Here is a 230686-nt window from a genome sequence, read left to right as displayed (position 1 = left end):
CCAGCAGTGACCCGCTTCCTTTTTCAGCGTTAGGCGCCAAATAGAAACCCCATTCGGCCCGTCGGGCCGACGGGTCCGCGATGGTCACGTTGACGAAACCACTCGGGACACCACCCCGCTCGAAAACGAGCAAATGCTTATCCGGAGTGGATGCGGCGAGCTCGAACCAGCCCTCGTGTTCGTCGCGCTCAACCGTATGCTGGGTATACATGAATCGACGGACGTCGGGATGGTTGCGCCAAGCCCGGACCATCTCCAGATCATCTGCCGCGAGAGGACGCAACACAGCGCTGGAATTCTCGTGCATTTGGCTTGTCCCCCATCTGTTGGCACAACCTTACCACTCCCTGCCCGTCGGTTACCGCCGCACTTGCCTTGGACATGGCCTCCAGCGCCCTGGGTTCGGAGAATCTGCCCCAATAGTCGGGAAGCTGATCCACATTCATGACGTCACCCAGGTAGACACACGCGCCCACCTTGGCTAACGCTTCGGCGATACTTTTTTGATTCTCGGCCAACACCACCATCACGGCAGGTACTCCCAGACAACAGCGCTCCCAGGACGTGCTGCCCGCCGCGCCAATTGCGAGGTCGGCATCGACCATGCGCATCGCCATGTCCCGAACATCGACTCGCACCGTGGTTTTCCTAGGCATGGTGGCGGCTTGTTCGCGCACCGATTCGAGCCAGGGCGCATTGCTGCCCATCACCACTTCGATTTCGGCATCTCCCGGCAAAGGGCAATTTTGCAGCGCATCGAGCACTTTGCCGGTCGCATTGTCCTTGTCGACACCGCCCATGGTGACGAGCACCCGTTTGAGGCGCGGCGAGTGTCGTCTTCGCAGGCTGTCCTCTCGCAAGCGAGCGAACTCCGGGCGCAACAAGGCATATCGAGGCCCGATCAGCCGCCGGCAGCTTTCCGGCACAAGGCTGAAATAGTCGCTGCTTTCGCGACCCAGGTTCTGGTCGAGCAGGAGATTCACTTCATGAGAACGATCGGCAAGGTCATCGATAACCAGCAGGCGCAGGCCTTGGCTCTTCACGGCAACTTCCCAGCGGGCATCCAGCGCATAGTGATCAACCACCAGCCACGCCGGGTCCAAGTCACGAATAATCGCGCGCGACTGCCGGGCATCGATTTCCCACGACGTCCCAAGCCAGTGGGCATGGCCGGGTTCATCCCCAGCAGCCCCCCCTGCCCCGTCGTCGACGGCGGACAAGGTATGCACGGGAAATCCACGCTGCCCGATGACTTCGATGAGGTTGCCGGGGTGGTCGCGACAGATGAAATGACATGCGTGCCCCCGCTCGCGCAGGGCATCGGCCAACGTGAGACAACGCATGACATGCCCGGTGCCGATCTCCACCGAGGCATCGGCCCGGAAGACGACGGTTTGTGTCATTCCGACGCGCCAGCCTCGGCCTGCATGGCCTTGAACAACCACTCGGCCCGTCGCCAGTCCTCGAGCGTATCGATATCCTGCACGCGCTCGCGCGGCAGCTGAACGGGGACGGCATCGGACGTCATGATTGGCTCGCCAGACAACCATGCTTCGCGACGCCCCCAGTAGAACTGGCCCGCGTCATGCCAGGCCTCCTCAAGATCCTGTGAACGGGTGTTCGCGTATTCGGGATGGAACATCGCCGCACGACCCGCGTCTGTGATCCGCAGCGCGCGCTGGATGGGGAAGGCGTAGCTGGTCACGGAAAAGGCGTAATCCGCATCTGTCGCTTCCAATGCCTCCCGTCCCCGGCGGAGATCCTCGGGCCTTACGAAGGGCGCGGTGGCGTACAGGCAGCAAACGGCTTCGCACCGCTCGCCACTTTCCTGCAACCATTCGATAGCGTGAGCCATGACAGGGACCGTGCCGGTATGGTCATCGGCCAATTCCGCCGGGCGCCGGAAAGGCACTTCGGCGCCATGTTCTTCAGCCACGACGGCAATCTCGCTGTCATCCGTGGAGACAATCACGCGATCAAAACAGCCGCTGGCGCGGGCGGCCTCGATCGACCACGCGATCATCGGCTTGCCGCAAAACGACCGAATGTTCTTGCGGGGAATGCGCTTGCTGCCACCTCGGGCGGGGATGATGGCCACTCTCATCCGACAAGCGCCTCCTCGAGAGCCGAAACGACCGCATCTTGCTGTCCCTCGGTCATCAGGGGGAACAGTGGCAGGCTGATGGCCTCGGCGTAATAACGCTCCGCTTCCGGGAAGTCACCCGACCGAAAGCCCATCTGCCGATACCAGGGCTGAAGATGAACCGGAATGTAGTGCAGATTGACTCCAATGCCCTGCTCACGGAGTGATTGGAATACGGCACGGTGAGATGGGGCAATCGCGTCGACTTGCAACCGGACCACATAGAGATGGCGGCCCGAGTAGTTGTCCGGATGCTGCCACGGCGTGATGACCTGCAGGTCGGCAAGCAGGCGGTCGTAACGCTCGGCCAATTCATTACGCCGCGCGACATAGGCATCCAGCCGCTCGATCTGAGAGACGCCGAGGGCGGCTTGCATCTCGGTCATGCGGTAGTTGAAGCCCAGATCCACCTGCTGGTAGTACCAGGGGCCGTCCGGTTCGTGGGTCATGCACTCCGGGTCTCGCGTTATGCCATGACTGCGCAACAGCGACATGCGCTCGGCAAGCTCATCGTCATTGGTGACGGCCATGCCGCCCTCACCGGTCGTGACGATCTTGACAGGATGGAAGCTGAATACGGTGATGTCACTGTAAGAGCCATTACCGATGGGCTTACCGCGGTACTGGCCGCCAATCGCATGCGAAGCGTCCTCGATTATACGGAAGCCATAGCGCTGGGACAGTTCGTGGATTGCCGCCATCTCGCAGGGCTGGCCGCAGAGGTGAACGGCGACCAGCACCTTTGGCAGACGCCCCTCCTCCTTGGCCTTCTTCAGCTTCACAGCCAATGCCTCGGGGCAGAGGTTGTACGTCTTAGGGTCGATATCGACGAAATCCACCTTCGCGCCGCAGTAAAGACCGCAGTTGGCCGAGGCCACGAAGGTAATGGGTGTGGTCCAAAGCCAATCGCCCTCGCCCAGATCGAGGGCCAAGCACGCGATGTGGAGCGCGGATGTAGCACTATTGACCGCGACCGCGTGCCGGGCACGAACGTGACCCGCCACGGCCTGCTCGAAACGCGGCACCACCGGCCCTTGGGTGAGGAAGTCCGAACGCAGCACCTCGACGACGGCGTCCACGTCCTCCTGACGAATGTCCTGTCGCCCGTAGGGAATCATCAAATGGCCCCGATCTTTTCCCAGTTGGCGTCAATCCATGCGCTGAGTTGGTTTTCGCTCATCCACTCGTTGTTAGTGTCACTGGCATAGACAAAGCCTTCCGGCACGCGCGTCCCATCCTTGATGCGATTGGCGTCCCGGTCCCAGCCGTTTATGGCCGGTAGGATCTTGAAGTGATCGGGATATTCGTAGGTGTAATAGGCGTCGTCGGCGCCGATCATCTCTTCGTGCAGCTTTTCACCCGGTCGGATGCCGACAATCTGCTGCCGCGCGTCCGGCGCGACTACTCGGGCCAGGTCGGTTACTTTCATGGACGGGATTTTCTTGACATACACCTCCCCTCCTTCCATGTCCTCGAAGGCGTGCCAGACCAGTTCCACGCCCTGCTCCAGCGAGATCATGAAACGCGTCATGCGGTCGTCGGTTATCGGGAGTACACCCTGGTCGCGAATGGACATGAAAAATGGGATCACCGAACCGCGGGATCCCATGACGTTGCCGTAGCGCACTACGGCGAAGCGCGTGTCGCGATGCCCCGCGTAGTGGTTGCCGGCAACGAACAGCTTGTCGGAGGTCAGCTTGGTGGCGCCATAGAGATTGACCGGGCTGCTGGCCTTGTCGGTGGACAGCGCCACGACCTTTTTTACGCCCTTGTCGATACAGGCGTCGATGACGTTCATCGCGCCGGTGACGTTCGTCTTCACGCATTCAAAGGGGTTGTACTCGGCGGTAGGGACGATCTTCGAGGCGGCTGCGTGGATCACGAAGTCAACACCGTCCAGCGCGCGGTAGACACGTTCGCGATCGCGCACGTCACCGATGAAGAAGCGCACGCGCGGATCGCCGTCGAACTTCTTGGCCATTTCCCACTGCTTCATCTCGTCGCGCGAGAAGATAATCACTCGCTTGGGGGAATAGCGCGCAAGCAACATGGGAATGAAGGTATGGCCAAACGACCCGGTACCTCCCGTTACGAGAATGGATGCATTTTCAAACACGTATAAATATCTCCGACCTAATTAAACCTGTGACAATTTATTCCATCATATGGGCCGAGAATGAAGCGGGGTGGAATTCTCACCAATCACGGAAACCATAAATACAATCATTCTCAGTGGGCTGCTTGTTGGGTAACGGATGATTCTATACCGCACGAGAAGGCACCCCTGTTTCGTGGCCGGGAGTGGCTGAGTATCGTGTGCGACGGCTCCACGCAGGACGGATAGCATGGCGAGGACGATCCATTCGAACGCGCGCACCACGCCTCAGATCCGGCGAGAGCTGCAGGAGGCGCCGCCGGGCGTGAGCGACCCCGAGCTGGCCCGGCGCTACGGCATTACCCGCATGACCGTGCGCAAGTGGCGCTACCGCCGGGACGTGGAGGATAACTCTCATTGCCCCAAGTGGCTGCACACGACCCTGACCCCGGAGCAGGAGTCGATCATGGTCCAGGTTCGGGAAGTGGCCCTGCTGTCGCTGGATGACCTGCTGATCGTGGCGCGCGAGTTCCTGAACCCGGATCTCAGCCGGGCGGCGCTGGCGCGCTGCCTGCGCCGGCACGGCGTGGGCGACCTGCGGGCCCTGCAGCGGGAACGCGACGGGGAACCCGAGGAACCGGCGCACAAGCCGTTCAAGGACTACGTGCCGGGCTTTGTGCATGTGGACGTGAAGTACCTGCCGCAGATGGCGGATCAGGCCTCGCGGGGCTACCTGTTCGTGGCCATCGACCGGGCCAGCCGTTGGGTCTATCTGGAGGTGCGGCGCACCAAGAGCGCCGAGGCCGCGCGCGGCTTCCTGAAGAAGCTTCTCGAGAAAGCGCCGTTCCATATCACCCACCTCGTCACCGACAACGGCAAGGAGTTCACCGACCGCTTTGCGGCGACCGGGGAGCGGGAGCCGACGGGGCATCACCCCTTCGACCGGCTGTGCGTCGAACACGGGATCGAGCATCGCCTGATCCGGCCCAAGCGGCCCCAGACCAACGGCATGGTCGAACGCTTCAACGGGCGCATCGCCGATCTGCTGCGGACCCGCCACTTCGACTCCGGCCAGCACCTGGACGAGGCGCTGCGGCACTACCAGCGGCTGTACAACCATCACATCGGCCAGAAGGCGCTGGGCCATCGGACCCCGGTGGAAACCCTCAAGGCCTGGCAGCATGAACGCCCCCGATTTGTTTCGAAAACGTGTATATGACCAGCCGAGACCTGACAGCTGCTTCGCAAGCTTCGAAGAAGGCGACTCAAGGCTCCACACCTAGCGACGTTCCCGCACTCCCGCTGTTAAAAAAAGGCGCCCCATCTCTACCAGCTCAAGCCCCCACAGACGAGTTTGGATCACGACAGCCACAAAGCGAAAACGAACGGGATTTCCCGTCGAGGTGGCAAAACGGTAATAAAGGGGAAGCGGAGGCAAGACCGTGCGAATGGCCCAGTACAAGCGGGTCCGTAGTGCTCCACAACCCAATTGCCCCCCCTTGATTCGCCGTGCTTTGGTTGCTAGGTCCTCCCACGAGCGGCGGGCCGGATGATACACCACGGCGTCGGGCGCGTATTGCAGGGCATACCCACGGGCGCGAGCCCGGTTGCACAGGTCTACGTCACCCCCCGAGTATCGCGTGGCATTAAACCCGCCCAGTTCGTTGACCATGGACTTAGGAACCAGAAGATTCGCCGTGGCCGCGTAGCCGCGTCGGACGTAATGCTCTTGCGGAATTCCGCGCACGAGATCGTAGATCTCGTATGCGTTAGGTCGTGCCGAATCTGTGTACATTTCGACGCCACCGGCCAGCAGGCTTCCCTGGGGATCTTGCCGGCTTCGATTCAGCATTGCCGCGAGCCAGTAAGACGAAGGCCGGCAGTCCGCATCGGTGAATACAACCCAGTTGCTTGCCGCCTGTGCAACACCGGCGTTGCGGGCAGCGTACGAGCCCGGCGTTTCGCAATGCAAGATGCGTACGTTGCTCGGCAGCGATTCTGGCGGAGCGTAGTTGGTCGATCCGTTATCCATTAAGATCACTTCAAATTCTTCTTGCGGGAGCGTCTGTCCCTGCAGACATTCGAGTAGCTCCGGCACCAATTCCCAGTGGTTGTAGACGGGTACGATGACCGAGCAGGTAGGCCAGGAGACATCTTCCGCCGAGCCGTTCGAGTGCGGTTTTCTGGTGTGGGTTGAAGGGCTCCCGGTCATTCCCGTGTTCCCTCGGTGGAGGAAGGCTCAGATCGGCGCGGGAGCAACCCGACAAGCCGGGGCACAAGCGCAATGGCGGAGCTGAACCGTTGTTGCTCAATCAGAAGCTCCAGTTCGTGGCTCAACGCGGCGAGCACCGGGGCATCCGCGTGCCCTTCAAGGGTCGGCAATTGTTCAGGCTTGGTCGGCCACCCGGCCCCGGCCGGTTCGATCGCCCAGTTTCCCCAGTGAAGCAGCGTGGGCGCCCCTGCCTCGGTCATTACGATATTGCCGGGCCGAACGTCCCGCGTGGTGATCGCCGGGGGCAATGCGGCCAGTTGCTCGCGCCAGTCCTGCAACTGATCCCTCAGCTGGCCAAGTGCATCAAGGGCATTTGGATCGCTGGCGGCAATCCGGAGGCGTTCCACCATACTGTCGTTCAGGCGCTGCCAGAGCATGGGCCGGGATCGCTGGTAACGGGTCAGAAGGGATTGCGGCAGGGGGACCTGCAGCAGGGTCTGGCGGATCTCTTCGACGCCCTTGGCTTTGTCGCCCTGCCTGGCCGGAAGCTCTTCAGCGGCCTGCAGCACGTGGCAATGGAACCCGCGTACCTGCGTGGCGCCGATCCATTGCGGGCTGGGCAGGCCACTGGGAGGGGCGGCCAGAAGGGTCGCTTCGTGCAGGGCGTATGCGCTGCGTTTCGGTGCAAACAGCTTGACGAAGATGCTCGGCTTTCCCGGCGTGCGGCAATGCAAGACGCCCACGTTAGCAACGTCGGTTTGCCACCACTGGATATCCATATCCCGTGACGCTGGCTCGCCGTACATCTCGGAGATGAGTGTCGGTATCCATTGCTGGCGGGATTCCGGTGCCAGAAGGGTCCAGATGGTTTCTTTCTTTGTGTCTTGGTCGGAAATAAAGGCGGTCGAGTGGAAGAACAGCGCATCCAGCTTGCCCTTGTGGCTGCGCTGTTTCACTACCCCCGAAACCGAACTGTCCAACCGATTGAACCCCTGCCGGGCCAACAGGAGCGCGATGATCGCAGGGATCAGGCCGGGGGGATCGAGGTACAGGAAGTCGATCACCATGTAGGCGAACGCGACCATAAATCCAATGCCCGAAAGGACACCCATCCATCCGGTCAGGTTCTCTTCGAGGCGTGTGCAAAAGCCCGGGCTCACGGCAAGCCCGCTCAGGAGCGCAACGGCGACCAGGAACACGTAGCCCGCGGCGAGGAGCGCGACGCTTTGGTATAGCCAGAACAGAATAGCCAGCACCAGCATCAGGAACACGCCACCGGCGATCACCTCGGCATGGCGCTTGTAGGCGCGGGCGGCCAGTTCGTCCTGGTTCTCGAACAGGACCATCTTGCGGCTGCGTGCGAGCAGGGTTTTCGACCCACGTTCGCCGCCGAACTCCACGATCCGTTCGGCCAGCAGGTACAGGCCGTAGAACGCAACCGTGGCGGCACTCAGCGAAACGATCAGCGCGTCGCGGTCGAACTGCTCGAACGCCGGCGGGAAATACCGCGGGATGCCGTCCGAGCCCAGCAGGATGATGACCTTCAATGGGAGAAAGGAGGCCAGCAGCATCGAGAGCTGCGACACCAGCGTGAAGAACACCACCCCGCTGGTCGCGCCCGGGGCCGCCCAGAAGAACTTGGCGCCCAGGCGGCTGCTCCATTTCAGGCTGTTGAGGATGTCGCGGATCAAGGTGTCAGGCTCTCTCTGGATGCAATCCACGATGGTTGGCCAGTTGGGTCAGGCGGGGTGCTGAAAGTCCCTTTGGCAGGGCTTCGCGGGCGAACCCGCTCTTACAGGGCCCGCCACCCACATTGGAAGACGTGATCAGTCGTTGTTGAAGAGGTCGCGGGTGTAGATCTTGTGGGTCTGGTCACGGATGTCGTCGGTGATGCGGTTCGCGACGATGACGTCCGACACGTGCTTGAACTCGTCCAGGTCGCGGATGACGCGGGAGTGGTAGAACTCCTCGTCGGGGAGTTCTGGCTCGTAGACGACGACCTCAATGCCCTTGGCCTTGATGCGCTTCATCACGCCCTGGATGGCGGAGGCGCGGAAGTTGTCGGAGCCGCTCTTCATCACCAGGCGGTAGATGCCGACGACCTTCGGATTGCGCCGGATCACGGCGTCGGCCACGAAATCTTTGCGCGTGCGGTTGGCGTCGACGATGGCGCCGATGATGTTGTTGGGGATCTCGTCATAGTTGGCCAGCAGCTGCTTGGTGTCCTTCGGGAGACAGTAGCCCCCATAGCCAAACGACGGATTGTTGTAGTGGCTCCCGATGCGCGGATCCAGACAGACGCCATCGATGATCTGGCGCGTGTCCAGGCCGTGGATCTCGGCGTAGCTGTCCAGCTCGTTGAAATAGGCGACGCGCATGGCCAAATAGGTGTTGGCGAACAGCTTGATCGCCTCGGCCTCGGTCGAGTGCGTGAAGACCATGGGGATATCGTCGTCCATAGCGCCTTCCGCCAGCAGCCGGGCGAAGGTCTCGGCCCGCTCGGACTGCTCGCCGACGATGATCCGGGAGGGGTGCAGGTTGTCGTACAGCGCCCGGCCCTCGCGCAGGAACTCCGGCGAGAACAGGATGTTGTCGGTCTCCAGCTGCGCCTTGATCTCACGGGTGTAGCCGACCGGCACGGTGGACTTGATGACCATCACCGCATGCGGATTGATCGCCAGCACGTCGCGGATGACCGACTCCACCGTGGAGGTGTTGAAGTAGTTGGTCTGCGGGTCGTAGTCCGTGGGCGTGGCGATGATCACGAAGTCCGCATCCGCGTAGGCCTCCTGCTTGTCCAGCGTGGCCTTGAGGTTCAGCGCGTGGTTTTCCAGGAAGTCCTGGATCTCGACATCGATGATCGGGGAGTGCTTGCGGTTGATCTGCTCGACCTTCTCCGGCACCACGTCGAGCGCGACGACCTCATGGTGCTGCGCGAGCAAGACGGCGTTGGAGAGCCCGACGTAGCCGGTTCCGGCGACTGCGATTTTCATTCCTGGTTTCCTTCCTGTTGCATCTGATTGTACGTAACGATTCGCCCCCCACTCGGCCATGCCGCAAACCGCGCCTACAGCCTTGTCACCCCGGAAGCTCTATCCCGCTACCTTGTGATCCCGAAAATCGTGTCGTGGTTATCCGAGATCTCCCGCGTCCGGGCAATCCCACCACTGGAGATCCCGGCTCTCCGCTTCGCTGCGGCCTGGATGACGGGGTGGGAGAACGCTGCGGTCGGGATTACGGATCCGGGGTAGCGTACGGCCGGGGTGATGCGTTGGGGTAGCACTGCTGCCGACTGCCGGGCCGGACTAGCGCTCTGGCCCGGTTCCCACGCGGGAGGGCGGCATGGGCTCGTCCGGCTTTGGCTGGGCCTTCGCGCGCAGGCCCACTCCCACAAACGGATCCCGGGTGTCGATTCCCCTCTGCTCGGCATCCCTTCCCTCGTTCTACGGGGTCGGGGGCTCGTTCGAGGGCTCTGTGCCCTGGAGCTCGGCGCGGAGCTGTTCGATTTCGGTCATCAGGGCTTCGTGCTCAGCGCGTTTGCGCTGGAGCAGGCCGTACGCCAGGCGGGCCTTTTCCTGCAGGCCGTTCGGCGTGAGCTGGTACAGGTAGGCCGAGCGGTTGTCCGAGCGGCGGAAGTTCTGCGCCTTGACCCAGCCGCGGTCCAGCACGGCCCGGAGTGCATAGTGTGTCTTGCCCACTGACAGGCCCAGCGCCCGCGCGAGCTGGCGCTGGCTCATGTCCGGCTCGCGCTCCAGCAGGCGGAGCACTTCCAGATGAAGGTCTTCTTCAATCAATGGGTTATCTAGTTGGTTGGCAGCGTCTGGGCACGCTACCGCCAAGACGGTACACCCGGATTTTAGTGGGCCCGCCTCGACTGGAGGATCTATTTTTTCCCGTACGTTCACGGGTTGAACGCGCATTGGACCATTTACCGGAAGCGCGATCAACGATCACCCGCAGGCGAGGGGTCGGCTTTGGCAAGTGTCTCGCGGGCCCACCCGTCCCCCACAGGTTGTTCCCGGCTGTGCTTACCCCCTGCCCCTGCCCCTGCCCCTGCCCCTGCCCCTGCCCCTGACCGCCGCTGCAACCGTGCCCGGCCTCATTACCCGCGCTCCACTGCCCCGTATTCTGTCACCCCGCAAACCGCACTACCCCACCGTCATCCCGGGGCCGTAGAGCCCCCTCTACCGTCATCCCGGCCGTAGCAAAGCGGAGAGCCGGGATCTCCCGCGGTGGGGTCACCCGGACGTCGGGGATCCCGGATAACCGCTTCGCGGTTTCCGGGATGACGGGGAGCGTCACCGGGATGACCGTGTGAGGTACGGTCCCGAGAGGACGGGCAGGGTGAGTGAGCTACAGGCGGGCTGACACCACGGCCAGTGCGACTACGGCCGGAATGCGGTACCGAAGGGCGTCGGCGCAGGTGGCCTTTATCGGGAGGAGCCGAACCCGTTTGGCGATGAGGGCGCTGGACAAGCCCGACCGCCCAGAGGCTGCTCTCCTGCACGAGCACGATGTTCAGTCGTTGTTAAAGAGGTCGCGGGAGTAGATCTTATGGGTCTGGTCACGGATATCGTCGGTGATGCGGTTCGCGACGATGACGTCGGCGACACGCTTGAACTCGTCCAGGTCGCGGATGACGCGGGAGTGGTAGAACTCGTCATCGGGGAGTTCCGGCTCGTAGACGACGACCTCGATGCCCTTGGCCTTGATGCGCTTCATCACGCCCTGGATGGCGGAGGCGCGGAAGTTGTCGGAGCCGCTCTTCATCACCAGGCGGTAGATGCCGACGACCTTCGGCTGACGCTTGATGATCGCGTCGGAAACAAAGTCCTTGCGCGTGCGATTGGCGTCGACAATGGCCTTGATGATGTTGTTCGGGACCTCGTCATAGTTGGCCAGCAGCTGCTTGGTGTCTTTCGGCAGGCAATAGCCGCCAAAGCCGAACGACGGGTTGTTGTAGTGGCTGCCGATGCGCGGATCCAGGCAGACGCCCTCGATGATCTGGCGCGTATCCAGGCCGTTCGCTTCGGCGTAGCTGTCCAGCTCGTTGAAATACGCCACGCGCATGGCCAGGTAGGTATTGGCGAACAGCTTGATCGCCTCGGCCTCGGTCGAGTGCGTGAAGACCATGGGGATATCGTCGTCCATCGCGCCTTCCGCCAGCAGCCGGGCGAAGGTCTCGGCCCGCTCGGACTGCTCGCCGACGATGATCCGGGAGGGGTGCAGGTTGTCGTACAGCGCCCGCCCCTCGCGCAGGAACTCCGGCGAGAACACGATGTTGTCGGTCTCCAGCTGCGCCTTGATCTCGCGCGTGTAGCCGACCGGCACGGTGGACTTGATGACCATCACCGCATGCGGATTGATCGCCAGCACATCGCGGATGACCGACTCCACCGTGGCGGTGTTGAAGTAGTTGGTCTGCGGGTCGTAGTCCGTCGGTGTGGCGATGATCACGAAGTCCGCGTCCGCGTAGGCCTCCTGCTTGTCCAGCGTGGACTTGAGGTTCAGCGCATGGTTTTCCAGGAAGTCCTGGATCTCGACATCGATGATCGGGGAGTGCTTGCGGTTGATCTGCTCGACCTTCTCCGGCACCACGTCGAGCGCTACGACCTCGTGGTTCTGCGCGAGCAGGACGGCGTTGGAGAGCCCGACGTAGCCGGTTCCGGCGACTGCGATTTTCATTCCTGGTTTCCTTCCTGTTGCAATCTGTGTAGCCAAGTTCGTCGGCCGTGCGTCCGAGCCCCGTAGGAGCCGCCTTGACGGCGAAGCCCCTGCCGAAGGCCGGCGCGGGCAGGGGCTTCGCCTGCGAGCAGGCTCCTACAGGGGCGCTGGCACGTTTGCCCAGCGCCCGAGGATACTGGGGCGCCATGAACAATGATGCGATCGGGGGCACGAAAGGTTAACGCCCGCCTTACCCCGCCACGCGTTCCTGCGGTGGGTGATTGGCCGGGGCGTACTCGTGTACTACAGCGCGGATGGTGCGGCAGGCCCGCTCGGTGTCCATGTCGTGGTCGGCCTGGTCCAGCTGGTTGAGGGCTGCGTGCAGGTCCTTCGCCGATACGCAGTCCTCGCGTGCGCGCATGATCCGCGGATGGCCTGTGGCCTGGACGTTGTCGCCGATCAGCAGCTCCTCGTAGAGCTTTTCGCCCGGACGCAGGCCGGTGAATACGATCTCCACACCATCTTCGGGCACGCCGTCTTCCTTCACTTGACGCCCATGCAGGTGGATCATGCGGCGCGCCAGGTCCACGATGCGGACCGGCTCGCCCATGTCGAGCACGTAGACTTCGCCGCCCTCGGCCATGGCACCGGCCTGGATTACCAGTTCGGTCGCCTCGGGGATGGACATGAAGTAGCGCGTGATCTCCGGATGGGTCACCGTCACCGGGCCGCCATCGCGGATTTGCTGGTGGAACAGCGGCACCACGGAGCCGGACGAGCCCAGCACGTTGCCGAAGCGCACCATGCTGAAGATGGTCCCGCGCTGCTCTCGGGCGCGATCCTGCAGGACCATCTCGGCCAGGCGCTTGGTGGCGCCCATGACGTTGGTGGGGCGCACGGCCTTGTCGGTGGAGATCAGGATGAAGCGGTCCACTCCCGCATTGAGCGCTGCCTCCGCGAGCACGGCGGTACCGAATACATTGTTGCGCACGCCCTCGATCAGGTTGGCCTCGACGATCGGCACATGCTTGTAGGCCGCGGCGTGGTACAGCGTTTGTACGCTGTGTTCCGCCAACACGGCAGCCACGCGCCGCGCATTGGTGACGGAGCCCAGCACCGCGTGGACGGCCGGGCACCGGTCCAGTTGCGCCGCGGTTTCCTGCAACTCGCGTTCGATGCTGTACAACGCAAACTCGTTGCGCTCGAACAGGATCAGCGTCGCCGGTTCGAGACGAATGATGCGCCGACACAATTCCGAACCGATGGAGCCGCCCGCCCCGGTCACCATGACGACGCGGTCGCGCACACTGCAGGTGAGTAACTCCGGGTCCGGCGGTACGGCATCACGACCGAGGAGATCGGCGATGTCGACGTCCTCCAGCTGCTCGAGACTCGCATGCCCGGAGACCACTGACTCCATCGACGGGACCGTCTGCACGTACACCGGAAGCGGTTCCAGCTGTTCCAGGATGCGCCGGCGTTCCTGGCGCGTCGCGGACGGGATGGCCAGGAGCATCCGCTTGACCCGAAAACGCGACACAAAGCGCTCCAGACGATCCGGACTATGGACGGGAATCCCGTCGATCGAACTCCCCTGCAGGCTGCGATCCTCGTCTACGAAGGCGACCACTCGAAACCGGCCCCCGGCCTTGAGCCCGGACAGGAGCTGCACGCCGGCCTCGCCCGCCCCGAACACCACCACCGGCTCGGCACCCGAGGCCGCCTCGATGATCGAGCGATACCACGTGCGCACCAGGAACCGGCTGCCGCCGACATAGATGAAGGCCACGATCGCGAAATTGATCGGCGCCGACCGCGGGAAACCTTCGACTTGCGCCAGGGTTGCAGAAGCCCACAGCACCAGTGCCAGGATCACCACCCCGGAACCCACAGCCCAGATGGTGCGCGCCCCCATGAATCGCACAACGGCCCGATAAAGCCCCAGCCTCACGAACAGCGGGATACCAATCAGCACCACCAGCGGGAACAGCCACCAGGTCTCCAGCATGATCGGCGGGAACGGCTCGGCCAGGCGGATCGCAAAGCCAGACCACAACGCCAGCGGCAGCATGACGGTATCCGCCATCACCATGAGCCAGCGCTTCTTCGAGCGCGGCAGCTTGAACAAGCTTTCCAGGCCCTTTCTCAGCATGATCTGCAACACCGTTCCGGCATGTCTCGCCCGACTCTCCCGTCCACAAAAATTGCCTGAATTACACTACAGCAAGTGTACGTGCCGGGCGCTGCCGCTCTCCATCGCGGCGAGCGGAGCATAAGCAAACCGTTATAAAAATGCACTCGTGGCACCACCTCGCGCACCGCACCGCACCGTAGGAGCCTGCTCGCAGGCGAAGCCCCTGCCTGACTCGAGCTTTGGCAGGAGCTTCGCCGCCAAGGCGGCTCCTACGACAACCCCGGTGCATGAGCTCCTACCGGGGATTGCGGAGCTAAAGCCAGATGGCATCCCACAGCGGATAATCACCCAGGTTGTGAACCAGCCCCGCCCTTAGCGGGTTGGCGACCACATAGCGGGCGACTGCCGGGAGATCCTCTTCCCGGCGTAATGCGCGGTCGTGGAAGCCCTTCTGCCAGATGTGGCATCGCGTGCCCTCGAGGCGTCCAATGCGGCGAGTGGTGTTTGCCTTGACCTTTTGTACCGCCACCGGGAGTTCGCCGTGGTCCAGTTGCAACAGCCAGTGCAGGTGGTCCGGCATGACCACGAAACATAAAGTCGTGACGAGATCTTCAACCTCTCGCAACGACTGTACACAGCAACGAGCCCGGGAAAACTCTGCAAACCATGGCCGCCGGCCCGCACACACCGTTGTGACGAGGTAGATGCGCCCCGGCTCGCTGAACCGGCCGCTTCGCAGGCGATGCCCTTCTGCCTTCCGTGGCATGGGACCTCCTTCGCTATTCCGTTTCGTGTTCGAGGATATCAGGCGCGGGTGGCAACGTTGAGGCTGGCAGGGGCTTCGTCGCCAAGGCGGCTCCTACAGGGGCAGCCCCGTGCACGAACACCCCCGGTAGGAGCCTGCTTGCAGGCGAACGCCCCTGCCCGGGGCCGGCTCTGGCGGGGGCTTCGCCGCCGAGGCGGCTCCTACCGGGCCGGGGTTCATCAGGCGAGGAGTTGGGCGAGGTCGTCGGGGCCGAAGATGGGGATGTCGAGGGATTCGGCCTTGGTGACCTTGGAGCCGGGGTCGGCGCCGGCGATGACGGCGGTGGTCTTTTTGGAGACGGAGCCGGTGATCTTGGCGCCGCGGGCCTCGAGGGCGGCCTTGGCCTCGTCGCGGGTCATGGTGTCGAAGCTGCCGGTGAGGACGTAGGTGCAGCCGGCCAGAGGCGCGTCGTCACCGGTCTCCGCGGCCTCGCGCCGGGGCGGGTCGGGCCAGTGCACACCGGCCTCGCGCAGGGCGCGGATCACCTCGAGGTTGTGCGGCTCGGCGAAGAAGTTGGCGATGTGCTCGGCAACGATGGGGCCGACATCCGGGACTTCCTGCAGCGCCTCGGCATCCGCCTGCATCAGCGCGTCGAGGTCGCCGTAGTATTCGGCCAGGTTGCGGGCGGTGACCTCCCCCACCTCGCGGATACCGAGCGCGAAGATGAAGCGCGCCAGCGTGGTCTCGCGCGCCTGTTCCAGCGCGTTGACCAAGTTCGCGGCAAGCTTGGGGCCGACCCGTTCCAGCGCCTCGAGGCGTTCGGCATCCAGGGCGAAGAGATCCGCCGGGCTTTGCACGACGCCGCCGTCGGCCAGCTGCTCGATGATCTTCTCGCCGAAGCCCTCGATATCCATCGCGCGGCGCGAGACGAAGTGCTTGAGGGCCTCGCGCCGCTGCGCCGGGCATACCAGCCCGCCGGTACAGCGGGCGACGACCTCGCCTTCGGTGCGCTCGATGTGCGAGTCGCACTCCGGGCAGGCCGCGGGCATCTCGATGGCGCGGGTGTCCGCGGGGCGCTCACCGCCGGCACGGCCGACCACCTCGGGGATCACGTCGCCGGCGCGGCGCACGATCACGCGGTCGCCGATGCGCACGTCCTTGCGCGCGATCTCGTCCATGTTGTGCAGCGTGGCGTTGCTAACCATCACTCCACCCACCAGCACCGGCTCCAGGCGCGCCACCGGGGTGAGCGCGCCGGTGCGGCCGACACGGAATTCGACATTGTGCAGCGTGGTGGTGCGCTCCTCCGCCGGGAACTTGTGGGCGATGGCCCAGCGCGGCGCGCGCGAGACGAAGCCCAGCTGCTGTTGATCGGCCAGGGCATCCACCTTGTACACGATGCCGTCGATCTCGTAATCCAGCCCCGCGCGGCGGGCGGCGAGGCGCTCGTAGTAGTCGAGACAGGCCTCGACACCCTCCAGCACCTCGCGCTCCGGGCAGGCCGGGAAGCCCAGGCGCTGCAGCCAGTCCAGGGTGCCGGACTGGGTGTCCGGCAGCGTCCCGCCCTCGACGAAGCCCACCGAGTAGGCAAAGAAGCTGAGCGGGCGGCGGGCGGTCACCTTCGAGTCCAGCTGGCGCAAGCTGCCGGCGGCGGCATTGCGCGGGTTCATGAAGCCGCGCAGGCCATCGGCCTCCAGCCCGGCATTCAGGCGCTCGAAGTCGGCCCGGCGCATGAAGACCTCGCCACGCACCTCCAGCACCCGCGGGGCGTCGTTGGTGAAGCGGTCGCCCAAATGCAGCGGGATCGGGCGCACGGTGCGCACGTTCGCGGTTACGTCCTCGCCGGTCTCGCCGTCGCCGCGGGTGGCAGCCTGGACCAGGCGCCCGTCCTCGTAGATCAGGCTGATGGCGAGGCCGTCCAGCTTGGGCTCGGCCATGTAGGTGACGGCGCCCTCGCCGCGCGCAGGGTCGCCAGTCTGTTTCGCCAGACGCTCGCGCACCCGGCGGTCGAAGTCGCGGATCGCGTCCGCCTCGAAGCCGTTGGCGAGCGACAGCATCGGCAGGCGATGCCGGACGGTGGCAAAGCCCTCGGCCGGGGTGGCGCCCACGCGCTGGGTGGGCGAATCGGGGGTGACAAACTCCGGGTGGTCCGCCTCCAGTTGCTCCAGCTCGCGCATCAGGGCGTCGAACTCGGCGTCCGATACCTCGGGGTCGTCGAGCACGTAGTAGCGGTAGTTGTGATGCTCGATCTGGCGACGCAGCGCGTCGATGCGCGTCTTCGGAGAATCCGTCGAGCCAGCCTGCGAGGCAGGCGAACCCGACCGGCTCACCGCGTACTCCGCCGGCGCAGCACATCCGGGCGGTGGCGACGCAGCCAGTCGCTCAGGTCCTCGCGCATGTAGGCCAGCGTCTGGTTGGTCGCGGTGGACTGCTGGGCATCCAGGATGCTGCCACCGAGATCGCGCGCCAGCACGTGGGCATGCTCCAGCAACGCCTCGAAGGCACGCTGCGGCTCGGCGCTGCGATGCACCTGGGTAAACAGCGTGACGCCGGGCGTCATCATGTCCGCCAGGTCTTCCTCGCGCAGGGTGCCGGGCGGGACCATGTTGGCGGCGGAGAACAGCGGCACGCCGGCATCCGTCTCCGGTTCAAAGAAATGGTAGATATCCATCTCGCCGGGGGTCATTCCAGCGCGCTGCATCGCCGCACCCAGGGCGACGCCGGTAAACGGCTTGTTGCGCGGCGCGACCACGTGCAGCAGCAGGATTTTCTCCTCCGACGGGCGGCGTTCGGCCCTCGGATTGCGCCCCACCACGCGCGGCTCGGACACGTATTCGCCCAGCGTCTCCATATCCGGCGCCGGCTGTTCGATCAGGTCCGGGTTCATCTCGTGGTCCGGATCCAGATGCTCGCCCAGGGTGTCATGGGCGCGCGTTGGCTTGAGCTTGCGCGGACGCAGGCGATCCATGCCGGAACGCAGACGTGCACCCAGCCCCCCGAACGCCTCGCGGGCCCGCTCGACCGGGGCGCTGGTCGAACCCTTGCGCCGGGCACGGGCCGGGCGATCCTCGGGCGACGGTTCGAACGCCCCGTGCGGCGGGGGCGGCGTGGGCTCGTCGTCGCTGTCCAGCACGCCGTAGATGTCCTGGGCGCGTTCACCCCGCCGGCCGTAGTCCGGTTCCAGATCCGGCTCGTCGTCGTTGGCGGTCACGCCGAGGTGTGGCTCGTGGCGCTCCTCGCGCGCCGCGCCGGGGATGCGCGGCTCGTCAAACGCGGGTTCGCGCGCGCCGCCGGTGCGAACGCTGCGGCCGGTATCCAGCGGATCGCCCCAGCCGGCCTCCGGTTCAGCGGAGTCCCCGGGCTCGGCCGGCGCGTACCAGCGCTTGTCGCCCGGCTCGTCACTGGCACGGATATGCACGGCCTCGTCGCCCCAGTCCGCGGCATCGTCCTCCATATCGCGCTGCTGCGCCCGCGCGCGCAGACGATGGGCGGCCCAGATCCCCGCGATCAGGACAATCCCCAAAATGACCAGGCTGATACGCATCCAATCCACAAAAAACCTCGTTGATCCCGGTACCGACGGTCAGGCCTCGGCCAGTTCCACAGCCTCGTCGATATCCACGCTAACCAGGCGCGACACGCCCGGCTCGTGCATGGTAACGCCGATCAGCTGTTCCGCCATGGCCATCGTTGCCTTGTTGTGAGTAATGAAGATGAACTGGATCTGCTCCGACATCTCGCGCAGCAGGTCACAGAAGCGGCCGACGTTGGCCTCGTCCAGTGGGGCGTCCACCTCGTCCAGCATGCAGAAGGGCGCCGGATTCAGCTCGAAGATCGCGAACACCAGGGCCGAGGCGGTGAGCGCCTTCTCGCCGCCGGACATCAGGTGGATGGTCGACAGGCGCTTGCCCGGCGGGCGCGCCATGATGGTGACCCCGGTATCCAGCAGGTCGTCACCGGTCATCTCCAGCCGCGCCTCGCCACCGCCGAACAGGCGCTGGAACTTGTGCCCGAGCCCGGCATTCACCTGATCGAAGGTCTGCTTGAACAGCGCCCGGGTCTCGCGGTCGATGCGGTGCATCGCCTGCTCCAGGGTTTCCAGCGCCTCGATCAGGTCGGCGTGCTGCTCCTCCAGGTAACGCGAGCGCTCCTCCAGACTGCGCGCCTCATCGATCGCCGCCAGGTTGATCGGCCCGAGCTTCTCGATCTTGCGATCCAGTTCGCCGATCGCCTGTTCCCAGGCGGGGACGGTCGCGTCCTCCGGTAGTTCGGGCGCGAGGGCCTCGGCGGCAAAGCCGGATTCCTGGAACTGGGTCTTGAGCTGCTCGATCTGCACCGAACGTTCGCGCAGGTCCAGGCGCAGCTCCTCGCAGGTGGAACGCTGCGCCTCGACCCGGTTGCCCAGCTCGGTGCTGGTGCTCGCCAGCTCGCGCAGCCGCGCGTCGCAGGCCTCCAGATCCGCCCGCGCCTGGGTCAGGCGGGCCTCGGCCGCCTGACGCTGTTCCGCCGCGGTCTGCAGGTCTGCGCGCCACTGCTCCAGCGGGCCCTGGCGGTCGCTGAGCCCCTGCGCCAGGCGCTCGCGGCGCTGGGCGTCGTCCTCGCGCTGGCGCTCCAGGCGCCCGCGTTCGTTCTGTTCGCGCTCCAGGCGGTGGCGCGCCTCCTGCTCGGCCATGCGCGCCTGACTGGCCGCGTCGCGCGCCGCGCGCACCGCGTCGCGGGCTCCGGTCTGGGCCGTGCGCGCGGCCTCGACCCGCGCCTCCAGAGCGGTGCGGTCGGCCTCCAGGGTCTCGATGCGGGACAGGGCCCCGTTGCGTTCGGCCTCCGCCGTGGCGAACTGCTCGCGGGCGCGCGCGGCCTCGTCGTCCAGCTCGCCCGCCTCGCGGTCGATGCGTTCCTGCTGCTGCTCGAGCTGGCGCGCCTGGTCGCGCAGGCGTTGCACGCGGCGCTCACGGTCCTCGATCTGCGCGTTTTGTTCGTGGATCTGCCCGTCCAGCGCCTCGCGCCGGGCGCGGGTGGCCGCGATGGTCTCGTTGCGTTCTTCCAGCGCAGCCTGCAGCCGGCTCACCTGCGTGTTCAGGTCTTCCTGGCGTTCCTGCAGCTCGCGCGCCAGGCGGACGCGGGCCACCGCACCGCTGGCCCCACCCTCCAGCGTGCGATGAGCGACCCAGCCCGGGCCCAGCCAGGTGCCGTCCGGCGTAATCACGCTCTCGCCCGGTCCCAGGGTGGCCAGGCGCGTCCGCGCCGCGTCGGCATCCTCCGCGCAATGCACCAAGGCGAGCCAGGCGGTGACGACCGGGGAGCCCTGTACCTGCCCGGCCAGGCTCCCCGCCGGCACCTCCGGCGTGTGCGACAGGCCCGTGCCGACCAGGCGCAGCATCGCCTCGGGGAGATCCGGCGCGGTCTCCGGCTGATCGGTGACGGCGGCCTCCAGCCAGGTGCCCAGCACCATCTCCACCGCGGTATCCCAGCCCTCGGTCACCTCCAGCTGCTGCACCAGCGGGCGCGACAGGTCCAGCCCGTGCTCGCGCGCCCAGGCCTCGCGGCGGGCGCGGGTCTCCTGCGGGTCATCCTCGCCGGCGAAGTGCTCCAGCCCCGCCAGGCGCCCGGCGACCTCGCGCGCCTCGCGTTCGGTGGCGTGCAGGGTGTCCCGCTCCTCGCGCTGGGCCTGTTCGAGATCGGCCAGCGCGGCCTGCTGCTGGTCGCGTTCGCCCTGCAGCCCCTGCAAGCGCTCGCGCAGTCCGGTGAGTTCCGCGTCCAGGCGGTCGGCCTCGGTGCCCGGGTGGGTCTGCGGCAGCGCCGCGCGCTCGGCTTCCACGCGTTCCTGGCGCTGGGCGACGCGCTTGAGCAGCTGCTCGGCGTTGTCCATGCGCGAGCGCGCGAGCTGGGCGTTCTGGCGCGGCTCGGCGAGCGAGCGTTCCCACTCGGTCAGCGCCTCGCGTGCGCTCTGGTATTCGGTTTCGGCGCCTTCGGCGGCGGCCTCCAGGCGTTCGCGCTCGGCCTCGGCGGTCGCGGCGGCCGAGCGGCGTTGTTCGCTCTCCTGCTCGGCCTGGGCGATGCGCGCCTCCACCGCCTGGTGTTCGCTGGCGGCTGCCTCGATGCGGCTTTCGAGCTGGCGCAGTTCGGCCTGTTCGCGTGTCAGTTCGTCCTCCGCATGGCGGATGGACTGCTCCAGGCGCGAGACCTCGGCGGCGCGATCGTAATAGGCGCTTTGTGCCTCGGTGGTGGCCGCCTCCAGCTCGACCCGCTCCTGGCGTGCCTGCTCGGTGGCGGTCTGCGCCTTTTGGGCCTCGGCCTGGCTCGCAGCCAACGCGGTCTCGGCGTCGTTCAGGCGGCCGCGGCTGGCCTCCGTCTCCTGCTCCTGGGCCTGCAGGCGCAGCAGGATGGCCTCGGCGCGCTTGCGCCGGCGCTCGGCGGCCAGCGCCTGGTAGCGCTCGGCAGTCGCGGCCTGGCGGTTGAGGCGCTCGGCCTGCTTGGACACCTCGTCGCGCACGTCGTCGAGGCGTTCCAGGTTCTCGCGGGTATGGCGTACCCGGTTCTCGGTCTCGCGGCGGCGCTCCTTGTACTTGGAGATACCGGCCGCCTCTTCCAAGTAGACGCGCAGCTCTTCGGGGCGCGCCTCGATCAGTCGCGCGATCATGCCCTGCTCGATGATGGCGTAGCTGCGCGGGCCCAGGCCGGTGCCCAGGAACAGGTCGACCACGTCGCGCTTGCGTGCGCGCTGGCCGTTGAGGAAGTACTTGGACTGGCCGTCGCGGGTCAGCGCGCGCTTGACCGCGATCTCGCCGTAGCCGCTGTACTCGCCGCCCAGGCGACCGTCGGAGTTGTCGAACACCAGCTCGATGGAGGCCTGCCCCACCGGCTTGCGGCTGGAGGAGCCGTTGAAGATGACATCCTCGCTGGAGTCCCCGCGCAGGTGCTTGGCCGAGGACTCGCCCATGACCCAGCGCACGGCATCGATGGTATTGGACTTGCCACAGCCGTTCGGCCCGACCACGCCCACCCGGTTGCCGGGGAGGACGAGTGTGGTCGGGTCCACGAACGACTTGAAGCCGGCCAGCTTGATTCGGGCGAGTCGCACGTTCGGCGCTATCCGCGGTCAGGAAAGTCGGGGTTAGAATGGTACACGCTTAGACCTTTACCGTGACCCACTGCCAGTTCGACAAACGAACCGCTTCACGAAACCATACAAAACCCTGCGGCGCGCCTGCACGCCAAGCCTTCCTTGCCTCCCGCTTTGGCGGGGGCTTCGCGGGCAGGCCCGCTCCCACAGGAACGACCGAGGACGCGACAAACCCATGCCCAGCCAGCCGAGCAAGACCCTGGAAACCTTCGACAACCCGGCGCCGGAGAACGATTTCGCGATCTATATCCGCGTCCCGGAGTTCACCTGCCTGTGCCCCGCCACCGGGCAGCCGGACTTCGCCGAGATTCATATCCAGTACGTTGCCGACGGCAAGTGCGTGGAGCTGAAGTCGCTGAAGAACTACATGTGGTCCTACCGCGATGAGGGCGCATTCCACGAGGCGGTCACCAACCGCATCCTGGCGGATCTGGTGGCGGCGACCGACCCGCGCTACATGCGCCTGACCTCGTATTTCAACGTGCGTGGCGGCGTCTATACCACGGTGGTTGCGGAACATCGCAAGCCCGGCTGGACGCCCCCGGAGCCGGTGCACCTGCCGGCGCCGACGCGCAGCCCGCTGGACATGAACGGCTGACCGAGCCTGCCATGCACGCCATCGGCATTGATCTCGGCACCTCCGGGATCCGGCTGGCGCTGCTGGACCCGGAGGGGGCGCGCATCCACGGCGCGCACCGGGCACTGCCGGCGTCGGTCGGGGGCGACGAGCAGCGGGCGGAACAGAACCCGGCCCTGTGGTGGGCCATTGTGCGCGAGCTGCTGCGTGAAGCGGCCGCGCATCTGCACGGCGAGCCCGCCGCCATCGCGGTGGATGGCACCTCCGCCACCCTGCTGCGCCTGGATGCCGACGGACGCCCGACCCATCCGGCCCTGATGTACAACGATGCCCGGGCCACCGACATGCTGTCGGTGCTGGCCGGGGTCGCGCCCGCGGACTCCGCCGTGCACAGCCCCAGCTCGTCGGCAGCCAAGCTGTTGTGGCTGCGTCGCCACGAGGGGCTCTCCGGCGTGCGCCGCGTCCTGCACCAGGCCGACTGGGTTACCGGACGCCTGCGCGGGCGCTTCGACCGCATGGACGAGAACAACGCCCTGAAGCTCGGCTACGACGCGCTGTGGGGCGGCTGGCCGAACTGGCTACAGGAGACCCTGGGCAGTGACGCGTCGCTGCTGCCGGAGGTGGTCCCGGCCGGGACGGTACTGGGCCCGCTGGACCCGGAAATGGCGGAATCGCTGCATCTGAACCCGGCCTGCCGGATGGTCGCCGGCACCACCGACAGCATCGCCGGGTTCCTTGCCTCCGGTGTGGGCGACGACACCACGGGCGTGACCAGCCTGGGCTCCACGCTGGTGATCAAGCAGCTGGCCCCGGAGCCGATCTACGCCCCGGAACTCGGGATCTACAGCCACCGGCTGCTGGGGCGCTGGCTAGTGGGCGGGGCCTCCAACAGCGGCGGCGCGGTGCTGCGCCAGCAGTTCGACGATGCGGCCCTGGAGCGGCTGAGCGCCGCGATCGACCCCGAGACCGACAGCGGGCTCGACTATCTCCCCCTGCCCCGCCGCGGCGAACGCTTCCCGGTCAACGACCCCGAGCTGCAACCCCGCCTCACGCCCCGCCCCGAGGACGACGCGCGTTTCCTGCAGGGGCTGTTCGAGGGGGTTGCCCGGGTGGAGCACGACGGCTATGAGCGCCTGTTCGAGCTGGGCGCCCCGCGCGTGGAGCGTGTCGTGTCCCTGGGTGGCGGCGCCCAGAACCCCGTGTGGACACGCATCCGCAGCCGGATCCTGGGATTGCCGGTGACCACCGCCGAGGACGACGATGCCGCCAGCGGCGCCGCCCGGCTCGCGCGCATCGGCGTGGGGCTGGAGACGGGTTTCACGGGCTGACCGGCCAGGCCGAGAGGCTCGGCAATCGCCCGCTTTGGCCGGGGCTTCGCCTGCAAGCCGACCGCGATGCCGGGTGGGGCCACCAATTCCATGAGGGGGATCTTGTGGGAACGGCCTTGGCCGCGAAGCCCCCGGCAAAACCGGACTCGGACAACAAACGTAGGATGCGATGAGCGCAGCGAATCGCATCATTGCTCAGCCCCCCCGGTGATTGATGCGATTCGCTGCGCTCATCGCATCCTACGGCGCTGTTTGCCAGAACAAGGCACGGGCAGGCCGTTCCCACAAAACCCGTCCCACGATGTGCTCTGCCATGACGCCGAGGGTGCGGATCGGTGCTACATTCGGGGGAGGCACCCAACAACAAGGGGATACGACATGCACTGGACGCGAATTCTCGGCATTGCACTGCTGGTGGGCGGCATCATCCTGCTGGTGATGGGCTACAACGCAACGGAAAGCCTGGGCGAGGAACTGCACCAGGAGTTCATGGGGCGCTATACGGAAGACACGCGCATGTACCTGATCGCTGGCGGGATCATGTCCGTCGTGGGCCTCGTACTCGCGATCTTTGGGGTGCGCCGCTAAGGGCACATCCGTGCCCGCCGGCACCCTCCGCCTGACGCCGCTGGTCGCCTTCCTCGCGCCGTTTCGCGGGCTCGCGCGCGTATTCGACCCGGGCCTGCGCGGTCTGGTGATCGGCCCGTTGATCATCAACATCCTGGTCGTAATCGGGCTCGCGACGGCCGCCGGGGTCGGCTTCGAGGCCCTTCTGGCGGCCTGGCTGCCCGGCGGGTGGGACTGGCTCGCCTGGCTACTGTGGCCCCTGTTCGCACTGGCGCTGCTGGTGGCCTTTGGGGTCTCCGCCGTCGCGCTGGCGGCGATCATCGCCAGCCCGTTCTCCGGACCACTGGCCTACCGCACCGCCCGCGGGCTGGGCCACGAGCCCCGCCAGCCGGCGCGCTCGTTCCTTGGCGAGATGGGCCACGCGACCGTAACCGCGCTGCGCAAGGCCGGCTACTACGGCCTGCTTTTTATCCCCGTGCTGCTGATCACGGTGATCCCCGGACTGAACCTGCTGGCCCCGATCGCCTGGTTCACGTTCGGGAGCTGGGTGCTGGCCGTGGAATTCCTGGAGGCGCCGCTGGCCAACGACGGCCTGGCATTCGCCGAGGTCCGCAAGACCGTGCGCGCCCACCGGCTGGAGACCCTGAGCTTCGGCGCCGGGACCACGCTGCTGGCAATGGTCCCGCTAGTGAATCTGCTGCTGGTACCGGCCGCGGTCATCGGCGCGACCCACCTGCGAGTGCGCCTGCCCCGGGCCTAACGTCGGGACACTCCAGATGGACGCGAACGTCTCCGAACAGGGCTTTTCACAGGGCGCAACGCCCCTACCTCCACCATAGTCCGGGGTACTCAAGCCCGATACCAGCCGCGTCGTCGTTAAAAAGCCCGTACGGCGCTCGGCACCAACGCTCTCACCCCGATTCCCTTGCCGTCTCCGGACCCTCTCGGGTGCCCCACCCTTGATCCCTCTTCGTGCCTTCTTGGTGCCAGAGAGGCCTTTGGCCTTTGGCGCCAAAGGCGCAGGTCAGGCGAGCAGGGCATCCAGCGGGTTGTCGTCGGGGAGCGGGCGCATGCGGCCCTCGCGCAGTTCCTGGGCCACACCCTGCAGGGAGTGGCGCCGGCTGGCGCCCAGATCCAGCGACAGGAACAGATAGCCACGGGTGGCCTCGCCACGCCAGACCAGGCCCATGCGGTGCAACTGCCCGGTTGCCTTGTCGACCACCTCGAACCACTCGCCGGTACGAATGCGGCTGGCATCGAAGACCCAGGGATCGTCAAGATCGGTCAACAAGTCGGGGTCGTCATCCTCGAGGCGCACGGCCCGCCGCGCTTCGATGCGCGCCTGCGGATCGAAGCGCGGCTCGTCGGCGGAGGCCCGGATCCGTTGCAGATGGGCCTGCCCCAGGTGCTGCACGACCGCCTTGACGCGCGCCTCGTCGGCGCCATGCTCACGTGCGGTGGCCACGATGCGCTGCACCAGCGGGTTCGCTTCCTGTGGGGTCGCCTGGTTGCAGATGGCCCGCACGAGCTCCTGCACCTGGCCATCCAGCACCTGCACAGCCGCCTCGTCCACTGCCAGCAGGTCCTCCCAGGCCTCGGCGATCTGCTCGGCGGAACACTCCGGGAGCTCGGCCCCGGTCTCCAGCACGCAGACCGTCAGGGTGCGCCGGGCGCGGGCCGCGCGTTCCCTCTGACACATCGGCCCCGTGAACTCGGCCGCCTGCGCCTGCCAGTGTTCGTGTTCCACGGCCACGGCGGCGGCCCAGTTGTCTGCCAGTGCCTGCGCCGCAGGGCGATCCAGATCTTCGATCGCACGCCCCAGGTGTTCGATACTCCGGCGCATGGCTTCCAGGTAGCGGCGGACCGTCTCCGAGTCCTCCGCGCTGACCTCGGGGCTGATCCGTACGCCCGTATTGATCAGGCTACCGACCCATTCGCGCAAGGGATGCCCGGGGTCGTGGAAAAATTGGAGGTCGTGGCTAACCGCACGCACCAGTAGCGGCTGCAGCTCCAGCATCACTGCGCGAAACGCTGCATGGCAATCGAGGTGACGCGATACCTCGGCGAATACACCGGCCAGGACCCTTTCGATGACGCTCTCGATCCGTGGTTCCGCCGTGGCTTCGCCCGCCACGGCGGCGGTCGCGGTGCCACCGCCGCCTGCCGCAACTCCATGGCCCGATGGTAGCCAGCCAGCCGCCGCGGCCCACTGCAACCAGTCCGCCGCGCCGGCATCCGGGGCCGGCATCACGGCACCAGAGACCGCAAGGCCCCCTGCTCCGCCAACCGCAGGTGCGGCGCTCTCCGTGGCAGCCGATTCCGACGCCGTGGCGGGGCCCGCTTCCCGGGTGGCATGGGCCCAGCTCGCACGCGGCGACGCTCCGGGCAAGTCGCCCTCCGGGACCTCGGACACCGGCTCTCTGACCAGCCCGCAGCCCTCGACTGTCTCGACCACAAAGGCCAGAGTCGGTGCGGCCGTCTGGCCCAGGCAACGCACGTAGGCTCGCATCAGGCCCAGCGTCATATCCGTCCGGCCGAACTGTTCCTCGGCCGACTCGATCAGGCGCTCGTACCAGTTCAGCGGCGACCACGGCGCCCAGCCGGGGTGCTCGAAGCGGTGATCCTCGCGCGCGGCCTGGAGGAATACGAACCAGGAGTAGCGATTCTGCTCGCGGACCAGCCCTTCGAGCTTGTGGCGCAGGGAACGGCGGGTGGACTGGTAATCGTCCAGGATTTGCAGGCCGGAGTTGTCATCGGCGTAGCTGGAACCGGAGAATTCGTACTCGGGTGGGTAGGTTGTGGAGACAAAGTCACGCTCCAGGGCCTCCTCGAACTGACGACGCAGCACATATTGATAGCCTTGGAGCTGGTTCGCCCACTCCGCGCTGTCGGCCTCGTCACCGCCAGCGGACCAATCCTGCGCGACGGATTCCAGACAGCGCTCAAGGTGATCGGTCACCCGCGGGACGATCCCGCGCACCAGTTGCTGGCGCTGGGCATCCGACAAACCGGACAGACCCGACCAGACCGCGGCCGGGTCCGCGGCCCGTGCTTCCCTGTCTGTATGCTCCCTGCCTGCCATCGATGAGGTGTCCTCGTATTGCTGCGTGGTGGCTCGCGTTAGTTCAGCGTGAGCCCGTCCACAGTGTACAGGCGCGATCAAAGCGGGACATCCAGTGCAATTTCGCACCGGACAGGGAGACCCTTGCTGAGACGTTCCCTAAAGGTCCAGCGGCTGCGTTCCCACCTGAACCATTTCGCCCTCGACACGCACGGGGAACCGGGTCAGTGGTTCCTCGGCAGGCGCGGCCATCACCTCGCCGGTTCGCAGGCAGAACTGGGCCTCGTGCATCGGACACGTGATGCAGTCATCGGCGCCGATCTCCCCATCCGCGATGGGCACATCCTCGTGAGTACAGAGGTTCTCCACGGCAAAATATTCACCACCCAGGTTAAAGATCGCCACCTCGGTATCCGCTGTCTCCACCAGGCGATGATCGCCATCCTGGATGGTCCCGACCGGGGCTACGTCAATCCATTCCGTCATCACGACTCCTTTGCTTCTGAAAATCTCCGTATCGCCCCCCCTGCGCTTGCAGCTCAGGGGGACGCCCGCAGGGCCGCGGTCGCGGCCGCATCGATCTCGATCCGCCGGCCCTCTTCCGGGTGGTAGGAGAAGCGCCCCACCACCCGCAAGTTCTCGCCCAGGTGATCACGCACCGCCGACCCGGGCTTGACCGCCACGCGGTTGATGGCGTCGTCTTCCAGCCAGTAGTGCTCCGGATCATCAAAACGATTCACGACACCCTCGGTTTCCACCAGTTCGCCATTGAAGGCCGGCGCGGATGCAGCCAGCTGTTCCAGGGTCACCGGCGATACCCGCTCGCCCCCGCAAGCCACCAGCAGGGCGGTCATGGCCAGCCCCAGCCACACGGCATTGATCCCTTTCAGCACGATCTTCTCTCCCAGTTGCACTCGCGGCGACTGCCGACGCTTATCCGGCTCCAGCCTACCGAAACTGCGCCATGTCACGCCCATTCACCCCTGAATGACGGGCCTAAGAAAACCTGCATCCATTCGCGCGACGTCGGCCACGTCGAACTTCAGGAGCGTTATCGTTCGGAGGTGCACGCTCAAGCTGATGGCATCGCCGCCGTTACCCTGGGCAGGTAAATCGCACACACCCGCGATCAAGGACGGCCCCACCAGTGAACTCTTCACGCCACCATCATCAGGCCCCGCGGACCTGGAACAACGCCCCATCCTCGCCGAAGGAATACCGCCAAGGGACTGTCAGCCCCAGCCGGGACCATTCCATCACCGTTGCGCAGGAATCCCGGAGTACCGCGCAGGATGATGACTGGGTACAGCTCGCCAACGAAACCCTGAAACTGATCCGCCAGCTACGCATCTAGGGAAACCGAGGACGCTATTTCACGTTCTGAGCAAGCCAGCGATCCAGGGCATTGCCGAAGGCCTGGCGGTCGCGCGGACCTAGCGCCGCCGGGCCGCCGGTCTCGACCCCACTGGAGCGCAGCGTGTCCATGAAGTCGCGCATGCTGAGGCGCTCGCGGATGTTGTCGGGAGTATAGAGTTCGCCCCGGGGATTCAACGCCTGCCCGCCGTTCTCGATCACATCCGCGGCGAGCGGGATGTCTGCGGTGATGACCAGGTCCCCGGTGCCAATGCGCCGGACAATCTCGTTGTCGGCCACGTCGAACCCGGCGCCGACCTGGATCGAGTCGATCAGCTTCGACGGCGGCGTGCGCATCGGCTGATTGGCCACCAGCGTGACCGGAACCCCCGTGCGCTTCGCCGCACGAAACAGAATCTCCTTGATGACCGCGGGGCAGGCATCCGCGTCGACCCATATCTTCATGGTTCTCCTTCCCGAAAGCTCGCTGATGATCGGGGCGCAGGGTAGTCGTTTGCGGCGCCCGGCACATTTCCCCACCGTTCGGATTGGCGCCGGGGCGGTACACGTGCTATCTGCTTGGGAGACGTCAACCAACATGCTTGGCCCTTCCGGCCAAGCCTCGCAAGGAGCAATACATGGGCATTGAAGTCACCGGCATTCTGGGCCTGATCTGGCTGCTGATCGTGATCTGGGCAATCGTGCGCACCGCACAAAGCCCCGCGACCCCCATAGTGAAAGTACTGTGGATCCTGATCCTGCTGTTTCTTCCCCTGGTCGGTCTGATCGCCTGGTTGCTGCTCGGGCCCAAGTAGGCCCAACCCAGGCACCGGGCGCTCACATCCGGCGCAGGAACTCCGCAAGGGTCGGCGCGTCATCGCCCCCCTGACGCAGTCGCTCGAGTAGCGCCTCCTGGGGACCAAAACGGGCCGCGTCGTAGGCAGTTGCCGGCACACGAGACGCGGAGCCCGCCCGAGCGGGCCTGGCGGTCGACTCGTCCCGACCCTTCCAGCCGAAATCGGGCGGAGGACGGTCAGCCCCGGGGCGTCGACCCTCCCCGGCTTGCATGGTCGCCGGCGCCGCTACGTCTTGGGGTGCGTCCATCGCGGGCGCAAGCCGCGCACGCAAACGGCCCAGCAACCCGGCATGGGCCTCCGGATCCGCCTGCAGCGCGTCCACCAGTGCCATCAGATCGATCGCAGCGCGGCCTGTTCGCGCCCGGTACTGCTCGTGCATGGCGTCCAATTCCACCGCCAGCGCCTCGGGCTCGGAGACCTCCAGGGCCGCGTCGAACGCCGCGCGCAAGCGCCCGAGCACACCCTCTTCGCTGCCCAAACCGTCCGAGGCTTCCGAGGCTTCCGAGGCTTCCGAGGCTTCCGAGGCTTCCGAGGCTTCCGAGGCATGGTCGACCGAGGGCGGCTCCGCAGCGAGCGCCGGGGCTTGTGGACGGGCGTCCCCCAACGGCGTATGCGCAGCCGGATCATCCTGCTGCAGACGACGCCGCCAGAAAAGGCTGAATGCTGGCGCGTCTTCATGCGGAAGGCTGTCTTCCAGGGCATTCGCCAGACGCTGGAACGGACGCGCCGAGGGGTCATTCTCGGCGAACAGGGCGACCGGGTGCTGCAGTGTGACGGCCGAGCGGAGGCTTTCGTCGCGCTGGACGAAGCCGAGAAATTCGACCCGGGTATGCAGATATTTCTCGACGGCATTGGCAAACCGCTGGAAGACGCTGCGGGCCTCGGCGACATCCGCCACCATGTTCACGATCACGCGGACATCCAGGGCCTGACGCCGCAACGCCAGCTTGAGCAGGGAGAACGCATCGGTCAGCGAGGTCGGTTCCGGCGTCAGCACCAGCAGGACCTGGTGCCCGGCCGCGAGGAAATCGAGCGTGGTATCACCGATGCCCGCGGCGGTATCCAGCAGCAGGTCGTCGAAATCCGCCTCGATGTTCGCCAGTTCCTCCGCCAGCCGCTGCTGATGCGCCCCGGAGAGCTCCGCATATTCGCGAATACCACTGGCGCCGGGGATGATCTTCAGGCCGTGCGGCCCTTCCAGCAGGATATCGCGGATTCCACATTCGCCCGCCAGGACCTCCGCCAGGCCCTGTTGCGGGCGCAACCCCAACAGTATGTTCACGTTGGCGAGGCCGGTATCGCCATCCAGGATGCCGACCCGCCGCCCGCGCCGCGCCAGTGTGATCCCCAGGTTCACCGCAATGCTGGACTTGCCCACCCCGCCCTTGCCGCTGGCCACGACAAGGACCCGCGGGCGCGCGGCGACCCCGGAACGGGTATCCGTCAAGGCGCTGTGACGGGACATCGCGGCTTCCTGCATGGCACTCATCGGCATTGGGAAAGAATGATGGCGAACTCACGGTCGGTCTACCCCATTCGGTGGCGCGGGGCAATACCACTCAGTATAGTCAGGAACCAGTGGTGATCCGACAGACTGCATCAGAGGTTCGGTTCCGGACACGCACACAGGGCAAAAGGCGCGGCAGGCCGACTGCACGCGACCGGGGAGCAGCATGACGAGCGTCAATACGGCAACGGACGGTCTACCGAGCCTGCCCCAGGCGCTCATCCCGGTGCTGGACGCCACCCAGGCCCATGAGGCCGATTTCCAGTCCCTGGCCCGGGCGATCATGCAGGACGCGGGCATGTCCAGCCGCCTGCTGCAGGCCGCCAACTCGCCCTTCTACTATCGCGGCTCCACCTGCCGCACCATCGATCGCGCCCTGTTCAGCCTGGGCCTGGATACCGTGCGCAGCCTGGCCCTGACCGCGTCGATCCAGCAGTTGTTCGGCGAGTTCGGACCGCGCCATCGCGGCTACCTGCGCACCATCTGGCAACGGGCGCTGACCACCGCCAACCTGGCACAGGTCCTCGCAACCCTCACCCGCTATCCGCGGCCCGAGGAGGCCTACCTCGCCGGACTGCTGATCGACATCGGGCGCCTGGTCCGCCTGGTGGGTGACGAGGGGCATTACTGGCCCATCCTCCAGTCCGCCGAAGACGACCCCCACCTGATCGAGACCGAACGCACAACCTACAGTCAACACTACGGGGAACTGGGCGGCGAATGCCTCGAGGCCTGGGGGCTGGGCCCGTTCCTGGCCGATGCCGTGCGCTACCACCTGGAACCGGCCGAGCGCGTGCGCGACGCCCATCACCTGGTCAAACTGGTCAACCTGTCGCATGCAATGGGCTGTCTGCCAGGCGCAGGCACACAGGATTCCGCGGCCGGGTGCAACGAGACCGCCCTGGCCGCGGCGGATACCCTTTTCGGCCTCAACGAGGGATTGACCCGCGAATTGCGCGGGCGCGTGGCCGAGGATGTGCGGCGAATTGCCGGATCACTGGAAATCGATCTGGGCGCGACCCGGACCACGGCGGATCAAAACCCGGAGGAGACCGATCACGCGGCGGAGCGCGCACTGGCCGCCCGGGTCCGTGATCTGACCGAGCTGGAACGCATGAATGGCGAACTGGCCAGGGCGGCCGACCTGCAGGAGCGTTGCGCCGCCGCGCGCCGCACCCTGTACCTGACGCTGGGCATAGACCACAGCCTGCTGTTTCTGATCGACCCGGATCACCAGTCCATCGCCGCCTGGGTGGAGGACGACGAGACCCCCGATTTCACCCTGCCGCTGCTACCCGGGCGCAGCCTGGTGACCGATACGCTGCTGGATCGCGAGATTCAGCTCCACGAGGAAGAGAACGCCGCCGGCTTGCCCGTGATCGACCAGCAACTGTTCCGGCTCTGCGAAGCCGAAATCCTGTGGAGCTTTCCGCTGCTCGCCGACGGCCAGGAACCCGCGGGGGTGCTGATCCTGGGCCTTGCACGCAGTCAGGCGCAGGCCCTGGAGGCCCGCTCGGACTTCATCGACTCACTCGCACGCGAGATCGCCCGGGCGCTGGTCGCCACACCCGAGTCGGCGGATGCCCCGGACGGCGCCACCGAGCAGCGCATCCGCGACACGGTGCACGAGGCCGGAAACCCGCTCAGCATCATCCAGAACTACCTGAGCGTGCTGAATCACAAGCTCGGCGAAGAACACGAAGCGCGCCACGAGCTCGGCCTGATCAAGGAGGAAATCGACCGGGTCGGGCGCATCCTGCTGCGCCTGCGCGATCCGCAGGCTGCCGGGAACGAGGAGACCGGACCGGCCTCGCTGAATGCACTGGTCCGCCAGGTCGCCGATATCGTGGACGGCTCACTCTGTCGCACACGAGGCGTTCGCCTGCACCTGGATCTGACTCCCTCCGATCCTCCGCTGTCGGCCCCCGCGGATCACCTGCGGCAGATCCTCATCAATCTTCTGAAGAACGCGGCCGAGGCCCAGGCATCCGGCGGGGAGATCACCATCGCCACCCGTGCCCCAACCACCGTAAACGGCCGCAGGGTTGTGCCCCTGTCGGTAGAGGACAAGGGGCCCGGGCTCCCTGCCGAGGTCCAGGCCGCGGCATTCGCGCCTGTGACATCGACCAAGGGCACAGGCCATGCCGGGCTCGGACTCAGCATCGTCAAACGCCTGACCGAGGAGATCGGTGCGGGACTCTCATTCACCAGCGGGAGCGCAGGGACGCGCTTCGAAATCGCACTGCCCCACGCATCACGGGGGTTGGCGAGCGCATCAGGGACGACGCGACCATGATTCGCTACTGACCACGAGACCCCGATGCCCGAACGCGACGCGCCGATCGACCCGCAATCCGTCAAAATCCTCATTGCCGATGACGATCCCGGCCTGCTCGAGAGCCTGCGCGGACTCCTGACCATTCAGGGCTACCCCGTGCGGACGGCCGCGGGGGGTGGCGCGGCCATCGAGGCCCTGCGCGAAAAGCACTACGACCTGCTGCTGCTCGACCTGACCATGCCGGAACTCAACGGACTGGACGTGCTGCGCTTCATGCAGGCCGCCGGGCTCGAGACCCTCACCGTGGTCGTCAGTGGCAACAGCACGGTGGAGGATGTCGCCGGGGCGCTGCGCGAGGGCGCCCACGACTATCTGAAAAAGCCCTACGAGCCCGCCGAGTTACTGGCCACCGTCCGCAATGCCCTGCACCACAAGGCGCTGGAGGACGCCAATCGGACCATGCGGGCCCGCCTGGAGAAGTCCGAGCGCCTGCACCGGGTGATCGTCAATAACTCCCCGGATATTGTCTTTGTTCTCGGCGCCGACCATCGCTTCCGTTTCGTCAATTCACGTGTACACGAGCTACTGGGCCATGCCCGCCGCGACTTGATCGACCGCTCGGTGTTCGACCTCGTCGAACCCGAGGATCGCGACAAGGCGGAATACTTCTTCGAACAGGCCGCCAGCCCGCACCCCCACATCCGCTCGGTGGAACTGGCCCTGAAGCCCGGCACGCCTTCGCGCACCCGCCGCTTCTTCGAGGTCGCGGTGTGGCCGTCCAGCAACAGCGACGACGCGGACAACGGCGAAACGCTGATCTACGGCACGGCACGGGATATCACCGACCGCAAGGAATCCGAGGCCTTCATCAACTTCCAGGCCTATCACGACCTCCTGACCCGACTGCCCAACCGTGCCCTGTTCCGCGACCGGGTGGATGTGGCCATCTCGCATGCGCAGCGCTCGGGCACCCAGCTGGCGGTGCTGTTCATCGACCTGAACCGCTTCAAGGTGATCAACGATTCCCTCGGTCACACCATGGGCGACCGCCTGCTGCAGGAGGTCGGCCAGCGGCTGCAAGCCTGCATCCGCAAGGGCGACACGCTGTCACGCTTCGGCGGCGACGAATTCACGCTGCTGATCCCGGGACTGGCCAGCAACGAGGCCGCCATCCAGGTAGCCGACAAGATCCTGGAAAGCCTGCAGGCCCCGTTCAAGATCGGCGACCAGGAGCTGTTCGTCGGGGCCAGCATCGGCATCGCGATCTACCCGGATGCCGGCGACAACCTCGAGGCCCTGATCAAGAATGCGGATATCGCAATGTACCGCGAGAAGAGCAGCGGCAAGACGGGTGTGCGCGTGTACAGCCCGGACATGGGTGGCCATCCGCCGCGACGACTGCAACTGGAACAGGACATGCGCCGCGCACTCGAGCGCGACGAGTTTCACATCCTCTACCAGCCGCAGGTGGATACGGAAACCGGGCATATGGTGGGCGTCGAGGCCCTGATCCGCTGGGATCACCCCACGCTCGGGCTGCTGGGCCCGGCCGAGTTCATCCCGGTCGCCGAGGAGACCCGCCTGATTGTGGATCTCGACCGTCTGACCCTGCGCACCGCCATCCGCGAAATGCAGCGCCACAGCCGCGCCGGTTACCCGGAGCTGCGCCTGGCGGTGAACCTGTCGCCCGTGCTGGTCGAGCGTGACGACTTCGTCGAGGACTTCCTCGGCATCCTGGGCGAGACGGGCTTCCCGCCCGACCTTCTGGAGGTCGAGATCACCGAGAACCTGCTGATGAGCGACACCCCGGACACGGTGCACAAGCTGAACCGTCTAGGGGCCGCCGGCGTGCAGATCGCGGTGGATGACTTCGGCACCGGCTATTCGTCGCTAAGCTACCTGCAGAAGCTGCCGATTCACACGCTCAAGATCGACCGCAGCTTTACCCATACGATCTGCCGCGAGGACGAGGCCTGCATCGTCAACGCGATCATCTCCATGGCCCGCGGGCTGCACATGAACATCGTGGCCGAGGGGGTCGAGACCGAGGCCCACCGCGACTATCTGCGCGACCTGGAGTGCCCGATGATTCAGGGCTTCCTGTTCGGCCAGCCGGCGCCACTGCATACCCTGCTGGAGAACGAGGCCCTCTTCGCCGCACCCACTACCTGCCAGTAGCCTCTCCGGCAACCCGGGAGACGCTGCGACTCCATTGCGTGTCCCTACGAATCGGCCGCGACCACCTCAGGCGCCGCATCGGCCAGGAAGCGGTGTCCCTGGCGCAGGCAGTAGCGCAGCCACTTGTACAGGAACCGGTTATGCCTCCAGCGGCAGACCAGGCCCGGGTGACCGGTCAGCATCTCTGGCGCGCGACCGTCGCCCATCGTGCGGCAGTGCAGTTCCAGCACCTCCGCCTGCCGCGCATCATGGAACATGCGTACGCGCATGTCCGGCTGTTGCCGACGCTCGCCCTGGTGGTCGAACCGGTAGGTCAGGTGCAGCGTGGTCGTGTAGCGGGTGCGCTCCAGCACCTCCAGATACAGATCCAGCGCACCCTCGACCCGCGAGACCGACCGCAACGGCTGCCGCTCGAGCTCCGGGCACAAACGCCGCAGTGCGAGGTAGTTTTCCTCGTACATCTCCATCAGCGCCGCAAAACTCTCGGGCCTGGGCTCCAGATGGGACGGGGTCTTACGCTCCAGCAACATGTCGCGCAGTCTAACAGCACCGTTTCGCGGGACACCGATTGTCCGCATCCAGAGCAGGACACCCCCAGGGCTTTTTGGTAACGTCGACAGGGGAGGTGCCGAGCAATGTTGTACTCGCACGCGTTGGTGTCCATGTTCTCCGAGACCCGGCCCGGCACGCAGTCCGGTGGTGGTGCTACCGGCCCGTTCCTGTCCTCATCAAGGCGCAACACAGGATTCGGGAACACGGGGCACCATCCTCACAAGCCATCGAAAAACGGGACTCGGCCGCCCGTGCTGGATGAAAACGGGCCCGTTGCCCGCAAGGCGACTCCCTTGTGCCGAGCGACTGCACGCCAGTCACCACGCCCTGTCAGGCCACAGAATCGACTCGAGCGCGAGCGTCCGCATTGCTCAGCGTCTCCCTGGACAACAAGGATGAGCGACCCATGGACATAAGTGTCGTCACGACCCAACCCTTTCCCGACCAGAAACCCGGCACCTCCGGTCTGCGCAAGCGCGTCCGGCAATTCCGCCAGCCGCACTATCTGGAGAATTACATCCAGAGCGTCTTCGATGCCTGCCCGGACCTGAAGAACGGCGAACTGCTGGTCGGAGGCGACGGGCGCTTCCACAATCGCGAGGCGATCCAGGTCATCCTGCGCATGGCCGCAGCCAACGGGGTGCAGAAGGTCGCCATCGGGTATGGCGGACTGCTGTCCACGCCGGCCGCCTCGTACCTGATCCGGTCGCGGGGGGCCACGGGCGCCCTGATCCTGTCCGCCTCCCACAACCCGGGCGGGCCGGAGGGGGATTTCGGCATCAAGCTCAACACCGCCAACGGTGGCCCGGCCCCGCACTCGGTGACCGACGCGATCTTCGAACAGAGCACCCGCATCAGCCATTACCGGATCGCCAACGGCGCTGAGCATGTCGACATCGATCATCTACACGCAGTACAGATGGGCGACATGGACATCGAGGTCGTCGACCCCGTGGGCACCTACGCCGACTACATGGCCACGCTGTTCGACTTTGACCGCATCGGCGAACTGCTGCGCTCCGACCATTTCCGCATGCGCTTCGATTCCATGCACGCGGTTACCGGCCCGTACGCCGAGGAGATCCTGATCAACCGCCTCGGCGCCCCGGCCGACACCATCCTGCGCGCGGAACCGCTAGCCGACTTTGGCGGCCGTCACCCGGACCCGAATCTGTCCCATGCGCGCGAGCTGAGCGAGGCCCTGTTCGGCCGGGATGCCCCGGATTTCGGGGCCGCGTCGGACGGCGACGGCGACCGCAACATGATCCTCGGGCGCCGGTTCTTCGTCACGCCGTCGGACAGCCTCGCCATCATGGCCGCCAACGCCCATCACATCCCGGCGTTCGCCGACGGCCTGAAGGGCGTGGCCCGCAGCATGCCCACCAGCCAGGCCGTGGACGTGGTCGCCGAGAAGCTGGCCCTCCCCTGCTTCGAGACCCCCACCGGCTGGAAATTCTTCGGCAACCTGCTGGACGACGGGCGCATCCGCCTGTGCGGTGAAGAGAGCTTCGGCACCAGTTCCGATCACGTACGCGAGAAAGACGGCCTGTGGGCCGTGCTGTTCTGGCTGAACCTGCTGGCCGTACGCCGCCAGTCGGTCGAGGAGATCGTGCGTGATCACTGGCGCCAGTACGGCCGCCACTACTACACGCGCCACGACTACGAAGCAGTGGAGAGCGAACGGGCCGAACAGGTGATGGCGCGCATCCGCGAGCAGCTCTCGGTACTGCCGGGCCAGTCCCTGGCCGGCATGCGCGTCGCCCAGGCGGACGACTTCGCCTATCGCGATCCGGTGGACAACAGCCTGACCGAGCACCAGGGCCTGCGGGTACTGTTCGAGAGCGGTGCCCGCATCGTCTTCCGCCTGTCCGGCACCGGCACCGAGGGCGCCACCCTGCGCCTGTATATCGAGCAGCACGAGACCCATCCCGAACACCTCGATGCCGACCCCCAGGAACTGCTGGGACCGCTTATTGACGCCGCATCGCGCCTGGGCGACATCCCCGGCCTGACCCGCCGCGAGAAGCCCGACGTCATCACCTGACGGATGACGATCACTGCCACTGCGCAGCGCTGGAGCCACGGCTATGCCTTCTTCCTCGCAGCCACGGCCTCGGCGGTGGGGCTGGGTAACGTGTGGAAGTTTCCCTACATCCTCGGCCAGAACGGGGGTGGCGCCTTTCTCGCGGTCTACCTCGGCTGCATCGTCCTGATCGGCATTCCGATCATGATGGCGGAGGTCATGATCGGTCGCCGGGGCCGCCGCTCGCCTGGATACGCAGCCCGCGAAGTGGCTCGCGAGAGCGGCGCCCACGACCTGTGGCAGCTGGTCGGCTGGCTGGGCCTGTTCTCCGCCTTTCTGATCATGAGCTTCTACGTGGTGATCACCGGCTGGGCCTTCTCCTACGTCCACAAGGCCGCCACCGGCGCCTTTGTCGGCGCCGACGGCGACCAGGTGGCGGGAGTGTTCGCCGCCATGACGGCCTCCCCCGCCGAGATGCTCGCCTGGAGCACCCTCGCCGTTACCCTGGCCTTCGGCATTGTCGCCCTGGGCCTGCGCCAGGGGCTGGAACGCTGGCTGCATGTGCTGATGCCGGTGCTGCTGGTCCTGCTACTGACCGCCCTGGCCAGCGCCTGGTGGATTGGGGATGTCCGCCAGGCGCTGGATTTCCTGCTGCGGCCGGACTTCTCCGCGCTGACCTCGCACGGTGTATTGATCGCGGTGGGCCATGCGTTCTTCACCATGACGCTGGCCTCCGGGGTGCTGATGATGTTCGGCGCCTACCTGCCACAGCACACGTCCATCGGCCGCACTGCCATTGGCGTGGCACTGGCGGATACTGCGGTCGCCCTGATCGCGGGGCTGGCGATCTTCCCCATCGTGTTCGGTTTCGGGCTCGACCCGGCCGAAGGCCCCGGGCTGATGTTTCAGACCCTGCCGCTGGCACTGGCGGCCGTGCCCGCCGGCGTCCTGCTGACGACCCTGTTCTTCGCCACCCTGAGCCTGGCCGCATTCAGCACCATGATCACGAATGTTCAGGCCTTCGTGCACCTGTTTCACGAGCGCCTGCATGCGTCCCGCGTGCTCGCCGTCCTGGTGTGTGGCGGCGCGGTCTGGCTGCTGAGCCTGGCCAGTGTGTTCTCGTTCAGCGGAGCGGCCTGGACACGCCTGGACATCACCCTGCTGGGCCGCGAGATCCCGACCGTCTACCACGCCATCGAACACGTGGCCATCAACCTGATGCTCCCGTTGGGGGGCCTGTTGATCGCGGTATTTGCCGGCTGGGTTGTGCATACCCGCGTGGCCCGCGACGAGCTCGCCCTGGCCCCCTTCGCGTTCACCATCTGGCGCCTCGTGCTCCGCTATGTTGCGCCAATCGGACTCGGTGCACTCCTGTTGAATCTGGCCGGTTGGATATAGCCCGACGGAGTGCGGCCAGGGGGATCACAACAAGCCCCGCAGGCGCGCGACGGCCTCGCGCAGGCGGGACTCGGACTGGGTGTAGGCGATGCGCAGGTAGTCTCGGCCCCGGCTGGGGCTGAAATCCGTCCCCGGCGTCAGGGCCACACCGACCGTGTCCAGGATGCGCGCAAAGGACCTCGGAGTCCGGGCCGTGGGCGGTACAGTCGGCATAGATGTAGAACGCGCCCTCCGGCCGCGCCTGGACCTCCAACCCGAGCCCCGGCAGCGCCTCCAGCAGCACGTCCCGACGGCGTTTCAGCTCGCGCACCCGCGATTGCAGCAACGCCTCGGTCTCGGGCGCGAAGGCCGCCAGCGCCGCGGTCTGGGCCATGCTGGCTGGGGCCACACACAGATTCTGTGCCAGGCGCCGCACCGGGTCCACCCAGGTCTCCGGCACCACCATCCAGCCCAGGCGCCCGTGTTCGCCCATGGGCTGAACCCCGCCGCGGGGCCGGGTCTGATATTCGAGGCTCTGCCCCTGGCACTCTCGGCAATCCCGGCGGGTGTGCTGCGCGCGACCGTATTTTTCGTGGTCCTGGGTATCGGGGTATTCAGCACCATGATGGCCAATGTGCAGGTCTTCATGCACCTGCTAAGGGAGCGCTTCGGGATGCATCCGGCCGGGGCTGCGATGATCTCCGGACTCGCAATCTGGGGGCTCAGCCTGATCACCATTGCCTCGTTTACCGATGCCGAATGGGCGCAGATCGAGCTAACCCTGCTGGGGCGAGAATTGCCCACGCTCTACCACCTGATCGAGCATGCCTCAATCGATATCCTGCTACCCATGAACGGATTGCTGATCGCCCTGTTCGCGGGCTGGGTCACCCCCAACCAGATCGCCGCCAGCGAGATGGGACAGTGGCGAATCACCGACTCGTTACGGCGCACGATCCTGCGCTATCTCGCGCCCGCGGCCCTGCTCGGCCTCTTTTGGCAGCTGTCGGACCTGGGCGGCCATCTGCCGTTGTGAACGACGCCCGCTGCACGTTTCGTCCTCAGGCCCCGTTAGAATACGCCCATGAATGATGAATGGATCGTCACGTTCGAGATCGCCGCCACCCTGTTCGCGGGACTCGGGCTGTTCTTCGTCGGCATCCGCCTGATCAGCGAACATCTGCGCCAGTTGGCGGATCGGCGCCTGCGCACCCTGGTCGGACGGGCAACCGCAAGCGATCGTTCGGCTGCCGCGCTGGGACTAGTAGGCGGGGCCATCAGCCAGAGCATCCACGCCGTAATCTTCGTGCTGATCTCGCTAGTGACCGCAGGCGTGCTGGATGCGCGCCGTGCCCAGCCGGTCATCAACTTCGCCAATCTCGGGACCTCGCTGCTGGTGCTGATCGCCGCCCTGGACCTGAGCCTGATGGTGTTCATCCTGGTAGGTGTGACCGGTCTGCTGTTCTATTTCGATCGCGACCAGTCCGCTCGCCTGCGCCATCTGATCCGCGCGCTGCTCGGCATTGGGCTGCTGTTTCTGGGCCTGATCTTCATCAAGGAGGGGGCCAAGCCGCTGGCCGACCTCCCCTGGATGACCGAACTGATGTCCCTCTCGGCGCAATCCCTGCTGATCGCGTTCGTGACGGGGCTGGTATTCGCGGTCATCGCCCACTCCGCCTCCAGCATCACCATCGTCACCATGGCCTTGGCCGCCAGTGGCGTGATTGATCTGGAGTACGGGCTGATGGTGGTCTACGGCGCGGGCTTCGGCACGGGCATCAGCACCCTTGTGCTGGCCGCCTCGCACAAGGGGCTCGGGCGGCAGCTAGCGCTGTACCAGTTTATCCTCAAGGCCATGGGGTTGGCCCTGCTGCTTCCACTGTTCTGGATCGAGTTCTACGGCGGCATCCCGCTGGTCGCGGCCTTGCTGGCCGCACTCCCGGTCGGGATTGGCTTCCAGATCGCGTTCTCCTATGTGCTCTATCAGATTGCCTGCGACATGGTCATGCACCCGTTCCACCACCGCGTCGCCGACTATCTCGAACGCAAGGCCCCACCCACCGCGGAGGAGACCCTGGGAAAGCCGAAGTACCTGTACGCCGGGGCCCAGAACGACGCGGGCAGTGCCCTGATGCTCGCTGAACAGGAGCAGCTGCGCCTGCTGCGGCATCTGCCGGAATATCTCGACGGCGTGCGCGACGAGATTCCACAGCCCCGTCACGACCGCGTTAGCCTGCAGCGCGGCGGAACCCAGGTCGCGGACGCGACGGCACAATTCCTGGACGAGATCCTGTCTGGCGCCCTCAGCGGCGCCACCCTGGACCATGCGATCGTATTGAAGAGCCGGAACGAACTGATCGGGTCGCTGCAGGAGACCCTCAACGACCTGGTCATCGAGGTCGAACGCGCGCGCACTGGCAAGGACTCGGCCGAGGCGCGTGCGCTGACCCATGGCCTGATCGAGACCCTCCACATGATGCTGCTGACGCTGAACGATGCGGCGCGTACCGAGGATGCCGACGACATCGAACTGCTGCAGTCGCTGACCCATGATCGATCGGAACTGATGGACTCGATCCGGCGCCGTCTACTGACCGGCGGCGAACTCGTCGGCAGCACGCGCGACGCAGTGTTCGGTGCCACCAGCCTGTTCGAGCGCGGGGTCTGGCTGCTGCGCCGCTACTCCCTGCTGTTGGCCTCCCCGGAGGGCGCTCGCCACGAGGCCCCCGAAACCGCAGCCACCAGCGCATAGGAGCCGAGTACTTTCGGCGATCGCGGCCTCGCCAGCGCCCCTTCGGCCAGAGGGCTAGCCTCCTACAGTGCGATGGTCCCGGAACCGCGAGAGCCGTGTCACCCGCGGGCGAACACGGTTTGCAGGCGCTCCAGCGCCTCGCGCAGGCGGGACTCGGACTGAGTGTAGGCAATGCGCACATAATCACGACCGCGGGTGGGGCTGAAGTCCGTCCCCGGAGTCAGGGCCACCCCCGTCTCGTCCAGGATTCGGGCACAAAGGGCCTCGGAATCCACTCCATGCGCCCGACAGTCGGTCCAGACATAGAACGCCCCCTCCGGGCGTGCCTGCACTTCCAGGCCGAGCCTGGGCAACGCGTCCAGTAGCACATCCCGGCGCGCCTTTAGTTCCTGGACCTGGGACTGCAGCAGGGCCTCGGTTTCGGGGGCGAAAGCCGCGAGTGCGGCGGCCTGCGCCACAGTGCCCGGGGCCACGAAGAGGTTCTGCGCCAGACGCCGTACCGGGTCCACCCAGGCTTCCGGCACCACCATCCAGCCCAGGCGCCACCCGGTCATGGCGAAGTACTTGGAGAACGAGTTGATCACCACCACATCCGGGAAGCCGGCGGCGGCACTGGGCTCCGGGGTATCGAAGACGATCTGGGCGTAGATCTCGTCCATGATCACCAGGCCTCCCCGCTTGCGCACGGTCTCGACGATCGCAGCCAGCCGATCACGCGACAGGCAGGTCCCGGTCGGGTTCGCCGGCGACCCGAGCAGCACCGCCCGGGTATTGGCGCCCCACGCGGCGGCAATCGACTCGGCGGTCGGCTGGAAGGCATGTTCGGCCTGGACGGACAAGCCCACGGGGGTCGCCCCACGCGCGGCGACGAACTGGCGGTTGCAGGCGTAGCCGGGGTCCGGCAGCAGGACCTCCTCGCCCGGATTCACCCCCGCCGCCAGCGCCAGCAGGATGGCTGCGGAGGCACCCGCGGTGATCACGATGCGTTCCGGATCGACCTCGGCCCCATGGCGTCGCCGGTAGTCGGCGGAGAGCGCCTCGCGCAGGGCCTGGGTCCCGTGCGCGGGGGTGTAGCGGGTATCCCCCTCCGCCAGCGCGGCGCGACCGGCCGCGATTACCGCGGGCGGCGTCGGGAAGTCCGGCTCCCCTACCTCCAGGTGGATGATGTCGCGCCCGGAGCGCTCGGCCGCCTGGGCCCGTGCCAGGATGTCCATCACCCGAAACGGCTCCACTACCTCGGCGAAGCCGGACAGCGCCGGGTCACGCATCGGATTGGCGGGATGCCCCGGGACCACCGGCGCGATCAGCGGCGCACGTGCCGCATCAGGCGCTTGCGCTTGTACTGCTGCCTCGGGGTGAGCTTGTTGCGCCGGCCCGCATAGGGATTGCGCCCGGAGCGGAATTCGAGCCGCAATGGTGTCCCGACCAGCTTGAGCTGCTTGCGGAAGAAGTTTTCCAGGTAACGCTTGTAGCTCCCGGCCAGCGCATCGGTCTGATTGCCGTGGATCACGATCACCGGCGGGTTCTGCCCCCCCTGGTGCGCGTAGCGCAGCTTGATGCGCCGGCCGCTGATCATCGGCGGCGCATGCTCCGCCACCGCGGCCTCCAGCAGGCGCGTGAGCTCCGGCGTGGAGATCTTGCGGAAGGCACTGGCGTGAGCCTCGCACACGTCGTCCAGCAGATGCCCGACATTGGTGCCGTGCAAGGCCGAGATCAGGCGCATGCGGGCAAAATCGACAAACCCCAGGCGCCGGTCCAGCTCGTCGCGGATGCGCTCGCGCGCGTGGTCGTCCAGGCCGTCCCACTTGTTCACGGCCAGCACCAGCGAGCGTCCGGCCTCGATGACCATCCCCAGCAGGTGGGAGTCCTGATCCGACAGCCCGGCATGGGCGTCCACCACCAGGACCACCACGTGGGCGGACTCGATCGCCTGCAGCGTCTTGATGACGCTGAATTTCTCGATCACCTCGTGGACCCGGCCACGGCGGCGTACACCGGCGGTATCGATCAGGGTGTACTCCTGACCGTCGCGCTCGAACGGGACAAAGATGCTGTCGCGGGTCGTACCGGCCACTTCCGTGGCCACAACGCGCTCATCGCCCAGGATACGATTCACCAGAGTCGACTTGCCGACGTTGGGGCGTCCGACGATCGCGACGCGAATGCCCGGCCAGTCATCCAGCGCCGCCTGCTGCGAGGCTTCGTCGAGGCCGTCACTGGCGGCCTCGTCGTCTCCGGCATCTTCACTGGCCGCCCGGCGCGCGGCCGCCACGTCCTTGCGCACCGCCTGCATCAGGCCCTGTACGCCGCGCCCGTGTGCTGCGGCAATGGAGGTCACCTGCCCCAGCCCGAGGGCGTAGAACTCGGCACTGACGGAATCGGCATCCAGGCCATCGGTCTTGTTCACCACGACCCGCGCCTTTACCCCGGCGCCACGCAGCTGATCGGCAATCGCCTGATCCTGCGGCGTCAGGCCGTCACGGGCATCCACCAGGAACAACACATGATCGGCTTCGGCCACCGCGCGCTCGGTCTGCTCGGCCATGGCCCGGTCCATCTGCGCGCCCTCGCCCGAGAGCCCGCCGGTGTCCACGACCAGATAGGGAAAGTCGCCGACCTTGCCAATGCCGTACTGGCGATCACGCGTCAGTCCGGCGACGTCCGCCACCAGGGCATCGCGCGAGCGCGTGAGCTGATTGAACAATGTGGACTTGCCGACATTCGGCCGACCGATCAGGGCGATAACCGGAATCATCTGCGGCTGCGCCCTGCGCGGAGAACCCGGCGCCCTGAAAACCTGTGGCTCACTCGTCACCCCGGATTGAGGGATTCACGGCCGTCAGCTGCCCGTTGTCGGTGACGACATACAGCGTGCCGTTCACCAGGGTGGGACGCGTAACCACGGAACCGGAACTGGCGCGCAGCCGGGCGACAATGCGCCCGTCCTCGACGTCGATCCAGTGCAGGTAGCCCTCGTAGTCGCCGACGATGGCGTGCTGGCCGACCACCACCGGCGCGGTCACACCACGCAGGCGCAGGCCATCCATCTGCCACAGGTCACCACCGCTGCGGGGCTCCAGGCCCCACAGGTGGCTCTCGGCATCGGTCACGACCAGGACATCGGAACGCGTATCCACATCCCCGCCTTGATAGGAAGAAAAATCACGGACCCAGAAGATCTCGCCGGAGTTGAGATCCAGCGCCGCGAGCCTTCCCTGGTAGGTGGCCGCAATGGCAGCGCCGCGATACATCGGGATATGCCCGTCCAGATCCACCATGCGCTCGACCTCCGTGCGCCCGGTGGGAACCCCCAGGGTGGTCTCCCACAGCACGTTGCCGCGGTTGAGCCCCAGCATCAGCAGGCGGCCGTTGTCGAACCCGGCCAGCACACGGCCGGAGGTGATCTGCGGGCGCTGGGCCCCGCGCAGGCTCAGCGAGGGCGTGGTGCGCAGCGCGGTCCACTGGGTGGCGCCCGAGTCGGCGTCCAGGGCATGGATGCGGCCGTCGTTGGTACGCACGATGACCAGCCCGCCAGACACATCCGAGACTGCCAGTACCTCGCTGGAGAGCGCCGCACGCCAGCGTTCGCCATCGCCGTCCAGATCCACGCCGATGGCGTAGCCGTCCAGCGTGCCGACCACGGCGAGGCCGTCACCGACGCCGACCCCCGCGGAGACCCGGGCATCATCCAGGCGCACCTGCCAGCGCTGGCTGCCACCGTCGGGATTCAGACCGGAGACCCGCCCGGTGGCGTCGCTCATCACGACCAGGTCGTCGGTGATTCCGGGATAGACCTGCCACAGGAAGCGCTCGCCACCGCTGCCCACCGAGCGCGACCACAGCCGCTCCGGCTGCGCTTCGGCCTCGAACTCCGGCAGGTCCGCCGGCGGCTCCGTGGTATCGCGCGACCACAGACCGCAGGCGCTCAGGGACAGGATCAGCGCGCTGGCAATCAGCAGGCGCATGACCGGACTCGCAAGGGAAGGCACAGACATCAGGCGACGGGTCCTCTAGACGGAAAGTTCTTCGTATTTCAGACGCAGGTACTCGGGACTGTGCCCCGCGTCCAGTGCAGCCTCGTAATGCTCGCGGGCCCGCTCGCGATCGCCACGGGCGCGGGCCAGATCCCCTTCGAGCTCGCGCTTCAGCCCCGTGAAGGCATCGCTGCGAACGTCCGCCAGGGTCGCCTCGGCGTCATCCAGGCGCTCGGCCAGGATCATCTGGCGCGCAAGACGCAGCGTCAGCACCTCGCGATACCCGCGATCGGGGGCCGCGTCGCGCGCAGCCTGCAGCGCGTCGATCGCGGTATCGGTGTCGTCCTGCGCGATCGCCACATCGGCCCGGTAGACCCAGGCAAGCGCGCGGTAGGGCGTACCCCGTCCCTGTTCGATCACCGCGTCGGCCAGTTCCAGCGCGCGATCGGTCTGACCGGCGACCTGCAGGGCCTGATACATCTCGGAGGCTACCTGGGCGCGCGATTCCTCGCGATCGCTCCACCAGTTCCAACCGAACAGGCCGCCGACCCCCAGAACCAGGCCAGCCACAATCGCCATGCCGTTGTTCGCCCACCACTGCTTGATGCGTTCGGCTTTTTCTTCGTCGGTGAGATAACTCATCGTGTTCTCTATCCTTGCGTTGACTACGAGCGCTCTTGCAGAGCCGTGCGCAGATGGTCGGCGAGAGCGGCACGGTCGACGGCCACCTGCTCGCCGCCCTGCGATCTTAACGGCTTCACCGTGACGGTGCCCGCGGCATGCTCATCACTACCAAGCACCAGGGCATAGTGCGCCCCCAGACGATCGGCACGTTTCATCTGCGACTTGAAGCTGCCGCCACCACAGTGCTGGACCAGTCGCAGCCCCGGCAATTCGCCACGCAGCTGGTCCGCCAGTTGCAGTGCCGGGCCGACCAGTTCGTCGCCGCCGACGATCAGGTAGGCATCCGGACCCGGCGCTGCCGGGGCGTCTTCGCGCGCCTCCAGCAGCGCAACCAGCCGCTCCAGGCCCATTGCCATCCCGATCGCCGGGGTGCCACGGCCACCGAGCTGTTCGACCAGGCCGTCGTAGCGCCCGCCGGCGCAGACCGTACCCTGGGCACCGAGATCCTCGGTGATCCACTCGAATACTGTATGCGTATAGTAATCGAGCCCACGCACCAGGCGCGGGTTGTGCTCGTACGTGATGCCCAGCGCATCCAGATGCGCGCACAAGCCGTCGAAATGGGCGCGCGACTCAGCGTCCAGATCATCCATCAGGCTGGGGGCCTGCGCGACCACCTCGCGGGTATCGGGATGCTTGCTGTCGAGGATGCGCATCGGGTTGTCGTACAGCCGGCGCTGCGCCTCCTCGTCCAGGGCGTCACGATGCTGCTCGAAATAGGCGATCAGGTGGTCGCGATAACGCTGCCGGCTTTCCGGGGTGCCCAGCGTGTTCAGCTCCAGGCGCACGTTCGAGAGCCCGAGCATGCGCCACAGCCGTGCGGTCATCGCCAGCATCTCGGCGTCGACATCCGGCCCCGGCAGGCCGAACACCTCGACCCCAACCTGGTGGAACTGGCGATAGCGCCCCTTCTGCGGGCGCTCATGGCGGAACATCGGCCCCAGGTACCACAGTCGCTGCACCTGGTTGTGCAGCAGCCCGTGCTGGATCCCCGCGCGCACGCAACTCGCGGTGCCTTCCGGGCGCAGGCTCAGGCTGTCGCCATTGCGGTCGTCGAAGGTGTACATCTCCTTCTCGACAATATCCGTGACGTCGCCGATGGAGCGCTTGAACAGCTCGGTCGACTCCACGATCGGCATGCGGACCTCGTGGTAGCCGTAGGCCTCCACAACCTCGCGCAGGGTGGCTTCCAGATGCTGCCAGACATGAATGGACTCGGGCAGGATGTCATGCATCCCGCGGATCGACTTGATCGCTTTCATGGTGTCTTTTTGTTTGTACGTGATGGCCTGCCGGAAAGACCCGGTCTCAGCCTTCCAGATCGAAGCGCGCGGTGCGGTCGCTCCGGATATGCGTCTCGACGTCTACCGGCTCGCCATCCAGCGTCAGCGAGACCCCGGACGCGTTGCCCAGGATCACCCGGCCAGGCAGATCCAGGCGAATCTCCTCGCGGTCACCCGAGCTGAGCACGCCGGTCAAAACCACCTCATCGGCGGCATCGCGGATCTCCACCCAGGAGGTCTCGCCAAATTCCAGCACCAGTTGCGCGCCCTCACCCGCCACCGAACCTTCACCGGAAGTCTCGATCACCGGGGAAGCATCCAGAGGGGCTGCGCTTTCGGCCCGCACGGGGGGCTCTGGCGTGACCGGCTCTTCCGGCACGGCCAGGCGTTCGGTCAGGGCCTCAGCCAGCACGGTGGATTCCGAGGATGCTTCCGGGGCACCGGCCGATCCCTCGGCACCCGCCGGCTCCGGCTGGGTGCCCTCCGGGAGGGCCTCCGGCGCAGGCGTAGCGGGCTCCGGATCGGTGCTCCCGGCAGTCGACGGGCTCCGCCCTTCGGCGTCGTCCGGGGTCTGGAAATCGGCGAGGCTCGGGACGGCATCCCGCGCCTCGCCCAGGTTCAGTGACGGCCACCCGGGCGTGTCCGTGCGCTCGCTCCAGGCATAGACCCCAAGCCCAAGCAGGATCACGGCCAGCAGCAAGGCGAGCCAGTAAATACCGCGGCCGCGCCGACGCTGACGGTCGCGCGCGGAGGGCGTTGCGACGGCCCGGAGTTCGGGGTCGACCATCCCGTGGCTCTCGAAGGACTGAATCCACGGATCCGCGGCCACGCCCAGCTCGCGGGCGCAGGAGCGCAGATAGCCGCGCACGTACGCCGGCGGCATGTGATGAAAGCGATTGGCCTCCAGGTCTTCCAGGGTGCCGCGCCCGAGGTGGATGCGGCTGGCCAGGGTCGCGGTGTCCAGACCGGCCGCCTCACGCGCCCGCCGCAGACTGGCGCCGGGCTCGTCCTCACCGCGGGGCGCCTCCGGTCCGGATGCCTCCGGGTGGTCCCGGGTGGTCAGACCATGCGCGGCAGAGAAGGACGGCTCCGGATCGGGGTCCGAACCCTCGGTGCGCAGGGAGGCGACGTTGTTCGTTGAATCATCGACATCCTCGACTCGCCCGAGGCCCGGTTCCTTGTCGCGTGGATCGCTCACCCTTCACGCTCCAGGCGGCGCAGCTCGGCCATCTCGTCGCTGTCCGGGTGATGGCGGCTCAGACGCTCGGCACACGCGTTGGCCGCGCGGCTGTTGCCCAGCGCGCTTTCGGCCTGATAGCACAGCAGCAGCGTCTCGGCATTCTCGACCCCCTGACTGTCCAATCGCTGCAGGAAGGCCCGCGTCTGCATCGGCCGGTCGTCCTGATAAGTCAGCCGCGCCATTTCCAGAAGCGCGCGGGGATACTGCGGATTGAGTTCCAGCGCCCGGCGCAACTGCCGCTCGGCCTCCTCGGCATCGCCCGCGTCCGCGTGACAGACGCCGGAGTTCATGTGAGCGATGTCGCGACGATCGTAATCCGGATTCTTAATCGCCTTGGCGAACAGCTCCTGAGCCTCGTCAAAGTCCTCGCGAGCGCAAAGCAATGCGCCCAGATTGGTCTGCGCAAAGGGGTTGTCCTCGTCGCGGCGCAGGGCCCGGCGATAGTGTTCCTCGGCACGGTCCAGCTGGTCCTTGCGCTCGTAGATGGCTGCCATCCCGATATTGGCGAGGACATAGCCGGGGTCATAGTCCAGCGCCCGCCGCAGGTTGCGCTCGGCCTGCTCGAACTCGCCCTCGCGCAGATAGCCGATGCCCAGTTCGGCATGCACCTCGGCGGCATCCTCGCGTTCGCCGGAGACCGGTCGGTCGGCCGTGGCGGCACAGCCACCCAGCAGCAGCGCCAGGGTCAGAACCCCGGCGATGCGCAAACCCGCGCGTCCAGTCATGAAGCCCTCCGATCCGTCTGTGGCAACTCGGCATGCAGGCGGAACATGCGCATGCCACGATTGGTTCGATCCTCGACCTGCCCCACCAACTGCCCGCAGGCGGCATCGATGTCGTCGCCCCGGGTGCGCCGGACGGTGGTCACGTAGCCGGCCTTCTGCAGGCGCCGCTCAAAGGCCAGGACGGTGGCCTCCGACGGGCGTTCGAACGGAGCCCCCGGGAACGGGTTGAACGGGATCAGGTTGATCTTGCCGGGAATACCCCGCAACAGCCCGGCGAGCTCGTTGGCGTGCTCGGGCTGGTCGTTGACGCCGGCCAGCAGGACGTATTCGAACGTCACGCCACTGTGGGCGTCGGTTGCCTCCACGTAGCGGCGGCAACTATCCAGTAGCTCGGCGAGCGGGTACTTGCGGTTGATCGGCACCAGACGGTCGCGCAACGCGTCATTGGGCGCATGCAGGCTGACGGCCAAAGCGACATCGGTATGTGCGCTCAGGCGATCGAGGGCTGGAACCAGGCCGGAGGTCGAAAGGGTCACGCGGCGCCGGCTGAGACCGTAGGCATTGTCGTCGGTCATCAACTGACAGGACGGGACCACCGCATCGAAATTGGCCAGCGGCTCGCCCATACCCATCAGGACCACGTTGCTGACTGCCCGCTTGCGGCCATCCGGCGCCGGGAGCCGCTGCATGGCCAGCCATACCTGACCGATGATTTCGGCACTGGTGAGATTGCGGTTGAAGCCCTGCTGGGCCGTGGAGCAGAAGGTGCAGTCGAGCGCACAGCCGACCTGGGAGGAGATGCACAGCGTCCCGCGCCCGCCCTCGGGGATGAAGACGGTCTCGATGGCATTGCCGTCGGGGAGCCGCAGCACCCACTTGACGGTACCGTCGGAGGAGGCCTTTTCCAGACCGATCTCGGGCACGCGGATCTCGGTCTCGCGCTCCAGACGATCGCGCAGCTTGCGCGACACGTCGGTCATCTGTTCGAAGTCGGTGACCCCGCGCTGATGGATCCACTTGATCAGCTGGGTGGCACGAAAACGCGGTTCACCCCACTGCGCCAGCAGCTCGACGAGCTGTTGGTGGCTGTAGCCCAGGAGATTCAGGGGGGTGGAGGATGTGTGTGCCATAACAGGGACCGGTTGGCTCAAGTCCCCTAGTGTACTGTGCCGAAGGGATGCCTGCCTACGGGGCCCGCTGCGCGGTGCAGCCGGGCCCCGCAGTGCCTGCGGAGCTCTTATCGGGTACGCGGGCAGACGCCGTCGTCACCGAAGAAGAACGCGATCTCGCGCTCGGCGGTCTCCGGGGCGTCAGAGCCGTGTACGGCGTTCTCGTCGATGGACACGGCGAAGTCGGCACGGATGGTGCCCGGAGCCGCTTCCTTCGGGTTGGTCGCACCCATGATGTCGCGGTTCTTGGCAATGGCGTCCTCGCCTTCCAGGACCTGCACCAGCGCCGGGCCGGAGATCATGAACTCGACCAGATCGTTGAAGAACGGGCGTTCCTTGTGCACGTCGTAGAAGCCTTCGGCCTGCTCGCGGCTCAGGTGCATCATGCGCGCGCCAACGACCTTCAGGCCGGCCTTTTCGAAACGGCTGATGATGTCGCCGATGGCATTCTTGGCAACGGCGTCAGGCTTGATGATGGAAAGGGTGCGTTCAACGGCCATGGGGCGGCTCTCCTGGTACTTGGATTGAAATTCGGTCGCTGGGCCCGGCTGCAAACGCGAGAACCCGCCGTTCGGCGGGTTCCCAACGCAAAAAAGACGCGGACGCAACGTGCGGCGCGTAGTCTAGCGACCTGACGCCTTCGCGGCAATCCAGCGCCGAAACCCGTGATTGCACCACGACGCCCTCCTGATCCGCAATGACGTTCAGCCAGTTGCCGGATCGTTGGGTGCCGCTGAGCGCAGCGAAACGCACCATTTCCCGCATCGTGCCAGTCCCTTGATGGGATTCGCTGCGCTCATCCCATCCTACGACCCTACGACCCGGCGGCTGGCTGAACGCCATTACGAGTCAGGAAAGCCCTTGACCCAGGCCGTTCGATCAGTCGTCGACGTCGGCCTCGTCCATCCAGGCAAGCTGGATCGCCTCGAGGACGCGCTCGCCCGAGCGTTCCGGGTCGTCATCGAATTCCGGCAGGTTCATCACCCACTGACGCAGATCCACGAAGTTGATGTTGCGCGGGTCCACATCCGGGTGTTCGTCGGCTAACTGGATCGCAATTTCCTGGGTGTCGGTCCACTTCATCGCCTATCCCTCGCTCAGTGGTTCTCGGAGACCTGGTTGATAGTGTACTTCGGCAGTTCCACCACGAGATCGTTGTCGGTCACGATCGCCTGACAGGACAGGCGCGAGTCCGGCTCCAGGCCCCAGGCCTTGTCGAGCATGTCTTCCTCGTCCTCGGTCGGCTCGTCCAGGCTGTCGAATCCCTCGCGCACGTAGACATGGCAGGTCGTGCAGGCGCAGGACTTCTCGCAGGCGTGCTCGATCTCGATGCCGTTTTGCAGTGCAAGATCACAGATGCTGATGCCCGAAGGGGCCTCGAGGGAGGCGCCTTCGGGGCAGATTTCCTCGTGGGGTAGAAAGATTACCTGGGGCATGTTCTCAGTTCCCTGCGTCGTATTCGCTAACGTTGTGACCGGCGAGTGCCCGCCGGATGCTGTCATTCATGCGCCGCGCGACGAAGGCCTCGGAGGCCTGCTCGACGCGCTTGCGCGCGGCCTCGATCGCGTCCGGGTCGTCGCCCTTCTCGCGTTCGGCGCGCAGGGCATCGCGCGCCTGTTCGATGGTCTGGCGCTCCTCCGGCTCCAGGTAGCGATCACCATCGGTCTGCAGCGCGGCGTCGATCGCCTCCAGCACGCGGTCGGCCTCCACCTGTTCTTCGCGCAGGCGGCGGGCCTCCATATCCTCGCGCGCGGACGATGCCGAATCGCGCAGCATCTGCTCGATCTCGGAATCGGTCAGCCCATAGCTCGGCTTGACCTCGATATGCGCCTCCACGCCCTGAGTCTGTTCACGCGCGGTCACGTTCAACAACCCATCGGCATCCACCTGGAAGGTCACCCGGATGCGCGCCGCGCCGGCGACCATCGGCGGGATGCCGGACAGGGTGAACTGGGCCAGCGAGCGGTTGGCGTCCACCACGTCGCGCTCGCCCTGCACCACATGCAGGGACATCGCCGTCTGGCCATCCTTGAAGGTGGTGAACTCCTGGGCCCGCGAGACCGGGATGGTGGTGTTGCGCGGGACAATGAACTCGACCAGCCCACCCATCGTTTCCAGGCCCAGGGACAGCGGGATCACGTCCAGCAGCAGCAGTTCCGTATCCGGCTTGTTGCCGGCCAGGATGTCGGCCTGCTGCGCGGCGCCAATCGCCACGACGCGGTCCGGATCGATCCCGGCATGCGGGACCCGACCGAAAAACCCTTCCACCGCCTCGCGCACCGCAGGCATACGGGTGGAACCACCCACCAGCACGACCTCGTCAATCGCACCCGTCTCCAGGCCCGCATCCGCGAGGACCTGCTGGCAGGCCTTCATGGTGCGATCCAGCAATGGACGAGCCAGCCCCACGAGGGTTTCGCGATCCAACGCGCCGGACCAGGTGGAGCCGTCCGCGCGTACAACCTCGACGGCAGTACTCGCGGCATCAGTCAGGGCCTCCTTCGCCTGGCGCGCGGCCAGCAACACCCGACGCAGACGCTGCGGGTCGTTCTCGCCGCCCATCCCGGCCTGGTTCAATAGCCAGTCGGCGATGGTGCGGTCGATGTCATCGCCGCCCAGGGCCGAGTCGCCACCGGTCGCCAGCACCTCGAACACACCGCGGCGCAGCTGCAGTATGGAGATGTCGAAGGTCCCACCGCCCAGGTCGTAAACCGCGATGGTGCTCTCCTCGCCCTGATCCAGCCCGTAAGCCACCGCAGCGGCAGTCGGTTCACTGATCAGACGAAAAACGTTCAGGCCCGCCAATTGCGCGGCATCGCGCGTGGCCTGGCGCTGGGCATCATCAAAGTACGCGGGCACGGTGATCACCACACCCTCGAGTTCGTCGCCCAGGGTCGCTTCGGCGCGTTGGCGCAGGGTGTGAAGGATATCGGCGGACACCTCGACGGCGGTCTTGTCACCCGCGGCCGTCTCGATCCGCGGCACGCTGGACTCGCCGGTCTTGAGGCGGAACGGCAGCTCACCCGATAGGCGCGCGACATCCGCCGCGCCGCGTCCGATCAGGCGCTTAACCGAGGCGATGGTGTTGTGCGGATCATCCGCCGCGTGCTCCGCGGCCGCATACCCCACGCTCACCCCATCCGCGGCGTAGTGGACCACCGACGGCAGGATATGCCGGCCCTGCTCGTCCGGCAGGGTATCCGCCTCGCCACTACGCACCGTGGCGACCAGCGAATGGGTAGTGCCGAGGTCGATCCCGGCCGCGAGGTGGCGCTGATGCGGCGCGGACTCGGCTCCGGGTTCGGTGATCTGCAATAACGCCATCGGGTGTTCGGCTCCTTCACATGGCCGCGGATCAACCGCGCGCCAGGTTCTGTCGGGTTCGTTTCAATTCGTCCAGCAAGCGGTCGAAAAAGCGCAATTCCAGCACGCGGTCCTTGGCCTCGGGCGCCGGGGCCGCCGGGTCCTTCAGGGCATCCGCGACCTTTGCCCGTGCCTCGGCCCGGGCCTGCTCCAGCTCTTCGCCGGCGGCCTCCAGCGCGGCACCATCCCTGGCCGCCGCGGCCTCTTCCATGCGTTCGCGCCACTCGATCTGCGCCTCGATGAACTCGATGTTCTGGCTGGTATCGCGTTCCGGGTCGAACGCCACACCCGTGCGCTCCAGCAGGTGCAGCGCACGGCGGTAGTCATCCCCGAGGATCGCGTAGGCCTCGTTCACGTCGGCCGCCACCGCCGCCGCCATGCGCCGGGCCTGGTCGCCCTGGCGCACGAAGCGGTCCGGATGCAACTCTGCCTGCAGGCGGCGAAAGCGCTCGTCCAGCTGTTGCCGGTCCACCTCGAAGGCGACCGGCAGATCGAACTGCTCGAATGGGTCGTTCATCAACTCTCGGCCTCAAGAAGCACTGGCGACGCACTGACAAAAGAAAAGGGGTGGGACGACGACCAGCAATCGGCCGCCATGCACCACCCCGGATGCGATCGTCAGTCAGATACTGAAGCTTTCACCACAGCCACATCGGGCCTTCTCGTTCGGATTATTGAACTTGAACCCTTCGTTCAGGCCTTCCTTGCCGAAATCGAGCTCGGTGCCATCGAGGTACACGAGGGACTTCGGATTCACCACCAGCTTCACGCCGCGATCCTCGAACACCGTATCGGTGTCCTCGATATCGTCGGCAAACTCCACCACGTAGGCCATGCCGGAGCAGCCGGTCGTCCTGACAGCCAGCCGCACACCCACGCCCTTGCCTCTCTTGTCGAGGAAGTTGTGGATCCTTTCGGCTGCGGGTTCGGTCACTGTAATCGACATAGCACCCTCAGGCAGACTTCTTCTCGGCTTCCGCGGCCTCGCCGTGGCGCTCCTGGTAGTTGGACACGGCCGCCTTGATTGCGTCCTCGGCCAGCACCGAGCAGTGGATCTTCACCGGCGGCAGCGCCAGTTCCTCGGCGATCTGGGTGTTCTTGATCTGACTGGCTTCTTCCAGGGTCTTGCCACGCACCCATTCGGTGAGCAGCGAGCTGGAAGCGATCGCCGAACCGCAACCGTAGGTCTTGAACTTGGCGTCCTCGATGATGCCGTCGTCGTTGACCTTGATCTGCAGCTTCATCACGTCGCCGCAGGCCGGGGCACCGACCATGCCGGTGCCGACCGTGTCGTCGTTCTTGTCGAAGCTGCCGACGTTGCGCGGATTTTCGTAGTGGTCCAGAACCTTGTCACTGTAAGCCATGACCGTTCTCCTGTTGCGTGTGTACGCGTTGCGTTAGTGGTGTCGAGCGGACCCCTAGTGGGCCGCCCACTCGACGGTGCTCAGATCGACGCCGTCCTGGTACATCTCCCACAGTGGCGAGAGTTCGCGCAGCTTGGCGACCGCGGCGCGCACAATCTTGACCGTGTGGTCGACCTCTTCCACCGTCGTATAGCGACCGATGGAGAAGCGGATGGAGCTGTGGGCCAGCTCGTCGTTGCGGCCCAGGGCACGCAGGACGTAGGACGGTTCCAGACTCGCCGAGGTACAGGCCGAGCCGGAGGACACGGCGATGTCGCGCAGCGCCATGATCAGGCTCTCGCCCTCGACGAAGTTGAAGGACACGTTCAGGTTGTGCGCCACGCGCTGTTCCTGATCGCCGTTCAGATAGACCTCTTCCATGCCGTCGAGACCCGTCCACAGACGGTCGCGCAGCATGCGGATGCGCTCCAGCTCGGGGCCCATCTCGGCACCGGCGAGCGCAAAGGCCTCACCCATACCAACAATCTGATGCGGTGCCAGCGTGCCGGAGCGCATGCCACGCTCGTGGCCGCCGCCGTGCATCTGCGCCTCGATCCGCACGCGCGGCTTGCGGCGCACGAACAGCGCACCGATGCCCTTCGGACCGTAGGTCTTGTGCGCAGAGAAGCTCATCAGATCCACCGGCAGGCTGGACAGGTCGACTGCGACCTTCCCGGTCGACTGGGCCGCGTCCACATGGAACACGATCCCGCGCTCACGGCAAAGGTTGCCGATCGCCTCGATGTCCTGGATGACGCCGATCTCGTTGTTCACGTGCATCACCGAGACCACGATGGTGTCGTCACGCATCGCGTCTTGCAGCTCCTGAAGGTCGATCAGGCCGTTTTCCTTCACACCCAGGTACGTGACCTCGAAGCCCTCGCGCTCCAGCTGACGCGTGGTGTCGAGCACGGCCTTGTGCTCGGTCTTCACGGTGATGATGTGCTTGCCCTTGCGCTGGTAGAAGTGCGCGGCACCCTTGATCGCCAGGTTATCGGCCTCGGTCGCACCGGAGGTCCAGATGATTTCCTTGGGATCGGCGCCCACCAGCTCGGCGACCTGGCCGCGAGCGTTCTCCACCGCCTTCTCCGCGCTCCAGCCAAAGCTGTGGCTGCGCGAGGCGGGATTGCCGAACAGGCCGTCCTTAGTCAGGCAGCCGGCCATCTTTTCGGCCACACGCTCGTCAACCGGCGTGGTCGAGGAATAATCGAGGTAGATCGGCAGTTTCAGGTCACTCATTGCGCGTTAGCTCCTTTCCGCGGCCGCTTTGGCGGTCGCATGGCTTTTTCCGGTCGAGGCTTGCAGAGGGGCGCCGTGCATCACGACCTCCTGCACGCCGTCTTTTTCCATTTGTTCCCGATGGCGCTGCAGTACATCCGCCAGCGAGCGGGTGCTGAGGAAGTCATAGACCTGCTGACTCAGATCGGTCCACAGGTCGTGCGTCAGGCAGCGCGAATCCGAATTGCAGTTGGCCTTGCCGCCGCAGCGGGTGACGTCCACCGGCTCGTCCACCGCCACCACGATATCGGCCACGCTGATCCCCTCCGGTTCACGGCTGAGGGCATAGCCCCCGCCCGGCCCGCGACTGCTGTTCACCAGCCCCTTGCGGCGCAGCCTGGAAAAAAGCTGCTCCAGATAGGACAGCGAAAGCTTCTGCCGCCGCGCCACTTCGGCCAGGGATACCGGCCCGTTGCGGGTGTGCATCGCCACATCGAGCATGGCGGTGACGGCGTACCGGCCTTTGGTCGTCAGTTTCATGGTTGAGTGCACTTGTCAGTCATTTGCCGGCAAGCTTAGCAATACCCGAGCAAAACGATCAAGTATTCCCTTGCTGTTTACGTTCTTGTTGGGGCGCCACGTTCGGCGGAACCTCGCACTCGTCCGGCTCCAGACCTTCCAGATCGCAGGCCTCCAGCGGGCCCGAATCGTCCTCGCCCAGGGCCTCGCCCGGATCGATACCGGCGCGCTTGAGCGCCTGGCAGGCCCGTTCCATGCGCTCGTCCAGGTCGTGTACGCGCTGCACGATGCGGTGGATCGCGTTGGCCACCGGATCCGGCATGTCCCGCGAGAGGCCGTAGGCATCGAAGCCCATGCGGTCCGCCATCTGCTGGAAGCGCGGATCGGGCTCGGGCCGCGGGCCGAGCACCCGGGCGGGGATGCCGACCGCGGTCGCCTCCGCCGGAACATCCTTCAGCACCACTGCGTTGGAGCCGATGCGCGCGTGGTCGCCCACATGGATCGGGCCCAGCAATTTGGCACCCGCACCGATCACCACCTCGTTGCCAAGCGTCGGGTGGCGCTTGCCGCCTTCCCAGGTGGTGCCGCCCAGGGTCACCTGGTGGTAGATCGTGCAGTCGTCGCCGACCTCGGCGGTCTCGCCGATCACCACCCCCATGCCATGGTCGATAAAGAACCGTCGGCCGAGGGTCGCCCCCGGATGGATCTCGATGCCGGTCACCCAGCGGCTGAAGTTCGCGATCACGCGCCCCAGCCAGCGCATCCGGTGGTTCCACAACCAGTGCGCGAGGCGGTGATACCACAGCGCATGCAGGCCGGGGTATGCGGTCAGCACCTCGAAGGCGTTGCGTGCCGCCGGATCACGGTCAAACACGCAGCGAATGTCCTCGCGCATCCTGTCAAACATGGGCCGGCCTCAATTCCCGAGTCATCCGCTAGGTTATCACGCCGGTTTCCGGCGCCCTCAGCGGCCCTTTTCCGTGTGCGTCAATATACCGCGCAGCATGCGCACCTCGCTGCCGGTCAGTCCGGCGCGCATATAGAGGTGCCGCAAGCGCCGCATCAGATTGCGCGGATTGTCCGGGTCGAGCACCTCGATGGTCGTCAGGGCCTGCTCGAAATGACGGAACAGGCCCTCCATCTCGTCTTGGGTCGCGAGCGGGTCGCGTGCCTCCCCTGCCGCACTCGCCTGCCCGGGATCCATTCCGGTCAGGGCCGCCATGCGGAGCGCATAGGTCATTACCTGCACGCTGCCGGCCAGGTTCAGGGAGCTGAAATCCGCCACCGTCGGGATCTGCACAAACGCGTTGCAGTAATCCAGCTCGGTGTTGGTCAGACCACTGTGTTCACGTCCGAAAACCAGGGCCACCGGTCCCAGGGCCGCGTTCTCCAGCGCCTGCCCGGCCGCCACGTCCGGGCCCAGCACCGGTACCGAGTGGGTGCGCAGCCGGGCACTGGTGCCCACCACCCACACGCAGTCGGAGACCGCGGCGGCCACATCATCCACCACGCGCGCCCGCGCCAGCAGGTCATCCGCCCCGGACGCCAGCGCCGTGGCATCGGCATGCGGAAACCGCTCCGGCGCCACCAGCACCAGATCCGTCACTCCCATGGCCTTCATCGCACGTGCGGCGGACCCAATGTTGCCCGGATGCGTCGTACCCACCAGCACGACGCGCACCCGGTTCAGGCGTTCTTCCATTCGTGGAGTCTCCGTTGCCATGCCCGCATCAAAGCTCGCGGATTGTACACAGGGGGGCTCTCGACTTCCCAAAAAAGAGCGGCTTGTGTATTGTTCGCGGCCTTCCCGCGGCGCGTGCGCGCGCCCGCCGGACACCCCGAAGAACACCAGGAGACACCCCATGCACCCCATGCTGAACACGGCGGTATCGGCGGCCCGCGAGGCCGGACGCATCACCACCCGCGCCTGGGGCCGGCCGGATCGCATGAACACCCGCGAAAAGGCCCGTAACGACTGGGTGTCGGATGTCGACCTGTCCGCCGAGCAGGCCATCGTGAGCACCCTGCGCCGCGCCTACCCCGACCACTCGATCATGGCCGAGGAAGGCGGCGAACAAAGCGGCAGCGACGCCGACTTCGTCTGGATCATCGATCCGCTGGATGGCACCACCAACTACCTGCGCGAGATCCCGCAGTACGGCATCTCCATCGCCCTGAAACACAAGGGCCGGCTGGAGCAGGCGGTGGTCTACGACCCGCTGAAGGAAGAGCTGTTTACCGCCACGCGCGGCGCCGGCGCCTTCCTCAACAGTCGCCGTATCCGCGTCTCCGAACGCAAGGACCTGAACGGCGCGTTGCTGGGCACCGGCATCCCGTTCCGCGAGGGCCAGGACCTGGAGCGCTACCTGAGCAGCCTGCGCCACTTGGTCCCGGGCACTGCCGGAATACGCCGCCCCGGCTCGGCCGCACTGGACCTGGCCTGGGTCGCCTGCGGGCGCTTCGACGGCTTCTGGGAGATGGGCCTGCAGCCCTGGGACATGGCCGCGGGCCTGCTCCTCGTGCAGGAAGCCGGCGGCGTGGTCAGCGACTGGCAGGGCAACCCGGACGTGATGCGCCGCGGCGACGTCGTCGCCGGCAACCCGAAGGTCCTCAAGGCCATGCTCCAGCGCCTGCACAAGGCCGAAAAGGAAGCCACCTCCCGCTCCGACTAATGAAGGCCTCGCGCCCACCCCGGGCGCCGGGGGTCAGCCCCCGCCGCGCCTGACCTTGCGCTCGATGCGCGTGCGCATCAACCGCAGGGACAACCACACCCCCGCGACCACGACCGGCACCGCCATCCCGATGGCCATGTTCACCGGTAACTGCAACGCAACCACCTCGTCCAGCCCACGTAACAGGTAGGCCACCAGGCTGGTCAGGTAGTAGCTGATCACCACCACCGAAAGCCCCTCCACTGTCCGCTGCAGGCGCAACTGCAGGTCGGCGCGCCGGTTCATCGAGCTCAGCAGGTCACGGTTCTGCCGTTCCAGCGCCACGTCCACCCGGGTGCGCAACAGCGATCCGGTGCGGTGGATGCGCGTGGACAGAACCTCCAGCCGCTCCGCCTGCGACGCGCAGGTACCCATGGCCGGATCCATGCGCCAGCCCAGGTATTCGCACAGGGTCTGCAGCCCCGGCATGCGCTTGGTTCTCAGTTCCTCAGCGCCCCTGCTCACCAGCGAGGCATAAGCGCGGGATGCGTGGAAACGGCTGCCGGCATAGCTGCTCAGGCGCTCGACGTCGGATGCAAGGTCGGAGAGCACCGCCAGCAACTGCTGCTCGCGGTCCGATGCGGCGAACTGCTCGGTGATCCCCGCCATCTCGTCGTTAATGTCGTTCAGCCGGCCCTCGAGTTCGTCGAGTTCCGGCATCAGCTCGCGGACCAGCGGCAGCGCCAGCAGGGCCAGCAACCGGTAGGTCTCCAGTTCGAACAGGCGCTGGGCGATACGCCCGGCCTCACGCCGGGTGAGATCGACATCGCGGACCAGGAAGCGGGAGAAACCGTCGTCGTGGACCCGAAAATCGGTCCACACCAGGCCATCCCCGCCAGCAACGCCGTTGCCGACGATGGGGTGCGGAGCAAATACGGCTTCCAGCTGCTCGAAGGACCGCTCCGGCATGTCACGCGACTCCAGCGCCAGATGGATCGCGGCGATGGTGCTCCCTGGCAGCTCGCTCAGCCAGTCGGCCGGCACGCGGTTGATCGCCGGGTCGGCGAACGGGTCGCTGAAGGCTTCTCCGGTTACGAAGAATGACCAGGTGGAGAACTCGTTGTGGCGTTCCCAGCGCAAGCGAAACGGCCCCAGATCGCAGGCGAAGAAGTTCTTCTCCGGGGGCGGTTCCTCTCTGCCGAAACTACGGCAGAGCTCGGCGACCAGTTCGCGTTCACGATCGATGGAGTCGCGCGGCGACAAAAGCGCCAGCCACGAGGCCCTGGCAGGTGCGTCCAGCGGCTCGTAGAAGCGCGCGTGGACCTCGTCGTGAATCGCCTCCCGCAAGGGGTGGCTCGGGGGCAGAGACGGGCTCTCGTTCATCGATTTTCCCAGGGCGGAGACCTCGGCGTTCAGGCCGAGGAGGAAGCGCGCCCTTTGTGTTTAAAGTTTACAGATAAATTGATAAAATGTAAGCCATGGTGAAGCGCGCCTACAAGTATCGTTTCTATCCAACGCCGGAGCAGGAAGTGCTTCTGGCGCGGACGTTCGGTTGTGTGCGCCTGGTCTACAACACCGTGCTGCGCTACCGCACGGATGCGTTCTTTGAGCGCCAGAAGAAGATGGGCTACACCGAGGCCAGCGCCTACCTGACCGCGATGAAAAAGGTCGAGGAAACGAACTTCCTTAACGAGGTCAGTTCGGTGCCGCTTCAGCAGTGCCTCCGGCATCAGCAGGCCGCGTTCAAAAACTTCTTCGCGGGCCGTGCCCGGTACCCGAATTTCAAGCGCAAGCGGGGTCGGCAATCGGCCGAATTCACCCGTTCGGCATTTCAGTATCGGGAGGGGCAACTGTTCCTGGCCAAGTGCCGGGAGCCCTTGAACATCCGGTGGAGTCGGGCGCTTCCCTCCGAACCCACCAGCATCAACATCTCCATGGACTCGGCCGGCCGCTACTTCGTGAGCTGCCTGTGCGAGTTCGACCCCGAGAAGCCGCCCGTCACCCCGAAGATGGTGGGCATCGATCTCGGACTGAAGGACCTGTTCGTCACCAGCGACGGGCATCGAACCGGCAATCCCCGCCATACGGCAAAATACGCCGCCCGACTGGCCTTGGCGCAACGACGACTGAGCCGCAAGAAACTCGGCTCCAGCAACCGTGCCAAAGCCCGAAAGAAGGTGGCTCGACTTCACGCCAAAATCTCCGATTGCCGGATGGACCGCTTGCACAAGCAGTCCCGCCAGATCGTCAACGATAACCAAGTAATCTGCGTCGAATCCCTGAAGGTGAAGAACATGCTGCGCAACCCGCACCTGGCGAAGGCCATCAGTGATGCGGGCTGGGGCGAGTTCGTCCGACAACTGGCGTACAAAGCCGAATGGGCCGGGCGGCAACTGGTCGCCATCGACCAGTGGTACCCGTCGAGCAAACGGTGTTCGCACTGCGGCCATGTGGTCGACGCACTACCGCTGTCCGTTCGCACCTGGACCTGCCCCGAATGCCGCACCGAACACGACCGCGACGTGAACGCTGCGGTCAATATCAAAGCCGCCGGGCTGGCGGTGCTCGCCCTTGGAGAGAATGTCAGTCCTGTGTCGTGATTGCGGCATGGGCAGTTCTTGATGAATTGGGAATCTCTCGTCCTTCAGGGCAGAGAGCAGTCAACGCGGATTCAGCCTGTAGACGGTTGCCAACAGCCCGGACAGGCCACGCTCGCGGAAGTGGGCATGCACCCCAAGGGCATCCTGCTGGCCCGGGCGCCGCGCCGACCAGGCCTCACCTTAAGGAGACGCTGATCAATTCGCCGGGCGAGTCGTCCGTAGTGTATCCGCATGCACGGCCAGGATGGCCTTCGGATGCACAGCGTAGTTCGCGCGCACCTGCGGCGGCAACGCGAACAGCACCCGGTTGCAGACGGCACCCGTTAGTCGCGTTCCTGCAGCCAAAGGATCAGGCGGGCATGCTGCTCCGGGTCGGCATCGATCGCGCGGCCCGGGCGCAGGTCGTAGTCCGCGAAGGCGGCATCCACCGTCTCGCTGTCCTCGGCCCATTCCTCGCTGAGACGGAAGATCAGGGTCGTCGGGGACGGCCGGTGCACCGCCGGGTGGAAACGCTGGGAGATCATCCCCGGCAGCGGCGGCTCCGGCTCCGAACGGAAGCCGTCACCATCGCGGAAGCGCTCCCAGGCCGCCTCCAGCAGTGCCAGGGCCGGGCCATGTTCACCCTCGCCGGTTGCCGCTTCCCAGTCGCGCAGGCCGCGCGCGACGTAGGCGTAATCGTTGAGCGTAGCGGTGCCCGCCTGCTCGGCGGGCAGACCCATCAGCGCCGGCAGCTCCGCCGGGTCGGCGGCGACCTCCAGCAACCAGGCCTGAACCGCCGCGCCCGCGTCAAGGAAGCGCGCATCGTGCGCCGACGCCTCCGCCAGGGCGGACAGCAGCAGCCCGTGCGCCCCGGTCAGCACCTTCTCGTCACGCGGCAGGCCGCGCGCCTCGCGCGCCTGGATCAGGGCCTCGCGGCCGGACTCCACCTGCTCGCGAACCTCGTCCCCTGCCAGGTCGAAACGCTCCGCAAGCTGCTCGATCCCCGCGCCACTGCGCGGCAGGTAGCCAAGATCAAAGACCGAGCTGCCCTCCATGCCGAACCAGGCACGCACCAACTCCGGGTACTCGTGGTCCGCGAGTGCGGCTTCCAGATCTTCTTCCGGCCACAGGTAGGCCCCGCCCTCGCGGCCCTGATCGTCCACGGCCGACAGGCTGGAGGCAAACCCGCGGAAACCGCCCTCCGCAGCCTCCGCCTGCTCACCCGTCTCGTCCTCGCGCAGGGCCATGTCCCGCTTGACGAAATCGAGGTTCTCGAGCCCCAGATCAACCCAGTCCTCGCGGCCGAAATATTCACCGGCACGCAGATAAACCAGTGCGAGCTGTGCCTGATCCTCCAGCATTACCTCGAAGTGAGGCTCGTTCCAGTCCGGTGATTCGGAGTAGCGGAAGAAGCCGCCCCCCAGCACGTCACGCAGACCGGAGTGGGCCATCTCGTCCAGGGTGATCTCGAGAAACTCGGCAACCCAGCCTGGGGCCGTGCCGGCCTGCTCGGCCTCCAGCATCGCGTGCAGGTAGGGCGAATGGGGGAACTTGGTGGAACTACCGAAACCACCCTGAAGGTCGTCGGCCTCGCGCTCCAGGCGGCTCCACAGGACCTGCGGCAGTCGGCCCGCGCGGCCCTCGGAAAGCGGTTCCTCTCCCTTGCGCAGTTGCTGGGTGAGCTCCTCGCTCCCACGCCGGGCGAGATCCACCAGTCGGTCGTAATCCGACTCCAGGCGCTGGGTGATGCCATCGAGGAACTCGGCGAACTGGTCACGCGGGGCATACACCACGCCCGTCAGGGCATGACCGTCGGGGGTCACCACCACATTGAGCGGCCAACCTGCACTACCGGCCGTTGCACGCTGGAACTCGAGCAGATAGCTGTCCAGCGCCCCATTGACCTCGCGATCCACCTTCACCGGAATGAAGTTCGTGTTCATCCGTTCGGCAATACCGTCGTCCTTGAAGCTCTCCTCCTGCATCACGTGACAGTAGAAGCAGGAGTAGTAGCCACTGGAGATCAGCAGCGGGCGTTGTTCTTCCCTGGCCTTTTCCAGCAACGCCGGATCCCAGGCGCGCCACTGAACCGGGTCGTCCACATGCAGACGCAGGTACGGTGACACACTGTCGGCCATCTCCGGGTTGGCTTGAGCCGCACCGGGTGCAGCCAGTACCACAAGCAACAACGGGACATACATCCCGATCCAGCGGTTTCCGACGGTTGCATACATGCGGGTCTCCAGCAGCATCTAGAAAAGGTTGCTACCCTTTTGGGACGCGCAGACAGGGAAGGTTCATTCCCTTTCCCGGAATCACGCGGATCGCATCGTGCACTACCCCCTTGTACATGCGATGTACAAATGTCGTACAATTATTTCATGGCGAGCGCGACGCACATCGAACTTCAAGACGAAGAAGGGTTGTACCCGATCCGCCACGTGTGCGCGGAGACGGGGATCAACGACGTCACCCTGAGAGCCTGGGAGCGCCGCTACGGGCTGATCCGGCCGATGCGCACCCCCAAGGGTCACAGGCTCTACAGCCTGAGTGACATCGCCCGCATCAAACGGATCATGGAACTGCTCGAACAGGGCATCCCGGTCTCGCAGGTCCATCGCGTACTAAATGACGAGTCCGCACACGGCACTGCCAGGGCCGAATCACCCGAAGCCGATGACACCCGGCCCCAGGCCGCCAGCGAACGCCGCGCCAGCCCCGGCCCCGGGATCGCCCCCCACACCATGGATCCGATCGCCGAGGCTCTGTATGCCTCGGTGGCCAACCTGGATGCCGACGAGCTGGATCGAATCTACACCCGGCTGGTCATGCGGCACGGTTGGGACGGCGTACATGAAAGCGCCTTTCTCGAGGTTTATCGCCGCCTGCGCGAGGAATCCCGCCACAGTGCCGAAGGCGAGGTTCGCCTGGCCATCTTCGCCGCCTGGGCCACCGCCGCCTTCGCCGATCAGTTGCGCTCGGCCACACGGGCCTGCGACGAGCCGTCCTACCCCTGCCTGGTGCTGGGCGGCGGCCACCAGCAGGTTGGCGGCATGCTGCTGCAGCTCGCCTGCGCACGCCGCGGCATGAAGACCCTGCCCCTGTTCGATGCCACCAGTCCCGAGGGCCTCGATACGCTGATCCGTCGCCTGCGCGCGCCGGCAATGATCATCCATGGCTCCTCGCAGCTGATGCGCAGCCCCGAGCTTCCGCGGGTGGAGGCGATCCTCAAGCAGGCCGGCCCGCCCTGCTATCTCGCCGGCTCGGCCGCCCTCGAGCTGTCGCAGATGGAACACGGTCGCGAGATCGAGGTCCTGCCCGGACCTCCGCTGGAGGCCGCCGCTCGCCTCTCGCGCCACCTGCCCGAATAACCCCGCTCCACCCGCGCCGGCCCCGTGCCCGATTCCGCCTTGCCCGTGGCCGTGCGCACCCTTCTGGTCGTGCTCGGCGACCAGCTGGCCCCGGACCACCCCGGTCTGCAGGGACTGGACCCGACGCAGGATCACCTCTGGATGGCCGAGGTGGCCGAAGAATCCCGACATGCCCTGTCGCATATCGCGCGGACCGCGCTGTTCCTGTCGGCGATGCGCCACTTCGCCAGGGAGCGCCGGGATGATGGTTTTTCCGTCCATTACCGCCACCTCGGCGAACGCCCCGAGCAGACCCTGAACGACGCCCTGCGCGCCGACCTCGAACACCTCCAACCGCAAAACGTGCGCGTATTGCAGCCGGGCGAACACCGCGTGCTGCGCCAGCTGCAGTCCGCCTGTGCCGACCAGGCGATCCCGCTCGAGGTCCTGGATGATCCGCACTTCCTGGTCCCGCTGGACGCTTTTCGCAAATGGGCCAAGGGCCGCAGGCAATTGCGCATGGAGTACTTCTACCGCAAGCAGCGCACAGCCCTGGGCGTGCTGATGAACGGCGACGAGCCCGCCGGTGGACAGTGGAATTTCGACGCCGACAACCGCGGGCATTTCGGGCGTGACGGCCCCGGCCTGCTGCCACCACCCCTGTCCTTTCCGCCGGACGCGCTCACCCGCGAGTGCCTGGACGACATCGCCCGGCATCTCCCGGACCTGCCGGGCCAGGCCGACGGCTTCGACTGGCCCGTCACCGCGCAGCAGGCACAACAGGCGCTGGACGACTTCATCCAGCACCGCCTGCCCGCCTTCGGCACCTATCAGGACGCGATGTGGACTGACCAACCGTGGCTCTACCACGCCCGCCTGTCCACCGCCCTCAACCTGCACCTGATCCATCCACGCACGGTGATCGACGCCGCGGAACAGGCCTGGCGCGATGGCCATGCCCCGCTGGCCGCGGTCGAGGGCTTCATCCGCCAGATTCTCGGCTGGCGCGAATACGTGCGCGGGCTGTACTTCCATTTTGGCGAGGCCTGGCACGAGTGGAACGCGCTGGAGGCCGAGCAGCCGCTCCCCGCCCTCTACTGGGACGCCGACACCTCCATGCAGTGCCTGCACCAGACCGTCGGCCAGACCCTGCAACTGGGCTACGCCCACCACATCCAGCGGCTAATGGTCACCGGTTTGTTCGCCCAGCTGCTTGGCGTGCGGCCTGCCGCGATTCATGCCTGGTACCTGGGCATCTACGTCGATGCCGTGGAATGGGTGGAGCTCCCCAACGTGGTCGGCATGTCGCAATACGCCGACGATGGCCGCATGGCCTCCAAGCCCTACGTGGCCACCGGGCGCTACATCCAGCGCATGAGCAACTACTGCGCGCACTGCCCGTTCGACCCGGCCGAGGCCCTGGGCGACAAGGCCTGTCCGTTCACCACCCTGTACTGGGACTTCCTCGACCGCCACCGCGACCGCTTCGCCCGCCACCCGCGCACCGCGCTGCAGTGGAAACACGTCGAAAAGATGGACCCCGACCGCCTGCAAGCCATCCGCGACCGGGCCGGAGAACTCCGCAAGACTCTCGCCCAGGGAGACCGCATCTGATGCAAAGCCCCGGCCCCACCCTCGTCTGGCTGCGCCGCGACCTGCGCCTGGCCGACCAGCCCGCGCTGCAGGCCGCCTGCGAACGCGGCGGCCCGGTGATCCCGGTGTTCATCCATGCCCCGGAGGAAGAGGCCCCATGGCAGCCAGGTGCCGCATCCAACTGGTGGCTGCACCACAGCATCAACGCGCTGGACCACGACCTGCGTGCGCAGGGCTCGCGCCTGATCCTGCGCGCCGGTGCCAGCCTCGACACCCTGCGGGCCCTGATCCGCGAGACCGGCGCCACCGCCGTCTACTGGAACCGGCTGTACGATCCCGCCATCGTCCTGCGCGATCCGGACATCAAGGCCGGGCTGCGCGCCGACGGCATCGAAGTACACAGCTTCAATGCCCACCTGCTGATCGAGCCCTGGGAGGTCGCGACCGGCCAGGGCCGCCCCTACAAGGTCTTCAGCCCGTTCTGGAAGGCCTGCCTGCAACGCGGCATCGACCGCGACCCGCTGCCCGCACCCTCCGAGCTCCCGCGACCCGAGGCCTGGCCCGACTCGCTCAATCCCGAACAGCTGGGGCTCCTGCCCGCGATCGACTGGGCCGGCGGCCTGCGCGCCACCTGGACCCCGGGCGAGGCCACGGCCCGGGAGCGCCTGGAAGCATTCCTCGACAACGCCGTGCGCGCCTACGCCGAGGGCCGCGACCGCCCGGATCAGGACGGGACCTCGCGCCTGTCGCCGCATCTGCACTTCGGCGAGATCTCGCCGCGCCAGATCCTGCGCGCCCTGCGCCAGGCCGGCCTGCACCCGGACAGCGGCGGCCCCGAGGCCTTCGTGCGCGAACTCGGCTGGCGCGACTTCGCCCATCACGTCCTCTACCACTTCCCGCACACCCCGGAGCAACCGCTCAACCCACGCTTCGAGGCCTTCCCCTGGCGCCAAGCCGATCGCGACCTGCGGGCCTGGCAGCGCGGCGAGACCGGGATTCCGATCATCGACGCCGCGATGCAGCAGTTGTGGGAGACCGGCTGGATGCACAACCGCCTGCGCATGGTGGTCGCATCCTTCCTGACCAAGAACCTGCGCCTGCACTGGCAGCACGGGGCCCACTGGTTCTGGGACGCCCTGGTGGACGCCGATCTCGCCGCCAACACCCTGGGCTGGCAATGGGCCGGCGGCTGCGGTGCCGATGCCGCACCCTACTTCCGCGTCTTCAACCCGCAAACCCAGGGCGAACGCCACGACCCCGACGGCACCTTCGTGCGCCGCTTCGTGCCCGTGCTCAAGGATGTCGAAACGCGGTATATTCACGCGCCAGGCGCCGGCGGTGCGCGCGGCTATCCGGCCCCGATCGTGGACCTGAAAGCCAGCCGCCAGGCCGCACTCGAGGCCTTCGAGGCCGTAAAAAACCACTGACCCAGACAGGCCCAACCATGACCTTTTCCGAACAGAATCTGTACTACCCGAAGAATGTCAGCTACAACTTCAGCCGCTACGACGAGACCAGTCCCGTGCGTGTAACCCACGACGGCAAGCGCTTTGTTGGCCAGTTGCTGAACTGCGTGGCCCCCTTCCGCATCCGTGTCACCGAGGAAATCACGGGCCCGGGCGCCTCGCGCTTTACCCCGGTCCGAGAAATCGAGATCCAGAGCCTCGACGGCGTGGAGTACCTGCACAAGGGCCACCACGGCCACTGAGCAGCATGTAAAGGCCGGACCGCTTTCCCGATCCGGCCTTTCATTACCCACCCTGACGTTCGCACCCGGAACCCTGCATCGCAGAACCGGGGCAAACACCGATGCGTGCCATTCATGCAGTGTTGCTCTGGCCTGCTACCCTTGAGACAGGACATTCGCAAAAGGGACGAACGCCATGCAACGCCTTCTCGCCTCCTTCCTGGTGTGCACCCTGCTGATCCCCGGCCTGGCGCTCGCTGACAAGCCCGGCGACCAGCGCGCCATCGCCGGCATGGACACCGGACGCATCCTCTGGGACATCACCATTGCCGAACCGGAACGCCTGATTGCCCGCCTCAGCGTGATCCGCGAGACCTATGACGACATGCAGCGCCAGGGCCTGGAGCCGGAAATGGTCTTCGCCTTCCGTGGCGGGGCGGCCGGCCTGATCGCCCGCTCCACCGATCACCTGGAGCTCGAGGACGTCTCTGCGGTGCGCCATATCCACGAGCGCCTGGAGGGCCTGCTGGAGCTGGATGGCATCCACATGGAGGCGTGCAACATCGCCACGCGGCGCTTCGAGCTCGAACAAGACGACCTATTACCCGGCATCCACATGGTCGGCAATACGTTCCTGTCGATCATGGGTTACGAGCACCAGGGCTACGCGACCATACGCATCGACTAACCCCAACCGCGGAATGCCGTTACAATCGAGTCGGGCGGACATTCGGTCGGCCCCGGGACCGCGCCGAAGGCACGGTCACCGGGTCATTTGACCGGGTCACAAATGGCAGCGAACGACTGCCGAGCAAGACAAGGGGAGGCCTCTTTGGCGCATATGGAAATCACGACCTTCGGCACCGTTGGTGTACGCGTGGAGGACCGTGACATACCCGCCCTGTCCGGGACGAAGCTCGGGCTGCTCCTCACCTATGTGGCCGCCGAGAGCCCTCGGCGCATCCCGCGCGAGGAACTGGCCCGCATGTTCTGGCCGGATCTGGACGCCGACAGCGCCCGGGTCAACCTGCGTCAGGGGCTGTTTCAGCTACGGCGCCAACTCCCTGCCGGCGACCCACCCCTGCTCGACACTACACCCCGCTACGTGCGTTTCCAGCCCCAACCGGAATCGCGCATCGACTTCCTCACCCTGAATCGCGCGCGCGCCGAGCGACGCACTGCCGAGAGCCGCGAGACGACCGCCGCGTCTGCCGAGCGTGCCCGCGCCGAGCGGCGCACCGCCGAGCGACGCACTGCCGAAAGCCGCGCAGCCACGGCCACCCATCCGAACCTCGCAATCGTCTGCGACTACCGCGGGCACTTCCTCGAGGGACTGCGCGCCCTGCAGGATCTTCCGGAACTGTCCGCCTGGGCCCAGGCCCAGCGTGACCATCACTGGCAAAATCTGCTCGTCTTCATCACCCACAACCTCGTCGCACTGGCCAAACCCAACGAAGGCGAACCCCTGCTCGCCGAGCTCCACCGCCTGCTGGCGATGGAGCCACACGACGAGACCCTGCACCACCTCCTGATGAAGGCCCTCGCAGCCAGCGGCCACCCGAAGCGGGCGCTCGATCACTATGCCCATCTCGAGGCCGAGGCCGGCAAGGCGCCCGGCGAACTGCTGGCACGCACGCGCGAGGAAATCCTTGGCGCCGAGCGGGCCGAGGCCACTAGCCAGCGCGCCAAGACCGAGGAGGCCGAACCGGCCATCCTGCGCCCGGAACGTCGGCGGGTCACCGTCGTGGCCTGCCATGTCCAGCCCGACGCGGAAGCCGACATCGAGATCCAGCAGCAGCAGGTGAACCGCGCCCTGGAGCACGTCGACTTCGTCCTGCTGAGCCATCACGGCCATGTGGTGCCCTCCCCGGGACACGGCCTGCTGGCTTATTTCGGCTACCCGGCCGGTCGCGAAGAGGCCACCGTCGACGCCGTACACGCCGCCTGGCAAGCGCTGGAGACCGCCCCCGCCGACTGCAAGCTGCGTCTGGCCGTGGATAGCGATCTGATCGTCACCGGTGCCGACCCCGACCTGCCCGATCCGACGGGCCAGCTCACCGCCCGTGTCCACGACTGCGCGCAGCAAGCCGATCCCGGGACCCTGCGCGTCAGCGCACCGACCTACGCCCGCGTCTCGGGGTACTTCAGCTTCCGCGCGACCGACGACGGTACCGGTGCCTACCGCGTCACCGGCGACCCCGGCCCGCTGGACCGGGTGGATGCACAGAGCCTGCGCGACCTCACGCCCCTCACCGGGCGCAGCCAGGAACTGCAACAGCTTCGGGGGCACTGGGACCAGGTCCTGGAAACCAGCGAGGTCCGCTTCGTGCTGGTCCAGGGTGAGGCAGGGCTGGGCAAGAGCCGGCTTGCCCGGGGGCTCGACCAGCAAGTCCGCGGGCAGGCTCGCTCACGCTACCTGCTCAAGTGCCGCGAGGATCGCACTCGGCAGCTCCTGGCGCCTGTACGTCAGGCCTTTGCCACCTGGATGGGTCAGGATAGCCTGCGCGAAGCCCGCCAGCGGCGCCTCGAAGGCGCCCTCAAGATCGCGGGCACACCCCCCAAACTCGCACCACGCCTCGCCCATTGGCTAACCCACCCGGAGGCCGACGGCCCCGAGAGCCTGGCTCACGAAGGGCTGGACCGCGACCGCATCATCGACACCCTGGTCGAACTGGTCCACCGACGGTCGGCCCATGGACCGACCCTGCTGATCTGCGACGACCTGCACTGGATGGACTCCGGTACCTCGGAGTTCCTGCGACGCCTGTACCAGCGTCTGCATCACCGACCGATCATGGCCATCCTGACGGCCCGCATGAGCTTTCGCTCCTCCTGGCGCGACCTGTCGCTGGAGCACATCCGCCTCCACGGCCTGGACGATGCCGCCGCACACGGCCTGGTGGACCGTCTGGACCCGAATGGCCGCCTTTCCAGCGGCCTGCGGCACCAACTGGTCGAGCGTGGCGAGGGCGTCCCGCTCTTTCTCGAGGAACTCACGCGCTATGCCCTCGAAGCCGCCCGCACCGGCCAGCTGCCCGAAACCCTGCCGCCAGGACTCTCCAATCTCCTGGTCGCGCGTCTGGAACAGCTCGGCAGTGCCCGCGAACTGGCGCATTCCGCCGCAGTCATCGGGCGCGACTTCGACACCCGAATCCTCAGCCGCCTGCGCGGCCAGCCCGCCGATACCATCCGCCGCCAGCTGACGCGCCTGACCGGGAAGGGCTTCATCGAACCTGCCGGCATGGTGGATGGGGTGCGCTATCGCTTCCGCCACGTCCTGTTCCGCCAGGCGGCCTACGAATCGATGCTGCTGAGCGACCGCACCCGTCTGCACGGCCAGCTGGCCGACTTGATGCAGGAAGACGGCGAGCATGGCATGCAGACCGCCGACTGGGGTCGCATCGCCAACCACCTTTACCACGCCGGTCGCTATCCGGAGGCCGTAAACGCCTGGCTGCAGGCCGGCGAAGCCGCCTTCGCCCGCGGCATCCTGCCCGAGGCCTCGCACTACTTCGAAGACGCGCTGGACTGCCTGGAGCGTCACCCAGAGGCCCACGCGAGCGGCGATCTGGCTACCCACGAACGTGACACCCTGCGCGCCCTGGGTGGCCTGGGGGCCTCCAACCTGGCCCTGCTGGGCTACGGTTCGCGTACGGTCAACGATATCTTCGAACGCGCCATGCGCCTCACCGCCCCGGAACAGGACCCGGTGCAATACTTCCGCGTCCTCTGGGGCCTGTGGCACGGCGCCGGCTCCTGGCATGGATTCCAGGAGGCTCATCGCCTCGCCGCGGAGATGGAGCAACTGGCCGAGCGCTCCAGCGACCGCCTGCTGCGCATCGCGGCCCATTATGTCCAGGGCAACACCCATTTCTGGACCGGCCGCTTCGCCGAGGCGCTGGAACACCAGACGCGGGCGGTCAAGCTCTATCGCGACGCCGACCACGCAACCCTGGTGGCGCGCCATACCGAAAACCCGGCCATCAGCGCCCGGGGCTTCATGGCCTGGACGTTGCTCCATCTGGGAAATCACGCGCGCGCCTGGACCGAAATGGATGCCGCGTGCCAACAGGCAGACCAACTCGGCCATCGGCCTACCGAGGCCTTCGTATATGCCTTCCGCTCGGTACTCGGCTTCTACTCCAGCGACCCGGAATCCGCGCTGCCCGCAGCGCGCCACGCGCTCTCCATCGCCCGCGAGTACGACTACCCACTGTGGCGCGCCGCCGGCATCACCCTCGAGAGTTGGGCCCTGGCCCGGCAGGGCCAAGCCGATGCCTACCAGGCCATCGAACAGCAGGTCGAGGCGATGCGCCACATCATGGATGGCGTCAACACCATCTTCCAGCTCATCCTGCTGGACGCCCTGGAGACCAGTGACATCGCGGCCGAACAGCGTCTGGCAGTAGCCGACGAGGCGCTGACAGGCTGCCGCAAGCGCGGCGATCTCGCCTTCGAACCGGCCATCCGCCGGTTGCGCGCCGTCGCCCTGCTCGCCACCAGCAAAGGGAAAGCCGACGACGGCTGGCAGGACCTGGAAAGCGCGCGCAGCATCGCCCACGAACAGGGCAATCCCAACATCGAACGCCAGGCCCTGCTCGATTACGCCCGATTCGCCAGCGACCCCCAGGTGCAATCCTGGGCCGAACGCGAACTCTTGCGTATCAACCACTGCATCATCCCGCGCCCGCACCCCGACGAACCCCGCCAGCGCGATCCCCGCCTCGCCTGAGATCGGCCGCCGGGACAAGCGCCCGGCGGCCAGGGCGCTACCGGTGTGATCCCAACACCACAAAAGAAAAGGCCCGAACCTTGCGGTTCGGGCCTTTTCGGGATATGGCGTCCCCACGGGGATTCGAACCCCGGTCGCCGCCGTGAAAGGGCGGTGTCCTAGGCCTCTAGACGATGGGGACGTAGAGGCAACGTCTTCTTCTTACTTCCGTCTTACTCGGGTGGGCCCTTGGGCCGGTCTTCCTCGCTACCTGGTGCGCGATGCAGAAGCGTCGTCACCAGACCGTTGAACACCAGCAAAAACCCGACCGGTACCAGCGCGATGAGGGGCTTCGACCAGGTCTGTTCCCCGGTGAGCATCAGCCCGAATCCGCCGATCAATCCGATCACTGCCAGCACCAATCCAACGTAGAGCGATATGACTCCAAAACGATGCATTAATGAACTCGCAGTACCCCTGAGTGGTGGAGCCAGGCGGGATCGAACCGCCGACCTCCTGCATGCCATGCAGGCGCTCTCCCAGCTGAGCTATGGCCCCGTGTCAGGCGAGCGCGTACTGTAGCCAGCACCCCCAAATGTGTCAACCCGCTGCGGCGGAAATTTTCTGCAACGCACGGTCGATACGGGCCAGAACGCGCTCGCGACCAATGAGCACCAACGTGTCATCGATAGGCGGGGACACCGTGCCGCCGGTAAGGGCCACACGCAAGGGCTGCGCCACCTTGCCGAGCTTGAGTTCCAGACGCTCGCCGGTATGCACCACCACCTCGTGCAGCGCCTCCTTCTCCCACGCCCCGAGAGCGCTGAAGCCATCGTGCAGGGTTTGCAGCACGGGCTGCGCCTCGGCGGTCAGCTGCTTGCGCGCCGCCTTCTCGTCGTAGTCCTCGAACTCGTGATAGAAATACACGCTGTTCTCGGCCATCTCGCGCAGGGTGCGCGCCCGTTCGCGCTGCGCGATGACCACATCGCGCAGTTCCGGCCCTTCGGAGGGATCGATCCCCAGCTGCCCCAGGTGCCAGCCCAGTTCCAGCGCGACGTGGTCCGGGTCCAGCGTCTTGATGTAGTGCTGGTTCAGCCACAGGAGCTTGTCCGGGTTGATGGCGGAGGCGGACTGGTTCACGTCCTTGATATCGAACAGCCGAACCAGTTCGTCCAGTCCGAAGATCTCCTGGTCGCCATGCGCCCATCCCAGGCGCACCAGATAGTTGAGCAGGGCCTCCGGCAGGTAGCCCTCGTCGCGGTACTGCATGACCGACACCGCGCCATGGCGCTTGGACAGCTTGGCACCATCCGGGCCCATGATCATCGGCAGGTGGCCATAGCGCGGCGGCTCCACACCCAGCGCCTTGAGGATGTTGATCTGGCGCGGCGTGTTGTTCAGGTGATCGTCGCCGCGCACCACGTGGGTGATGCCCATGTCCATGTCGTCGACCACTACCGTCAGGTTGTAGGTCGGCGAGCCATCCGAGCGGGCGATGATGAGGTCATCCAGCTCGTGATTCTGGAACGCGACCTTGCCGCGCACCATGTCGTCAACGACCGTCACGCCCTCGTCCGGCGTACGAAAGCGAATGACTGGCTCCACGCCCTCGCGCGGCTCGGTACGGGCGCGGCAGCGACCGTCGTAGCGCGGCTTCTCCTTGCGCGCCTTCTGCTCCTCGCGCATCGCGTCCAGCTCTTCCTTCGAACAGTAGCAGCGGTAGGCATGCCCGGCGGCCATCAGCTGATCGATCACCTCCCGGTACCGGTCGAAGCGCTCGGTCTGATAGAACGGACCCTGATCGTAGGTCAGACCCAGCCAGTTCATGCCTTCCAGGATCGCGTTCACCGACTCCGCAGTGCTGCGCTCGAGATCGGTGTCCTCGATGCGGAGCACGAAGTCGCCGCCGTGATGACGGGTGTACAACCAGGAGAACAATGCGGTACGGGCACCACCAATGTGCAGATAACCGGTGGGACTGGGGGCAAAACGGGTACGGAAACTCATGCGCGGGACACTCGATTACGGGTAGTGAGCAAAGGCGCCTAGGGTAGCAGAACGCTACAGGGCGATAACCCGGCAGCCCGGTTTCCGCCGGCTATACTCGAGACAGGCCAACACACGGGCCCCTATCGCCCGAAGGAGTCGTGATGAAATCCGTTTCGCTCACCCGCCTCGCGACCATCGCTCTGGTCACTGGAGGATTCGCCCTGGCCGCTGGCAGCGCGACCAGCATGGAGCGCGTTCCGGCGCCCGAAGGGGCCGAGGTGTACTTCATCAGCCCGCAGGATGGCGACACCGTCGAAAGTCCCGTGCGGATCCAGATGGGCCTGCGCGGCATGGGCGTGGCCCCGGCCGGCGTCGAGGCCGACAACACCGGCCATCATCACCTGCTGGTCAACCAGCCGCTGGACGAGGTCGACCTGGATGCCTCGCTCCCCTTCTCCGACCACAAGCGGCACTTCGGTGGCGGCCAGACCGAAGGCGAGATCGAACTGGAACCGGGCACCCATACCCTGCAATTGCTCTTCATGGACTACCGCCACCTCAGCTTCGACCCGCCAGTGACCTCCGACAAGATCACCATCACCGTCGAATAGGCGGCACAAAAATGCCCCCTCCAAAACCGGAGGGGGCTCGTCCTCGCCAGAGGCGACCGGTCGGTTACGGCAGTGCCGGGATCTCGAACTGCGGCATGTCACCGGTCAGGGCGTGCATGAAGGCCTCCAGATCCGCGACTTCATCGTCGCTGAACTCCATGCCCAGCATCTCCTGCCCCATGATGCGGATCGCCTCGTCCAGCGTCGCGGTCTCGCCGTTGTTCATGTAGGGGTAGGTCAGGGCCACGTTGCGTAGGGTCGGGGTCTTGAAGGCAAAGCGATCACTCTCCTCCCCGGTCACCAGGTAACGGCCCTCGTCTTCCGAGCCCGGCACCTGGATGCGATGGAAGTGGCTGTCGGTCAGTGCCGGGCCACGGTGGCAGGCGACGCAGCCGTTATCCGCGAACAGCTTCATGCCACGCATCTGCTGCTCGCTCATCGCGCCCTCGTCCCCGACCAGCCAGCGATCCAGCGGCGAGTTCGGGGTGTTCAGCGTGCGCTGGAAGGTCGCCAGCGCATGGGCCACGTGATCGGCATTGATCACGTTGTCACCGTCATAGTCCGGATAGGCGGCCTGGAACTTCTCCTGGTACTCGTTGAACTCTTCCAGACGCTCGATTGCGTCCTCCAGCGGCATCGCCATCTCGATCGCATCCTGGATCGGGCCCAGCGCCTGGCCTTCCAGGTCATCCTCGCGGCCATCCCAGAACTGCGCCGTGAAGAAGCCAGAGTTCAGCACGGTCGGGGTGTTGCGCTCGCCGACCTGGCCATCGTGGCCCACCGCGCGCGGGATACGATCCGCCCAGCCCAGTGCCGGGTTGTGGCAAGTAGCGCAGGAGATCACGCCGGAGCTCGAGATGCGCGGTTCGAAGAACAGCATCTTGCCCAGCTCGATCTTCTCTTTCGTCATCGAGTTGTCCGCCGGGATCGGCGGCAGCGCCGGCAGCGGCTCGAATACGTCGCGGTACTGCGAATAGTCCGTATCGGCCAGCGCAGGCGCCGAGGCCCCGAACGCGATCGCCGCACAGGCGGCGATCGCCGTCATGCGGAATCCGGAAAGTGTCTTCATGGCAGGTCTCCTTGAAGGGGAACATCAGGGCGGACCGATATAGACTCGGTCCAGATCCCATGAAACCCACCCTATCGACGCGGAAAACCGGACGCGATCAAAAACGAGCGTTCCGTTGATCCAGATCAAAGGATACCCCCGCCATCCCGCCTCAACGCGCCCTTGACCCTCAAACGGAGGCACCGTAGGGTCCGCCTTGACTTCAGGTGCCCCGGCCTGTTTTGGCCGGGGATAATCGGGAAGCCGGTGCGCGAACTCTCGTTCGCAAGCCCGGCACTGCCCCCGCAACGGTAGGCGGAGTTGGGCGGATCCAATGCCACTGCGGCGCATCCCCAGGATGCCCGCGGGAAGGCGATCCGCATCTGGATGCAGCGCGCATCCACTCTGCGAGTCCGGAGACCGGCCTGGAGGACACCGACGCCGCGGTGGGCGGCCGGGCGGGCCAGGACCGGCGTGCTCATCGATCGGCCCTCCCCTGCTCCCAGCCCATCCTGTGGCGTCGTTTCATCCACGGCGTGCGGGGTCGCGCGCCAGGGAAACACATGACCCATGTGCGCGAACGGGCACATGGGTCATGTGTTTCCTTAGGGGAGCACCACAACAATGAACGATACCCATCTCCGACCGGGGCGACATGCCATCCCGGTCCTGGCCACCCTGTATCTGATGACGGCCGCGAGCATCGCTCCGGCTCAGGCCAACTTCGAGTTCGGCGACGCGGAAGACGGCCTGCAGGTGACACTGGATCCGCTGATCCAGGGCCGCTACAGCTACGCCCGTGCCCCGGACGGTTCCACTAGCGAGTTCGACTTCCGCCGCGCTTGGCTGGACACCCAGGGGACTCTGTTCCACCCGGATCTTCGCTTTCGCCTGCAGCCGGATTTCAGCAGCGGCGAACTCTCGATGCGCGACATCTGGATGCAGTACGCGTTCCGCGACAATCTGGGCCTGCGCCTCGGCCAGTTCACCGTACCCTTCGGAATGCCGCGCGACATCGGCGGACCCAACCGCCTGTTTACCGAACTCAGCGTGCCGGGCAACCAGTTCGAGGTCCCCGCCGGGCGCGATACCGGCGTGACCCTACTGGGCGGTGACGGCGAAGCCTGGGCCTGGGCCGCCGGGGTGTTCGACGGCCGTGGCCGTCTGGACCAGCGTAACGACCGCCCCGCCACCTCCGGCCACCTGTTCAGTGCCCGCGGGGCCTGGGCACCGGTCGGCGAGATCCCGCGCGACAACACTACCCTCGGCCGCGCCGTGGAGCGCACCGTGGCGCTGGGCGCCGGCCTTCAGGCAGCGGACCGCAACCACCTGCGCGACTGGAGCCGCGGACTGGAAGATACGGTGGACCGCCAGCGGGCCGACTGGGTCACCGCCACCGCCGACGCGGTGATCAAGTTCGGCCACACCTCGCTCTCGCTGGCCGCGTTCCGCCGCGACGTCTCCCCGAACCATGCGTCGTCCTATCACGACCTCGGTGCCGAGCTCGAACTCGCGCAGTCGCTGCCGGTGGACGGGTTGGAGGTGGCCGCGCGCCACGCGGTGCTGCGCCACGACGCCGGCGACGACCTGGAAGGCGACGAGCGCTGGCAGCGCGAATGGGGCGCCGGGCTCAACTGGTACCACCGGGGCCAGCGGCAAAAGACCCAGCTCATGTGGCTGGACCGCGACGCCGACCGCTCGGACTGGGAACTGCACCTGCAGCACCAGTTCCGCTTCTGACACGCCACGGCTGACGCGAACAGGGAGAGCCACCATGAATCGAACGAAATCCATCCGGCGGTCGCTGACGACCGGCCTCCCGCTGGCCCTGCTGCTCGCATCGGCGGGGACCACGGGCGCCGAAGAGATCACCGTCCCGATGCCGGGCCCCTGGGGCGAAGGCTACGAAGAAACCCTGGACGACCCGGCCAGCGTGGACGCCACCGAGGCCTTCCAGCGCTTCCGCCAGCAGAGCATGCGGGGCACCTCGGCCACCTACCGCAGCATCGAGCAGATCCTGCGCTATGACGCGCCGTTCGCCGAGCGTCTGCCCGATCTGGCCGACGAGCTGGCACGGCGGGCCGCCGACATCGAAACCTGGTTCGACCGCGAGACACCAGCGCGGGACGGCGACCCAGGAGCCCTGCCCGCGGCCTGGGCGGACCCAGACTTCGCCGAGTACAAGGCGTCCTACCGCCAGGCCGCCGAACGGCTGCAGCGGAAGGTGGAGACGGCCGACGACCTGGCGGACGAGGCCTTCCAACTGCGCGCCACCAAGGCCCTGAACAGCGTGCGCCACCAGTGCCTCGCCTGCCACGACAATTACCGCCGCCGCTGAACCACGCGGAAACGGGGCGTCCCCCGAGCCCCTTTTCCGGGGCAGAGCACGCCCCGTTTCCGGCGGCCCCTTTCCTGATCCTGATTAGCACGAATCCACCGCGCGCTTCATATGCCGAAACGGCCTTGCCCGCGAACACGGCGGCGGGCTTCGGCAAGCGCCGCATTCGCGCACAAGCGCGCTCCTGCAGGGCTGCGGGTTGCGCTGGGGGAAAGGGACCTCTGCAGAGCTTCAGTGCTAATCAGGCCCTTGACTGGGTACCCGACGATCAGTCGTTGTCCATGCCGCGATAACGCCGCACATGCGCCGGGTCGTACAGGGCACTATCGCGGAAATCCCCCGGATCCAGCGCCGGCCCCACCAGGATCAGCGCCGAGCGCCGCGTGGTCAGCTGCGTTGCCCGCTCCACGATATTGCCCAGCGAGCCCCGCACCACCTTCTCGTCCGGCCAGCTGGCACGGAAGACGATCGCCACCGGACAGTCACAGCCATAGTGCGGACGCAGGTCCGCGACCACGGCCTCGATATTGTGCAGGGACAGGTGGATCGCCAGGGTTGCCCCGGTCGCAGCGAAGGCCGCCAGCCGTTCGCGTTCCGGCATCGACGAGGCCCGCCCCGGCGTCCGCGTCAGCACCACCGACTGCGCCACCTCCGGCACGGTCAGCTCGCGCCCCAGGGTCGCGGCCGCAGCGGAGAATGCCGGGACCCCCGGGGTAATCGTGTAATCGATCCCGGCCGCCTCCAGACGGCGGATCTGCTCGCCCAGCGCGCTGTACACCGACAGGTCCCCGGAGTGCAGTCGCGCCACGTCCTGACCCGCCGCGTGGGCGCGCTGAATCTCGTCCATGATCGCGTCCAGCGTCAGCGGCGCGGTATTCACGATGTGCGCGCCTTCCGGAGCATGCTCCAGCACCGCCTCCGGCACCAGCGATCCCGCGTACAGGCATACCGGACAGGCCGCGATACGATCCCGCCCGCGCAGCGTCAGCAGATCCGGCGCGCCCGGGCCCGCCCCGACAAAATGAACCGTCATAATGACTCCTTGAATACGTGATGAGTATCGACCCGGGCCACCGCGCAACTGGCCCGCGCGGACAGACGCCGCGGCAGCAGCAGACGCGCGCCCTCGCCGGCCGCCGCCAGCGCCGCCGCCTCGGCCACCGACCCGACCCCGGCGGTTGTACGCGCCCGCGCCGACTCCGTAAGCACTTCCTCGTCGCAGTCCACCAGCGCAGACGCAGACGGAAATACGAGTTCCAGCTCCAGCTCCCGCGCCACCGTCGCCAGCATGCCGCTGTCCCTCTTGTGCGCCGGCGCCGCCAGCTCCCGGATTTCGATCACCCCGGCACACTCCGCCTCCAGCACGGCGCGGGCCTCGGCCAGCACCGTGCGGATCAGGCCTTCCAGCTCCCGGGCCGTACAGGCGGAGGCGAAGCCAACGCCGGGTACCACCCGCTCGGGCGCCCCGTTCATTGCCTCACTCAACTCCGACGCAGGGACCACAGGGTCACCGGCCGCAGCGGTTTCCAGCCCGACATCGCGCCCAGCGGTTCCGAACGGCTCACGCTGATACGCGTCAGCTCGCCGCCATGGCGCTCGCGCGCCGCCGCCAGCACCGCATCGCCTTCGACGGTCACGCTGTTGGCGACCAGCCGCCCGCCCGGGCGCAGGCTCTCCACGCAGTACTCCACCAGCCCCGGGGTGGTCAGGCCGCCGCCGATGAAGATCGCGTGGGGAGTCGCCAGACCGTCCAGCGCCTCCGGTGCGCGCCCGGGGATGCACTGCAGGGCCGGAACACCCAGGGTGCGTGCATTGCGCCCGATGCGTTCCAGCCGCTCCGCGCGCGACTCGATGGCCAGGGCGCGGTTGGCCGGATCCGCCAGCATCCACTCGATGCCGATGGAACCAGAGCCGGCGCCGATGTCCCACAGGCACTCGCCGCGCCCGGGCGCCAGCAGAGCCAGTGTCACCGCACGGACCTCGCGCTTGGTGATCTGCCCGTCCTGTTCGAACTGCGCCTCCGGTCGGCCGGCGCTGGCCGCGATCACCGGGGCCGTCGGGGCCACCGGGGAGGCGCGACATTCCAGCGCGATCGTGTTCAGCGGATCCACCTCGCGAGCGCCCCAGTCCGCCGCCGTGGTCGCGCCAATGCGCTCCCGGGCCCCGCCCAACTGCTCCAGGACCGTCAAGGCCGAGGCCCCGAAACCCAGTTCATCGAGCCAATGGGCCAGCTCGCCGGGGGTCTCGCCGTCGCGGCTCAGGATCAGCAGCCGCGCGCCGTCGTGCAGCCAAGGGCGCAGCGCTTCCAGCGGGCGCCCGTGGACCGACAGGCAGCGGGTCTCCTGTAGCGGCCAGCCCATCCGCGCGGCGGCCAGGCTGAATGCCGAGGGCGCCGGAAACACCCGGGTGGCCGCCACCGGGAAACGCCGCATCAACGTCGCGCCCACCCCGAACCAGAACGGGTCGCCGCTGGCGAGCACGCACAGCGGCTGCCCCGCCCGCGCCTCGATCCAGTCGAGGGCGGTCTCCAGCGGCGAGGGCCACACCAGACGTTCCTGCCCCGGCTGCTCCGGCAACATCTCCAGATGCCGTGCACCCCCGATCACCGTGGTCGCCTGCGCCACGGCCGCGCGGGCCTCCGGCGCCAGTCCGGACAGACCGTCCGCACCGACCCCGACGATGTTCAACCATGGCGTCCCGCCCGGCTGCGTCGCTACACTTGGCATCTCCATGACCTCCCGTTCACCCCTTTCCAACGACGCCCGGCCACCGCGCCCGCGGCATGTCCTCCTGCTGGGCGGCACCACCGAGGCCGCGGCCCTGGAGCCGCTGCTGGACGGCCACCCGCGGCTGCAGTCCACCGTCTCGCTGGCCGGGCGCACCCGGAAACCGGGCCCGTCGCGGCTGCCACGGCGCACGGGCGGTTTCGGCGGTGCCGAAGGCCTTGCCACCTGGCTGCACGAACACGCGGTCGACGCCTTGGTGGACGCAACCCACCCCTTCGCGCGGCAGATCTCGGCCAACGCCGTCGTGGCCGCGCGCCAGACCGGCATCCCGCTGGCGCGCCTGACCCGACCGTCGTGGGAGGCCGGAGCGGATGACAGATGGATCCGCGTGTCCGATCTCGCGGCCGCCGGCCGCACCCTGCCGGCACTCGGCCGGCGCGTGCTGCTGACCACCGGCCGCCAGCACCTTGAGGCCTTCGAGGCCGCGCCCGAGCTGGACTATGTCATCCGCACCATCGACCCGCCCGAACCGCCGCCGGCGCTGCCACGAGTCACCTGGATCCATGCCCGGGGCCCATTCACGGCCGAGGACGAGGCGCGCCTGCTGCGGGAACACGCGATTGACGTTCTGGTAACCAAGGACAGCGGCGGCGAGGCCACCGCCGCCAAGCTGCAAGCGGCCCGCGAACGGGGCATCCCGGTGGTGATGGTGGAGCGCCCGCCGGACGCCCCCGGAGTGCCACGGTTCCACGCCCCGCAGGCGGTACTCGACTGGCTGGAAGCGCTCCCGGACACCCACGGCTAGAGCGGGTCCCGGCTCATTGCGCCGCCTCGACATAACGCGGGGTGTACACGTGCCGCCGGCCCGAAGGGCGTTCCAACACGCGGGTGGATGTGGCGCCGACGATCACCAGCGTGCTCATATTCGCCGCCGCCGGGTCCACCTCGCCGAGGGTGGAGATCTGCACGTCTTCGCGTTCGCCACGTCCCACCGCAGTGGCCAGCACCACCAGGGTGTCCGGCCCCTGGACCTCGCGCACGATCCCCAGTGCCTCGCCCAGCTGCCAGGGTCGCGAGCGCGAGATCGGGTTGTAGAAGGCCATGGCAAAATCGGCCTCGGCCGCCAGCCGCACCCGGCGCTGGATCAACGACCAGGGCTTGAGATTGTCCGACAGCGAGATCACGCAGAAATCGTTCCCCAGCGGCGCCCCCAGCCGCGCGGCGGCGGCCTGCATCGCCGAAACCCCGGGGGCCACGTCCACCTCGACGTCCTCCCAGCGTCCCGCCGGTGCCCCTTCCAGGGCCTCGAAAATGGCCGCCGCCATCGCGAACACACCAGGATCGCCACCCGAGACCACCGCCACGTCCCGCCCCTCGGCGGCCATGTCCAGGGCGTGCGTCGCGCGCGCCAACTCCTCGCGGTTGTCCGAGGCGTGAACACGGTGATGCGCGCCCGCAATGCGTTCCAGGTACGGCCCGTACCCCACCAGGTCGGTCGCCGCTTCAAGACGGGCAGCAACCTCCGGCGTAAGCCATTCCGGCCCGGCCGGCCCCACCCCGACCACACTCAGCCGCCCGAGCGGCCGACCGTCATCCCCGCTCATCGCCGCACCCCTCGCCCGGGAATCACGATCATCGAGAAATAGGGCACCTGTTCCGGAATCGCGGCCAACGGCAGGACCCGCTCCTCCGGCGTACTCGCGCGTTCCACGTACCAGGCACGCTCGTCCAGCCCCAGTTCCCGCAGGACCCCGACCACCGCATCGCGATGGGTTCCAACCTTCATGATGACCGCGGCATCGGTCCCCTGCAGGGCCTGGCGCAGATCGTCGATCGGCATCGTGCCCGGGATCACCGTCAGCAGGTCATCGCGCATGGTCAACGGCGTGGGCAACTGCGCGGCGGAGGCCATCATGGAGGTCACGCCGGGCACGATGCGGGTGGGGAAACGCTCCTTCAGCCGCAGGTAGACGTGCATGAAGGAGCCGTAGAAGAACGGGTCCCCTTCGTTCAGCACCACCACCGAACGCCCGGCCCCCAATTCGGCGGCCAGCTGCTCGGCGGCGGCGTCGAAAAACTGCTCGATGCGGCTGCGATACTCGTCGGAGCCGTGCGGGATCTCGTTGGTCACCGGATACTCCAGCGGCATCTCGCGCTGCCCGGCACCCAGATGGGCATCCACGATGGCACGCGCCTGGCCGCGGCCGCCCCGGCGACAGAAGTAGGCCACCACCGGGCTCTCGGCAATCAGCCGCGCGGCCTTCAGCGTCAACAGCTCGGGATCACCGGGACCGGTGCCCACGCCGTACAGACAGCCCGCGTCCGAGGAATCCTGCAGGTTGGGGGATGTCGTCATATCCGGTCACTCGCAAAGGCGTTGATGGCCGCCGCGGCCATGGCACTGCCACCCCGGCGTCCGAAAATGGTCAGGTAATCGAGATTCAGCGGGCTGCTGGCCAGTGCCTCCTTGCTCTCCACCGCACCCACAAATCCCACTGGTATACCGAGCACGGCGGCCGGCCGCGGCGCACCCTGGTGCAGCATTTCCAGCAGGTGAAACAGCGCCGTGGGCGCATTGCCAATGGCCACGACCGCGCCGTCCAGATGCGGTCGCCACCATTCCAGCGCCGCGGCCGAACGCGTCGTTCCCAGACGCTCGGCGGCCGCCGCCACCCCGTCCTCCCGCAGGCTGCAGATCACCCGGTTGTCCGCCGGAAGCCGGGCCCGCGTGACCCCGTGCGCCACCATGTTGCTGTCGCACAGGATCGGCGCGCCGGCGGCCAGCGCATCCATGGCCGCCCGGGCCACCCCGGCGGAAAACCCGACGTCCCGCGGCAGATCGGTCATGCCGCAGGCATGGATCATGCGCACCACCGCGGGCACCAGGTCCTCCGGAAAGCGGTCGAGATCCGCCTCGGACCGGATCATCGCAAAGGACTCCCGGTAGATGGCCGCCCCGTCGCGGATATAGTCGGGTACGGCCCCGGCCGTATCGCTCTGCGTCATGCTGAATCTCCGTTGTTCATCTTCGCGTTCATACGCCTGGCCAGTGCCGTGGCCTCCAGCCGTTGCAGGGCCTCGACCCTCGACTCATTCGCGCCACGTTCTTCACGGGCGAGGGTATCGAGGGCCGCGAGGACCGGCTCGACCTGCCCCGGCCCCGGCCCCAGCCCCGTCAGGACGGTCTCCCACTGCGCGGGCGCGCGTTGCAGCGACAGGTCGTAGCGACCTTCCCGCGCCGTGAGCAGGACCTGTGCGTTCGCGGGGCGCCCACAGTGCTTGTCGCAGCCACTGACGTGGACATGCCCGCCATCCACAAGCAGCCCGCGGGCGGATGCCCCGGCCGTCTCGACATCCGCGCGCGTGGGGGTACTGCCCGCGGAGCAACCCGCCTGCCCGATACAGGCACTCACCGCCAGACGGGGATTGCCCGGATCGGTCACGCCGTCCCACTCGGCCAGCCGGTCCGACTCCACAGGTGTTGCCCCGGTCAGAAGCAGGCTGCGCCACGGTGTCAGCCGCAGGCGTCCGTCGTGCGGCCGGATATGTTCGGCCATCCCCTGCAGGGCCTCCGCGCGCAGGGCCCCGAACGGAAACGCGATCCCGAAGGCTCGCCCGTTCAGGCACGTACCCATCCCGGCATCCGCGCATCCGGGCATCCGGGCCGCGACCCAGTCCCCGCCCGGGAGCACACGCTCCAGCCCCGGCGGCGTCAGCACATTCGGGCCGAACCGGGCCACGGCGCCGGCCACACGCCCCGGCGGATCCACCTCGCCTTCGCGCAATTCCACGAAGCGTTCGAGCACCGCCAGGGCGACGTCCACGACCTTCTCCGGCCGCGTCCAGCCAAGCACCGTGGCCGTGCGACTGGACGCGCCTACAGCCACCCGAAACCACACCCCTCCCAACCCCGCACAGGCCTCCAGCCGCAGGTCCGCCGCTACGCCATCCAGCGGCAAATCGCCGCCGGCCTCCACCAGCACCCCGACCTTCGGCGGCAGTGCCCGCAGACGCGGGTTCTGCACAAGCGCCCGCGCGAGGGCCCGCGCGACCGGCTGTACATCCATGGCCGCCTCCGGATCGATGTCCGTCACCGGGGCCACCAGGACATTACGCACTGCCTCCATCGCGGGATCGCGATCGGCCAGACCCGCGTTCTCCAACTCGGCACGTGCCGGCTCCAGATCCGCCGTGTCCAGACCGCGCAACTGCAGATTGCCGCGGCTAGTCAGCTCCAGGGCACCGGAACCAAAGCGACGCGCCACCTCCGCGATGGTCTGCGCCTGCTCCGCATCCAGCCCCCCGATCGGGTGACGTACCCGCATCAGCAAACCGTCCCCGGTGCTCATCGGCGCGGCAACTCCCGGACAGGCCTGGCGCACCCGCGGACGATCGGCAATCACGACTTCACCCTGCCCGCGCTCATGTGCGGATCCGCACGCCGCGCGCCACCAGGGCCCAGGCCAGCCCACCGACGACGAGCGTCGCCCCCACGAGGACCCAGAAGGTCGTGGCCCAGGCGAAGGACCCGGTCCCCAGCAGGCCGTAGCGAAAGCCCTCGATCATGTAATACAGCGGGTTCAGCACCGCCAACGACTGCCAGGGCTCGGGCATCCGTTCCACCGGGTAAAACAGGCCTCCCAGGTAGATCAGCGGGGTCAACACGAACGTGGCCACTACGGAGGTATGGTCAAAGCTGCGTGCATACAGGCCGTTCAAGAGCCCGGCCAGCGCGAACAGCAAGGCACTGATCAGCGCGATCCCCAACGTGGCCGCCAGGTGGTGCAGCTGGAGATGGGTAAACGGGATCGCCACCAGCGCCACCAGCGCCCCGGCCAGCAGCCCGCGGATCACGCCACCGGTGGCGAAGCCCGCCACAATCAGCCAGGCGGGCAGCGGCGCGACCAGCAGCTCCTCGATATGCCGCTGCAGGCGGGCGCCGTAGAACGCCAGCGTCACATTGCTGTAGGCATTGGTGGCAACCGCCAGGATGATCAGGCCGGGCAGGATGAAATCGGCGTAGTCGACCCCCCGCATGGTGCCCAGTTCGCGCCCGATCAGATGACCGAAGATCACCAGGAACAGGACGGTCGTCACCACCGATGGCAGGAGGTTCTGCACCCAGGCCCGCAGGAACCGGCGCACCTGCTTGACCACCATCCCGCGATAGGCGAATGCGTAGGCCGCGAGTCTCATGCCCCGGCCCCTTGCAGTGCGTCCGCGCGTTTCGCAATGCGCTGCAGGAACAGCGACTCGAGCCGGTTGCGCTTGTTGCGCAGTCCCGCGACCCGGACCCCGCTTCCGCCCAGGCGATCGAACAGGTCATTGACCTCCATGCCCTGCGGGAGATCGATCTCCAGGGTCCAGATATCCACCAGACGGGTCGCCAGCCCCTCCAGGACCGGGGCCGCGTCCAGAGGCGCGTTCAATTCCAGCACCAGCGTCTGCACGTTCAGCCCGTGCAGCAGCTCGCCGGTCTCTCCGCGCGCGACGATCTCGCCCTGATCCAGGATCGCCAGCCTGTCGCACAGGCTCTCGGCCTCCTCCAGATAGTGGGTGGTCAGGAGGATGGTCACGCCATCCGCGTTCAAGCCACGCAGCAGCTCCCAGGTTGCATGGCGCCCCTCCAGGTCCACCCCCGCCGTCGGCTCGTCCAGCAACAGCACGCGAGGGCGGTGTACCAGGGCGCGGGCAATCATCAGCCGGCGCTTCATGCCGCCCGACAGGCCCCAGGCCGACTGTTCGCGCCGGTCCAGCAGACCCGCCTGTTGCAGCACCTCGCCGGTTCGCTCGCGCGCACGCCTCGGGGACAGCCCGTAGTAGGCCGCCTGGGCCTCGACGATCTCGCCCACCGGCTCGAAGCTGTTGAAATTCACCTCCTGCGGCACCACGCCCATGCACGCCTTCGCCGCCACCGCCTGCGTGGCCACATCGTGCCCGCAGACCCGGATCGAACCGCGATCCGCCCGCACCAGCGTGGTCAACAGCCCCACCAGGGTGGTCTTGCCCGCCCCGTTCGGACCCAGCAGGCCGAAAAAGCTGCCCGCCGGCACTTCCAGATCCACGTTCGCCAGCCCGACCCGGCCACCGGCGTAGCGCTTGGCTACCGACTGCAGGGCGATCGCCGCGGCCGTCATGGCGCAAGGCCCCTGGCGCCATCGGCAAACCCGACGATGCGTCCCGCCCGATCCACCGCGCAGACCTCCAGCGCTGTGGTCTCCGGCAACATTCCGCGGGCCCGCTGCCAGGCGCGCGCGCTGATCCGGTCGGCCAGCGCCACGCCCTGTTCCAGGCAGTCCGCAAGGGCCTGGGCACTGGTGTTGGCCGCGCGGATGCGCGCCAACAGGTCCGGGCTGGCGCCCAGATCCGCGGCTTCCCCCGCCAGGGCGTCGAGATCGATGCGCGACTTGCGGCTATGGGCATCCAGGTGCCCGGCCGCGAACTTGCTGAGCTTGCCGAAACCCGCGGCCAGCACCACCGCGGGCAGGGGGTGGCGCCGCAGGTACTTCAGCGCCGCCCCGAACAGATCCCCCATCTCGATCAGCGCGATGTCGTCCAGGCCGTAGCGTTCACGCACCGCCGCCTCGCTGGTGCCGCCGGTACAGCAGGCCACGCACGGACAATCGTTGGCGCGGGCCACGTCGATGGCCTGATGGATGGATGCGATATAGGCGGCGCAGGAAAACGGGCGCACGATCCCCGTGGTGCCCAGGATCGAGAGACCGCCGAGGATGCCCAGGCGGGCGTTCATGGTCCGCTCGGCAATCCTTTCGCCCCCATCCACCCCGACCGTGACCCGGAAGCCCCCGCTGTAACCGGTCGCCTCGGCAAGCGCCTCCAGATGCCCCTGCATCATGCGTCGCGGGACCGGGTTGATCGCCGGCTCGCCCGGCGCCAACACCAGGCCCGGACGCGTGACCGTCCCGACCCCGGCACCCGCCATGAACACAACGCCAGGTGCACCACACAGGGTCACCTCGACCCAGACCCGAGCCCCGTGGGTGGCATCCGGGTCATCGCCGGCATCCTTGATGACCCCGGCGACCGCGCCACCCGGGGTGGGCTCCAGATCGTTCAACGCCAGGCGCACGACCTGCCCCCTCGGCAGGGTGACCTCGACCGTCTCGAGCCGCCGCCCCTCCAGCAGCCAGCGTGCGCCGGCCACGGCGGCCACGGTCGCGCAGACGCCGGTGGTCAGGCCGGTGCGCAGGCGCCCGGTTGTCTCGCACGTCTCCGGGCGCATGCCGCCCTCCGCACTGTAGCGATCAGCCGACTTCATGCGTCCCCGGCCCGGGCTCGAAGCCCGGCGTGGCAATCGTCTCGCGCAGGCGCACCACCTCGCCCACGATCAGCAACGCGGGCGACTGGATGGCCAGATCCGCAACCCGCGCGGGAAGGTCCGCCAGCGTGCCCTCGATGACGCGCTGCGTCGGGCGCGTGCCCTGCTCCACCAACGCGGCCGGCATCGCGCCATCCGCGCCCGCCGCCATCATCTCGCCGCAGACCTCGGCCAGGGTGTGCAGCCCCATGTAGACGACCAGGGTCTGCTGCGGATGGACCAGCGAGGCCCAGTCCAGATCGGTCTCGCCGGCGCGGCGATGGGCGGTCACGAACTGGCAGCGATAGGCATGATCGCGATGGGTCAACGGGATCCCGGCATACGCCGCGCAGCCACCCGCCGCGGTGATCCCCGGCACGATGCGGACCGGGATCCCGGCCGCGGCGATCGCCGCCGCCTCCTCGCCGCCGCGACCATAGACGAACGGGTCCCCACCCTTCAGGCGCACCACGTAGTGCCCCTCCCGCGCCAACGCGATCATGCGCTCGTTCAGGTCCCCCTGATCGCAGCTGTGCCGTGAGCGTGCCTTGCCCACGTACAGCCGCTGCGCCTCCGGGTTCGCCAGATCCAGGATCGCATCCGGGATCAGGCGGTCGTGCAGCAGGATGTCGGCGTGCTGCATCGCGGCTACCGCGTCCAGTGTCAGCAGCCCCGGATCGCCCGGACCCGCGCCGACCAGATCCACGCAGCCGGCCCGCCGCTCGCCGCCCAGCCGGATGCTGGCCCCGGCGCGTGCCCCCGGTCCGATCCGCGTCACATTATCCCGCTGCGCATCACTCATGGCCGAAACAGCTGCGCCGTGGCCTCGGGGTTGGACGGGAACCAGGCGTGCAGATAGGTCGCGCTCAGGCGACCATCGCGATAGATCGCCTCCCCCTGCGACCCCGTCCCGCGGGCCCGCCAGCAATGGTCGTAAGGTTCCAGGCCGACCTCGGAGCGGGTGTGGTGGAAGGTGTGTCCACGCAACTCGCCCTCCGGCAGCGGGGCCGCCTGGAGACCCAGGCCCTGCAAGCGGTCCGCCAGCTGGGCCTTGCCCGGCACCAGTCCGGCCATGGCCGCGGTGTGGCCCTCGCGGTCGGCCAGTTCATCCAGCAGATAGAGGAAGCCCCCGCACTCCGCCAGGATCGGGCGACCGGCCGCATGGTGGGCCTCCAGGTCCGACTTCAGAGCGGTATTGGCGGCCAGTTGATCCAGATACAACTCGGGGTAGCCGCCCGGGAGCCAGACGGCATCGGCCTCCGGCAGCCCATCCCCGGCAAGCGGGGAAAAGAACCGCAGTTCGGCGCCCATCTTCTCCAGCAGACGCAGATTGGCCGGATACATGAACGCGAAGGCCGCATCCCGTGCAATCGCGACGCGTACGCCGGACAGGGTCGCCGTGATCGGCGCGATCGCTTCCGGATGAAAGGTCACGGGCTCCGGGAGGCCCGTCACGCCGGCCTCTTCGATCGCGGCCGCGGCGGCCTCCAGCCGCGCATCCAGGTCGGCGATCTCGCCCGCCTGAACCAGGCCCAGGTGACGATCCGGGACACTCAGCGTCTCGTTGCGCTGCACGGCCCCGAAAAACCGGATCGCGTCCGGGGTGCAATCCTCCAGCATCCGCGCGTGCCCCGGACTGCCCACCCGATTGGCGATCACGCCGGCGAATGACAAGCCCGGGCGATAGGTCGACAAGCCGTGCACCAGCGCCCCGAAGGTCTGACCCATACCGCTGGCATCCAGGATCGCCAGGATCGGCAACCCGAAGGCCTGGGCCAGATCCGCGCCGGAGGGATCCCCGTCGAACAGCCCCATCGATCCCTCCACCAGGATCAGGTCGGACGTCTGTGCCGCCTCGTACAACATCGCCCGGCAGGCGGCCTCGCCCACCATCCACAGATGCAGCGCATCCACCGGCTGGCCGGAGGCCTGCTCCAGGATCATCGGGTCGAGGAAGTCGGGGCCGGTCTTGAACACGCGCACGCGCCGGCCCTGGTTGCGGTGGTAGCGGGCGATGGCGGCAGTGATCGTGGTCTTGCCCTGGCCCGAGGCCGGGGCCGCCACGAACGCGGCGGGACAGCTCACGCTCACAGCTCGATCCCCTTTTGCGCCTTGATGCCGGCCTGGAAGGCGTGCTTGACCACACCGATCTCGCTGACGGTATCGGCCGCCTCGATCATCGCCTTGGGCGCGGCGCGGCCGGTGGTGATCACGTGTTGCATCGGCGGGCGGTTGGCCAGTTCTTCGAGGACCTCGGCCACGTCGAGGTACTGGTATTTCAGCGCGATGTGCAGCTCGTCGAGCAGCACCAGATCGACGTTCGGGTCGCGCAGCATGTCGCGGGCATGCGCCCAGGCATCGCGGGCGGCCTCGACATCCTTCTCGCGGTCCTGGGTCTCCCAGGTGTAGCCCTCGCCCATCACGTGGTACTGCACGTTGTCCTGACCGCGGAAGAAGGCCTCCTCGCCGGTGGCGAACTGCCCCTTGATGAACTGGACGATGCCCACCTGCATGCCGTGCCCCAGGGCACGGGCGACCATGCCGAAGCCGGAGGAGCTCTTGCCCTTGCCGTTGCCGGTCAGGATCAGGAAAACCCCCTTCTCCTCCTGGGCCTCGGCGATCTTGCGGTCCACGACCTCCTTCTTGCGTGCCATGCGCTGGGCGTGGCGTTCGGCTCGAGCCGCTTCGGTGTCTTCGCTCATCTTCATTACTCCTTGATTCGTTACGTCATACGGGCGTTCGGATGGCCCCGGGAGTGACTATTCGCCAATCAGGATCATCCGTCCGGTCTCCGGGTCACGGTAGACCTGCCCCATGGATTCGTAGCCCGCGCCGGCCTCGCCGGCCCCTTCGGGTGGGTCCGGGATCTCGCGCCCGGGCTCGATCTCGGCGCCGCCACTGGCCGGCTCCAGCCCGCCGCCCGATGCGGCCATCACCACCATCAGGCCGACGGCAAACACCAGCATGATGTCGGCCAGATTGGCCAGCGGGCCCATCGGCTCCTCGTCGGGCGCGTCGAAGCGCGAAGCGCGGTAGTGCGGGACCCTCATGCCGCCGCCTCCATACGCTCCATCGCCGCGTCATACCAGCGGCGACGCAGGCGCCCGAGCAGGAAGCCGAGAATGCCGACCAGCAGCCCCAGCACCGTGGTATTGAAAGCCACCGTAACGGCCTGGGCGAGGATTTCCAGTTCGCCCCGGCCCATCGCGGCCAGCCCCGGACCCAGCGGGATCAACGTCCCCATCAGCCCGAGCATCGGGCCGATGCGCGCCAGCAGATCGGCGCGGTCGATGCGCCGCCGGGCACGGTAGGCGAGGCGTTCGGCATCGCCGCTCAATTCCAGACGGCGTACCCCACCGGAGCGTTCACCCAGTGCCAGCCCGAGCTCCCAGACGGCGACCGCGACCAGCACCAGCAGGCCGACGATCACCGGCTCCAACAGCCAGCGCACCACGGTGTCCATCAGTTCCATCGTGATCGAGAACGACATTCGCGTTACCTCATTAACCTTTGTTCAGCCATTCGTACGGCCTTCTGTAGGAGGCCAGCCTCTGGCCGATGGGGCGTAACCAACGCCGCAATCGCCGAGAGGGCTCGGCTCCTACACGTACAGGGCCCGGGGATTTCCCGCCCCCAGCCGTTAACGCCGCCGGCCCGTGGCGATGCCGCCGAGCAGCAGCAGGAACAGCGCAGCGGCAACCAGCCAGGGGAGCCAGGGCATGCCCGCCGCCTCGTCGCCGGTCTCCTGGCCGCCGTCGGCCTCGGCCGGCTCGGGGATCTCCTGCGCCTCCTGCGCGGTAGGGTCTTCCAGCGGCTGGATCTCGGTGACGCGACTGGGGTCGGCCTCGGGCTCCGCCCGGTCGATCTGCGCGGCCGCCCGCACCGCCTCGAAGGCCGCGCGCAGCTCGGCGTCGTCCAGGCGCTCGGCCACCTCGTCCAGCATGGGGTGATCCGGGCGCGTGTGACCGCTGCCGGGCAGGCCGTGCTCGGCGACCAGTTCCGCGAAGCGTTCGGACAATGCATCCAGCACCTCGGGATCGGCGTCCCAGAATCCGTGGCTGGCCGCGACCAGGTGAACGGCCTGCAGGTGAGTTTTCACGTGCACGTTGTGGCCGTCGGCCAGGAACTCCTGCATCCCCAACCCGTGGCGGTCCTGGAGGTACACGTCGTGCACCTCGTCCCAGACCCAGGAGCGGATGATCTCCGGGTTGGTCACCTGCCAGCCCCACAGGTTGTCGACGAAGTCCCGGGCCATGGTGCGGGCCCCGGCATAGCCGTGATCCATCAGCGGCTCGATCCACTGCGGGTTCAGGTTCTGCCCCTGCAATTCGCGCATCAGCGCGCGGCCCAGGGTCTCCACCCGCGGGTCGTCCGGATCGGCGTGCTGCAGCACGCGGTTGTCCGGCACCTCGCCGCGGATGCTCTCGACCGCGGTGGACAGACCGCCCTGGAAGTCGAACCCATCGTCGTTGTCCAGCAGGCCGTAGAGATGCGAGGCGCGCCCGAGGTAGGTCCGTCCGACCTGGCCCAGACGGGCCTCGAAGGCCTCGTGCGCAGAGCCACCGGACTCATCCGCCCCGTAGGCATGGCCCATGCGCCGCAGGTAGGCCGCACCCAGTTCGGCGCGGTCCTCCCAGGCGCCGGAGCGATCCGCCAGCCGGTTGACCCCCGCGCCGTAGGCACCGGGCGCGGAGCCAAACACGCGCAGGGCCGCCTGCTGCCCGGCCCCGGCGCCATCGAGCCCGGCCGCACGCAGGGCCTGGGTGTCCTCCACCCACTGCGCGGCCACATCGTTACGCGCCAGCGGCTCGTCGCCCGGATCGCGCAGGTCCTGCCCCAGCGGGGCCAGGGCCGCTTCCAGTGCCGGTTCCAGCTCGGGGTATTCCGCAAGAATGATCTCGGACGAGCCATCCAGCGCGAGGCGAGCGGCACGATCCAGCCACACCAGCTGGTCCTCGTACAGGTCCCGGAACAAACCGGAGGTGGTGAACAGGGCATCGCGACGGCGGTCACGCTCCGCCTCGTCGAGGTCCATGCGCTCCAGTCCCTGGACAATCCCGCGACTGTTCCAGGCCGGGCGAATGCCCAGCATATCCATGCCGAAGGCGATCATCACGCCCTCGTCGCGCACGGTATCCGACGCCCAGAGGATGATCGCCTCGCTGCCGTCGGCCTCGGGATCGCCGTGCTCACGGGCATCCGCGGCCAGTTCCTGGCCAATGCCCCAGGCAATGCGCGTGGGCACCAGATCCGCCGCCAGCGCATGGAAGTTGCGCCCGGTCGGCAACACCTCCGGCGTCCGGATCGGATCGTTGCCCTGCCCCGGCGGCACGAAACGCCCCTCCAGGGCCGCCAGCAGATGCGCACGCTCGCTGGCCGGCGATCCGCGCAGCTTCGCGCCCCAGTCGTCGCCGATCGCGTCGTCACCGGCCATCGACTCAAGCATCGTGTCCACGGCCTCGTCGCTCCAGTCGCGCCCGAACACGTGCAGCCCCAGGGGCATCTGGTCTTCCTGCATGTCGGTCAGGTAGTGGCCGATCTCGTGGACCAGCAACTCCTCGTCCATCTCGGACAGCCGGGTCGTGGCGTGTTCGTCATGCCCCTCATCCGCATGCTCGTTCTCATGATCATGCTCATGGGCGTGCTCGTGCTCTTCATCCCCATGTTCCCGGTGATGGTCCGCGTCACGCTGCTCGTCGCCATGTTCGTCCGCATGACCTTCGCCATGCCCGGTGGTGTCGGGCTCTTCGTCATGACCCACGTGGTGATCGCCGTGGTCGTCATGGTGGTGCCCGTGGTCGTGATGATGCCCCCGGGCCATTTCCCGCTCGATGATCTCGGTCAGGCCGAGATCCTCGATACGTTCGCGCAGGGTCTGTACCGCCCGCGAACGGGTGGCGGCATCCGGCTGAGCCGCGGCCTCGTAGGTCTCCACCAGTTGGCGCAGTTCCAGCAGGCTGTCGTACAGCTCGGTCGCCGCCAGTGGCGGGGTCAGGTGGCTGATCATCACGCCCATGGCCCGGCGCTTGGCCTGGATGCCCTCGCCCACCCCATCGACGATGTAGGGGTAGATGATCGGCAGGGCGCCCCCGAGGATCTCGGGGTAGTCATCTGCCGCCAGACCCGCCCGCCGACGCGGCAGGAATTCGCGGGTCGAGTGCCGGCCGACATAGACCAGCGCATCCGCCTCGAAGTGATCGCGGATCCAGTGGTAGAAACCAACATACTGGTGGGTCGGCGGGAAGGTGGTATTCGCGTGCAGCAGGCGCTCGCTGACCTCCCAGCCGCGCGGCGGCTGCGGGCCGATGAACACGTTGCCGAACTCGATCCCCGGGAACAGCATCTCGCCGTCGCGGGTCATCGCCTCGCCCGGCGGCTCGCCCCAGCCGGTCAGGCCGGGGATGCCCGTGCGCACCAGCGCCTTGCGCAATTGCTCGGTCGTCGCATGCGCGTCCTCACCCGCCAGCGTGGCCTCCCAGGCCGCCTCGAATTGTGCGAGCAGATCCAGCGCCCGATCCTGGGCCGCGTGCGGATAGCTCTCGAGCATGTGGCGCAGATCACCGACACCGCTTTCCAGCGCGGCTTGTGCCAAATCGATCTCGTCGGCGGCTTTGGCCGCCTCCAGCCTCGCCTGCAGGTAGCCGATCGGGCCATCCACCAACTCGGCCCGGATCGACTCCGGCACGGCGTCGAAATAGGCCTGGTACTGCTCGCGATCGAGCGCGGCCACCCGGCCGGCGATCGCGTCCAGCGCATCTGCCTGCTCCGGGAGATTCACCGCCCGGTCCTGGATCATGTCCAGCAGGGCTTCGGCATCCTCCGGCACGTTGTCGCCCAGGTCATAGCCGGCCGCCTCCAGCCGCTGCAACATCTCCAGCAGGGACTCGGGCACATCCAGCTTGTCCGCGCCGATGTTCTGGCGACCCGGCGGATGGTTGTAGTAGACGACCGCGACCCGCTTGTCCGCGTTGTCGAGGGCACGCAGCCGCTGCCAGCTTGCCACCCGGTCGGCCAAAGCCTCCACGCGCTCGCCCACCGGCTCGGTCAGTGTCAGGCGCACACCCGTGCGTTCATCCTGTTCCGGGGCGCCCGCGGCCGCCAGCACCATCGGCTGGCTCATACCCTGCAACTCCGGCATGGCCACGTGGTAGTGCACCTTGTCCCAGGGGATGCCTTCGTGCGACAGCCGCCACTGGGCTGCGCTCACATCCGCCAGGCGGATGCCCTTGATCACCGGGACATCCAGCTCGCCGAAGGCCTCGGCCACCGCCTCGCGGTTGCCGCCCCCGCCGACCACGAAGTCCTGCAGGCTGACGATCCCGGCCAGATCCGCCGGACCGATCGTATCGGCGAGTGTCTCGACCGCCTCGCGGCTCGCCCCGCCCCAGCGCGCGAGCACCACAAAACACTGGATCTCGCGGTTCTCCAGGGCCTCGCAGGCCGCATCCAGCAGGGCGCGGTCGCCCGGCCGGTCGCCGGTATCCAGATCCAGGAGCGCCACGGCCGGACCCTCCTCCAGATCGAGGGCGTCCGAATCGGGGCTGGAGCTGCCATGGCGGTAGTAGCGGATGGTCTCGCGCGGGTCCGGGTCCGGTACGTCGATCGCGTGGCCGCCATGCGCGGCCAGCCAGCGCATCAGGCCCTCCATGTTCTCCGGCGTGCGCCCCTGGTAGAACGCCCGCCCGGTCAACCAGTCCGCCTGTTCGGGGAAGCGCTCCTGCTGTCGGGACAGGTGCGCGCGCGGTTCCTCACCCGGATCCGGGTTGGCCGCCAGTTCGGTACGCATCTCGTCATCGAGCCCCGCGAGTACGGCCTCACCGTCGATCCGCGACAACGCCGTCAGGTGGCGAACGCTGTTGATGGCCAGGATCGGGGCTCCCTCGGGCGGCGGGGCCTCCCGCAACAGGCGATCGAGGCGCGCGGCCTGATCCCCGAAGACGGCCGCGACGAGCACCGCGTCCGCCTCGCGCCACAGCGCCGCGACCGCCTCGTCCGACTTGTCCGTGAGCTGCTCCGGGGTGCGCAGTACGACCTCCGCCTCCGGATGGGCCTCGAGGAAGCGATGCGCCCCGGCGGCGACCTCCGCCGCCGAGCGATCGGAGACCACCCCCACCACGAGCGGCCCGGCCCCGGCCGTTCCGACGCCGAATAGAAAAAACGCAATAGCAATCAGGGTTGTGCGACGAAAACGCATGGAGATTTCCCGAAAAACAGGCGCAAGGGGCCGCGAGGCGTGTACCCGACACGCCCGCGACCGTTGCAATGGGATTGGGGCGCCGCCGCAGCGGCGCCCCTCAGAAGAGCGCTTCAGCCACGGCGGCTGGCCGGCTGCCAGAGGACCTCTTCGCCGTTCTCGTGGCGCGCGAGCACGCGACAGAGCACAAACAGGAGATCCGACAGCCGGTTGATGTAGGCCAGCGAACCCGGGCGCAACGCCTCGTGGTGATTGAGCGCAACGAGACGCCGTTCCGCCCGGCGGCAGACCGTACGGGCGATATGACAATCGGCCGCGGCCGGCCCGCCGCCCGGGAGGATGAACTCCTCCAGGGCCGGCAGATCGTCGTTGAAGGACTCAAGCTCCACGTCCACACGCTCCACCGAGGCATCCGGCAACGCCTGATGGCCCGGCACGGCCAGTTCCGCCCCCAGGTCGAACAGCTCGTGCTGCACCAGCGCCAGCGAGCGCCGGACCTCTTCGGGCAGGTCATGGATCAGCAACCGGCCGATCACGCTGTTCAGCTCATCCACATCACCGAAGGCCTCGACGCGATGCGAGTCCTTGTCCACGCGCGACCCATCACCCAAGCCGGTTCGGCCTTCATCACCCGTGCGGGTCGCAATCTTCGACAGTCGATTACCCATGGATCACCTCTGCTGATAGCGCAGTTTCACGAACGCGGCACGCCCCGGCTGGTTGTAACCGCCCTGGGTCTCGTAATCCCGGTCGAAGACATTGGTTACCGATGCCTGAACCGTCCATTCGGGATCGATGGCGTAGGCTGCCCGCAAGCCCAGCGTTCCATAGCCTGACAACCGGGTGGCGTCGCCGAAAAAGTCATATTCAAAGGTACGACTGCGAGCCAGGACCGTACCACCGAGAGAGAAATCGCCAAATTGTCGGTCGAGATCGATACGAGCAGAAACCGGCGCACGACGCGCCAGTTCATCCCCTGTCCCACGGTCCTCTGCGTCAAGCAAAGTCAGCGACGCCCTGGAATTCCACGGCCCGATATCATGGCCGCCCTCGACCTCCAGCCCGCGAATACGGGCCTCATCAATGTTCTGCGCCGGCCATCCAGCAATCAAATTATCAACGCGCGTCTCGAACACCGCGACATCCACGTAAGCAAGACTCGTCGAGTAGCGGGCGCCCAATTCCGCGGTACGAGATTGTTCAGGCTCGAGGGCGGGATTTCCGTCCCTCGGCCAATAGAGTTGATTGAAGGTCGGCGCATTGAACGCAGTGCCGTAAGAAGCCCGCAGACGCATGGCATCCGTGGCCTGCATGCCCCAGGCGACCTGGCCGGTGGTCTTGTCGCCGAACTGCTCGTTGTCGTCGTAGCGGAGCGAACCTTCCAGGTCGTGATTGCCGAGCTCGGTGCGCAAGACCGAATACACCCCAACGTTGTAACGCGAGTCCTCGTTATAATCGGTGGTGGCATCAACCCGGTCCTCGTAGGCATCCAGTCCGGCCACTAGCTCGCTGCGATCCCCTAGGCGGACATCGTTACGCCAGGTCAGCTGGTCCCGACGCGTATCGAAACGGTCTACGCTTCCACCAAACGCGCCGCCCTCGGTGACGTCGTCACTCTCATCCCGTGACTGGCCAAGCGCCACTTCCGAGTCCCAACGACCGGTCACCGGAATACGAATACCCACACGCAGCGCAGCATGCACGAAGTCCGTGTAGGCCCGATCATACGGAAGCCCGGTAGATAATTCGTCCGCGTCATATTCCGAACGACCTCCCGAATACAATACGTTGCCGAAGATTTCGATCCCATTGTCGAGCCGGTGGGCCACCTTGGCGGCCAGCGAGGTGTTGTCGTAGCCGTCGGGGTCGTCATCGCCGACACCGTCCTGCACGTCGATGCCCTCAGTGTCGAACATGCTGACCGACAGGCTGTAGTCGGTACGCTCGGTACCACCAGCCACGCCGAGTCCGGCCTCCCAAGTGCTGAAGCTGCCGGCCCCCAGGAATGCATTGACTCGAGGCGGACCTTCGCGGCCCGCGCGACTGAATATCTGGGTCACCCCGCCAATAGCATCGGAACCGTAGATGGATGTGCGTGGCCCGCGCACGATCTCCACACGATCGATCTCCTCCGGCGGCAAAAACCGCCAGCTCGCGTCGCCGCTCGTGGCAGAGCCCATGCGGACGCCATCGACCAACAGCAGGTGGTGGCCGGATTCGGTACCCCGCATGCGCACGCTGGACTGCTTCCCGAACGGGCCTGCGCTGGATACGGAGACCCCCGCACGACCCTCCACCAGATCGGTGAACTGACGTGGCTGCAGGCGCTCGATCTCCTCGCGGTCGATGATGGTCACCGAGGCGAGAGTCTGGTCGACCGTCTGTGCGATGCGGGAGGCGGTGACCTGGACGGTCTCCAGCGTCTGCGCTTCGTCGGTATCCGGGGTGTCCGCCAGAACGGGAGAAGTGGCCAGCAGGATGGCCGCGGAGAGTGCTGTGCGTTTCATGTTTTTTGTTGTCTCCCGGCGAGCCGCCCGCACGCCGTTGATTCGTCGGGATCGCACAGACAGGGGGAGACAGACACGAGGGGGATCGGCCACGACCGGCGAACGGCCGGGCCCGATCATCCGCCTCGCATGCCCGCCGCATGCCGCGCGATCATTCCCTGGCCGGTCTCCGGACTGACGAGCGTTCCGGCGCGGCGCCTTCCCGAACCCAGGGTTCAGTGGCACTGGCCGCGACCATCAGAAACCGACGGGCGGTCTCTCGCTCGATCACCGTTGCGGGGGCAGCGTCGGATTCATCCCAGGGCCTTGCGGCCCGTCGGAGACTCACCGATCTTCCCGTTTAACCCGCCAAGCCGTGCTTGGTCGGGCACCGAGGAACGTAGCGAACCCTACACAGTTGGGCGCAAAATTACCAGCCGCGAACCCACCCACCACGCGATCCCGAGTGACGCTAGCAGGCTCGCATATCGATGCCGATCAGCGGCGGCGCCGTTCCTCCGCGTACAGGTAGCGGGTCCCGCGCTTGAGCAGCAGACCCCAAGCCTTGTCCTGTAGCATGGCGTCGAACTCGGGCGAGCGCTCGGCACGCAGCGCCACCGGGTGCGACTCGTCCCCGGTATGGGTCGCCACCATCTCCAGGCGCTCGCGATTGGCCCCATAGTGGCTGACCAGGAAATCGCGCATGGAGTCACTCAGTGGCAGGTTGTAGATGCGCGTGAGGCGCAGCGCCAGCCACTCGGCCATGCGCCCGAGGTCCTGCCGGACCTTGCGCACCATGGCCGAGCCCAGGCCTGCCTTGGCATCCGCGCTCATGCCCACGTAGAGCCCACCCAGATAGGCCGCGGGGTTGGCATAGATCGCGCGCTGGATACTGGGATTCGTAAGATCCACCAGCGGCTCCATGATCAAGGCGAGCTGGATCCCGATCCGCTTGGCGGTCTCCGCATCCAGTGCCGAGCCGCCAAAGTAAAACAGGTCACCCTCGCGCTCGATCTTGAGTTCCTTGAGGAAAGAGCAGAAGTGGCTCGCCAGCTTCAGCTTCTGGTCGTCGGTCAGCTCGATCAGCTCCTCGCTCACCCGGATGCCGCGCACGCTGCGCTTGAACCAGCGCTTCTCGCCGCGCTTCTCGACCTGCGCCCGGCGCAGGGCCTCCCAGCGTTCCACGGCGTTGGTGTAGCGGCTTTGCGCCTGCATCAGCTGATCGCGCGCCTCGCGCAGGTCCTCGACCCGACGCAGGGCGAGCCCCAGCATCTGCCCATCCGGCGAATTCTCCGAAGGTTCGAGATCCTCCAGACGCTGCACCGCCTCCAGCACCTGACGACCCAGGCTGACGACCGGCTCGCGCAGCGCCTGTGGATCCAGGCCCGACGCCTCGTGCTGGGACAGCAGGATGCCGAGCGAGCGCAGGCGGCTGACCACCCCGGCCTGGGCCACACGGAAGCGGTTGCCCTGGGATTCGAGGCGGTCCAGGGCCGCCCCGAGCTGCCAGCCCCCCGACCATTCGAAGCTCAGCCGCTTGATCTGGCGTCCGTTCACCAACTCGAAGGCGAGGACAAAGATCGCTTGTACGTCGTCGAGGGTGCAGCGCGCCAGGTCATCGGCGTCCGCGGCGGAGAACAGTCGATCCAGGAACTGATCCACCCGGCGCACACCGTCCTCCTGGGTTGGCGCCACGCCCCGCAGGCGATCGCGCAGGAGATCCGCAACCTCCGGCGCCTCGTGGTGCAGCTTCTCCAGGGCCGCGAGCCGGGAGTCCTCGGTCGCATCCACCAGATCCGCGACGCGCGAGCGCAGCCCCAGGCGGCGGTAGATCTCCACCTGCTCCGCGGCGGCCGCCAGGCTGGCATCGCCGGTCATCTCGCGCACCGCGACCGCCACGGCCTCGGGGGCGATATCCACTTCGTGCAGCAGGACTTGGGCTGCCTTGCGCCGACGCATGTCCGGGGTCATCTCGCCCATCGCCAGGTCGCGGGTGACGAACAGCAGATCCGGCAGCAAGTCGATGGTGTTGCGCAGCTGATCGCGCGAGCGCTCCTGGCGCTTGCCCCGTGTGGCATCCGCGACGAAGCGCGCGACCAGGCCGATGACCCCGAACAGCAGGGTGTAAACGGCAAAGAAGATGAAGTTCTGTGCCGGGGCAGCGTGCCCGAAACCGAGGAAGTAGCCGCCCTGCATCGCCAGGAACGTGACCGGCCCGGCAGCCCACAGCAACTGGAGAAAGTTCAGCGACCAGGGTACGCGCCGTGCGGTGGCAGCCACCTCGGTAATGCGGCTGCGCCCGGCCGCCTCGATCAGGACGTGCTCCTGTGACGGTCCGCCGGCCTGCGGGCTTTCCTGGCCCTGTGCCTCCCTGCGTTTACGAAAGCGACCGAACACGCGCACCTGCTCCGGAATGGGTGGTTACCGCCGGCATGGCCGCAACGCTCCCCTTAGTGTAGGGAAACCGTGTTCGGTTCGCGCGCGCCGGGCGATACTCGCGCGAGCGGCCCGGCGCGTCCGATGCGCCCTCAGGCGGCGTCGCTGCGCTGTGCCCGGGCCTTCCCGGGCGGTGTGGAGATCACTTCGGGGGCATCGTCCCGATAGAGGTAATCGCGGGTCAGCGGCACCGCATCCTGCTGCTTGGCCATCTGCACGTGGAACACCACCTGATCCCACCAGCGGAAGGTGCCCTCGCAACTCGCCAGGTAGAACTCCCACATGCGGCAGAAACGCTCATCGAAGCGTTCGACGGCCTCGGCCCGCACCTTCTGGAAGCGGCGATACCACTCGGCCAGCGTCTCGGCGTAATGCAGGCGCCAGAACTCGATATCGGTGGTGCACAGCGGCGTGGGCTCCAGCGCGCCCATCACCTCGGACAGGGCCGGCGTATACCCGCCCGGAAAGATGTACTTGCTCAGCCAGGGGTTGGAGGTCCCCGGTGGTTCCTGCCGCCCGATGGTGTGCAGCACCGCGATGCCTTCCGGCTTCAGCAGATCATGCACGCGCCGGAAGAACGTCTCGTAGTTGGGCGTGCCCACATGCTCGAACATGCCGACGCTCACGATGCGGTCGTACTGGTCGTCGTGTTCGCGGTAGTCCTGATAGAGGAACCGCACTCGATCCTCGAGCCCCCGACGCTTGGCCTCGTCACGGGCAACCCGCAGCTGCTCCTTCGACAGCGTCACGCCGTCTACCTGCACGTCGGCATGCTCGGCGAGATGGAAGGCCAGACCGCCCCAGCCGCAACCGATGTCGAGCACGCGCATCCCCGGCTCCAGCATCAGCTTCTTGCGCAGCATTGCGCACTTGGCCTGCTGCGCCTCTTCCAGCGTCATATCCGGGCGCTCGAAATAGGCGCAGCTGTAGAACATGCCCTCGTCCAGGAACTGACGATAAAGCCACTCATCGACGTCGTAGTGATGGGCGATGTTCTGGTAGCAGCGCGCCACCTTGTTGCCCTGCTCGATCAGGGCCCGCAGCATGCGCACTGCAGGGTTGACCCGCTGCTTGAACATCGGCGCGAAGTTGCGCATGGCCACGTCGAGGAACACCTGCAGGCCCTCGGGGCCGGGCGACCACAGGCCGTCCATGTAGGTCTCGCCCAGCTGGAAGCCCGGGTCGCGCCCAATCTTGCGCAACGCCGCCTTGTCATGCACCTGCATGGTGACTTCCGGCGCGCCGTTCCCGAAACGCTGCTCACGGCCATCCGGATGCCGCAGCACGAAGGTCCCGTAGCGTATGTATTGCTCCAGTAACCGCTCGATCATCGCTACCCCTGTCCTTGTTCTGGCAGTCGGGTCTCTCAGCCCCCACGCGTAATGCCGACCCTGACCACGCCGCAGACTTTAGACTCAGTCTAATTACCGATGGCCCGCATTGTCCACGCAGCCGTCGGAGGGAGGGGACCCCGAGTCATCTCGGGGCGCGACCCCCTGACCGACGGCAAAACCTTCTGTAATCGCCTACAACTCTTGGGGACAGTACCGCATTCCCGCCCCCGATGGCATACCCCGAAAATCGCTTTCCCCAACGTCGAAAAAACGGCTACCCTGCACCCATGACGCTACGACCCACTCAAGCCTGCCAGCACTGCACCCTCCGCCAGCTCTGCCTGCCTATGGGCCTGCCCCAGGATGAACTCTGGCAACTCGACCAAATCGTCCAGCAACGCCGGCCGATCGCCAAGGGTGCGCCCCTGTTCACCATGGGGACCAAGTTCGAAGCGCTGTACGCGGTCCGCACCGGGGCACTGAAAACGGTGCTGATCTCCGATGACGGGACCGAACAGATCACCGGCTTCGCGCTGGCCGGCGACCTCCTGGGGCTGGACGCGATCCACTCCGGCAAGCATCCGGTCAGTGCCATTGCGCTGGAGTCCACCAGCGTCTGCGCCGTGCCCTACGGGCATGTCGACGACCTCGCCGGCCGCCTGCCGACCTTCCGCCAGCACATGATGAGCGTGATGAGCCAGGAACTGGCCCAGGACGAAAGCCTGCACGCCCTGCTCGGCCAACGTACCGCGGAGCAGCGTCTGGCGACCTTCCTGATCGCCCTGTCGGAGCGTCATCGCGCCCGCGGCCTGTCCCCCGAACGGTTCTACCTGCCCATGTCCCGGGCAGACATCGCCAACCACCTGGGCCTGACCCAGGAAACCATCAGCCGGCTGTTTACTCAGCTGCGCAACCAGGGCGTAATCAACCTGCACACCCGGGACCTGGAGATCCTCCAGCCCGACGGCCTGCGCAACACGGCCGGGGTCACCTTCACCTCCGCCGCGAGCAGTGCCTGAAGCCGGGGACATCCCGGAGCCGGCCACGGACTTCGACGCCTTCTGGGCATTCGCCGACGCACTGTGGGTCGATCCCACCGCTCGCGAACGTCTGATGCGCTGGCAGGACGAATTTGGCGTGGACGTGATGCTGGCGTTGTTTGCCCTGTGGTACCCGCAGCCCCTCGGACCCTCGCAATGGTGCGTACTGCGGCAAACGGCCCGGCGCTGGCAGTCATCCTCCACCGAACGCCTCCGCGCACTGCGCCGGCGGCTCCACACCCCCGAGCGCAACGCGCTCTACCGCGCGGTGCTGGCACTGGAGCTTCAAAGCGAGCGGCTCGCCGGCCTGCAACTGCTCGCGGAGGCCCGGCGCGTGGCGCCGCAGACCACCCCCGCATTCGCCATCGACCGCCAGCGCCGATTGCACACCCTGTTCCCCGACCTGCCGGACGCCGAGATCCGCGACGGATTGCGCGAGTTCACGGCCGCCTGAACAGCACGTGGTGCACGCAAGGCCGCATTCCGGCTATCCTCCCCGCACATTGACCGAACACGGCAGGATTCATGTCGGATGATCTGCGCAGCCAGCTCCTGAAAACGGGGCTGGTCGACGAAAAACAGGTTCGCCAGGCCAAGTCGCAAAAGCACAAGGCCCAGAAGGGGAACGCGAAGAAAAAGAAGGACCGCAACACGGGTCCAGACCCGGGCGTGGCCGAAGCGCGCAAGGCCGAGCAGGCCGAGCGTTCGCGACACAAGAACCGCGAACAGCAGGAACGTGCCGAACGCCGGGCCCGCCACGCGCAAATCCGCGAACTGGTCAGCACCCACCTGGCGCCGATTCCCACCGGCGATGCCGCGCTGGATTATCACTTCCAGCAGGGCGGGCAGATCCGCCACCTCCCGGTGACCGCCGACCTGCAAAAGCGCCTGGCCGACGGCCGCGCCGCGCTTGCCGGCCTGGATGTGCGCCCGGAAAAGGGGTTCCGGGTCATCCCGCGCGAGACCGCCGACCGCATCCGCGAGCGCGATCCGGAATGGCCACTGGTCATCCCCGCCGAGGACGAAACCGGATCGGAACCTGCCCCGGACGACCCATACAAGGACTACGTCGTACCCGACGACCTCATGTGGTGACCGCAGGGGAATCCCCGCAGGCCAACGATCCAATCAGTCGGTTGCGCGCTTCACGTCCGCGGCGGGCATGCCACTTTGCTGCGGGCGCCGCGCCTCGTCACTGGACATGTCCTGCGGCGTGATGCCGCCCTGCTCCAGGCCCTGGGCGGGGCCGGCCGACTCCTCCGGCTCGCCGCTGCCGCAGCCTAGCGCCAGCAGACCCACGGCCGTCAGACCGATCACCAGGGGGGCGGCTCGCTGAATCTCTCGCATCATCTTCACTCTTGATCCATGTGTACTCGAAGCCTGCAAACTCTGCGGCGGGCGCGCAACATCGAGTGTAACAGGCGGGGGTTCCGGCAAGGGCTTCAGGCGGCGCCCACCGGCAGGATCCGGGTCCCCGCCTGCCCGGCCAGGATAGCCGCGGCGTCCTCCAGCGAACCGATCCCGACCCGAATGCCGCCCTGGGCAGCGCGCCGTGCAGCCTCCATCTTCGGCCCCATGGAACCGCCCGGGTACGCTGCCGGCTCCACGGCCGTAACCAGAAGCGCCTTCAGGCGCCGGGCGTCCGGCGTGCCCCAGTCCATGTAGACGCCGTCGACATCGGTCAACATCAACAGCCAGTCCGCCCCGACATGCGCGGCCAGGCGCGCGGCCGTCAGGTCCTTGTCCACCACGGCCTCGATTCCGTATAGACGCCCGTCGCCATCACGCGCGACCGGTACGCCGCCGCCCCCGGCACAGATCGCCACCGACCCGCCATCCACGAGACTGCGGACGGCCTCCATACCCAGCAGGCGTTGCGGCTCCGGCGACGCCACCACCCGCCGCCAGCCCTCGCCGTCTGGTGCCACGTCCCAGCCGCGCTCGTCGGCCAGCGCGCGGGCGCGGGCCGCGTCCCAGGTCGGGCCAATGAACTTTTCCGGGTGGTCGAAGGCGGGGTCGTTCGGGTCGACCTCGGTCTGGGTGAGCAGACTCGCCACCCGGTCATGGCCCAGCGCGTTATGCAGCTCCCGCGCCAGGATGTAGCCGATCATGCCGTGGCTCTCGGCCCCGACCACATCCAGCGGCCAGGCGATGCGATCGCATTCCGCCTGATTGGCGAGCAACCCCACCTGCGGCCCGTTGCCGTGGGTGACGACCACCTCGTGCTCGCACGCCACGGCCGTGATGGCTGCCGCCGCACGCTGGGCGTTGTGCTGCTGGGCCTCGGCCGAGGGGGTCTCGCCGCGTTGCAGCAGGGCGTTGCCGCCCAGCGCGATCACGATACGCATGGCGGGCCTACTCCGTACTTGAAGGGTTGGGTCAGGTGCGCGGGAGCGTGACGCCGCGCTGGCCCTGGTATTTGCCACCGCGGTCCTTGTAGGAGGTCTCGCAGACCTCGTCGGACTGCAGGAACAGCATCTGCGCCACGCCCTCGTTGGCGTAGATCTTGGCGGGCAGCGGCGTGGTGTTGGAGAACTCCAGCGTCACGTGGCCCTCCCACTCGGGCTCCAGTGGGGTCACGTTCACGATGATGCCGCAGCGCGCGTAGGTCGACTTGCCCAGACAGATGGTCAGCACATCGCGCGGGATGCGGAAGTACTCGACCGTATGCGCCAGGGCAAAGGAGTTCGGCGGGATAATGCAGCAGTCCGACTGCACGTCCACGAAACTGCCCTCGTCGAAGCCCTTGGGGTCGACAATGCTGGAGTTGATGTTGGTGAAGATCTTGAAGTGATCGGAGCAGCGCACGTCATAGCCGTAGCTCGAGGTCCCGTAGGACACAATCCGCTGCTCGTCGCGGTAGCGGATCTGGCCGGGCTCGAAGGGCTCGATCATGCCCTTCGTCTCGGCCATCTCCCGAATCCAGCGGTCCGCCTTGATGCTCATTGGCCCTGTCCCTGGTGGCGCACCGGATCAGTTGTCCTGGATCACGATGTTGGGGAATTTGCTGCTGTAGTCCTTGGACTGCTCGGCCAGCTTGGCACCCGTGCGCCGTGCGATCTCGCGGTAGATCTCCGTGATGCGGCCCTCCGGGTCGGCGACCACGGTGGGTTCGCCACCGTCCGCCTGCTCGCGGATGCGGATGTCCAGCGGCAGGGCACCCAGCAGATCCACGCCGTATTCCTCTGCCATGCCCTCGGCGCCGCCCTGACCGAAGATGTATTCCTCGTGGCCGCACTTCGAGCAGATGTGGATGCTCATGTTCTCGATGATGCCGAGCACCGGCACCTCGACCTTCTCGAACATGCGCAGGCCCTTGCGCGCATCCAGCAACGCGATGTCCTGCGGCGTGGTAACGATCACCGAACCGGAGACCGGGATCTTCTGCGACAGGGTTAGCTGGATGTCACCGGTGCCCGGCGGCAGGTCGATGATCAGGTAGTCCAGCTCCTTCCAGTTGGTCTCGTTCAGGAGCTGCTCCAGCGCCTGGGTAACCATCGGGCCACGCCAGATCATTGGCGTGTCCTCGTCGATCAGGAAACCAATGGACATCGCCTGCACGCCGTGGCGCTCCAGCGGCTCCATGCTCTTGCCGTCCTTGGATTCCGGCTTGTCCTTGATCCCCAGCATGCGCGGCTGGCTGGGGCCATAGATGTCGGCATCCAGGATACCGACCTGCGCGCCCTCGGCGACCAGGGCCAGCGCCAGGTTGACCGCGGTCGTGGACTTGCCCACCCCGCCCTTGCCGGAAGCCACGGCGATGATGTTCTTGATCCCCGCCATTGGCTTCAGGCTCTTCTGCACCGCGTGGGTCGTGACCTTCGTGCTGATGGTGACCTCGGAGGACTCGAGCCCGGCCACACCCGCCAGGGCGCCCTGGATGGCGGCGCGCAGCTCGTCGTGGTACCCAGCAGCGGAATACCCCATCTGGATATCGATCGCGGCACGGGCACCGTCCACGCGAATGTCCCGGACCTCGCCGGCGGCGACCAGGTCCTGCTCGAGGTACTTGTCCTGAACGGTCTTCAGGGCGTTTTCGATCTGCTCTCGCGCGAGTTCGGCCATGGGTACGTGGCATCCGATGTTGGGAGTGATCGCGCGATTCTACTGGCCTCGGTGCACCACGCCAATGGCACCACGAGCCACCCGTCCTTTCCGTAGCCCCCCAGGCGCGAATCAAGGCAGGTGTCAAGGCCCTTGCGACGGTTTTATGCACAAAGGACCTGAAGATAGGGAACATCGGCCAAGATAGGCGAACAAGCATCTAAGTCGCTGCACCATTGTTCTGCAACATACTGTTTTCACCCCATTCTTGTGTGTTGGTCGTTTTTTAACCAATTTGTCATGCGGCCTTGTGTGGCAAGGCCTGGCGACCGATTCCACCGGGTTGCCCACAGAGTTATCCACAACTTCTGTGGACAACATGCCGGAGCCCTTGGCACGCCTCGACAACCCGCGAGCCAAACCCGACAATAGCGCCCCTGCACCCGCGCCCGGTGCCACCCAAACGAGCCAAGCAATGACCGATACCCCGCGCAAGATCCTCGTCACCAGCGCCCTGCCCTACGCCAACGGCCCGATCCACCTGGGCCACCTGGTGGAGTACATCCAGACCGATATCTGGGTGCGCTTCCAGCGTTCGCGCGGCCACGAGGTCATCTATGTCTGCGCGGACGACGCCCACGGCACGCCGATCATGCTCAAGGCGCGCGCCGAGGGCATCGAGCCGGAGGCACTGATCGCCCGCGTGCGCCAGGAGCACGAGGCCGACTTCGCCGACTTCCGCATCGGGTTCGACCACTACCACTCCACCCATTCGGACGAGAACCGCGAGCTGGCCGGGCAGATCTACACCGCGCTGCGCGATGCCGGACACATCGAGACCCGCACCATCGACCAGGCCTATGACCCCGAGGCCGGGATGTTCCTGCCCGATCGCTTCATCAAGGGCACCTGCCCCAAATGCGGCGCCGCGGAACAGTACGGCGATTCCTGCGAGGCCTGCGGCGCGACCTACAGCCCGCTGGACCTGAAGGACCCGGTCTCCGCGATCAGCGGTGCGCGCCCGGAGTCGCGCGCCTCCGAGCACTACTTCTTCAAGCTCGGCGACTTCGAGGCCTTCCTGCGCGAATGGACCCGCTCCGGACGCCTGCAGGACGCGATCCGCAACAAACTGGACGAGTGGTTCGACACCGGTCTCAGTGACTGGGACATCTCCCGCGACAAACCCTACTTCGGCTTCGAGATCCCCGATGCGCCGGGCAAGTACTTCTACGTCTGGCTCGACGCCCCGATCGGCTACATGGCGAGCTTTCGCGCCTACGCCGCGCAACAGGGCCTGGACTTCGACGCCTGGTGGGGGGCGGACTCCGACGCCGAGCTGTATCACTTCATCGGCAAGGACATCGCCTACTTCCACACCCTGTTCTGGCCGGCCATGCTGCACGGTGCGGGCTATCGCACCCCCTCGGCGGTGTTCTGCCACGGCTTCCTGACCGTCAATGGTCAGAAGATGTCCAAGTCGCGCGGGACCTTCATCCGCGCCCGCGATTACCTGGACCACCTGAACCCGGAGTCCCTGCGCTACTACCTGGCCGCCAAGCTAGGCGACAGCGTCGACGACCTGGACCTGAATTTCGAAGACTTCGTACAGCGCGTGAACTCGGACCTGGTCGGCAAGGTGGTCAACATCGCCAGCCGGTGCGCCGGCTTCATCAACAAGCGCTCCAACGGCGAACTGGCCGCGGAACTCCCGCGCCCGGACCTGCACGAGGCCTTCGTTGCCGAGGGCGAGGCGATTGCCGAGGCGTTCGAGAAGCGCGAATTCGCCCAGGCGATGCGCCGCATCATGGCCCTGGCCGACCAGGCCAACCAGTACATCGACGAGGCCCAACCCTGGGTCCTGGCGAAGCAGGAGGGCCGCGAGGCAGAGGTCCAGGCGATCAACACCCAGGGGCTGGACCTGTTCCGGATCCTGATCGTCTATCTCGCCCCGGTGCTGCCGAAACTGGCCGCCGATGCCGCCGAGTTCCTGAATCTGGACGACACCCGCTGGGCCAGCCGCGAGCCGCTGGTCGGACGCAGCATCCAGAAGTTCAAGCCGCTGATGACCCGCATCGAAGCGGAGACCATCGACAAGCTGCTGGAGGCGTCGAAGGCCACCCTGGCCGCGACCGAGGCATCCAGCGCCACCGACAACGCCGCCCCGGAGGCGACCGTGGACCCGATCGCCGCGACCATCGACTTCGACACCTTCGCCCAGGTGGATCTGCGCATCGCGCGCATCGCCAACGCCGAACACGTCGAGGGCGCGGACAAGCTGCTGAAGCTGACCCTGGACATCGGCGACGAGACGCGCCAGGTATTCGCCGGCATCAAGTCCGCCTACGCGCCGGAGGACTTGATCGGTCAGCATACCGTGATGGTCGCCAACCTGGCCCCGCGCAAGATGCGCTTCGGCGTCTCCGAGGGCATGGTGCTGGCCGCCGGCCCGGGCGGCTCGGAGCTGTACATCCTGAATCCGGATGACGGCGCCCGGCCCGGCATGCGCGTCAAGTAGTGCTCGCCCCCGGCGGCGCGATTTACGCAGAACACCCGCGGCCCATGGATTTGCGCCCGTTGCTCGCGTAAGCTGCCGCTCTTTTCTCGGTCCCCGGACGCATGGAACAAAGCCCCGAATTCAAAGCACAGGTCCGCCTGCTGGCCGACGCCGGACGCGAACTCGCGGAACGCGGCTGGCTCCCCGCGCGCACCGGGCACTTCTCCGCGCGCCTGGATGATCAGCACATTGTCATTACCGCTCCCGGGCGCGGCAAGGATCTGCTGGATGCGCACGACTTCATGGTCGTCGATCTGGAAGGCCACCTGATCTCCGGCAGCGGAGACCCCGGGCCCGAGACCTTCCTGCACATCATCATGTACCGCCACGACCCCAAGCTGGGGGCCGTGCTGCACACGCACAGCGTCCACGGCACGGTGCTTTCGCGCCAGGTCGCCGGGACGCTGCTGCTGCGCGACTACGAGGCCCTGCGCGAACTCCCCGGTTGCGAACACCCCTCGCGCGGCCTCCAGATCCCGGTGTTTGCCAATCACCCGGACATGCAGCAGCTGGCCGCCCAGGTCGACGCCGCCATGACGCGCAATCCGGAGCTCGCCGGGTATCTGATCAACGGGCACGGCCTCTACACCTGGGGTCAGACCGTAGAACTGGCGATGCAGCGAACCGAAGCCTTCGAGTTCATGTTCGAATGCGAGACGCTGGCCCGCCAGCTCGTCGTGTAATGGCCACCTCTGCCGCGCATTCGGCGCCTCAGGCCATCATCCTGGCCTTCGAAGGGATCCTTGCCCCATCCGGCGTGCTGCGCGAGACGCTGGAGCCACATGCCCAAGAGGCGCTGCCCGGCTTCCTCGAGCGTCACGCGGAGTCCACCGCGGTACAGCGCACCCTGGCGGATATCCTCGCCTACTCCGGGCGCGAGCTGGACGCGGATGGCCTGCTCGCCCAGATCCGCGCCTGGATTCGCGGCGGCCAGGACATTACCCCGGTGCGCCAACTGCAGGGCATGGTCTGGGCGGACGCGCTGGAGGCCGGCGCGCTGCAGCCGCAACTGGACGCGGCCACAGCCGAAGCCCTGGTGCGCCTGCACGCGGCCGGCGTCGCCCTCTACAGTTTCGGCGCAACCCCGGCCCCGGTGCAGCGCGACTGGCTGCGCCACAGCCCGCACCCGGAAGTGGAAGAGTGCCTGGACGGGCTGTTCGATACCCGGATCGGGGGCCGGCGGGATGCCGGCAGTTACCGCCGTCTGGCGGAAGAGATCGGCCGCACGCCCGAGACGGTGCTGGTCCTGTCCGCGCGTGGCGACGAGCTCGATTGCGCGCACCAGGCCTGGCTAATGACCGCCCGGCCCGAGGCCGACCCGAATGCGCAGGACGCGCATCCGGTACGGTCCTTAACCTCGCTCATGCCCGCGGGCGCGCAGGGCAGCTAGTCTCTTACTCAGGACCGCTGACAAGAAGGCTGTCCGCCGCACACCTGGAAGCCGCCCAAAGACGGGGTCACTCCGCAGAAAGCGGGTACCCACGAAGCCCTCGGGGTTGAGTACGCTGTACCACTCCCGGATACTGTATTGTTGACCTGACGACTCGGATTTAACGTGGAATACGTCCTGATACTCATCAGTACGATCCTCGTGAACAACTTCGTACTGGTGAAGTTTCTGGGCCTGTGCCCGTTCATGGGGGTCTCACGCAAGGTCGAGACGGCCACCGGCATGGGCCTGGCCACGACCTTCGTGCTGACGTTGTCCGCGGTCAGCTCCTACGTGATCAACGAGTACCTGCTGCTCCCGCTCGGGCTGGAGTACCTGCGCACCATCGCCTTCATCCTGGTGATCGCCGCCGTGGTGCAGTTCACCGAGCTGGTGGTGCGCAAGACCTCGCCCCTGCTGTACAACGTGCTGGGCATCTTCCTGCCTCTGATCACCACCAATTGCGCGGTGCTGGGCGTCGCCCTGCTGAACGTCCAGGAAGCGCACAACTTCGTCGAGTCGGCCCTGTACGGCTTCGGCGCCGCGGTCGGTTTCTCGCTGGTCCTGATCCTGTTCTCCGCCATCCGTGAGCGGATCGCGGTGGCCGACGTGCCGGTGATGTTCCGCGGCAGCGCGATCGCCATGATTACCGCCGGGCTGATGTCGCTGGGGTTCATGGGCTTTTCCGGGCTGGTACGGCTGTGAGCGTGCTGTACGCCATCCTCGCGATCGGCGGCCTGGCCGCCGTATTCGGGGTGATTCTGGGCTTCGCCGCGCAGCGCTTTCGCGTGGAGGCGGATCCAGTCGTCGATCAGATCGATGCCCTGCTGCCGCAAACCCAGTGCGGCCAGTGCTCGTATCCCGGCTGCCGCCCGTACGCCGAGGCCATCGCCGCGGGCGAAGCGGACATCAACCGCTGTCCGCCCGGCGGCCAGGCGACCGTGCGTGCCCTCGCGGACCTGCTCGACCGCGAGCCCACACCGCTGGAGGAAGAAGAGCAGGAGAAGGCCGTCGCCATCATCGACGAGAACATCTGCATCGGCTGCACCCTGTGCATCCAGGCCTGCCCGGTGGACGCGATCCTCGGGGCTGCCAAGCAGATGCACACCGTGATCGAGGAAGAATGCACCGGCTGCGAGCTGTGCATCGAGCCCTGCCCGGTGGACTGCATCACCATGGTCCCGGTCGGCACCGACATCACCGAATGGCGCTGGTCGGAGCCGAACCCTTCGCCGATCGAACGGCCCATCCACGTCATCGCGGACGGTTCGCGGCAGTCCGGCTGAGCCGGATGCCCGCGAACCGTTAGAATACGCTTATGCAGCTGCATCGCTTCCATGGGGGCCTGAAACTGGCCGAAGAGACCGACGCCAGCACCCGCGACCCGGTGCTGGTGATGGGCGTGCCGTCCCGGCTGATCGTCCCCCTGGGCCAGCATATCGGCGAGGCGGCGGAGCCCTGCGTAGCGGTCGGGGACCGTGTGACCAAGGGCCAGCGGATTGGCCAGTCCAAGGGCTATATCGCAGCCCACGTGCATGCCCCCACCTCCGGCGAGGTGGTGGAGATCGCCGACCACGCGGTACCCCACCCTTCGGGCCTCAGCGCCCCCTGCATAACCATCCAAAGCGATGGCCGCGACGACTGGGGCGAAACCCGCATGGAGCCCTGGCTGGACTGGGACACCCGCGACCCGCGCAAGCTGCGCCAACGCATTCGCGATGCCGGGATCGTCGGACTGGGCGGGGCCGCCTTTCCTACCGCGGTCAAGCTCAATCCGCGCGCCGGCCAGCGCATCCACACGCTGATCGTGAACGGGGCCGAGTGCGAACCCTACATCAGCGCCGACGACTCGCTGCTGCGCAGCGCCCCCGAGGCGGTATTCGAGGGCATCCGCATCGTCGCCCACCTGCTGGGTGTGGAGCGCGTACTGTTCGCGGTGGAAGACAACATGCCGGAGGCCATGCGGGCACTGACCGAGACCCTCCCCGGCGAACTGCGCGAACGGGTCCAGTTGGTCTCGGTGCCATCCATCTATCCCACCGGCGGCGAGCGCCAGCTGATCAAGGTCCTCACCGGCCAGGAGGTCCCCAGCGGCGGCCTGCCGGCGGATATCGGGATGATCTGCAACAACCCGGGCACCTTCAAGGCGGTCTGCGATGCGGTGATTCAGGGTCGCCCGCTGCTGTCACGCATCGTCACCGTCACCGGGCCGGGCGTGCAGCATCCGCGCAATGTCGAGGCCCTGCTGGGGACCCCGTTCGCCGATGTGATCGCCGCCGCCGGTGGCTATGCCGAGGGCGTGGACCGCCTGGTGATGGGCGGCCCGATGATGGGCTTCGCGGTCCATGACGACGCCATCCCGGTGATCAAGGGGACCAACTGCCTGCTGGCGACCCGCCCGCAGGACACGCCCGCACCCGGCCCGCTGATGCCCTGCATCCGCTGCGGCGAGTGCGCGGCCGTCTGCCCGGCGCAACTGCTGCCGCAGCAGCTGTACTGGCAGGCCAGGGCCAAGGACTTCGACGCGACCCAGGACTACGGCCTGTTCGACTGCATCGAATGTGGCTGCTGCGCGCATGTCTGCCCCAGCAACATCCCGCTGGTGCAGTACTACCGCTATGCCAAGAACGAGATCTGGGCGCGCGAGAAGGAGCGCCAGAAGTCGGATATCGCGCGCGAACGCTACGAGTTTCGCCAGGAACGCATCGAGCGCGAGGAACGCGAAAAGGCCGAACGCATGGCCAAGAAGAAGGCCGCGCTCAAGAAGAAAGACAGCAGCGCCGACGGCGACAGTAACGAAAACAGTGACAAACAGGCCGCCATTCAGGCCGCGCTCGAGCGCGCCCGAGCGCGCAAGGCCGCCAAGGCCGGGGACGCCGTCGAGGGCGCGGCGACCGAGCAAGCGGACAAGGCGGCCGCCACCCCCGAGACGCACACCGAACCCGCCCAATCCGGCGAACGCGATTCCACGGACACGGGCGACCGCTGATGCGCTTTCGCACCGAATCCTCGCCGCACATGATCCCGGCCCACTCGGTGGGCGGGGTCATGCAGCAGGTCCTGATGGCGCTGGTGCCCGGCACCCTCGCCATGGCCTGGTTCTTCGGCTGGGGCGTACTGGTCAATGTGGTCCTGGCGGTGCTGTTCGCGGTGGCCTTCGAGGCCGCGATCGTCGCCGCCCGCAAGCGCCCGGTGATGGCCACGCTGGGCGACAACTCGGCGATCGTCACCGGCTGGCTGTTCGCGCTGGCGGTACCGCCGCTCACACCCGTCTGGGTCACCCTGATCGGCATCGCCTTCGCCATCATCGTCGCCAAGCACCTGTATGGCGGGCTGGGCTACAACCCGTTCAACCCGGCGATGGTCGGCTACGTGGTGGTACTGGTCTCGTTCCCGCGCGAAATGGCCCTCTGGCCGGCCCCGGACACCCTGTCCGAGATGTCGCTGGGCCTCGGGCAGACGCTGCAGACGGTCCTCACCGGCAGCCTCCCGGCCGCCATGGACTGGGATGCCATCACCCGCGCCACACCGCTGGATGCGATGCGCGAGGGCCTGGGCGCCGGGCGCACGGTCAACGAGGTCACCACCAGCCCGCTGTTCGGCACCTTCAGCGAAACCAGCTGGGAGTGGATCGGCAATTTCTTCCTGCTCGGCGGGCTGTACCTGTTGTTCCGGCGGATCATCCACTGGCACATCCCCGCGGCGGTGATCCTGGGCGTGGCGATCCCGGCCGGCTTCTTCTGGATGCTGGACCCGGACTCCTTCGCCTCGCCGGCCTTCCATGTATTCAGCGGCGCGGTGATCATTGGCGCCTTCTTCATTGCCACCGACCCGGTGTCCGCCTCCACCACTCCGCTGGGGCGCATCCTCTACGGGGCCGGCATCGGCGTGCTGATCTTCGTCATCCGCACCTGGGGCGGCTACCCGGATGCGGTCGCCTTCGCCGTACTGTTGATGAACATGGTCGCCCCGACCCTGGACCACCTGACGCGCCCGCGCATCTTCGGGCGCGAGCGCCGCGGACCGCCACCGGGGGACGGCCATGGGTAACCTGAAGCCACGGGACATCCTGCTGGCGACCGCCCTGCTCGCTGGGTTTGCCGCCGCCGGGGCCGGCATCGTCGCCCTGGTACAGGACTCCACCGAGGCGCGCATTGCGGAGAACCGCATGGCGGTCAATCGCAACCGCATCGCGGAGCTGACCGGGGAACTCGACTACCACAACGACCCGGTCCACGACACCATCGATCTGAACCACGATCTGCTGGGTGGAGGTCCCCTGCCGGTTTGGTTCGCCCGCGATGCCGAGGACGAGGTGGTCGGTATCGTCTTCTCCGCGATCGCCCCGGACGGCTACAGTGGCAATATCCACCTGCTGATCGGCGTCGACCGCGACGGCGAACTCCAGGGCGTGCGGGTCTCCGCGCACCGCGAGACTCCGGGCCTGGGCGATGCCATCGAGGCCGAGCGCTCCGACTGGATCCGCGGCTTTGACGGGCGCTCGCTGGGCAACCCACCGGCCGAGGGCTGGCACGTGCGCAAGGACGGCGGGGTCTTCGACCAGTTCACCGGGGCCACCATTACCCCGCGTGCGGTGGTTCGCGCCGTCTATCGCACGCTGGAATACTTCGACCATCACCGTGACGAATTGCTGGCGACCCGGCCCGAGGAAACCGGCTCCGTCACGGAACCGCTCCCGACCAGCGAGACCAACGGGGACGACGAGGCAAGCCGATGAACCCGACCCTGACCGACATCATTCGCGACGGCCTGTGGCACAACAACCCCGGGCTGGTGCAGCTGCTGGGACTGTGTCCGCTGCTGGCGATCTCCGGCACCATGGTCAACGCGATTGGCCTCGGCATCGCGACCACCCTGACCCTGCTGTTGTCGAACGTGCTGGTCTCGCTGATCCGTGACCATGCGCGCCCGGAGATCCGCATCCCGGTGTACGTGCTGATCATTGCCTCCATCGTCACCGCGATCGAACTGGCGATGAACGCCTGGTTTCACGGGCTGTACCTGATCCTCGGCATCTTCATCCCGCTGATCGTGACCAACTGCGCCATCATCGGCCGCGCCGAGGCCTTCGCCTCGCGCAACTCGGTCCCGCGCGCCGCGCTGGACGGGCTGATGATGGGACTGGGCTTCACCGGCGTGCTGATTGCCCTGGGTGCCCTGCGCGAGGTCCTCGGCCAGGGCACGCTAATGGCCAACGCCCACCTGCTGTTCGGCGACTGGGGCCACGGCATGACCCTGCAGCTCTACCCGTCCGAGCACGGCTTCCTGCTGGCCCTGCTGCCCCCCGGCGCCTTCATGGCCATGGGCCTGCTGATCGCCGCCAAGAACTGGATCGACAGCCAGTTTGAAGCGGAACCGAGCCCCACCGGCGACGAGACCGCGACCGCAACCGAGGCGAGCCCCGACAACGCCTGATCGGCTCCGGCCTTGATTCCTGGCTGTCAGCCGGTAAACTTCCGGCGCCACGAATCCGTTCTACCGGGGCCACCGCCCCGGACATTCAAACGTCCCAGGAGATTGGCATGGCTGGACACTTCCCGTTTGCTGGCAAGCGCGGCACGCGCTACGGCCTCGCCCCGCGCGGCACGATCGCCGCCTTTTTCGAGAACCACGGGTTCAACGACGAGCTCCAGGAGAAGTACTACAAGTGGTGGTACGACTTCGCCAAGGACTTTGTCGAGAAGGACAGCGACCTGTCCTACACCATGATCCGCAAGTTCGACAGCTACCCGATGGGCACCCATGCCCACCATGCGTTCCACTTGAACGACAAGTACTGGCCGAGCTGCCTGGACGAGCTGGGTTCGTTCATCCGTGACGTCATCTTCCCGAAGATGGACGAAAAGGCGATGCACGACATCGAAGAGAAGCACGCCAAGCTGATCAAGGACCTGGAGAAGGAAGCCGAGTCCAACCCGCGCGACGCCGCGCCGGATGTCGGCCTCTTCCGCCACGTCTGAGCAACGTCACTACGCGAGTTGCCGGCCCCGCGAAGCGGGGCCGGTTTGTTTGGAGCCCCCCCGCATCCATGAATGCCGCGAAGCGTGAAGCCATCTTCGAGCGCCTGAAGGCGGCGAACCCCGAGCCGACCACCGAGCTCGACTACGCCACCCCGTTTGAACTGCTGATCGCGGTCATCCTGTCGGCCCAGGCCACGGATGTCGGCGTCAACAAGGCCACGCGCCGCCTCTACCCGGTCGCCAACACGCCCGAGGCGATCCTCGAGCTGGGCCTCGACGGCCTCAAGGAACACATCAAGACCATCGGCCTGTACAACGCCAAGGCCGAGAATGTAATGAAGACCTGCCGCATGCTGGTCGAGCGCCACGGCGGCGAGGTCCCCCGTGACCGCGAGTCGCTGGAGGCCCTGCCCGGCGTCGGGCGCAAGACCGCGAACGTCATCCTCAACACGGCCTTCGGCGTCCCCACCATCGCGGTGGACACCCACATCTTCCGGGTCGCCAACCGCATCGGCCTGGCCCCCGGAAAGACCGTGCTGGAGGTGGAGAAGCGCCTGATGCGCCTGACTCCGAAGGCCTACTTGCAGGACGCCCACCACTGGCTGATCCTGCACGGGCGCTACGTCTGCAAGGCGCGCAAGCCGGAGTGCTGGCGCTGCCCGATCGCGGACCTGTGCGAATACAAGGCAAAGACACCGCCCCCGGTCGGCGCCTGAACGAACCTACCCTCTTCAAGGAACCTCCCATGTACGGCAACCGCGACCAGATCCGCACCCAGTTCGTCGACGCCTGGCAGAAGGCCCAGGCCGGCGAGGCCCTGTCCGATCTGGAACAGCAACTGGTGGACGTGATCTCGGACCACCCCGAGTACCACGACTATCTGAAGGACCGCGAGACCGCGCTGACCGGCGAATTCCCGCCGGAGCTCGGCACCTCCAACCCGTTCCTGCACATGGCGATGCACCTGAGCCTGCGCGACCAGGCGCGCACCGACCGCCCAGCCGGGACCCGCCAGTTGCACCAGGGGCTGTGCGCCCGCTTTGGCGTCATGGATGCCGAGCACCGGATGATGGAGTGCCTGGGCCAGGTCCTGTGGGAAGCCCAGCGCAGCAACGCCGCGCCGGACGAGAGTGCCTACCTCGAGTGCGTCAAGCGCCTGGCGAGCCGCTGACCGCGGAACCCGACCCGCCCACCGATACCGGCCGTCGGTCCAGACCCCAGCGGTCCAGCAATACCAGCATGGCGGGCGTAAACAGCAGGGTCAGCGGAGTCGCAAACAACAGCCCTCCGGCGATGGCCGTCGCCAGCTGGACCCAGAACCCGGTGACCGGCGCACCCACGTAGAAGTCCCGGCCGGCAAAGTCCACCGTCCACGCCAGCACCATCGGCAACAGGCCGAGGATGGTCGTGATCGCGGTCAACAGCACCGGCCGCATCCGCTGCGCGGCCGCGCGCAGGGCCGCCTCCATCGCATCCAGCCCAAGCCTGCGCTGCTCGTTGTAGGTATCGATCAGCACGATGTTGTTGTTCACCACGATCCCCGCCAGCGCCAGCACGCCGATCCCGCTCATCACGATACCGAAGGGCTCCCCGCGCAGAAGCAACGCCAGCAGCACCCCGGCGGTGGAAAACACGATCCCCGAGAGCACCAGAAAGGCCTGGGAGAAGCGATTGAACTGGGTCACCATCATCGCGAGCATCAGGAACAGCGACAGCCCGAACGCCCCCAGCAGGAAGTTCGTGGCCTCGGCCTGCTCCTCGGCCTGACCGCGAAAGCGCAGCTGCACCTCGGCGTCCAGCTCCAGGTCGGCCATCCGGCCTTCGAGCGCACGCTGGCGCTCGTCTACCAGATAGCCGGGGCCCGCATCCGCCTCCAGGGTGTACGCACGCTGGCCATCGCGGCGCTTGATCAGGCCGGTCGCCGGCACCGGCACCAGCTCGGCGAAATGGGCCAGCGGCACCAGCCCGGTGGCCCCCGGCAGGTTCAGGCCCGCCAGCTGCTGAAGATGGCGCTGCGCGGCCGGCAAGCGCAAGCGGATATCAACCTCCTCGTCGCTGTAGTCCGGACGGTAGGTTCCCAGCAAGATCCCGCTGGTGACCAATTGCACGCCCTCGCCCAGCAACGGGACATCAACCCCAAAGCGAGCCGCCTGTTCACGGTCAAAGCGCACCTCCAGCTCCACCCCGGGCAGGGGCAGGTCGTCGGTCACGTCCACGAACCCGCCGAGGGCGTCCATTTCGGCGCGCAGCTGCCGGATCACGGGTGCGATCCGCTCGGGGTCGGCGCTGGCGGCTTCGAGCACGATCGGACGACCCTCGCTCGGTCCACGTTCCTGGGCGCGGAACTGCAGGCGAATCCCCGGCAGGTCCGCGGTCCGCCGGCGCAGGTCTTCGATGATTGACTCCGCCGGTGGCCGCTGCCGCCAGCCAATCAGTTCCAGCTGGATCACCCCGATCACGTCCTCGGCATAGTCGCCCTGCAGACGGCCCAGCTGGGTCCCAATGGTGCGCGCGTAGACGTGGCGGATCTCGGGTACGCCGTGCAGAGTGCCCTCCACCTGGCGGACCAGGGCATCCGCCTCCCATACCGAGAGATCGCCGCGTGCCTGCACCTGGACCTGCACGAAGTCAGGCTCGACCTGCGGGAAGAACTCCACACCCCGGCCCTGCGTGGCATACAGCGCGTAGGCCACCACGACCACCGCGACCGTCCCCGCCAGCGTCCAGCCGGGATGCCGCACCAGGGATTGCAGCAGGTGGATATAGGCCCGCGTAATCCCCTGCAGTTCGTCGTAGCGTCCCTCCTCTGCCGCGCGCACGTAGCGCGTCTGCGCGGCGTTGATCGGCCGGCTCTGCCCGATCACCGCACCCAGCGCCGGGATAAAGACCAGTGCCATCGCCAGCGAGGCGATCAGGGTCACGATCACGGTGGCCGGCAGGTAGACGATGAACTCGCCGACCATGCCGGGCCACAGCAGCATGGGCGCGAACACCGCCAGCGTGGTCCCAATGGCCGTTGTGATGGGCCAGGCCATGCGCTGGGCGGCCGCGCGGAATGCATCCGCCCGTGCCATGCCCTCGGCCACATAGCGATCCGCCAGCTCCACGACCACCACGGCACCGTCTACCAGCATACCCACGACCAGGATCAGGCCGAACAGCACCACCACGTTCAGTGTGAAACCCATCAGGTAGATCACCAGGATGCCGCCGAGGAAGGCCCCGGGAATCGCCATGCCCACCAGCAGCGCCGCCCGCGCCCCCATCATCGCCAGGATCACCAGCGCCACGATCAGCATCGCGGTGATCACGCTGTTCTCCAGGTCCCCCAGCAGGTCACCTACATCCCGCGCCATGTCCTGCAGATAGGTCACCTCCACGGCTTCCGGCCAGTCGGCGCGGGCAGCCTCGATGGTCGCGCGGGCGGCCGCGACCACCTCGAGGACATTGGCCTCCGACGCTTTGCGGATTTCCAGGGACACCGAAGGCTGACCATCGATGCGGGTGAAGCCCTCGGGGTCGCGGTAGGTCTGACGTACCTCCGCGACATCGCGCACCCGCACCACCGCATCGCCCTCCACGCGGATCGCGGTGTCCAGCACGTCGTCGACATCATCAATGGTGCCCGGCACGCGCAGCGGAATACGCCCGGCCCCGGTGTCCAGCGCGCCGGCCGCCACCAGCCGGTTGTTGCGCTCGATCGCGCGAGTCAGTTCGCTGAAGGACAGTTCATACGTCTCCAGCACCAGCGGATCGACCAGGACCTCCATCTGCTCCTCGCGATCCCCGCCGACATCCGCCTCCAGCACCCCGGGGATCGCCTCGACCCGGTCGCGCAGCTCGCGCGCCAGGCGCACCAGCGCCCGCTCGTCCAGCGGCCCGGAGAGATTCAGCGTCAGCACCGGAAACAGCGACAGATCGACCTCGGAGACGCTCGGCTCCTCCGCACCCACCGGCAGCTCGGGGCGCACCTGGTCGACCTCCTCGCGCAGGTCCGACAGCGCCTGACGATTGTCCCAGCCCGGCTCGAAGTCCAGACGCACCAGGGCAAAACCCTCGCCCGCCCAGGACTGCATCTCGTCCACCCCGGGCAGTGCCTGCAGCTCGCGCTCCAGCGGCCGCAGCATCAAGCGCTCGGCGTCTTCCGGGCTGACCCCGGGATACGGCACCGAGACAAAGAAGATCGGGACATCGATCTCCGGTGCCGCCTCCTTGGGCACGATGTGGTAGGCGGTCGCCCCCAGCACCAGGATCAACAGAAGAAAAAGCAGTACCGTCCGGGCATGTGCCACCGCCCAGGCGATCAGGGACCTCACGGCGCCGCCCCGTCCACCGATTCCGGCACCGCCGCCCCGGGGTCCACCTGCGCCGCTTGCGGGCGCACCCGCTCGCCATCGGTCACGAAACCGTGGCCGATGGTGATCACCCGTGCCGTTTCGGGCAGGCCGGTCACCCAGACGCCATCGGCCGCGGCCCGGATCACCTCTACGGCGTGGAACACCACCCGATCCGCCGCGTCGACCGTCTTCACGCCCACACGCCCGGCGTCATCCAGCCCCATCCAGGCCGGGGACAGCTTGTGCGCCTGCAGCACAGCGGTCGGGATCTCGACGCCGGCACTGATACCCGACGGCAGGGCCTCGTCCGGGTTCGGCACGGCGATCTCGACGCGAAAGGTCTGCGTGCCCGATTCGGCCACGCGCGAAACGAACCGCACCTCGCCCTCGGCACGCCGTCGATCAAGGAAACGGATCCGCGCCGGCTGGCCCGGCTCGACCCGCCCGATCTGGTGCTGGGGGACATGCACCACCGCCAGGAGCGGGTCGTTGTCGACCACCTCCGCCACCGGGTCGCCGCGACTGACGAAGTCGCCGCGATCCGCCAGGCGCTGATTCACGATCCCCGCGACGGGTGCGACGATCCGCGTGTTGCGGATATCCAGCTCGACTGCCTCGAGCTCGGCCCGTGCGGCCTCGCGCTCTGCCTCGCGGGCCTCCAGCTGGGTACGCGAGACATGCCCCTGGTCGTGCAGGCGCTGGGCCGCCTCGTATTCGCTCTCCGCCCCGCGCAACCGGGCAATCGCCTGGCGCCGCCGCGCCTCGCGATCATCCATGCGCAGGTTCGCGAGTTCATCCCCCACATCCACCCGCGCCCCACGGGCCACAGCCCATTCGGCGACCTGGCCGGCGGTCTCCGCGCGAACCATCACGCGCAGGTCCGGTTCCACCCGCCCCTGCAGCACCAGCAAACGCTCTACCGGCTCCGCCGTGAGCGCCGTTACCGCCACCGCCATGGGCTGGGGATCGCTTGCCCGCGGCGCCTCCTCCGTCTCGCGCCCGAGCATCCCGGAGACGATCCAGACCACCACGAGGATCAGAATGCCCAGGGCGATGAACAACCGGGACTGGGCGCGCAGGCGATGCCAGACAGACCCGCTCACGCTACGCTTCCAGCCGCGCCCGGACGAACCGCACCAGCAACCCGGCCCCCGGTCTCACTGTGCACCACCGAACAGCCGCTGCCACCAGCGCCGGCGACTGCCGGTGGGGGGCACCGCGACCTCGAGATCCACCGGCGGCACCCGCGACACGACCCAGCCCGGCAGGACCCGGAGCCCGGAGGAGCCGCAGCTGGAGCCGAGGTTGTTGGGATCGAAGATCTTCACGAACTCCGGATGCTCGCGGTCGTCGACGTACACGATTCCGCAGTAATCCTCGTCGTGATCACGCCGCAAGAGGGCGTCGATCTCGTCGACGAAACGCCGGAAGGTCTCCTCCGGCACCGGCTGATCCGGGACGTCGTCGCCCACCGCATAGACGTACCATCCGGCGTCCGCGCGCTCGCGCAGACGCTCCCACAGTTGGTCCAGCTGCTCCCAGTAGAGGATGCCGGTGGAACCGGCCTCGAATCGTTGCAGGAAGTCGAGTTCGGGACATTGTTGCGCGGTGGACATCAAGGGCATCCGGGGGTCGCCAGCGTAAGCAAACATCGTAGGCCCCCACCCCGGATGCGACAAGCCTGTGGAAACGGATCCGACCCACGCTTGCGTGGAACCCCGAACCCGCGCCAGGCTCTTAGTCCAAAGAGCCGCCAGCGAAGACGAATCCGCCATGCGAACGATCAGCCACTCAACCTCCCTGCGCGCCGAGCCGGATCGGGTCTTCGAGCTCCTGAGCCACGTCCCCAATTTCGTGGACCTGTGCGACCACGTGGAACATATCGAACGGCTGGGCGATGACTGCTACCGCTGGACCATTCGCGCCGCCGGCATGCGCATGGGCTTCGACGTCGAAGTCTGCAGCGCCATCGCCCCCGAACACTTCGCCTGGCGCTCCATCCGCGGGATTCACAATCGCGGCAGTTACCGGCTGACCCCTGATGGCGAGGGCCATACGCGGGTGGACTTCGAACTGGAGTACAAGCTGAATCCGATCCTGGATGCCGCCGTGCGACGCGTCGCCCAGTCGCTGGTGGAGCGCGTATCGGGGCAGCTGATGGACCGCGCCCAGCAGCGCCTGGACGCCCAGGCGCCACGCGCCTGACGGCCCTGCAGGCCAGCCGTCAGGCGGTTTCCACCGCCCCGGAATCGCCGACAGCCTCGTTCAATAGATCGCGCAGGGTGCGTCCATCCAGACGCTCCCGTCGCGCCACATCGACGTCCTTCAGGGTCCGCTCCACCGCCGCACTGCCACGCAAGCGGCGGATCGCGCGGTCGTCGGTGTCCGCGCGCAGGGCCTCCAGGATCTCGTCCACACGGATGGCGTCGAGATCCCGCGCCGGGACCAGCTGCTGCCCGTCCTCGCCCGCCTTCAGCAACAGCCCGGCCTCCTCCAGCCGGCGCGCGGAGCCTCCCAGGGCATTGCCCGGGACGGCCAGCGCCGCGGCGACCTCGTCCAGCGTCGGCGCCGGATGCCCGTCATGGAAGCGCTGTCCGACCTGCTGCATCAGGTGCAGGCCCATGCGCTCGCGCCCCGCGCCGGACAAGCGCAGGCGGATACCGCGCACGTTCATGTATTCCGGATGCTGCACGAAGAAGGCGACGTTCGCCCCGATCAGCAGGATCAGCCAGGCGAGATAGAGCCAGATCAGCAGCATGATCATGATCGCGAAGCTGGAGTAGATCGCCGCATAGCGGGTCGAACCCGCCACCATGTTGGCGAACACCCAGCCAACGCTCTGCCACAGCAACCCGGCCACCACGGCCCCGAGCAGCGCCGGGATCACCTTCACCCGGGTGTTCGGCACAAACACATAGATAAAGGCAAAGGCGGCGATGATCAGGAGATAGGGCACCAGCCGCGAGATCTCGGTGATCAGCATGCCGACGGGCCCGATCCCGGCGACCGTCTGCATCGCCGCCGACGACATCACGGTGGCGGTTACCCCCAGGGCGGAGACCACCAGTACCGGGCCGATCAGGATCACCGACAGGTAGTTGGAGAAGCGCTGGGCCAGGCTGCGGCTGTTCTCCACCCGCCAGATGGCGTTGAAGGCCAGCTCGATCTTCTGCACCAGCGCGATGACCGTGTAGACCAGGAACAGCAGACCCACGAACCCGAGCACGCCCACGCGCATGTTGTCGACAAACTCGAGCACGTTGTGGGCGATCTCCACCCCCTGCTCGCCCAGCGGCTCGAGCACGCCCAGCAAGAATGGTTCCACCGCGTTGTGGGCACCAAAGGCCTTGAGCACCGAGAATGACAGCGCCAGCAGCGGCACCATCGACAACAGGGTGGTGAACACCAGACTCATCGCGCGCAGCGTCAGCTGCCCCTCGGAGACCTCGCGCACCAGCGCGAAGACACCGCGTACCATCCCGAGCGGAACGGCCTTCCAGCGCGGCAACGCCGAAAGATCCGTGTCATTGACCAGCTCGGTCAACTGGCGGCGCCGGGCATCCAGGCGCTCGGCCCAGGCTATGCCGGCCACGCATCACTCCCGTGGATGGGGGGTTCCCTCACGCGCCGTTACTTCTGCTGCCACTGGCCGTTGCCGTCCTGGTACCAGTAACCCGAGGGGGCCTCTTCCACCCAGACGCGGGCAAAGGTCTCGCGGATCTGGCGTTCCCAGTCCGGACGGTCATTGGCCCGGGCGATCTCGCGGTAGAGCGAATCCCGATCCGAGTTCTCCTCGCTGACCAGTCGCTGCACGGTGCTGCGATCGCGCAGCGGAACCTCGGAGAGATCGCGGATCACCACATCCGCGTTGTTACCGAAACCGATCGCACCGCTGCGGAAATGCGGTGCCAGCTGCGGCCCCCGCTCGCGCAGCGAGGCCCGGATGCGGTTAATGGCCGGGGTCTCGATCTGCAGGTCCGGGCTCTGCGCGGCGGCCGGGCTCACCAGGCGTTCCAGCACCCACACGAGCACCGGCGCGGCGCTCGTCGTGCCCGTGTGGCGCGGCTCCGACGGCGACAGCTGCACACCGGACTCGGACTCCGGTGCCGGCTCGGCCTCGGGCACCTGCAGCGCATCCCGCACGATGGCGCGCGCCGCCTCCTCCGCCGCTGCGGTGGGGAAGTAGATATTGATGGTCACGCAGCCCGCGAGCAGCGCGAACATCAGAGCCAATCCCGGAACACTCCACAAAGCCTTCATGCCTGTCATCCCTTGTTCGGGCGGGTAAACCCCGCATCTGCCCAATCTACACCATCATCCTGAACCGCAACCAAACACCGCGACTGACTCATTGCACGACCGGCCCCTCGCCGCCCTGAATCGTCGCCAGGCGGTCGATCAGTTCCGGCCAGTCCACCCGGCGGTTGTAGCCGATCACCTCGATCTGCGGCAGGCCACCGCCCTGTACCAGCACGAACCCGCCGTCCGGGCGATCTGCCACCCCGGAGGCCGTGCACACGTCCCCGCGCAGTTCGCAGCGAAAGCCCAGGCGGCGATAGCTGAAGTTCTCGAAAACGCGCAGGAAGATCGACGAAGCCGCCGCCTGCAGGCCGCCACCCAGCTCGGTGATGTTCTCCACCGCCCGCTGGCTGATGCGCCGCCGTCCCGGATCGTCCATTGGCGTCATCAACTCCAGGTCCATGTGCACCGGCGACCAGTCCACCATCACCAGGTCGTTCACGTGCCCCGACAGCCGTCCCTGGATCCGGCCGATATCGAAGGCCCGCGTGACCAGTTCCAGGTCCAGGCGCTGGATCTGCGTGGACAGCCCGAGCTCCGGTGCGTACCCGAACAGATCGTGAATATAGACATCGCGCAGCACCACCTCGCCATCGAACACCTGGACCAGCAGCCGCCCATCCACGTTCAGATCACCGTCCTCCAGGCGCACCCGCGGGATCATCCCGGCCACCTGACCGGAGAAGCGAGGCCAGCCTAACACCCCGGTCAGCGACTCCAGACTGATCGCCCGAATCCCCCCCTGGAACTGCACGTCCGGCCCGGTCTCGGTCTGCTGCACGCTGAAGGCCCTGACCCGCAGGCCCCCATCGAGGATCGGGATCTCGGTCGCCTCCAGCAATTCCAGCCCCTGTGGCCGCGCACGCACCCGGGCGGAAAACCCGTCGAACGGCAGGCCGTACAGATGGGCCGCATCAAAGCCGATGCGGCCGGGGCCACCCGGCACGGTGGCGGACCAGTCCAGCTCGCCCTGCGCACCGCTCACACCAAAACGCCCACGCCGGTCCTGAGCCTCGACCCCGGACCATTCGAGCCGGGCGTAGTGCGGCTCGGAGGCTTGCACCTCGACCTCGCCGGTCATACGCCCTGCGGCATCCAGTTCGCCCAGGGCTGTCCCCACCAGCCACGGCGACAGCACGGTCTCGTAGATCACGCCAAGTGCCCCGACCTCACCCCGGAACTGGCCATCCAGACCACGTTCGGGCGCGAAGGCGAGGCCCTGTCCCTGCAGCGAGGCCGCCTCGCCATAATCCAGTGACAGCGACCCCGCTCGCACCGCTCGGCTCTCGCCGTCCACCACCACCCCGCGGGCGTCCAGGGTCAGCGGACCCTCGGCATCCAGATCGACAAACCAGGGATCGACGAACACCACACCCGCTGTCAGTGCCAGATCAACATCCCAGCCGTCGGCATCGCCCGCGAGGCGCAGCCAACCGTCCAGTTCTTCCCCCGCCTGCAGGCCCAGATCGTCGCTGAATGCGAGATCATGCACCGTCAGGGTGACCTCGGAACGCCCGCGTTCACGCCAGTGCAGCGCGAGATCCGCCGTGCCCTGCCCCAGATGCACGGGCAAATCCATTGGCAGGCGCGCCGAACCGGCCAGGGCCGCCAGGTTGATCCCCGCGAAATCGGCCCGCACATCCCAGCCGCGGGCGGGATCCAGCCGCACCTGGAAATCGCCCTGCGCCCCGAACCAGCCGGGCCACGCACCCGCCAGCGCAAGCGCGCCCGTCTCGCGCCCCCAATACAGGCCTACCGGGGCACCCCGCAGGTGCAGATCCCCGGCATCGCCCCAGAGTCGCGCCGTATCGCAGCGGACCTCGGCACGACTTACCTGCAGATCACTGCATTCCACACGCAGGTCTTGCAGGGCCCCGATGGGCTCGGGGAGTTCGACGCGATCCGCGCGGATCGCCAGGGACAGGCCTTCGCGCGTCCATTGCACACGGGTGCGCAGGCCATGCGCGTCAAGATCGTCGCGCAACAGAGATTCGATCCGCAGATCCAGCTGGATGCCGCCATCGAACTCCGCCTCCGCATCCGCGGCCACGGCCACACCCGCCAGCAGAAAGAGCACCAGCCCGGCCGCCGCGCCATACAAGCCCGGTGCACGGCGCAGCGCGAGCATCAGGCCGGGTCGCCCCGCTCCGGCAGACGGTCGCGTAGCGGCCGCGCCAGGCGGGCCAGCCATTCGCGCATCGCGAAGCGCGACGTCTCCAAGGCCTCGAGGGTCGGCAGGAAGTCCTCGACCCGCCGGGGATCGCTCGTGGGGCCGCGAAAGCCAGTCGGTGCCGGGTCGGCCGCCAGCCCGGCACGTTCGAAGCAGGCCAGGGCACGCGGCATGTGCAGGGCCTGGCTCACCACCAGCACCCGTTGCACGTCGCTTTGCTGCAGGCGCTGGCGGGTGTGCGTGGCGTTTTCGCAGGTGTTGCGCGAGGTGCTCTCCAGCCAGCGCACCGGCACCCCCAGATCGGTTTGCAGGGTGGCCGCCATCAACTCGGCCTCGGAGCGCCGCCCGGGCAACGCGCCCGGACGCCCGCCCGAGACCAGCAGCGGCAGCCCGGTATCGCGGTGCAGCCGGGCGGCATGGCGCAGACGCTCGTGGGTCTGGGGATTCAGGGCATCGCGGCCGCCGTCCTCGCCGCGTCCGGGCCAGCGTCCGCCGCCCAGCACCACGATGGCATCGGCCCGCCCCACCGCCACCACGGCATCGCGCAGATCGCGCAGATCGCGCTCGATGGCGTGCGCCAGCGGCTGGGCAACAACATTCAGGCTTGGCAGCACCAGCGCCAGCAGACCGATCGCCAATAACGGCCGCCCCCCGCGCCAGTCGGCGCGCCAGAAGGCGACCCCGACCAGGGTCAGCGCGATCCCCAGCCCCGGGGGCAGCAGCAGGTATTCGATCGCCGTCTGCAGGGACGCGAGCACGACGCTCTCCGCCTGCGCCCCGCTTTACTTCTTGCCCGGGGAGTAGAGGTAGTGCGCGTAGGTGGCCACGTCCTCGGAAACCCGGCGGATCAGGTGATCCAGGCTGATGATGGCGAACTCCAGCAGGTTCACCGCGATGTACGGCTGTTCGACGCGCAGGCGGTCATACATGGAGCGCGACAGGCGCAGCAGGCGGGTATTGTCGCTCAGGGCGCGCATACGCACGCCGCGCGGCACGCGGTCGAAGAACGACATGGACCCGGCCAGCTCGCCGGTCTGCATGCGCCCGACCTCGATCTCCTGGTTGCCGTCGTCGTGGTACAGCGCGGCGGTCCCGCTGACCACGAAGAACAACGACTCCCCGACCTCGCCGATATCGGCGATCACCTGCTTGTGATGGGTTTCCAGCACCTCCAGGTATTCGAGAAGGATCTCGACCTCGGCCGGCGTCAGCGACGCCGAGATCGGGTGTTTGGAGAGGAATTCGGTCAGCAGTTCCTTGGACATGGAGAGGCTTCCTTCTGACGGGTCCGCAGTAGAAGTGGGAGTACATTAGAGTATAACGAACACGACCCCGGGACGGGGTGACGAAGACCAACGGGGAGGTACCGCTTGATCGACATCGATGCCCTGCGCCGCCACCTGCCGCGGCGCCTGCGCGACGGCAGGGCCGTCCTGCTTGTAGCCGACTCGAATAGCCAGGAAAGCCCTCCGGGCGTGGAGCAGGAGAGCGTCGCGGCATTTCTCGAGCACCCGCCCGGGCCGCGCGTGCCGCTGGTCCTGCTGCCGGATACGCTGAGCGCACTGGACGTCACGACGGGCCAGCAACTCCTGGGCGGGCTGCGCGACCGCTGGGCCGACGAGGTGCTGATCCTGCATCGGCGGGACGACGAACGCTGGGGCCTGAACGATTTCCTCGCCCTCGGTTTCCGCCACGACCCGGAGGCCGAGGCGGCCGCGCCGGATCACACGGTCTATCGCACCAGTCTGTACGACTACAAGCTCACCCCCGACTGGCTGAACGCCCGTTTCTGGGCCAACCCGGAGATGTGGGACAAGCGCCGCTGGTAGCGGCGCCCGGCGGACGAGCCGCCATACGCCTAATCGTCGTCGGGGTTCAGGCGCGGATGCGTCTCCTCGCCCCACCACCAGACCACGGCGCCGGAGGCAAACATCGCGATCACCACGAACCAGAAGCCCCAGACCACCGACCCGCCAATATGGGCCACGATGCCCAACCCGAAGGCCCCCACTCCGTAGCCAAGATCCCGCCAGAAGCGGTAGGTCCCGATCGCCGAACCGCGCCAGTTCGGGTGCGCGATATCCGCCACTGCCGCGCTCAGGTTGGGATACAGCAGCGCCATGCCGAGACCGGTCACCGCCGCCGCGAACGACCACCACAGCACGCCCTCGCCCAGCAGCGTCAGGGCCACCCCGCCGCCGCAGATCCACATGCCCCAGATAATCGGCTGCCGGCGGCCAATATGGTCCGACAGGCGGCCGGTGAGGAACTGCGATCCGCCCCAGACAAACCCGTAGATCCCGACCACCCAGCCGATCGCCGCGAGACTGAGCCCCTGCTGATAGAGGAACACCGGATAGAACACCCACACCAGCGCATCCACGAACTTCTCGACCAGCCCCGCCTGACTGAACGCGGCCATGCGCCGGTCGCGCCAGGACATCAGCGTGAACACCTCCCAGGTGCTGGGCGTATCGGAGATATTCTTCGAATACCGCGGGATGGGCCCAGTGGACTGCCCCGCGGCATGCCGCGCACCCTCGGCCTTCGCCCAGTCCAGGGTCTCGCGCACAAACAGCGCCGTCAGCACGATCGCCAGCGCGATGACCACCAGGCCAAAAATCAACAGCCCCATGCGCGGACCGAACGCTGCAGCCATGTAGCCCGTCACGATCCCCGCCACCGCGACCCCGACATAGCCGGAGAACTCGTTCATCCCCATGGTGAAACCGCGTTCATCGGCACGGGTGATGTCCATCTTGGCCGTCTGGGTCATCGACCAGGCCAGGCCCTGGTTCACGCCCAGCAGCACTGTCGCGGCCACGATCCAGCTCCAGGACGGCGCGTAGAGAATCATGAACGGGATCGGGATCGCCGCCACCCAGCCCAGCATCAGGACGGTCTTGCGGCCAAGCCGTTCGGACAGGCGACCGGCAACAAAATTGAGCGCCCCCTTCACCACGCCAAAGGCGACCACGAACGCGGTCAGCAGCATGAACGAGCCCTCGGCCACCCCGAACTCGCTCTCCGCCAGGGCCGGCACGACCGTGCGCATCATCCCGATCGTCAGGCCGACGAAGAAAACCTGGATCAGCTGCTGACCGAACTGCCCGAGGTTCTCCCGGATCCCGTGCGTCAGGTGGGCATAGGCCTCCGCGGCCTTGTGATGGTCCGTCATGTGGCGTTCTCCTTGTCCTCGTTGCTCACAGTTGCCAATGGCAGACCGTGATAGCGCCATTCGGCGACGCCATCCTCGAAGCGGGTCGCCTGGAACCCGTGCGCGGCCAGGATCTCTACAGCCTCGCTGGCCATCAGGCAGTAGGGACCGCGGCAATAAGCCACCACCGGTCGGTCGCTCGGCAGCTCGCCGAGCCGATTGCGCAGCTCGCTGATCGGGATGGATCGGGCATACGGCAGATGGGCGTTCGCGTATTCCATGCCGGGACGCACATCGAGAACGATGAGATCGCCCCGACGCGCCTGTTCCAGCAGTTCGGGGCCCGCCATCGGGGCCAGCTCGCCAGGGCCTTCGGCCATTTCTCGGGTCGCGGCCTGCAATTCGAGCAGGCGCTCCTCCGCCAGGGTGCGCAGCATTACCCAGAAATCGGCGACATGCTGATCCACCAGCCGGTAGAACATATGGCGCCCTTCGCGCCGGGACTCGACCAGCCGCGCCTGGCGCAGCTCCTTCAGGTGGGCACTGGTCAGCTTCACGCTGAGCTCTGCATCCGCAGCCAGCTGGTCGACGCTCTTTTCGCCCTGCACCAGCACCTCGATCAGTTCCAGGCGCTTCGGGCTGGCCGCGGCGCGCGCGATGCGGGCCACCTGTTCGTACAGGAGATCCTTGAGTTCACGTCCGGACACGGCGTTCATTCCAATATTCATTGGAATGAACGATAGATGCTCCGGGGATCGCACGCAAGTCCGGTGATCACCCGCATCTGGCTGCGGAAGAACCCTCCCGCCGCCAGGGGCGCTCTGGATCGGGCCCTCCGGTTTCTGGGTGATTTTGGGGTCTCGCCTATTCCTGAGTAGTTTACTCGGGAACTTCAATTAGAAGTTGCTTACTAACTTAACGAGCAACCCGTGCCTTCGGGCACACTTCCCCTGCAACAGGAGAACGTCATGAGCCAACTGATCAACAACTTCCCGGCCGACGGTGTCGTCACCATCAACCGCGTGATCCTCAAGCCGGAATACACCATCGACGATCTGCAGGAACGTGTCGCCGTCCTGTGCGAGAACGTAAAGACCTATCACTCGGATACCGGCTTCGTCGGCGGCTTTGTCGCGCTGAACTCCGGCTCCGTCTCCAATGAAGGCTCCACCATCGGCCAGGCGGTCGAGAGCCCCATGAAGGACAAGGAAGCCCTCATCATCACCTTCTGGAATAGCTTCGACGAACACGAAGCGTCGCACCAGAGCGAGACCTTCCAGCCTCTGTTCCAGCAGGTACTGGAACTGTGCGAGAACGGAAACGAGGAGATCGCCTACGAGATGCTCTGGTCCGGCGCAGCCTACGATCCGGAACAGGCGAGGGCCGCCCGCGAGGCGAAGGAAACCCACGCGGCCTGAGGGCCGCTATTCAGGCACGATCGTCTCTCCGACGACTGTACCCATGGCCGGGGCCTTGCGCCCCGGCTTTTTCGTGTCTGGCGCGCCGTCATGTCCCCTCCCCGGATGATCGGCCATCCGCGCGCGAGCGCCGGCGGGCTCACGCGCGCGGGACGTCGTCGTCCTGCTTCGCGTCCTGCATCTCCGGGGGCGAGGCCAGGGTGTGATTCTTCTCGTCGTAGCGGCCCTTCAGCTCGTCGGTCTTGCTGTGCTCCCACAGCGGCACCCCGACAAAGTAGCCGGCGCGCCCGATCGCGTGCGCGGCCACCGGTGCGGTGAGCAGCAGGAAGCCAATCACCGCCACCGCTCGGGTGGTGACCCCGCCATCACCAAAATAGACCGCCACGCCGACCATCATCAGACCCGCCCCCAGCACACCGGCCTTGGTGGTGGCATGCAGGCGCATCGGCAGGTCGGGCATGCGCACCAGACCCAGCGCCGCGACCACCATGAACGCGGCCCCGACGACCAGGAACAACCCCGTCAAGAACTCAGTCATCGTCCCGGTGCCCCCCTTTCTCCAGGTAACGGGCAAAGCCCACTGCGGCCAGGAACGCGGTCAGCGCCAGCACCATGGCCACGTCGATGAACGGGGTGCGGCCACTGGAGATCACGTAGACCGCGATGAAACCGATGGTCAGCGACGCAATCAGCTCCAGTGCCACCACACGATCCGGCAGCGTCGGCCCCAGGTACAGCCGCCAGAACCCCAGCACCAGGGCCAGGCTCAGCAATGCGTTGGCAACGATAATGGCGATATCGAACATCGGACCTCCCCGCGCCTAGTGGGCCATGCGGTTAATAAGGTAACGCTCAGCCGTCGCACAAGCGTTGTGGGCAAGGCGCGCAAGCGCAGGACTGGCCTTCGCCCATTCAAGCGAGCGGAACGCGGACCACGGCGCTTGTGCGACGGCCCTTCGGGAGCCACTGTGCTGGCGCGACTCGGTGTTGCGTTTCTTGGCAAGGACGCTGCCATTCCCTGCGAAACCCGCCTTGATTCGCGCCAGCACAGTGGCTCTGAGCGTTACCTTATTAACCGCATGGCCCACTAGCGCAGGATCTCCAGCGCGCGGTGTTCCAGGTACTTGATCGAGCGGATCACCGCATCCCGGTCCTCGAGGTACATCACGTGGATATACAGCACCTTCTTGTCGGTGGAGACGTCCAGGCTCAGCGTCCCCGGCGTCAGCGAGATCAGGTTGGCGACAATCGTGATCTCGCCATCGGTCTTGGCATCCAGCGGAAAGGCAATCACACCCGGCACCATGTGGTGGGTCGGTGTCATCACATCGTAGGCCACCTTCAGGTTCGACATAAACAGCTCCCAAAGGAAGAAGCCGATAAACCCGATGAAGCGCGGCACGCGCCGCGCATAGCTGGCGAACCCCGGCTTGTCACGCAGGGCAAAGGCGAGCAGCACGTAGCCCAGGAAAAATCCGACCAGCAGATTGCCGGTGGTAAACGTCCCGGTCAGAAAGACCCAGATCAGGGCCAGCGCGATGTTCCAGGTCAGCGCGATCATTGGCGGGCCTCCCCGAGTACCGCCTCGATATACTGCGACGGATCCAGCAACTGCTCGGCCGACATCAAAGCCATCTGGTAGATCGGCTCGCCGTACAGGCCGATGGCCACGGTCATCAGCGCCAGCATGATCACCGGGACCCACATCCAGATCATCGGGCCGGACGTGACGTCAAGCGTCTCGCCCTCGACCCCTTCCGGCTGCGCCTTCCAGAACACCTCGGCCCAGATCTTGATCATCGAGTACAGCGTCAGCAGCCCGACCACCAGCGCGACCGCCACCACCCAGTAGGCCTCGGCCTCAATGCCCGCGCGGATGATGATGAACTTGGCAAAGAAACCCGACAGCGGCGGCAGCCCTGCCAGCGACAAGGCCGGAATCAGAAACAGCACCCCCAGCATTGGATGCGTACGGTAGATCCCGCCCATCAGCTTCAGCTCGTGGGTGCCCTTCATCACGAACGTGATCCCGCTGATCAGGAACAGATTCGCCTTCACGATGATGTGATGCATGATGTAGAACACCCCGCCCACCAGGGCCAGCGGCGTGAACAGCGCCAGACCCATGATCATGTAGCCGATCTGGCTGATGATGTGGAACGACAGGATGCGCCGGAATTCGTAGTGCGCGGCCGCCCCGAGCACGCCGGTCAGCATGGTCGCCGCTGCGACCCACAGCAGGATCTCGTGGGTGTAGTCGACTTCCTGATTGAAGATCAGCGTGAACACGCGGTACAGCGCGTAGACCCCGACCTTGGTCAGCAACGCCGCGAACAGCGCCGAGACCGCCACCTTCGGCGTGTGGTAGGACGCCGGCAGCCAGAAGAAGAACGGGAACGCCGCGGCCTTCACCCCGAACGCGACCAGGTACAGCATCGCGATTACGGTCACCAGACCCGTGTCCTCGACGGTGGACAGCTTGTCGGCGATATCCGCCATGTTCAGGGTGCCGGTCAGCCCGTAGGTCAGGCCGATCGCGGTCAGGAAGATCATCGACGACAGCAGGTTCAGGGTGACGTACTTGATCGCCCCCTCCATCTGCGCGCGTTCGCCACCCAGGATCAGCAGCGCGAAGGAGGCGACCAGCATCACCTCGAACCACACGTAGAGGTTGAAGATATCGCCGGTCAGGAAAGCGCCGTTCACGCCGGCCAGAAGCAGGTGCAGCAACGGGTAGTAGCCGAACTTCTCCGACATCTTGCCAATGCCGGAGAGCGAATAGATCGCCGTGGCGAACCCGATGATGCCGGTCAGCACCACCATGATCGCCGCCAGCATGTCGGACACCAGCACGATACCGAATGGTGCGGGCCAGGAGCCCATCTCCATGACCACGTGCCCGTGCTCCCAGGTATCCGCCAGCAGCCACACGCTGACGGCCAGCATCAGCCCGGTACCGAGCACACCGAGGGCCCGCTGCGCGAAGTGCGAACGCCACAACATCACCGACAACGCACCGACCAGCAGCGGCACGATGATCGGGAGGGCCACGGACATCATCATCGATCGGTGTCCTTCATCTGGTCCATGTCATCGGCCTGCACCACTTCGTAGGCGCGGTGGATCAGTACTACGGCGAACGCCAGCACCCCGAAACCGATCACGATCGCCGTCAGCACCACGGCCTGCGCCAGGGGATCGGCCGCGACCCCCTCGGGCACCGTGTCCCCGGGGGAGATCAGTGGCGGCGCGCCCGATGTCATGCCGGCGACGGTAAAGATCAGCAGGTTGGCGGCATTCGACAGCAGCACCAGGCCGATCACCAGCTTCACGATCGAGCGGCGCAGCATCATGTAGATGGCCGCGGCATAGAGACCGCCGACCACGAAGGCCATGACGACTTCCATTAGTCCTCCGCCTCCGCGAGGTTGAGCATGATGGTCAGCACCGAGCCGATGACCACCAGGTACACCCCGATATCGAAGATCAGCACGGTCGAGAGCTTCATCTCGCCGAAGATCGGCGCAGTGAACTCCCACCACTGGGCAGTAAAGAAGGCCTGCCCGCGAAACACGCCGGGAATGGCACTGATCACCGCCAGCACCATGCCGGCACCCAGAAGATCCCGAGGGTCCACCCGCAGCACCTTGCGTGCCGACTCGGTATCCATCGAAAACAGGTACAGCAGGATCGCCGCCGCCGCGACCAGCCCACCAATGAAACCGCCGCCCGGCTCGTCGTGCCCGCGCAACAGCAGGAACACGGAAAACAGCAGCAGCAGCGGCAGCAGGAAATGTCCCGCGGTGCGCAGGATCAGGGAATGCATGTTCATCGGCGGTCCTCCGCGCGGAAACGAAGCATCGCGTACACCCCGATCGCCGCCAGCGCCAGCACGAAGATTTCGCCCAGGGTATCCAGTGCACGGAAGTCGACCAGCACCACGTTAACGATGTTGCGGCCATAACCGGACGGCACCGACTCGTCGATGAAGTACTGCGAGATGGAGTCGAACAGCCGCGCATCCACGGTGCTCAGGATCAGCAGCGTGATCATGCCGCCCATCACCAGTGCGATCCCGGCGTCACGCAGGCGCAGCGCGGTGGACGACAGGTTCAGGAAGCCCGGCAGCCGGAACAGCACCAGCACCAGCAGGATCACGGTCAGGGTCTCGACCAGCACCTGGGTGATGCCGACGTCCGCCGCGCTGTAGAGCACGTAGACCAGCGCCACGGTGAAGCCCAACGAGCCCAGGGCCGCCACTGCGCCCAGTCGCGAGCGGGTCAGCACCGCGAACAGCGTGGAGGCCACCAGGACCGCCAGGATGGCGATCTCGTGGACCTTCAGGCGCTCGAGATTCAGCGACCCGACGCCGACCTCGAACAGCTGGGCGGTGACCCCGACCAGACCCGCGGTCACCACGACGATCACGATCACGTAATAGCGCAGATAGCCGTTCTGCAGCACTCGGGTCTGCCATTCGGACAGCCACACCAGGCCGTCCATCATCTTGAAATAGCCCTTCTCCGGGCCGTATTCGGCGGCGCGATCGACCCAGGCCAGCGCGCGGCGCGCCTGTCCCCAGCGCCAGTAGAGAATCCCACCGGCCAACAGGCTGAAGGCGGAGATCGCCAGCGGCCAGTTCAGGCCGTGCCACAGCGACAGATAGCCGTCGACCGGCGCGCCCTGCACGCTGGCCGCCGCCGCGTTGATCAGGCCCTCGTCGGCCAGCCCCGGCCCCAGGCCGAAGATCAGGCCCAGGCTCGCGAGCACCGCGGGGCCGGCCAGCATGGCCACCGGGGCGTCGTGCTGCGGGGTCTTGGGCGTGTCCGTCTTCGGCCCGAACCACGGCCGGATGCCGACAATCGCGGCGACCGCCACCCCGAGGATCGCGGTCAGCACCGCCAGGAGGGTCAGGATGCCGACCAGCCCCGGGGCCCCAAGCACCGACTCCAGCATCAGCTCCTTGGCGACAAAACCGAACAGCGGGATCACGCCCCCCAGCGACAGTGCCGCGAGGATCGTGAATGCCGCCGTCACCGGCAGCGTGCTGCGCAGTCCGCCGGTCTGCAGGAAGTCCTTGGCCCCGGCCTCGTGATCCAGGATGCCCGCGACCATGAACAGCGCGCCCTTGTACAGGGAATGCGCCAGCAGGAAGGCCATCGCCGCCATCAACGCGGTCTCGGTGCCAATACCGATCAACATGGTCAGGGTGCCCAGCGCCATCACCGTGGAATACGCCAGCACCTTTTTCACGCCCGTGGAGCGGTAGGCCAGGAACACACCGGTGAACATGGTCACCGAGCCGACCAACACCAGCGTGGTGAACCAGACGTCCGTGCCACCCAGCGAGGGATTCAGGCGCGCCAGCAGGTAGATGCCGGCCTTTACCATGGTGGCCGAGTGCAGGTAGGCGGAGACCGGCGTGGGCGCCGCCATCGCGCGGGGCAACCAGAAATGGAACGGGACCTGTGCCGACTTCGTGAAGGCCCCGAGCAGGATCAGGAACAACAGCGGCAGATACAGCGCATGCTCGCGCACCACATCGCCGTTGGAGAGGATCTCGGAGATCTCGTAGGAGCCGCCCGCCATCGCCAGCATGATGACGCCGGCGAGCATTGCCAGACCGCCGCCGACGGTTACGAACAGACCCTGGAGCGCGTACTTGCGGGCGTCCGCGTTCTCGTGGTTGTAGCCGATCAGCAAGTAGGACGTAATACTGGTCAGCTCCCAGAACACGAACATCGCGATCAGGTTATCCGCCAGCACCAGCCCCAGCATGGACCCCATGAAGGCCAGCAGAATCACGTAGAAACGGCCGAGATCGCGATCCTTCTCGAGGTAGCGCCCGGCGTAGGTGACGATGAAGAAACCGATACCCGAGATCAGTAGCGCAAACAGCAGTGACAGGCCGTCCACCAGGAACGAGAGCTGGATATCCAGCCCCGGCAGCCAGGGCCAGGCCAGCACGATGGATTCGCCGCTGGAAACCGCCGGCAGGAAACTCAGGAAATAGACGAACAGCCCGGCCGGCAACAGGCCCAGCACCCAGCCACTGGTGCGGCCGGTCAGGCGGTGGATCGTGGGCGCAAGCGCCGCCACCAGGAACGTTGACAGAATTGCGTACAGCATCCGGTCAGCTCAGTCCTTTCAGTTCCGGGCCAAGGCACGCGGCCGCGACCGCGCATGTGAGGGTCCATCCGATCCTGACGGGGCGAGCCGCTCAAGTCACCCCAGGGTCAAATCGGTCGCGGAAGCCTACCGACTCGACCGAGGCCGCGCAAGAAACGTGACGTTCCTCGCGCAAGCCCCGAAAGACACGCTGACAGCGGCCTTTTCAGACGAGAAGAACCGGTCGCAGGAAAACGCCGATCAAGACCCCGGTATCAGCTCCATTCGCTGCGACGGCGACGGGCGGGAATCCGCGTAAGCACGATCCCGAGAATCACCGAACCAACCGTGACCAATGCCCCGGTCATGAACCACTTGCGCTGACTGTCCGCCTGCATCACCTCGACCTGACGGCGATACTCGTCGGCGGAGTCGCGGGCATCGATCAGGTTCTCTTCCAGGCGGCGATTCTCGCGCTGGATTTCCTGCGGCCGCGAGGCGATATCACGCAACTCTTCCAGCTCGGTTTCCATCTCCGCGAGCTGTGCCTGCAGTTCGTCACGTTCCGCGGTCAACGCATTGCGCCGATCCAGCAGTTCCGCGATCCGGCCCTCCTGGTCATCCGCCCCGGAGCGGATCTCGGCCAGCTCGGCCTCGACTTCGGCCAGGCGCTCGCGCGAATGCGGCTCGTCCTGCAGGTAGCGGGTCAGGATCCAGGCCTCGTTGCCGCTGGGCAGGCGCACCCGGCTCCAGCCGTCACCGGACTGTTCCATCACGGCCACGGGCTGTCCGGCACGTACTGCGCTGACGATCCGGTTTTGGTTCGACGGACCGCCACGCACGCCGACCTCCAGCTCCTCGCTGATATACCGGGTCTGCTGAGCGGCGGCGCCGCTCCAGGCCACCATCAGCAATCCGCCCAGAACCAGCACCATCACCCGCATCGGCCACCCATTCGTCGTCATGTCTTCTGCCATCTCTTGATTCGTCAGGGATCAACGGCGCTGCATTCTACAGCGGTATCCGCGCAGCGCGTGCCAGGCCGCGCCAGGGGTTGATCGAGTTCACATAACGGTTGCCGCGAGCCTTACAAGAACTGCTCGCGCACCACCCGCGACGGAAACGTGAGCAGGTCAAACGCCATCGGCGCCAGCCGGCGCATCTGCGCCGCCGTCACCGCCAGCAGGTACAAGACCCCGGCCAGCACGGCGAGCAGCAAGCTCAGAAGCCCACCCAGCATCACTCGGGTCGCCTGCAGGACGCCCACCAGCCAGATCGGTGCCAGCGCCACGATCAGCGGGATTACCAGCCCCAGGATCGCCCCCACCGACTGTTCGAACAGATCCAGCGTCACCGGGGGTGCCTCGCCCCCTGCCAGCAGGGTATCGACCATTTCCTGGCGATAAGCCACCCACTCCAGGTGGAAACCGCCAAACCCGGAGACCAGCGTCAGTGCGGCCAATGCCACCGCAGCCACCACCACCAGGGCGCGGCGCACGCCCTCGCTGCCGTCCATCAGGGATTGTGGCAAGAGCCGCGAGACACCGCGCGCCTCGGCCAGCAGCCAGCCACAGACCGCGGCCGCCCCCAACAGGATCACGACCACCAGATCCGGAAAGGCCACGCCGCCGGCCTCCATGGACGCCGGAAATTGCGAGCCCAGGGCCGGGTCGAACAGGCGCTGGTACACGATCACTGCCACAGCCGTCAGCGCCAGTCCCGCTGCGCCCAGCAACCACTGGCTACCCGCCTGGGCATACGCCGGCCACTGTCGGTGCGCCGGATGGTCGCGGCTCTCGCAACGAGTCAGACCGTTGTCGAGACGTTCGCCCTGACGCTGCAGGTCCGCCAGTCGCCGGTGAACTTGCTCCAGGCGCCCGGTCAGCTCGTGCAACGGGGCCTCCATGCGGCGGCGCGCCGACAACAGGCCACGGGACATCTGGCGGTGCTCCTCCATACCCAGGCGAGCGATGCGCAGCACCGTCTCCTGCATGTCCTGCGCCAGACGCTGCCCCTGCGGGCTCTCGCCGACGGGCGTGCTCACCAGCGCCTCCAGCCGGCTGACCCAGCCCGGTTCGGCGGACAAGCGCCCCTCGTCGCGGGCGTAGGCATCCTCCAGCTGGCGGAGCGTCTCGTGGACCTGCTGGCGCAGATCGGGGATCTCGGCCAGATCATGGCCCACCAGCCGAGCGTAGCGTCGCTCCAGGGCATGCACCGCGACATGGACGCGCTCCGCCTCCAGCCTCGCCAGATGCGCCTGGTGCCAGCGCTGAGCCGCATCGCGCAGATGCAACACCTGGCGCCGCAGGGCACAGACCAGGCGCGTAATCCCACCCGTCAGGCCCACCAGCAATCGCCGCAGCGGCCGTCGCGCCAGATCGAGCACGATAATCGCGACAACAACCCCCACTACCCACAGCATTACAGTGACCGCCACGACGACCCCTTGCTTATTGTTTTACGGCATGGTCGGTGCCCGCACCCTCCAGCGCAACTCGGACCTCCGCCTTCGCGCTCCGATTATGTCGCAACGCCTCCACGCCTGCCGGCGCACGGAAGGATCCGTACTCAAGTTTGCGGTGCCCGCGCCGATATCCGGTTTAAATCCCCGGAGACATCGCGATGCTCAGCCTCGACCTCCTGCCGGCACCCGCCCCGGCCCGCACCGAGAACCCCGCCTGGCTGGATGCCGGGTTCACCGCCGGCTGGCTCCCGGCCTTCCGCGACCGCCGCACCGGCGCGGTCCATGCCAGCCATCTGGATGACGGGCGCCTGGCCTGCACGCACATCCTGGATACCGTGCCCGCGCCCTGGGTCGCCGAACGCGACAGCAAGGGGCGCCCGACGGCCCTGACCGCCGACATCCAGGCCGGCTACCTGCGCGGCGATCGCTTCTTCACCCTCGCGGACCTGCTACGGTATCCATCCGACGCCTGACGACCGGCCCGTCAGCGCCACCACGCCCGCCGCAATTGCTTTTGCGCGCGGGTTTCGGTCCAATACCGGCCTTTTCCCCGAGCGGCGCTCCCATGCAGAAGAATCAGTACGATCGCGACGAACTCCTGGCCTGCGGCTACGGCGACATGTTCGGCCCCGGCAACGCCCAGTTGCCGGTCCCCAACATGCTGATGATGGACCGCGTCCTGGAGATCAACAGCGACGGCGGCCAGTACGGCAAGGGCGAGATGATCGCCGAACTGGATATCAACCCCGATCTCTGGTTCTTCGCCTGCCACTTCCCCGGTGATCCGGTGATGCCCGGCTGCCTCGGGCTCGACGCGATGTGGCAGCTGGTCGGCTTCTACCTGGCCTGGCTCGGCAACCCGGGACGCGGCCGCGCCCTGGGCGTGGGCGAGGTCAAGTTCACCGGCCAGGTCCTGCCCACCGCGAAGAAGGTCACCTACCACATCGACATGAAACGGGTGATCTCGCGCAAGCTGGTCCTCGGCATCGGCGACGGCATCGTCAAGGTCGACGGCCGCCCGATCTACGAGGCCCACGACCTCCGCGTCGGCCTGTTCACCTCCACCGAAAACTTCTAACCCCACGGTTCCCGCATCGTCGTGGGAGACAGAAAAGGCCGAGTGACTGGCGCACTCCGGCCGTTGCATAGACCACCTTCCACCGACCGACGGCCGCCCCGGATGCAGGTCAGCGCTCCCAAATCCGCAGCTGGAGGCCAGCCGTTGATGCCAGTCCCCGCGGGCGGAGAGAAGACGGCCCCTGACGTTTCCCACTCACCCTCGGCCTGAACGCCGACCGCCCGAGCGTTCCGCGCCACGTCCCAACATCCCTATTTTTCGAACGACATCACAGTTCCAACGGAACAACTAACGCAACCCACTCTGAAGAGCTGGCGTTTTCTCGTGAGATACATTTCAATTTGCTGATCACAATCTGATCAGGTCATGGGCACTCATGGAAGAGGCTCCAGTGGACGATTACGGACCGGAAGTCCTTGCCCTCGTCGCTCGATTTCATGGCGTGTCCGCAGACCCCGGGCAGATTCGTCACCGCAGTGGCCAGGGTAACGAGCCGCTCGAAATCTCCCATATCGTTCGCGCCGCCCGCGACCTTGGCCTCCGAGCACGTGCCATCCAGACATCCATGGATGACTTGGCACGCCTACCCCTCCCCGCCGTCGCACGGCACAAGGACGGGCACTTCGTCGTCCTGGCGAGGGTGGAGGGCGACAAGGCCCTTGTCCATGACGTGCGTCTCGGGCGCCCAGTGCAACTCTCCCTGGACGATCTCGGATCGCAGCTGACCGGCGAGCTGGTTCTGGTCACCCACCGCGGGGCCCTGCTCGATGCCACGCAGCGCTTCGGCCTGCGTTGGTTTATTCCCGTCATCTTGCGCCACAAGCGCCTTCTGGGCGACGTGCTGCTGGCTTCCCTGTTTATCCAGCTCTTCGCACTGATCACCCCCCTGTTCTTCCAGGTCATGATCGACAAGGTCCTGGTCCATGAGGGGCGTTCCACCCTTCACGTCCTCGCTATCGGCCTGCTGGCAGTCTCCCTGTTCGAGGTGCTGCTCAACATGCTGCGCACCTACGTCTTCTCCCATACCACCAGTCGAATTGACGTGGTGCTCGCATCACGCCTTTTCGACCACCTGAGCCGCCTGCCCATCAGCTATTTCAAGGCCCGCTGCGTGGGTGACACCGTCGCACGAGTGCGAGAGCTGGATACCATCCGCGAGTTCATCACGGGCTCCTCGGTAACGCTGGTGATCGACCTGCTGTTCACTGTGGTCTTCTTCGCGGTCCTGTTTCTCTACAACACCACACTCGCCCTGATCGTGCTGGCCTCGATCCCCTGCTACGTCCTGCTTTCCATCGCCATCACCCCCTCCCTGCGGGCTCGCATCGAGGAGAAATTCCGCCGCGGCGCGGAGAACCAGGCCTTCATCGTGGAATCGGTCACGGGCATGGACACGCTCAAGAGCATGGCCGTGGAGCCGCAGATGCAGCGCCGCTGGGAGGACCAGATCGCGGCGTATGTAAGCGCTTCCTTCCGCGCCATGAACCTCGGAAACGTTGCCGGACAAACCGCCTCGTTCATCAACAAGGTGGTCACCGTGCTGATCCTCTGGATCGGCGCGGGCCTCGTCATGAGCGGCGACATGACCATCGGCATGCTCATCGCCTTCAACATGATCGCGGGTCGCATCAGCGGCCCCATCCTCCGGCTCGTCCAGCTCTGGCAGGACTTCCAGCAGGCGGGCATCTCCCTGCAGCGCCTGGGCGACGTGCTCAACGCACCCACCGAGCCGGGGCACGACCCCAACCGGACTTCCCTGCCCGATCTCAAGGGCGAGATCCGGTTCGACCATGTCACCTTCAGCTACCAGCCGGACCGACCGCCGGTTCTGCGGGAGCTGGATCTGACCATCCGCGCTGGCGAGGTCATCGGCATCGTCGGCCGTTCCGGCTCCGGCAAGAGCACCCTCACCCGCCTCGTACAGCGCCTCTATGTGCCCGATGCCGGCCGCGTGCTGGTAGACGGTGTGGACCTCGCCCTGGTGGATCCGGCCTGGCTGCGCCGGCAGGTGGGCGTGGTGCTGCAGGACAGCTTCCTCTTCAATCGCTCCGTGCGCGACAACATCGCACTGGCCGACCCCGGCGCACCCATGGAGCAAGTGATCCACGTGGCGAGACTCGCCGGCGCCCACGACTTCATCCTGGAACTGCCCCAGGGGTACGACACCCTGGTGGGCGAACAGGCAAGCCTCCTCTCGGGCGGCCAGCGCCAGCGCATCGCCATCGCCCGGGCGCTCCTCGCCAACCCGAGGATCCTCATCTTCGACGAAGCCACCAGCGCACTGGATTACGAGTCCGAACACATCCTCCAGCGCAACATGGCCCATATCTGCCGGGATCGTACGGTGCTCATCATTGCCCATCGCCTCTCAACCGTGCGTCACGCCGACCGAATCGTGGTCATGGACGGCGGACGGATCGTAGAAAGCGGCGATCACGAGGCGCTGTTAGCGCACAAGGGGCTCTACGCCCACCTTCATGCGCTCCAAAGCGGGCACCCGGCACCGGTGCCGCCGCCAACCGACGCCACCAGTGCGGGGGCCGGGTTATGAAGCCCCCGGCGGAGCAGGTGCTCCCAATGAAAAAACGCGGTACGGAATCCGTTCGCCGCGAATTCCTTCCCGCCGCCATGGAGCTGGAAGCCACGCCTGCCCACCCTTTGGGGCGGGCAATCATCTGGTTCATCGTCGCTCTTTTCGTTGTCGCGGTCGTGTGGGCTTCCATCGGCAAAGTAGACGTCATCGCCATAGCCGACGGCTCGATCGTCCCCAGCGGCAAGCTCCGTACTGTACAACCTCCAGCGCTCGGCGTAGTGGCCGAAATCCGGGTACAAAGCGGCGACCACGTCGAGGCCGGAGACCCCCTCTTCATACTCAATGCAACCCTGACCACCGCCGACGTCGACCGCCTACGCGAATCCATCCGCAAGCGTCAGCAGCACGCCGAACGCCTGGAGCATTTCACCCGCTCCCTGATGCCCGATGCCGAACTCGCCTCCCTGGCCCACCCCCTGCCCCTACAACACGTGTCCGTAGAGAGCTCCGCGCAAGACCTCTTGCTCACCATGCAACTTGAAGCGTTCCGCACCATGGATCTAGCGCTCGAGCAGCAGATCCGGGCCCGAGAAGGGCAACTGGCCCACGCCAGCGCGCATGTTCAACGCATGGAGCAGATTCTTCCGTTGATGCAAGAACGCACGGATGCCATCGACACCCTCCAACGACAGGGCATGGCGGCCCGGATGCAGTGGCTCGAACTCGAACAAGGCATCGTCGACACCCGCGGCCAAATCAAAGCCGAACGCCACCGCCTCGACCAAATCCGCTCGGAGATCAGCGAACTCATACACCGTCGTGAACAACTGCATGTGGAAACCCGCCGCGATGCCCTTGCCGAGCTCGAGCAGTTACGCAGCGAGTTGGAGGAACTTGGTCAGGACCTCACCAAGGCCCGCGAACTCAATCGACAACAAATCCTCTATGCGCCCGTCAGCGGGGTGGTCCACGAGCAACGAGTCAACACCTTAGGGGCGGTCGTACAGCCAGCAGAACCACTACTGGAGATCGTACCGGATGGCGAAGAGCTCATCGTCGAAGCCTGGATCCTCAACCGCGACATCGGCTTCGTGCGCGAGGGCCAAAAAGCCTCCGTCAAGGTGCACACCTTTCAGTTCACCAAGTACGGAACCGTGCCCGGCGAGGTCATCCGTGTATCACGCGACGCCGTCATCGACGAGATCGCCGGCCCGCGCTATCTGGCCAGGATTCGCATGGAAAGGGACTGGATGGACATTGCCGGCGAGCGCACGAATCTGGCACCGGGGATGGCGGCTTCCGCCGAGGTAGCCATTGGGCAGAGGCGTTTGATCGAGTTCTTCGCGGCGCCGCTACTCAGCGCACTCGATGAAGCGGGTCGAGAGAGGTGACATTAACATGCAACACAACCCGTACGGTCGTGACGTTTCAATTTTCTAGAAACCCAATAGCACAAACAGCTTACTGAATTTTGGTTTTGCCCCCTGAACATCTATAACAAGAAACGGTTGCACCATGCGCATCATGAAACATACTAAATGGATTGTGGCCACACTCGTTGGCATAACGGTCGTCGCCCTCACGGCCTCGTGGGTCAGCCGATCCGCCCACGGTATCAGCATTGAACATTGCGCCGACCTGCACCACGTCGACAATCGTCATATACCCCCCGGCCTGTTTATGAGCGCTGTAAAGTGCGTCCAGCAAGGACGGCTCGAACCGGCCATCGAGATGTTTGCTCTTGCCGGAATTTACGGCAGCTTCGATGCGAAACGAGTACGCGACAAAACCGCGCACTCCGCCATCCCCGCGACCATTATGGGCACTTTTGCCGTGCTCAATCCCGACGAATCGGCGCGTTTCGATCACGCTTTCCAGGAGACGACGAACGACCCACAGCGCATGGCCTCCCTTTGCGCGTCAATTGACCAGATCGGCCCCCCGGCGTACTACCCCCACTACATGACAAGTCACGGGATGTCGGCTTTTACCGGGGGAGACGCCGGCCCGGCCCTCGTCGAGGGATTCGACCCGTCCGACACATGGAACATGCTGCTCGATCGCCATTTGCATTGCCCTAAAGAGGACTGATCGGTGAGAAACAAAACCATGAGAAAAGACCCCGAAACCCTGCCCGACTGCCGCCGATGGTTGCGCGTCTTTGCGCGGCATCGTCCACAACCGACCTGCTACGGCTCTGCGGGCGCCAAAGCCCACCTTACGGGACTCTGTGACGCACCAACCCCATTCCGGAGTGCAAGCACCCAAGTCACCTTTTTAAATACCAACAGCATAGGACAGCGTCAGAGGACCGTGAGGCCCGGTACAGGCCCCGGCTATTTCCTACAGAAAACCGGCTGGATCTTGATGGCCCTTTCGTTGCTGGCCCCGACCGCCTTAGCCAGCGACCAACCGCTTTTCCCAGAAGCGTCGGATCCGGTCCTTGGCCATCGGGCCGCCATCGTTGAATGGGCATGGAGCCCGAAGTACGCGGAACGTTTCGATCTACCGGTCCAGGAGGATGGTCTGCCTAACGGCGATTTGTGGCTTGTGGGCGTCAAGGTGGTGCGCCAGCAGGTCGGGGAGCGCCCGAGGTATAGCTGCCGTATTGTAGGCCTGCTGTCCGATAAAACGCCGATCAACTGGCCTCCCGGAGATCAGCATTTACAACACCCTTCCCACATCTGGATAGCAGGAATACTGCCCGGCCTGGAGCATCCCCGATTTCGTACCGGCCTTGGAATCACGGACTTTACTCCGTACCAAGCAGCTTGGCACCTGAACCCGGCAAATGACAGAGAACGGCAACTCCCGGAATCCAATATCTCGGTATTTTACCGTTACCTGTACAAAAACTACGTGGACGACTTGGCTTACTTCGAGATAGAAGGCGCGTGCTGGTATTTCCGAGACCCAGAAGAGTTCCAAAACAGAGTTCATCTCCCAAGCGCTGCCAGCCAGGGACACGCCTTACGCCCAGGCGCGCTGTCGTTCGACATCCCTAATCGCGTAATGAACCGAATCTACCCCGTCGTGCTTGGCGCAGCCGACCGGTCCAAGTGCCTAATGCGCCGTTCTGGCATAAAGAAATCCAATCTTTTCCCCTGGGAGAGAAAACGCCTCGGCGATGTTTCTTGCGAGCCTGCTCCAACCGAATAACACCATCTTATCTCAACCATTGACTGTACAAGGAGCGTTCAAACATGGCTACCAATGCAGAGCTGGCTAAACTAGCTAATCTTGCTTATAAGGACTCTGGGACCCTGAGCGGATGGGAAAGGGTGATGGATGCTGACCCGAGTCCGACCGGATACAACGGGGCTGCATTTCAAAACCAAGAAACTGGCGAGATAGTCGTTGCGAGCCGGGGAACGGAACCCTTTGCCGGTGATGGCGACGGGACTGCCAATTTCCAGATGGCGGCTCAAAAAGTTCCCGATCAGTATAAGTATGCTCAAGAGTTCCTTGATCGTGTTCTTACGACATACGAAGGTAGTGGGATAACGCTAACCGGGCACTCGCTTGGTGGATCACTCACGCAGTTACTAGCGGGCGATACAGGCCTCACTGCGGTCACCTTTAACGCGTATGGCGCAGAACAGTTGATATCGGACCTCAATTCAAAGTATGGCACGGATCTAGATCCAAATTCCGACTACAACAATATTACCAATCACACAACCATGCTGGACCCTATTTCGAAAATCCCGGGTTCAGCACACCTGGGCTCCGTAGAAAGGCATTTCACCCGATCGGAGCTCATAAAATTGCTGGGCTTCCCGGGCGCAATTGGGACTCCGGTTGCCCTGTATTGGTCACATAGGATCGACCGATTCACGAACGAGGTTTTTCCGCTCGAAGGGGACAGTCAGGTTGTGGAAGTTTCCCTGAACCTGGAAGATTTCCTGGCGACAATGCAGCAGACCCCTGCTGGTTTCATGGCCAGCTATCTTGTCGAGCGCTTGCGCCAGACGTTCCACAATGCCGAAGCCCAGGCCTCGCCCATCATCCTCGACCTCGACGGCACCGGCATCAACACCGTCGGCTTCGACTCCGAGGTCTACTTCGACCACGACGACAACGGCTTCGCCCAGCTCACCGGATGGGTGGGCGCGAATGACGGACTGCTCGTCCTGGACCGCAACCACAACGGCACCATCGATAACGGTAGCGAACTGTTTGGCGACAACACCGTGCTCACCAACGGGCTGACCGCCGTCAACGGCTTTGCAGCACTCGCCGAACATGACACCAACGGCGACGGGGTGATCGACGCAAACGACGCCATCTGGTCGGAATTGCGGGTCTGGCGGGACGTGTCCCAGGACGGCATCACCCGCGAAGGCGAACTGGTCACGCTCGATGAACTCGGCATCACCTCCATCAACCTCGCCTACACCACCTCCGCCTACGTGGACGAGCACGGCAACGCTCACAAGCAGGTGGGCAGCTTTACGTGGGAGAACGGCACCGAGGGCATCGCCACCGATGTGTGGTTCGCCACCGACAATGCATTCACCCAGGCGGTAGACCTGGTCGAGGTACCCGCGGATATTGCCACCCTGCCCGAGCTGCAGGCCTTCGGCAACGTCCACAGCCTACACCAGGCCATGGCGCGGGAAGATGGAGACAACCTGAAGAGGTTGGTGGAGCAATTCATGGTGGCGCCTGATCGCGCGCTCCGCAGCGACTTGATGACCGCCATCATGTTCGAGTGGGTGGGAGTATCCGATCTCGACCCAACCAGCAGAGGCAGCAATATCGATGCACGCCAGCTCGTCGTTCTGGAAACGTTTCTCGGGCAATCCTTTCGTCAGCATGGATCGCCCAATCCCCGCAACCAGGCCGGCAAACTCCTCCAACAGGCGTACGGGGAGCTCGAACGAGCCATGTATGGCGCTTTGATGATGCAAACCCACTTCAAGTCCTACGTGGAGTCCATTGAGATCATCGCTGGCGAGGATGGGATTGAACTGGATTTTGCAGCCCTGGAAACTTCCTTTGCCAATCAGCGGACCGAAAACCGCTTGAACGCGCTCGACACCCTGATCGAATTCAACCAGCTGGCTGGGAAGAACCTGGGGCCACTAGGGTGGTCGGGAACCACTCTCCTGCTGGGCTGGATTCAGGAGGATTATGGTACAGGGGAACTCCCGGAAGGTCTTGAAAGCGAGTTCGTCATTCAAGGTTCCGGGACATTGCGCGGTACCGACGACGACAACATCCTGATCGGAGACGAGTCCAACAATTATCTCTACGGCCAGGGTGGCGACAACCTCCTCATCGCCAATGCTGGCAACAACTACCTCTACGGCGGTTCCGGCGACAACACCTTCGTCATGGGTAGTGGCACCGATCGTCTCTACTCCAACACCACCCCCTCCAACGACACCTATCGCTTCGGGCGCGGCGACGGCAGTAACACCATCTAGGAACGCGGCGGCTCGGACGTGCTCGAACTCGGCGAAGGCATCGCCGAGGAACACGTCGCCCTCCGGCGCAATAGCGGCAACCTCGTCCTCACCCTCGACACCGGCGAGTCGGTCACCGTGAGTGGTATGTTCCACTCCAGCACCGGCGCCCTCAACGAGAGCCGGGCCGTGGAACTGATCCGCTTCGCTGATGGCACCGAGTGGAACATCGACCGCATGCGCACCGAAGCCCTCAAACCCGCCGTCGGCGGCGAGCGCGTCTACGGCTTCGACTCCGATGACACCCTCCAGGGCAGTGAGGGCAACGATCCCCTCTATGGCGGCGGAGGCCACAACACCCTCATCGCCGGATCAGGCAACAACTACCTCTACGGCGGAGCCGGGAACGACACCCTGATCGGGGGCACCGGCAACGACCGGCTCTACGGCCAGGGTGGCGACAACCTCCTCATCGCCAATGCTGGCAACAACTACCTCTACGGCGGTTCCGGCGACAACACCTTCGTCATGGGTAGTGGCACCGATCGTCTCTACTCCAACACCACCACCTCCAACGACACCTATCGCTTCGGGCGCGGCGACGGCAGTAACACCATCTATGAACGCGGCGGCTCGGACGTGCTCGAACTCGGCGAAGGCATCGCCGAGGAACACGTCACCCTCCGGCGCAATAGCGGCAACCTCGTCCTCACCCTCGACACCGGCGAGTCGGTCACCGTGAGTGGCATGTTCCACTCCAGCACCGGCGCCCTCAACGAGAGCCGGGCCGTGGAACTGATCCGCTTCGCTGATGGCACCGAGTGGAACATCGACCGCATGCGCACCGAAGCCCTCAAACCCGCCGTCGGCGGCGAGCGCGTCTACGGCTTCGACTCCGATGACACCCTCCAGGGCAGTGAGGGCAACGATCACCTCTATGGCGGCGGAGGCCACAACACCCTCATCGCCGGATCCGGCAACAACTACCTCTACGGCGGAGCCGGTAACGACACCCTGATCGGGGGCACCGGCAACGACCGGCTCTACGGCCAGGGTGGCGACAACCTCCTCATCGCCAATGCTGGCAACAACTACCTCTACGGCGGTTCCGGCGACAACACCTTCGTCATGGGTAGTGGCACCGATCGTCTCTACTCCAACACCACCACCTCCAACGACACCTATCGCTTCGGGCGCGGCGACGGCAGTAACACCATCTATGAACGCGGCGGCTCGGACGTGCTCGAACTCGGCGAAGGCATCGCCGAGGAACACGTCACCCTCCGGCGCAATAGCGGCAACCTCGTCCTCACCCTCGACACCGGCGAGTCGGTCACCGTGAGTGGCATGTTCCACTCCAGCACCGGCGCCCTCAACGAGAGCCGGGCCGTGGAACTGATCCGCTTCGCTGATGGCACCGAGTGGAACATCGACCGCATGCGCACCGAAGCCCTCAAACCCGCCGTCGGCGGCGAGCGCGTCTACGGCTTCGACTCCGATGACACCCTCCAGGGCAGTGAGGGCAACGACCGCCTCTATGGTGGCGGGGGTAACAACACCCTGATCGCCGGCAGCGGCAATAACTATCTCTACGGGGGCTCCGGTAACGACACCCTGATCGGGGGCGAGGGGGCCAACTATCTCTACGGGGGCGCGGGGAATGACGTGTTAATAGCTGGCGGCGGCGATCGGCTCTACGGTCAGGACGGCGACGACGTGCTAATTGCAGCCCGAAACTCCTACTTGTATGGCGGACGGGGAGCCGACGAGTATCACTTCCGAGGTGATTATCACAGCACTCGTGTCTACTCGGTCAGTGGCGCGCCCAACATCGAGGACACGGCACACTTCAACGAAGCATCCGCCGAGGATCTGTGGTTCCGGCGCTCCGGAAACGACCTCCTCGTGGACGTCATCGGCGCCGAAAACCAGGCCCGTTTCGTGGGCTGGTTCCAGAATACCAACAACCAGGTCGGTGAGGTTCATGCCGGCGGGCTGGTGGCGGAGGCCAATCAGATCGACCAGCTTGTGCTCGCCATGGCGGAGTTTGCGCCGGAGGGCGGTGGCGTCTATACCGAGCTGCCGGAAGATGTGCGAAATGCACTGGCACCGGCACTTTCCGCAAACTGGTCAAGCGCGGCATAGGCTCACCTTCAATGGGCTAGGAATGAAGTCCACCGAGAGGTGGGCTTCATTCGACTTTTCTACTACTTGAGTATTCATTCGATCGAACCCGACTCCCAGGGGTGCGAAAGCGCTCCAGGGTTCATCGATCTCACCTTTGCAGTCAAAGTACGACTCCTTCCCAAATCATTATTTGGACTCGCGGAGGGTGCTTTTGCTTTGCTACGGTCAGGGCATCTTCAAGGTCAACGGCCGCCCCATCTACGAAACTCCGCTCTCTCGCCATCATGCAATCAATCCCCGGCCGATGACGCACCAAAAGCATCGCGGAGCCATGACCGCAGGGCTTCGAAGCCGAAACGGGCATGTTCGCCGGGCGGCTGCATCCCCGGCACAAATCCGCGCGCGCGGAACGGCTCCAGCAACTCCGGATCGCCCGAGATCACATGCACCGGCACCGCCCAACTGGCGTCCGGCCCGGTGATCAGCGCCGCCGGCTGGTGGTCCCCCAGCAGGAAAAACAGCGTGTCCTCGTCCGCATAGCGTGCGGCATAGCCCCCGGTCACCTCCAGCGAATAGCGCACCGACTCCGCGTAGAAATCGCGCACCCGGTCGAAGTCGCGCCAGAGCACCTCCGGCTCCGGCCCCTTCCCCGCCCACTCCTGTAACCGTTCACCGTCCCCGATGCCCTCCCAGTCCTCCAGGACCGGCAGGATGGGGGTCCACGGCGCATGCGAACTGACCAGCGCGAGCATCGCGAACACCGGCGCATCGGAAGGCGACCGAACCTGCTGTTCGAAAAACGACCAGGTGTACTGATCCGGCATGGTCACCCAGAAGAACGGCGGGCCGGCGTAGTCAAAGCCGTGCTTGTCCACGATCCGGTCCCAGCCGAACCAGCGTCCCTCTGGCCAGTCGAGCTGGATGGCCGGGGACAACATCGCCGTGTGATGGCCAGTCGCCACGAAGTCCTGCACCAGGGTGTCCCGCGGCGCGTCCTGCAGCGCCTCGTAATGTCCGGCGTAGCGCACCTGCAGGCCGGAGAGCAGGGAGGCATGGGCCAGCCAGGACTGCCCGCCCGCGATCGGCGCCTCCAGTACGCCGCTCACCACGTGCAGGTCCGCCGCCCCCAGGTCCTCTTCCAGCCGGTCGAGCGCGGGCACGATGACCGGCGCGTAGCGCGCGTCGAACACGGCGGAGACGCCATAGGACTCCACCAGCCCGAGGATCACGTCGACCTCCGCGAGCCCCGGAAGAGCTGCCGCAGCGGCCTCTTCGCGGGTCGCCTCCAGGCGGGCACGAAAGCGCCGGTTCTCGGCAAGGGCCGATCGCCCCGCCGCGACCTGCTGCTGGATCATCGCCGTACCCGGCGCAGCCGTTCCCGGGGGTGCTGCTCCGCGCTCGGCGGCCAACACGCCCCCCAGACCGACGCCAAGCGCACCGATGGCGATGGCCAGCGGAACACGACGAGAGCCCCCCGCAGGCGGCACGAGGGCACCGAGCCCCCGCCCGGCTCCCCAGATGACCGCCACCAGCAGGGTCACCAGGAAGACCCCCAGCAGCCCGGTCGCCAGCGCCCCCAAGTTGCCGGTCACCAGGCGGTAGACGGCGTCCAGCAGCACCCAGTCCTGCACCACGTTCAACGGCCGGGAGAGGCTCGCGCGGGTCAGGGCATCGAACAACGCCAGCACCACCAGCGCCAGCAGGAGCCCGCCCGCCAGCCACGCCAACCCCCGCGCCAGCCGGCCCGCCGGCAGAAGCGCGAACAGGCCCACCAGCAGCACGACCTCCCAGGCGAGCCAGTACGGTGCGAGTCCCGCGTAGCGCGGGATTTCAAGACCCAGCAGCACCACATTCAGCGCAACAAGGGGCAGCAGCAATCGCAGCATCGGCGCCCCGGAATCAGCGCCGAGCCGAACCGAAGGTCATTCGCTGCATCACGCCATCCCGACGCACGCGCCAGTGGAACAGCGCCACCGCAATATGGCCGAGCGCCAGGATCAGGATGGCCATCCCCAGCGCCTGGTGCCAGCCGAACAGGATCTCCGAAAGGGCTTCGTTTTCCGGGAACAAGCCCGGCAGGATCAACGGCCCCAGCTGGACCGGATAGCCCCCGGCCGCGGTCGCCCACCACCCGATCACCGGCATCACGATCAGCAGGACATAGAGCAGCCCGTGCACCACCTCCGAGCCAATCCGCTGCCAACGGGCGAGTGCCACCGCGTAGGGCGGCTTGCCATGACGCAGCCGCAGCCCGATGCGCACCAGCATCAGTGCCAGAATCAGCACCCCGAAGCTCTTGTGCCAGGTGTAAATGGTGTTGGTCGCATCCTCGCCGAAGCGCGCCTGCAACCCCTCGAAACCGAACCAGCCAATCGTCCCGCCCAGGCCCAGCGCGCCCAGCACCAATACCGCCACCAGCCAGTGCACCACCCGCTGGCCTCGACTGTAGCGCGGCCAGACACCGGAATCGTTGGTTGTTTGCATGTCGAAGATCTCCTCGTCGCTTCCTTCCCAGCGTAGCAGTCCACTCCGACGGCCGAACGCCGTGAGTACCCCCAAAGGTGTTATCCGAATGGTCGCGCCGTCGCAGTTCCACGCTACCCTTGTACGGATGAACCACGCACCCCGTCGCGAGCCTGTTCGACCTCGAGCGTTCGAACCCGGCCGTATCCGCTGCCTGACCTTCGACCTCGACGACACGCTGTGGCCGGTGATGCCGGTCATCCACCACGCCGAGGCGCGCTTCTATGCCTGGCTTCGCGAACAGGCGCCCGAGGTGTGCGAACGCTTCGGTCCCGATGCCCTGATCCAGGCGCGAACGGCCTTCATGCGCGCGGCCCCCGACCACGAGCGCCACGACCTGACCCGCCTGCGCAAGCGCTGGCTGCGCGAACTGGCCGAAACCTGTGGCTGCTGCCCGGAGCGTCTGTCGGGTGAAGGCTTCCAGGTGTTCTGGGAGGCGCGCAACGAGGTCACGCCCTATCCCGAGGCCCAGAATGTGCTGGCAACCCTGGCACGCCACTTCCGCCTGGGCGCGATCAGTAACGGTAACGCGGATGTCTTTCGCACGCCCCTCGGGCAGTACTTCGGCTTCGCCGTCGCCGCCGGCGAAGCGGGTGCGGCCAAGCCCGATCCGCATATCTTCGATCAGGCCCGCAAGCATGCGGGGATGGAGCCCGACGCCATCCTGCACGTCGGAGACGACAGCACGGCGGACGTCCTGGGCGCGCTGCAGGCCGGCTTCCGCGCCGCCTGGTTCAACCCGCAATCCCTCCCCTGGGAACACGGTCATCCCCGCCCCTGCCTGACCCTCGGCCGCCTCGGCCAGCTGCCCCGGCAACTCGGCGTCGACACCTGACCCTGCGCGCCACCACACCCGTGGGAGCCTGCTTGCAGGCGAAGCCCCTGCCCGCGTCCGACTCTGGCGGGGCTTCGCCTGCAAGCAGGCTCCCACGCGGGCAGAACCGATGAAGGGGCCATCCCATGCTCCGGGATTGGCTTTGGTCCGCGATTCTTCCAAACTGCGCCCATGATCCCGACCCCCTCCCCGCGTCCATGAAGCTCCTGTGCGTGGGCGACATCCATCTGGGCCGACAGCCGTCGCGCATCCCGCCCGCGGTGGACGAGGCGCTCGGCATCGCAAACCTCGGCCCGGCCGCTGCGTGGCGCCGCAGTGTCGACTACGCCGTGGAACAGGGCATCGACGCGGTGCTGCTAGCCGGCGACGTGGTCGAACAGGAGGACGACTTCTACGAGGCCTACCGCGACCTGAGGGCGGGTGTCGAGCGCCTGACCCAGGCGGGCATCCGGGTACTCGGCGTCACTGGTAACCATGACGTCCAGGTCCTGCCACGGCTGGCCGAATCCCTGCCGGCCTTCGAGCTGCTGGGGGCCGGCGGCCAGTGGGAAACCCGCGAGCTGCGCGGCCATGATGATCAGCGTCTACGGATTGCGGGCTGGTCGTTCCCCGAAGCGCGCGTAACCACCAGTCCGCTGGAAGGCGATTTCCCCGCCCCCACAGACTGCCCCACCCTCGGGCTCCTGCACTGCGATCGTGACCAGTCCCGCAGCCCGCACGCCCCCGTGCGCAGCAGCGACCTGGAGGCCGCCCCGGTCGAGGCCTGGCTACTGGGCCACATCCACCGCCCCGATCCGCTCGCCGCGCCCCGACCGATGGGCTATCTGGGCTCCCTGAGCGGCATGGATCCGGGCGAGCCCGGCCGCCATGGCCCCTGGTGTCTCGAAATCACCCCGGGCGGCGACCTCGCGATCGAACAGATTCCACTGGCACCGCTGTACTGGCATACCCTCGAGATCGCCGTGGATGGCCTGCAGCAAGCGGCCGATATCCACCGCCGGGTGACGGAGGCACTGGGAGCCCTCCATGCCGAGCTGGAGACCTGGAGCCACGGGCCTGCGGCCGTCGGCTGCCGCCTGCGCTTGACCGGACGCAGCGATCAACGCCATGCGCTGGAGCGCAGCCTGTACGCCGACGACCCGCGCGCCACCCCGCAGGACCTCGGTGGCCGTTTGTATTTCGTCCATGACTGGCGCCTGGAGGCCCTGCCCGCCCTGGACCTGGCGGAACTCGCTGCGGGCAGCGATCCCGCCGCATTGCTGGCCCGCAAGCTCCAGTTGCTGCAAGGCCCGGACAACGCGGCCCGCCGCGAACTCCTGGAGAAGGCCCGCGACCCGCTCGCCCAGGTGATTCATGACCCGCGTTATCGCGCCCTCGCCCCCGACGTCCCGGATGACGAGGCGATCGCCCGCCACCTGGAAGCGGCCGCCCTGCATGCCCTTGATCGGCTGCTGCTCCAGCGCGAGAGCGAAGCGTGAGGGCCGCATGAAACTGGAATCACTGGACATCATCCGCCTGCCGGGCATCCATCCGGGGTTCCGCCTGGATGCCCTGGGGCCAGGCGTGAACGTGGCGGTCGGGCCCAATGCTTCGGGAAAATCGAGCCTGGTGCGCGCCTTGCGGGCCGCCCTGTATACCCAGGAGCTGCGCCAGACGGGGGTCCACATCGAGGCGACCTTCGTCGATCCCCAGGGCCCGTTGCAGGCCCATCGGCTGGGGACCGATCTGTCCTGGTCCCGCAATGGCGAACGCGTCGAAGCGCCCCCACTGCCGGATCATCGCTTCATCGACTGCTACACCCTGCGCATCGAGGATCTGCTGAGCGCCGACCACGGCACCGAGCAGGAGATCGGCCTGCGCCTGGCCCGCGAACTGGCCGGTGGCTACGACCTGCCCACCCTGCGCGACGATCCCGCGTTGGCCCTGAAGACGACCCACGCCCGTAGCGAGTCCCAGGCGCTGACGGCTGCGGAACAGGAACTGCGCGAGCGCCGTCAGCAGCAACGCGGCCTGCAACACGACGAACAGCGCCTGACCGACCTGAAGGCGCAACGCCAGCAGACCCAGCGCGCTGCCCACGAGGCCGATCAGTACGAACGCGCCATGGACCTGCTGGGGGCCCGACGCGAACACCGGGATCTAAAGACCCGGGTGGCGGCCTTGCCTCCCGGTCTGGACAGGCTCCGCGGCGACGAACTGCAACGCCTCGCCCCACTCCAGGACGAATTGCGACGCCTGGAACACGAACAACAACAGGCCCGCGAACGCCTGGAGGACGCTTGCCAGCGCCGCGAGGCAGCCGGACTGGCGGATCCCGAGCTGGATGCCGATCGCGTGGACGATAAACGCCCCGTGGTTCGCAGGCTGCTGGAGCTGGAGAGGGGGCTGGAGCAGACAACAAGGGAGCTGCACGCGGCCCAGGCGACACGGCACCAGGCAACCGAAGAACTGGGGGGCACGCCAGAGGCGATTCCGGCCCTGGACCCCGCCACGCTCCACTCGGTGGAACAGTCCCTGGGGACCCTGCGTGGGCTGCAGGCCGGCATCGCGCAACGGGAAGACGAACTCGCCTCCCTGCCTCCGACTGAGGACACCCTGCCCACCCCCGACACACTGCGACGCGGCCGCGACGAGCTGCTGCACTGGCTGGGGTCCCCGCGCCCCACCCCCTGGACCGGCCTGCGCCGGGTCGCCGCCGGGATCGCCCTGCTCGCGGCGGGCGGCGCCATTGGCACCGCGACGTTGCTGGTACACCCCGCCTTCGCCGTACTCGCGCTCCCGGTCGCCTGGGGCGCCTACATCGCCGCTCGCCCGGCGACCGACAACATACCCCGCGAGGCTGCGAAGGCACGCTTCCGCGATACCGGTCTGGCGCTACCCACGGAATGGGAGGCCGACGCGGTCCGCGAGCGCCTGGCCCACCTGGAGCGCGAACTGGAAACTGCGGAGGCCGCAGTGCGAACGGCGGAGCGCCGCGCTCGACTCGAACGGGAACTGCAAGAGCGGCGCGCCGCACGCGAGCAGGAACAGGAACGCATGAAGGACATTGCCGAGCAGGTCGGCTTCGACCCGGGCTGCATGGATGCCTCGCTGCAGCGCTGGATCCACCTGACCGCGAACCATGACCGGGCCCGCCAGGCCGTGAACACGACCCGGGCGGAGCAGGAACGCCTGACAGCCGAGCTGGAGGCGACCCGGGCACCCGTCATGGCCTTTCTCACCCAGTATGCCGTGGCCCCTCCGGACTCCGAGCCTTCGGCGGATACCCTGGCCCAGCACCTGGACCGTCTCGCCGCCCGGCTGCAGACGCGGGACACCGCGCAGCGGGAGGAGAAGGCCGCCCAGCGCGAACTCGATCGCCTGCAAGCCGACGCGAACCGAACGCGGGAGCAGATCGCCGCCCTGTACGCAGCGGCCGGCCTGGAGAATGACGATGAATCGACCCTGCGCGAAAGGCTGCGCCTGTGGCCCGACTGGCAGGAGCTAAGCGAGCAACTCGGTAATGTGCGCGAACGCGAACGCGAACGCCGCCGCCACCTCGAGGACCGCCCGGACCTACTGGAGGCGGTCGAGGCCGATGCCGCGGAACCCCTGGAATCGCAACTTCAGACCCTGCGTGACCAGGCGGGGGAACGCGACCGGCTGAGCGAGGAGATCGCCCGCATCGAAGCGGCCATCGACCGCGCCGGCCATGAACGCCAGCTGGAAACCGCCCGCGCCCGCCGCGAACTCGCCCGCGACGCCCTGACCCAGCGACTCGACCAGGCCCTGTTCGCCACGGCCGGAAACTTCCTGCTGGACCAGGTCGAGATAGAACACGAACAGGCGGTGCAGCCTGCGGCCCTGCGCCAGGCCCGCGAGTGGTTCCGGCGCTTCACACGGCATCACTACGAACTTCAGTTCTCACCGCATGCCTCGGCCCGGTTCAGCGCCCGCGAGACCGCCAGCGGGGCCACCCGCTCGCTCACCGAACTCTCCAGCGGGACGCGGATGCAGCTTCTGCTCGCCGTACGTATCGCCTTTGCGCTGGAGGCCGAACGCGGGCGCAGCGCGCTCCCGCTCATCCTCGACGAGGCGCTGGGCACGGCGGACCCGGACCGCTTCCGGGCGGTGGCCGAAAGCCTGCAGGCACTGGCCCACGAGGCCGGCCGCCAGGTCTTCTATCTGACCGCCCAGCCCGAAGACGCGCGTTACTGGCAGGCACAGGAGTCCAGCGTCGAGGTCATCGACCTGGCCGCACGCCGCTGGGGACAGCAAGCGCTGGGTAGCCACGAGCAGCTGAGCCTTCCGGAAACCAAAGCGGTACCCGCCCCCGGCAGCGACGCGCCCGAGGACTACGCGCAGCGGATTGGGGGCATTCCCCTGATCGACCCCTGGCAGGATCCGGCCGGTATCCATCTGTTTCACCTGCTGCGAGACCGTCTGGACCTGTTGCAGCGCCTGCTGGAGCTGGGGGTGGATCGCTTGGGCGCGCTGGAATCCCTGCTACAAGGCCCCGCCGACTCCCTGCTTGAACCCCCGGAATGCCAGACGCTGCAGGCCCGTAGTGAGGCCGCCCGCGCCTGGACTCGCGCCTGGCGCCAGGGTCGCGGCCGTCCGGTAGACCGCGCGGCCCTGGAGGCCTCCGAGGCGGTCAGTGCGACCTTCATCGACGCCGTCTCCGACCTGGCGAAGCAGCTGAACGGCAACGGCGAACAGCTCCTGCGCGAACTGGAGAACGGTACGGTCAAGCGCTTCCAGAGCAGTGCCCGCGAACGGCTGTCCGAATGGCTCACCGACAACGGCTATATCGACCCGAACACAATCCTGACCGAGACCGAGCTCGAACACCGCGTGATCGCGACCCTCAAACCGCACCATTCCACACCGGAGCGGGCCATCCGCGAAGGCCAGGCCCTGGCCCGCGCCCTGCAAGCCGGCTTGCACCCGCCCGCCTGAACGGCACGGGGACGAAAACGCCAGGCACCTCCTTGCCCTTCTTCGGGCGCTCGCCCCCACGGCGATGTTTCGGTGCTATTGTGGAGAGACAACGCTTCGTGACCCCGCCTCGCTGGCGACACCCCAATGGAGACCCTGCTGCCCTATGGCCAAACCGAACTACCAATACGAAAAGCGCCAGCGCGAGCTGAAAAAAGCCGCCAAGCAGGAAGAAAAACGCCAGCAGAAACAGGCACGCAATCAGCCGGATGATCCGTCCGGCGCCCCAGAGGACCCACCCCATGAAGACCATGGATCGTAAGCGCGACAGCAAGAAGAAGGCCGAAAAGACACTGATGGAGAAACGCACCGCCAAGGCGGAGAAGCGCAAACCCAAGATCTTTCTGCCCTGACCCAACCGTTTTGGAACGCACGACGCCGGCCTCCGGGGTTCCCCCAGGTCGGCGTCTTTCGTTTCGCCAACCCCGTACGCGCTTATGAAAATCCCCAAGATCCTCCAGCCGCTGATCGAAGACGGCGTCATTGATACCGTCCTCGGGCAGCTGCAAAGCGGCAAGGAGGCGAACATCTACCTCGTCCGCAGCGGGGGCGCGACACGCTGTGCCAAGGCGTACAAGGAAGCCAAGCATCGCGGCTTCCACAAACTGGCCGAGTATCAGGAAGGCCGCAAGGTCCGCGGCAGCCGCGATGCGCGGGCCATGGCCCGACGTGGGCGTCACGGCCGCGAGGTCGAGGAGACGCAGTGGAAGAACGCGGAAGTCGAGGCGCTCTACCGCCTTGCCGACGCGGGCGTTCGAGTGCCCGTCCCCTACGGCGTATTCGACCGCGTCCTGTTGATGGAACTGGTGCTGGACGCCGACGGCAACACCGCGCCCCAGCTGCACGAAGTCGAGCTGGACCCCGAGACAGCACGCGAGTGGTTCGCATTCATGATCCGCCAGATCCAGCGCATGCTGTGCGCCGGCCTGATCCATGGCGACCTGTCCGAGTACAACGTGCTGGTGGACGCGCACGGACCCGTCATCATCGACCTCCCCCAGGCCGTCAACGCCGCCGGCAACAACAGCGCATTCCGCATGCTGCAGCGGGACGTGAACAACATGCGCACAACCTTCGGCCGCGCGGACCCCACGCTGCTGGAGACGCAGTACGCCCACGAGATGTGGGACCTGTTCGCCAACGGTGACCTGACGCCGGAAACACCCCTGACCGGGCACTTTGTGCACAGCGAAGAGACCCCCGACGTGGATGGGGTCCTCGACGAGATCGAGGATGCGCGACTGGAGCACGAGGCCTTGCTGGCCGCCCTCGACCCGACCCACCCCGACAACCAGTAGGCGGCTGTCCGCGCGATTCTACCGAGCCTGGTCAGGATCGAAGCTCTTTGGCGGGGGCCCTTCGCCTGCAAGCAGGCTCCTACGAGGGCAAGACCCGGTAGGAGCCTGCTTGCAGGCGAACCAACGGCGGCTCGGAAGCGCTCAGGGGGCCCTCTGGCCCGCGAAGGATGGGGCTAGTCAGAAGTCCGCTTGCGCGTTACACGCGGGCCGTGCCCGAAAAAAAGGCGTCCACGCGGTCCAGGTCCTCGGGGGTATCCACGCCAGGCGGGTGCGCCTCGGCCCGGCGACCGACCTGGATCCAGGCCCCCATGTCCAGCGCGCGTAGCTGTTCCAGCTGCTCCAATTGTTCCAGCGGCGCGGGCGGCTCGGCACTCATGCGCCGCAGGAAGCCGGCGCGGTAGGCATAGAGCCCCAGGTGCCGGATGGCATGGTCGACCGAGGGCGGCTGCCCCGCCCGGCGCGCCTCGCGGTCCCAGGGGATCGGGGCGCGCGAGAAATACAGGGCCCGGCCGTTGCGGTCGGTCACCAGCTTCACCTGGTTGGGGTCGGCCAGATCCTCCGCACAGCGGATCGGCACGCCCAGGGTGGCCATATCCGCTTGCGGGGTCTGTTCGAGCAGGGCCGCCAGGTCATTCAGCAGCGTCCCCGGGGTGAGCGGTTCGTCGCCCTGCAGGTTGACCACGATGGACTCGTCGCCCCAGCCCTCAGCGGCGGCCACAGCCGCGATGCGGTCGGTTCCGGAAGGGAGCGCGGGATCGGTCAGGAAGGCCTCGACGCCGCACTGGCGCGCCACCGCCAGGATGCGTTCGTCATCCGCGGCGACGATCACGCGGGTGGCGGCGCTCTCCTGCGCACGGCTGATCACATGCGCAATCAGTGGGCGCCCGGCCACCGCAGCCAGCGGCTTGTCCGGCAGACGGCTGGAGGCCATGCGTGCCGGTATTACCACAACGAAGCCCGTCATGCGGATGCTCAGGCCTCGCGCCAGCGTTCCTTCTCGTCTTCGGAGAGACTGCGCGCCTCGTCCTCCAGCATCACCGGGATGTCGTCCCGGATCGGATAGGCGAGACCGGCGGAGACGGAGATCAGCTCCTGATTCTCGCGATCGTACTTGAGCGGACCCTTGGTAACCGGGCAGACCAGAATATCGAGCAGACGCTTGTCCATGCATTACCCCAGGTGTTTGAGCCGACTGACCGTCTCCAGACGCGCGAGTAGCGCCGGCTCGAAAGTGGTTGGCAACCGGGCCGCGATCGGCCAGTACCAGTGATTATCCTGCGCAAACGACCGGCATTTTACGGCATCCTTCTCCGTCATCAGAACCGGCAATTCGTCATCGAAGCGGATCTGATGCGGCAGGAAACGATGGTGATCCGGAAACGGATGCCGAATGATACCGATCTTCGCCGCTTCCAGGGTGCGGAAGAAGCGCTCCGGATCCGCGATCCCGGCGATGGCGTGGGCATCGCGCCGCGCAAAGCGGTGGGGCTTGCGCGCCTCCTCCGCCCCGTCCACCCGCTGCAACCGACTGGACGGGACCAGTTCCATCGGGATCTCGCCGGGACCCGGCTCGCCACCGGTCACGATCACGAAATCGGCCCGTTCTCGGGCCCGCTTCGGCTCCCGCAACGGCCCCGCCGGCAGACAAAGCCCATTGCCGAAGCGGCGTCTCCCGTCGACCATCAGGATAGTGATATCGCGCGGCAGGCGGTGGTGCTGCATGCCGTCGTCGGCGATCACCACGTCCACACCCTGATCGGTCAGCGCCCGCGCCCCGCGCACCCGGTCGCGATCCACCTGCACCGGGACGCCCGTGCGCCGGGCGATCAGCAACGGCTCGTCACCCACCACCACCGGATCGGAATCGGCCGTCACCGCGATCCCGGCCACATCCCCACGCCCGCCATAGCCGCGACTGACAATGCCGGGGTGATAGCCAGCGGCGCGCAGGCGCTTGGCCAGCCACACCGTCATCGGTGTCTTCCCGCTGCCACCCAGGGTCAGATTGCCCACCACGATCACCGCGCGCGCCGGGATGGAGATATCGCGCCGCGCCTGCTCCTGCCGCTGACGGTTCCACTCGGCAAGCCCGGCGTAGGCCAACGACAACGGGAACATCGCCGCGGCGAACGGCCCGCGCTGGCTCCACTGATCCCACAACCGGGCGCTCAGCCACGCCTGAAACGACCCCATGACTACCAGTCCCAGACCTGCTGCAGAACAGCATCGAAATTGGCATCCACCTGGCGCCGCTCGTCCCAGAAGCGCCGCCGCGCCGCATCCCCCTGCTGACGCCGCGCGGCCGGATCGGCGCTCAACCGCTGCCAGGCCTCCAGTACCGCGGTGGGTTCGCCCAGCACCGGGCAGGGCAACGCCGCCGCCGGGGCCTCGCCCAGGCTCACCGCCGCCCCGCCGGCCAGGCCCTGCCACAAGGCCTGGCGATCCGAGGCCGCGAGATGCACCGCATGGGCGGCACTGGCCGCAGCGGCAAACCAGCGTCGGTCATCCAGATGCAGGATAGTCCCTGGCGCCAACGTCGAACGATCCCAGGCCGAGACCGCCAGATCCGCGCCGGGCAGCCCGGCCTCGGTCGCATCCCCGCGCAGGCTCGCCAGCAGGATATCGCTCTGCCCCCGGCCAGAGGCCTGCCAGGCCGTGCGCCAGGCGGGCCACTGCTCCGACGTGCCGTGCCACCACCACAGGCGCTCCACGTTACCCCCGACCAATGCGCGCAGGACCACATCGGCCTGGGCCTCGACAAATCGCGCCTGCGGGTCGGCGGGCGCCAGTGCGGCTTCGAACGCGGCCTCCGGCCAAGCCTGCGCCCCGGCCGGATCGACCGGCCAGTGGCGCACGACCGGAGGCACCGCCCGGGTGGGCGGACCCGTATTGACCGCGATCACCGGGACCTCGGCCGCCTGCAGGAGATTCGTCGGGGCCTGGCCGCCGGCCAGCAGGATGCCGTGGGGCTGAAAACGCTCGAGCACCCGGCGCACCACCCGCGGACGGTCACAGGGGCCATAGCCCACGCCCACCTTGCGAAACGGCTGCATGTGTCGTTCAAAGAGCTCCGGGTAATCCTGCTCGAAGGTCAGGACGATGCGTACATCCTGGCGCTTGTCGCGCACCGCGCCGAGCAGTTCGATCCCCAGGCGCACCTCCTCGGGCGTGCCGCCGGCCTTGATCCAGACCAGCCGCCCCCGCTCGTCGGGTGGCGTCAGGAAGCCCCGACGGGCCCGCGCACGGTTCCCCTCACCGCGACGATAATCGCGCCAGGTCGCGCCCCAGACCGCAAACCGCCGAGCGCCGTAACCTCCTGCATCACCCCGCATCCCCCACCTCCTCGCGGAACTGGAGGCGGTGCAGGAGCGTGTAAACCCCGCCGAGGGCAATCAACTCGTCGTGCCGTCCGGTCTCGACCACACGGCCGTTATCCATCACCAGAATCCGGTCGGCGCCCTCGACAGTGGACAGACGGTGGGCAATCACCAGCGTGGTACGGGTGCTCACCAGTGCGTCCAGAGCGGCTTGCACCTGACGTTCGGATTCGTTGTCCAACGCCGAGGTCGCCTCGTCCAGGATCAGTATCGGTGCATCCCGAAGCAGCGCCCGGGCGATGGCCAGACGCTGGCGCTGGCCGCCGGACAGCCGGGTGCCATTCTCGCCGACCAGGGTCTGCATCCCCTCCGGCAGGCGATCGATGAACTCCAGCGCATGCGCCGCCCGGGCAGCCTCGCGGATCTCCGCCTCGCTCGCCTCGGGCCGCCCGTACGCGATATTGGCCGCGACTGTATCCGCAAAGAGGGTCACGTTCTGACCGACATAGGCGATCTGACGGCGCAGGTCGCGCAGACGAATCGTCTCGAGGTCGTGACCATCCAGCACAATGCGGCCCTCGGTCGGGTGATAGAAACGTGGCAGCAGGTTGACCAGGGTGGTCTTGCCACTGCCCGAGCGGCCGACCAGCGCGACGTTCTCGCCCGGCTTCACCTCGAAGGAGACCGCCTTCAACACGTCCGGGCCTTCCGGACCGTAGCGAAAAGCGACGTCGTCGAACACCAGGTGCCCCTCGGCACGATCCAGCGGTACGTGCCCCGTGTCACGTTCCGGCGTCTCGTCCAGCACGGCGAAGATGTTCTGCCCGGCCGCGATCCCGCGCTGCAGGGTCGCATTGATCATCGAAAGCCGGCGAATCGGGCTCAGCAACAACAGCATCGCGGTCAGGAATGACACGAAGGTGCCGGCAGTGACGGTGTCATCGCCGAAATCGGAGGTCGCCACCCAGATCACGAAAGCCAGTACTGCCGCCACCAGGAACTGGATGGTCGGGGTATAAGCGGCCTTGATACCCTCCATACGCATGTGCAGGCGGCGATTGCGCTCATTGATGTCCTCGAAGCGCTCGCGCTCGTAGGTCTCGCCACCGAAGATGCGCACCACCCGGTGGCCCTCGATCACCTCCTGCGTCACGTGCGTCACGTCGCCCATGTTGTACTGCAGGCGATGCGAAATACGCCGGAAGTGCTTGGTCACCACCCGCACCAGAATGGCCATCACCGGCGCAATAACCAGGATCGTGAGGGTCAGGCTCGGGGTCAGCCAAAACATCCATGCCAGCAGCGCGATGATGGTGAGGGTGTCCCGCACCAGCGTACTGAACCCGTCCGTGGCGGCCGTCGCAACCTGCTCCACGTTGTAGGTCACGCGTGAAATCAGCTCGCCGCTGCTCTGCTCCTGAAAGCGCTGCACCGGCATGTGCAACAGACGCTCGAACAGCTCCTCGCGCAGGCGCTTGACGACTTGCCGCCCGACGTAGCGCATCGCGTAGACCGAACCGAACTCGGCCACGCCCCGGATCAGAAACAAGCCGATCAGCACCACCGGAATCCACGGAATCAGCGGGTGTGAATCACCCTCGGCGAACGACTCGTCCATCAGCGGCTTCATCAGCGCGGCAAAGCCCGCTTCGGTTGCCGCCATGCCGAGCATCGCCACCGTCGCAATCGCCAGCAGCGGCCAGTAGACAAAGGCGTAGCCAAGCAGGCGGCGATAAACCGCCCAGCCGGAGTCGAGGTGCTGTGGGTGCGGGTCGTCAGTCGTCATCGGCGGCGTCACCCAGGGTAGCGATGGAGACCGAGGTGATACCCAGGCGACCGACGACATCCAGCGCGCGCACCACTGACTGGTGGGTGGCATTGGCGTCCGCGCGGATCAGCACCGGGTCGTCCTCGCGGCCCTCGCGGGCCTCGGACAACACGCGCTCCAGGGTCTCCGCGCGGCGGTTGATCAGTTCCTGGCCGTTGATGAAGTAGTTGCCGTTCGCGTCCACGATGATGTCGATCCACGCGCGCTCCACGGCCTCGGCCTCGCGGTCGGCCGAGGGCAGGGTCAGCTCGATGTCCGCGTGCTGATCGAACGTGGTGGAGACCATGAAGAAGATCAGTAGCAGGAACACCACATCGATCAACGGCGTCAGATTGACGCCGGGCTCTTCCTGCCGGCTTGGCGTACGGAAGTTCACGCCTTGGCCCCGCCCTCGACCGCACCGGCCTCGCGCTCGCCATGGATCACCTCGACCAGCTTGGTGGCCTCCTGCTCCATCTCCAGCACCAGTTCGTCAATGTGGCCACGGAAGTAGCGATGAAAGGCCAGCGCCGGGATGGCCACGCCGATCCCGGTCGCGGTGGTAATCAGGGCCTGCGAGATGCCACCGGCCAGATCGCGCGGGCTGCCGACGCCGATCTCGGTGATCACGGTGAACACCTCGATCATCCCGACCACGGTGCCCAGCAGGCCCAGCAACGGGGTAATCATCGAGATCGTGCCCAGCGTGTTCATGTAGCGCTCGAGCTCGTGGGCCACGCGACGTCCGGCCTCTTCAATGCTCTCCTGGGTGATCTGGCGGGCGCGGTCATGGGTCGCCAGGCCCGCGGCCAGGATTGTCCCCAGCGGCGAGCCGGCACGCAGGCGCTGGATATCGTCCAGCTTGAGCCCCTGCGTGCGCATCTGTTCCCACACCGAGGTCAGCAGGCGCGGCGGCACGACCCGCGAGCGGCGCAGCGTCCACAGCCGCTCCAGCACGATGGCCACGGCCAGTACGGAACACAGCAGGATCGGCAGCATCAGCCACCCACCCGCTTGTACGATCTCCAGCATGCAATTCCCCTAAAGTATCGAAGCGCGTCAGGCGCGCCGGAACACGGCCATGGATTCCACGTGCGCAGTGTGCGGGAACATGTCCATGATCCCGGCCCGCTCCAGGCGATAGCCATGATGATGCACCAGGCGCTCGGCGTCACGGGCGAGCGTGGCCGGGTTGCAGGACACATAGACCAGGCGTTCGATCCGCTGCGGCGCCAGGGCCTCGATCACCGCGGCCGCGCCGGTACGCGGCGGGTCCAGCAGCACCCGGTCGAAGTCCTCGCGCAACCAGGCGGCGCTCTTCAACGCCTCGACATCGTCCAGGTCTGCGCGCTCGTAGCGGGTATTGGCGATGCCCTGGTCACGGGCATTCGCACGCGCCCGCGCCAGCATCGTGTCGTCCACCTCGACGCCGACCACTTCGCCCTCGGTCACGGTCCGTGCCAGCGGCAGGGTAAAGTTGCCCAGCCCGCAGAACAGATCCAGCACGCGCTGTCCCGGTTGCAGGTCCAGTGCCTCCAGGGCCTGCGGCACCATCTTGCGGTTGATCTGGGCGTGCACCTGAATGAAATCGGTCGGCATGAAGGGCACCGACACGTCGTAGTCCGGATGGCGGTAGATCAGCGGCTCGATCGGCCCGGCCAGCGGCTCCACCGTGTCCGCTCCACCCGGCTGCAGATACACCTGGATGCCCTCGGCCTCGGCCCAGGCGGACAGGCGCGCGGTATCCGCCTGCGACAACGGATCGAGGTTGCGAAAGATCAACGCCACGCGCTCGTCGTCATCCACCGCGACCTCGATCTGCGGCAGGCGGTCGCGCGCCTCCAGCCCGTCCATCAATTCGCGCAGCGCCTGGATACGCCCACCCACTGCCGGATGCAGGACCTCGCAGTGGGTCATCTGGGCGAGATACGGGCTGCCGCGCTCGCGAAAGCCGACCAGCACTCCGCCCTTTTTCGGCACGTGCTTGGCGCCCAACCGCGCGGTGCGGCGATAACCCAGGGTGTCGGCGGTCAGCGGCTCGAAGCGCGCCTCCGGCGTCACATGGCCGATGCGTTCCAGCGCGTCGAACAGGGCCTGCTCCTTGATTTCGCGCTGGGTGTCGACGGAGGCGTGCTGCAGCTTGCAGCCACCGCACAGGCCAAAGAATTCGCAGGGCGGCTCGGCGCGACCCGGGGCCGGCTCCAGCACCTCGACCACCTCGGCGGAGTCGAAACGCCGCTTGCGTCCGGTCTGCACCGCCATCACGCGTTCGCCCTTCAGCGCGCCGTGGATGAAGCAGGCCTTGCCCTCGCGACGGATCACGCCCTGACCGTCCAAGGTGACCTCCTCGATCCGGGCCTCGAACGGGGTCTTGTCGATGCGTGCCATCAGGTGTCGGTCCCGGCAGGCTGCCAGGCGTCGAGGAACTCACGGTGGTGCGCCGCACCACTGCCCTCCAGGTACTCGGCCAGTTGCTGTTGCCGGCTGGCCAGCGCGGCGTCAGTCAGGTTGCCGCGCATGTATTCGAAGCGCAGCCAGACCAGATAGGTGTTCAGCACATCGTGCTCGACATAGTCATGGATCTCGGCCTGGCGCCCGTCGCGCCAGGCTGGCCAGACCTTCGAGCCGTCCATGCCCAGCTTGCCGGGGAAGCCGAGCAGGCTGGCCATCATGTCGAGGCTGGTGACCGCGCGGCCCTGGAAGCCCGCCAGCACGTCCATCAGGTCCACATGGCGCCAGTGGAAGCGCGACAGGTAGTTGTTATAGCGAAACTCGCGGTCGTCGTTGCCCTGCTCCCAGTAGCGCGGGGCCTGCACGCCGTTGACCAGCGCGCGGTAATGCAGCACCGGGAGGTCGAAGCCGCCGCCGTTCCAGCTAACGAGCTGTGGCGTGCGCTTGTCGATCACGTCAAAGAACTGCCGCAGCAGTTCGGCCTCGGAGGGCGTCTGGCCGTCCTCGCCCTCGCGGCCGAAGGCGGAGAGCTTCAGCGCATCGCCGCCCTGATAGAGCACGCCGATCGACACGATGCGATGCAGCGGATGCTTGAGAAACTCGGAGCCGGTCTGGACGCGACGCAGCGCGAACATCGCCTCGGCGACCTCGTGATCGGCGAGCCCCTCGAAGTCGTGCAGGCGGCGGGCGCCCTCGATATCCGGGACGGTCTCGAGATCGAAGATCAGGACCGGGGCACTCATGCGGGGAACACGCCGGTGGAGATGTAACGGTCGCCGCGGTCACAGATGATCGCGACGAAGGTCTTACCGTCGGTCTGCGCCGCCAGCTTCAACGCCGCGGCCACCGAACCACCGGAAGAGACCCCGGCGAAGATGCCTTCTTCACTCGCCAGCCGGTGCATGGTCTCCTCCGCCTCTTCCTGGGTCACGTCCACGGTCTGGTCCACCCGCGAGGCCTCGAAGATCGTTGGCAGATAGGCCTCCGGCCAGCGCCGAATGCCGGGGATGGATGCCCCCTCGGCCGGCTGCACGCCGACGATCTGCACCTCCGGATCGCGCTCCTTGAGATAGCGCGACACGCCCATGATGGTGCCGGTAGTCCCCATCGCGGAGACGAAGTGGGTCACCGTGCCCTCGGTATCGCGCCAGATCTCCGGCCCGGTGCCAATGTAATGCGCATCCGGGTTGTCGGGGTTGCCGAACTGATTCAGCACCCGGCCCTTGCCCTCGGCCTCCATGCGGTCCGCCAGGTCACGCGCGCCCTCCATGCTCTCCTCGCGCGAGACCAGCACCAGCTCGGCGCCGAAGGCCTTCATCGAGGCGCGGCGCTCGGCGGACATGTTGTCCGGCATCACCAGGATCATGCGATAGCCCTTCATCGCCGCGACCATCGCCAGCGCGATGCCGGTGTTGCCGCTGGTCGCCTCGATCAGGGTGTCGCCGGGCTGGATGTCGCCGCGGCGCTCGGCCGCCTGGATCATGTTCAGCGCGGGCCGGTCCTTGACCGAACCGGCGGGGTTGTTGCCCTCGAGCTTCACCAGCACGGTGGACGGCAGGTCTGCCGCCATGCGCTGCAGGCGCACCAGCGGCGTATTGCCGACAAAGTGCTCGAGGGTCGGGAAGGATTCCGGATGCAGGCGTTTCTTCATGCGCGCAGAGTATAACGATCGGACCCGATCCATGCCCATGCACGCTCGCCCCGTCATCGCGAGCCTCCGCAGGGACCAGTGTTTTTCAGTGCACCGTCATCGCGAGGAACGAAGCGACGTGGCGGCCCCCCTCTGAAACCACCGGATTCCGACGGCGTGCGGCATTCCAGAGATTGCCACGGCCCCTCCGGGGCCTCGCAATGACGGGTAGTCGTATGGGTCATTGCGAGGAGCGCAGCGACGCGGCCATCCGTCCGGAAGACCCATGGGACTCGGGGGCTTGGCGAACGATCGCCACGGGCCCTGGCAATGACGGTGTGCGGAACGATCTCGGTGGCACCCCCACGGAGGCCCTCGCAACGACACCCCATTCTGCCTAAGCTAGAGCCATGCTCGTATTGCTCGAATACCTGATCGTCACTTTCCTCGCGGTGTTCGTCATCGTGAATCCACTGACGACCGCGTTCATCTTCACCGCAATGCTGCCGCGCGCCTCCGAGGAGAAGCGCCGCTCCACCGCCCTGCGCTCGGTCAAGGTCGCCACGGCCCTGCTGTTCGCCTTTGCACTGCTGGGCGGGGTGATCTTCCAGCTGTTCGGGATCACGCTGGCGGCGTTCCGCATCGCCGGTGGCATCATCCTGTTCGGCATCGCGATCGGCATGATCCGGCAGAAGGCGGCCAGCGAGCGCGAGACCGCCGAGGAGGTGAAGGCCGACAAGGGGCAGGTGACCGAGGACATCTCGGTCATCCCGCTGGCCATCCCGTTCATGAGCGGGCCCGGGGCGATTGCGACGGTCATGATCCTGACCAGCGAGGCCCCCACCATCTATCACCTGGTCCTCGTGTTCCTGGCGGTGCTGGCCTGCATGGTCGCGTGCTACTACGCGATGGTCCATTCGCGCTATCTGGTGAAATTCCTCGGGGATACCGGCAAGGACATCCTGACCAAGGTGTTCGGTCTGATTCTCGCGGTCCTGGCCGTGCAGTTCGTGATCAACGGGGTCAGCGACGCCGCCGTCGGCTTCCTGCTGGATACCCAGATGCTCGACGGGACCGAGATCGAGGACCCGCGCCTGCCGCCGCGCGAAAACGATTGAGCCGGCGCGCCGGCTATCCCTTTGCCCCGGAGACCCAGGCGCGCAGGGTCGCGATATCCACCACCGAGCCTTCCAGTGCCGGACCGGCCAGGACCGTCGCGGGCTGATCCGCCTCACCGAACCCGTCCAGCACGGCCAAGGCGCCATCGAACACCTGCTCGCGGGTGTAGTCGTTCGTCGTGACCACGACCTCCAGCCCCGCCCCGCGCGCGGAACGCACACCGTTGTCGGAGTCCTCCAGAGCCAGGCAGGCCTCCGCCGGCAGGTTCATCGCCTCCAGTGCATGGGTAAAGATATCCGGAGCCGGCTTCTTGGCCGGCACGATGTCGCCGGCGGAGATCACCTCGAAGCGGTACGGGCCCTCGCTTCCGAGCGTGGCCTCCAGCAGGGCCGTAACGTTCTCGGGGGTGGTGGTGGTGGCGATCGCCAGGCGCAGACCCTCGGCCTCCGCTTCGTCCAGCAACCGGCGCACCCCCGGCCGCAGCGGGATCGCGCCGGTCTCAAGCAGGGCCACGTAGTGCCGCGTCTTGGCCGCATGCAGCTCGCGAATACGCGCATCGATCCCCGGCTCGTTCAGGACCTCGGGATGGTCCTCGGACAGGTACTGGCGGATGCGTTCCTTGCCGCCGGTCACGCGCAGCAACTCGCCGTAGCGCGCGATGCTCCAGTCCCAGTCCAGGCCCGCGTCCGCGAACGCCTTGTTGAAGGCGACGCGATGACCGTCGCGTTCAGTGTCCGCCAATGTGCCGTCGACATCGAAAATCAGCGCCTGCAATTCCGTCATCCCGTTATTTCCGCCTTTTCCCGTATCTCGCTGAAAAACCGGCCGTGAGCCCGCACATTCCCGGCATCCGACCGAGACCAGGCACCAACAGTCATGGCACGGGACTTGCCCGGCCCGCCCGACTCTGGTACTAAGTGCGCCTCATTTTTCCAGCCGGAGAAAGCCCGCATGGCTGCTGACGAAAAGACCGACAAGCCCTCCACCCAGCACATGGTCGCCGGGGGCATTGCGCCCTACGAGCCGAAGCCGGACGAAGATTACATGAATCCGGATCAGCTCGAGCATTTCCGCAGCCTGCTGCGGGCATGGCGCCAGGAGCTGGCCGAGGAAGTCGATCGCACCGTGGGGCACATGCGCCAGGACGCGTCCAACTTTGCCGATCCGGCCGACCGCGCCACCCAGGAAGAGGAGTTCGGCCTGGAACTGCGCTCCCGCGACCGCGAACGCAAGCTGTCGAAGAAGATCAACGAGGCGTTGCGCAAGATCGACACCCACGATTACGGCTACTGCGAGACCTGTGGCGTGGAGATCGGCATTCGCCGCCTGGAGGCCCGCCCGACGGCCACCATGTGCATCGACTGCAAGCAGCTCGACGAGATCAAGGAAAAGCAGCGCGCCTGATCCCGGCCGGGCCGTGACGGTCACGCCCGAACGGATTACCCGGGCCGACCGCTATGTCGGCCGGTTTGCCCCTACCCCTTCCGGCCCGCTGCACGCGGGCTCCCTGCTGGCCGCCGTCATCTCCTGGCTCGATGCCCGGAGTACTGACGGCCGCTGGCATCTGCGAATCGACGATATCGACACCCCCCGGGTTCGCCCGGGGGCGGCCGATGCCATTTTCCATGCCCTCGAGGCCTTCGCCCTGGTCTGGGATGGCCCCGTTACCTGGCAAAGCCAACGCGGTCCCGCCTATCAGCGCGCCCTGGACACCCTGTTGACGTCGAACCTGGCTTTCCCCTGCGGCTGTACCCGCAAGGACCTGGCCGCGCGCGGGCGGCCGGGCTGGGAAGGGCCGATCTATCCAGGGACCTGTCGCCACGGCCTGCCGTCCGAACGCGAGCCACGGGCCGTGCGTGCCCGGGCGACCACCCGCTACTGGACGATCGCGGATCGCTTTCTGGGTACGGTCGCCTTCGATCTGGAGGCACTCGGAAGCGACTTCGTGATCCGCCGGGCGGATGGCATCGTCGCCTACCAGCTCGCCACCGTGGTGGACGACCTGGACCTGGGCGTAACCCGCGTGGTGCGCGGGATCGACCTGCTCGGCTCCACCCCGCGCCAGATGCAGCTCTACGAGGCGCTGGGCGCCACCCCACCGGCCTATGCCCACCACCCGGTCCTTGTCGCGCCCGGCGGCGACAAGCTGGCCAAGGCTACCGGAGCCGAGGGCATCCACGCGGGTACCGCCCGGCGGCAGCTGGCCGACACCCTGACGGTGATCGGCCTGGCCCCGGGCGACGCCCAGGCACCCGACGCACCGGAGGCCCAGCTGGCCGAAGCCCTGGAGCGCCTGCAGGGACACACCCTCGGCGACCACCTGCCATTGCCGGCGGCACTGCCCGGGGCCGCGCGCGCGGTGTAGACTCGCCGCATGCTCTCCACCCGCGCGCCAACCCGGACGGCCCCGCAGGATCGCTCGCCCGCGCACCGCAAGGTGCTTGCGAGCGCCTGACGATGGACGCCCCTCGCGCCATCCTGATCGCCCTGCTGGGCGCATTGCTGTTTCTGAGCCCGCTGGTCCTCTGGGTTGCCTACCTGAGTCCTGCCTGGTGGTGGCCCTTCACGGCCTGGGCGCTGTTCGTCGTGGCCATCGCGGCACTGAGCCGGAGCGGGCGCCGTGACCCTTAGCCTGGGTCTGATCTACGCGGTCGGGGTGGCCTACCTCGCCCTGCTATTCGGCATTGCGTTCCTGGCCGACCGCGTCCCCCGAGTAGGCCGACTGGCGGCCAATGGCTGGGTGTTCAGTCTGTCGCTGGGGGTATACGCAACGTCCTGGACCTTCTACGGCAACCTTGGTTTCCTCGCCGACCAGGGCTACCTGTACCTGACCATCTACCTCGGCGTGACCCTGGCCTTCGCCGCCACCCCCTGGCTGCTGCGCCCCCTCCTGCGCCTGACCCGCGAACAGCAGCTGACCTCGCTGGCCGACCTGTTCGCCTTTCGCTACCGCAGCCGCTTCACCGGGCCCATGGTCGCCCTGTTCATGCTCGCTGGGGTACTCCCGTACATCGCGCTACAGATCAAGGCCGTGGCCGAGTCCGCCGCCGTGCTGACCGCGGAGACCCCGCCGCATCTGCTCGCCCTGACCTTCAGCGGCACCATCGCGCTGTTCGCGATCCTGTTCGGCGCCCGCCACATCGCCCCGCGCGAAAAGCACGCCGGTCTGGTGCTGGCCATCGCCTTCGAGTCCATCGTCAAGCTGCTCGCCATCCTCGTGATTGCCGCCGTGGCGCTGTACGCCGTGTTCGGCGGCCTCGGCGGGCTGAACGACTGGCTGGCCGCCCATCCCGAAGCGGTCGATGCGCTGTACGAGCCGGTACGCCAGGGCGGCTGGTTCGCGATGATGATCCTGGCCTTCGCGGCCGCCTTCCTGCTGCCACGCCAGTTCCACATGCTGTTCACCGAGAACATCAACCCGCAGGCACTGAACACCGCGGCCTGGGCGTTCCCCGCATTCCTGCTGCTGCTGAACCTGCCGATGCCGGTGCTCTACTGGGCCGGGGAGGCGGCCGGGCTGGGCATCTCGCCCAACTATTACGCCATCGGCATCGCCGGGTTGCTGGAGTCGCCCAGCCTCGCCCTACTGGTCTTCATCGGTGGGTTGTCCGCCGCCAGCGCGATGATGATCGTGACCACCCTGGCGCTCGCCCATATGGGCACCAACTACCTCTCGCCACTGACCCGACTGCACGAAGAGGAGCGCAGCGCCAACCTCTACACCCGCCTGCTTTGGGGGCGGCGCATCTGGATCGTGTTCATCATCGGGCTCGGCTATGCCTTCTACGGCCTGCTGCAGGTCGTCGAGGGCCTCGCGCAGCTGGGTCTGATCTCGTTTGCCGCGGTGGCGCAACTTCTGCCGGGCCTGATCGGCCTGATGCTGTGGAAACAGGCGACCCGGGTCGGATTTCTCTTGGGCCTGGGGGCCGGGATTGCCGGCTGGGCATTCACCCTCGTCATGCCCTTGCTGTCGGATGCCGGGATCGCGACGGCCCTGCCCGACCCACAACGCCTCTTGCGCGCGGAGATGCTGGACCCGTGGACCTTCGCGCTAATGCTGAGCCTGGGCGTCAACGCGGTCCTGTTCGTCGTCGGCTCGCTGCTGACCCGGCCGAACCCCGAGGAGGCCGAGGCCGGCCGGGCCTGCTGCCCTAACGAATCCACCGCCACCGGCGCGGGCCTGCCACTGGCGGGCGACGTCACCGAAATGGAGACCGCACTTGCGGCCACCCTGGGCCCGGGCACGGCGCGCCACGAGGTCCAGCGCGCCCTGGATGATCTCGGCCTGCCCCGCCATACGCGTTCACGCGGCGATCTGCGCCACCTCCGCGAACGGATCGAGCGCAATCTCTCCGGCCTGCTGGGGCCGGTACTGGCGCGCATGATCGTCGACCAGCACCTGCGCCTGGATGCCGCCGGGCGCCACACCCTGAGCGAAAGCCTGCGGCGGATCGAGGAACAGCTGGAGACCCGCCCCCTGCCGCTGTCCGGCCTGGCGGCCGAGCTGGACGCCCTGCGCCGCTTTCATCGCCAGATCCTGCACGAGCTCCCGCTCGGGGTGGCCAGCCTCACCAATACCGGCGAGATCACCGGCTGGAACCAGGCCCTGGCGCAGCTCACGCAGGTCGCCACGGAAGACGCCGTGGGCCAGAACATCCGCCAGCTCGACAGCCCCTGGAGCGGCCTGCTGACCGCCTTCCTGGAGAGCCCGGACCGCCAGTGGTACAAGCTGAACGTGGATCTGCCCAGCGGCAACCGCCGCCTGAACCTGCACCGCTCCGAACTGCAGGATGCCCAGGGTCAGGTGGAAGGCCGCGTGGTTCTGATCGAGGACGTGACCGAACGCGCCCAGCTCGAGTCCGAGATCGCCCACGGCGATCGCCTGGCCTCCATCGGCCGCTTTGCCGCCGGGGTCGCGCACGAGATCGGCAATCCCCTGACCGGCATCGCCTCGCTGGCACAGACCCTTCCCCTGGAGGACGACCCGCAGGAGATCCGGGGCATTGCCGACGACATTCTGGCCCAGACGCGGCGCATCAACGCGATCGTGCAGTCGCTGATCACCTTCGCCCATGCCGACGAGGGCCCATCGGCCGGACACTTCGAGACCATCGCCCTGGACGAACTCGTGGCCGAGGCCATCCGCCTGATGCGCCTGGCCGGACGCAAGGACCTGCAATTCACCACCACGGGTCTCGAGGGGCTGCACGTCCGTGGTTCGCATGCAACGCTGCTGCAAGTATTCATCAACCTGCTAACCAACGCCGAGCAGGCCTCCCCCGAGAACTCCACCGTCGCCATTGCGGCCCGGCTCCACGGACGGCATATCCAGATCACCATCGACGACGCCGGCCCCGGTATCGCGGAGTCCAGTCTGGAACGCCTGTTCGAGCCATTCTTCACCACCAAGCCAGCCGGCCAGGGCACCGGCCTGGGCCTGCCGGTGGCCTACAGCATCGTGCGCGACCACGGTGGTACCCTGATGGCCGCCAACCGCCCCGAGGGCGGTGCCCGATTCCTGCTGACTCTGCCACGCGACGACTCATGACCCGCATCCTCCTGGTTGACGACGAAGCCCCGATCCGCCGCGCCGTGCGCCGATTCCTGGAGCACCACGGCTTCGAGGTCGGCGTGGCCGAAAACCTGGCCGAGGCGCGGGCGCTGGCAGCCGCCGATCCCTACGATCTGCAACTGGTGGATCTGCGCCTGCCGGATGGCGAAGGGATCGAGCTGCTGCCGGAATTCGCCCACACGCCCACGGTCATCATGACCAGCTATGCGTCGGTGCCCTCCGCGGTCAACGCGATGAAGGAAGGGGCCGCCGACTACATCGCCAAGCCCTTCGATCACGACGCCCTGCTGCTGACCCTGCGTGCCGCGCTGCGCGAGCGCGCCGAGCGCGACCGCCCCAACACCGAACCCGACGACGAGGGAACCGATTCCGCTCCGCGCCCCGGACTGGGCCTCATCGGCGAGAGCCAGGCCATGCAGCAATTGCGTGATCAGATCCGGCGTGTGGCCATGACCCACTCCACGGTATTGCTGCGCGGCGAGTCCGGTACCGGCAAGGAGCTCGCCGCGCGCGCCCTGCACGAGCTGAGCCCGCGCGCTAGCGGCCCGTTCGTCGCGGTCAATTGCGCCACCATCCCCGAGGGTCTGGTCGAGGCCGAGCTGTTCGGTCATGCCCAGGGTGCCTACACCGGTGCGGTCAAGGCGCGCACCGGCCTGATCCAGAGCGCCCACGGCGGCACGCTGTTCCTGGACGAGATCGGCGAACTGGCGCCTGCGGCCCAGGCCCGCCTGCTACGGGTCCTGCAGGATGGCGAGCTCCGCCCGGTCGGGTCCAACGAGAACCTGAAGGTGGATGTGCGCCTGCTGGCGGCCACCCACCGCGACCTCGAGGCCATGATCGAGGAACAGGCCTTTCGTGCCGATCTCTACTACCGCCTGCGGGTCCTGGAATTGTCCATCCCGCCCCTGCGCGAAAGGCGCGAGGACATCATCCCCCTGGCACGGCATTTCCTCGAGGCACTGGCCGGTTCGGGGCCAGTGCCACAACTGTCACACGCGGCACGCCAGGCACTGGAGTCGCAAGATTGGCCCGGCAACGTGCGCGAGCTGGCGAACGCCCTGGAACGCGGGTGGGTACTGAGCCCGGACGGCTGTATCGAAGCGGACCACATGGGACTCTCGACGGGCACTCCGGCCCGGGACGACGAGATCCCCAACCCCGCGTTTCCGACCCGCAAGGGCAAGGGCTCAAGCCTGAACGAGTATTTCCGGCACTTCGTGCAGGAAAACCAGGGCAGCATGACCGAGACCGAGCTGGCCCGGGCCCTCGGCATCAGCCGCAAGACCCTGTGGGAACGCCGTCAGCGTGAGAATCTCCCCCGCCCGCGCGGCTGAATCGGTGGCGGCATCCCCCGCAGCCCAGCGGGTCTTTCTGGCCCTGTGGCCCGACGACCCCACACGCGCCACACTAGCCCGCCTCGGCCAGGAACTCGACGGTCCCGGCCGACCGGTCCCGCGCGATCACCTGCACCTGACGCTGGCCTTCGCCGGAACGATCCCGGTCGGACAGGCCGACTGTCTGGCCGGGCGCATCACGGAACTCGCCTGCGCGCCGATCGACCTGACCCTGGACCATCTGGGTCACTTCACCGGGCCGCGCATCACCTGGGCCGGTCCCGCCGAGCCGCCCGCCGCACTGGCCAACCTCGCCGAGCAGGCACATGCCCTGTGCAACGACTGCGGTATCGACCTCGGTCCGCCGCGCCCCTTCCGACCCCACGTGTCCCTGCGACGCCACGCCGCGCCCCCCGACACCGAACGCATCGAACCGCCCCTGCGCTGGCAGGCGGACACGATTGCGCTGATCGAGTCGGGAAAAGACGGCCATCCCGGGCCCTACCGCATCCTCGCCCGGACCTGACCAGCCCACCCGCGCGGCAGGCCAGTGGCGGCCGCGAGAGTCGGATCAATCGAGGGGCGGAAGGTTATCCGTTGCCGAAGGGTCGGCTGGCTGGGCGGGGTCTGCCGGATCGGCTGGCTGGGTTCCGGTACCCGGTCGCGTCGGTGTTCCCTCGCCCAGCGGCGGTGCATCCTCGCCCCGGGGCTGGCGCTGCTGTCCCAGCGGGGGCGCATCCTGGGGCTGCCCCTGCCCTTGAGGTTGACCCTGTCCCCGAGGCGGCTGGCCCTGCCCCTGGGGCGGAGTCGGCGCTCCGCTTTGCCCCGGTGCCGGCTGGCCACCGCGCTCCATCTGCCCGGGAGCTTGTTGCCCCTGCCTGCGCTGGCCGGGCTGCTCCGGCGGCTGCCCCTGAGGCATGCCCTGCCCACGCTCCTGACCCTGGCCGCGCGGCGTGCCGCCCTGGCCCGGGACCTGCTGACCACCGGCCGGCGGGGCACCCTGTTCGGCGGGCGGCATACCCTGGCCCATTCCGCCCTGTGGGTCCCCATGTTGCGGGGCCTGCGCGTATGCCGAACCGGCGGCAAACAGTGAACCGAGCGCGATGGCCAGGGCCGTGCTACGAAATCTCGTCATTGGGAGCCTCCTGCGGGCTGTAACGCCGTTCATTCAGGCCCCCTTGATAGCAGCCAGACCCCGCACCCCCCAAGGGTGACAGTCGAGTTCCCGGAAATTCCGCGAAACACTTCACTCCATGGAAACTCGATTCCCCGGACCCGGTGCGTCCCTAATTCTTCAACGCCACCGGGACGGTGAACATCAACAAACCATAGTCCGCCTCGTACTGTTCCTTGAACCGGGCTGCGATGCGATCGCACAATTCGGCCGAAGCCACCACCTCGACCTTGATATTGCCACCCTGGCGCCAGTTGCCCCGGCGCTTGCCATGCCGGCCCCAGCCGCGCGCGTCAGTCACCGTGTAGCCGGCCGCACCCATGCCGCGCACCTCGTCGATCAGCATCTCCTCCAGGATCGCCTCGGCCACCACCGTCAGCAGATGCATGTCATCGGATTCCATCGCGCTAGCCTCCCAGCGAATAAAGGGTCTGGGCCATCCAGAAATAGAGCGGTACACCCAGGAAGATATTGAACGGGAACGTGACCCCAAGCGAGGCGCCAATCGAAAGCGCCGGATTGGCCTGGGGCACCGCGATACGCATGGCCGCCGGTGCGGCGATGTAGGAGGCACTCGCATAGAGGGTCGCCAGCAACAGCGTACCGCCCATCGACATGCCCAGCGCATATCCCAGCAGCGTACCCAGCACGGCCGAGACGATCGGCATCACGATCGCGAAGGTCACCAGGAAGAAGCCGTACTGGCGCACGTCGGCGATGCGACTGGAGGCGACCAGCCCCATCTCCAGCAGGAACAGCGCAAGCACGCCCTTGAACAGGTCGAAGAACATCGGCTCCAGCGGCTCGATGTGCACGGGACCCGCGATGAAACCGATCACCAGGCCGCCGGCCAGCAGGAAGATACTCTTGCCGAAAAACACTTCGTGCATGGTCTTGCCCCAGCGCGTCGGGCCCTTGCTGCCCATGCGCGCCAGCAGGATGCCGATGATCAGGGCCGGCATCTCCAGCAGCACCAGGAAGACCACCATGTGGCCCTCGTAATCGATCCCGCGCGAAGCCAGCAGGGCCACGGCGACCGAGAAGGTCACCACCGAGACCGAGCCATAGTGCGCCGCGATCGAGGCCGAGTCCGCCCGCGGCATGCGCCCCACCCAGCGCAGAACCGGGAACGCGATCAGCGGGATCAACGAACCTACCGCCAGCACCGCCAACCCCGGCAGCAGCAAGGGCAACAGCTCGTTCTCGGCCAGCTTGACCCCGCCCATCAGGCCAATCGCCAGCAACAGATAGATCGAAAGCGCCTCGTAGATCGCCATCGGGATCTTCAGATCCGACTTGGCGAGGCCCGCAATGGCGCCCAGCAGGAAGAACAGTACAACCGGATCGAATGCCATCTCGCCTCCGTGTGCTGAAGCCGCAATGCGCTGCAACTCGCACCCTAATCGTAGGCGAGACCCGCCCGGCAGAAAACCATTGCGTGGCAACAAGCCCCGTCATCTAATCTAGGCTTGAAGAGAAGTCTTCCCGGCACGAGGACAGCTGCATGACGCGCATCCTTATCCTGCAGGGCCACCCCGACCCGGCCGAAGGCCACCTCGACCACGCGCTGGCGGATGCCTACCGCGAAGGGGCCGAGAAGGCCGGCGTCGCGGTGGACACCCTGACGATTGCCCACCGTGACTTTCCGCTGCTGAAGAACCAGGCCGAGTTTGTCGACGAGACCGTTCCGCCCGCGATCCTCGAGGCGCAGGAACTGATCGAGGTCGCCCACCACATCGTCCTGATCTATCCCCTCTGGCTGGGCGATATGCCGGCCCTGGTCAAGGGCTTCCTGGAACAGACCCTGCGCCCGGCATTCGTCGGCGATGGCGACATGAACCGCCTGCGCCACACGCGGCTCAAGGGCCGCTCGGTACGCATCGTGGTCACCATGGGCATGCCGGCGCTGGCCTACCGCTGGTTCTATGGCGCCCACAGCCTGAAGAGCCTGGAACGCAACATCTTCCGCTTCTGCGGCTTCGGCCCGATCCGCCACACCCTGATCGGGCAGAACGGCGGTGATGCCGCCGCCCGCGAACGCTGGCTGAAGAAGATGCGCGAGCTCGGACACGCGGCACGGTAACCCTGTGGCCGGTACACTCGTGCGGTCTTCCGACCGGCCGTGCGCGTGAATCACAACGACCACCCCCTGAGCGAAGTACCGGACCATGCCCGCAAGGGCTTCTGGTCCATGGCCGTGGTGCTGTTCGGGTTCACCTTCTTTACCTCGACCCTGTGGGCCGGTGGATCGCTGGGCCTGGCCTTCAGTTTCGGCGAGCTGATGCTGGTGATCGTGCTGGGCAACCTGCTGCTGGGGACCTACGCGGCCACGCTCGCCTACATCGGCTGCAAGAGCGGACTGCACACGGTCCTGATGGGGCGTTTCTGCTTCGGGGAATGGGGCAGCAAGCTCTCCGACGTCATCCTCGCGTTCACCCAGATCGGCTGGTACGCCTGGGGCACGGCCACCGTCGCGATCATCCTGGTCGAGACCACCGCACTGCCGGAACCAATGGAAGTCGGGCTGATGGTGCTGTTCGGGTTCGCCTTCTGCATCACCGCGATGATCGGCTATCGCGGTCTCGACTGGCTTTCCCGCGTCGCGGTACCGGTCATGCTCCTGTTCATCCTGTTCACGCTGTTCATCGGGATCGGCGACGCCGGCGGCCCCGGGGGCCTGCTTGGTCAGGACCCGCGCACCGAGATGGATTTCCACGCCGCCCTGACCATCGTGATCGGCACCTTTGTTGGCGGTGCAACCCTCGCCACCAACTGGACCCGCTTCGCCCGCACCCCGCGCATTGCGGTCATCGCGACCCTGGCGGCCTTTGTGCTGGGAAACGGACTAATGGTCCTGACCGGCGCGCTCGGCGCCCTGATCTACCACGAGGCCGACATCGTCCACGTCATGCTGGCGCAGGGCTTCGTGACGATCACGGTACTGATGCTCCTGCTGAACATCTGGAGCACCCAGGACAACACCATCTACAACTTCGGCGTGGCCGGCTGCAATCTGCTGCGCACCCAGCGCCGGCGGCTGGTCACCGTGCTCGGGGCCGCGATCGGGACGGCCCTCGCGGTCGCCGGGATGCATGACTATCTGGTGCCGTTCCTGATCCTGCTGGGGACCTTCATCCCGCCGCTCGGTGGCGTAATCGTCGCCGACTTCTGGCTGCGCCATCGCGGGCAATACCCCCGCCTGGGCTCGGCCCGCCTGCCAAGGTTCCACTGGCCCGGCCTGCTGGCGTACGCGGCGGGATCCGCCGCGGCGTACTACGCACCCGTGGTACCTCCTCTGCTGGGCGTCATCGTGGCAACGGCTGCCTATGCCCTCCTGATGGCTCCCGCCTCACCCGCCGCGTGGCGCCCGCGCCAGGGAAGTGCGGATTAAAGCCTGATCAAAGCCCTGGCAGGTTCGGTGCCGATGGCGTCGGCGGTTTCGGAGGGTCGGACGGGTCCGGCAGCGGCGGATCGTCCGGAGTCGGCGCCGAGGATGAACCGGGCGCCCGCGGGGGATCCAGGCGCTGATCGGGGCGCGAGTCGCCGCGGCGCTGCCCCGGCGGGGTCCCACCATGCCCGGGCGGCCAATTGCCCGCCGCGGGCGTGTCGCCACTGGCGCCCGGAGATCCGGGCGGCGGCCCGCCCGACGGCTGAGCCTGCGCGCCACCGAACGCCAGCACGGCGCCCATGACCGCAACCTGCGTCAGGGAACGAAAGAGGGACTTCATGCCACTCACTCCTTGCGTCGTTGCCTGCCCCTGAGGCGTCCGCGCGTACCCATGGTTCCCGGCAGCATGTGACTCTGCCAAGTCCATCGCGTCCAGGGAAACACGTTTCAGCGCTCCTTAAGCCTCGACCACCAGCTGTTGGAACAGCCCACCCAGGATCACCAGCGCGAAGCCGGCGTACAGGCCCGCCACGACGTCGTCCATCATGATCCCGTGGCCGTCGTGCCACTTTTCATCAAAGTAGTTCGCCGGCCAGGGCTTGAGGATGTCGAACACCCGGAACAGCAGGAAGCCGACGACCACCCACATCAGCCCCGCCGGGGCAAACGCCAGCGTGATGAGCATGCCGGCCCATTCGTCCCAGACGATGCCGGGATGGTCATGCACGCCCAGCTTGCGCGCACTTTCGCCACAGATGTGGAAGCCGGCCATCACCACGACCACGGTGATCGCAAGGTAGGCCCACTCCGGGAAATTCATGATCGCGAAGTACAGCACCAGTGCACCCAGCGAGCCGGTGGTACCCGGTGCCCAGCGCGACAGGCCACTGCCGAAGCCGAACGCCAACAGGTGAATGGGATCGCCGAACACGGTCTTCACCGATGGCATCTTCGGATTACGGATCTTCTGCTCCGGCATGGCTCCCCTGTCCCTATTCTTTATTCTGTGTTCGCGAAATGATCGTGGCCCGCCCGCGCCACGTCCAACCGTTGCCCGTTTGCGTCCTCCACCACCACACCCGCACCCTCGGTGCACTCACCGATCACGGTCAGCGGGACGTCCACGCTGAAAGCCAGCAGGTCCAGCGACTCCCCCGGCGGGAGGGCGAACAGCAGCTCGTAGTCCTCGCCACCGCCCAGTGCGCAGGAGCGAGCCTGCTGCTCGGACACCTCCGCCAGCAGCGGGTCGCGCGGGACGCTGGGCCAGTCGACTCGCGCACCGCAACCCGAGGCGGCACACAGATGGCCCAGGTCCGCCAGCAGGCCGTCAGAGATATCGATGGCGGCCCGTGCGCGGTTGCGCAGACCACGGCCCAGACTCAGACGCGCCGCGGGCCAGAACAGCCGGGCGCAGGCGGGGCTCGAGGCGTCTACGGGACCCCCCTCTGCACGCCGCTGCGTCTCGTGGGCCAACCCGCACGCCGCTCCGCCCAGCGCACCGGAAACCACCAGGCGATCGCCAGGCCGGGCACCTTCGCGGCGCAGCGCCTGGCCGACGGGCACCTCGCCCAGGACCGTCACGCTGATCGCCAGCGGACCCCGGTTGGTATCCCCGCCCACCAGCGGGATCCCGACCTCCTCGGCCAGCGCCAGAAAGCCGTGGCTGAAGCCCGCCAGCCAGTCATGATCGACACGCGGCAGGGTCAGCGACAGCACCGCGCCCAACGGCTCGGCCCCCATCGCGGCCAGGTCACTGAGATTGGAGGCCAGGGCCTTGTGGCCGGCGCTTGCCGGCGGGTGATCAGGAAAGAAGTGGGTGCCCTCGACCAGGGTATCAACGGTGACGACCAATTCGTGGCCGCTACGCACGGCCAGCAGGGCGGCATCGTCTCCGATGCCCAGGCGCACGCCATCGGCAACCGCGCCCGCGCTCGGCGTGCCGAAGTAGCGCTGAATCAGATCGAATTCGGACTCGGGGCCGGCCATGGCCGTGGTGCTGACCCGCCCGGGGTCAGCGCGGGGCGGAACGCTCGGGGCCGCGCAGGTCGGCGGAGAGCCGGTCCAGCACGCCGTTGATGTAGCGATGCGACTGCTCGGCGCCATAGCGCTTGGCCAGGTCGACGGCCTCGTTGATCACCACGCGGTAGGGCACCTCCATGCGTTCAGCCAACTCCCATTGGCCCAGCCACAGCAGGGCGTGCTCAATGGGATCGAGCTGATCCAGCGGACGGCCGAGGTAGGGCTCCATGCGGGCATCCAGGGCCTCGCGGTCGCCGGTCACGCCGATCAGGAGTTCGCGGAAGTACTCGGCATCCGCCTTGGCGTGTTCCTCGTCGTCACGGAATTCGGCCAGGATATCCTTCGGGTGGGCGCCCGTGAGCTGCCAGGAATAAAGCGCCTGCATCGCGCGCCGGCGCGCGAAGGAACGCGCATGCCGCGCCCGCTGCTCGGGCGTGCTGCGCGGGCGCCGGGCCCGAGAGGACTTGCCGGCATCGGCATCCTTGCGCGGGGCACCACCTTCGGGGCGGGGATCTGAGGGTTCAGTCACGGCAGACCTGTTTGGATGAGCGGATAGCACTGGGTAAACGTTGCGGCATCAGCCGCGCAGCTGGCGCATCAGGCTGACCATCTCGATCGCGCCCATGGCGGCATCGGCGCCCTTGTTGCCGGCCTTGGTGCCGGCGCGCTCGATCGCCTGCTCGATGGAGTCGGTGGTCAGGACGCCGAAGCTGATCGGCAGGTCCTCGGCCATCTGCACCTGGGCCAGTCCCTTGGCCGCCTCACCAGCGACATAATCGAAATGCGGGGTGGAACCACGGATCACGCAGCCCAGGGCGATCACACCGTCGTACTGCCCGGAACGCGCCATGGCCTGCGCCGCCAGTGGCAGTTCATAGGCACCCGGAACACGGGCGATCGTCAGGTTCGTCTCCTGCACCCCATGGCGCTTCAGGGTATCCACGGCCCCTTCCAACAGGCGTTCGACGATCAGGCTGTTGAAGCGTGCCAGCAGCAGGCCATAGCGATGGTCGGCGGCGTCGGTGAATACGCCTTCCAGGGTCTTGATCTCGGACATGATGAGCTTCCGGTTGGGCAGATGACGGACCTGTCGGTCCAGTAAGTCGATCGGGCTAGGGAGCCGCTAGTGTAGCACCGCGGCTCCCGCCATCGGGGCTACTCGTGGACGTAGTCCACGACCTCCAGGCCAAAGCCACCGAGGCCGTGGAAGCGCTTCGGCGCGGACATCAGCTTCATGCGCCCGACGCCGCAGTCGGCGAGAATCTGTGCGCCGATCCCGTACATGCGCCATTCGGCGGAGTTCTCGCGCCCACTGCGTTCCTCCGGCGCGGGCTGACCGATATTCTCCAGCCGCTGGGCCAGGGCATTGCCACTCTCGTGCTTGCGCAACACCACCACCACGCCCGCGCCCGCCTCGTCGATCCGGCGCAGGGCATCATCCAGCGGCCAGCCACGATCCGGACCGGCATAGCCGAGGGTATCGCACAGCGTGCTCTCCAGATGCACGCGCACCAGGGTGTCCTGGTCCGGCTTTGGCTCGCCACGCACCAGGGCAAAATGCAGTTCGTGGTCCACTTCGTCCTCGAACGCCAGCAGGCGAAACTCGCCATGCTCGGTCGGGAACGGACGCTCGGACACCCGCCGGACCGTCTTCTCGTTCTCGATGCGGTAGCGGATCAGATCCTCGATGGTGCCCATCTTCAGGTCATGCTCGGCGCAGAAGCGTTCGAGATCCGAACGCCGCGCCATGCTGCCGTCCTCGTTCAGGATCTCGACGATCACCGCGGCCGGCTCGGCCCCGGCCAGGCGCGCGAGATCACAGCCGGCCTCGGTATGCCCGGCCCGCACGATCACCCCGCCCGGCTGCGCCATCAGCGGGAACACGTGGCCCGGCTGGACGATGTCCTCGGGCGTCGCATTGGGCGCCACGGCGGTGCGGATGGTGTGCGCACGATCGTAGGCGGAGATGCCGGTGGTCACGCCCTCGGCCGCCTCGATCGACAGTGTGAAGTTGGTGCCGTGCACGTCGTTGGTGTCGGTCACCATCAACGGCAGCGCCAGCTGCTTGCAGCGCTCGCGGGTCAGCGTCAGGCAGATCAGCCCCCGGCCGTACTTGGCCATGAAGTTGATGTCTTCCGGGCGCGCGTGCGAGGCGAGCATCAGCAGATCGCCTTCGTTCTCGCGATCCTCGTCATCGACGATGACCACCATGCGTCCGGCCTGAAGCTCTTCCAGGATGGTTTCGGTATTGGAAAATTCCATAGATTCCTGCTTTCGGCCGCGCAGTTAGTCGCGCGAACCGGAGTGATTGGGAAAGCCCTGCTCGGCCAGCCAGGCCTCGGACAGATCGCCCGCCTGGGTACCCGGCTCGGCCGCTCGATCGCCCAGCATCAGGCGTTCCAGATAGCGGGCGATCAGGTCCACCTCCAGGTTGACCGGCGTGCCCACTGCGTACACGGCAAACCGGGTCAGTGACCAGGTGTGCGGGATGATGTTGACCTCGAACTCGGCGCCGTCCACCCGGTTCACCGTCAGGCTGGTGCCGTCGATGGTGATCGAGCCCTTGGCCGCGATGTAGCGAGCCAGCGCCGCCGGCGCGCGAAAACGCACGCGGGTGGAGCGCGCGTCCGGCTCCATCGCCACGACTTCGCCCACACCGTCGACATGCCCGGACACCATGTGCCCGCCCAGGCGATCACCCAGCGCCAGCGCGCGTTCGAGATTCACCCGATCCCCCGGACCGAGATGGCCCAGCGTGGTGACATCCAGCGACTCCCGCGAGACATCGGCGGCAAAGCCATTACCCGGCAGATCGGTCACCGTCAGGCAGACCCCATTGACCGCGATGGAATCCCCCAGGCGGGTATCCGACAGGTCCATCCCGGTCGCATTGACGTGCAAGCGCACATCGCCCCCGCTGGGGGTGAGGCGCTCCAGGCTGCCAAGGGTCTCGATGATTCCGGTAAACATGGATGTCCACTCGTTCGGTCGGGTCCGGAGCACAATGCCGGGCCACAGGCGCCCCATCATAGGGAAACGCTAATGAATTCGCACCACGACCCGGGCGTTTATAGTGGCAACGCCGGTCCTCGCAAGTCCTTCAAGGGCCATCACGAAGCCCACGAAGACACGAAGCAGGGTCAATGGCGATTGCAGATCGGAAGGCGCTTAGAACGAAGCCGAACAGGGGGCCCTATGGTTTATCCAGCGCCGAGGCGTTGGATTGCCGCGCCTCGAGCTCCATCATCCTCCCCGTCTTCCTGTCGATCGCTCTTGCGACTTGCCCTGCCCGCTCTTCCTGTCGTCGTGCGCTACGTGATGCAAACAAGCCCTTAGGAACGCGGACGGGCAAGCAGGCGCAGGGTATCGCCGACCCAGCGGGTGTCGATGACTTCGAGTTCGGCGCGTTCGGCCATGCGGGCCAGTGGCCACTCCACCAGGGGACGGGCGCTGGAGCCCATCAGCAACGGCGCCTGGTAGATCAGCCACTCGTCAACCCAGCCACCGCGGGCGAGCGCACCGGCCAGGCCGGGGCCGGATTCCACGTGGAGCTCGTTGACCTCTGCCCGTCCCAGCTCCGTAAGCACCGCACCCAGATCAAGCCCGCCCTCGGCAGATTCCTCCGCCAGCGGCACGGCCCGCACCTCGGCACCCTTGCCGCGCAGGGCATCCGCCGCAGGCGAGCCCACCACATCGGGACTGGTGAGGATCCAGACCGGCCCGTCACGCAGGATCTGCGAGCCCGGGGGCGTGCGCAGGCGCGCATCGAGGATGACGCGCAGTGGCTGCCGGGTCGGCAGATCGTGATACCGCGGGTCATCCGGGAAGCCGGCATGGGCAGCCAGATCAAACGGCTTCATGCGCACATTCAGGCGCGGGTCGTCGCCGACCACGGTGCCACTGCCGGTGACGATCGCCCCGGCCCGCGCCCGCCACAGTTGCACGTCGCGCCGCGCGGCCTCGCCGGTGATCCACTGCGACTCGCCGGAGGCCATGGCCGTCCGCCCGTCCAGGCTCGCGGCCAGCTTGACCCGCACCCAGGGGCGCCCCTGCTCCATGCGCTGCACGAAGCCGGGGTTCAGCGCCCGTGCCTCGGCCTCCAGCACGCCGCTGTCGACCCGGATACCGGCCGCCTGCAAGGCATCGATCCCGCCCCCGCATACCTGTGGGTTCGGATCCAGCATCGCGATCACGACCCGCGCGACGCCCGCCCGGATCAGCGCATCGGTACACGGCGGGGTGCGGCCCTGATGACTGCAGGGCTCCAGGGTCACGTAGGCGGTCGCGCCTTGCACGGCCTCACCGGCCGCTTGCAGCGCGTTCACCTCGGCATGCACCTCGCCGGCCTTCCAGTGCAGGCCCGCGCCTACCTCCCGGCCGTCGCGCACGATAACGCAGCCCACCCGCGGATTCGGATCCGCGGTGAAGCGGCCGTAATCCGCCAGTTTCAGGGCGCGCGCCATGTGCCGGCGGTCGGCAATGACCTGCTCGGTCGTCGGCGCTTCCATTACATCCCCTCCTGCGAGCCGCCGTCCGTCTCCGGGGTGGCCCGCCCGTCCGCCGCGGATTCCGGGGCGTTTCCGGTCGCCTCCTCGTCGATCAGACGCATCTGCGAACGGCGCATCTCCGGGCTGAGGTCATCCTCCAGCCGTTCGATCGCCTCACGGAAGGACTGCACACTGGCGAAGCTGAGATAGATAGAGGCAAAACGGATATAGGCCACATGGTCCAGCCCGTGCAAGGCCGCCAGCACCATTTCGCCGATGCGGTCGGACTTCACCTCGGGGGCCGTGACGGCCGAAAGCTGGCGCTTGATGTCGTCGATCACGCGCTCGACATCATCGGTCTTCACCGGGCGCTTGTGCAGTGCCCGGCGCAGTCCGCTGCGCAGCTTTTCCTCGTCGAAGGCGACCCGTTCACCGGAACGCTTGACCACCCGCGGCAGGCTGAACTCCGCCCGCTCGAAGGTGGTAAAGCGCGCACCACAGGCACGGCACTGCCGCCGGCGCCGGATCTGTTCCTGCTCCGGGCCGGCCACCCGCGAATCGACCACGCGGGTGTCCTGATCATGACAGGACGGACAGCGCATCCCGGGCCCCGTCAGCCGGCCAACTGGCGGTGGTTATTCGCCGTGACCGTACACCGGGAAGCGACGGCAGATCTCGAGGACCTTCTCGCGGGTCGCGTCGATCACCTGCTCGTTCTCGTGATCATCCAGCACGTCGGCGATCCAGCCGGCCAGCTCGCGGGACTCGGACTCGGTGAAGCCGCGAGTGGTCAGCGCGGCGGTGCCGATGCGAATGCCGGAGGTCACGAACGGGGACTGCGGATCGTTCGGAACGGCGTTCTTGTTGACCGTGATGTTGGCGCGGCCCAGCGCGGCATCCGCGGCCTTGCCGGTCATGCCCTTGGCGACCAGGCTCAGCAGGAACAGGTGGTTGTCGGTACCGCCGGAGACGATATCGAAGCCACGCTCCACCAGCACCTCGGCCATCGCGCGGGCGTTGGCGATCACCTGCTTCTGGTAGGTCTTGAATTCCGGCTCCAGGGCCTCCTTGAACGCCACCGCCTTGCCGGCGATCACGTGCATCAGCGGACCACCCTGGGTGCCCGGGAAGATCAGCGACTGGAACTTCTTGTTCAGTTCCGGCTGCCCCTTGGAGATGATGAAGCCGCCACGCGGCCCGCGCAGGGACTTGTGCGTGGTGGAGGTGACCACGTGGGCGTGGTCGATCGGGTTGGGGTACTCGCCGGCAGCGATCAGGCCGGAGACGTGGGCCATGTCGACCATCAGGTAGGCACCGACGCTATCCGCGATCTCGCGGAAGCGCTTCCAGTCGACCACGCGCGAATAGGCGGAGAAGCCGGCGACGATCATCTTCGGCTGGTTCTCGGTGGCCAGGCGCTGGACCTCGTCGTAGTCGATCAGGCCCTCGTCGGTGATGCCGTACTGCACCGCGTTGTAGATCTTGCCGGAGAAGTTCGGCTTGGCACCGTGGGTCAGGTGGCCGCCGGCGTCCAGGCTCATGCCCAGGACGGTGTCATGCGGCTGCAGCAGGGCCATGTACACCGCGGCGTTGGCCTGGGAGCCGGAATGCGGCTGCACGTTGGCGTAGTCGGCGCCGTAAAGCTGCTTGAGGCGATCGATCGCCAGCTGCTCAACCACGTCGACGTGCTCGCAACCGCCATAGTAGCGCTTGCCCGGGTAGCCCTCGGCGTACTTGTTGGTCAGCACCGAACCCTGCGCTTCCATCACGCGCGGGCTGGTGTAGTTTTCCGACGCGATCAGCTCGATGTGCTCTTCCTGACGCTGCGACTCGTCGCGGATGGCATTCCAGAGGTCGTCGTCGTAGCCGTGGATACTCATGTCAATCGAAAACATTCGGGTCTCCCGTTCAAAGCGTTGGATTCAGCGGATTTCGGCGCGCCAGCTACTTGGGGCGCTGCCGCAAAAAGGCCGCCAATCATACGCCATCCGGCCCTTCTTTTCAGGCCGGACGTCTCCCGACACGGCCGCTGCGGACCACCGAGCCCCCTTCCAAGACCGGTGTTTCGCAAGTCCGATCAGGCACTTTGATGCCCGGCCACACCCCGGGAAGACCAGAGGCACAAACCCCTTCCGCTCATCCGGAAAACGGGCCGCGTGCGCTTGCTCCAACGCCTTAGTTCGGCCCTTCGATTCGACGGACGTCGACGTCGTGGCGGGTCGGGTATACCGGCAGGCCGAACTGGTTGTAGACCGCCACATCGGCCGCATCACGGCCGTAGCCCACGACCACGTAGCCACCCCGCAACTCGGCCTGGGTCGCATCAAAGGTGTACCAGCGCCCCCCGACGAAGGCCTCGAACCAGGCATGCATGTCCATCGGCTGCAGGCCGTGCAGATACCCGACCACCATGCGCGCCGGGATACTGAGACTGCGGCACAGTGCAATCCCGAGATGCGCCAGGTCGCGACACACCCCGCTCCCGCGCTGATTCACCTCCGCGGCCGAGATCGGGATGTCGCTGCTGCCCGGAAGAAACGCGATGCGCTCACGCAGCCACTGCTCGATGGCCGCCACCTGGTCATAGCCCAGCCGCTGGCCCGCGGTGATCTCGGTCGCCATCAGGTTGAAGCGATCCGATTCGCAGAACCGGCTCGGCAGGAGATAACTCAGTACGGCATCCGGGAGGGACTGCACCTCGACAAACGGTGCGCCCGGGGCCCGGTCGAGGGCCTCGGCCGTCTGCACCTCCGCCGCGGTATGGATGGAGAACGTCCCTGGCGGCGCGATCAGGCGCTGGCAGAGGTTGCCGTAGATGTCGACGAACTCGGACACCGGCGCCGTCGGCACCAGGCGATATTCCTCGCGCGCGACCCATTGCAGCGGGCCACTGCGCGGTCGCAGCATCAGCACAAACGGCGTGGGTTCGACGATCTCGAACTCGAAGTCACAACGGGTCTCGAGCCACATGAACGGGGCCTCTTGGGGTGAACCTCCTACACTACGCCCTGCCCGGCGGCGGGGCTACACGTAGGTGGCCCTGGCAGCCGGCTGCGACCGTGTACATTGGCCCGCGATTCCCTACACTTCCGAAATCGCCTGTTCCCCGGAGCCCGTATGCGAGGACGACCCGACCACCGCACCGCGAGACGCCGCACCCGGCACCTGACCGGTGGGCTGCTTGCCCTCGGCCTGTTGCTGCTCGCACCCCTGGCCCAGGCGGAACAACGCTTCATCAACATCGGCACCGGCGGCGTCACCGGTGTGTACTACCCGGCCGGCCAGCACCTGTGCCGGCTGTTCAACACCCGCCGCGACAGCCACGGGATGCGCTGTACCGCGGAGAGTACGGGCGGTTCGGTATTCAACCTGAACATGGTGCGTTCCGGCGACATGGACTTCGGCGTGGCCCAGTCGGATCTCCAGTACCACGCCCATCATGGCAGCGGCCGCTTCGAGGCCTTCGGGCCCGCCGACCAGAAGGCACAGATCCAGACGGTCGCTTTCGGCAGCCCGGCCGGCCGCGTAGGGTTGGAGGGTGGCTGGACCATCACCGGCGTACTGGTGCCGACCGAGCGCCCCAGCCCATACTGGTTCTACCTTCCGGCCCTGGCGCTGGGACTGCTGGTAGTCTGGAATCAGCGCCGACGCGCGGAACCGCCGGGGCGCGGCCCTTCCGCCGACACCCCCGCCCTTTCGGCGTAACCACGAACCGCAATCGGAGTACACCGCAATGGAACAACCCAACTACGGCTTCAATGTCATCGTGAAGGGCGGCATCGAGGACGTGATCGCGCAGACCACGGCCGCCCTCGGCGAGGAGGGCTTCGGCATCCTCAGCGATATCGACGTCGCTGCGGCCTTCAAGAAGAAACTGGATCTGGAGCATCGCCCCTACCGCATCCTCGGCGCCTGCAACCCGAACCTTGCACGCCAGGCCGTCGAGGCCGACCCCAACATCGGCCTGCTGCTGCCCTGCAACGTGCTGGTGCAGGACAACGAGAACGGCACCTGCACGGTCGGCTTCATGGACCCGGTCGCGGTCATGGGGCTGGTCGACAAACCCGGTGTCGAAGACCTGGCCGGCGAGGTACGCCATCGTCTGGAGCGCGTGCGCCTGACCCTCGAGACCGGCTAGCCCCCAGCTTCGCGAGCACACCTATGGATACTGGAACCGACCAGTCCGCCGGGCTGGCCGAGCGCATCCGAACGGCCGTCGCCGCCGGGCACCGCCTGGCGATCGCCGGCGGCGGCAATCAGCGCGCGCGGGCCTTCCCCACGGGCTTCGAACCGGATGTCCAGCCACTGGAGGCCAGCGGCCATCACGGCATCGTCAACCTCGCACCCAGCGAGCTGGTGGTGACCGTGCGCGCCGGCACGCCGGTGATGGAACTGCAGGCCGCGCTGGAAGAGGTGGACATGATGCTGCCCTTCGAACCGGCCATGCCCACGCCGTCCAGCACCGTGGGCGGCATGGTGGCCCTGGGCCTGTCCGGCGCACGCCGCCCCTGGACCGCCAGCCTGCGCGACGCCGTGCTTGGCACCCGCATCGTCAACGGTCGCGGCGAGATCCTGCGCTTCGGCGGCGAAGTGATGAAGAACGTCGCCGGCTTCGACGTCTCGCGGCTGATGGCCGGCAGCCTCGGCAGCCTGGGCCTGCTGCTGGAGGTCAGCTTCAAGCTGCTGCCCGCCCCCGCCTACCAGGCCTGGCTGCGCCAGGAGAGCTCCGCCGCAGCCTTCATCGAGCAGGCGCGCGACTGGGGCCGAACCGCCCTGCCGTTCTCGGGCCTGGCCTGGGCTGACGGTATCGGCCACATCCGCCTGGGCGGTGGCCAGGAGGCCGTGCAGGAGGCCGCCGAGCGCCTGGGCGCGGCACCGGATATCGACGGCCCGGCCTTCTGGGCGCAACTGCGCGATCGGCACCTGCCCTTCCTCACCCGACCCATGGCCCGCGGCGAGCGCCTGTGGCGTCTGAGCCTGCCGCCCGCCACCCCGCCGCTGGATCTGCCCGGCGAATGGCTGCTCAACTGGGGCGGCGGCGAGCGCTGGCTGCGCTCCACGGCCACCCCGGACGCAGTGCGCGCTGCCACCGAGCAAGCGGGCGGACACGCCCGCCTGTGGTCCGGCGATCCGGCCGGGGCAGCCTGGCTGCACCCCCGCGCACCGGCCCATGCGCGCCTGGAGGGCGAGGTCCGCGCCGCCCTGGACCCTGACGGCGTGTTCTTCGCCCCGCTGATCACCCCTCATCCACGCACCGTGCCGACGAGCTGAGGCCATGGAAACTCGCCTGCACCCGCGCTTCGAGAATGATCCGGCGGCGCGCATCGCCGAAGACGCCCTGCGTGCCTGCGTGCACTGTGGCTTCTGCAACGCGACTTGCCCCACCTATCAGGAACAGGGTGACGAGCTGGACGGCCCGCGCGGACGCATCTACCAGATCAAGCAGGTCCTGGAGAGCGGCGAGGCCAATACCACCACCCGCACCCACCTGGACCGCTGCCTGACCTGTCTCAACTGCATGACCACCTGCCCCTCCGGGGTCGATTACAACCACCTGGTCGCCTTCGGCCGGGAGGTGATCGAGGAAGACCTCCCGCGCGGCTGGCGCGACCGGCTGCTGCGCACCCTGCTGGTCCGCGCGTTGCCGGCGCGCTGGCCGTTCCGTCTCGCCCTGGGGCTCGGCCGCCTGGCCCGCCCACTGCTGCCCGCCACCCTGAAGCGCCGCGTGCCCGCACGCCACGGTGCCCGGGCCGGTGCAACCCGCATTGGCGCGGTGACTCCGGCGGGCTTTCCCCACGGGCGCGTGCTGTTGCTCGGCGGCTGCGTGCACGATGCGATCGACGCCCGCATCAACGCCGCACTCCGGGGCCTGCTCGGGCGCCTTGGCATCGAGGTGGTCGAGGCCGGCGAGGCCCGCTGCTGCGGCGCGGTGGAACACCACCTGGCGTTCGCAGAGCGCACCCGCGAGCGGGTCCGGGCCAACCTCGACGCCTGGGAGTCGATCCTTGCGGACGGGGTGGACGCCGTCGTCAGCACCGCCAGCGGCTGCGGCGTGATGCTGCGCGACTACGCGCACATCCTGGCCGACGACCCGACGTATGCCGCACGCGCCGCCCGCTTCACGGCGCAGGTCCGCGACCCGGTTGAGCTATTCGATATCCAGACCATCCGCAGCCTCGGCATCCGGGCGCCGGCAGATCACCCGCCCGTCGCCTGGCATGCGCCCTGCACCCTGCAGCATGGCCAGGGCCTGGCCGGCCGCGTGGAACCGCTACTGCAGGCCGCCGGCTTCCACCTGGTGCCGGTCGCCGAGCCGCATCTGTGCTGCGGCTCGGCCGGAACCTATTCCATTCTCCAGCCGGCGATGGCGGGCCGTCTGCGCCAGCGCAAGCTGGACAACCTCGAGGCCAGCGGCCCCGCGCGCATCGTAACCGCCAACATCGGCTGCCAGACGCACCTGCAGTACGGGACCGATACGCCGGTCGAGCACTGGCTCACACTGCTCGAACGCCACTGCGGCGCAACTCCCGCCGGTGCGTAGGGGCGCTTGCCCAAGCCCCGACAGCACTCTAGATTCCCCCTTTTCCAATCCGGTAGACGCATCCATGCAGGCAAAATCCTTTCTCCCCCCGCAGCGCACCCTGATGGGCCCCGGCCCCTCCGACGTGAATCCGCGCGTGCTCGCCGCGATGAGCCGCCCGATCATCGGCCATCTGGACCCGGTGTTTGTCGGCATGATGGAGGAGATGAAGGGCCTGCTGCAGTACGCCTTCCAGACCAACAACGCCCTGACCCTGCCGGTCTCCGCCCCCGGTTCCGCCGGCATGGAGACCTGTTTCGTGAACCTGGTCGAGCCAGGTGACAAGGTCATCGTCTGCATCAACGGCGTGTTCGGCACCCGGATGAAGGAGAACGTCGAGCGCTGCGGCGGTACCGCCGTCCTGGTCGAGGACGACTGGGGCGCCCCGGTCTCCCCCGAGAAGGTCGAGGACGCGCTGAAGGGCAATCCGGACGCGAAGATCCTGGCCTTCGTGCACGCCGAGACCTCGACCGGGGCGCGCTCGGATGTCGAGACGCTGTGCCGCCTGGCCCGCGAGCATGACTGCCTGAGCATCGTCGACTCGGTCACCGGCCTCGCCGGCAGCCCGCTGTACGTGGACGACTGGGGCGTAGACGCGATCTACTCCGGCTCGCAGAAGTGCCTGTCCTGCACCCCGGGGCTGTCGCCGGTCAGCTTCAGCGAACGCGCGGTGGAACGCATCCAGGCACGCAGCCACAAGGTGCAGAGCTGGTTCCTCGACCTCAACCTGGTCATGGGCTATTGGGGCGGCGGCGGCAAGCGTGCCTACCACCACACCGCGCCGATCAACGCCCTGTACGCCCTGCACGAATCGCTGGTGATCCTCGCCGAGGAAGGCCTGGAAAACAGCTGGTCGCGCCACGATCGTCATCACGCTGCCCTGCGCGCCGGCCTCGAGGCCATGGGCCTGAGCTTCCTGGTCGACGCCGAGCATCGTCTGCCGCAGCTGAACACCATCCACGTGCCGGAAGGTGTCGACGAAGCCGCGGTGCGTGGCGAACTACTGAACCGCTACGGCCTGGAGATCGGCGCGGGTCTCGGCCCGTACGCCGGCAAGGTCTGGCGCATCGGCCTGATGGGCCATGGCGCCAACGAGAAGAACGTGCTGCTGTGCCTGTCCGCGCTGGAGGCCGTGCTGGCCGACATGGGCGCGGTCACCCCTGGCCGTGCGCTGTCCGCCGCCCGCGCCACCTACGCGCAGCAAGGCTGAACCATTACCGGCCGCCGTCATCGCCTGCGGGCGATGACGGCGCTTCGAGACCCAACGGGAGACCTACCCCATGACGCTAAGTCAACTGCTGCAGTATCTGGACGAACACATGGATGGCGTGTTCCTGGACGGCGACCCCGCCGCGTCACTGGAAAAGGCGCGCAGCGGAGACCACCGCAACCCCATCGCGGCCGAGGTCCTGGTCGCCCTGATGGACGGCGCCGGTTCCGACAGCCCCGACGCCACCATGGAACGGGCCGAGGCGGTCAAGTCCATCGGCCCGACCCGCCTGAAGTACATGGGCGACGACGCCCCGGTCGAGGGCTTCCGCCTGGTGGAAAAGACCATCGTCACCATCGACGCCGCCTACAACGAGGAAGCGCTCGCCCTGCGCGGCTGACACCGCGCCCTGCCCCCGGACACAGCCGGCGGGGCATTTCGTGGGCCATCACCCCGGAAAGGCCTGAATGCCCCGCCATCCCGGCCGGAGTGAAACCCTCCTCGTCATCCCGGCCGGAGCGGAGCTGTCACCGCCCCCCCCCCGGCCGGAGCAAACCTCTCCCCGTCATCCCGGCCGCAGCGAAGCGGAGAGCCGGGATCTCCGGGAACGCCCCGGGCCGTTCAACGAGATCCCGGATAACCGCTGCGCGGTTTCCGGGATGACAAGGTGGGTGACGCAGGTTCGGCTGTCAGAGCAGGCTGACCAGTCCAAGAACGGTCGCAGCCACCGTTGCGCCGATCAGGGCGCCCATGGCGACATCGCTCGGGTAGTGCAGGGCCAGCACCAGCCGCGAGGCGGCCACCAGCACCGCGAACGGCACGACCAGCCACGCCCACACCGGGAACCAGGCCACCAGGATCACCGCAAACCCCACCGCGTGCATCGTATGGCCGGAGGGGAAACTGAACTCGTCCAGCGGATCCACGGTGCGCGCGAACGGACGACCACGATGGCAGGGACGACGCCGGCTGGTGCGCCGCTTCAGCCACTTGTAGAGCGGCAGCGAGGCCAGCCCCACTACCGCCATCTGCAGACTGACCCAGGCCGCCTGCGGCCCATGAATCAGTGGCAGGGCAAGCATCAGCGCATACCAGATGACCCCGTCGCCCAGGCGGCTGATCCAGCCAAAGAACCCGCTGACGTCGCGTCGCCGATTGTAATGGTTGAACTGCTCGCAGACCGCCAACTCGAACTCATCCATCCATTGCAGGACTCGCATCACGCGGCTCTCCCAGGATTTCCAGACAAACCGTTTCGAACTCGGCGACCACCTCGACCCAATCAAGGCCCCGGGCGCACGCCCGGGCGTGGCGCCCCATCTCGCTCCACCCCTCCGGGATCTGTGCGAGTTCCGCGGCGGCCGTGACAAAGGCTGCGGCATCCGCCGTCACATCGCCGGTAAAGCGCACCCGGGCGCCGCTCACGCCGCTGATCACGTGCTCATGCGCCGCCGCGGTATCGAAGGCCAGCACCGGGATCCCGCTGGCCATGGCCTCGATCACCACGTTGCCGAAGGTCTCGGAGGTGGATGGGAACAGGAACAGGTCGGCGCTGGCGTAGTGCTGGGCCAGGGCCTGCCCCACCTGCTGCCCGGTAAAGATCAGGTCCGGGTGTGCCCGCTCAAGCGCGACACGGGAGGGTCCGTCGCCTACCAGTACCAGGCGGGCCTCGGGCACGCGCTCCTGCAACGCACGAAAGGCCTCCACCACCAGACCCAGATTCTTCTCTGGCGCCAGTCGGCCGACGGACAGGACCACCGGCCCGGGCCCCCATTGCCGACGCAGGCGCGAGGATCGCCGTGCCGGCGTGAAGTGCCGGGTATCCACGCCGCGCGCCATCACCCGCACGCGCTCGAAGCCATGGCCTGCAAGGCTTGTGGCCAGTGCCTGCGTGGGGGCCAGGGTTACGTCGCAGCGATTGTGGAAACGGCGCAGGACGGCCCGCACCAGGGGTGTCAGCCAGCCCACGCCGTAGTAGCGGGCATAGCCATCAAAATGGGTGTGAAACCCCGAGGCGACCGGGATCCCGAGGCGCCGTGCCGCGCGCAGGGCCGAGTGGCCAAGCGGCCCTTCGGTCGCGACATACACAGCGTCGGGCCGGTGTTCGGTCCACAGCGCCGTCAAGCGCCGACGAGCCGGCAATCCCATGCGCAAACCGCTGTAGCCCGGAAGCGGCAACCCCGGCAGTGGCCGCTCCTCCATTAAACCATCCGTCTCCAGCGGGGCCACGACGACGGCCTTCGATTCGCCCGGCTGGCACGGACGCAGCACCTGCACGCGATGGCCGCGGCTGCGCATCCCCTCAACCAAGCGCGCGAGGGTATGGGCCACACCATTGACCTCCGGTGGCCAGGTCTCGGTCACCAGGGCCAGGTTCAGACATGGGCGGGAGGGGCGGCGGGATTCCGTGTGTAGCGGCGACGACATGGTGAACCCCCTCCCCGCCCGCCGCTACGAGGCGCGGGCGCTTGCGCGCCCCGAAGGCGGATCGACCGGCAGGCCGAGCACATCGACAATGGCGCTGCGGGCGCCGTCGGCCAGACTGCGCCGATCCTGGTTGGCGGATTCCAGCGGTGCCAGAAGATGCAGGTCCACGTGCGTCTCGCGCCGACACAACAGCTTCCAGACATTCGAGATCAGGCGATCGTCTTCCGCGTAGGACACCGGCACCGGGCCGTTCGGCATGCCTTCGTAGGCCAGCGCCACCGGCTGCACCGGGTGCTGGGTGCCGGCCACGGCCGCAAACAGTCGCGGGTGGAACCGGCGCACGAACTCGCCACGGCTGGTCGTGCCTTCCGGGAACACCACGAACTGCAGGCCCTCGTCGAGCCCGGCCCGCATCGCCTCGAAGTGGGCCGACGCCTGATTGGCCCCGCGTTCGATGAAGTGGGTGTCATGCTGACGGCCGAGCCAGCCGATGATCGGCCAACGTGCGATCTCCGCCTTGGAGAGGAAACAGGTGTCCATCGCGGCGCCGATTAGCGGGATATCCAGCCAGGAGACATGGTTGGCCACCACCAGTGATGTACGCCGGGGTTCCTCGCCATGGATCCGGAGCCGCACCCCCACGATCCACAGCGCGCGGTCGTACCAGGCGCGGCGGATGCGGCTGCGTTCCGCGAAGTCGGCCCCCCGGCGGACCATCCGCCAGGTCAGCCAGACCCCCGCCAGCATGTGCAGCACGATGCGAATCAGCCTACCCAGTGCCCGCAGTGTTCCGGTCATGCTCCGTTCCTCGGCTTGCGGGCGTCATAGCGCCCATGAAGTGCCGATGGTAACGGTCCGGCATGGCGCGCACATCCAGCAGGACAAGCACGTCGGCCACATTGAAATCGGGATCGAAACAGGCCTCGCCGCAGACCCGGGCACCCAGGCGAAGGTAGGCTTTCAGCAACGGCGGCAGCCCGGTACGGCTGGGTGTGCCATGGCAGATGGTCAGGGAATTGGGCAGCGGCCGGCGCGGCGTCACCCGCAGACGTGACGGGGCTCGATGGAACAGGCGTAGCCAGGCCAGCTGGGCCGGCGTCTGCTCGCTCAATGGTAGGCTCGCACAGCCCATCAGGTAGTCGTAACGATGGGCGTTCATAAACCGCGCCAGGCCGGTCCACAGCGCGTTGATCGCGGCCCCCTGACGATGATCCGCGCGCACGCAGGTGCGGCCGATCTCCAGGGTCTTCCCCGGGAGATTCATCAACGGGCCCAGTTCGAATTCGGACAGCGAGTAGAAGCCACCGGCCGTGCTGGCGCTCTCCTCGGTGAGGATGCGTGTGCAGGCAACCACCGTACCGGAGCGCCGTTCGCGCACCAGCAGGTGATGACAGAAGGGGTCCAGGGGATCCCGGTCCAGACCGGATCCAGCATCCGGAAGCGCAGCCCCCATCTCGCCAGCGAAGACCTCGTGGCGCAGGCGCTGGGCCGCCTCGAGCTCCGACGGGCTGGACGCGAGGTGGATGCGGTAGGCGGTTTCGTTTGCCGCGATCGGTGTAGCTGGGGACAGCTGCGGTTCGCTCATGGTGGCGACCTCCGGTTGAACTGTCCCGGAGACTACGCCGCGTGGTTGACCGCCCCGTGTAGGAACGATGACGGTCGGATGAACCCGCCGCCGGAACCGTGCCCGAAGACGGCACCGTTCGGGGCGGAGGCCCCTGCCCCCGCCCCGCCAGCCTCTGCTACGGCAGCGGGCCCGTGTAGGCGCCGGATTCCACCGGCAGGTCCTCGCCTTCCCAGCTCTTGATACCGCCGGCGATGTTCACCACGTTGGTAAAGCCCATGTCCTGCAGTCGCTGCACGGACATCGCGGCACGGCCGCCGGTTGCGCACATCACGGCCACCGGCTTCTCGCGCGCGTTCACCAGCGCATCAATGCGGTGCGGGGTGTTGGGATCGGCCGCACCCTCCAGCAGGCCACGCGGAACCAGGATGGAGTTCGGCGCGTGCATCTTTTCGAACTCATAGGGCTCGCGCACATCCACCACCAGCCAGTCCTCGCCGTTCTCCATCTTCTCGGCAAGATCCGCCGGGGCGATCTCCTTCACGTTCTTCCGCGCCTCGGCGACGAAATCCATCAGCTTCTTCTCGCTCATTCGAATATTCCCTTTTGCAATGAATCGGACTACCCCCCGTAGGAGCCTGCTTGCAGGCGAACGCCCCGGCCAGAGTCAGATGCCGGCAGGGGCATTCGCCTGCAAGCAGGCTCCTACACACGGGCTCGCATTCTACCGTGGGTGCGAGTCCGGGCGATTCAACCCTCGTCGAGCGCACCTTCCAGCGCAACGGGATCGGTCACCGGGGCCGCGCACTGCAACCCGCGACAGACATAGGCCCGCACGCCCGTCTCCGGGGCGGCTTTCTCCGCGAGCGCGGCGGGCAGATCGCCGGCCTGCGCGGGAATCGCGAAGGTCCACACCGGAGCATCCTGCGCCCGCAGTCGCTGCTGCCACGCGGGAAGTTCGTCGGCTGGCCCCCGCAGCACGACCAGGGCCGGCGCCTGGTAATGGATGTCCAGCGCGGTCAGCAGGCTCATGTGGCCCAGTGGCGCCTGCTCGACCATCGGGCCGGCGTTCGCCAGCGTGCGCTCGGCCGCCTCCAGGTAGCGGGGTTCGGACAGCAGGAACCCGAGTTTCTGCAATACCTGAGCGGCGGTCCCGTTGCCGGCCGCCATGGCATCGTCGGCATAGACCTTCGGGCGCTGGATCAGTGCCTCGTGATCCCGGGCGGTGAAGAAGAAACCGCCCTGTTCGCGGTCCTCGAATTCCTCCAACAGGGTGTCGGCCAGCGTGGTGGCCCAGGCCAGCAGGTCGCTGTCCCACTCGGCCTCCAGCAGCGCCAGCGTGGCCTCCAGCAACAGGGCGTGATCGTCCAGGTAGGCACGCGGCATCGCGCCGGTCGCCCCCTCGCGCACGCTGGCGTACAACCGGCCGTCGCGCCACAGACGCTCGCGCACGGCGGTCATCGCCTCGCGTGCCAGGCGCAACCATTCCGGGCGCTCCAGGGCGCGCGCGGCACGCGCCAGGCCCGCGATCATCAGGGCATTCCAGGCGCCCAGGATCTTCTCGTCGCGATGCGGTCGGACCCGGTCCTCGCGTGCCGCGAGCAGGCGTTCGCCGGCACGGTCCAGACGCGTGTTCGCCTCCGCCTCGTCGATCCCCAGCGCATCCGCGACGGTCGCCACTGGTGCCACCTCGTGCAGATGCCAGCGCCCCTCGAAATTGGCCGGGCCGTTGAGTCCCCAGACCCGGCTGGCGACGGCCCACTCGTCCTCCGTCAGGAGCGCCTGGACCGTCTCCGGGTCCCAGACATAGAAGCGTCCTTCCTCGCCCTCGGAGTCCGCGTCCAGGCTCGAATAAAAGGCCCCGGAGGGATCCCGCATCTCGCGCTCCAGCCAGGCGACCGTCGGCTCCACCACCCGCCGCGCGCATTCGTCGCCGTGCGCGGCGCGCTCGGCATACAGCCCCAGCAGCGGACCGTTGTCGTACAACATCTTCTCGAAGTGCGGGATCATCCAGCGGGCATCCACCGAGTAGCGGCAGAAGCCACCGCCCACCTGGTCGAAGATCCCGCCGGCGGCCATCGCACCCAGCGTGCGGGCCAGCATGCGCTCCGCCTCGGCATCGCCATGGCGCGCCGAGTGCCAGGCCAGCCACTCGAGCGAGGCTGGGTGCGGGAACTTGGGGGCGTCACCGAAACCGCCGAACTGCTCGTCGAAGGTCTTCGCCAGTTCGGCGCGCCCCTTGTCGATGACACTGAGGGCCGGGATCGCGCCACCGGCCGGGCTGTAGATCCGCCCCAGTGCCTGCTGCAACGAGTCGTTCTGGCGCTGGATCTCCTCGGGGTGCTCGGCGAGGAAATCGGACACCCGGGTCATCAGATCCACGAACGATGGCAGGCCGTGGCGCGGGGTGTTCGGGAAGTAGGTCCCGGCAAAAAACGGCACCTGGTCCGGGGTCAGGAAGACGGTCAGCGGCCAGCCTCCGGGGCGCTGCGACAGCAGCATGTGCGCGTTCTGGTAGATGCGGTCGAGGTCCGGGCGCTCCTCGCGGTCCACCTTGATGTTGACGAAGCGCTCGTTCATCACCGCGGCGGTGTCCGGGTCCTCGAAGGACTCGTGCGCCATCACGTGGCACCAGTGGCAGGCAGAGTAGCCAATCGAGAGCAGGATCGGCTTGTCCTCGCGGCGGGCGCGCTCCAGCGCCTCCTCGCCCCAGGGGTACCAGTCCACAGGATTGTCGGCGTGCTGCAGCAGATACGGGCTGCTGGCCCCGGCCAGTCGATTCATCGCGCGGCCTCCTTGCAGGTGGATCGGGCTAGCGGCATACAGGTGCATGCCGGGGCCCGGGCGAGTAGCATGTGCAGCCGGTTTTTCATCCGCAAGCGCCCATGCCCACACACCCGTTTATCGACCCCGTCGCCCTGTCCATCGGCCCACTGACCCTGTATTGGTACGGCCTGACATACCTGGTCGGATTTGTCGCCTTCTGGGCGCTGGGCGTATGGCGCACACGCAGTCGCAACTGGGACCCCCTGCACCCCTGGCAGGTCGGTGACCTGCTGTTCTGGGGCGTACTCGGGGTCGTCGTCGGCGGGCGGCTCGGCTATGCACTGTTCTACAACCTCGACACGACGCTGGCCGACCCGCTGAGCCTGTTCCGCATCTGGGAGGGTGGCATGGCCTTCCACGGCGGGCTGGCCGGCGTGCTGGTCACCTGCTGGCTATACGCCCGCAAGATCGGCCAGCCGTTCTTCCGTCTGACCGACTTCATCGCACCCCTGATCCCGATCGGCCTGGGCGCCGGGCGCATCGGCAACTGGATCAACGGCGAGCTGTGGGGCAAACCCACCGACCTGCCCTGGGCCATGGTCTTCCCGGCCGCAGACTACATCCCCCGTCATCCGTCGCAGCTGTACCAGGCCTTTCTCGAAGGGCTCGTGCTGTTCGTGGTGTTGTGGGTCGTCTCGCGCCAGCCGCGGCGTACCGGACTGATCTCCGGGCTGTTCCTGACGCTTTACGGCAGCTTCCGTTTCGCGGTCGAGTTCGTCCGCGTGCCCGACGCCCATCTCGGCTACCTCGCTTTCGACTGGCTCACCATGGGGCAGGTCCTGACCCTGCCGGTGATCCTGTTCGGCGTTGCCCTGATCGTCTGGTCGCGGCGCAACCCCCTGCCCGCACCCCGCCCGGCCCCGGAGACCGCCTGAGATGCAGCAATACCTGGACCTGGTGCGGCACATCCGCGACCACGGCACGGACCGCCCGGACCGCACCGGTACCGGCACGCGCTCGGTATTCGGCTACCAGATGCGCTTCGACCTGGCCGACGGCTTCCCGCTGGTCACCACCAAACGCACCCATCTGCGCTCGGTAATCCACGAACTGCTGTGGTTCATCGCCGGTGATACCAATGTCGGCTACCTCCGCGAGCACAAGGTCCGCATCTGGGACGAGTGGGCCACCGCGGCCGGCGACCTCGGTCCCGTCTACGGCGCGCAGTGGCGCAACTGGGCCGGCCACGACCAGCTTGTCGAACTGATCGACAACCTGAGGAACCGCCCCCACTCCCGGCGCCACATCATCAGTGCCTGGAACGTGGCCGACCTGCCGGACGAATCCATCTCGCCACAGGCCAACGCGGAGGCCGGGCGCATGGCCCTGGCGCCCTGCCACACCCTCTTCCAGTTCTACGTGGCCGACGATCGCCTGTCCTGCCAGCTCTACCAGCGCAGCGCGGATGTGTTTCTAGGCGTGCCGTTCAACATCGCCAGCTACGCGCTGCTGACCCACATGCTCGCGCAGGTGGTGGGCCTGAAGCCCGGCGAGTTCGTCCATACCTTCGGCGACGCCCACCTCTACCGCAACCACCAGGAGCAGGTCGAAGAACTGCTCGGGCGCGAACCGCTGCCGCTGCCAACCCTGCACCTGAACCCGGACGTCACCGACCTGTTCGCCTTCACCTTCGACGACATCGAGGTGCGAGACTATGAGTCCCACCCCCCGATCAAGGCCCCCATCGCGATCTGAACGTTCCCGGAGTCCCCATGCCCCAGCCCGAGATTCATCTGATGGTCGCGCTCGATCCGGATCACGTGATCGGGCGCGACAACGACCTGCCCTGGCACCTGCCGAAGGACCTGCAGCACTTCAAGCGAATGACTGCCGGTCACCCGATGATCATGGGTCGGCGCACCTTCGAATCCATCGGACGGCCGCTGCCGAATCGCCGCAACCTGGTGCTGACGCGCCAGGCGGAGTGGCAAGCGGAGGGTGTCGAGGTCTATCGCGATCTGGATGCGGCGCTGGCCACCATCGAGGCCGGCCCCGCCTTCGTGATCGGCGGCGCCGGCCTGTTCGAGGAGACCCTGCCGCGCGCCGACGTGCTGCACCTGACCCGGGTGCACGAGTGCCATGCCGGCGACACCTTCTTCCCCGCCCTCGACCCCGCGGACTGGGACATCGTCTGGTCCGAGCACCACGAAGCCGACGAACGCCACGCCTGCCCCTTCACCTTCGAACGCCTCGAACGCCGCCGCTGAACGCGACCCGGCGCCGTCCAAGGACCGTGCGGGCCCGGGTGTGTACAGCACCCGGCGGCCGAAAGTGGCCCTGGAACGCAGTGGTACACGCCCCAGGGCTCCACGCCCCTCCCTCCTGCTTCGTCATCCCGGAAACCGCGTAGCGGTTATCCGGGACGTCGGCGGCCGGGGTTGCCCCGACGGGGGAGATCCCGGCTCTTCGCTTCGCTGCGGCCGGGATGACAGTACAGGGGCAAGGGCCGGGGACGGTGACATTCCAGAAAGGCCCGGATTAAAGCGACCTGCGGCGGGCTATTTGCGCCCCTGGACGATCCCCCTGACTGGCTGACCCTCGTGGCAAATCAGGAACAATCTTTCTCTGTGCCCCCTAGGGTGCACAATCGCCCGGATCCTTAGCCCGTTCTTCGTGCCTTCGTGCGCTTCGTAGTGAAGAACGGTGTTGTCAGCGCCCGCCAAAGTGGGGGATCAGGCGGCCGGGCAGCAGGTGGACCAGGATAAAGCCCAGCATCGCGGCGACCACGATGGTCGGGCCGGTCGGGGTGTCGTACTGGAAGGAGCCCCACAGCCCGGCCCCCACGGCCAGCATGCCGATGATGCCGGCGAGGATCGCCATCTGCTCGGGGGTGGCCGCAAAGCGCCGCGCACTGGCCGCCGGGATGATCATCAGCGCCGTGATCAGCAGCACGCCGACCACCTGCATCGCCGCCGCGATCACCAGCGCGATCAGCAGCATCAGGCCCAGCCGCACCAGCAGCACCGGCACACCCTCCACTTGGGCGAGCTCCTCGTGCACCGTCAGCGCCAGCAGCGGGCGCCACAGCAGGATCAACAACAGCAGGGCCACGCCCCCGCCAATGGCGATGGACAGCAGGTCCCCGGTGCCGACCGCAAGGATGTCACCGAACAGGTAGGCCATCAGGTCCACCCGCAGCCCCTCGATGAACGTCACCGCGACGATCCCCAGCGACAGGGCGCTGTGCGCGAGGATCCCGAGCAGGGTGTCCGACGCCAGTTCCTGGCGCCGTTGCAGCAGCACCAGCAGGATGGCAATCGCCACACACACCAGCGTGACCATCAGGTTGAGATTCAGCCCCAGCAACACGCCCAGCGCGACGCCCAGCAGCGCCGAATGGGACACGGTATCGCCGAAATAGGCCATGCGGCGCCAGACCACAAAGGCCCCCAGCGGCCCCGCGACGGCGGCCACCATCAGCCCCGCCAGGAGGGCACGAATCAGGAAATCGTCGAGCAGGCCATCCATCATCGGGAATCGCCCCCGGGACCGGGCCGGTGGGCATGGCCGCAGCCGGTGTGATGTTCGTGTACATCCCCGGCCACATCGTGCACGTGGTCGTGATCGTGCCGGTAGACGCCGATCCCCTGCATGTCCGTCTCCGGGAACAGGCGCTGGTACTCGGGATGCCGCGATACCTCCTCCGGCCGGCCGGTGCAGCACACATGCTGGTTCAGGCAGATCACCGCGTCGGCCCCGGCCATCACCAGGTGCAGGTCGTGCGACACCATCAGCACCCCGCAGCCGGTCTCGTGGCGGATGTCATCGATCAGCTTGAACACCTCGCCCTGGCCGACAATATCCACCCCTTGGGCGGGCTCGTCCAGCACCAGCAGGTTCGGGCGATTGAGCAGGGCGCGCGCCAGCAGCACCCGCTGCATCTCGCCGCCGGAAAGCGACTGCACCGGCTTGTGCAGCAGATGCGGCACGCCGACCCGCTCCAGGCCTTCGCGCAGGACGGCCTCCGGGGCCCGCTGGCGCAGCGTCAGAAAACGCCGCACCGACAATGGCAGCACCGGCTCGATCTGCAGGCGCTGCGGCATGTAGCCGATGCGCAGCCCGCGCCGGCGTTGTACCCGGCCCTGTCCCGGCTTCCACAGTCCCAGCAGCACTCGCAACAGCGAGGTCTTGCCCGCCCCGTTGGGGCCGATCACCACGGTCACCTCGGCCGGCCGCACCTGGACCGAGACATGATCCAGGATCACCCGCCCGCCGCGTTCCAGCGAGACGTCGCGGGCGGCCAGCAACGGCGAGGCGTCCGTCGCCGGTTGCGCGTGCGGGGAAGGGGTTTCGCGATTCATATTGGTATACTATAACGTTATTGAATCCGATGGAGAATCCTCCCATGCGCTTTGCTGCCCGCCGCCCGACCTTCCTCGCCCTGCTCCTGGCCCTGGCGTTTCTGGTGACGGTGGCCACGCCCGCGCAGGCCGACAGCCCGCGCATCGTCGCATCGATTCTACCGATTCACAGTCTGGTTGCCGCGCTGGCCGGCGACACCCACGAGGTGGAACTGCTGGTGCCGGCCAGCGCCTCGCCCCACGGCTATTCCATGCGTCCCTCCGAGGCACGGCGCCTGCAGCAGGCCGACCTGGTGGTCTGGGTGGGTCCGGAGCTCGAGGGCTTTCTGGAGCGCTCGCTGCACGGGATCGCCGACCGCGCGACGGTCATCAGCCTGATGCACGACCTCGATCTCGATCTTCTGGAGGGCCGCACCGGGGGCGTATGGGAAGGCCATCATGACCACGGCGACGATGGCGGCCATGGGCATGACGATCATCCCCACGACGATCACAACGGACACGCGGACCACGCACACGACCATGACGCGCACGACCACGATGCTCACGGCTCGGATAATCATGGACACGCCGCGCATGACGACGGGCACGGGCATGCACATGGCGATTACGACAGCCACCTGTGGCTGTCGCCGGGCGTCGCACGGGCCATCGTCGAACAGCTTGCGGAGCGCCTCGCGGAACTCGATCCGGAACAGGCCGCAACGATCCGGGACAACCGGGACGGCCTGCTCCAGCGCATCGACGAGATGGACGCCAGGATCGCCGAGCAACTGGCGCCGGTACGCGACCAGCGCTTCATGGTGTTTCACGACGCCTACCAGTACTTCGAGCAGCACTATGGCCTGAACGCGGCCGGCTCCATCAGCGTCGATCCCTCGCGCATGCCCGGGGCCCGCCGGCTGTCCGAACTACGCGGCCGTCTGGCCGAGGGCGATGTCGCCTGCCTGTTCACCGAACCGCAGTTTCGCCCGGCGCTGGCGGAAACCGTGGCCGAGGGTACCGGGACCCGGCTCGGCATGCTCGATCCAATCGGCGCGGAGCTGGAGCCTGGCCCCGATGCCTGGTTCCTGCTGATGCAGGGTATGGCGGACGGCTTCACCGACTGCATGGCACATAACGGCTCCTGACGGACACGCGGCCCCACCTCCGGACGCTGCGCATCGCCGCCCCACCTTCCTGTGCCGTCACCCCGGAAACCGCGTAGCGGTTATCCGGGATCTCCCACGCCGGGACAGCCCCCGAGGCCGGATATCCCGGCTCTGCGCTTCGCTTCGGCCGGGGTAACCAAAGGGAAAAGGCCCGGATGCCCACCGCGGTCAGAGCAGGATCAGCCCCCACACCAGCGCCGCCAGGAGGAAGCTGACCAGCACCGCGGCCGAGGCCATGTCCTTGGCGCGCGCCGACAGCGGATGGCGCTCGTCGCCAAACCGGTCGATTGCCGCCTCCACCGCCGAGTTCAGCAGTTCGACCACCAGGATCAACAAGGCACTGCCGGCCAGCAGTGCCCGCTCCACCCCGCTCTCGCCCAACCAGATCGCCAGCGGCAGCAATACCGCGAGCAGCGCCAGCTCCTGACGAAACGCCGACTCGTGTTGATACGCCTCGCGCAGCCCGCGCCAGGAATATCCGAAGGCATGCAGCACCCGACTCAGGCCCCGCCGGCCACTATGCGCCACCTGGATTCCCCTCGGTGCGTCCCGTCATGCGGCGGGTGGCGGCGCCAGGGCCACCCGGTTGCGGCCCTCGCGCTTGGCGCGGTAGAGCGCCTCGTCGACGCGCCGCAGCAGCTCGCCGCGCGGCTCGCCGGAATGGAATGCCGCCACGCCGAGGCTCACGGTCACCTCGCCCACCCGGGGAAAGGGATGCCCGGCCACGCGCGCCCGGACCAACTCCGCCACCCGGGCGCCTTCCTCCGCCGCGGCGCCCGGCAGCAGGACCATGAACTCCTCGCCGCCCCAGCGGCCGAGTACATCCACACTGCGCAGGCGCTCGCCCGCAACCCGGGTCACCTCCTGCAACACCACATCCCCGGTGGCATGGCCATAGGTGTCGTTGACCTTCTTGAAGTGATCGAGATCGAACATCAGCAGCGCGAACCCCTGTCCATACCGCTCGGCACGCCGGACTTCGCGGTCCAGCAGGCTTTCGAAATAGCGCCGGTTGGCAACCCCGGTCAGGCGATCATAGAAGGCCTGACGCTCGAGTTCCGCCTGGTTGCGTTCCAGCTCCTGCTGCGCGGCTTTCAGCTCGGTGATATCGACCGCCGTCCCGGCCACCCGGGTCACCCGACCCTCGGTGTCCGCAATCGGGTAGCGGCAGACGCGGACCCAGCGCTGCTCGCCGTCCGGGCGCCGTATGCGGAAGGTCTCGTCGGCCGTTCCGTCGCCGAAAGCCCCGGAGAGAAACACCGCGTCCACCCGAGCGCGGTCCTCCGGGTGCACGGCCTCCAGCATCGCGGCCGAGTCGCGGTACACGTGCTCACGACTGTATCCCCAGACCCGCTCGTAGGCCGGATTGACGTACAGGATCGAATGCTCGTCCTGCAGCCAGAAGACCTCGTTCACGGAGCCGGCCAGTTGCCGGAAACGCGCCTCGCTCTCGCGCAGGGCATCCTCCACGGCCTTGCGTTGCGAGATGTCGCGCAGGATGGTCGAGATCTGCCGCACCTGCCCGTGATCATCACGGCGAACGATGATCACCTGGGACACCGGCACCACGCGGCCTTCGCCATCCAGTACGGCGGTCTCGCCCTGCCAGATGCCCTCGCGCACCGCCACCGGGGCCGCCTCCTGCAGGATTTCGTCCGCGGCCCAGGGCGGATGAAACCGCCGGATCGCGCCCTCCAGGGACCCCACCTCGGCCGGCAAGCCCCTTGTGTTCCAGCCGGTCTCGGGGTCCCACGGCTCTCCGGAGGCCGGTGGTAGACCGAACAGGGCACGCCCACCCGCATTCAGGAACAGCATGCTGCCGTCCGGCCCGTGCATGCCGACCACATCGGGGGTGTGCTCCAGGATCCCGACCAGACGGCGCAGATTTTCCTCCAGCGCGCGACGAGCAGTCACGTCCTGCACCGTCCCGATCAGGCGTCGGGGCTTGCCCCCGGTATCGCGCTCGACCGCGCCGCGCGTGTGGACCACGCGCTCACAGCCATCGGGCCGCAGGACGCGGAAATGAATGTCGTAATCCCCGGTCTCCAGCGCCGATTCCACCGTGGCGGCCACGCGGTCCCGGTCGTCCGGGTGCACCGCCTGCAGGAAGCCCGCGTAGTTCGCCTCCCGATCCTCCCGCCGCAGGCCGAAGATACGATAGACCTCGTCCGACCAGCGCGTGCGATCCTCCTGGATCGTCCAGATCCAGCTCCCCACGTGCGCGATGCGCTGCGCCGCGGCCAGTTCCTCGCCACGCTCGCGCAGGGCCTCCTCCATCGCCACCTGCTCGGTAATGTCGATCATCACCCCGTGCCAGACAATGCTGCCGTCGCGGCGCGGTGCTTCCGGCGTCGCACGGCCCTCGACCCAGAGCGTCCCGCGTATCGGGTGACGGACGCGGTAACGCACCTGCCAGGGCCCCAGCGTGCGCGCCGACTCCTCGATGCTGGCCTGGATGCGCGGAAGATCCTCGGGGTTGACCCGGGCGAAGGCGGCATCGGCGTCCTCCTGGACCTTGTCCGGAGACAGCCCGTACACCCGCTGGACGCCTTCGCTGACGAACGGGAAGGCATGCCGCCCGTCCGGATACAGGCGGTATTGGTAGATCGCCCCGGGCAGGTGGCTGGTTGCCTTGAGCAGTCGGGCCTCGCGTTTGCGCCGGGCGGTCTGGTCCTGGAACGAGACCACGGCGCCGTCGACCCGCCCGGATACGTCGAACGTGGGTGCGCTAAAGACGCTCACCGGAAACAGGGTGCCGTCGGCCCGCGCGAAGTGATCGTCCCAGGATTCCAGCGGTTTGCCGGTCTCGAGGACGCGGTAGATCGGACAGGCCTCGGGCGGATAGGGCGTCCCGTCCACCAGGGTATGATGGTTGGTCGAATGCGCGTCCCGCCCGAGGGCATCGCCTTCGCTCTCGAAACCGAGCAGGCGGCAGGCCGCCGGGTTCAGGAAGGTATAGCGGCCATAGCGATCCAGGCCAAACACCCCTTCGGCCAGGCTGCCCAGCAGGCGCGTCTGGAAGGCCTCGGCCGCCCGCAGCTCGGTGACATCCTCGATCACCCCGTCGAACACGAACCGGCCATCCGCATCCTCGGTCCGGTAGGCGGTGATCCGGGCACGGAAGGGCCGTCCCCGCAGGGTCCTCAGGTCCACTTCGCGACCGACCACCCGCCCATAAGCCTCGAGATCGCGACTGAACACATCGCGCTCGAGCGGATCGCGGTAGAGCTCGCGGACCGGCGTCGAGCGCAGTTCGATCTCGTTGGCGGCCTCGAACAGCTCCATCATGGCCGGATTGAGACGGACAAAGCGGCCCTCCGGCCCCGGGGTGTTGCGGTAAACCCCCACCGGAAGGCGACCGAAGGCCACGCCGTAGAATTCCAGCTCGTGTTCGTAGCGACGGGTCTCCGACACGTCGTGAATGATCGAGTAGAGGTACCGGTTCCCGTCCAGCACCACCGGGCCGGAGTACACCTCGACATCGCGAATCTCGCCCCCGCAAATGCGGTGGCGAAAGCGGAAGAAGCGGCGTTCCTCGCGCGCCGCCCGCTCCATCTCCGCATGCACCTCGTCCGCCGAAAGGGTATTGATGTCCTGGATGCGCATGCCCTTAAGCGCCTCGGCCGAATAGCCGTAGAACGCCTCCGCGGCCGGGTTGGCATCGACGATCGCGCCATCCTCCGGGTCGATCAGCAGCTTCGGGGCAGTATTGGCGGTAAAGGTCTGTTCGTAGACCTGGGCGGCCGAGTCGCCCGGCGCCCGGCGCTGGATGGTGGCAAGCCGCCCGTCCGGGTCGGGCGCCAGCACCAGCGTGCAGGCAACCGCCGTCGCGTCCTCGACGTTCGGCGCCCTCAGCGAAAGCTCCAGGGTCACTTCGGCGGAGCCTGCGCGCCCGAGGGCGTCCATCAACGCCTTGTGTTGCCCCTGCGGCACACAATCGGCCAGCCGCACACCATGGAGGTCGTCCGCCGCGCAGCCCAGCCATTCCGCCAGGCGCGCATTGGCCGCATGGATGCGACCACTGGCCTCCAGAAACACCAACCCCACGGCGGCCCGGTGGAACAAGCCGGCGCCTGCATGCCCCGCAGGATCCATCAAGTCTCCCTCAGCCGGTTGGCCGTGGCCGTCAATCCTGCCATACGACCCGATTGCGCCCCGAGCGCTTGGCCCGGTACATCGCATCGTCCGCACGCTTGATCCAGTCCTTGATCGCCTCGCCACGACGACACTCGGCCACCCCCAGACTGATGGTCACCCGCCCGACCCGGGGCAGATCCAGCGCGGCCACCTGCCGGCGCAGATCCTCGGCCAGGCGGCAGGCATCTTCGGCCCGGGTACTGGGCAGCATGACCATGAATTCCTCGCCGCCCCAACGACCCAGCACATCGGACTGGCGCAAGCGTTCGCCGGCCGTCGCCACCACCCGGCGCAGGACCTCGTCGCCGATGTCGTGGCCATGGGTGTCGTTGATCCGCTTGAAGTGGTCCAGATCCAGCATCACCAGCGAACAGGGGTCCGCATAGCGCTCCGCCCGCCGGGCCTCCTGCTCCAGCAATGCCTCGAAATGGCCCCGATTGGCGGCATCGGTCAGTGTGTCGTAGAAGGCCTGATATTCCAGCGCAGCCTCCAGCTCCTTCTGCCGCGAGATGTCGTGGAACATGGCGATGTAGTACTCGATCACACCGCTGGCATCCCGGATCGCGGTCACGATCTCGTGCAGGGGGAAGATCCGGCCATCCTTGCGCCGGTTCCACACCTCGCCGGACCAGTGGCCGTTTGCACGCACCGAGTGGAACATCTCCTCATAAAATCCGCGGTCCTGACGGCCCGAATTCATGATGCGCGGATTCTGGCCCACCGCGTCTTCCTCGGTGAATCCCGTGAGCTCGGTAAAGGTCGCATTGACGCGCTGGATCGTACCCCCGACATCGGTGATGAAGATGGCCTGACTGCTGTCGAAGGTCGCCGCCAGCAGACGCTGCTCCTGCTCCAGATGATGGCGTTCGGTGATGTCCTGGACCGTGCCGATCATCCGCTGGACGCGTCCGTCGGCATCGAACTCTACATAACCGCGTTCGTGCACCACACGCTCTTCGCCGTCCGGGCGCAGAACCCGGTGCACGATATCAAGCGCCCCGTCCCCACCCAGCGAGGCATCCACCTCGGCCTGGACCCGTTCGCGATCGTCCGGATGCACCGCATGCATAAAGGCCTCGTGCGTCCCGCCCCATTCACCGCGGGACATCCCGAAAATCCGGAAGACCTCGTCCGACCAGCGAACCTCGTTGCGGGCAAAGTCCGACACCCAGTTGCCGATATGCGCGATGCGCTGGGCCTCGGCCAGCTCGCGCTCGCGCAGATGCAGGACCTCTTCGGCTTGCACCCGTTCGGTGATATCCAGGATCACCCCGAACCAGAGCACACTGCCATCCTCCAGTGCCTCGGGACTGGCGTGCCCTTCCACCCAGATCTCGCCGCGCTCGGGGTGGCGCACGCGATAGCGCTGACGCCACGATTCCAGGCAGCGCATGGAGCCCTCGATACTGGCGGCGACACGGTCGACATCATCCGGGTGGATCACGTCGAAGACGCGGCGGGCATCGAGCATTACGGCCTCGGGCGTCACGCCGTACACATCGACCATGCCCTCACTGGCATACGGGAACGCGGCATGGCCATCCGGGTGCTGGCGGTACTGGTAGATCACCCCGGGCATGTTGTGCGCAATCTTTTCCAGATGGCGCTCGGTCTCCACCCGCGCCCCCACGTCCTGGAAGGCACCCACCAGTTCGACGACCGCGCCCTGACCGTCGCGGATCGCGGTCACCTGATCCTCCAGCCATTGCCAGTGCCCGCTGGGCATGCGCTGGCGATAGCTCAGACGACAGAATCCGCGCGCGCCCTCGGCCAGCCAGCGCTTCACCTGGCCGACACAGCGACGAAAATCCTCGGGGGCCAGATGGGTCCGCAGCCAGTCCGGCTGGGTCGTGATCTGTTCCGGTGTCCAGCCAGTGACCGCCTGCACGTTGCGGCTGAGCCAGGTCATGGTGCCGAAGTCCGACGGGTCCATGGTGTAGATCACCGCGGGACTGGCACGCAGCAGGGTCTCGGTACGCTGCTCGGCCTCCTTGCGCGCGGCGATGTCGGCAATCACGACCAGCAGCGCCTCGGGACAGTCCTCGGTGGCCGGGATTCGACTCGTGGTCATTTCCACCCAGCGCGTCTGGCCGGTGGCTTCCAGCAGACGCGCCTCGAAGCTGCTGGTGCTGCAATCCCCGTTCAGCAGGGCGTGACGCCGCGCGGCGCAACGCTCCCGGTCGTCCGGGCACACGTAGTCTTGCAGGATCGCGGCGGTCAGATCCGCCGGATCGCAAGCCAGCAAGGCGCCCAGGCGGGGATTGGCGCGCAGGATGCGCCCCTCGGTATCCATCTCGGCCAGCCCCACCGGCGCATGCTCGAACAGCGCCGCATAGCCGTGGATGGCACAAATCTCGCTCATCGGGTTCCTTGTCCGTCTGCGTCTCTCTTTGCGGAGACTTCGTCAAAGACACGCCCGGCGTGTCTTCTGCCCTCGGACCTGGCAGTGGATTGATAGACTGAATCCAGAAAACTACCAGATAACAAGTCTGGTTTCCGCTTGACCCCACAAAAAGGCGTTTACTGCCCCGCAAAACGGAAACGCCCCCGACAAGCGGGGGCGTTTCCGAACGAACCAGGAAGCCCGGGGCCGGCCCCGGGAATCCCGTCAGCCGTGCGTACCGGTGCGCGGCGCGCTGGCGTCCCCGTCCTTGGCGGGCTGGAACACGACATCCAGCGCCTTGGCGGCGGCCACTTCGTTGAAGCGCCGGTTCGGTAACGTGTGTGGCGCGCTCTTGATCGTTTCCATGTCGTTCTCCGACTCGGCCAGGATGCAGGCCATCGCCTCGACAAAGCCGTCCAGGGTCTCTTTCGACTCGGTCTCGGTCGGCTCCACCAGCAGGCACTCCGGCACCAGCAGCGGGAAGTAGGTGGTCGGCGCATGGTAGCCGTGGTCGAGCAGGCGCTTGGCCACATCGCCCGCAGTCAGTCCACGTTCCTTGGCCTGCTTCTTCATGGTCACGATGAACTCGTGGGTGGCACGGCGCTTGGGATAGGCCAGGTCGAACCCGGCTGCGGCCAGTTCGCGCGCCAGGTAGTTGGCATTCAGGGTCGAGAATTCGGAGACCCGCACCATGCCCTCGCGCCCCAGCATGCGCATGTAGATATAGGCCCGCAGGAGCACACCGGCGTTCCCGGCAAACGCGGACAGGCGCCCAATGCTCTGCGGACGATCGGATTCCTCGGCAAAGCGGTAGCCGCCCTGCTCGGCTTCGATCACGTGCGGGATCGGCATGAACGGCAGCAGCCGTTCGGCCACGCCCACGGCACCGGAACCCGGTCCACCGCCACCATGCGGCGTGGAGAAGGTCTTGTGCAGGTTCATGTGGATCACGTCGAAGCCCATGTCGCCCGGGCGCACCTTGCCGAGGATCGCGTTCAGGTTGGCGCCGTCGTAGTACAGCAGGCCGCCGGCCTCGTGCACGATGCCGGCAATCTGCTTGATGCGCCGTTCGAACACGCCCACGGTGGACGGATTGGTCAGCATGATCCCGGCGGTGTGCGGACCCACGGCGGCCTTCAGGGCCTCGATATCCACGTCACCGGTATCGTCGGTGGGGATCTCGCGCACCTCGTAGCCACACATGATCGCGGTCGCCGGGTTGGTGCCGTGGGCGGCATCCGGCACGATGATCTCGCGGCGCTCGGTATCGCCGCGGGAATCGTGGTAGGCGCGGATCATGGCCACACCGGTGTACTCGCCCTGGGCGCCGGCCATCGGCGCCAGCGACACCGCCTTCATGCCGGTCACTTCCTTCAGCATCTCCTGCAGTTCGAACATCGTCTGCAGGAAGCCCTGGCTGTGGCTGGCCGGAGCCAGCGGATGCCGGTTCAGGAACCCCGGCAGCATCGCCAGGCTGTTACAGGCGCGCGGGTTGTACTTCATCGTGCACGAGCCCAGTGGGTAGAACTCGGTGTCGATGGAGAAGTTCTTCTGCGACAACCGCGTGTAGTGCCGCACCACGTCCAGTTCCGAGGCCGCCGGCAGACCCGGGGCGGACTTGCGCTGCAGATTCGCCGGGATGCGGGTCGCGGCGTGGTCGCGCGGCGCCTGGGCCACGGCCGAGCGGCCGGCGCGGGAACGTTCGAAGATCAGATTGGCTTCAGTGGTGCTCATAGCGGTTTCTCGCTTGCGTATTCGGGTGACGGCGACCGGGCACAGGCCCGGCCACCGGCGGCACGGAGGGACTCCGGCCGATTACTGGGTCGGGCTCAGGTTGGCCCGATCATCCAGGGCCGCGAACGCGGCGTCGTAGTCCGGCTCGTCGCCGATCTCGGAGACCAGCTGGGCGTGCATCACCAGGTTGTCGGTATCCAGCACGACCACAGCGCGCGCGGTGATCCCGGCCAGCGGGCCGTCCTGGATCAGCACGCCGTAGTCCTTGGCGAAGTTGCGATCGCGCATCATCGACAGCACGGTCACGCGTTCCAGGTTCTCGGCAGCGCAGAAGCGGCTCATCGCGAACGGCAGGTCGGCGGAGACGATCAGGATCTCGAGATCCGGACGGCTGGCGACCATCTCGTTGAACTTCTTGGTGGAGTCGGCGCAGACCGGGGTATCCAGGCTGGGCACGATGGAGATCAGCTTGCGCTTGTCGCCGAAGTCGGCCAGCGAGACATCCTGCAGATCCTTGTTGGTCAGCTTGAAGTCCGGGGCCGGCGAGCCCACGTGCGGCAGATCGCCGTTGGTGTTGATCGGATTACCTTGCAGCTTGATTTCGGCCATGGTTGCCTCCCGGCTTGATGTGTATGGCGCTTGGTGTCGTTGACCGTGGGAAGCCGATAACCGCCTCAGGCGGCCTGCTCCCAAGTGGTCACGTACTGCTCCAGGTCGGATTCGGTCTTGGTCTCGGTGGCGCAGGCGAGCACGCAGCCATCCAGCTGCGGATAGTCCCGGCTCAGCTCGAGGCCCGCCAGCACGCCGGCATCGGCCATGGTCTGCACGCGGGTCGCGGCATCGCCGCCGAAGTCCAGCGCGACTTCGTGGAAGTACTCGCCGGTAAAGCGCGGCTTGATGCCCTTGGCGGCCAGTTTTTCCACCAGCGCATGGGTGTTGGCGTAGCAGGCCTCGGCCACGCGGGTCAGGCCCTCGTCACCCAGCAGCGACATATGGATCGTCGACGCCGTCACCACCAGGCCCTGGTTGGTGCAGATGTTCGAGGTCGCCTTGGAGCGGCGGATATGCTGCTCGCGCGCCTGCAGGGTCAGCACGAAACCGGGCTTGCCGTCGGCGTCCTCGGCACGGCCGACAATGCGCCCCGGCATCTGCCGGATATGCTTTTTCAGCGTGGTCATGAAGCCGTAGTACGGCCCGCCGGACGACAGCGGCGCACCCAGCGGCTGGCCCTCGCCGACCACGATGTCCACGCCATTGGCGCCCCACTCGCCCGGCGGCTTCAGCAGCGCCAGCGAGACCGGGTTCACCACGGCGATAACCGGGATGCCGCGTTCCTCGGCCCACCCGGTCAGGGCATCCACGTCTTCCAGGATGCCGAAGAAGTTGGGCTGGCTGATCACCATGGCGGTGACGTCGTCGTCCGCATACGGCGCCAGCGCCTCCACCGGGGTCTGGCCGGTGGTCTCGTCGAACGGCAGTTCGACCAGTTCGATGCCCTGGTTGCCGATCAGCGTCTTCACCACCTTGCGATAGTCCGGGTGCAGCGCCCCCGGCAGCAGCACGCGCTTGGCCTTGGAACGGCGATTCACGCGCACCGCCATCAGCACGGCCTCGGCCAGGGCGGAGGCGCCGTCATACAGGGAGGCGTTGGAGACCTCCATCCCGGTCAGCCGGCTGATCATCGTCTGGTATTCGTAGATCAGCTGCAGCGTGCCCTGGCTGGCCTCCGCCTGGTACGGCGTGTAGGCGCTGTAGAATTCGCCGCGGGTAGCGATCTGCCACACGGCGGCCGGGATGTGGTGCTCGTAGGCACCGGCCCCGATGAAATTCGATGGCATGCCGTCCTTCGCAGCCCGCTCCTGCATCAGGCGGGTGATGCCCATCTCGCTCTCGCCCTCGGGGATCCCCGTGAGTGGCGGCGCACGCAGGTCGGCGGGAATCTCGTCGAACAGGTCCTCGACGGATTCGGCGCCAATGCTGTCGAGCATGGCACGGATGTCTTCTTCGGTATGCGGGATAAACGGCATGTCAGGTCTCGCTTTCGCCGATTGCGGCGAAGTTCGGTTGGGTCCCGGCCGGACGCGGCCGGGACCGGTGATACGCGGCTACGCTCAGGATTCCGCCTCGACGTGCGCGGTATAGGCATCCGCGTCCATCAGCGCATCCAGCTGGCCGGCATCGGACGGCTCCACCTTGAACAGCCAGCCATCCTCGAAGGGCGACTCGTTGACCTTCTCGGGGCTGTCGGCCAGGTCCTCGTTGACCGCGGTCACCTCACCGGAGATCGGCGCATAGATATCCGAGGCGGCCTTGACCGACTCCACCGTGGCGCAGGCCGTGCCGGCCTCGATGGTGCTACCCGCTTCCGGGGCCTCGACAAACACCAGATCGCCCAGCAGTTCCTGCGCGTGATCGGTGATACCCACGGTCACGCTGCCGTCGGCCTCGCTGCGCACCCACTCGTGGCTTTTGGTGTACTTCAGATCCTTCGGTGCTTCGCTCATGACATCTTCCTTTTGCTTGTTAGATCCCGCCTGCGCAGTGTAGTCCGGTGCACGCGGGATGAGGCAATCCTCGCTTCAGTTTTTCGGCAGATCGATCTGCGGCTCGCCGTTGCGGACGAACACCGGCTTGACCACGCGCACCGGCAGCTTGCGGCCGCGGATGTCCGCGTGCAGCTGCTCGGCCTCGACCCCGGCCGGGATACGCGCGAACGCGACCGACACGCCCAGACTGGGCGCGAAACTGCCGGAGGTGACCACGCCGTCGCCGGCCTCGGTTTCGATGCGGGTGCCGCCACGCAGCACCCCGCGACCATCCAGTACCAGCCCCACCATGCGTTCCTTCACGCCCTCGGCCTTCGACTGCTCGATCGGCGCGCGGCCGATGAAGTCGCGCTCGGCATCCTTCAGCGCGATGGTCCAGCCCAGGTTGGCGGTCAGCGGATTGGTCTGGTCGTCCATGTCCGTGCCGTAGAGATTCATGCCGGCCTCCAGGCGCAGGGTGTCGCGCGCGCCGAGGCCGATGGGGTGCACGCCGGCATCCTTCAGCTTTTCCCAGAGATCGTCGGCCTCCTCCGCCGGCAGCATCACCTCGAAGCCGTCTTCGCCGGTGTAGCCCGTGCGGGCGACAAACCACTTGTCATTCCAGACCGCGGAAAACGGCTTGAGATCCCCCGCATTGCGCAGATCGGCCGGCAACAGCGGCAGGGTCTTCTCTACCGCCTGCGGGCCCTGAATCGCAATCAGGGCGAACTCCGGGCGCGGCTCCACGTTCACGTCGAAGTCCTTCGCGACCGCCTGCATGTGAGCGATGTCGCCCTCGGCCGTCGCGGCATTGACCACCGCGCGGTAGGTATCGCCACCGGTCCAGTAGATGATCAGGTCGTCGATCACGCCGCCGGCCTCGTTCAGCATGCAGCTGTACAGCGCGCGACCCTCGGTCTTCAGCTTGGCCACGTCGTTGGCCAGCAGATAGCGCAGGAAGGCCTGGGCCTGCGGGCCGTGGATATCCACGACCTGCATGTGCGAAACATCGAACATGCCGGCGGATTCGCGCACCCGCTTGTGCTCCTCCATCTGGGAGCCGTAATGCAGCGGCATCTCCCAACCGGCGAAATCGACCAGCTTGGCCCCCGCGCGCTGATGCGCGGCATGGAGCGGAGTTGTCTTCAACGTCGTCATCTAGTTCTCGCCTTGCTTGCGTGTCGTGGTCGGCTCGCCGGCATCCGCCGGTGGAACCGCGAGGCCCGGCCGCCGCGCTCCGGGCATAAAAAAAGGGGCGGCCGGCAGAATGAATCTGCCAGCCGCCCCTCTGTCCTGAAACCTGAGAGTTTGCGTCGCGTCAGCCCGTTGTCGGACTGCGTGACCGCCCCCTTCGGTGGGCCGTTTCCGGCCGCTCTCCAGAGTGTGTCTCCTGCACCGTTCCGGTCCTGTAGCCTGAGCGATTCCGGGCGGATGTTGCGCCTTCGGCGTCTGCCAATCGACTGGCGATCGCAGATCTCTTCCAGAACGGTGTGCGGGCATTGTCGGGCGCCCACAGACGAAAGTAATTGTAGACCAAAATACCCCCGCTGCGAAAGCCCGGACGGGCCGCGCCACTATTCCGACGCCGCGACCTGCCCCGTCACCTGCCCCCGCATGCATCCAAAAAGCACCGTCATTGCGAGGAGCCGAAGGCGACGAAGCACAAAAGCGCGAAGCGCGTTGAACGGCCGCAGGCCGGCCCGAAGGGCGAGCGCAGCGAGTAACCTCCGAAAGCTGGCAGTGCGTCACGATCAGCATCCGGTGGTTTCGGACGGAGGTTGCCGCGTCGCCTGCGGCTCCTCGCAATGACGGTGCCAGTGGCGACACTCTGCGCGGGCGACACTCTGCGCGCGCCCTACAAAGCCATGTCGATCGCAAGCAGGACGACGAAGCCAACCAGCACCCCGACCGTGGCCTGGGCCTCGTGGCCCTTGCGGTGCGACTCGGGGATGATCTCGTGACTGATCACGAACAGCATCGCCCCGGCCGCGAACGCCAGCCCCCAGGGCAGCAGGAACTCCATCAGCGTGATCGCTCCGGCCCCGATCAGTCCGCCGATCGGCTGCACCAGGCCCGTCAGCAACGTCACCCCGAATGCCGCCCACTTGCTGTAGCCCAGCGACAGCAGGGCGATGGCGACCACCAGCCCCTCGGGCATATTCTGCAGCCCGATCCCGATGGCCAGCGCGATCCCGTCGCTCACGTCATCGCCGCCGAAGCCGACCCCCACCGCCAGGCCTTCCGGCAGGTTGTGCAGTGCGATTGCAAAGATGAACAACCAGACGCGGCGAATCTTCTGCGGGTCGGCCCCGCTTTGCGGCCCGATGAAGAAATGCTCGTGCGGCACCAGCTTGTGCAGCGCCAGCAATGCACCGCCACCCAGCCCGATCCCCACCGCCAGCACGACAATGGCCATCCCCACGCCGCCGTACTGGGCCTCGGCCTGCTCCACCGAGGGGAGCACCAGTTCGAAGGCCGTGGCCGACAGCATCACGCCGGCGCCGAAGCCCATCATCGCGTCCTCGACCGACTGGCTGATGCGGCGCAGGAAGAAGATCGGGATCGCCCCCACCGCGGTCATCAGACCGGCGACGAAACTCGCCAGCAAGCCGATCTGCAGGGTGCTCAGATCGGCAATGCGTTCTTCCAGCATCGGCCACAGCAGACTGACCAGCCAGATGAAGACCGCCAGTGCGATCAGCGATCCGACGAGGAAGATCCGGGGTACCGGTTTGCCGTGATCCGGCTCGGAAGCCGCGGGAGAGGGTTCGGTCATGCGTCGTCCTTGAGAGTCGAAGCCGCCATTGAAACAGGGTCCATCGCGGCGTTCCACAGACGCGCCCAATGCCCGGGTTCGACAAAAGCTATCGTCAACACCCGTTGTGCGCGGTAGAGTTTTCAGCCAAAGCCGCTCCGGACCACAAGGACCCACCGATGCTCGACACCATCGACCAGTTCCTCGGCGACACCGCCGGCCTGCTTTGGGGCAACCCGCTCACCCTGATCCTGCTGCTGGGCACCGGGCTCTACCTCACCATTCGCCTGGGCCTGGTCCAGGTCGTCGCATTCCGCGAGGGTTGGCGCGCCCTGCGCGGGGCGGATGGACGCGGCGGCGGCACCGGGCAGATCTCGCCGTTCCAGGCGCTGTCCACCGCGCTGTCCGGCACCATCGGGACCGGGAACATCGCCGGGGTCGCCACGGCCATCGCGCTGGGCGGCCCCGGGGCGCTGTTCTGGATGTGGGTCACCGCCTTCTTCGGCATGGCCACCAAGTTCGCCGAGACCACCCTGGCCGTTCGCTACCGCGAGATCGCCCCGGACGGCAGCATCGCCGGCGGGCCAATGTTCACCCTGCTCCACGGCCTCAAGATGAAGAAGCTGGCGATCCTGTTCGCCGCCTTCACCCTGATCGCCTCGTTCGGCATCGGCAACATGGTGCAGGCCAACTCGGTGGTCGACGGCCTGACCTTCATCGTGCCGGATCTGCGCGCGGACGACGACATCATGGGCTGGATGGCCCTGATCATCGGCCTGACCATGGCCGTGCTGGTGGCGCTGGTGATCATCGGCGGGGTCAAGCGCATCGCCATGATCGCCTCGACCATCGTCCCGTTCATGGCCGTGATCTACATGCTGGGCGCCTTCGTGGTGATCGCCGCCAACATCGAGGCCGTCCCGGCCGCGATCGGCACCATCCTGAATCTCGCGCTCAACCCCTGGGCCGCCGGCGGCGGTGCCATCGGCCTCGCCATCCAGTACGGCGTTGCGCGCGGCATGTTCTCCAACGAGGCGGGCCTGGGCTCCTCGGCCATGGCGCACGCCGCGGCCAAGAACGGCGACCCGCCGCGCGAGGGCTCGGTGGCCATGCTCGAGCCGTTCATCGACACCATCGTGGTCTGCACCCTGACCGGCCTCGCCATTGTCGTCACCGGGGCTTATATCGACCGCGCCGACGACGTGGTCGGTGCCTCGCTGACCGCCACCGCCTTCAGCTCCACGCTGGGCCCGTTCGGCGCCATGGTGGTCGGCATCAGCCTGATGCTGTTCGCCTTCTCCACCATGATCGCCTGGTCCTACTACGGCGACCGCTCGGCCTACTTCCTGTTCGGCGAACGCGCGGTGATGCCCTACCGCGTCGTGTTCGTCATCCTCATCGTGATCGGCGCGACCATCCCGCTGGGCGTGGTCTGGAACTTCTCCGACATCGCCAACATCCTGATGGCCGCACCCAACCTGATCGCGCTGATCCTGCTGGCCGGCCTGGTCAAGAAGCTGCGCGACGACTACGTGGCGCATCGCCCGATGCCGGATCGCCATGAGGGATGAGCACAGCTTTGCGGGCGGTCCATCCGACCCGTTCGCACAGGGCCCCGCACGTCCGGACGCGGCCATGCTGGTGCGCGAGGTCGAAGGCGCCCTCGCGGAGGACCTGGGCCCCGATGGTGTCGACGGCGACCTGACCGCCGCCCTGGTCCCGGCTGAACGGGTGGCGCGCGCCACGCTGCTATTGAAGGAGAGCGCGATCGTTTGTGGCCAGCCCTGGTTCGACCGGGTGTTCGCCAGCCTCGCGCCGGAAACCCGGATCGACTGGCAGGTGGCCGAAGGCACCCACGTGGAAGTGGACGACGAACCGCGCGTGATCGCTACCCTGGAAGGCCCCGCACGGGCCGTTCTGGCGGCCGAACGCGCGGCCCTCAACCTGCTCCAGACCCTCTCCGGAACGGCCACCGAGACCGCCCGCTGGGTCGCCCGCCTGGAGGGTACGGACAGCCGCATCCTCGATACCCGCAAGACCCTCCCGGGCCTGCGCCACGGGCAGAAGTACGCCGTGCGCTGCGGCGGGGGCCACAACCATCGCCTCGCCCTGTGGGATGCCGTGCTGATCAAGGAAAACCACATCGCCGCCTGCGGCTCCATCGCGGCCGCAGTGGAACGAGCCCGCACCCTGGGTGCCGGGCGCTGGGTAGAGGTCGAGACCGAGAACCTCGACGAGGTCGATCAGGCCCTGGCCGCGGGGGCAGACGTGATCATGCTCGACGAGCTGTCGCTGGCAGATCTGGCCACGGCCGTGCAGCGCATTCGCGGCCGCGCGATCTCCGAGGCCTCCGGCGGGGTCACACCGGATACCCTTGCGGCCATCGCCGCCACCGGCGTGGACTACATCTCGGTCGGCGCGCTGACCAAGCACCTCCACGCCATCGACTACTCCCTGCGCCTGGACTAGCCCGCGGCTTTCGCGTTGCAATCCCGGCGATTACTGCGCGCCGTTCACCGCCTGGGGCCGGGCCTGGTTCATCCACTAGTGTTTAGGATGGCTTCGGTCCGCCGCCTGCCTGGTTGTGGCTGGCCCTGGTTCGTCGTCGGTGTTTACGGTGCCTTCGTCCGGCCGCCTGCCAGGCGCTGACTCGCCAGCGCGCCCCGAGGCACTTTCTTGCTTGCCCAAGAAAGTGCCCAAAGAAGGGCACCCGGATTCCGCCCGGGAACCTTGCTCCAGGGCCCTCGGGCCGGCGGCGCTGAACTCGCTACGCTGCGCTTCGCTCAGACATCCAGCGCCTTCTCCCGGCCCGAGAACCCTTCCGCAAGGGGCTCCATACGGGAGGAGAAGGTCAAAACAGACGGTATCTCGTAGGGTGCGGTTGAGCGCAGCGAAACGCACCATCTCCAACGCCTAGCGACCCCCTGATGCGATTCGCTGCGCTCATCCGCATCCTACGTCCCCGGCACCCGCTTCGCGGGTGCGGCGCGCCATGGCCGCAGGCCGAGCGTGCCGAAGATGCTCGAAGACCTAGCCATCATCCACTGGCAAGAGCGCTGGGATAGCCGTTGTTTGGACCTACCTCCCCGTTGTCGTCGCGCCGAGTGGAGAGGCTTTTCGCGGGACGATTCTAAATAGACACGGGGCGCTGGATGTCTGAGCGAAACGCAGCGTAGCGAGTTCAGCGCCGCCCGCGAAAAGCCTCGGAGCGAGGGAAACCCCGGCCCGCACAGCGGGCCGGGGTCGCGGCAGTCGGGCGTGTTTCTTGGTTACTTCTTTGCACGAGCAAAGAAGTAACTCGCGGCGCGCTGGCGAGTCAGCGCCTGGCAGGCGGCCAGACGAAGCCACCGTAAACACCGGACGATGAACCGGGACCAGCCTTCTGGGATCGGCGCCGCACCGAGGCCACCAGAAACACCAGATGTCGAACGGGACCCAGCCAGGGCGAGCACAGCACACACACCCCAAGTGCGCCATGGGACCTGGAAGGACGGAAGGCTAGTTCTGCGACGCCGGCGGCATCTGGATGAAGCGTTCGCGGTACAGGCGCAGTTCGTCGATCGAATCGCGGATATCCTGCATGGCCTGGTGCGACGCGTTCTTGCGCAACTGCGCGATCACGTCCGGGGCCCAGCGCCGCGCCAGCTCTTTCAAGGTGGAGACATCCAGATTGCGGTAGTGGAAGTACTGCTCCAACTCCGGCATCAGGCGCGCCATGAAGCGCCGGTCCTGGCAGATGGAATTGCCACACATCGGCGAGGCCCCCTTCGGCACATACTGCGCCAGGAACTCCAGGGTCGCCTGCTCCGCATCGCGGGTGTCCGACGAGCTGTTGCGCACCCGTTCGATCAGCCCCGATG

General features: G+C 66.9%; 206 protein-coding genes, 2 tRNA genes, 6 pseudogenes and 4 riboswitches (2 of these 218 running past the window's edge). Of the genes and pseudogenes, 79 read left to right on the top strand and 135 right to left on the bottom strand.

What is annotated here, in order from left to right:
* The 5 genes in view from pseH to pseB are tightly spaced (each overlapping or abutting the next) and all read right to left on the bottom strand, a layout consistent with a single transcriptional unit that may run on beyond the window.
* On the bottom strand, positions 1 to 307 hold the 5' portion of the coding sequence (gene pseH, locus TVD_RS05120; RefSeq protein ID WP_082119080.1) for a UDP-4-amino-4,6-dideoxy-N-acetyl-beta-L-altrosamine N-acetyltransferase. The gene continues 227 nt to the left of window position 1, outside the view; the window shows 307 of its 534 coding nt (coding positions 1–307); its start codon is at positions 305 to 307; the stop codon falls past the left edge of the window.
* A complete protein-coding gene (gene pseG / locus TVD_RS05115) occupies positions 261 to 1403 on the bottom strand; it encodes a UDP-2,4-diacetamido-2,4,6-trideoxy-beta-L-altropyranose hydrolase (RefSeq protein ID WP_047250975.1) in 1143 nt (380 codons plus the stop codon). Before pseG ends, pseH begins: the two co-directional genes overlap by 47 nt.
* The gene (gene pseF, locus TVD_RS05110; RefSeq protein WP_047250974.1) at positions 1400 to 2104 is read right to left on the bottom strand and encodes a pseudaminic acid cytidylyltransferase; all 705 of its coding nucleotides are present in this window, start codon (positions 2102 to 2104) and stop codon (positions 1400 to 1402) included. The genes pseG and pseF overlap by 4 nt, the downstream gene beginning before the upstream one ends.
* On the bottom strand, positions 2101 to 3261 hold the full coding sequence (gene pseC / locus TVD_RS05105) for a UDP-4-amino-4,6-dideoxy-N-acetyl-beta-L-altrosamine transaminase (protein WP_047250973.1): 1161 nt from the start codon (positions 3259 to 3261) through the stop codon (positions 2101 to 2103). Before pseC ends, pseF begins: the two co-directional genes overlap by 4 nt.
* Positions 3261 to 4259, bottom strand: a complete 999-nt coding sequence (pseB, locus tag TVD_RS05100) for a UDP-N-acetylglucosamine 4,6-dehydratase (inverting) (RefSeq protein WP_047250972.1) — start codon at positions 4257 to 4259, stop codon at positions 3261 to 3263. The genes pseC and pseB overlap by 1 nt, the downstream gene beginning before the upstream one ends.
* Positions 4260 to 4488: 229 nt before the next feature.
* Here pseB and TVD_RS05095 point away from each other — a divergent pair.
* Positions 4489 to 5521 (top strand): annotated as a pseudogene (locus tag TVD_RS05095) (IS481 family transposase).
* Here TVD_RS05095 and TVD_RS14040 read toward each other — a convergent pair.
* The 10 genes from TVD_RS14040 to smc form a co-directional block, all read right to left on the bottom strand.
* Positions 5518 to 6450: a glycosyltransferase family 2 protein gene (locus tag TVD_RS14040; protein WP_082119077.1), complete on the bottom strand. Its 933-nt coding sequence runs from the start codon at positions 6448 to 6450 to the stop codon at positions 5518 to 5520. The pseudogene TVD_RS05095 and the gene TVD_RS14040 overlap by 4 nt on opposite strands.
* Complete coding sequence (locus tag TVD_RS05090) at positions 6447 to 8141, bottom strand: phosphotransferase (protein WP_082119076.1); 1695 nt, start codon at positions 8139 to 8141, stop codon at positions 6447 to 6449. Before TVD_RS05090 ends, TVD_RS14040 begins: the two co-directional genes overlap by 4 nt.
* A 135-nt stretch (positions 8142 to 8276) precedes the next feature.
* Positions 8277 to 9443 (bottom strand): nucleotide sugar dehydrogenase, encoded by a 1167-nt coding sequence (locus tag TVD_RS05085; RefSeq protein ID WP_047250971.1) that lies wholly within the window; start codon positions 9441 to 9443, stop codon positions 8277 to 8279.
* A gap of 450 nt (positions 9444 to 9893) precedes the next feature.
* On the bottom strand, positions 9894 to 10244 hold the full coding sequence (locus TVD_RS05080; RefSeq protein ID WP_047250970.1) for a MarR family EPS-associated transcriptional regulator: 351 nt from the start codon (positions 10242 to 10244) through the stop codon (positions 9894 to 9896).
* Positions 10245 to 10968: 724 nt separating this feature from the next.
* Positions 10969 to 12135 carry a nucleotide sugar dehydrogenase gene (locus TVD_RS05075; RefSeq protein WP_047250969.1) on the bottom strand — a complete coding sequence of 389 codons (1167 nt, stop codon included), beginning with the start codon at positions 12133 to 12135 and terminating at the stop codon, positions 10969 to 10971.
* Between the two features lie 229 nt (positions 12136 to 12364).
* Complete coding sequence (locus tag TVD_RS05070) at positions 12365 to 14266, bottom strand: polysaccharide biosynthesis protein (RefSeq protein ID WP_047251909.1); 1902 nt, start codon at positions 14264 to 14266, stop codon at positions 12365 to 12367.
* A gap of 295 nt (positions 14267 to 14561) precedes the next feature.
* Positions 14562 to 15014 (bottom strand): REP-associated tyrosine transposase, encoded by a 453-nt coding sequence (locus TVD_RS05065; protein ID WP_047250968.1) that lies wholly within the window; start codon positions 15012 to 15014, stop codon positions 14562 to 14564.
* 218 nt (positions 15015 to 15232) lie between these two features.
* The gene (gene ligA, locus TVD_RS05060; RefSeq protein ID WP_047250967.1) at positions 15233 to 17323 is read right to left on the bottom strand and encodes an NAD-dependent DNA ligase LigA; all 2091 of its coding nucleotides are present in this window, start codon (positions 17321 to 17323) and stop codon (positions 15233 to 15235) included.
* Positions 17320 to 18537 carry a cell division protein ZipA gene (locus TVD_RS05055; RefSeq protein ID WP_047251908.1) on the bottom strand — a complete coding sequence of 406 codons (1218 nt, stop codon included), beginning with the start codon at positions 18535 to 18537 and terminating at the stop codon, positions 17320 to 17322. Before TVD_RS05055 ends, ligA begins: the two co-directional genes overlap by 4 nt.
* A 39-nt stretch (positions 18538 to 18576) precedes the next feature.
* Positions 18577 to 22071: a chromosome segregation protein SMC gene (smc, locus tag TVD_RS05050; RefSeq protein ID WP_047250966.1), complete on the bottom strand. Its 3495-nt coding sequence runs from the start codon at positions 22069 to 22071 to the stop codon at positions 18577 to 18579.
* A gap of 217 nt (positions 22072 to 22288) precedes the next feature.
* Between smc and queF the strand changes: the two genes are divergently transcribed.
* From queF to cysZ, 4 genes are all read left to right on the top strand, one after another.
* Entirely contained in the window at positions 22289 to 22711 is a 423-nt protein-coding gene (gene queF, locus TVD_RS05045; protein WP_018145957.1) for a preQ(1) synthase, read from the top strand.
* Positions 22712 to 22722: 11 nt separating this feature from the next.
* A complete protein-coding gene (locus TVD_RS05040) occupies positions 22723 to 24018 on the top strand; it encodes an FGGY-family carbohydrate kinase (protein ID WP_047250965.1) in 1296 nt (431 codons plus the stop codon).
* A 378-nt stretch (positions 24019 to 24396) separates the two neighbouring features.
* Entirely contained in the window at positions 24397 to 24606 is a 210-nt protein-coding gene (locus TVD_RS05035; protein WP_018650312.1) for a DUF3185 family protein, read from the top strand.
* Positions 24607 to 24616: 10 nt separating this feature from the next.
* Positions 24617 to 25345, top strand: a complete 729-nt coding sequence (cysZ, locus tag TVD_RS05030; protein ID WP_047250964.1) for a sulfate transporter CysZ — start codon at positions 24617 to 24619, stop codon at positions 25343 to 25345.
* Between the two features lie 264 nt (positions 25346 to 25609).
* Here the strand turns inward: cysZ and TVD_RS05025 are convergent, their stop codons facing one another.
* The 3 genes from TVD_RS05025 to TVD_RS05015 form a co-directional block, all read right to left on the bottom strand.
* On the bottom strand, positions 25610 to 27592 hold the full coding sequence (locus tag TVD_RS05025) for a DUF1631 family protein (RefSeq protein ID WP_047250963.1): 1983 nt from the start codon (positions 27590 to 27592) through the stop codon (positions 25610 to 25612).
* Between the two features lie 213 nt (positions 27593 to 27805).
* Positions 27806 to 28132, bottom strand: coding sequence for a non-heme iron oxygenase ferredoxin subunit (locus TVD_RS05020; RefSeq protein ID WP_019593985.1), 327 nt, complete (start codon positions 28130 to 28132; stop codon positions 27806 to 27808).
* 53 nt (positions 28133 to 28185) lie between these two features.
* Entirely contained in the window at positions 28186 to 28560 is a 375-nt protein-coding gene (locus TVD_RS05015) for a hypothetical protein (protein ID WP_019568738.1), read from the bottom strand.
* Between the two features lie 233 nt (positions 28561 to 28793).
* Between TVD_RS05015 and TVD_RS05005 the strand changes: the two genes are divergently transcribed.
* Complete coding sequence (locus TVD_RS05005; protein ID WP_019628359.1) at positions 28794 to 29000, top strand: hypothetical protein; 207 nt, start codon at positions 28794 to 28796, stop codon at positions 28998 to 29000.
* Positions 29001 to 29014: 14 nt separating this feature from the next.
* On the opposite strand, the gene TVD_RS05000 is transcribed toward TVD_RS05005, so the two are convergent.
* A complete protein-coding gene (locus TVD_RS05000; protein WP_019563830.1) occupies positions 29015 to 29464 on the bottom strand; it encodes a YaiI/YqxD family protein in 450 nt (149 codons plus the stop codon).
* 173 nt (positions 29465 to 29637) lie between these two features.
* Between TVD_RS05000 and TVD_RS14035 the strand changes: the two genes are divergently transcribed.
* On the top strand, positions 29638 to 29814 hold the full coding sequence (locus TVD_RS14035; RefSeq protein WP_018145966.1) for a PLDc N-terminal domain-containing protein: 177 nt from the start codon (positions 29638 to 29640) through the stop codon (positions 29812 to 29814).
* 22 nt (positions 29815 to 29836) lie between these two features.
* Here the strand turns inward: TVD_RS14035 and TVD_RS04995 are convergent, their stop codons facing one another.
* The gene (locus tag TVD_RS04995) at positions 29837 to 31321 is read right to left on the bottom strand and encodes a MinD/ParA family protein (RefSeq protein WP_047250962.1); all 1485 of its coding nucleotides are present in this window, start codon (positions 31319 to 31321) and stop codon (positions 29837 to 29839) included.
* A gap of 208 nt (positions 31322 to 31529) precedes the next feature.
* Here TVD_RS04995 and TVD_RS04990 point away from each other — a divergent pair, with 208 nt between their 5' ends.
* Positions 31530 to 33659, top strand: a complete 2130-nt coding sequence (locus tag TVD_RS04990; RefSeq protein WP_047250961.1) for an HDOD domain-containing protein — start codon at positions 31530 to 31532, stop codon at positions 33657 to 33659.
* Between the two features lie 24 nt (positions 33660 to 33683).
* Positions 33684 to 35819, top strand: a complete 2136-nt coding sequence (locus TVD_RS04985) for an EAL domain-containing response regulator (protein ID WP_047250960.1) — start codon at positions 33684 to 33686, stop codon at positions 35817 to 35819.
* A gap of 44 nt (positions 35820 to 35863) precedes the next feature.
* Here the strand turns inward: TVD_RS04985 and TVD_RS04980 are convergent, their stop codons facing one another.
* On the bottom strand, positions 35864 to 36349 hold the full coding sequence (locus TVD_RS04980; protein WP_018145970.1) for a DUF1249 domain-containing protein: 486 nt from the start codon (positions 36347 to 36349) through the stop codon (positions 35864 to 35866).
* Positions 36350 to 36777: 428 nt separating this feature from the next.
* On the opposite strand from TVD_RS04980, the gene TVD_RS04975 reads away from it, so the two are divergent.
* Both TVD_RS04975 and TVD_RS04970 read left to right on the top strand, forming a co-directional pair.
* Positions 36778 to 38415, top strand: coding sequence for an alpha-D-glucose phosphate-specific phosphoglucomutase (locus TVD_RS04975; RefSeq protein WP_019568733.1), 1638 nt, complete (start codon positions 36778 to 36780; stop codon positions 38413 to 38415).
* A gap of 3 nt (positions 38416 to 38418) precedes the next feature.
* A complete protein-coding gene (locus TVD_RS04970; RefSeq protein ID WP_047250959.1) occupies positions 38419 to 39792 on the top strand; it encodes a sodium-dependent transporter in 1374 nt (457 codons plus the stop codon).
* 24 nt (positions 39793 to 39816) lie between these two features.
* On the opposite strand, the pseudogene TVD_RS04965 reads toward TVD_RS04970, so the two are convergent.
* A pseudogene (locus TVD_RS04965) lies at positions 39817 to 40249 on the bottom strand (aminotransferase class I/II-fold pyridoxal phosphate-dependent enzyme); the annotation flags it as partial.
* Positions 40250 to 40252: 3 nt separating this feature from the next.
* Between TVD_RS04965 and TVD_RS04960 the strand changes: the two are divergent.
* Positions 40253 to 40807 (top strand): annotated as a pseudogene (locus TVD_RS04960) (SLC5/6 family protein); the annotation flags it as partial.
* Positions 40808 to 40855: 48 nt separating this feature from the next.
* A complete protein-coding gene (locus TVD_RS04955) occupies positions 40856 to 42523 on the top strand; it encodes a Na/Pi symporter (protein ID WP_018939084.1) in 1668 nt (555 codons plus the stop codon).
* A 98-nt stretch (positions 42524 to 42621) separates the two neighbouring features.
* Here the strand turns inward: TVD_RS04955 and TVD_RS04950 are convergent, their stop codons facing one another.
* From TVD_RS04950 to TVD_RS04860, 19 genes are all read right to left on the bottom strand, one after another.
* Positions 42622 to 43791, bottom strand: a complete 1170-nt coding sequence (locus TVD_RS04950; protein WP_047251907.1) for an aminotransferase class I/II-fold pyridoxal phosphate-dependent enzyme — start codon at positions 43789 to 43791, stop codon at positions 42622 to 42624.
* A 35-nt stretch (positions 43792 to 43826) separates the two neighbouring features.
* Positions 43827 to 45278, bottom strand: a complete 1452-nt coding sequence (gene der, locus TVD_RS04945) for a ribosome biogenesis GTPase Der (RefSeq protein WP_019563131.1) — start codon at positions 45276 to 45278, stop codon at positions 43827 to 43829.
* A 49-nt stretch (positions 45279 to 45327) separates the two neighbouring features.
* Positions 45328 to 46488: an outer membrane protein assembly factor BamB gene (bamB, locus tag TVD_RS04940; protein ID WP_019563132.1), complete on the bottom strand. Its 1161-nt coding sequence runs from the start codon at positions 46486 to 46488 to the stop codon at positions 45328 to 45330.
* Positions 46489 to 46533: 45 nt separating this feature from the next.
* The gene (locus TVD_RS04935) at positions 46534 to 47139 is read right to left on the bottom strand and encodes a YfgM family protein (RefSeq protein ID WP_047250957.1); all 606 of its coding nucleotides are present in this window, start codon (positions 47137 to 47139) and stop codon (positions 46534 to 46536) included.
* A 23-nt stretch (positions 47140 to 47162) separates the two neighbouring features.
* Positions 47163 to 48443 carry a histidine--tRNA ligase gene (hisS, locus tag TVD_RS04930; RefSeq protein ID WP_047250956.1) on the bottom strand — a complete coding sequence of 427 codons (1281 nt, stop codon included), beginning with the start codon at positions 48441 to 48443 and terminating at the stop codon, positions 47163 to 47165.
* A gap of 46 nt (positions 48444 to 48489) precedes the next feature.
* Positions 48490 to 49662, bottom strand: a complete 1173-nt coding sequence (locus TVD_RS04925) for a helix-turn-helix domain-containing protein (RefSeq protein ID WP_018939090.1) — start codon at positions 49660 to 49662, stop codon at positions 48490 to 48492.
* On the bottom strand, positions 49659 to 50429 hold the full coding sequence (gene pilW / locus TVD_RS04920) for a type IV pilus biogenesis/stability protein PilW (protein WP_018169508.1): 771 nt from the start codon (positions 50427 to 50429) through the stop codon (positions 49659 to 49661). Before pilW ends, TVD_RS04925 begins: the two co-directional genes overlap by 4 nt.
* Entirely contained in the window at positions 50426 to 51559 is a 1134-nt protein-coding gene (gene rlmN / locus TVD_RS04915) for a dual-specificity RNA methyltransferase RlmN (RefSeq protein ID WP_018145980.1), read from the bottom strand. The genes pilW and rlmN overlap by 4 nt, the downstream gene beginning before the upstream one ends.
* A 107-nt stretch (positions 51560 to 51666) precedes the next feature.
* Positions 51667 to 52098 carry a nucleoside-diphosphate kinase gene (ndk, locus tag TVD_RS04910; protein WP_018145981.1) on the bottom strand — a complete coding sequence of 144 codons (432 nt, stop codon included), beginning with the start codon at positions 52096 to 52098 and terminating at the stop codon, positions 51667 to 51669.
* 379 nt (positions 52099 to 52477) lie between these two features.
* Positions 52478 to 52681 (bottom strand): Fe-S cluster assembly protein IscX, encoded by a 204-nt coding sequence (iscX, locus tag TVD_RS04905; RefSeq protein WP_047250955.1) that lies wholly within the window; start codon positions 52679 to 52681, stop codon positions 52478 to 52480.
* Positions 52682 to 52695: 14 nt separating this feature from the next.
* A complete protein-coding gene (fdx, locus tag TVD_RS04900; RefSeq protein WP_018169505.1) occupies positions 52696 to 53034 on the bottom strand; it encodes an ISC system 2Fe-2S type ferredoxin in 339 nt (112 codons plus the stop codon).
* A 4-nt stretch (positions 53035 to 53038) separates the two neighbouring features.
* Positions 53039 to 54922: a Fe-S protein assembly chaperone HscA gene (gene hscA, locus TVD_RS04895; RefSeq protein WP_019563135.1), complete on the bottom strand. Its 1884-nt coding sequence runs from the start codon at positions 54920 to 54922 to the stop codon at positions 53039 to 53041.
* A 31-nt stretch (positions 54923 to 54953) separates the two neighbouring features.
* On the bottom strand, positions 54954 to 55478 hold the full coding sequence (gene hscB / locus TVD_RS04890) for a Fe-S protein assembly co-chaperone HscB (protein ID WP_018145985.1): 525 nt from the start codon (positions 55476 to 55478) through the stop codon (positions 54954 to 54956).
* A 105-nt stretch (positions 55479 to 55583) separates the two neighbouring features.
* Positions 55584 to 55907, bottom strand: coding sequence for an iron-sulfur cluster assembly protein IscA (gene iscA / locus TVD_RS04885; RefSeq protein WP_018939093.1), 324 nt, complete (start codon positions 55905 to 55907; stop codon positions 55584 to 55586).
* 7 nt (positions 55908 to 55914) lie between these two features.
* Positions 55915 to 56325: a Fe-S cluster assembly scaffold IscU gene (gene iscU, locus TVD_RS04880; RefSeq protein ID WP_018145987.1), complete on the bottom strand. Its 411-nt coding sequence runs from the start codon at positions 56323 to 56325 to the stop codon at positions 55915 to 55917.
* A gap of 54 nt (positions 56326 to 56379) precedes the next feature.
* A complete protein-coding gene (locus TVD_RS04875) occupies positions 56380 to 57603 on the bottom strand; it encodes an IscS subfamily cysteine desulfurase (protein ID WP_018145988.1) in 1224 nt (407 codons plus the stop codon).
* Between the two features lie 6 nt (positions 57604 to 57609).
* Positions 57610 to 58122, bottom strand: coding sequence for an Rrf2 family transcriptional regulator (locus TVD_RS04870; RefSeq protein ID WP_018145989.1), 513 nt, complete (start codon positions 58120 to 58122; stop codon positions 57610 to 57612).
* A 58-nt stretch (positions 58123 to 58180) separates the two neighbouring features.
* Positions 58181 to 59008 carry a serine O-acetyltransferase gene (gene cysE / locus TVD_RS04865; protein WP_019568247.1) on the bottom strand — a complete coding sequence of 276 codons (828 nt, stop codon included), beginning with the start codon at positions 59006 to 59008 and terminating at the stop codon, positions 58181 to 58183.
* A gap of 57 nt (positions 59009 to 59065) precedes the next feature.
* Positions 59066 to 59803 (bottom strand): RNA methyltransferase, encoded by a 738-nt coding sequence (locus TVD_RS04860; protein WP_018939095.1) that lies wholly within the window; start codon positions 59801 to 59803, stop codon positions 59066 to 59068.
* Between the two features lie 160 nt (positions 59804 to 59963).
* Here TVD_RS04860 and TVD_RS04855 point away from each other — a divergent pair, with 160 nt between their 5' ends.
* Positions 59964 to 60773 carry an inositol monophosphatase family protein gene (locus tag TVD_RS04855; RefSeq protein WP_047250954.1) on the top strand — a complete coding sequence of 270 codons (810 nt, stop codon included), beginning with the start codon at positions 59964 to 59966 and terminating at the stop codon, positions 60771 to 60773.
* A gap of 33 nt (positions 60774 to 60806) precedes the next feature.
* Here TVD_RS04855 and TVD_RS04850 read toward each other — a convergent pair whose 3' ends face one another.
* Positions 60807 to 62135 (bottom strand): DUF3422 family protein, encoded by a 1329-nt coding sequence (locus TVD_RS04850; protein ID WP_047250953.1) that lies wholly within the window; start codon positions 62133 to 62135, stop codon positions 60807 to 60809.
* Between the two features lie 95 nt (positions 62136 to 62230).
* On the opposite strand from TVD_RS04850, the gene TVD_RS04845 reads away from it, so the two are divergent.
* The gene (locus tag TVD_RS04845; protein WP_019563140.1) at positions 62231 to 63352 is read left to right on the top strand and encodes an RNA-guided endonuclease InsQ/TnpB family protein; all 1122 of its coding nucleotides are present in this window, start codon (positions 62231 to 62233) and stop codon (positions 63350 to 63352) included.
* 323 nt (positions 63353 to 63675) lie between these two features.
* Here TVD_RS04845 and TVD_RS04840 read toward each other — a convergent pair whose 3' ends face one another.
* The gene (locus TVD_RS04840; RefSeq protein ID WP_047250952.1) at positions 63676 to 65565 is read right to left on the bottom strand and encodes a thioredoxin domain-containing protein; all 1890 of its coding nucleotides are present in this window, start codon (positions 65563 to 65565) and stop codon (positions 63676 to 63678) included.
* Between the two features lie 129 nt (positions 65566 to 65694).
* Here TVD_RS04840 and TVD_RS04835 point away from each other — a divergent pair, with 129 nt between their 5' ends.
* The 6 genes from TVD_RS04835 (at position 65695) to TVD_RS04810 (ending at position 74693) form a co-directional block, all read left to right on the top strand.
* Positions 65695 to 66702: a MerR family transcriptional regulator gene (locus TVD_RS04835; RefSeq protein WP_047250951.1), complete on the top strand. Its 1008-nt coding sequence runs from the start codon at positions 65695 to 65697 to the stop codon at positions 66700 to 66702.
* 39 nt (positions 66703 to 66741) lie between these two features.
* On the top strand, positions 66742 to 68295 hold the full coding sequence (locus TVD_RS04830) for a cryptochrome/photolyase family protein (protein ID WP_047250950.1): 1554 nt from the start codon (positions 66742 to 66744) through the stop codon (positions 68293 to 68295).
* Positions 68295 to 69701 (top strand): cryptochrome/photolyase family protein, encoded by a 1407-nt coding sequence (locus TVD_RS04825; RefSeq protein WP_047250949.1) that lies wholly within the window; start codon positions 68295 to 68297, stop codon positions 69699 to 69701. Before TVD_RS04830 ends, TVD_RS04825 begins: the two co-directional genes overlap by 1 nt.
* Before the next feature lie 17 nt (positions 69702 to 69718).
* Complete coding sequence (locus TVD_RS04820) at positions 69719 to 69982, top strand: hypothetical protein (protein ID WP_018938726.1); 264 nt, start codon at positions 69719 to 69721, stop codon at positions 69980 to 69982.
* A gap of 175 nt (positions 69983 to 70157) precedes the next feature.
* Positions 70158 to 70649 carry a DsrE family protein gene (locus tag TVD_RS04815; protein ID WP_047250948.1) on the top strand — a complete coding sequence of 164 codons (492 nt, stop codon included), beginning with the start codon at positions 70158 to 70160 and terminating at the stop codon, positions 70647 to 70649.
* A 153-nt stretch (positions 70650 to 70802) separates the two neighbouring features.
* Positions 70803 to 74693: an ATP-binding protein gene (locus tag TVD_RS04810; protein WP_047250947.1), complete on the top strand. Its 3891-nt coding sequence runs from the start codon at positions 70803 to 70805 to the stop codon at positions 74691 to 74693.
* 105 nt (positions 74694 to 74798) lie between these two features.
* Here TVD_RS04810 and TVD_RS04805 read toward each other — a convergent pair.
* The 4 genes from TVD_RS04805 to gltX form a co-directional block, all read right to left on the bottom strand.
* Positions 74799 to 74874: transfer RNA gene (locus TVD_RS04805), tRNA-Glu, on the bottom strand.
* 31 nt (positions 74875 to 74905) lie between these two features.
* Positions 74906 to 75130 (bottom strand): hypothetical protein, encoded by a 225-nt coding sequence (locus tag TVD_RS04800; RefSeq protein ID WP_019568239.1) that lies wholly within the window; start codon positions 75128 to 75130, stop codon positions 74906 to 74908.
* Positions 75131 to 75154: 24 nt separating this feature from the next.
* A tRNA-Ala gene (locus tag TVD_RS04795) sits at positions 75155 to 75230 on the bottom strand.
* Positions 75231 to 75272: 42 nt separating this feature from the next.
* Complete coding sequence (gltX, locus tag TVD_RS04790; protein ID WP_018938723.1) at positions 75273 to 76679, bottom strand: glutamate--tRNA ligase; 1407 nt, start codon at positions 76677 to 76679, stop codon at positions 75273 to 75275.
* A 143-nt stretch (positions 76680 to 76822) separates the two neighbouring features.
* On the opposite strand from gltX, the gene TVD_RS04785 reads away from it, so the two are divergent.
* The gene (locus TVD_RS04785; protein WP_047250946.1) at positions 76823 to 77272 is read left to right on the top strand and encodes a DUF4399 domain-containing protein; all 450 of its coding nucleotides are present in this window, start codon (positions 76823 to 76825) and stop codon (positions 77270 to 77272) included.
* Between the two features lie 64 nt (positions 77273 to 77336).
* Here TVD_RS04785 and TVD_RS04780 read toward each other — a convergent pair whose 3' ends face one another.
* Complete coding sequence (locus TVD_RS04780) at positions 77337 to 78317, bottom strand: cytochrome-c peroxidase (RefSeq protein ID WP_156167563.1); 981 nt, start codon at positions 78315 to 78317, stop codon at positions 77337 to 77339.
* A gap of 211 nt (positions 78318 to 78528) precedes the next feature.
* A riboswitch (cobalamin riboswitch) is annotated at positions 78529 to 78763 on the top strand.
* Positions 78764 to 78944: 181 nt separating this feature from the next.
* Between TVD_RS04780 and TVD_RS04770 the strand changes: the two genes are divergently transcribed.
* The gene (locus TVD_RS04770; RefSeq protein ID WP_019563148.1) at positions 78945 to 80060 is read left to right on the top strand and encodes a porin; all 1116 of its coding nucleotides are present in this window, start codon (positions 78945 to 78947) and stop codon (positions 80058 to 80060) included.
* A 34-nt stretch (positions 80061 to 80094) separates the two neighbouring features.
* A complete protein-coding gene (locus TVD_RS04765; RefSeq protein WP_018169486.1) occupies positions 80095 to 80658 on the top strand; it encodes a cytochrome c in 564 nt (187 codons plus the stop codon).
* 268 nt (positions 80659 to 80926) lie between these two features.
* On the opposite strand, the gene cobM is transcribed toward TVD_RS04765, so the two are convergent.
* The 3 genes from cobM to TVD_RS04750 are packed head-to-tail and all read right to left on the bottom strand — an operon-like array spanning position 80927 to position 83384.
* Positions 80927 to 81691: a precorrin-4 C(11)-methyltransferase gene (cobM, locus tag TVD_RS04760; RefSeq protein ID WP_047250944.1), complete on the bottom strand. Its 765-nt coding sequence runs from the start codon at positions 81689 to 81691 to the stop codon at positions 80927 to 80929.
* Positions 81688 to 82131 (bottom strand): cobalamin biosynthesis protein, encoded by a 444-nt coding sequence (locus TVD_RS04755; protein WP_047250943.1) that lies wholly within the window; start codon positions 82129 to 82131, stop codon positions 81688 to 81690. The genes cobM and TVD_RS04755 overlap by 4 nt, the downstream gene beginning before the upstream one ends.
* 8 nt (positions 82132 to 82139) lie before the next feature.
* On the bottom strand, positions 82140 to 83384 hold the full coding sequence (locus tag TVD_RS04750) for a bifunctional cobalt-precorrin-7 (C(5))-methyltransferase/cobalt-precorrin-6B (C(15))-methyltransferase (RefSeq protein WP_047251906.1): 1245 nt from the start codon (positions 83382 to 83384) through the stop codon (positions 82140 to 82142).
* A gap of 4 nt (positions 83385 to 83388) precedes the next feature.
* Between TVD_RS04750 and TVD_RS04745 the strand changes: the two genes are divergently transcribed.
* Complete coding sequence (locus TVD_RS04745; protein WP_019563152.1) at positions 83389 to 84189, top strand: cobalt-precorrin-6A reductase; 801 nt, start codon at positions 83389 to 83391, stop codon at positions 84187 to 84189.
* A 13-nt stretch (positions 84190 to 84202) separates the two neighbouring features.
* Here the strand turns inward: TVD_RS04745 and cobJ are convergent, their stop codons facing one another.
* From cobJ to TVD_RS04660, 17 genes are all read right to left on the bottom strand, one after another.
* The gene (gene cobJ / locus TVD_RS04740) at positions 84203 to 84988 is read right to left on the bottom strand and encodes a precorrin-3B C(17)-methyltransferase (RefSeq protein WP_019563153.1); all 786 of its coding nucleotides are present in this window, start codon (positions 84986 to 84988) and stop codon (positions 84203 to 84205) included.
* On the bottom strand, positions 84985 to 85740 hold the full coding sequence (locus TVD_RS04735) for a precorrin-2 C(20)-methyltransferase (protein ID WP_019563154.1): 756 nt from the start codon (positions 85738 to 85740) through the stop codon (positions 84985 to 84987). The genes cobJ and TVD_RS04735 overlap by 4 nt, the downstream gene beginning before the upstream one ends.
* Positions 85737 to 86390: a precorrin-8X methylmutase gene (locus tag TVD_RS04730; protein WP_019563155.1), complete on the bottom strand. Its 654-nt coding sequence runs from the start codon at positions 86388 to 86390 to the stop codon at positions 85737 to 85739. The genes TVD_RS04735 and TVD_RS04730 overlap by 4 nt, the downstream gene beginning before the upstream one ends.
* Entirely contained in the window at positions 86387 to 87787 is a 1401-nt protein-coding gene (gene cobG / locus TVD_RS04725; RefSeq protein ID WP_019563156.1) for a precorrin-3B synthase, read from the bottom strand. The genes TVD_RS04730 and cobG overlap by 4 nt, the downstream gene beginning before the upstream one ends.
* Positions 87788 to 87806: 19 nt before the next feature.
* On the bottom strand, positions 87807 to 88544 hold the full coding sequence (locus TVD_RS04720) for an ABC transporter permease (protein WP_019568233.1): 738 nt from the start codon (positions 88542 to 88544) through the stop codon (positions 87807 to 87809).
* Positions 88545 to 88576: 32 nt separating this feature from the next.
* Positions 88577 to 89521: an ABC transporter ATP-binding protein gene (locus TVD_RS04715; protein WP_019563157.1), complete on the bottom strand. Its 945-nt coding sequence runs from the start codon at positions 89519 to 89521 to the stop codon at positions 88577 to 88579.
* Positions 89518 to 90627 (bottom strand): cobalt-precorrin-5B (C(1))-methyltransferase, encoded by a 1110-nt coding sequence (locus tag TVD_RS04710; protein WP_047250942.1) that lies wholly within the window; start codon positions 90625 to 90627, stop codon positions 89518 to 89520. The genes TVD_RS04715 and TVD_RS04710 overlap by 4 nt, the downstream gene beginning before the upstream one ends.
* Positions 90628 to 90649: 22 nt before the next feature.
* Positions 90650 to 91504 (bottom strand): uroporphyrinogen-III C-methyltransferase, encoded by an 855-nt coding sequence (gene cobA, locus TVD_RS04705; protein ID WP_018948551.1) that lies wholly within the window; start codon positions 91502 to 91504, stop codon positions 90650 to 90652.
* A complete protein-coding gene (locus tag TVD_RS04700) occupies positions 91501 to 92793 on the bottom strand; it encodes a cobyrinic acid a,c-diamide synthase CobB (RefSeq protein WP_047250941.1) in 1293 nt (430 codons plus the stop codon). Before TVD_RS04700 ends, cobA begins: the two co-directional genes overlap by 4 nt.
* Positions 92790 to 93404, bottom strand: coding sequence for a cob(I)yrinic acid a,c-diamide adenosyltransferase (gene cobO, locus TVD_RS04695; RefSeq protein ID WP_018169472.1), 615 nt, complete (start codon positions 93402 to 93404; stop codon positions 92790 to 92792). The genes TVD_RS04700 and cobO overlap by 4 nt, the downstream gene beginning before the upstream one ends.
* Positions 93405 to 93461: 57 nt before the next feature.
* Positions 93462 to 93752, bottom strand: a complete 291-nt coding sequence (locus tag TVD_RS04690) for a DUF2149 domain-containing protein (protein ID WP_047250940.1) — start codon at positions 93750 to 93752, stop codon at positions 93462 to 93464.
* On the bottom strand, positions 93749 to 94192 hold the full coding sequence (locus tag TVD_RS04685; RefSeq protein ID WP_012982206.1) for a MotA/TolQ/ExbB proton channel family protein: 444 nt from the start codon (positions 94190 to 94192) through the stop codon (positions 93749 to 93751). Before TVD_RS04685 ends, TVD_RS04690 begins: the two co-directional genes overlap by 4 nt.
* 150 nt (positions 94193 to 94342) lie before the next feature.
* Positions 94343 to 98896 (bottom strand): cobaltochelatase subunit CobN, encoded by a 4554-nt coding sequence (locus TVD_RS04680; protein ID WP_047250939.1) that lies wholly within the window; start codon positions 98894 to 98896, stop codon positions 94343 to 94345.
* 113 nt (positions 98897 to 99009) lie between these two features.
* On the bottom strand, positions 99010 to 99564 hold the full coding sequence (locus TVD_RS04675; RefSeq protein ID WP_026287978.1) for a cob(I)yrinic acid a,c-diamide adenosyltransferase: 555 nt from the start codon (positions 99562 to 99564) through the stop codon (positions 99010 to 99012).
* Between the two features lie 3 nt (positions 99565 to 99567).
* Positions 99568 to 101403, bottom strand: a complete 1836-nt coding sequence (locus TVD_RS04670; protein WP_047250938.1) for a TonB-dependent receptor domain-containing protein — start codon at positions 101401 to 101403, stop codon at positions 99568 to 99570.
* 143 nt (positions 101404 to 101546) lie between these two features.
* A riboswitch (cobalamin riboswitch) is annotated at positions 101547 to 101793 on the bottom strand.
* Positions 101794 to 101880: 87 nt separating this feature from the next.
* Positions 101881 to 103779: a hypothetical protein gene (locus TVD_RS04665; protein WP_047250937.1), complete on the bottom strand. Its 1899-nt coding sequence runs from the start codon at positions 103777 to 103779 to the stop codon at positions 101881 to 101883.
* A gap of 131 nt (positions 103780 to 103910) precedes the next feature.
* A complete protein-coding gene (locus TVD_RS04660) occupies positions 103911 to 105149 on the bottom strand; it encodes an SAM-dependent methyltransferase (protein ID WP_047250936.1) in 1239 nt (412 codons plus the stop codon).
* Between the two features lie 290 nt (positions 105150 to 105439).
* Here TVD_RS04660 and fnr point away from each other — a divergent pair, with 290 nt between their 5' ends.
* The 3 genes from fnr (at position 105440) to TVD_RS04645 (ending at position 107287) form a co-directional block, all read left to right on the top strand.
* Positions 105440 to 106171, top strand: a complete 732-nt coding sequence (gene fnr / locus TVD_RS04655) for a fumarate/nitrate reduction transcriptional regulator Fnr (RefSeq protein WP_038034789.1) — start codon at positions 105440 to 105442, stop codon at positions 106169 to 106171.
* Entirely contained in the window at positions 106164 to 106646 is a 483-nt protein-coding gene (locus TVD_RS04650) for a DUF2390 domain-containing protein (protein WP_047250935.1), read from the top strand. The genes fnr and TVD_RS04650 overlap by 8 nt, the downstream gene beginning before the upstream one ends.
* A 71-nt stretch (positions 106647 to 106717) precedes the next feature.
* Positions 106718 to 107287 carry a DUF2058 domain-containing protein gene (locus TVD_RS04645; RefSeq protein ID WP_047250934.1) on the top strand — a complete coding sequence of 190 codons (570 nt, stop codon included), beginning with the start codon at positions 106718 to 106720 and terminating at the stop codon, positions 107285 to 107287.
* Positions 107288 to 107320: 33 nt separating this feature from the next.
* On the opposite strand, the gene TVD_RS04640 is transcribed toward TVD_RS04645, so the two are convergent.
* The 4 genes from TVD_RS04640 to apbC form a co-directional block, all read right to left on the bottom strand.
* Positions 107321 to 107539, bottom strand: a complete 219-nt coding sequence (locus TVD_RS04640) for a hypothetical protein (protein ID WP_026287977.1) — start codon at positions 107537 to 107539, stop codon at positions 107321 to 107323.
* A gap of 95 nt (positions 107540 to 107634) precedes the next feature.
* A complete protein-coding gene (locus TVD_RS04635) occupies positions 107635 to 108540 on the bottom strand; it encodes a carbamate kinase (protein WP_047250933.1) in 906 nt (301 codons plus the stop codon).
* A 31-nt stretch (positions 108541 to 108571) separates the two neighbouring features.
* On the bottom strand, positions 108572 to 109138 hold the full coding sequence (dcd, locus tag TVD_RS04630) for a dCTP deaminase (protein ID WP_018146031.1): 567 nt from the start codon (positions 109136 to 109138) through the stop codon (positions 108572 to 108574).
* Between the two features lie 27 nt (positions 109139 to 109165).
* The gene (gene apbC, locus TVD_RS04625) at positions 109166 to 110257 is read right to left on the bottom strand and encodes an iron-sulfur cluster carrier protein ApbC (RefSeq protein WP_018146032.1); all 1092 of its coding nucleotides are present in this window, start codon (positions 110255 to 110257) and stop codon (positions 109166 to 109168) included.
* Positions 110258 to 110711: 454 nt separating this feature from the next.
* Here apbC and metG point away from each other — a divergent pair, with 454 nt between their 5' ends.
* From metG to TVD_RS04565, 12 genes are all read left to right on the top strand, one after another.
* On the top strand, positions 110712 to 112751 hold the full coding sequence (gene metG / locus TVD_RS04620; RefSeq protein WP_047250932.1) for a methionine--tRNA ligase: 2040 nt from the start codon (positions 110712 to 110714) through the stop codon (positions 112749 to 112751).
* A gap of 101 nt (positions 112752 to 112852) precedes the next feature.
* On the top strand, positions 112853 to 113473 hold the full coding sequence (mtnB, locus tag TVD_RS04615; protein WP_018938699.1) for a methylthioribulose 1-phosphate dehydratase: 621 nt from the start codon (positions 112853 to 112855) through the stop codon (positions 113471 to 113473).
* On the top strand, positions 113473 to 114180 hold the full coding sequence (locus TVD_RS04610) for an HAD family hydrolase (protein WP_047250931.1): 708 nt from the start codon (positions 113473 to 113475) through the stop codon (positions 114178 to 114180). Before mtnB ends, TVD_RS04610 begins: the two co-directional genes overlap by 1 nt.
* Positions 114181 to 114345: 165 nt before the next feature.
* Entirely contained in the window at positions 114346 to 114924 is a 579-nt protein-coding gene (gene rsxA / locus TVD_RS04605) for an electron transport complex subunit RsxA (protein WP_018146036.1), read from the top strand.
* Positions 114921 to 115505, top strand: a complete 585-nt coding sequence (rsxB, locus tag TVD_RS04600; protein WP_018146037.1) for an electron transport complex subunit RsxB — start codon at positions 114921 to 114923, stop codon at positions 115503 to 115505. Before rsxA ends, rsxB begins: the two co-directional genes overlap by 4 nt.
* Positions 115506 to 115537: 32 nt before the next feature.
* Positions 115538 to 117208, top strand: coding sequence for an electron transport complex subunit RsxC (rsxC, locus tag TVD_RS04595; RefSeq protein ID WP_047250930.1), 1671 nt, complete (start codon positions 115538 to 115540; stop codon positions 117206 to 117208).
* A complete protein-coding gene (gene rsxD / locus TVD_RS04590) occupies positions 117208 to 118269 on the top strand; it encodes an electron transport complex subunit RsxD (RefSeq protein ID WP_047250929.1) in 1062 nt (353 codons plus the stop codon). The genes rsxC and rsxD overlap by 1 nt, the downstream gene beginning before the upstream one ends.
* On the top strand, positions 118262 to 118957 hold the full coding sequence (gene rsxG / locus TVD_RS04585; protein WP_047250928.1) for an electron transport complex subunit RsxG: 696 nt from the start codon (positions 118262 to 118264) through the stop codon (positions 118955 to 118957). Before rsxD ends, rsxG begins: the two co-directional genes overlap by 8 nt.
* A complete protein-coding gene (locus tag TVD_RS04580; protein WP_018146041.1) occupies positions 118954 to 119655 on the top strand; it encodes an electron transport complex subunit E in 702 nt (233 codons plus the stop codon). Before rsxG ends, TVD_RS04580 begins: the two co-directional genes overlap by 4 nt.
* Before the next feature lie 107 nt (positions 119656 to 119762).
* Positions 119763 to 120200: a hypothetical protein gene (locus TVD_RS04575; RefSeq protein ID WP_018146042.1), complete on the top strand. Its 438-nt coding sequence runs from the start codon at positions 119763 to 119765 to the stop codon at positions 120198 to 120200.
* A 68-nt stretch (positions 120201 to 120268) separates the two neighbouring features.
* Positions 120269 to 120916: an endonuclease III gene (nth, locus tag TVD_RS04570; protein ID WP_018176360.1), complete on the top strand. Its 648-nt coding sequence runs from the start codon at positions 120269 to 120271 to the stop codon at positions 120914 to 120916.
* Positions 120917 to 120945: 29 nt separating this feature from the next.
* Positions 120946 to 121371, top strand: coding sequence for a DUF1841 family protein (locus TVD_RS04565; protein ID WP_018951214.1), 426 nt, complete (start codon positions 120946 to 120948; stop codon positions 121369 to 121371).
* Here TVD_RS04565 and TVD_RS04560 read toward each other — a convergent pair.
* Genes TVD_RS04560 through TVD_RS04550 form a run of 3 tightly spaced genes read right to left on the bottom strand, consistent with a single transcriptional unit; the run spans position 121349 to position 126153 of the window.
* Positions 121349 to 124516, bottom strand: a complete 3168-nt coding sequence (locus tag TVD_RS04560) for an efflux RND transporter permease subunit (RefSeq protein WP_047250927.1) — start codon at positions 124514 to 124516, stop codon at positions 121349 to 121351. The genes TVD_RS04565 and TVD_RS04560 overlap by 23 nt on opposite strands.
* Positions 124513 to 125640 (bottom strand): efflux RND transporter periplasmic adaptor subunit, encoded by a 1128-nt coding sequence (locus TVD_RS04555; RefSeq protein ID WP_047250926.1) that lies wholly within the window; start codon positions 125638 to 125640, stop codon positions 124513 to 124515. The genes TVD_RS04560 and TVD_RS04555 overlap by 4 nt, the downstream gene beginning before the upstream one ends.
* Positions 125641 to 125694: 54 nt before the next feature.
* Positions 125695 to 126153 carry a hypothetical protein gene (locus TVD_RS04550; RefSeq protein WP_018176363.1) on the bottom strand — a complete coding sequence of 153 codons (459 nt, stop codon included), beginning with the start codon at positions 126151 to 126153 and terminating at the stop codon, positions 125695 to 125697.
* A 157-nt stretch (positions 126154 to 126310) separates the two neighbouring features.
* On the opposite strand from TVD_RS04550, the gene TVD_RS04545 reads away from it, so the two are divergent.
* On the top strand, positions 126311 to 126742 hold the full coding sequence (locus TVD_RS04545; protein ID WP_018938690.1) for an SRPBCC family protein: 432 nt from the start codon (positions 126311 to 126313) through the stop codon (positions 126740 to 126742).
* 19 nt (positions 126743 to 126761) lie between these two features.
* Here the strand turns inward: TVD_RS04545 and TVD_RS04540 are convergent, their stop codons facing one another.
* The 5 genes from TVD_RS04540 to TVD_RS04520 all read right to left on the bottom strand — a co-directional run bounded on the left by TVD_RS04540 (position 126762) and on the right by TVD_RS04520 (position 132271).
* Complete coding sequence (locus tag TVD_RS04540) at positions 126762 to 128129, bottom strand: YihY/virulence factor BrkB family protein (protein ID WP_047250925.1); 1368 nt, start codon at positions 128127 to 128129, stop codon at positions 126762 to 126764.
* Positions 128130 to 128167: 38 nt separating this feature from the next.
* Complete coding sequence (locus TVD_RS04535) at positions 128168 to 128797, bottom strand: YdbL family probable chaperone protein (protein WP_047250924.1); 630 nt, start codon at positions 128795 to 128797, stop codon at positions 128168 to 128170.
* Between the two features lie 88 nt (positions 128798 to 128885).
* On the bottom strand, positions 128886 to 130964 hold the full coding sequence (locus tag TVD_RS04530; protein ID WP_047250923.1) for a hypothetical protein: 2079 nt from the start codon (positions 130962 to 130964) through the stop codon (positions 128886 to 128888).
* Positions 130964 to 131764, bottom strand: a complete 801-nt coding sequence (locus TVD_RS04525; RefSeq protein ID WP_047250922.1) for a YdcF family protein — start codon at positions 131762 to 131764, stop codon at positions 130964 to 130966. Before TVD_RS04525 ends, TVD_RS04530 begins: the two co-directional genes overlap by 1 nt.
* A gap of 24 nt (positions 131765 to 131788) precedes the next feature.
* Positions 131789 to 132271, bottom strand: coding sequence for a Crp/Fnr family transcriptional regulator (locus tag TVD_RS04520; RefSeq protein ID WP_018146053.1), 483 nt, complete (start codon positions 132269 to 132271; stop codon positions 131789 to 131791).
* Between the two features lie 105 nt (positions 132272 to 132376).
* Here TVD_RS04520 and TVD_RS04515 point away from each other — a divergent pair, with 105 nt between their 5' ends.
* Positions 132377 to 132835, top strand: a complete 459-nt coding sequence (locus TVD_RS04515; RefSeq protein ID WP_018938685.1) for a DUF6231 family protein — start codon at positions 132377 to 132379, stop codon at positions 132833 to 132835.
* 29 nt (positions 132836 to 132864) lie between these two features.
* On the opposite strand, the gene TVD_RS04510 is transcribed toward TVD_RS04515, so the two are convergent.
* Both TVD_RS04510 and TVD_RS04505 read right to left on the bottom strand, forming a co-directional pair.
* Positions 132865 to 134184 carry an MFS transporter gene (locus TVD_RS04510; RefSeq protein WP_018951205.1) on the bottom strand — a complete coding sequence of 440 codons (1320 nt, stop codon included), beginning with the start codon at positions 134182 to 134184 and terminating at the stop codon, positions 132865 to 132867.
* Positions 134181 to 134879 carry an ArsR/SmtB family transcription factor gene (locus tag TVD_RS04505; protein ID WP_047250921.1) on the bottom strand — a complete coding sequence of 233 codons (699 nt, stop codon included), beginning with the start codon at positions 134877 to 134879 and terminating at the stop codon, positions 134181 to 134183. Before TVD_RS04505 ends, TVD_RS04510 begins: the two co-directional genes overlap by 4 nt.
* A gap of 252 nt (positions 134880 to 135131) precedes the next feature.
* Between TVD_RS04505 and TVD_RS04500 the strand changes: the two genes are divergently transcribed.
* Positions 135132 to 135581 carry a hypothetical protein gene (locus tag TVD_RS04500; protein ID WP_018146058.1) on the top strand — a complete coding sequence of 150 codons (450 nt, stop codon included), beginning with the start codon at positions 135132 to 135134 and terminating at the stop codon, positions 135579 to 135581.
* Positions 135582 to 135720: 139 nt separating this feature from the next.
* Here TVD_RS04500 and mnhG read toward each other — a convergent pair whose 3' ends face one another.
* The 9 genes from mnhG to TVD_RS04455 form a co-directional block, all read right to left on the bottom strand.
* Complete coding sequence (mnhG, locus tag TVD_RS04495) at positions 135721 to 136119, bottom strand: monovalent cation/H(+) antiporter subunit G (RefSeq protein WP_018146059.1); 399 nt, start codon at positions 136117 to 136119, stop codon at positions 135721 to 135723.
* A complete protein-coding gene (locus TVD_RS04490; protein WP_047250920.1) occupies positions 136112 to 136387 on the bottom strand; it encodes a cation:proton antiporter in 276 nt (91 codons plus the stop codon). Before TVD_RS04490 ends, mnhG begins: the two co-directional genes overlap by 8 nt.
* 281 nt (positions 136388 to 136668) lie before the next feature.
* Positions 136669 to 137142, bottom strand: coding sequence for a Na+/H+ antiporter subunit E (locus tag TVD_RS04485; protein ID WP_047250919.1), 474 nt, complete (start codon positions 137140 to 137142; stop codon positions 136669 to 136671).
* Positions 137139 to 138644 carry a Na+/H+ antiporter subunit D gene (locus TVD_RS04480; RefSeq protein ID WP_018146062.1) on the bottom strand — a complete coding sequence of 502 codons (1506 nt, stop codon included), beginning with the start codon at positions 138642 to 138644 and terminating at the stop codon, positions 137139 to 137141. Before TVD_RS04480 ends, TVD_RS04485 begins: the two co-directional genes overlap by 4 nt.
* Entirely contained in the window at positions 138641 to 138988 is a 348-nt protein-coding gene (locus TVD_RS04475) for a Na+/H+ antiporter subunit C (protein WP_018146063.1), read from the bottom strand. Before TVD_RS04475 ends, TVD_RS04480 begins: the two co-directional genes overlap by 4 nt.
* Positions 138988 to 139413 (bottom strand): Na+/H+ antiporter subunit B, encoded by a 426-nt coding sequence (locus TVD_RS04470; protein WP_018146064.1) that lies wholly within the window; start codon positions 139411 to 139413, stop codon positions 138988 to 138990. Before TVD_RS04470 ends, TVD_RS04475 begins: the two co-directional genes overlap by 1 nt.
* The gene (locus TVD_RS04465) at positions 139410 to 141710 is read right to left on the bottom strand and encodes a putative monovalent cation/H+ antiporter subunit A (RefSeq protein WP_047250918.1); all 2301 of its coding nucleotides are present in this window, start codon (positions 141708 to 141710) and stop codon (positions 139410 to 139412) included. Before TVD_RS04465 ends, TVD_RS04470 begins: the two co-directional genes overlap by 4 nt.
* Positions 141711 to 141964: 254 nt before the next feature.
* Positions 141965 to 142666 (bottom strand): TIGR04211 family SH3 domain-containing protein, encoded by a 702-nt coding sequence (locus TVD_RS04460; protein ID WP_018146066.1) that lies wholly within the window; start codon positions 142664 to 142666, stop codon positions 141965 to 141967.
* Between the two features lie 110 nt (positions 142667 to 142776).
* Positions 142777 to 144111 (bottom strand): hypothetical protein, encoded by a 1335-nt coding sequence (locus TVD_RS04455; RefSeq protein WP_018951203.1) that lies wholly within the window; start codon positions 144109 to 144111, stop codon positions 142777 to 142779.
* Between the two features lie 200 nt (positions 144112 to 144311).
* Between TVD_RS04455 and TVD_RS04450 the strand changes: the two genes are divergently transcribed.
* From TVD_RS04450 to TVD_RS04420, 8 genes are all read left to right on the top strand, one after another.
* Positions 144312 to 144626, top strand: a complete 315-nt coding sequence (locus TVD_RS04450; protein ID WP_018938677.1) for a hypothetical protein — start codon at positions 144312 to 144314, stop codon at positions 144624 to 144626.
* 92 nt (positions 144627 to 144718) lie between these two features.
* Entirely contained in the window at positions 144719 to 145231 is a 513-nt protein-coding gene (gene fabA / locus TVD_RS04445) for a 3-hydroxyacyl-[acyl-carrier-protein] dehydratase FabA (RefSeq protein WP_018146069.1), read from the top strand.
* Between the two features lie 376 nt (positions 145232 to 145607).
* The gene (locus tag TVD_RS04440; RefSeq protein ID WP_047250917.1) at positions 145608 to 147782 is read left to right on the top strand and encodes a type I secretion system permease/ATPase; all 2175 of its coding nucleotides are present in this window, start codon (positions 145608 to 145610) and stop codon (positions 147780 to 147782) included.
* A 26-nt stretch (positions 147783 to 147808) separates the two neighbouring features.
* On the top strand, positions 147809 to 149155 hold the full coding sequence (locus TVD_RS04435; protein ID WP_167540810.1) for an HlyD family type I secretion periplasmic adaptor subunit: 1347 nt from the start codon (positions 147809 to 147811) through the stop codon (positions 149153 to 149155).
* Between the two features lie 124 nt (positions 149156 to 149279).
* Positions 149280 to 149855 (top strand): hypothetical protein, encoded by a 576-nt coding sequence (locus TVD_RS04430; protein ID WP_047250915.1) that lies wholly within the window; start codon positions 149280 to 149282, stop codon positions 149853 to 149855.
* A 276-nt stretch (positions 149856 to 150131) separates the two neighbouring features.
* The gene (locus TVD_RS14530) at positions 150132 to 150923 is read left to right on the top strand and encodes a hypothetical protein (RefSeq protein ID WP_156167499.1); all 792 of its coding nucleotides are present in this window, start codon (positions 150132 to 150134) and stop codon (positions 150921 to 150923) included.
* A 44-nt stretch (positions 150924 to 150967) separates the two neighbouring features.
* Positions 150968 to 153196 (top strand): Tle-like phospholipase domain-containing protein, encoded by a 2229-nt coding sequence (locus tag TVD_RS04425; RefSeq protein ID WP_156167497.1) that lies wholly within the window; start codon positions 150968 to 150970, stop codon positions 153194 to 153196.
* A gap of 18 nt (positions 153197 to 153214) precedes the next feature.
* Positions 153215 to 155320: a calcium-binding protein gene (locus tag TVD_RS04420; protein WP_047250913.1), complete on the top strand. Its 2106-nt coding sequence runs from the start codon at positions 153215 to 153217 to the stop codon at positions 155318 to 155320.
* A 272-nt stretch (positions 155321 to 155592) separates the two neighbouring features.
* Here the strand turns inward: TVD_RS04420 and TVD_RS04415 are convergent, their stop codons facing one another.
* Both TVD_RS04415 and TVD_RS04410 read right to left on the bottom strand, forming a co-directional pair.
* Positions 155593 to 157188: an alkaline phosphatase family protein gene (locus TVD_RS04415; protein WP_047250912.1), complete on the bottom strand. Its 1596-nt coding sequence runs from the start codon at positions 157186 to 157188 to the stop codon at positions 155593 to 155595.
* A 13-nt stretch (positions 157189 to 157201) separates the two neighbouring features.
* Positions 157202 to 157786: a cytochrome b gene (locus tag TVD_RS04410; protein ID WP_047250911.1), complete on the bottom strand. Its 585-nt coding sequence runs from the start codon at positions 157784 to 157786 to the stop codon at positions 157202 to 157204.
* Positions 157787 to 157913: 127 nt separating this feature from the next.
* Here TVD_RS04410 and TVD_RS04405 point away from each other — a divergent pair, with 127 nt between their 5' ends.
* From TVD_RS04405 to TVD_RS04390, 5 genes are all read left to right on the top strand, one after another.
* Positions 157914 to 158660, top strand: a complete 747-nt coding sequence (locus TVD_RS04405) for an HAD family hydrolase (protein ID WP_047251904.1) — start codon at positions 157914 to 157916, stop codon at positions 158658 to 158660.
* A gap of 197 nt (positions 158661 to 158857) precedes the next feature.
* Positions 158858 to 160138 carry a metallophosphoesterase family protein gene (locus TVD_RS04400; RefSeq protein WP_047250910.1) on the top strand — a complete coding sequence of 427 codons (1281 nt, stop codon included), beginning with the start codon at positions 158858 to 158860 and terminating at the stop codon, positions 160136 to 160138.
* Positions 160139 to 160145: 7 nt separating this feature from the next.
* Positions 160146 to 163598 (top strand): AAA family ATPase, encoded by a 3453-nt coding sequence (locus TVD_RS04395; RefSeq protein WP_047250909.1) that lies wholly within the window; start codon positions 160146 to 160148, stop codon positions 163596 to 163598.
* 145 nt (positions 163599 to 163743) lie between these two features.
* On the top strand, positions 163744 to 163899 hold the full coding sequence (locus TVD_RS14715) for a hypothetical protein (protein ID WP_167540809.1): 156 nt from the start codon (positions 163744 to 163746) through the stop codon (positions 163897 to 163899).
* A 175-nt stretch (positions 163900 to 164074) separates the two neighbouring features.
* A complete protein-coding gene (locus TVD_RS04390; protein WP_018938482.1) occupies positions 164075 to 164935 on the top strand; it encodes a PA4780 family RIO1-like protein kinase in 861 nt (286 codons plus the stop codon).
* Between the two features lie 196 nt (positions 164936 to 165131).
* On the opposite strand, the gene kdsB is transcribed toward TVD_RS04390, so the two are convergent.
* Genes kdsB through cysM form a run of 10 tightly spaced genes read right to left on the bottom strand, consistent with a single transcriptional unit; the run spans position 165132 to position 174161 of the window.
* The gene (gene kdsB / locus TVD_RS04385; RefSeq protein ID WP_047250908.1) at positions 165132 to 165899 is read right to left on the bottom strand and encodes a 3-deoxy-manno-octulosonate cytidylyltransferase; all 768 of its coding nucleotides are present in this window, start codon (positions 165897 to 165899) and stop codon (positions 165132 to 165134) included.
* Between the two features lie 8 nt (positions 165900 to 165907).
* Complete coding sequence (locus tag TVD_RS04380; RefSeq protein WP_018169424.1) at positions 165908 to 166102, bottom strand: Trm112 family protein; 195 nt, start codon at positions 166100 to 166102, stop codon at positions 165908 to 165910.
* Between the two features lie 3 nt (positions 166103 to 166105).
* Complete coding sequence (gene lpxK / locus TVD_RS04375; RefSeq protein ID WP_018146079.1) at positions 166106 to 167128, bottom strand: tetraacyldisaccharide 4'-kinase; 1023 nt, start codon at positions 167126 to 167128, stop codon at positions 166106 to 166108.
* 2 nt (positions 167129 to 167130) lie between these two features.
* A complete protein-coding gene (locus TVD_RS04370) occupies positions 167131 to 168267 on the bottom strand; it encodes a glycosyltransferase N-terminal domain-containing protein (protein ID WP_019571428.1) in 1137 nt (378 codons plus the stop codon).
* Positions 168257 to 170038, bottom strand: a complete 1782-nt coding sequence (gene msbA, locus TVD_RS04365; RefSeq protein WP_018176372.1) for a lipid A export permease/ATP-binding protein MsbA — start codon at positions 170036 to 170038, stop codon at positions 168257 to 168259. Before msbA ends, TVD_RS04370 begins: the two co-directional genes overlap by 11 nt.
* A complete protein-coding gene (locus tag TVD_RS04360; protein WP_018650355.1) occupies positions 170028 to 170456 on the bottom strand; it encodes an ExbD/TolR family protein in 429 nt (142 codons plus the stop codon). The genes msbA and TVD_RS04360 overlap by 11 nt, the downstream gene beginning before the upstream one ends.
* The gene (locus TVD_RS04355; RefSeq protein WP_047250907.1) at positions 170453 to 171091 is read right to left on the bottom strand and encodes a MotA/TolQ/ExbB proton channel family protein; all 639 of its coding nucleotides are present in this window, start codon (positions 171089 to 171091) and stop codon (positions 170453 to 170455) included. Before TVD_RS04355 ends, TVD_RS04360 begins: the two co-directional genes overlap by 4 nt.
* Positions 171092 to 171118: 27 nt before the next feature.
* The gene (gene rlmD / locus TVD_RS04350; RefSeq protein WP_047250906.1) at positions 171119 to 172447 is read right to left on the bottom strand and encodes a 23S rRNA (uracil(1939)-C(5))-methyltransferase RlmD; all 1329 of its coding nucleotides are present in this window, start codon (positions 172445 to 172447) and stop codon (positions 171119 to 171121) included.
* Positions 172447 to 173253 (bottom strand): 3'-5' exonuclease, encoded by an 807-nt coding sequence (locus TVD_RS04345; RefSeq protein ID WP_047250905.1) that lies wholly within the window; start codon positions 173251 to 173253, stop codon positions 172447 to 172449. The genes rlmD and TVD_RS04345 overlap by 1 nt, the downstream gene beginning before the upstream one ends.
* Positions 173250 to 174161, bottom strand: coding sequence for a cysteine synthase CysM (gene cysM / locus TVD_RS04340; protein ID WP_047250904.1), 912 nt, complete (start codon positions 174159 to 174161; stop codon positions 173250 to 173252). Before cysM ends, TVD_RS04345 begins: the two co-directional genes overlap by 4 nt.
* Before the next feature lie 389 nt (positions 174162 to 174550).
* On the opposite strand from cysM, the gene TVD_RS04335 reads away from it, so the two are divergent.
* Positions 174551 to 175258 carry a MarC family protein gene (locus tag TVD_RS04335; protein ID WP_018169417.1) on the top strand — a complete coding sequence of 236 codons (708 nt, stop codon included), beginning with the start codon at positions 174551 to 174553 and terminating at the stop codon, positions 175256 to 175258.
* A gap of 13 nt (positions 175259 to 175271) precedes the next feature.
* Here the strand turns inward: TVD_RS04335 and TVD_RS04330 are convergent, their stop codons facing one another.
* Positions 175272 to 176042: an HAD family hydrolase gene (locus TVD_RS04330; protein WP_047250903.1), complete on the bottom strand. Its 771-nt coding sequence runs from the start codon at positions 176040 to 176042 to the stop codon at positions 175272 to 175274.
* 168 nt (positions 176043 to 176210) lie between these two features.
* Between TVD_RS04330 and dksA the strand changes: the two genes are divergently transcribed.
* The 7 genes from dksA (at position 176211) to TVD_RS04300 (ending at position 183258) form a co-directional block, all read left to right on the top strand.
* The gene (gene dksA, locus TVD_RS04325) at positions 176211 to 176663 is read left to right on the top strand and encodes an RNA polymerase-binding protein DksA (RefSeq protein WP_018146088.1); all 453 of its coding nucleotides are present in this window, start codon (positions 176211 to 176213) and stop codon (positions 176661 to 176663) included.
* 13 nt (positions 176664 to 176676) lie between these two features.
* Positions 176677 to 177624: a tRNA glutamyl-Q(34) synthetase GluQRS gene (gene gluQRS / locus TVD_RS04320; RefSeq protein WP_047250902.1), complete on the top strand. Its 948-nt coding sequence runs from the start codon at positions 176677 to 176679 to the stop codon at positions 177622 to 177624.
* A gap of 92 nt (positions 177625 to 177716) precedes the next feature.
* A complete protein-coding gene (locus TVD_RS14710) occupies positions 177717 to 177890 on the top strand; it encodes a hypothetical protein (RefSeq protein ID WP_018146090.1) in 174 nt (57 codons plus the stop codon).
* A complete protein-coding gene (locus TVD_RS04315; RefSeq protein WP_047250901.1) occupies positions 177880 to 180807 on the top strand; it encodes an ATP-binding protein in 2928 nt (975 codons plus the stop codon). Before TVD_RS14710 ends, TVD_RS04315 begins: the two co-directional genes overlap by 11 nt.
* Positions 180804 to 182165, top strand: a complete 1362-nt coding sequence (locus TVD_RS04310; protein WP_018938471.1) for a sigma-54-dependent transcriptional regulator — start codon at positions 180804 to 180806, stop codon at positions 182163 to 182165. The genes TVD_RS04315 and TVD_RS04310 overlap by 4 nt, the downstream gene beginning before the upstream one ends.
* A 4-nt stretch (positions 182166 to 182169) precedes the next feature.
* Positions 182170 to 182691, top strand: a complete 522-nt coding sequence (thpR, locus tag TVD_RS04305) for an RNA 2',3'-cyclic phosphodiesterase (RefSeq protein WP_047250900.1) — start codon at positions 182170 to 182172, stop codon at positions 182689 to 182691.
* Between the two features lie 342 nt (positions 182692 to 183033).
* Positions 183034 to 183258 carry a hypothetical protein gene (locus TVD_RS04300; RefSeq protein WP_047250899.1) on the top strand — a complete coding sequence of 75 codons (225 nt, stop codon included), beginning with the start codon at positions 183034 to 183036 and terminating at the stop codon, positions 183256 to 183258.
* 193 nt (positions 183259 to 183451) lie between these two features.
* On the opposite strand, the gene TVD_RS04295 is transcribed toward TVD_RS04300, so the two are convergent.
* Both TVD_RS04295 and TVD_RS04290 read right to left on the bottom strand, forming a co-directional pair.
* Complete coding sequence (locus tag TVD_RS04295) at positions 183452 to 183742, bottom strand: P-II family nitrogen regulator (RefSeq protein ID WP_018169410.1); 291 nt, start codon at positions 183740 to 183742, stop codon at positions 183452 to 183454.
* Between the two features lie 4 nt (positions 183743 to 183746).
* Positions 183747 to 184694: a sodium-dependent bicarbonate transport family permease gene (locus TVD_RS04290; RefSeq protein ID WP_047250898.1), complete on the bottom strand. Its 948-nt coding sequence runs from the start codon at positions 184692 to 184694 to the stop codon at positions 183747 to 183749.
* Between the two features lie 149 nt (positions 184695 to 184843).
* Between TVD_RS04290 and TVD_RS04285 the strand changes: the two genes are divergently transcribed.
* On the top strand, positions 184844 to 185422 hold the full coding sequence (locus TVD_RS04285; RefSeq protein WP_018146097.1) for an NAD(P)H-dependent oxidoreductase: 579 nt from the start codon (positions 184844 to 184846) through the stop codon (positions 185420 to 185422).
* A gap of 45 nt (positions 185423 to 185467) precedes the next feature.
* The gene (gene codB / locus TVD_RS04280) at positions 185468 to 186730 is read left to right on the top strand and encodes a cytosine permease (RefSeq protein ID WP_047251903.1); all 1263 of its coding nucleotides are present in this window, start codon (positions 185468 to 185470) and stop codon (positions 186728 to 186730) included.
* Between the two features lie 454 nt (positions 186731 to 187184).
* On the opposite strand, the gene TVD_RS04275 is transcribed toward codB, so the two are convergent.
* From TVD_RS04275 to TVD_RS04230, 10 genes are all read right to left on the bottom strand, one after another.
* Positions 187185 to 187706, bottom strand: coding sequence for a phosphatidylglycerophosphatase A family protein (locus TVD_RS04275; RefSeq protein WP_018938466.1), 522 nt, complete (start codon positions 187704 to 187706; stop codon positions 187185 to 187187).
* A gap of 20 nt (positions 187707 to 187726) precedes the next feature.
* The gene (gene thiL, locus TVD_RS04270; protein ID WP_047250897.1) at positions 187727 to 188713 is read right to left on the bottom strand and encodes a thiamine-phosphate kinase; all 987 of its coding nucleotides are present in this window, start codon (positions 188711 to 188713) and stop codon (positions 187727 to 187729) included.
* A 25-nt stretch (positions 188714 to 188738) separates the two neighbouring features.
* Complete coding sequence (nusB, locus tag TVD_RS04265; RefSeq protein WP_082119073.1) at positions 188739 to 189275, bottom strand: transcription antitermination factor NusB; 537 nt, start codon at positions 189273 to 189275, stop codon at positions 188739 to 188741.
* Positions 189276 to 189323: 48 nt separating this feature from the next.
* Positions 189324 to 189803: a 6,7-dimethyl-8-ribityllumazine synthase gene (gene ribH, locus TVD_RS04260; protein ID WP_018169400.1), complete on the bottom strand. Its 480-nt coding sequence runs from the start codon at positions 189801 to 189803 to the stop codon at positions 189324 to 189326.
* Between the two features lie 98 nt (positions 189804 to 189901).
* Complete coding sequence (gene ribBA / locus TVD_RS04255; protein WP_018169399.1) at positions 189902 to 191008, bottom strand: bifunctional 3,4-dihydroxy-2-butanone-4-phosphate synthase/GTP cyclohydrolase II; 1107 nt, start codon at positions 191006 to 191008, stop codon at positions 189902 to 189904.
* A 24-nt stretch (positions 191009 to 191032) separates the two neighbouring features.
* Positions 191033 to 191716, bottom strand: a complete 684-nt coding sequence (locus TVD_RS04250; RefSeq protein ID WP_018951181.1) for a riboflavin synthase — start codon at positions 191714 to 191716, stop codon at positions 191033 to 191035.
* A 362-nt stretch (positions 191717 to 192078) separates the two neighbouring features.
* Positions 192079 to 193254 carry a bifunctional diaminohydroxyphosphoribosylaminopyrimidine deaminase/5-amino-6-(5-phosphoribosylamino)uracil reductase RibD gene (gene ribD / locus TVD_RS04245; RefSeq protein WP_019571436.1) on the bottom strand — a complete coding sequence of 392 codons (1176 nt, stop codon included), beginning with the start codon at positions 193252 to 193254 and terminating at the stop codon, positions 192079 to 192081.
* A complete protein-coding gene (nrdR, locus tag TVD_RS04240; protein WP_018176383.1) occupies positions 193254 to 193835 on the bottom strand; it encodes a transcriptional regulator NrdR in 582 nt (193 codons plus the stop codon). The genes ribD and nrdR overlap by 1 nt, the downstream gene beginning before the upstream one ends.
* Positions 193836 to 193868: 33 nt before the next feature.
* The gene (gene glyA, locus TVD_RS04235) at positions 193869 to 195128 is read right to left on the bottom strand and encodes a serine hydroxymethyltransferase (protein WP_018146107.1); all 1260 of its coding nucleotides are present in this window, start codon (positions 195126 to 195128) and stop codon (positions 193869 to 193871) included.
* A gap of 280 nt (positions 195129 to 195408) precedes the next feature.
* Complete coding sequence (locus TVD_RS04230; RefSeq protein WP_047250895.1) at positions 195409 to 196203, bottom strand: transglutaminase-like domain-containing protein; 795 nt, start codon at positions 196201 to 196203, stop codon at positions 195409 to 195411.
* A 147-nt stretch (positions 196204 to 196350) separates the two neighbouring features.
* Between TVD_RS04230 and TVD_RS14835 the strand changes: the two are divergent.
* The 7 genes and pseudogenes from TVD_RS14835 to TVD_RS04200 form a co-directional block, all read left to right on the top strand.
* Positions 196351 to 196707, top strand: a pseudogene (locus TVD_RS14835) (TAXI family TRAP transporter solute-binding subunit); the annotation flags it as partial.
* Positions 196696 to 196938 (top strand): annotated as a pseudogene (locus tag TVD_RS14830) (DUF3394 domain-containing protein); the annotation flags it as partial. The pseudogenes TVD_RS14835 and TVD_RS14830, both read left to right, overlap by 12 nt.
* 28 nt (positions 196939 to 196966) lie before the next feature.
* On the top strand, positions 196967 to 197371 hold the full coding sequence (locus TVD_RS04220) for a DUF302 domain-containing protein (RefSeq protein WP_018146111.1): 405 nt from the start codon (positions 196967 to 196969) through the stop codon (positions 197369 to 197371).
* Between the two features lie 23 nt (positions 197372 to 197394).
* Positions 197395 to 198504 carry a glycolate oxidase subunit GlcE gene (gene glcE / locus TVD_RS04215; protein WP_047250894.1) on the top strand — a complete coding sequence of 370 codons (1110 nt, stop codon included), beginning with the start codon at positions 197395 to 197397 and terminating at the stop codon, positions 198502 to 198504.
* A 4-nt stretch (positions 198505 to 198508) separates the two neighbouring features.
* Positions 198509 to 199774, top strand: a complete 1266-nt coding sequence (glcF, locus tag TVD_RS04210) for a glycolate oxidase subunit GlcF (protein WP_047250893.1) — start codon at positions 198509 to 198511, stop codon at positions 199772 to 199774.
* 64 nt (positions 199775 to 199838) lie between these two features.
* A complete protein-coding gene (locus TVD_RS04205; RefSeq protein ID WP_047250892.1) occupies positions 199839 to 201023 on the top strand; it encodes a pyridoxal-phosphate-dependent aminotransferase family protein in 1185 nt (394 codons plus the stop codon).
* Positions 201024 to 201093: 70 nt separating this feature from the next.
* Complete coding sequence (locus tag TVD_RS04200; RefSeq protein WP_018169389.1) at positions 201094 to 201423, top strand: hypothetical protein; 330 nt, start codon at positions 201094 to 201096, stop codon at positions 201421 to 201423.
* Positions 201424 to 201712: 289 nt separating this feature from the next.
* On the opposite strand, the gene TVD_RS04195 is transcribed toward TVD_RS04200, so the two are convergent.
* From TVD_RS04195 to TVD_RS04170, 6 genes are all read right to left on the bottom strand, one after another.
* Positions 201713 to 202243, bottom strand: a complete 531-nt coding sequence (locus TVD_RS04195; RefSeq protein WP_205622086.1) for a phosphatase PAP2 family protein — start codon at positions 202241 to 202243, stop codon at positions 201713 to 201715.
* Positions 202218 to 203450: a glycosyltransferase family 4 protein gene (locus tag TVD_RS04190; RefSeq protein WP_047250890.1), complete on the bottom strand. Its 1233-nt coding sequence runs from the start codon at positions 203448 to 203450 to the stop codon at positions 202218 to 202220. Before TVD_RS04190 ends, TVD_RS04195 begins: the two co-directional genes overlap by 26 nt.
* A 24-nt stretch (positions 203451 to 203474) precedes the next feature.
* Positions 203475 to 204215, bottom strand: coding sequence for a lysophospholipid acyltransferase family protein (locus tag TVD_RS04185; protein ID WP_047251901.1), 741 nt, complete (start codon positions 204213 to 204215; stop codon positions 203475 to 203477).
* Positions 204216 to 204219: 4 nt separating this feature from the next.
* Positions 204220 to 205035: a GNAT family N-acetyltransferase gene (locus TVD_RS04180; protein WP_018951172.1), complete on the bottom strand. Its 816-nt coding sequence runs from the start codon at positions 205033 to 205035 to the stop codon at positions 204220 to 204222.
* 157 nt (positions 205036 to 205192) lie between these two features.
* Positions 205193 to 205606, bottom strand: coding sequence for a rhodanese-like domain-containing protein (locus TVD_RS04175; protein WP_018146120.1), 414 nt, complete (start codon positions 205604 to 205606; stop codon positions 205193 to 205195).
* A gap of 158 nt (positions 205607 to 205764) precedes the next feature.
* Complete coding sequence (locus tag TVD_RS04170) at positions 205765 to 207798, bottom strand: thioredoxin domain-containing protein (protein ID WP_047250889.1); 2034 nt, start codon at positions 207796 to 207798, stop codon at positions 205765 to 205767.
* Between the two features lie 101 nt (positions 207799 to 207899).
* Here TVD_RS04170 and lgt point away from each other — a divergent pair, with 101 nt between their 5' ends.
* The 3 genes from lgt to TVD_RS04155 are packed head-to-tail and all read left to right on the top strand — an operon-like array spanning position 207900 to position 210047.
* Entirely contained in the window at positions 207900 to 208715 is an 816-nt protein-coding gene (gene lgt, locus TVD_RS04165) for a prolipoprotein diacylglyceryl transferase (RefSeq protein WP_018146122.1), read from the top strand.
* A gap of 1 nt (position 208716) precedes the next feature.
* Positions 208717 to 209535 carry a thymidylate synthase gene (locus TVD_RS04160; RefSeq protein WP_018951169.1) on the top strand — a complete coding sequence of 273 codons (819 nt, stop codon included), beginning with the start codon at positions 208717 to 208719 and terminating at the stop codon, positions 209533 to 209535.
* A 17-nt stretch (positions 209536 to 209552) separates the two neighbouring features.
* A complete protein-coding gene (locus TVD_RS04155) occupies positions 209553 to 210047 on the top strand; it encodes a dihydrofolate reductase (protein WP_047250888.1) in 495 nt (164 codons plus the stop codon).
* Between the two features lie 442 nt (positions 210048 to 210489).
* Here TVD_RS04155 and znuB read toward each other — a convergent pair whose 3' ends face one another.
* The gene (gene znuB / locus TVD_RS04150; RefSeq protein WP_024325872.1) at positions 210490 to 211311 is read right to left on the bottom strand and encodes a zinc ABC transporter permease subunit ZnuB; all 822 of its coding nucleotides are present in this window, start codon (positions 211309 to 211311) and stop codon (positions 210490 to 210492) included.
* The gene (gene znuC / locus TVD_RS04145) at positions 211308 to 212141 is read right to left on the bottom strand and encodes a zinc ABC transporter ATP-binding protein ZnuC (RefSeq protein WP_047250887.1); all 834 of its coding nucleotides are present in this window, start codon (positions 212139 to 212141) and stop codon (positions 211308 to 211310) included. Before znuC ends, znuB begins: the two co-directional genes overlap by 4 nt.
* A gap of 44 nt (positions 212142 to 212185) precedes the next feature.
* Here znuC and TVD_RS04140 point away from each other — a divergent pair, with 44 nt between their 5' ends.
* A complete protein-coding gene (locus tag TVD_RS04140; protein WP_047250886.1) occupies positions 212186 to 213271 on the top strand; it encodes a zinc ABC transporter substrate-binding protein ZnuA in 1086 nt (361 codons plus the stop codon).
* A 189-nt stretch (positions 213272 to 213460) separates the two neighbouring features.
* Here the strand turns inward: TVD_RS04140 and TVD_RS04135 are convergent, their stop codons facing one another.
* From TVD_RS04135 to TVD_RS04095, 9 genes are all read right to left on the bottom strand, one after another.
* Complete coding sequence (locus TVD_RS04135) at positions 213461 to 213820, bottom strand: diacylglycerol kinase (protein ID WP_026182146.1); 360 nt, start codon at positions 213818 to 213820, stop codon at positions 213461 to 213463.
* A 24-nt stretch (positions 213821 to 213844) separates the two neighbouring features.
* Positions 213845 to 217387: a PAS domain S-box protein gene (locus tag TVD_RS04130; RefSeq protein WP_047250885.1), complete on the bottom strand. Its 3543-nt coding sequence runs from the start codon at positions 217385 to 217387 to the stop codon at positions 213845 to 213847.
* Positions 217388 to 217418: 31 nt separating this feature from the next.
* Complete coding sequence (locus tag TVD_RS04125; RefSeq protein WP_047250884.1) at positions 217419 to 219791, bottom strand: sensor domain-containing diguanylate cyclase; 2373 nt, start codon at positions 219789 to 219791, stop codon at positions 217419 to 217421.
* A gap of 246 nt (positions 219792 to 220037) precedes the next feature.
* Complete coding sequence (gene gcvPB / locus TVD_RS04120; protein ID WP_047250883.1) at positions 220038 to 221546, bottom strand: aminomethyl-transferring glycine dehydrogenase subunit GcvPB; 1509 nt, start codon at positions 221544 to 221546, stop codon at positions 220038 to 220040.
* 81 nt (positions 221547 to 221627) lie between these two features.
* Complete coding sequence (gene tpx / locus TVD_RS04115; RefSeq protein ID WP_047250882.1) at positions 221628 to 222155, bottom strand: thiol peroxidase; 528 nt, start codon at positions 222153 to 222155, stop codon at positions 221628 to 221630.
* Between the two features lie 65 nt (positions 222156 to 222220).
* The gene (gene gcvPA, locus TVD_RS04110) at positions 222221 to 223573 is read right to left on the bottom strand and encodes an aminomethyl-transferring glycine dehydrogenase subunit GcvPA (protein ID WP_018176401.1); all 1353 of its coding nucleotides are present in this window, start codon (positions 223571 to 223573) and stop codon (positions 222221 to 222223) included.
* An 84-nt stretch (positions 223574 to 223657) separates the two neighbouring features.
* The gene (gcvH, locus tag TVD_RS04105; protein ID WP_018169373.1) at positions 223658 to 224050 is read right to left on the bottom strand and encodes a glycine cleavage system protein GcvH; all 393 of its coding nucleotides are present in this window, start codon (positions 224048 to 224050) and stop codon (positions 223658 to 223660) included.
* A gap of 75 nt (positions 224051 to 224125) precedes the next feature.
* A complete protein-coding gene (gene gcvT, locus TVD_RS04100) occupies positions 224126 to 225229 on the bottom strand; it encodes a glycine cleavage system aminomethyltransferase GcvT (protein ID WP_047250881.1) in 1104 nt (367 codons plus the stop codon).
* Positions 225230 to 225349: 120 nt separating this feature from the next.
* Positions 225350 to 225461: riboswitch (glycine riboswitch) on the bottom strand.
* Between the two features lies 1 nt (position 225462).
* A riboswitch (glycine riboswitch) is annotated at positions 225463 to 225564 on the bottom strand.
* Between the two features lie 362 nt (positions 225565 to 225926).
* The gene (locus TVD_RS04095) at positions 225927 to 226847 is read right to left on the bottom strand and encodes a ZIP family metal transporter (RefSeq protein ID WP_047250880.1); all 921 of its coding nucleotides are present in this window, start codon (positions 226845 to 226847) and stop codon (positions 225927 to 225929) included.
* Between the two features lie 158 nt (positions 226848 to 227005).
* Between TVD_RS04095 and TVD_RS04090 the strand changes: the two genes are divergently transcribed.
* Positions 227006 to 228397, top strand: coding sequence for an alanine/glycine:cation symporter family protein (locus tag TVD_RS04090; protein ID WP_047250879.1), 1392 nt, complete (start codon positions 227006 to 227008; stop codon positions 228395 to 228397).
* 64 nt (positions 228398 to 228461) lie between these two features.
* On the top strand, positions 228462 to 229295 hold the full coding sequence (gene nadC / locus TVD_RS04085) for a carboxylating nicotinate-nucleotide diphosphorylase (protein ID WP_156167561.1): 834 nt from the start codon (positions 228462 to 228464) through the stop codon (positions 229293 to 229295).
* A 314-nt stretch (positions 229296 to 229609) separates the two neighbouring features.
* On the opposite strand, the pseudogene TVD_RS14880 reads toward nadC, so the two are convergent.
* Positions 229610 to 229867, bottom strand: a pseudogene (locus tag TVD_RS14880) (hypothetical protein).
* A gap of 457 nt (positions 229868 to 230324) precedes the next feature.
* Positions 230325 to 230686 carry the 3' portion of an oligoribonuclease gene (orn, locus tag TVD_RS04080; protein WP_018169368.1) on the bottom strand. 202 nt of this gene lie beyond the right edge of the window, so only the last 362 of its 564 coding nucleotides appear in the window; its start codon lies beyond the right edge, outside the window; it ends in the stop codon at positions 230325 to 230327.

Source organism: Thioalkalivibrio versutus, from assembly GCF_001020955.1.
GTDB lineage: Bacteria > Pseudomonadota > Gammaproteobacteria > Ectothiorhodospirales > Ectothiorhodospiraceae > Thioalkalivibrio > Thioalkalivibrio versutus.
Note: the sequence above shows the minus strand (reverse complement) of the source record. Positions and strands in the feature narration are given on the sequence as shown.

Coding starts and splice junctions, on each gene's coding strand:
- ndk (WP_018145981.1), bottom strand. CDS start 52,098: ATGGCCGTTGAACGCACCCTTTCCATCATCAAGCCTGACGCCGTTGCC.
- glcF (WP_047250893.1), top strand. CDS start 198,509: ATGGAAACTCGCCTGCACCCGCGCTTCGAGAATGATCCGGCGGCGCGC.
- dksA (WP_018146088.1), top strand. CDS start 176,211: ATGGCTGCTGACGAAAAGACCGACAAGCCCTCCACCCAGCACATGGTC.
- TVD_RS04415 (WP_047250912.1), bottom strand. CDS start 157,188: ATGCTGCGATTGCTGCTGCCCCTTGTTGCGCTGAATGTGGTGCTGCTG.
- TVD_RS04935 (WP_047250957.1), bottom strand. CDS start 47,139: ATGAGTTATCTCACCGACGAAGAAAAAGCCGAACGCATCAAGCAGTGG.
- gcvH (WP_018169373.1), bottom strand. CDS start 224,050: ATGAGCGAAGCACCGAAGGATCTGAAGTACACCAAAAGCCACGAGTGG.
- TVD_RS04465 (WP_047250918.1), bottom strand. CDS start 141,710: ATGCTGTACGCAATTCTGTCAACGTTCCTGGTGGCGGCGCTTGCGCCC.
- TVD_RS04980 (WP_018145970.1), bottom strand. CDS start 36,349: ATGTTGCTGGAGCGTAAGACCCCGTCCCATCTGGAGCCCAGGCCCGAG.
- TVD_RS04290 (WP_047250898.1), bottom strand. CDS start 184,694: ATGGCATTCGATCCGGTTGTACTGTTCTTCCTGCTGGGCGCCATTGCG.
- rsxG (WP_047250928.1), top strand. CDS start 118,262: ATGGGTAACCTGAAGCCACGGGACATCCTGCTGGCGACCGCCCTGCTC.
- TVD_RS04810 (WP_047250947.1), top strand. CDS start 70,803: ATGGAAATCACGACCTTCGGCACCGTTGGTGTACGCGTGGAGGACCGT.
- TVD_RS05070 (WP_047251909.1), bottom strand. CDS start 14,266: ATGCTGAGAAAGGGCCTGGAAAGCTTGTTCAAGCTGCCGCGCTCGAAG.
- TVD_RS14035 (WP_018145966.1), top strand. CDS start 29,638: ATGGGCATTGAAGTCACCGGCATTCTGGGCCTGATCTGGCTGCTGATC.
- TVD_RS04400 (WP_047250910.1), top strand. CDS start 158,858: ATGAAGCTCCTGTGCGTGGGCGACATCCATCTGGGCCGACAGCCGTCG.
- znuC (WP_047250887.1), bottom strand. CDS start 212,141: ATGAATCGCGAAACCCCTTCCCCGCACGCGCAACCGGCGACGGACGCC.
- cobM (WP_047250944.1), bottom strand. CDS start 81,691: ATGACGGTTCATTTTGTCGGGGCGGGCCCGGGCGCGCCGGATCTGCTG.
- TVD_RS04425 (WP_156167497.1), top strand. CDS start 150,968: ATGGCTACCAATGCAGAGCTGGCTAAACTAGCTAATCTTGCTTATAAG.
- TVD_RS04645 (WP_047250934.1), top strand. CDS start 106,718: ATGTCGGATGATCTGCGCAGCCAGCTCCTGAAAACGGGGCTGGTCGAC.
- TVD_RS04480 (WP_018146062.1), bottom strand. CDS start 138,644: ATGATGATGTCCGTGGCCCTCCCGATCATCGTGCCGCTGCTGGTCGGT.
- TVD_RS04710 (WP_047250942.1), bottom strand. CDS start 90,627: ATGCGCCCGGAGACGTGCGAGACAACCGGGCGCCTGCGCACCGGCCTG.
- TVD_RS04180 (WP_018951172.1), bottom strand. CDS start 205,035: ATGAGCGAACCGCAGCTGTCCCCAGCTACACCGATCGCGGCAAACGAA.
- rlmN (WP_018145980.1), bottom strand. CDS start 51,559: ATGGCACACACATCCTCCACCCCCCTGAATCTCCTGGGCTACAGCCAC.
- TVD_RS04545 (WP_018938690.1), top strand. CDS start 126,311: ATGCGAACGATCAGCCACTCAACCTCCCTGCGCGCCGAGCCGGATCGG.
- TVD_RS04675 (WP_026287978.1), bottom strand. CDS start 99,564: ATGGGTAATCGACTGTCGAAGATTGCGACCCGCACGGGTGATGAAGGC.
- gcvT (WP_047250881.1), bottom strand. CDS start 225,229: ATGACGACGTTGAAGACAACTCCGCTCCATGCCGCGCATCAGCGCGCG.
- TVD_RS04510 (WP_018951205.1), bottom strand. CDS start 134,184: ATGACGGACCATCACAAGGCCGCGGAGGCCTATGCCCACCTGACGCAC.
- TVD_RS04840 (WP_047250952.1), bottom strand. CDS start 65,565: ATGTATGCAACCGTCGGAAACCGCTGGATCGGGATGTATGTCCCGTTG.
- TVD_RS04955 (WP_018939084.1), top strand. CDS start 40,856: ATGAATGATGAATGGATCGTCACGTTCGAGATCGCCGCCACCCTGTTC.
- TVD_RS04395 (WP_047250909.1), top strand. CDS start 160,146: ATGAAACTGGAATCACTGGACATCATCCGCCTGCCGGGCATCCATCCG.
- TVD_RS04845 (WP_019563140.1), top strand. CDS start 62,231: ATGGTGAAGCGCGCCTACAAGTATCGTTTCTATCCAACGCCGGAGCAG.
- cobO (WP_018169472.1), bottom strand. CDS start 93,404: ATGAGCGAAGACACCGAAGCGGCTCGAGCCGAACGCCACGCCCAGCGC.
- mtnB (WP_018938699.1), top strand. CDS start 112,853: ATGGAACAAAGCCCCGAATTCAAAGCACAGGTCCGCCTGCTGGCCGAC.
- TVD_RS04800 (WP_019568239.1), bottom strand. CDS start 75,130: ATGCATCGTTTTGGAGTCATATCGCTCTACGTTGGATTGGTGCTGGCA.
- hisS (WP_047250956.1), bottom strand. CDS start 48,443: ATGAAAGCGATCAAGTCGATCCGCGGGATGCATGACATCCTGCCCGAG.
- TVD_RS04460 (WP_018146066.1), bottom strand. CDS start 142,666: ATGGCAGAAGACATGACGACGAATGGGTGGCCGATGCGGGTGATGGTG.
- TVD_RS04195 (WP_205622086.1), bottom strand. CDS start 202,243: ATGCGAGTCCTGCAATGGATGGATGAGTTCGAGTTGGCGGTCTGCGAG.
- TVD_RS04970 (WP_047250959.1), top strand. CDS start 38,419: ATGACGATCACTGCCACTGCGCAGCGCTGGAGCCACGGCTATGCCTTC.
- TVD_RS04690 (WP_047250940.1), bottom strand. CDS start 93,752: ATGAGGGTCCCGCACTACCGCGCTTCGCGCTTCGACGCGCCCGACGAG.
- TVD_RS04205 (WP_047250892.1), top strand. CDS start 199,839: ATGCAGGCAAAATCCTTTCTCCCCCCGCAGCGCACCCTGATGGGCCCC.
- fnr (WP_038034789.1), top strand. CDS start 105,440: ATGACGCTACGACCCACTCAAGCCTGCCAGCACTGCACCCTCCGCCAG.
- TVD_RS04310 (WP_018938471.1), top strand. CDS start 180,804: ATGACCCGCATCCTCCTGGTTGACGACGAAGCCCCGATCCGCCGCGCC.
- glyA (WP_018146107.1), bottom strand. CDS start 195,128: ATGTTTTCGATTGACATGAGTATCCACGGCTACGACGACGACCTCTGG.
- TVD_RS04275 (WP_018938466.1), bottom strand. CDS start 187,706: ATGCCGGAGCAGAAGATCCGTAATCCGAAGATGCCATCGGTGAAGACC.
- rsxC (WP_047250930.1), top strand. CDS start 115,538: ATGCAGCTGCATCGCTTCCATGGGGGCCTGAAACTGGCCGAAGAGACC.
- TVD_RS04160 (WP_018951169.1), top strand. CDS start 208,717: ATGCAGCAATACCTGGACCTGGTGCGGCACATCCGCGACCACGGCACG.
- TVD_RS14710 (WP_018146090.1), top strand. CDS start 177,717: ATGGACGCCCCTCGCGCCATCCTGATCGCCCTGCTGGGCGCATTGCTG.
- TVD_RS04390 (WP_018938482.1), top strand. CDS start 164,075: ATGAAAATCCCCAAGATCCTCCAGCCGCTGATCGAAGACGGCGTCATT.
- TVD_RS04815 (WP_047250948.1), top strand. CDS start 70,158: ATGCAACGCCTTCTCGCCTCCTTCCTGGTGTGCACCCTGCTGATCCCC.
- TVD_RS04855 (WP_047250954.1), top strand. CDS start 59,964: ATGCACCCCATGCTGAACACGGCGGTATCGGCGGCCCGCGAGGCCGGA.
- TVD_RS05075 (WP_047250969.1), bottom strand. CDS start 12,135: ATGAAAATCGCAGTCGCCGGAACCGGCTACGTCGGGCTCTCCAACGCC.
- cobA (WP_018948551.1), bottom strand. CDS start 91,504: ATGAGTGATGCGCAGCGGGATAATGTGACGCGGATCGGACCGGGGGCA.
- TVD_RS04680 (WP_047250939.1), bottom strand. CDS start 98,896: ATGCGTTTTCGTCGCACAACCCTGATTGCTATTGCGTTTTTTCTATTC.
- rlmD (WP_047250906.1), bottom strand. CDS start 172,447: ATGGCACGCATCGACAAGACCCCGTTCGAGGCCCGGATCGAGGAGGTC.
- TVD_RS04230 (WP_047250895.1), bottom strand. CDS start 196,203: ATGTGGCTCGAGACCCGTTGTGACTTCGAGTTCGAGATCGTCGAACCC.
- iscA (WP_018939093.1), bottom strand. CDS start 55,907: ATGTCGATTACAGTGACCGAACCCGCAGCCGAAAGGATCCACAACTTC.
- fabA (WP_018146069.1), top strand. CDS start 144,719: ATGCAGAAGAATCAGTACGATCGCGACGAACTCCTGGCCTGCGGCTAC.
- TVD_RS04565 (WP_018951214.1), top strand. CDS start 120,946: ATGTACGGCAACCGCGACCAGATCCGCACCCAGTTCGTCGACGCCTGG.
- TVD_RS04380 (WP_018169424.1), bottom strand. CDS start 166,102: ATGGACAAGCGTCTGCTCGATATTCTGGTCTGCCCGGTTACCAAGGGT.
- TVD_RS04860 (WP_018939095.1), bottom strand. CDS start 59,803: ATGGAAGAACGCCTGAACCGGGTGCGCGTCGTGCTGGTGGGTACGACG.
- TVD_RS04785 (WP_047250946.1), top strand. CDS start 76,823: ATGAAATCCGTTTCGCTCACCCGCCTCGCGACCATCGCTCTGGTCACT.
- kdsB (WP_047250908.1), bottom strand. CDS start 165,899: ATGACGGGCTTCGTTGTGGTAATACCGGCACGCATGGCCTCCAGCCGT.
- TVD_RS04435 (WP_167540810.1), top strand. CDS start 147,809: ATGAAAAAACGCGGTACGGAATCCGTTCGCCGCGAATTCCTTCCCGCC.
- TVD_RS04575 (WP_018146042.1), top strand. CDS start 119,763: ATGGCTGGACACTTCCCGTTTGCTGGCAAGCGCGGCACGCGCTACGGC.
- TVD_RS04580 (WP_018146041.1), top strand. CDS start 118,954: ATGAACCCGACCCTGACCGACATCATTCGCGACGGCCTGTGGCACAAC.
- TVD_RS04730 (WP_019563155.1), bottom strand. CDS start 86,390: ATGACGCAGAGCGATACGGCCGGGGCCGTACCCGACTATATCCGCGAC.
- TVD_RS04735 (WP_019563154.1), bottom strand. CDS start 85,740: ATGACGACATCCCCCAACCTGCAGGATTCCTCGGACGCGGGCTGTCTG.
- TVD_RS04975 (WP_019568733.1), top strand. CDS start 36,778: ATGGACATAAGTGTCGTCACGACCCAACCCTTTCCCGACCAGAAACCC.
- gltX (WP_018938723.1), bottom strand. CDS start 76,679: ATGAGTTTCCGTACCCGTTTTGCCCCCAGTCCCACCGGTTATCTGCAC.
- TVD_RS04285 (WP_018146097.1), top strand. CDS start 184,844: ATGACGCGCATCCTTATCCTGCAGGGCCACCCCGACCCGGCCGAAGGC.
- cysM (WP_047250904.1), bottom strand. CDS start 174,161: ATGAAGAAACGCCTGCATCCGGAATCCTTCCCGACCCTCGAGCACTTT.
- TVD_RS04835 (WP_047250951.1), top strand. CDS start 65,695: ATGTCGTACAATTATTTCATGGCGAGCGCGACGCACATCGAACTTCAA.
- TVD_RS04635 (WP_047250933.1), bottom strand. CDS start 108,540: ATGCGTATCGTGATCGCGCTGGGCGGCAACGCCCTGCTGCAACGCGGC.
- TVD_RS04520 (WP_018146053.1), bottom strand. CDS start 132,271: ATGTCCAAGGAACTGCTGACCGAATTCCTCTCCAAACACCCGATCTCG.
- TVD_RS04250 (WP_018951181.1), bottom strand. CDS start 191,716: ATGTTTACCGGAATCATCGAGACCCTTGGCAGCCTGGAGCGCCTCACC.
- TVD_RS04220 (WP_018146111.1), top strand. CDS start 196,967: ATGGAACAACCCAACTACGGCTTCAATGTCATCGTGAAGGGCGGCATC.
- TVD_RS04875 (WP_018145988.1), bottom strand. CDS start 57,603: ATGAGTGACCTGAAACTGCCGATCTACCTCGATTATTCCTCGACCACG.
- ribD (WP_019571436.1), bottom strand. CDS start 193,254: ATGGAAGCGCCGACGACCGAGCAGGTCATTGCCGACCGCCGGCACATG.
- dcd (WP_018146031.1), bottom strand. CDS start 109,138: ATGAGCATCAAGGCGGACCGCTGGATTCGGGAGATGGCCGAGACGAAG.
- TVD_RS04660 (WP_047250936.1), bottom strand. CDS start 105,149: ATGATCGAGCGGTTACTGGAGCAATACATACGCTACGGGACCTTCGTG.
- TVD_RS04470 (WP_018146064.1), bottom strand. CDS start 139,413: ATGAACATGCATTCCCTGATCCTGCGCACCGCGGGACATTTCCTGCTG.
- rsxD (WP_047250929.1), top strand. CDS start 117,208: ATGCGCTTTCGCACCGAATCCTCGCCGCACATGATCCCGGCCCACTCG.
- TVD_RS04140 (WP_047250886.1), top strand. CDS start 212,186: ATGCGCTTTGCTGCCCGCCGCCCGACCTTCCTCGCCCTGCTCCTGGCC.
- mnhG (WP_018146059.1), bottom strand. CDS start 136,119: ATGACTGAGTTCTTGACGGGGTTGTTCCTGGTCGTCGGGGCCGCGTTC.
- fdx (WP_018169505.1), bottom strand. CDS start 53,034: ATGCCCCAGGTAATCTTTCTACCCCACGAGGAAATCTGCCCCGAAGGC.
- TVD_RS04355 (WP_047250907.1), bottom strand. CDS start 171,091: ATGCTGGAGATCGTACAAGCGGGTGGGTGGCTGATGCTGCCGATCCTG.
- pseC (WP_047250973.1), bottom strand. CDS start 3,261: ATGATTCCCTACGGGCGACAGGACATTCGTCAGGAGGACGTGGACGCC.
- TVD_RS04370 (WP_019571428.1), bottom strand. CDS start 168,267: ATGCGGGGTGATGCAGGAGGTTACGGCGCTCGGCGGTTTGCGGTCTGG.
- TVD_RS04780 (WP_156167563.1), bottom strand. CDS start 78,317: ATGACGGCGATCGCCGCCTGTGCGGCGATCGCGTTCGGGGCCTCGGCG.
- TVD_RS04550 (WP_018176363.1), bottom strand. CDS start 126,153: ATGTCCACCGCGCAACAATGTCCCGAACTCGACTTCCTGCAACGATTC.
- TVD_RS05020 (WP_019593985.1), bottom strand. CDS start 28,132: ATGACGGAATGGATTGACGTAGCCCCGGTCGGGACCATCCAGGATGGC.
- der (WP_019563131.1), bottom strand. CDS start 45,278: ATGATTCCGGTTATCGCCCTGATCGGTCGGCCGAATGTCGGCAAGTCC.
- TVD_RS04295 (WP_018169410.1), bottom strand. CDS start 183,742: ATGGAATCCGATGACATGCATCTGCTGACGGTGGTGGCCGAGGCGATC.
- TVD_RS04125 (WP_047250884.1), bottom strand. CDS start 219,791: ATGAGCGAGATTTGTGCCATCCACGGCTATGCGGCGCTGTTCGAGCAT.
- hscB (WP_018145985.1), bottom strand. CDS start 55,478: ATGAACGACCCATTCGAGCAGTTCGATCTGCCGGTCGCCTTCGAGGTG.
- cysE (WP_019568247.1), bottom strand. CDS start 59,008: ATGTTTGACAGGATGCGCGAGGACATTCGCTGCGTGTTTGACCGTGAT.
- gcvPA (WP_018176401.1), bottom strand. CDS start 223,573: ATGCCGTTTATCCCGCATACCGAAGAAGACATCCGTGCCATGCTCGAC.
- pseF (WP_047250974.1), bottom strand. CDS start 2,104: ATGAGAGTGGCCATCATCCCCGCCCGAGGTGGCAGCAAGCGCATTCCC.
- TVD_RS04090 (WP_047250879.1), top strand. CDS start 227,006: ATGCTCGACACCATCGACCAGTTCCTCGGCGACACCGCCGGCCTGCTT.
- TVD_RS04490 (WP_047250920.1), bottom strand. CDS start 136,387: ATGTTCGATATCGCCATTATCGTTGCCAACGCATTGCTGAGCCTGGCC.
- TVD_RS04670 (WP_047250938.1), bottom strand. CDS start 101,403: ATGAAACGCACAGCACTCTCCGCGGCCATCCTGCTGGCCACTTCTCCC.
- nth (WP_018176360.1), top strand. CDS start 120,269: ATGAATGCCGCGAAGCGTGAAGCCATCTTCGAGCGCCTGAAGGCGGCG.
- znuB (WP_024325872.1), bottom strand. CDS start 211,311: ATGATGGATGGCCTGCTCGACGATTTCCTGATTCGTGCCCTCCTGGCG.
- TVD_RS04530 (WP_047250923.1), bottom strand. CDS start 130,964: ATGCTCGCGCTGCGCCGTGCACCGGGCTTGTATGGCGCGGCGGCCGGG.
- TVD_RS04505 (WP_047250921.1), bottom strand. CDS start 134,879: ATGAACGCCGTGTCCGGACGTGAACTCAAGGATCTCCTGTACGAACAG.
- TVD_RS04500 (WP_018146058.1), top strand. CDS start 135,132: ATGAGCCAACTGATCAACAACTTCCCGGCCGACGGTGTCGTCACCATC.
- lpxK (WP_018146079.1), bottom strand. CDS start 167,128: ATGGGGTCGTTTCAGGCGTGGCTGAGCGCCCGGTTGTGGGATCAGTGG.
- bamB (WP_019563132.1), bottom strand. CDS start 46,488: ATGCGCCTGCTGATTGCCAGCGCGCTGATCCTGTCCCTGAGCGCCTGC.
- TVD_RS04535 (WP_047250924.1), bottom strand. CDS start 128,797: ATGAAGGCTTTGTGGAGTGTTCCGGGATTGGCTCTGATGTTCGCGCTG.
- TVD_RS14530 (WP_156167499.1), top strand. CDS start 150,132: ATGGCCCTTTCGTTGCTGGCCCCGACCGCCTTAGCCAGCGACCAACCG.
- TVD_RS04750 (WP_047251906.1), bottom strand. CDS start 83,384: ATGCCAAGTGTAGCGACGCAGCCGGGCGGGACGCCATGGTTGAACATC.
- TVD_RS05065 (WP_047250968.1), bottom strand. CDS start 15,014: ATGCCACGGAAGGCAGAAGGGCATCGCCTGCGAAGCGGCCGGTTCAGC.
- TVD_RS04170 (WP_047250889.1), bottom strand. CDS start 207,798: ATGAATCGACTGGCCGGGGCCAGCAGCCCGTATCTGCTGCAGCACGCC.
- tpx (WP_047250882.1), bottom strand. CDS start 222,155: ATGGCCGAAATCAAGCTGCAAGGTAATCCGATCAACACCAACGGCGAT.
- TVD_RS04430 (WP_047250915.1), top strand. CDS start 149,280: ATGCGCATCATGAAACATACTAAATGGATTGTGGCCACACTCGTTGGC.
- TVD_RS04330 (WP_047250903.1), bottom strand. CDS start 176,042: ATGACGGAATTGCAGGCGCTGATTTTCGATGTCGACGGCACATTGGCG.
- TVD_RS14040 (WP_082119077.1), bottom strand. CDS start 6,450: ATGACCGGGAGCCCTTCAACCCACACCAGAAAACCGCACTCGAACGGC.
- lgt (WP_018146122.1), top strand. CDS start 207,900: ATGCCCACACACCCGTTTATCGACCCCGTCGCCCTGTCCATCGGCCCA.
- iscU (WP_018145987.1), bottom strand. CDS start 56,325: ATGGCTTACAGTGACAAGGTTCTGGACCACTACGAAAATCCGCGCAAC.
- msbA (WP_018176372.1), bottom strand. CDS start 170,038: ATGACGACTGACGACCCGCACCCACAGCACCTCGACTCCGGCTGGGCG.
- TVD_RS04640 (WP_026287977.1), bottom strand. CDS start 107,539: ATGCGAGAGATTCAGCGAGCCGCCCCCCTGGTGATCGGTCTGACGGCC.
- TVD_RS04190 (WP_047250890.1), bottom strand. CDS start 203,450: ATGTCGTCGCCGCTACACACGGAATCCCGCCGCCCCTCCCGCCCATGT.
- TVD_RS04610 (WP_047250931.1), top strand. CDS start 113,473: ATGGCCACCTCTGCCGCGCATTCGGCGCCTCAGGCCATCATCCTGGCC.
- TVD_RS04440 (WP_047250917.1), top strand. CDS start 145,608: ATGGAAGAGGCTCCAGTGGACGATTACGGACCGGAAGTCCTTGCCCTC.
- TVD_RS04765 (WP_018169486.1), top strand. CDS start 80,095: ATGAATCGAACGAAATCCATCCGGCGGTCGCTGACGACCGGCCTCCCG.
- TVD_RS04820 (WP_018938726.1), top strand. CDS start 69,719: ATGACCTTTTCCGAACAGAATCTGTACTACCCGAAGAATGTCAGCTAC.
- iscX (WP_047250955.1), bottom strand. CDS start 52,681: ATGAAGTGGACCGACACCCAGGAAATTGCGATCCAGTTAGCCGACGAA.
- TVD_RS04475 (WP_018146063.1), bottom strand. CDS start 138,988: ATGGAAGTCGTCATGGCCTTCGTGGTCGGCGGTCTCTATGCCGCGGCC.
- cobJ (WP_019563153.1), bottom strand. CDS start 84,988: ATGAGCGGGGATGACGGTCGGCCGCTCGGGCGGCTGAGTGTGGTCGGG.
- pseG (WP_047250975.1), bottom strand. CDS start 1,403: ATGACACAAACCGTCGTCTTCCGGGCCGATGCCTCGGTGGAGATCGGC.
- TVD_RS05085 (WP_047250971.1), bottom strand. CDS start 9,443: ATGAAAATCGCAGTCGCCGGAACCGGCTACGTCGGGCTCTCCAACGCC.
- TVD_RS04095 (WP_047250880.1), bottom strand. CDS start 226,847: ATGACCGAACCCTCTCCCGCGGCTTCCGAGCCGGATCACGGCAAACCG.
- apbC (WP_018146032.1), bottom strand. CDS start 110,257: ATGGCCGAACTCGCGCGAGAGCAGATCGAAAACGCCCTGAAGACCGTT.
- TVD_RS04985 (WP_047250960.1), top strand. CDS start 33,684: ATGCCCGAACGCGACGCGCCGATCGACCCGCAATCCGTCAAAATCCTC.
- TVD_RS04870 (WP_018145989.1), bottom strand. CDS start 58,122: ATGAAACTGACGACCAAAGGCCGGTACGCCGTCACCGCCATGCTCGAT.
- TVD_RS04950 (WP_047251907.1), bottom strand. CDS start 43,791: ATGCGTGACCCGGCGCTGTCCGGCTTCGCCGAGGTAGTGGAGCCGTTT.
- TVD_RS04410 (WP_047250911.1), bottom strand. CDS start 157,786: ATGCAAACAACCAACGATTCCGGTGTCTGGCCGCGCTACAGTCGAGGC.
- TVD_RS04825 (WP_047250949.1), top strand. CDS start 68,295: ATGCAAAGCCCCGGCCCCACCCTCGTCTGGCTGCGCCGCGACCTGCGC.
- TVD_RS04715 (WP_019563157.1), bottom strand. CDS start 89,521: ATGACGGCCGCGGCGATCGCCCTGCAGTCGGTAGCCAAGCGCTACGCC.
- TVD_RS04485 (WP_047250919.1), bottom strand. CDS start 137,142: ATGATCGCGCTGACCTGGAACATCGCGCTGGCCCTGATCTGGGTCTTT.
- TVD_RS04720 (WP_019568233.1), bottom strand. CDS start 88,544: ATGGTGGTCAAGCAGGTGCGCCGGTTCCTGCGGGCCTGGGTGCAGAAC.
- TVD_RS04345 (WP_047250905.1), bottom strand. CDS start 173,253: ATGAGTGCCCCGGTCCTGATCTTCGATCTCGAGACCGTCCCGGATATC.
- TVD_RS04995 (WP_047250962.1), bottom strand. CDS start 31,321: ATGTCCCGTCACAGCGCCTTGACGGATACCCGTTCCGGGGTCGCCGCG.
- TVD_RS04200 (WP_018169389.1), top strand. CDS start 201,094: ATGACGCTAAGTCAACTGCTGCAGTATCTGGACGAACACATGGATGGC.
- TVD_RS04770 (WP_019563148.1), top strand. CDS start 78,945: ATGAACGATACCCATCTCCGACCGGGGCGACATGCCATCCCGGTCCTG.
- TVD_RS04850 (WP_047250953.1), bottom strand. CDS start 62,135: ATGAACGAGAGCCCGTCTCTGCCCCCGAGCCACCCCTTGCGGGAGGCG.
- TVD_RS04155 (WP_047250888.1), top strand. CDS start 209,553: ATGCCCCAGCCCGAGATTCATCTGATGGTCGCGCTCGATCCGGATCAC.
- TVD_RS05000 (WP_019563830.1), bottom strand. CDS start 29,464: ATGAAGATATGGGTCGACGCGGATGCCTGCCCCGCGGTCATCAAGGAG.
- TVD_RS04450 (WP_018938677.1), top strand. CDS start 144,312: ATGCTCAGCCTCGACCTCCTGCCGGCACCCGCCCCGGCCCGCACCGAG.
- TVD_RS04175 (WP_018146120.1), bottom strand. CDS start 205,606: ATGAGCGAGAAGAAGCTGATGGATTTCGTCGCCGAGGCGCGGAAGAAC.
- TVD_RS04405 (WP_047251904.1), top strand. CDS start 157,914: ATGAACCACGCACCCCGTCGCGAGCCTGTTCGACCTCGAGCGTTCGAA.
- TVD_RS04130 (WP_047250885.1), bottom strand. CDS start 217,387: ATGGATCCTGCGGGGCATGCAGGCGCCGGCTTGTTCCACCGGGCCGCC.
- thiL (WP_047250897.1), bottom strand. CDS start 188,713: ATGGCCGGCCCCGAGTCCGAATTCGATCTGATTCAGCGCTACTTCGGC.
- ribBA (WP_018169399.1), bottom strand. CDS start 191,008: ATGGAATTTTCCAATACCGAAACCATCCTGGAAGAGCTTCAGGCCGGA.
- pilW (WP_018169508.1), bottom strand. CDS start 50,429: ATGACTGGACGCGCGGGTTTGCGCATCGCCGGGGTTCTGACCCTGGCG.
- TVD_RS04990 (WP_047250961.1), top strand. CDS start 31,530: ATGACGAGCGTCAATACGGCAACGGACGGTCTACCGAGCCTGCCCCAG.
- TVD_RS05055 (WP_047251908.1), bottom strand. CDS start 18,537: ATGCGTATCAGCCTGGTCATTTTGGGGATTGTCCTGATCGCGGGGATC.
- TVD_RS05035 (WP_018650312.1), top strand. CDS start 24,397: ATGCACTGGACGCGAATTCTCGGCATTGCACTGCTGGTGGGCGGCATC.
- ribH (WP_018169400.1), bottom strand. CDS start 189,803: ATGTCCGAGATCAAGACCCTGGAAGGCGTATTCACCGACGCCGCCGAC.
- gcvPB (WP_047250883.1), bottom strand. CDS start 221,546: ATGAGCACCACTGAAGCCAATCTGATCTTCGAACGTTCCCGCGCCGGC.
- TVD_RS04755 (WP_047250943.1), bottom strand. CDS start 82,131: ATGAACGGGGCGCCCGAGCGGGTGGTACCCGGCGTTGGCTTCGCCTCC.
- TVD_RS04685 (WP_012982206.1), bottom strand. CDS start 94,192: ATGTCGTTCTCGATCACGATGGAACTGATGGACACCGTGGTGCGCTGG.
- nadC (WP_156167561.1), top strand. CDS start 228,462: ATGCTGGTGCGCGAGGTCGAAGGCGCCCTCGCGGAGGACCTGGGCCCC.
- nrdR (WP_018176383.1), bottom strand. CDS start 193,835: ATGCGCTGTCCGTCCTGTCATGATCAGGACACCCGCGTGGTCGATTCG.
- queF (WP_018145957.1), top strand. CDS start 22,289: ATGCCCAGCCAGCCGAGCAAGACCCTGGAAACCTTCGACAACCCGGCG.
- TVD_RS14715 (WP_167540809.1), top strand. CDS start 163,744: ATGGCCAAACCGAACTACCAATACGAAAAGCGCCAGCGCGAGCTGAAA.
- glcE (WP_047250894.1), top strand. CDS start 197,395: ATGGATACTGGAACCGACCAGTCCGCCGGGCTGGCCGAGCGCATCCGA.
- TVD_RS04745 (WP_019563152.1), top strand. CDS start 83,389: ATGACCTCCCGTTCACCCCTTTCCAACGACGCCCGGCCACCGCGCCCG.
- TVD_RS05040 (WP_047250965.1), top strand. CDS start 22,723: ATGCACGCCATCGGCATTGATCTCGGCACCTCCGGGATCCGGCTGGCG.
- metG (WP_047250932.1), top strand. CDS start 110,712: ATGACCGATACCCCGCGCAAGATCCTCGTCACCAGCGCCCTGCCCTAC.
- TVD_RS04335 (WP_018169417.1), top strand. CDS start 174,551: ATGCTCGTATTGCTCGAATACCTGATCGTCACTTTCCTCGCGGTGTTC.
- TVD_RS04455 (WP_018951203.1), bottom strand. CDS start 144,111: ATGCTGTGGGTAGTGGGGGTTGTTGTCGCGATTATCGTGCTCGATCTG.
- hscA (WP_019563135.1), bottom strand. CDS start 54,922: ATGGCGTTATTGCAGATCACCGAACCCGGAGCCGAGTCCGCGCCGCAT.